This window comes from Pseudomonas sp. LARHCG127 (genome assembly GCF_052871455.1).
Genome location: NZ_JBIXJT010000001.1, coordinates 488902 through 716485, shown reverse-complemented (window position 1 = coordinate 716485; position 227584 = coordinate 488902). Strand labels below are relative to the sequence as shown.

Sequence of the window (227584 nt, the reverse complement as noted above, 5' to 3'; positions counted from 1 at the left end):
AGTTCGGCTTCGATCTCATCGAAACGATTTCCGATGGCGTTCAGCAGGCGTTCGCCCGCGACGGTCGGCGAAACGCTGCGGGTGGTCCGCGTAAGCAAGCGGATTTGCAGGCGTGCTTCCAGGCCAGTGATCGACTGGCTCAGCGCCGACTGGGTGACGCCCAATGCGCCGGCAGCCCGGGTGAAGCTGCCCTCCCTCGCCACCGTGACGAAAGACAGCAGATCGTTGAGATTTCTTTTGACCATGGCGAAAGCACTTTTGGCGGATTGATTAGCCTTGCTTATAGCCTCGTTAAGCATTCATTAGCTAGTCGTACCGCTGCCCACCGGTCACCATGAACCCCATGAACAAGAACCGATGGACAACCGCGATGAGGTCAACCCGGCGTTTCTTGCTGCTGGTGATGCTTGTGCTTGGCAGCTACTCAACGATCAACGGTGCCGCGTCGGCATCTTCCACAACGGAGAAAACGGCTATGTGGATGACCGTCGGTGAACAACGCTTCACCATCACCTTGACCGACAGCGCTGCCGCCCAGGCGCTTGTCGGGTTATTGCCGCTGACGCTGGAGATGAGCGACCTCAATCGCAACGAGAAATACGCCACTCTCCCCCAAACGCTACCTGCCAAAGCGAGCAGGCCGGGAACGATCCGCAACGGCGACGTGATGCTGTACGACACGGACACCCTGGTCGTTTTCTACAAGGACTTCGATTCAGCCTACGCATACACGCGCCTAGGCCATATCAACGACACCTCAAGTCTCGCCCAAGCCCTGGGCCCGGGATCAGTGCAAGTGACGTTTACCCACGATTGATAACCCGCATCGACAGGTCCATCCATGAAAAAAATGCTCGTTTTATTAACGCTTTTCGTCACGTCTCTTTCAGCCATAGGAGCCGACATGTCCAACGGCGCAAATAACTTTTATACCAGCGATGACGTGACCGTCCAGAAGGTCAACTTCAAGAACCAATATCAAATGAACGTGGCAGGGAACCTGTTTATTCCGAAAAAACTCAATGGCAAGACCAGAAGCCCGGCGATTGTCGTCGGCCACCCGATGGGTGCGGTCAAGGAGCAGAGCGCCAACCTCTATGCCACGAAAATGGCGGAAAAAGGCTTCGTGACCCTTTCCCTAGACTTGTCGTTCTGGGGCGAAAGCGAGGGGCGGCCGCGTAATGCCGTCTCGCCAGATATCTATGCCGAGGACTTCAGCGCCGCGGTGGACTTTCTCAGCGCCCAGCCTTTCGTCGACAAGGAGCGGATTGGCGCGATCGGCATCTGTGGCAGTGGCAGCTTCGTGATCAGCGCAGCCAAGATCGACCCGCGCATGAAAGCCATCGCTACGGTGAGCATGTACGACATGGGTGGCGTCAATCGCAACGGGTTGAAGCATTCCCAAACGCTCGAACAGCGCCGGGCGATCATCGCCCAAGCCACCCAGCAGCGTAACGTCGAGTTTGCCGGCGGTGAAACGCTCTACACCAGCGGTACGGTGCACCAGTTGGACGCCAACACTCATCCCATCCAACGTGAATTCTATGACTTCTACCGCACCCCCCGCGGCGAGGTCACGCCATCCGGCTCGTCGAAAGACCTGACCACGCACCCGACGCTGACCAGCAATATCAAGTTCATGAACTTCTACCCGCTCAATGACATCGAGACCATTTCACCGCATCCGATGTTGTTCATCGCAGGGGCCGATGCGCACTCCCGGGAATTCAGCGAGCAAGCGTATAAGCTCGCCGGTCAGCCCAAGGAACTGGTCATCATTCCCGGAGCTGGCCATGTCGATCTTTATGATCGGGTCGACCTCATTCCGTTCGATAAGCTGACAACCTTCTTCCAGAGCAATCTGAAGTAATATCTGGCCCAGTCGAGAGACCTATCGATCTACCCCCGCTTAAGCTTCCTGAACGCCTGCGGCTCCCAAACTCGCATCGCCAGCAACAGCGCAGTCCCACGTTTTTCGGACAGCGGCGCGGTCAACGACTCGTTGTGAAGCGCCGCCAGTTTGCTGCGCAACTTGTGGATGTCGACTTGCAACTGGGCGTAAGCAGACTTCGTCAACATGCCATGGGAAAAGTGCAGGGTTTCATCGGGGACGTCGAATCGGCTCGCCATGAAATCCGGCAAACCCTGCCGCAGGAAGAACCCTCGGATAGGACCGTCCGGCAGCCAATCGAAATCCCGCGCGACCAGCAACCTGATGCGATTTCCCGGTTTCAGGTCCGCCAGGCCCATCCGTTCCAACACCAACAAATGCTTGATGCACTCGGCTTTTGACACGCAGTAGGCGGACACGATGTCTTCCAGCGACCAGTGATTCAGCGCACACACCGCCACCAGCAACAGCTTTTCGTTTGAGACCAGTTGCGCTTCCTGTTCCCGTGTCAGCATTTGCAGACGTGGGGTCGACCGCTCTGCCTCTTGAAGCAATTCCGCCATCGTCAGGCCCAGCAACTCACAAAACTGTGCGAGGCGTTCGACCGTCAAGCGACCACTGGCCAGCAGACGCTTTACGCTGGGCTCCGACAGGTCGAGCGCTAGAGCAACATCGCGATAGGTCATGCCAGCGGCCTTGAGATGCTGTTTCAAAGTGGCGATGAGTTGGGCAATCTGGGTCATAAGTATTGATATCCGATACTGTTGGTATCAGCTTAGCGAATTACCCACGAATAAGTTGCGAATTCCGCCACCCTCTCCCCATGCTTGAAACTTAAAAAAGCCGAGAGGTCAGCATGTTCAGCAAAAACGCAGCACACAATTCTCCAACATCAGGCGCGCCCTCCATGGACGACCTGCAGATTGGCGATATGGTGTTCATCCGGGTCACCGCGCGGCCCTTCCTGGAGGTCGCCAACGCGACGAATTCGTGGACGAATCATGTGGGCGTGGTGGTCGACAACCGCGGCGATGAACCGGTGATTGCGGAAAGCACGTTTCCGTTTTCGCGCACCACCTCGCTCAGCCGATTTCTCAAGCGCTCCGAGCATGAATGCTGCACAGTGGCGAGGCTCACGCGACCTCTCACCGACACGCAACGCGCGGCACTTCAGAACGCCGCGGATCATCGGCTGGGTACGCTCTATGACACGGGCTTCAATATAAGCTCGCGGCGCCAGTTCTGCTCTCGTTTCGTTCGTGAGGTCATCGATGAAGCAACTAATGTTCAGCTCGGTGAAGTGGAGACGTTCGCGACCTTGCTGCAAGATAATGCCAATCCGAACCTGGCGTTCTGGCGGCTGTGGTATTTCGGCCGAATTCCTTGGCAACGTCGTACCGTCACACCGGCCAGTCTGCTTCGAAGTCCGGACGTGCGGGTCATTTTCGATTCCCAACTGAGTGACACCGCATGGCCAACGATGTGCAAGCGCTTCCCCCTTCAAGATCGTTGCCCTGCCTCACCCGGCGCAGCCTGCTTCAGGCTGGCACGGCCGGGATTGCCTTCGGCGTGCTGTCCCCCTGGTCGTGCTGGGCAGCCTCTTCGGGCGTCCTGGTTAACGACGTGACACTGCTCAACCCAGTCTGGGTGAATCGTCTGCTGGCTCCGCGCACCGCCGATGAGATCCGCCAGGCGCTTGCCCAGTGGACAGGCCCTGTAAGCATCGGGGGTGGCCGCTATAGCATGGGCGGACAGATTGCCAGCGAAGACAGCCTGCACCTCGATATGCGTCAGTTCAATCAGGTCATCCACTATTCGCCTGAGAACAAGGTCATACGCGTGCAATCAGGGATGCGCTGGCGCGACCTCCAGACCGTCATCGACCCGGACGATCTGTCGGTGAAAATCATGCAGAGCTATGCCAACTTCACCGTCGGCGGTGCGCTGTCAGTCAATGCTCATGGGCGTTACGTCGGCGCCGGGCCGATGAGCAACTCGGTACGCGCCCTGCAACTGGTGCTCGCCGACGGTTCAGTCATGGAAGCGTCCCGCACCGTGAATACCGATCTGTTTCACGCGGCCATCGGTGGTTATGGCGCGGTAGGGGTCATTACCGAGATCGAACTGGACCTGGCAACAAACGTCACGATGGAACGCCAGGTCCACCACATGCCGGTTGCCGATTACCCCCAGTTCTTCAATGACCAGATCCGCGGAAACGACCAGGCGATCCTGCACAATGCCGATCTGGCGCCGCCCCACTTTGACCAAGCCACCGCCATCACCTGGAGCACCACGAAAAAAGCACTGACCGTCGAGGAACGGCTGGTCGCACCGGGGCAATCGTACACGCTCGATCAGACCATCATGTGGGGCGTGGCCAGACTTCCCGGCGGCCCGTTGATTCGCAAGGATGTGGTCGATCCATTGCGCTACCTCAGCCACCCGGTGGTACGCCGCAACTACGAGGCCAGCAGGGACGTCGCCTCCCTCGGACCGATTGCTACCCGAAACAGCACCTACGCCTTGCAGGAATATTTCGTACCGGTAGCTCACCTCAACGCGTTTGTAATGAAGATGGCCGATCTACTGAAGGCCCATGATGTCGATGCCGTAAACATCTCCATCCGCCACGCGCCACCCGCGCCTAACTCGTGTCTGTCCTGGGCCCGGGAGGAAGTCTTTTCATTCGTACTTTATTACTGGCAATACGTTGGCGTGGCCGACCGCGAAAAGGTCGGCGTATGGACGCGCGAACTGATCGAACTTGCGCTGGCGTTTGGGGGCACCTATTACCTGCCTTATCAGCTGCATGCGACTCGACAACAGTTCACGCGTGCCTATCCCGGCGCGCAACGGCTGTTCGCACTCAAGGCGCGGTTCGATCCGCAGAAGCGATTCCGGAACAAGCTTTGGGATAAGTATTACGTGGGATAGCGCGGACGACGGGGCCAGTCCACTGAAATGCGCACCGCGGAAACAGCAATCCGCTTGGAGATCCCGGATGACTCGATCATTGTCGAGCGTCGCGTGAAGCCCGTTGCCAACGTCAGGAAAAATCCTGAGAAAACGCAAAGCTGATACCATCCAAACATCGACACGCCGAGCAGAACAACATGAATCGCCGCAAGAAAATAAACCAGTTGTTAAAGGCTAACGCCAAGAAAGCCAGTGCCAAGCTGGCGCCCAAAAACAAGAATCAATACATCAGCAAAGCCGACCGATTGAAATTGGAGGCTGAAGCCAGTGACGCCCCCATTATTTCCCCGGAAGGCTGAGCCACGTCATTGCCCCCTGAAGCCCTGCGCCCGAACCGCCGCGCCTCGCGGCTTATCTCTGGCATCCTGTAGGGCAACGGCGGCCAACGTCGCAACCCAGACCACCGAAACCCCGTAGTTGAGCCGCTGGTACAGGCCAAACAAGTGCCCGTCGGCCATTGCCGTCGCCATCAGCATCACCGTTACGATGGCGAGGATTACGCAGATCGCAGAGAACATGGCGAACCTGGACGACAAAAGCAACGACTTGCCAAGGAACGCCCACAGCGCCCCTGCCAGGGTAAGCGAGATGAACATCACCAGCCCCGCAAGGTTGTGGCTCTGTTGCGAGATCGACGGTTCAATCGGCGCACAACCTTGGTCACAGGAAAAATAGCCGGCTGCGAAACTTGCCAAGCCATGGACAAAAATCAGTGCCGCACTCAGCAAGGCCATCCACGATGCCTTGAACCGTCTCGCCACGCCTGTTGCGAAAAGCACGAACATCACACCCAGCGGAAAGTTGTTCACCCAGGCAGAGAAGCCGTGGGTTGGTGCTCCAACAGCGCCTAGTTGGCTCATGGCTTGATCCAGATGGCTGTAGCCTGGATAGCTTTGCGCAGTCAGTGCGACACCCAAAAGCAGCCAGAACGGAATCAGTATTCCGAAGCCTAGCAAAGCACGATCGATGGTTTTCATGAGATGACATTCCTTGTCGTTGTGATGTGATGTGATGTGATGTGATGATCAATATTGCATTGATCCAAGCGTCCAACCGCTCAATCAAGAACCGGGTGCAGGAAACTGCGAAGGGTCAATAACGTACCGGACATGGCAAGTGATTGCAGGCTCAATCCTTTGAATTCTGGAGAAAACGGATTCTACACAGAATACGCAGTCAATCATTAATCGGGATCGAAACACCATGGATGAACGCCAAACAATCATCAAGAACAAGATCCGCACCATGGTGATCGGTGGCGAATCTGACGAGATCACCTATCGATCAGAGTGGCTCGGTTACCTGCCCTTCCCGGTTTCTCATTGGATTGAACACCAGGGCGAAAGCTTTTCCAGCGACTTACCGTTTGATTGGACCCTCGAAGATCTGGTGAGCCTTGAGCGAATGGGCTTCTTGGAAACACTAGAAGCCTACGAAAACCCGGAGGACCCTTTTGATCGGGATATCCGGTATCGCGTTCATGTGGGATACGTATAACAGTAGACTGGAGAAGATCGACAACCCAAGGAACGGAAAGAAAATGGGCATTCTTGATCGCTTGTTCGGCGGCCGCTTTACCCTGCCGCCACCAGAGGAAACGACTCTCAGCGACGCGGCGATCATGCGGGAGCTGCATCCTTATCGCGCCGAACTGAAGGCGTTTACCCAAGCCCTACTGGCCCGTATACCAGACGCCGAAGGTGCCAGGCTGGTCAGGCGCGTGCTGCGCATTTACGGTTCGGGCCAGGAACCGGCCACCGCGCTGGTGGAAGGCTTGCTGGATGCAGACAGAGGCCAGAAGCTCGAACACTTGGCGTTGCTAGGCGTCGACTGGAAAGGCTTTGATGGTTTCGAGTATCTGGTGCCCTATCTGGTCAGCGCCAGCGGGGTAAAAGAAACTTACCCCTACCGCTATGAGGGCACGCTGCCGATGTCGGAGACGCTGGCCAATTTCGACCGATGGCTCATGGCGTTCGACAAACGCTACCTGCACCTGGACGCTGGTGGCGACGAATATGTCGGGTTCATTGCCGATACCGACCAGGTCGCAGCCATGATTGAACTCGCACGGCAAGCAGGTGTTGCAGTGCGCCTCGAGAGCTTTTGAACCGGAATGGGTATTCGCTGAATCTCGTTATCCCGCTGAACGAAGCAAGCCGCATCACAGTCGGAGCAACAAGACCCTCGGCAAAGAAGCCTGGCCCCATGCTCCTACGATCCACTGCTCTCGCTGCACTGTTCACCTTGGCTACCGGCACGGCGACCGCTGCGCCGGAACCGCTGCGCCTGGAAAGCCTGAAACGTTGCGGCGACCTGCTGCAAAGCCAGCACCAGGACTGGTGCCTGACAGCGCGCGGGCTGGGTGATGCAACGCCGCAACTGAAGTTGGGAGCAAAGGCGATACCCGCAGACGCGTTCCAGCGTGAAGGGAACCACCTGCGCGTGCGCCTGGACGCCGCCGATTACCAAAGCGGCCCGCTCTGGCTGGAAGACGGCTCACGCACCAGCAATGCCGCCTGGCTGACCTTGCGCAACAGTCACGTGCTGGCCGCCGGGCCGGACGCAGTGGCAAAGAACATGGACGGCCTGACCACCTACGTCGACCTGGTCAGCGTGCTGATCGAGGAAGACCGCGATGGCCGCCAGGAAGCCGAGCGCCTGGCCCACAAGTACGGCGCGAAGGTGGTCGGCAGCATCGCGCCGCTGAACCTGTACCAACTTCGCTTGCCCGCCAAGGACCTGGTGCAGCGCGATGCACTGGTGCTACGCCTGGGCAGCGAGACCAGCGTGGATGCCGTGGTGATTGAGGAGTCCTCCGCCGAAGAAACCGAGCAGGCCCCAGCCCATCCTGAAGAACCGAAAAAACCCGCCCTGGACTCCGACGAATGGGCCGCGAATCGCTTTCTCGACGCAGTGAACTATTACCAGCGGCGAATCCCCGGGCGTCAGCCACCCATCCAGCCGCAACCGGTGCGCATTGGCCTGATCGAGCGGGATGTGGACTTCGACACGACGGATTTCGCGGACGACCTCGGCGCCTGCTCGCCGCCGCGCACTTGCGTCTACGCCCGCGATGCAGACAAACCGGACAACCACGGCACGACCGTCGCCGGCATCCTCGCCGCACGTTGGGATGACAGCGGCAACACCGGTTTTCTCCGTGGGCTGGACAAGGCCAGCGGTGGCTTCGAGGTCATTGTCGAACGTAACTCCGATGCCGGCATCACCGCCAACATCGCCGCCTCGGTCAACCTCGTGGAAGACGGCGTGCGTGTGCTCAATTGGAGCTGGGGCATCCACCGCGTCGGCGCCAAAGACATCAAGGGCGATGACGTCGACTCGCTGCTGCGCTCGGGCCTCGCCATGGGCGGCTACGAAGAACTGCTGGAAGAGTTTTTCCTTTGGCTGCGCAAGGCGCATCCTGACGTGATCGTGGTGAACTCCGCCGGCAATGGTTCTTCCTTCTCGGGCAGCGACGAATATCGCCTGCCCTCCTCCTTCATCACCGAGCAATTGCTGGTGGTCGGCGGGCACCAGCGCAGCGAGCACGCTGGCATTGCCGTCGACGACCCGGCCTATGCGGTCAAGCGCAGCTCCTCGAACATCGACATGCGCGTCGACATCACCGCCGCCGCTTGCGCCCACGCCTCGACGACCAGCGCCGGCCAAGACAGCGCCGCGCATTGCGGCACGTCCTACGCCACGCCCATGGTCGCGGGCTTGCTGGCGGCGATGCTGTCCATCAACCCGCAACTGCAACCCGAGCAATTGCGCATGCTATTACGCCGCAGCGCCATGACCATCGGCGAAAACCACGACTTCGAACAGATGGACGGCGAAGACCTCACCGCGCCCATCCTGCCGTCGGAACGCCGCTACCAACTCAACGACAAGGACGTCGGCCGCTCGGCACGGCTGGACATGCAAAAGGCCCTGGATTTGGCGGCGCAAAGCCGTGATCGTGTGCGTTGAACCGACGAGTCATGGGGCCAATCGGTAAGTGGATTGCACCAAGCCCGACGCAAAGCTGCGGCTGGATACGAGTTTCAAATCCACATCCTGCCCAAGCCCGCCAAACAACGGCCGCCCCGAGCCAATCAACACCGGAACGGTGGTAATCACCATATCGGTCACCAAGCCCTCGCGCAGGAACGACTGCACCACCCGCCCGCCATCCACATAGACGCGCTGCACGCCTTGGCTTGCCAGCTCCGTCATCAACGCCTTGGGTGCCAGGTTGGAGAAACGCAGCTTATTCTTCAACGCCTCGGGCACCGGCGAATCGGCCAACTGTTTGGACAGCACCACCACGGGCCGGTCGTAGAACCAGGTGTCGAAGGTCCGTACCTTTTCATAGCTCCCGCGCCCCATCACGATGACATCCTTGTCGGTGATGAAGTCTTGATAGCCGTGGTCCTCGGATGGGTCGTCGCGTTGCAAGAGCCAGTCGATGTCACCGTCGGGCCGAGAAATGAAACCATCCAGGCTGGTGGCGATGAAGACGTGAGCGGTAGGCATTTGAGGCTCCTTTGTTGTGGTGTGTGTCTGATACGCCGCACTTGGCAGGTTTTGGGGCCGCTTCGCGGCCCAGCGGGAGCAAGCTCCCTCGCCACGGGTTTGTCGATTGCCTTAAGTGAACAGCATTGGGCTTACACGCCTGCCTACCAGTTGTAACTGACTTTGGCGGTAATCTCGCGCCCCGGGTTGTAGAAGTTCGCTGTGCCGGAACCGACCACGTGCTGCTCATCCAGCAGGTTGCTGACGTTCACCGCAAGGTCGGTGCCCTTGGCGATCTCGTAGTTGAAGGCGGCGTCGAACAGCGTGGTGCCATCGCTTTTGCCGGAGTTGGCTGCATCGAAGTAATAAGAGCCGACGTAGCGCGCCCCCAAGCCAACGCTGACATCCGTGCCGGGCACGTCGTAATAACTCCAGAGCGAAGCGGAATGCTTGGGTGCCGTGGAGAACTCGTTACCCTTCAGGGAGCTGCCGTCGTACAACGAACCGCGCAGTACCTCGGACACCATATAGGAGTAGCCACCAATCAGGCTGAGGTTCTGCGTCACCTGCGCCTTGGCCTCCAGGTCGAGGCCACGGGCCCGCGATTCGCCCACCGTCTGTTGCTCAATGATGCCGCTCGGCAGCACCACGGCGATGGTGACGTTTTCCTGGGTCAGGTCATAAACGGCTGCGGAGAACAGTGCGTCCATCCCCATCGGCGCATACTTCACGCCCACTTCGTACTGCGTGCCCGTCTGCGGTGTTACGCCAACCTGAGGCGGCGAGACGGATTCCACCATGCTCACATAGGTGGACACCTCATCGTTGACGATATAGGTCAATGCACCTCGGTAGGAGGTTTCGGAGAAGTTGTCTTTCTCCGTGGATATCAAGCCTTTGCTGGTAAGGTCCATCGAGTCGTTGCGCATACCCGCGGTGACGATGAAACGCTCGTAGAACGATAGGTTCTGCTGAAGAAACACAGCCTTGGTGGTCGCGTCTCGCTTGTTGACGGCATACGGCGTGATTGAGCGTGGAACGCCAGTAAACACGGGATTTGCAATGTCAATCGGGGTGGTCAGGGCGTAGACCGAGCTTTCCTTGGTGGTCGAATCGAGATACTCCACGCCCACCAGGCTGCTGCTGTCGATGTTCTCGAAGCGGGCATCGTATTGCAGCATCAGATTGCCGTTGAACTGGTCGGCCTCACTGTCCGTTCCAAACAGATACCGGTCAACGGTAGTACCGACACGTGCGGCGCTGTCGCTGAGGTAAACGTAGCCAAAATCATCGGTCAATTTGCTGTAGCGCAGATTGCTGCGCAGTACAAAGCCGTTGTCGAAGTCATGGGTGACGTTACCGCTGAGGCTGGTGCGCTCGACATCGTGGAAGTTGTAGCTGGGCTCACCATAGAACTTGCTGCGGTCGTATTCCTTGTCCAGCGGATAGCCGCCACTGTTGGGCGAACTTTCAGTTTTCAGATAGTCCAGAATCACGGTGGCTGACGTGTAATCCGTGGGTGCCCAGGTGAGGCCACCCATCACCAACCGGTTGTCGTCCTGTGAGTGATCGTACTCGCGGTCGCTGTTCTGGCCTTTGGCAGTAAAGCGGCCAGCCAAGGTTTTCTCGTCGTTCAGCGCATCCCCCACATCGATGCCTGTCTCGACATGGTCAAACGACCCGTAGGTCACATAGCCTTGGCCAAACTGCTCGAAGCGCGGTTGTTTGGTCACGAAGTTCACCGAGCCACCCGGGTCCGCGGGGCCAAACAGCGTGGAGTTGGCGCCACGCAAAATCTCGATGCGCTCATAGGCGAATGGATCTTCGCGTACGCCGCGCATCGAACTCAGGGTCAAGCCGTCACGGTAGGTGGTGGCCTGGAAGCCCCGGATCTGGAAATAGTCGTTGCGGTCATCCGTACCATAGAAGTCACTGACCACGCCCGGCGTGTATTGCAGCGCCTCTTCCGTGGTGCTGACGCTGCGTTGCTCCATTTCCTTGTTGGTCACCACCGACACCGATGCCGGTGTATTGAGAATGCTGGTTGCCACCTTGCCGCCAACCCAGAGCTCCTGGGCGACCACCGAGTTGGCGTCGTCGTCGGCACTGACCCTGACCTTGGCGTTGATGATGAGGGGTGCAAGGCGGTAGTCCTCGACGTCCGTTGCGCCGAGCTCCAGCGGGCCGGCGGGCTTTGGTCGAGGGGACAGTAGATAGGCATTCGGGCCTTGCTGTTCGATTTGCAATTCGCTCCCCTGCAGCAACGATGACAGCGCTGTCGATGTATCGAGCGTGCCATTCACGCCAGCAGTGGTGCGGTTCACGACACTCGACGCGTCGAAGGAAAGACTGATGCCAGCCTCCCGCGCAAAACGGTCAAGCGCCGGCGCCAGTGGGCCGGCAGCGATGTTCCACTGCTTGACTTGATTGCTGTGGTCAGCGTTCGAGGTTTGCGCCAGCGATGGCAATGCGTAGCTGCTCACGATCAAACCCAAAATCGCACCGTGCAAGGCACGATTTAATGGACGGCGCTGTGAAACCGGGGACGAACTCATTTTCTCGCTCCAAGAAAGGACATCGGCAGACTGGCCTGTATTCCGGCCTTCCTTAGAGGTCGAACGAGAATGAGAAAGCACCTCATTCTTTTTCAGGTAGCGCAAAGTTCCGATGGGCTCAGGTGGCAGCGGTCACGGTCACCCAATAGCGGGTCCGATAATCAATGTGCAAGCGCAGTGATTGCGCGATCAATGCCAGGACCTGATCGTTGTCGGCGAGCTGGAAGGTGCCGGAAACGCGACGATCCGCGATCTCTTCGGCGCAGCGCAGTACCCCGGGGCGATAACGCGACAGCTCCACGATGAAATCATTGAGGCGCATATTGCTTGCACTGATCACCCCGTCACCCCAGCTCCATAGATCAAGGCCATTGCCTTTGAACGTTCGGGCGCCACTTGATGTGAACAGCAACTGATTGCCTGCCTGGACGCTACGGCTCGCAGGCGTTTGACTGGAGCCAGGGAAAACCGTGACTGATCCTTCCTGAGCCGCGACCAGAGTGCCATCGCCAAGCTCGCGTGCCAGAAAGCGGGAACTCTGGGCGCGCATGATTCCGTCACGGGATTGCACCCAGAACGGTCTCGCTCGAGGCGAGTGTTGATCCGCACCGACATTCACGATGATTTCACCCCGTCGCAGGATGATCAGGCGTCGCTGGGCGTCGAAATCGCTGTCGACGGCACTATCACTATTGAGCTGGATAAGGCTGCCATCATCGAGTTGGAAGCGTCGTTGCTCGCCGGTGTTGCTGTGTTGCTGCGCAAGCATCGCGGGTACGGGTGTGTAGTCCCGACCGAGCCAGGCTGCCGTGCTGACAGTCGCCAATAGGCCCAGTAGCTTCAGGCTTTCGCGCCGCCGCATCCCATCATGGGTGCCATTAAGGGTTTGTCGCGCCAGTTGAGCGGGCACGCCGGCGAATTCATCCCCAAGCGTTTCCACACGCTGCCACGCCAACACATGCTCCGGGCGCTGCCGGAGCCAGTGCTCAAAAGTGCGCTGTGTCTGTTCATCGGCTTGATTGAAGCGAAGGCGCACCAGCCATTGGATCGCCTGCTCGACAATGGCCGGATCCAGCGCCTGCGGCTCACGACTCGACATAACGCAAGCGATAGCAGTGTTGCAGGGCCGTGGCCAGGTCGCGTTCCACCGTCGCGCGGGAAACACCCTGCTTTTCGGCTATTTGCGCGCACGTCAGACCGTCGAGTCGGGCCAATAAAAATGCCTGGCGAACTCTCGGTTTGAGCATACCGAGCATGCGGTCTATGCGCTCGAGCGCATCAAGAATCATCAGCCGGCTTTCTTCCGAGGGCACCTCGTGTTGAGGTAGCAACGCGATGCTTTCCAAGTAGGCACGTTCGAGTTCGCGACGACGATACTGATCAATCATCAGTCCGCGGGCGATACTACTCAAATAGGCGCGGGGTTCGCGCAAGGGGCTGGACTGACGGGACTTGAGCAGGCGTACGAAGGTGTCCTGCGCCAAATCTGCTGCGTTATCGCGACATCCAATGCGTCGGATTAGCCAGCCGTATAACCACGAGTGATGGGTTCGATAGAGCAGCCCTAGATCTGCAGTACCTAGTGTTTCATCGCTGCGCATCGGAATCCCGGCAAGTACATGATTGATAATTAATCGCATTCTACTCAGGCGATAGGCCTTAGGCAAATACGTGGCGCTCAGTGTCCGCTTCTGGGCGAACGCTTCTCCACCCAACCTCGATACTGGCGGGTGCGAAATGCCAGGGCGAGCTGTTGCAGGATCAGCGCGCGCAACGGCGACACGCTCGGGTCGGGCTTTTTAGCCCGACTCAGTTTGTGCAATTGAAACTTCACGACCGCCATGTTCGCCAAGGCCGTAAGGGTCTTGTTTTTCCAAGTGATCGGCGGCAATTGCGGGGCGTTGTCTTTGCCCTGTAGCCAGTCACGCGGCAGATAAGGATCGATGGCCAACGCCGTTCCGATGCCCACCATGTCCACACCGCTTTGCACGACGCTTTCGGCCACCGGACGTCGACGTATGCCACCGGTGACCATCACGGGCATTTTGGCGACGGTCTGGATCTCGCAGGCAAACTCGAGGAAATAGGCCTCGCGGGCCAAGGTGCGCCCATCACGCGCCTCACCCTGCATGGCGGGGACTTCATAACTGCCGCCAGATAATTCCACAAGGTCCACGCCCAGGTCGTTGAGCAGCCCGACCACCCTTTTGGCGTCATCGGCCGTGAACCCACCGCGCTGGAAATCGGCGGAATTGAGTTTGACCGCTACTGCGAATTCCGCCGAAACCACAGCCCTGACTGCCTTGACGATGTCGAGCAACAGCCGCGCCCGGTTTTCCAGAGAGCCGCCCCACTCGTCCGTCCTTTGATTGGTCAGCGGCGAAAGGAACTGACTCAACAAATAACCATGGGCGGCGTGGATTTCCACGCCGGTGAATCCGGCTTGTTCGCCCAGGCGTGCGGTGTTCGCAAAGCGCTGGATGACCTCTTCGATCACCCCTGGGGTCATGGCGTGAGGCGTGGCGAAACGCTTGGACATGTTGCCCAGCGCCAGCGGCACGGCCGACGGCGCCCAGGTTTTTTGCCCAAGGTTGGCCTGCATCTGCCGACCTGGGTGATTGATCTGCAACCAGAACTGCGCACCGCCGGATCGGCCAATACGCGCCCAGTGCTTGAACTTGTCCAGCGGCCGATCATCCTGCAACACCACCCCACCCGGTCCGGTCATGGCGCGGCCGTCGACCATCACGTTGCCGGTGATGAGCAGGCCGGCGCCGCCGTCGGCCCACGCCTGGTAAAGACGCATCAGTTCCTCGGAGGGCGCCTGGTCGGCGTCCGCCATGTTTTCTTCCATGGCGGCTTTGGCGATTCGGTTCTTGATGGTCGAACCGTTGGGAAGCATCAAGGTGTCGAATACATTCATGGAGCGGTCCTCAGCTGGGTATGAGGCCACCTTAAGATTGAAGTCGACTTTAAGGTCAATCGCTTTTTTTGCTTACTTTTGACGGGTTCGATGACGTGCGCCTTGCCTTGCTTGCGGGGGGTTGACCTTAAAGCGCGGTTCAAGGTGAGCATGCACTGAGCGGCATGACGCTGAACCCTCGAAGTCCCCTCCCGGAGAAAGACCGATTGAAACTCACAAGCGCCGTTTTAACAGGATTGCTGTTCAACACTTTTGCCAACGCTGCGTTGGCGGGGCCGCCTGAAACGACCCGCCCGACCGACACCACCACCATCGATATCGCGGGCCATCCGGTGCCTGTCGTCAAGGGTGGCCTGTACGACCGTTTTCGCTCCAACCCGCCGTTGTCGGTCATTGCAGCAGAAATACCGGGCGTTGATTTGAGTTGGTTCAAAAGCTTGGAGAAGCACAAGGTCGATATTGGCTTTGAGTCGTACTCGCCAAACTTTTACTACCAGAACAGTCGCGTCACGGCGGTCTATACGGCCGATCTGGACGCACTCCGGGCGCTGATGCCGCCGGAAGTATTGGCAGCGGTGCAACCCCTGCAGGTCTGGCCAGGCCGTGGCTTGATCGCGTTCACGGCGTACACCTATGAGCACTGCGATAACGACGCCTATAACGAAGTCGCCCTGTCGATCATCACCAGCAAACCGGGCAATGCCAACCTGGGTCCGTTCACGCTGATTGGCCAGTCGATGTCCGGCGACTTCTGGGGCTACGTGCTCAAGCTGCCGGTCAATACAGAGCTTGCACGGGTACGCGGTGTCGTCGGTTACAACCTGCCGAAATGGCTGACCGGAATCGACCGCAAAGAGGATGCCCAATCAGTGGTCTATGACATCACCGACAGCCAGACTGGAAAAGTGGACGTGTCCTTCAAAGTGAAGAAACTCGACGACCTCTCGCGCGATGTCGATATCGTCACCAGCAGCTTCACCAATCTCGATCATCAGGGCCAACCGGCCTATGGGTATGCGATTTCCCGCCAGCTCAGCCATGGCTCCAGCCGAGACGCGGATACGGCCACGCTCACGCTAGGCGACGGCAGCCTCTCGAACTACATCCGCGCCTTGAAGCTGGGGAAAATGATGAAGTATGAATACGTACCTGAGTTCCAGAGCGCGCTCTATGCGCCGAAGCCACTCGCCAGCCTGATCGGCGAACGCTGACAACTTTTGCGCCCTTCAGGCCTCGGAAGCCTGACGGGCATTTTTTCGCTTGGAGGACGTTGTCGCACGCTTGCCGGCAGGATGGACAACGCCTTCTTCGCGCAGTCGATTGATCAGCAATTGCGCGTTGTCCGCACACGCCATGCCTTCGGGCTTACCCTCGATGCCCTTGATGACGAGCAGAAGTTGCGCCTTGTTCTGGGCCAGCCGTTGCTGCAGTACGCCGATCTCCTCAACCTTTTGCTTAAGTCCACTGAGCAGCTCATCGTGCTGCCAGCCGCTGGCATTCATCGGCATCAATTGGCGAATTTCCTCCAATGAGAAACCGGCCGCCTGTGCGCCGGTGATGAGCTCCAGAACCCACTCGGTATCAGGTGCGTAATCCCGATAGCCATTGGCTTTGCGCCCGGCGGACTTGATCAGGCCGCTGGCTTCGTAGAACCGGATGCGTGACGGCGCCAACCCGCTGATTTTCGCCAGTTCGCCTATTCTCATAACGCCCCCTGAAAAATCCGTTGCCCTTGAAGCCCACGTTAAGCTTAAAGCCAACTTCAAGGTCAAGCAGCTGATGCGACGTATTGCTCAGTCGGCCCCCCAATCAACTGTGGGAGCGAGCTTGCTCGCGATGGCGTCGGTACATTCAACATTGATGCAAGCGGCCCCACCGCGATCGCGACCCAGCATGCCCCTCTACCGGTTTGCGGGCAAATGGGCGGACTGCCTGGAAACCCGATTCATCGCACAACCCGGTTCATTGCATCAATGAGGTCTGCCTTGCCGCCAGCAAGCGAAGGCGCTGAAGCAGCCACCTTATCGTGTGGGAACCCAAGGGGCATGGCGCTGGCAGCGTCCAGCTGTGCCAGTTGATCCGCCGTCAGCTGAACTTCGACTGACGCCAGGTTATCGGCCATCTGCTCCGGCGTGCGTGGACCGATGATCGGGAGTGTTCCCTTGGCCAGCACCCAGGCGATTGCGATCTGGCCCGGCGTGTGGCCGGTCTCTTCGGCGATCGCTAACACCGCATCCACCGTCGAGGTCTTGCGCTCGCTGTCCTCATCGTGGATCACCGCCCCCAAACCCTGCGCACGACCGGTTTCCCCTTTGCGGTATTTACCGGTCAGCAAACCACCGCCGAGCGGTGACCATCCGACGGCTCCCAGATTGAAGGCAGCGGCCATCGGCAGGAGTTCGCGTTCAGCCGAGCGCTCCACCAGGCTGTGCTCCAATTGCACCGCCGATATCGCCGACCAACCACGAAGCTCCGCCAGGGTGGCGGCCGTTGCCACGCGCCAAGCCGGGAAGTTCGACAGTCCGCTATAGAGCACTTTGCCAGAGCGGATCAGGTCATCCAGCCCCCGCACAATTTCGTCGATAGGCGTTACGCCATCAGGCATGTGCACCCACAAAAGATCAATGTGATCCGTCTTGAGGCGCTTGAGGCTGGCCTCCACCGAGCTGCGCATGGCTTTGCGGCTGTTGCCGGAGCGCAGGACGCCGGCACCGGGTGAATCACCCAGCGAGAACTTGGTCGCCAGAACCACTTCATCACGCTCGGTCGCCATGAAATCGCCGAGCATGGATTCCGATTGGCCAAATTGATATTGATCGGCCGTATCGATGAAATTGCCCCCTGCTTCCCGGTAACCGTCGTAGATTCTACGGGCCTCGTCCAAGTCGGCCCCGTAGCCCCAGCCTTTACCAAAGTTGCCAGTGCCCAGCGCGAGGGAAGAGACCCGCAAGCCGGTATTGCCGAAAATGCGATAGCGCATGACGGACTCCTTCAGGGCAAGAGGCTTCGGCGACCTGCGCTGGGTTGAGAGTGAATGAGTGCGCATGGAGTCTAGACGGGTTATTGCGGGCTTGCTGTGATGGATTGGCTCGCCTATTGAACCTGACTCAAGAGATTGATAGGGTTGCCTCTCTTTCAAAACGCCCTCCCGGTTCGCCGGGAGGGCGTTTTCGTTTTGGTTCCCCCAACCACAAAGGAACCATGAAATGAAAGCCCCCGTTGAAATCAGTTTCGGAGCTGACGCCACCTTAGGGTATGTGCGGTACGGCAATGGCCCCATTCACGTACTGGTCATGCATGACTGGCTGGGCGACCACTCCAGCTACGATGCCGTCATGCCCTGTCTTGACGGTCGCGCGTTTACCTATGTTTTCGTTGATGTGCGTGGCTACGGACAATCCATTGAATTGGCGGGCGAATTTACGGTAGAGGAGATTTCCTCCGATTGCCTCATGCTCGCCGACCAGCTCGGTTGGACGCGCTTCCACGTAGTCGGCCATTCAATGACCGGGATGATCACGCAACGTATCGCTGCGGATGCCCCGTCTCGCGTCGCAAGCGCGATAGCAGTGTGCCCCGTTTCTGCCGCTGGCAATCGGTTGGGCCCAGAAGCGCTGGCGTTCTTTGCCAGCACGGCAGAAGACGACGAGGCCCTTCGGCGGCTGTTCAAATTCGTGACTGGAGGTCTCTCCGATGGGTGGGTTGATCTCAAGGTCCAACAAAGCCGCGACACAGTCTCACCTGCCTGCCGGGCGAGGTACCTCGAAATGATGGTCACGGCAAATTTCGTCGATGACATTCGAGGCCTTGAAACACCGTATTTGATTATTGTCGGTGACAAGGACCCCGGACTTGATGCCGCGGCTATGGCCAGAACCTTTCTAGCGTGGCATCCGAACGCAGAACTGCATGTTATCTCGAACTGCGGTCATTACCCGATGCAGGAGTGCCCGCCTTATTTCGCAACTGTTATCGAGGGTTTCCTGAAACGCCACACCGGTTGACCTGAATGGCGTAAATCAGGCTGCGTGCGGACATCATCGGGCCCCTGGCCTGGATTGTCCGCAACGGCTCAAGACATAGTTTTTTGGATGTCCTTAACGACAACACAAACAACCGCTGATCACCGGCTGATCAGGATCATTCTCAAGAAATGCAACCACGACTTCCATGCCCGTCCGGGGCGGCCCCATCTCACAACGCCAATCGGACGCCCTCTTCAGCCAACAACGACTTTTGTCGTCAAATCGATCTTCACGATCCCAGGGGAACTCGACCTTGATCCTTGCGAAGCGCCGATCACCCTGGATTTCTTCGTCCTCCAGGGCAATGACTACAGCGGTCTGGTTGCGTAGTACCTGCGGTTTCTTGTGAGCCAACGGCGGACGATAGGACACATTCCATGGAAGCACGATAAAGCGGTTGCGGTAACCCTGATGGAAGTCATCTTCGTTTCCCGTGTTGCCACTGGCGACGTGCTCACTCATTACCTGTGGTTGCCGGCCTTCGTGGACGACCTGGGTCAGTAGCCATGAGGTGTTCCACTCCTGGCGCGGATGGCCTGAGATGTCCAGTACTTGGCCGCTGACTAACCGAGTCTGGTCACTCTGCCCTTCGGCTTGTCGATAAGCCGCGTGGCGGCGTTCCATGGTCCGAAGACGTATCTGCTTGCCGTGCTCATGACCGGTGAAACGCTCCAGCCTGTCATCTGTCTCAATGTCCAACGGTTGTTGCGAGATACGACGGGTGAGCTGTCCCAGATGCAGGTTGATGCGCTTGATCAGTGGCTCGTTGGCCACCCTGTCGCGCGCTTGTCCATAAGCAGTGGGCTGTCCAATCCTGGGGAAAACCGCCTGATCGTCACCAAAGACCAGCACATGGCCTTGAGCACTGTGTTGGAAGTGAAAGTGGATACCCTCTTCTTCACACAAGCGCTGAACAAAGTGCAAGTCCGTTTCGTTGTACTGAGTACAGTATTCACGCTCTGGGTAAGTCGCCCCCAGATGAAACCGATAAGCGTCGCCCACAACACCGTGTTCTTCCAATATCAAGGCCACGATTTTCGGTACCGAGAACTGTTGATAGATCCGCCGGTTGATGCGGTGACGCAAGTAGGACAACTGCGGGACGAGTGCCAGGCTGTAGCGCATCAAGTGCTGACCATGGGCGCTTTGAACGATGTGATAGACCCGTCCATGAATGCCGTTGCCCTTCGCGTCCAAGGCCAGGAAAGCCTCTCGATCGAAGAGGCTTTCAAGCGCCAGGTCAGACCGTTCGCTGACAAAATCCACGCTGAACAGGTAAGGCCTGCTGAGCGCCTCTTCTCCCGTGAAGGCGAGCACTTGAAAGTCGTGGGCAAAACCGTCGATGGTCAAACTGAAGCGCGTTTGATTGGCTGGGTTGAACATCCGCTGTTCTCTTTTTAAACCTGCTGCTCGTCCGACGCCCGTCTATAACCGAGGCACGCAACGAGCAACAGGCGACAATCAAGTCAGGTCACACACCACTCTTCACTTTGGTCCATATCCGCGTGCGGATTCGCTCCAGTTTCAATGGCAGTGGCTCAAGGGGAATAAGTGTCGCGACCGTCTTTTTGTCTGGATAGATCCAAGGGTTGTCTCGCAACTTCTGCTCGACAAACTCAGCGGCATCTTTGTTTGCGTTAGGGTACAGCGTGTGATTTGAGGTCTTGGCGATAATTTCTGGTCGCAACATATAGTTGATGAACGCCATGCCTTCCTTGGGATGGGGCGCATCTTTCAGCAGCACCAGATTCTCTGACCAGGACAGCGCGCCTTCGCGAGGAAGACTGTAGGAGATCTTGCGTCCGGTGTTAGCCTTTTCGTTGATGGCCTGTGCCGCCAGGGCACCATTGGCCCACCCCACAACAGCACAGATATTGCCGTCTGCCAGGTCGGCGTCGATTCTGGACGAATCGAAATAAAGGACGTAGGGGCGGATTTTCAACAGCAAGGCTTGGGCTTTCTGGTAATCATCCGGGTTCTTGCTGTTGCTAGGGAGTCCAAGGTAATTCAAGGCAATCGAGATGATCTCACTGGGAGAGTCGAGCATTGCCACTCCACACGACTGGAGTTTGCTGATGTTTTCTTCTTTGAAGATCAGATCCCAGCTATTGACCGGCGCATCATTGCCCAATGCCGCTTTGACCTTGTCCACGTCATAACCAATGCCAGTGGTGCCCCACAAATAAGGCACGGCATAGCGGTTACCTGGATCATTGACTGCGAGCTGAGCGAGGATGTCAGGGTCAATATGTGAAAAGTTACTCAGCTGATCACGATTCAGAGGCTGAAGGACGCCCGCCTGGATCAGGCCGGGCAACACATTGGAGGTCGCCACCACCACGTCATACCCGGTGCGCCCGGCCATGACCTTGCTCTGCATGATCTCAGCGCTGTCGAACGCATCCATGTGCATTCGCGTGCCAGTTTCCCGCTCAAACTCCTTTGGTGTCTCCGGCGCCAGCAACCCGAACCAGTTATAGAGATACATCCCGGGCTCTGCAGCCGCCACGGATGTGCTTATCCCGACACAGAGAAGCGAGGCCGAAAAAAGGGTTCGCAAATGTGACTTTCTCATGCAACATCCTTGTCAAGACGACATGCCCTCATGGCTATCGTAAACCTGGCAGCGAATATACCGGCTGCCACCGAATAGTAAATACCTACGAATACTTACCTTAGACCTGCGACGCCCTAACCCTAAAGGGGTAGAAAATGCCGTTTGACCTTCACAGCCTGGCCTGGCATCGATCGATTGGGAAGCTGATCATGCAGCTGAATCGTCCAGAGTTCTGGAGTTCACTGGTTCGCACATTAAATGAATACGTACAGATCGATAATTGGGTGGTATTGATTTTCAGCCACCAACAAGTCCAGGTCGTCAGTCTTCCCGAAGTGGCCGATGCGGAAGAAGTTGACGCATTCATTCATCGCTACGTGAAAGGTCTTTATTTACTGGATCCGTTTTATATAGCCAATCGGGAAAACCCACAGAGCGGTTTCTTCCACCTGTTGGATATTGCACCGGAATATTTTCTTGAAACCGAGTATTACCACAAGTATTTCGCCCAATACATTTCCATGGACGAAGCACAATACAATGTCCAGCTCGACCCCGACAGAACGTTGTGCCTATCTATTGGCAGCAAAGCCCGTTTCAGCCAAGAACAAATAACCTTGCTCGACATTATCAAACCGTGGGTGACTGCATTGATGCATCAGCGCATGGGGTTTGAAATTGACGTGGAGAAAACGCTGGCTGAGCCGCCTCTATGGCCAGAAACGGTCAACCAGCTGGGCACGCAGATAACAGCACGTGAAAGTGATGTCCTCCGTTTACTACTCAGCGGCTTCTCCAACAAAGAAATAGCCGGAAAGCTTTCCCTGTCGGCGGAAACCATAAAGGTGCACCGCCGCAACATTTACGCAAAACTGAATATCAAGTCCCAATCCGAGCTGTTTGCTCGATTTTTCATGCCAAGACAGAACGTTCCCGCTACGCATTGAAGTCAGGCATCACACCGATCATGTGCCTGCAAGCATCAAATCCAGATTCTGCACCGCCGCGCCAGCGGCGCCCTTCCCCAGATTGTCAAACACCGCAGCCAGCAAAACCTGCCCGGTCTCATCGTTCTCGAACACCGACAATCGCACATCATCGGTCCCGTTAAGCGCCTGAGGATCAAGGGTGGTCAGCGCTTTGGCTTCCTGCATCGACATCACCTGCACATGGCGCGCATCGGCGTAGTGCTGCATCAGACACGTATGCAACTGCACCCCACTCACCCCTGGCGCCAACAATCGGGTCTGCACAGGTAGGGTCAGCACGATCCCCTGCCGAAAGGCACCATAGGCCGGCACAAACATCGGCCGTTCCGTCAGACCGCTTTGCTGCTGAATTTCCGGAATATGCTTGTGTGCCAACCCCAGCCCATAGACCTGAAACGCAGACGCCTGGGCTGCGCCCGCGCCCTCATGCTCCTCCACGCCGGCCCGTCCTTTTCCGGAATAACCCGACACCGCATGAATGTTCATCGGGTAATCCCTGGGCACCAATCCAGCCTCCAGCAATGGCCGCAGCAGCCCGATCGCCCCCGTTGGATAGCAACCGGGATTGCTGACCCGCCGGGCGGCGGCGATGCGCTGGGTCTGCTGCTGGCTCATTTCCGCGAAACCATAGGTCCAGTCTGGATGGGTACGGTGCGCCGAACTCGCATCGATCACCCGAACAGCGGGGTTTTCGATGGACGCTACAGCGTCGCGCGCGGCCTGGTCGGGCAAGCAGAGAATCGCGATGTCGCAGTGGTTGATGGCCTCGGCGCGACGTTGCGGATCCTTGCGATGTTCGGCGCTCAGCGTGAGCAGCCGCAGATCGCTCCGGTCCCGCAGACGTTGATGGATCTGCAACCCGGTGGTGCCTTGGTCGCCATCGATGAATACAAGGGGACTTGCCATGGCATGTACTCGAACATTGGAATCAGGGGGTGCAATGTTCAGCCAGGCGCTAAGATAGGAAAAGTTGAATTTATAAACGATGAAATTCAGTTTTCCTGAACAAGGTGCACTTTATGCGGGAAATCAGCCTGGACCGCCTGCGCACGCTGGTGGCGATTGCCGACATGGGGTCGTTCGCCGAAGCGGCCCGTGCGCTGCACTTGGCGCCCCCCACTGTCAGCCTGCATATCGCCGACCTTGAGGCGCGGGTGGGCGGCAAGCTGTTGTCGCGCACCCGGGGGCGCGTTCAGCCATCGGCGATAGGGAACACCCTGGTGGAACGCGCGCGGCGCCTGTTGGCGGATGCGGAACAAGCGCTCGAGGACGTGGAGCGCCAGGTACAGGGGTTGGCCGGGCGTGTGCGGCTCGGCGCCTCCACCGGGGCCATCGCACAGTTGCTGCCGAACGCTTTGGAGATATTGAACCAACGCCACCCCGCGATCGATGTGCAGGTGGCGGTGCTCACTTCCCAGGAAACCTTGAAGAGGCTTGCCGGGGGCTCCTTGGAGATCGGCCTGGTCGCACTGCCGCAGCCGCCGGTAAAGGGCTTGCGGATCGAGCCGTGGCGACGGGATCCGGTCATGGCCTTCTTGCCGGCTCGCTGGGAATGCCCGGAGGTTGTGACCCCCGACTGGCTGTCCGCGCAACCGCTGATTTTGAATGACACCACCACTCGCCTTTCGCGCTTGACGTCGGAGTGGTTCGCCAGTGATGGACGGCAGCCTGCGCCGCGCATTCAACTGAACTACAACGATGCGATCAAGAGCCTGGTGGCGGCAGGATATGGTGCGACGCTGTTGCCCCATGAAGCCTCCACGCCATTGCCCGACCCGCGGATCGTCATGCGGCCATTGAAGCCCTTGTTGTGGCGTCAACTGGGGATTGCCCACCGCAGTCGAGATATCGAACGGCCTACGCAACATGTGCTCGATGTGTTGTGGGAGTTGAGTGCGGAGTGATTATGTCTGGGCATGAGGTATTCTGCGCGGCGTGGTTACACGATCCAGGCCTGCGGCGTGCCACTGCTTGTCACGACCCTTTGATCGTTCTGAAGGCGACGCCCCAGGAGTTCTGCATGTTGATTGGACATCGATTCGAGCGCACCGCGCAGGATGACCTGCACATCCACTCACGTAACCTCGTACAAAGCGCATTCGTGCTGCTGACAGGCGCGCTTGCCTTCATTGCACCGGTGGCGTTCGCCGTGTTTGTGATCGCTGACGGAGGCCTCCCTCAGACTGACGTCGATCCATTGTTCGCATTGCTGATTGTGCTGGGACTGCTGCTGATCCCTGCCCTCGGCCTCCTCTTGATGGTGTACACCGGCGTCCGCGAGACCTTGCTGTTATCGCGACGCGAGGGTGAAGGCAAGCGCCGCACCCGAAACTTTTTTGGACGCCGCGAGCGTGTGCATTCGGTCTTTAGAATCGACACCCCCAAATGCCTCGAACTTCGTCGTCGCCAAGAGGCCGAGCCCGCCTACACCCAGCTGTGGCTGGTGATGCGCGATGGCACCGAGCACCGCCTGACCACCGATAACGTTCCGGTAGTGCCGGGCAGTAAACCCACCGACATGTGGCTGCGTGAGCTGGCCGACTATCTGAACGTGGCAGTGCCTACTGAAGTGGTCGTGGGTTCGACGGTGGCTGTGAAGCCCGCCTACAGACCTGCTCCAGCCCCAACCAGCGGCAAGGCGGTGAGGGAAGCCAGGCGGCGCAGAACCCAGGAACTCACGCTGGGCCATGAGCCCACCGAAAAACTCGGCACGCCCGCACGCGCCCTGCTCCTTCTATTGGGTGTTTTCCTGGCCGTCCTGGAGCTGAGACACGTCATCACTTTGGTCCCTGCGCTATTTAGCGGGCGGCTGCGCGTCGGCGGCGGTCGAACCGGCATGACAACTTTCTACTGGGCCGAACAACCGCTGACGTTTTCATTCCACATGCTGGTGGGAATGGCCGAGGTGTTGATCCTCGGATTCATCGCCTGGGGTTGTCTGCGCACGGCGATCCAGGGCCGGATGGGCTCCAATCCCTGAGGGTGGTCAATTCGGTCACTGCTCGGTCAAAAACGGTGAACAGGAAGCGGCCCCCTCGATGTGATAGACCCTCGGCTCCTCCGAAAAATATTCCTCTAGGCCCATCATGAATATCCGATGGTCTTCACTCGCTTCGAAACCCGGCGTGTGATCCTCAAGTGATTGCCATCGCACGATCAGGTTGAATTGCTCGGGGGTCTCGATCCCTTGCGCCAGCAAGTGACCGCCGTACCCCTTTGCCCGGGTGAGCAAAGGAGCGACCTCGGCAAATGCGCGCCTGAACGTTTCAATGCGTTCTTTGTGAACGGGAAGCAGAGCGATCTCATAAATCATGGTATTCCTCGAAAATGGCTTGAACGGTTAAACGTACGCCCTTACGGGATCAGCGAAGGCTCGACCGCTATCGCGATTTTTCCTTGAACACCGTTGTTGGGGCTCTCCAGCCGGGCATGGGCCAGCCCAATGTCGGCAAGCGAATAGACGGCGCCAACGTGTGGCCGCAGCTGACCTCGCGCGACCAATGCGCTCAAGTCATCGAGCTTGCCGCGGTTCTGCCTGGTGAAAACGAAGTGGTAACTCGCATTCTTGCCCCAGGCCTGGACAAGGTTTTGTGGCTGCGCAATGTCCACGATCGAGACAACGCGGCCAAGCTGTGCCAGCGCGTCGGGGCTGCGCGACAAGGTATTGCCGCCGATGGTGTCGAACACCACATCCACTCCGCGACCACCCGTTTCCCCCATGATGGCGTCGACGTAGTCCTCCTTTTCATAGTCGATGACCACATCGGCTCCCAGGCTTCGCACGAACCCGGCGTTTGCCTCACGCACGGTCGTGAACACCCTTGCCCCCATGGCTTTTGCCACCTGGATCGCCACATGCCCGACGCCCCCCGCGCCGCCGTGGATCAGAATGCTTTCTCCCACTCTGAGCGCCGCACGCACGATCAATGCTTCCCACACCGTCCCGCCAACCAGGCTCAGGCTTGCCGCCTCGAGATGGCTCAGCGAGGCTGGCTTCTTCCCGATGATGCTTTCGGCGGCAACGTGGTACTCGGCATAGCTGCCTGGCCCGTCAAATATTTGCGGGGTGTACCAGACTTCGTCCCCTGGAGCGAAGGTGGTCACTCCCGGCCCTACCTCTTCGACAACGCCCGATACATCGTGTCCGGTAATGGCCGGCAGTTGCACCAAGTCGGGATAGTCGCCGCGACGAACCTGGTAATCCAACGGATTGATGGAGGTTGCGTGCACTCGGACCAAGACTTGTCCGGCGTGCGGTACGGGCTTGGCCACCTCGCGCAGCTCGAACGATCCCGAGCCGCCGAATGATTTAAGTACCATTGCTTTCATCGTAATTCCTCACATCTATAAAAAGGAATATCGAGATATCTCGATATATTACGGTAAAAAAACTACAATTCTTTCCCTATGACCTCGGCAAGCGCGCTGATGGTTGCTTCATTGCGCTTGTAGTAGGTCCACTGACCGATACGCCGGACTTCGACCAAGCCCACTCGTTGCAGCGTTGCAAGGTAACCAGACACCGTTGACTGCGACAGTCCGATACCTTCTTGAATACTGCTGACGCAGACGCCCACCGTGAGAACGTCACCTTCATCCTGCGGAGGGAAGTTCTTTGCGGGATCCTTCAAGCCTTTCAAGATTTGCAGGCGTGTAGGGTTCGAGAGCGCTTTGAATATTTCGATCAATTCCATGCCCCCGAGAATATCGAGATTTTTCGATATGTCAATACGCTGTTTAGCCCCCTCCCTGCCCCCAACATCCTGGGCGACATGCCAAGAGAGCCATACCCATCACTTCACATAACCCTCAAAGCAGTCTTTAAATGGCAGAATCTCCGTCATTGATCGTTTCGGAGACCACCATGCTTCGCGTATTTGAACAAAGACTCGACCCCTTCCCACCCGACGAAGTCCCCCCGCCACCCAACGGCCTGGCTCGGTTCCTTTGGGCCTGCACCCGGGGCGCCCGCGGTTACATCCTGGCGTTTGCGCTGCTCAGCGCCGGCGTGTCGATCTACGAAGCCTGGCTGTTTTCGTTCCTCGGCCAAGTGGTGGATCTGCTCTCGACCTGGCAAGCCGGGGGTGACGCGGCAGCGCAGGAAAGTCGCGTGCTGTGGGGCATGGGTATCGTCATGGTGGCGAGCGTCGGGCTGGTGGCGCTGCGTACGATGGTGCAGCACCAGATATTGGCGATCAATCTGCCGTTGCGGCTGCGTTGGGACTTCCACCGCCTGATGCTGCGGCAAAGCCTTTCGTTTTTTTCCGATGAGTTTTCCGGCCGGGTCACCACCAAGGTGATGCAGACGGCCCTGGCCGTGCGCGACGTGCTGTTCACCCTGATCGAAATCGCCCCGGGAATCGGCGTGTATTTCATCGCGATCATCGCCTTGGCCGGCGGCTTCGCCCTGAAACTGATGCTGCCGTTCGTGGCCTGGATCGTGCTGTTCGGGCTGGCCATGCTCTACTTCGTGCCCCGCTTGGGCAAAGTCGGACAGGAACAGGCCAATGCCCGCTCCTCGATGACCGGACGGATCTCGGACGCCTACACCAACATCACCACCGTGAAACTGTTCTCCCATTCCAACCGTGAAGCGCACTTCGCGCGCGCGGCCATGGAGGATTTCAAGCAGACCGGCTTTCGCCAGATGCGCCTGGTCAGCCAGTTCGAGATCGTCAACCAAGCGCTGGTGGTGGGGCTGATCATGGCCGCAGGCGGCTATGCGCTTTGGTTGTGGCACCAGGGCGACGTCGGCGCCGGCGCGGTGGCGGCGATCACCGCCATGGCGTTGCGCATCAATGGCATGTCGCACTGGATCATGTGGCAAATGACCTCGCTGTTCGAGAGCATCGGCACCGTGCAGGATGGCATGGCAACCCTGACCCGCGGCCCCAAGGTGCAGGACGCGCCGGACGCGGGGGTGCTGGTGACCTCCGGCGGCGCGGTCACCTTCGACAACGTGAGCTTCAACTACAACGGTGAACGCCAGGTGCTTGATGGCCTGAGCCTGGACATCCGCCCGGGCGAGAAAATTGGCCTGGTGGGCCGCTCCGGCGCCGGCAAATCCACGCTCATCAACTTGCTGCTGCGCTTTTATGATGTCGACAGCGGGCAGATCCGCATCGACGGGCAAGACATATCCCGCGTGACGCAAGACAGCCTGCGCAGCGCCATCGGCATGGTCACCCAGGATACGTCCCTGCTGCACCGTTCCATTCGTGACAACATCGCCTACGGCCGACCCGATGCAACTGACGCACAAATCCGCCGCGCGGCGGCCAATGCCCAGGCCGATGAGTTCATCAGCCAACTGAGCGACCGCCAAGGTCACTCCGGCTACGACACCTTGGTGGGCGAGCGCGGCATCAAGCTGTCGGGCGGCCAGCGCCAGCGCATCGCGATTGCCCGAGTGATGCTCAAGAACGCGCCAATCCTGCTCCTTGACGAGGCGACCAGTGCGCTGGATTCGGAAGTCGAAGTGGCCATCCAGGAAAGCCTCGATGAAATGATGCAGGGTAAAACGGTCATCGCCATTGCTCATCGGCTGTCGACGATTGCGGCGATGGATCGGCTGATTGTCATGGATGACGGGCGGATCATTGAACAGGGTACCCACGCACAATTACTCGCCAAGAACGGCATCTATGCGCGGCTGTGGCACCACCAGAGTGGCGGGTTCCTGGGGGAGGATCGGTGGGTGACGGAGGCGATGGATCAGGTCTAAGCGTGAAGGGCCTGGGGTGATCTGCAGGTGGGTGTTTTGGGTCGTCAGCTGTCCTTTACAACGGGCAGCTTTCGGCCCAGAAGCCGTCATTCAGAGTAGGGACATGACCCGCCTTTTTACTAGCGGCTTCATAAGGTGCACTGCGCGCACCCTGCGACAGACCCACACATGCCGTGGGCCACACAGCCCCCCTTACGCGATAGCGTCTTTTCTCTTGAGTTAGATGCCGGCCTTCGATTAGATATGAGGCGTAAACGTTGTGACGTGAATAGCACCATCATACATAAGGGAATAGCACTAAATGGCCCGGATAGAACCCGTTTTCGGCAGCATCAGCAGCGAAATCGAAAACCCATACCAACCGGGCGACGCCCAACTGATTGACGACGAGGTTGTCACGTTTTCAAACCCCAAGATTTTGGATTTTTCCGGGCGTATTTCTCTGGCGCGCTTCTGGCTGATTCATGTGCCCTTGGTGCTGGTTCTTCCGTGCATTTTGCTGACGTTCTTTATGGTGGGGTTGCGCCATCAACTGGTGGTTTTGCTGATAGTCGGTGTCACCGTTGTCGTTCCTGCCATCCTGCTCAACGTGTCTCTACTGGTACGCAGGGCACGTGATCTAGGCTGGAGTCCGATGATATGGGGAATTCTCAGCGTAGTCCCTGTTATCGGCTTTGTGATAACGCTTCCGCTCTTCATGCTTCCGGGGCGTAAAGCGATTAATAAATACGGCCCGCCCAATCCACCTCTTTCGACGTCGGTAAAACTACTTACCGCGCTGTTGGTGGTGCTGGTGCTTGTAACTTCAGTCGTGCTAGTTGCGTATTTTCCCCAATACCACCCACAGGCACTCTACGAGTGGTTCTTTAATTCATTGGTTCAGGCATAACGTTAGCGTACGCGAAGTCCATGCTTCGCCTCATTGCGCGGCGCCAAGTGCTCAGGTGCCTTTGTAGAGAGCGCTGCGCGCACCACGCGATAGCCCTGCGTACGCCGCGGTGATGTCCATTGGGAAAAGAGAACAGATTTATTTCTCTGCTCTAAACGTCCGTTCTTGGCCGATTGCAGCCCCTCACGACAGGCAGCTATCGGCCAGAAGCGGTCAGTGGATTTAGGGTGCTTGCGCCTCTAGCTGTAGGTTTGTAGGATCCTGCGAGCGCCCGACAATAGCGGTTCACATGAACAGCAGGTCAAGCCTGGAAATCGAGGGCGTTGCTTTAAAATCCAGACTTCGATTGCGGTGCTATCAGATATGGAGATTCTCCTATTTTGAATTATGGACAAGCTGTTGCAGTCGTCGAAGCCTTTCAAGATCTTGCACACAGAATTGACATTGAATTTCCAGAACGCCTCGCAGCACTCATGCGAATAGCGCATACCCCCCCTTCAAAGGCTGCACTGAGTAGCCTTGTAGATTTTCACTGGCTCGATGCAGAAGAAGCAGAACGAGAAATCAATGAGTGGCTTAACCCTGATGACCAGCAAGGTCGAACCTTTCTTCCCTTTGCGGCTACAGGCGGCGGTGAGCCTTACTGCCTGGTTCGATTGGAAAACGGGACTTCGGGGATTGCTCAGGTACTTCATTTTGCTCAGCCATCTCCACTTGCCCATGCAGATATCTCATCGTTCGTGACTAGGGAATACGTACGCGTCGCTACGGACTTATCTTGGCTACCGCCTCGAATGGACTTCAATATCGCACTGAAAAGTGAAGTGGCATTAATCGAAACGGCTTTACTACCCGCAGACTATGCGCTTCTTGAGACCTTGTTTAGTCGACAGTGTGTCGCTATGAATTACCAGGCTGGCCCTCAAGGCATCTCGAAAATTGTCAAAGCCTTCATCTCTCAAGAAGAAGAGGAATCGTTAGCCGCCCGACTACGCCATCCGAACCCAACCGAGTTCGAAGCTCTTCGTGCTTGGATGCGCTAAATGTGTTTCCACTAGGAACCGAGCCATTGCCGGCCAACACTCACCACTTGCCAATATCCGCTTTGGGTTGTTGCCCGTCCCAATAGACAGCAATCGACCAAAAGCATCGTTCGATCCACTACCTTCCAGCCGAAAAGCGAAAACCTCTCGATCTGTGAAAGCTAGTCTCTAAGGGTACGCATTATTTCCTCGACCACCGGCTTCGTGTATTTCTCACTGGGATCAGTTTCCGGTGGGTCGTTACTGCGGAACCATTCACCTTGATCGAATGCCTGGTAAAGCGAGAAAGCGGGCTGAGGCATGTCGTTAGTCATACCTACTTCAACCACAGCATTTATGATCCCGTTCATTACGCCGTTGCAAAAATCATAGAGCAGAGATCCTTGTAGATAGCCTTCCGCAACCGCGACGGACAGCTCGTTCAGCACATCATGCGGTGCAACGGCGAACCTTTCGCAAATGGGGACAAGATCACTCAGCGTTAAACCGTCTGCTTCCGCTTTCACCGACAGTTCCTTAAGTTCGATCTTCGGTATGGCCATGATCATGAGCTTCTTCCGGCTAGGTGCAATAGCGCTTTCATGGTAGGTCAACTTCAGCTACAGGCAATGTCCACTTTGGGTCAGCCCTTCGCTTCCGACCCGATCTATCTTGGGAAAATGGAATCTATTCCACCAAACGCTTACCTAGGGTCGATGACCATCCAGCGCCCGGTTTGCCAGTAGCAGACCTAGTTCAATCAACTGTTGCAGCCCTAGTGCAACATGCCGTCGAGAATCCTTCAGGTCAAACGCCAAATCGTTGGCCATGGCATTGGCGGAGGCTAACGTTTCGCTGAGATTGGCCAACAGGCTTTCAACATCGACGCCCTCCACGACGGTGAATAACTGGTCCGGAGGTGGCTTCTTGTCAGGCTGGGCGGGTTTGGGGTTCAGATAGGAATCGATGACACGTTCGGCGTTGGCGTCGGCCGCGATGTCCAGGTGCAGCGGTGGAACGGGTGGGTCTGGGATGAGTTTGTCCATGGAATGCTCCTAACGTTATGGGAGCCGCCACGTTCGCTGCTAAACGAGTGGGTGGCAGCCGTGCGCAGGTTAGCAGACCGGTACGTTAGGAAACCGGCGCACCCGAGGATGCCCTGCACACAGCCGCCATAAGAATTCGAGCAATAAAAATGCCCGCACTGAAGGCAGTTGCCGTGCGCCTAACGTGATTCCGAGCTGCTAAACCCGACCGCTGATTGGTAGCGGTGAGCAAAGACTAGGCACCGAAATCAGCAGGCGCAAGGGACTGGGATTTTCTAGGAAATGTCCTGCAAGTCAATGGGCAATATTCGCTCCGTCAATTCCTACGACAAGCCCGTTCACCATTCCACCACCGGAGCGCTGCGCTGCGCGACGGGTGCGATGTGACGTGTATCCTGACCAAGCTAATACTTCTGTAATAAATTGGGATCATTCACGCCCTCAGAAACATACGTACTCTCCTGACCGACGTAAAAATCATTTGGCTTGGCCGCCTCGGCATAAGCTTCGATTTCATCGAGACTCATACTCGGATCCGCCTCAAGAGCCGCCTTGAAGTTTTGTGTCGTCGTAATTGAGCGTTCCCCATTGAGCTGACTTTCTTCTGAAACCAGTCCAGAAGGAGCTAAAGTCTTGATGCAGTTTTCACCACACTTCTCTCCAGCGACAATCCCCCTCCAGTGAGGACCAAAAGTAAAAACGGCAAAATACATTGTTTTCGCCTTGGTTTTATCAATACCAAGATCGATTAGCGCGTAATAGAACATCCGATGCGTTTCAACCCACGACCGGACCCGATTTTCTTCGTAGCAATAATGATCATGGACAATTGCCGCCTTCAAGAAAGACTCGTCGTAAGCATCACCTATTATAGGTTGCGCCCATTTCGGGATCGAAGCGCCATCCGTGGTTCCTGACTCATGATTGCCTGCTTTCCAAATATCGGTTTGCCAAACCAAGCCATTTGGCGATTTAAACGTAAGCATGGAACCTAACTGACACTTTCGCTCCTTGGTAAATTGACAACCTTCAGGGAGCAATTTCAATTCTCCCGTAAATTGACTCGCAAACAGTGCATTTGCGACCCCCATTAACAGCACCATCAGCGCTATAGCCTTACGCATATCGCCCTCTTCTTATCGATATAACGATTAAACAACTCAAATCATTTTATGGAGCTTGGTGCTATGAACTTTACTTACATCAGCTGCTGCGAGTTAACTATAGCAGTCAATTTTCCTGGCAGTTTTCCACTTTCAAATGGTTCAGCCCATCAATACAAGTGATGCCATAATCCTGGCCTGCTCATACCAGAGACGGATCAATGACCACCGAACGCTACGACCAACTCGCCATCTTCGCCGCCGTCGCCCAGGAGCGCAGCTTCACCCGCGCCGCGGCCAAGTTGGGCATGTCGCAACCGGCGCTGAGCCGGGCGATGCGTCAGTTGGAGATTTGGCTTTTCCTCTCGATGGGAATCGTAGGGAAACAAATTACCCTTGCGGTATTAATCGATAAACCACGCCAATTACATAGCACTCATACCGTAATCACATAAATTCGACTGAGCGAAGCACCTTACTTGATCTCAACCAATCGCACGGCCTGTGACCCGTCCAGGGACAGGTGAATCACGGCGGCTCGGCTTGGGAAATTCGGCGCATCCTCGTCGGTATTCTCCATCACGGGAATGTCGATCAGGGTCTGTTCACCCGTCGGGTCGCTGACCAACTTGGCATCGAGGTTGTCGATGGCCCGCCAGCTGTCGCCACCGATGCGCATCACGTCCAACAGGCTGTAGTGCGGCACGCCCTCTTCGTTCTCTTCGGGCGTGAAGGCGGCCAGGTATTGGCTGTAGTTGTTGCCCATGCCGAAACCCTCGATGGTGAAAACCGCAAGGGTGACCTGGCTGTCCTCGCCGGTGTCCAAGGTCTGCACCAGCGTCGCTTCGGGATAGCCGGTGGCGTAGCTGTCCTTGATGAGCGCGACCAGGCGGCCAATCTGTTCTTCCAGGGCTTTGGGAACGGGTTTCGATTCAGCGGCGTGAGTCAGAGTGCAGGTGAACAACAAGGCAACGGCCAGCAGGCGCAATTTCATGAAAGTGAATGTCCGGGGGTGTCGGGAGGTCAGCGTGCAATGGTAGCGGTTGGCAAGGGATTGGGTAGGAATTGTTGATGGGGTTTGTGCTGGGGTGCACAACCTTGTTCGTGAAAGCGGTGGGTCTGTGTGCACTGTTATTGGATGTACTGTCGCCATCGCGAGCAAGCTCGCTCCCACACTTGGACCCGGGACAGCCGCCATTTTCCATCAACCCGACATCCCCTGTGGGAGCGAGCCTGCTCGCGATGGCGGTGGGCCTGCGTGCATCGATGCTGAATGTATCGCTGCGCGCCTGCCCGAACGGCCATTGATTAACGCGGCGTGCCGTAGCCCTTGATCAACCCTCCAACTCTGCAGCGTCCAGCCCTACCCGTGCGAGGTAGTCTTCCAGCGCCTCCCCCGCTCCGGCTGATACGAAGGCACTGATGTACCCGTCGGGACGGACGAGAACCCAATCGCCCATCGCAGGTTGGTAAGCGTCACGAAAATGTCCTTGGTCATCCTGGATATCACCGCCTGGGCCGATGACATGGATGTGCAGCCCGGGGCGAGGTGCTACGGCATCGCGTTCCGCGCCATAACCGAGCAGTGTCCAGTGCGCCCCCCGGAACAGGTCGAACAGCCGTTGCAGTTTACCGGCCGCCCCGCGCATCGGTGCATCCGGCGCACGATCGCCTGCCAATGGGCCGCTGGTACGGTTGGATCGTTCAAGGGCGAGCGTGGATTCGCGATAGCCGATGTCGAGTTGGTGCACTTCGCGCCCACGGCGCATGTCGCCGCGCTGGTGCGCGTCCAGCAGCTTGGTGGCAAGGCCCAGCATCGTCGCAGCGACCGGGCGGCGTTCTTGCTCGTAGCTGTCGAGCAGTGCCGCCGGCGCGCCGTTGATGACCGCCTCCAGTTTCCAACCCAGGTTGTAGGCATCCTGCACGCTGGTATTGAGACCCTGGCCACCCGTGGGTGGGTGGATGTGTGCGGCATCGCCGATGAGAAACGTTCGACCGACGCGGTAATGATCGGCCAACCGCGCGTTCATAGTGTAGGCCGATGCCCAGGACACCGAATGGATATGGATATCATCGCGCCCCGTGCGCTGTGCTACCAGGTCCATCAATGTTTGCGCATCCAGGTCAATGTCCGCGTCGGGGGCTATCGGCGCCTGGATCTGGAAGAGCTGGGTCCCGGCCAACGGGCACAGGAATATCTGGTGCTGCATGTCGCCGTCGCCAAAACGATGCCAGCGGTCCCGCGACAGGCCCGTAGCCGAGACATCGGCCACAATGGCGCGAATGCCCAGCGTCTTGCCTGGGAAGCCGATACCCAGCGCATGCCGGATAAAACTGCGGCCGCCATCGGCTCCGACAAGCCAGCGCACCCGGAGCGTTTCTTCGCCGGCCTTACCGACCAACTGAACGCTGACGCCCTCGGCATCCTGCTCGAACCCCACCAGTTCGCAACCAAACTCCGGCCGATGGCCCAGTTCAAGCAGGCGTTCGCGCATGACCTGTTCCGTCAGCCATTGCGGCACCATCAACGGCGATTGATGAGGTTCCGCTGGCGTGGGCTCGTTTTGCTCGATGCTGACAGCGTCGGTGAAACTGCCATCGTCGCGATATCGACGTTCAGTCGGGTAGACTCCACCCACTGCGACGATTCGGTCGAGGATCCCCATGTCCTCGAATATTTCCTGGGTCCTGGGCTGTATGCCCTTGCCGCGCGAGCCGTTGAACGGCTGGCCTGCCTTTTCGATCAGGCGAAAGGGAACTCCCCTTCTCGCCAACTCGATAGCCATCGCCAGACCGGCCGCGCCCGCGCCGCAAATCAATACCTGGATTTCGAATTGCTCTTTCATGACGACCCCACATATGTGCAGAACGCACATATTTAGACGGAGCCGGAACCGTGTCAATCGAAAATGTGCAGAACGCACATATTAATGCCCAATTGCGCGAGCTTCACGGCGCCCTGATGGAGATCGTCGGGGTGATGAACCGACCTCAGCGGGACGAAGCCATGGTGCAGGCGGCCGGAATATCCCTGGATCGCGCGCTGTTTCCGTTGCTGGTCTCCGTGGAGCGGCTTGGTCCTATCGGCGTTGGTGAACTGGCCGATCGCGTCGGGCGCGACTACACCACGGTCAGTCGGCAGGTGACGAAACTCGAAAGCCTGGAGTTGATCGCTCGGGAAAATACCGCCGACCGTCGGGTACGCAAGTCGGTCATTACCGCAAAAGGCAAGGCGATGACCGATCGCATCGACGAGGCACGTGCGCGGATCGGGCGAGCCATTTTCGCCACGTGGGACGAAGCGGATGTAGAGAACCTGGTACGGCTCATGTGCAAGTTTGCCAACGACATCAAGGATGACACGCTGACCGGTGCGCAGGAGCAGGCGTGACGCAGGGTGATCGCCCGTTCTGATGCGTGGGGCACGCCCTGTGCCCCGAGAGGATTTTTCTCAGCGTCAGGCCTCTGAGCCAATGCGCGCGACCAGGCGAGCCTGGAGTTTTTCCAGTTCCTCGGGATCGGCCTTGCCCCGGCCATGCGCACCCGCTTCCTCACCTTCCCAGCGAGGGATGATGTGCATGTGAATGTGGTAGACCGTCTGCCCCGCCACCGCGCCGTTGAACTGCGCGATCTGGACGCCGTCCGGCTGCAGCTCGTCCACGATGATCCGCGTCAGGCGCTGCACGGCCGACATCATAGCGCCCAGGACTGTGGGCTCGACTTCGAGGATGTTGCGCGCCTGGGAATTCTTGGGGATGACCAGGACATGGCCGCGCGATTGCGGAAAGAGATCCAGGAAGGCCAGCACATCGGCGTCTTCGTAAATCTTGTAGCACGGCGCATCGCCGCGAAGGATCAGCGCAAAGATGTTCTTTGGATCGTAATGACCGTGGAGACTCATGTTCACTCCTTGAATGGTTAGGGCGGTGGGTTGCCGGTAAGAGATTTAGCACAGTCCAGCGGCGACGTCTCGTAGAGGTCTGCTTGAAAGCCAAGGGTTGGGCTTGCTGGCGATGGCGGTGGGTCAGTTGGTGATAATTTTGCCTGTGCCATCGCCATCGCGAGCAAGCTCGCTCCCACAGGGGATTTCTGGTTTGATTCAGACCGTGGGCACACCCGACATCCATTGTGGGAGCGAGCTTGCTCGCGATAGCGGTGGATCAGTTGGCATCAGTGCTGGATGTAACGTCGCCTGCGCGGGCTTGCTTCAGCGTTACGGCCATCTTCTGCTGCAATTCATTTTCCGAAAACGGCTTGTGCAACACCGGGCATCCGGCGTATTCGGCCGGCAGCCCGCTCGCGCCGTATCCGGTGCTGAACAGAAAGGGAATGTGGCGACCGCGAAGAATCTCGGCCACCGGGAACACGCGCTCGCCAGCCAGGTTGACGTCCAGGATCGCCAGGTCAACCTGCACCGCGCGGGCGATTTCACAGGCCGCCGCGAGCCGGGCGACCGACGCCACGACCTCGCATTCGAATTCCTCCAGCATCTCTTCGATCAATAGGGCAATGGCGCCTTCGTCCTCGACGACCAGCACCCTGCGTCCAGCCAATGGGGTCATGCCCCAGCCACCCCAATCATGAACGAAAAGCGACAGCAAACGCCCTGTGAAGCAAAGGTGAGCTCAAAGGTGCCACCCAAGTCGCGCTCAATGCAACGCTTCATCAGGCGCGAACCCAGCCCTTCCCGTTCCGGCGGGGCTACCGCTGGCCCTCCTCGCTCTTGCCAGTCAAGGGTCAACAGCGTTCCGTCCCCTTGGGCTTGCAGCTGCCAGGTGACGGCGAGCGTGCCCGTCTCGACCGACATGGCCCCGTATTTAAGCGCGTTGATCGCCAATTCATTGAGGGTCATCGTCAGGTTGAGCGCCACGCGGGTGCCGACATCCACGGCAGCCCCCTTGATCACCACACGGCCAGGCTCATGCCCGAAGACCGGCAGCAGCACTTCATGGGCCAGGGTGTCGAGCGGCGTCTGGCCCCAATGCCGTTTGGTCAAGAGATCGTGTGCTCGCGACAAGGCCAACAGCCTCGCCTCGAAACGCCGGTAGCCGTCCTTCGCATCCTCGGCATTGCGCGCGGTCTGGGCCGCCAGGGATTGCACCGTGGCCAGGGTGTTCTTGACCCGGTGATTGAGCTCATCGATCAATGTCTTCTGCCGGTTTTCCGCCTGCTTTCGCTCGGAAATGTCCACCAGCATGTTGATGGCGCCCACCAGGTTTCCATCGGCATCATGCAGAGGCGTGGGAAACGGTGTGAACGGTACACGGCTGCCATCGGGCCGCTCCGCAATCGCCTCGACGCCGCGTATCGGCCGGTTTTCCTTCAGCGCCACCGCCATCGGGCATTGATCGTGGGGCAGCGCGGTTCCGTCGGTATTGAACAGCTTCCAAGTCACGCACCACATCTCGCCCAACTGCGGCGTGCGCCCCGACAACTCGATAGCGGCGCGGTTGAAGAACGTGATCCGCCCTTCGGCGTCGGTGGTGTACACCGCGGCCGGCAACGCTTCGAGGAGATTGCGCATGTGCCGTTCGCTTTCGCGGACCTGGTTTTCCATGCGCCGCGCCAGCGTGACGTCCTGCAGCACCCGCACGCCATACCGAAACGTCCCGTTGGCGTCCCTCACCGACGAGCTGTGGATGTCGAGGTAAACCACCTCGCCATCGGGCTTCACCGCGCGCTTGCGCAGCACGTAGTTATCCAGTTCACCGGCCACCTGGCGGGCGTACAACCCGGCATCCTGCGCGATGCAGTCCGGGTGGGTGTAGTCCAGGAAGGTCATCGCCAGGAGTTCGTCCCGCGAGCGGCCCAGCATGTTGCACAGGGCATCGTTCACCCGGAGCAAGCGGCCGTCGATGCCGGCCTCGGCAATGCCGATGGTCGCCGCTTCGTAGGTCGCCGAAAGCCGGTCATCGCTGTCCTGGCGCGCCGCCTCGGCCGCATGGACGCTGCTCCTGTCGATAGTGAAGCAGCGGGTGTTGAAGAGTTTTCCGTTCTCGAACCGGCCGTTCGAGGTGATCGTGACATGCTTGATCGAGCCGTCCTTGGCCCTCAGGCGCGCCGGATAGCTCTCCAGGCGATCGCCACTGCCCAGCTTGGTGAGAATGTCGCCAATAACCGGCTCGTCGACATGAAATTCGGTGATGTGGCGGCCGATGTATTCTTGTGCCGGATAGCCCAGCAGTGCCAGCTCCGCCTTGTTGGCGCGCAGGATAATGCCCTCGCCACTGACGATATGCAGGCCTACCGCGCTGTTCTCGAAAAAGTCTTCCAGATCGGCACTCTTGCGCCGAAGCTCTTCGGCCATGGCGTGGTGCGCCGAAACGTCCTGGAAGCAATTGATCACCCCTTGAATGACGCCCCGCCGGTCCCTGAGGGCGCGGATGTTCATAAGCGCCACGAACCGCGAGCCATCCGGACGTTGGATGATCACTTCCTGATTGCGCGGCGCAATGCCGGTATCGAGCGCCGAGGCCGTCGGACTGTGCTCGAATGCCAGCGGCGTTCCGTCGGCCAGGAACAATCGATGGGCGCCGCAGAAGCGGTCGCCGTTCTCTCCAAGCGCCGGCGCCCTTCCCCACAGCTCGGCCGCCTCGCTGTTATACCGCACGAGCCACCCCTGGCGATCGCAGAGGTACACCGCACCGGGAATGGCATCCAGCGCATTCGTCCCCATCGCGATCAGGCTTTCGTATTCGCTTGGCGTACAGGCTTCCAAGGGGAGCTCTTCAATGTTCGACATCAGTCATCCTCAAACCCCCTGGCTGCAACGCTCAGGGTCTCAATGGATTCTAGATCGCTATTGAGCGCGCGAGTTCAGGAAACTCTTCAAGGACATCGGCGCCTGTGCCGTACGTCAGCCATGGCATTAATCGACAAGCTCCCGCAGCGGTTATGAACGAGGCCTGCTCCAGGCCCTGTCCAATAGCGCGACCACTGTTTCGTCCGGGGTCTGGCTGAAGTCTTCATACCAATCGCCGACCGAGCGCATCCACTCGGGCATCAACGGACACACAAACTCATCGACCTCACTGCGCAAGGCTTCGGCGGTTTCGACCGGTGCCACTGGAACGGCAACCACGATGGCAAGAGGGTCTTGCAGGCGTACCGCATGGACCGCCGCCATCATTGACGCACCGGTGGCCAAGCCATCATCCACCAGCAGGACCACCTGCTGTTTCAGGTCGACAGGTGGACGGCTGCCGCGATAAAGCGCTTCACGACGCGCCAGTTCCTGCCTTTCCCGCTGCAGCACCGCATCGAAGGCAGCCTGGTCGACGTGATGGGCACACAACGCATCGTCGTTGCGAATCTGGATGGCGCCGCTGGCAATCGCGCCCATCGCCACTTCCGGATGAGACGGCACACCCAGCTTGCGCACCAGCATCAGGTCGAGGGGCAACCCCAGGGCGTCGGCCACCGCCCAGGCGACGGGCACGCCACCCCGGGGCAACGCCAGGACGATCGCATTGCTCCGTCCACGGTACTGGGCCAAGGGTTCTATCAAGCGATGGCCGGCCGCGGCTCGATCGGCATAAGGCGGCGATGCAAAAGACAGGGGATTCATGGTCGGGTCTCCTTGCAAAAACAGACACGTCGTCCGCACAGTCACCCTGTCAGGATACCCGGCACAGGGTGTCCAGCAACGGCTGAGTGATCCAAACTGCCTGCGTCGTCACGCCAATCGACGGACGTGACCGCATCGTCGGCGCCAGCGACTTGGGAATCGCGAGTCATCACGCCTGCCGAAGCCGTTTCTTAACGAGGTCTGACGGAGGAGAAATTTTGGCACGACCGAGAAGAATCCCGTCAAACATGGGCTGCCCTTGTTCGATCTTCCGTAGTACAGTAATCAAAACCCGATAAATATCCACCTTGAGATGACCTGAAGTGCCAGGCCCCAACGTCAATGGACCGCACACCCCGTCATCCTTCTGCCGCGGCGGTAACTGCATGATCGACATCACCGAAGTTTCCATTGCCCAACTGCGCGCCGCGCTGGAATCGGGCCAGACCACGGCGGTAGCGCTTGTCCAGGCCTACCTCGCCAGGATCGATGCCTACGACGGCCCCGACACGCCCACCGCCCTCAACGCGGTGGTGGTGCGCAACCCGGATGCGCTGAAGGAAGCGCAGGCCTCCGATGCCCGCCGGGCCAACGGCCAGACCCTCGGTCCACTCGACGGCATTCCCTATACGGCCAAGGACAGTTATCTGGTCAAGGGCCTCACCGCCGCGTCCGGCAGCCCGGCGTTCAAGGACCTGGTGGCTTATCGCGATGCGTTCACCATCGAACGGCTGCGCGCCGCCGGGGCTATCTGCCTGGGCAAGACCAACATGCCGCCCATGGCCAACGGCGGGATGCAGCGCGGGGTGTATGGCCGGGCGGAAAGCCCGTACAACGGCGACTACCTCACCGCGCCTTTTGCCTCCGGCTCCTCGAACGGTGCGGGCACCGCAACTGCCGCCAGTTTCGCGGCATTCGGCCTGGCTGAAGAAACCTGGTCGAGCGGGCGCGGCCCGGCGTCGAACAACGGCCTGTGCGCCTACACGCCGTCCCGTGGGGTGATTTCGGTGCGGGGCAACTGGCCGTTGACACCGACCATGGACGTCGTCGTGCCCTTCGCCAGGACCATGGCCGACCTGCTCGAAGTGCTGGACGTGGTGGTCGCCGAGGACCCGGACACCCGTGGCGACCTGTGGCGCCTGCAACCCTGGGTGCCGATTCCGAGCGTCGACTCGGTTCGTCCCGCTTCGTATCCGAGCCTTGCCAGCAAACCCGGGGCGCTGGCCGGCGTTCGGTTCGGCGTGCCACGGATGTACATCAACGCCGACCCTGAAGCCGGCACGGCCGAGGCCCCCGGCATCGGCGGCCCGACGGGACAGCGCATCATCACTCGCGCCTCGGTGATCGACCTTTGGGAACAAGCCCGCAAGGCCCTGGAGGCCTGTGGCGCCGAAGTGGTCGAGGTGGATTTCCCACTGGTGTCCAATTGCGAGGGCGATCGTCCCGGCGCGCCGACGGTGTTCACCCGTGGCCTGGTTTCCAAGGAATTCCTGCACCATGAATTGTGGGACTTGTCGGCCTGGGCATTCGATGATTTCCTGCGGGCCAACGGTGATCCACAGTTGAATCGCCTGGCCGACGTCGACGGACCGAAGATCTTCCCCCACGACCCGGGCACCCTGCCCAACCGCGAGGACGACCTGGCCGCCGGCATGGATGAGTACGTGAAGATGGCCCAACGCGGCATCACGCCTTGGGACCAGATCCCGACACTGCCCGACGGGTTGCGGGGGCTCGAAGAAACACGCCGGATCGACCTGGAAGACTGGATGGAACGGCTGGGCCTGGACGCGGTGATCTTCCCGACCGTCGCCGATGTCGGGCCGGCGGACGCAGATATCAATCCGGCCTCTGCCGATATCGCCTGGAGCAATGGGGTCTGGGTCGCCAACGGCAACCTCGCCATCCGTCACCTGGGCGTGCCCACGGTCACCGTGCCGATGGGCGTCATGGCCGACATCGGCATGCCCGTCGGGCTGACATTTGCCGGGCGCGCCTATGATGATTCGAAACTGTTGCGACTGGCATCGGCATTCGAGTCGATCGGCTCCAAGCGCCTGGTCCCGCCTCGGACCCCGCCGCTGTCGGCTTGAGCCGGTCATTGGGGTTGCTGCGCAACTCAGCGGGAGCAAGCTCCCTCGCCACAAAAGCAGCGCTCGACTTCATTTTTGAGTACGGGCGCAACACCGTGGCGAGGGAGCTTGCTCCCGCTGGACTGCGCAGCAGTCCCCGGACCGGTTCTACAGCCGGAAATACTGCTGCATGGCACGGGCAAGCAGGTTCACGGCTTCATCATCCTGTGAGGCCTGGCCTCGCATGAACACCACCTCATGCTCCTCGATCACCGGCAGGCCTTCAAGGATCCGCATCGCATCCGTCACCCGCCCACGGTCGATCAGGCTGATCGCCAACCCGGCCTCCACGCAGGCCTTGACGGCCTGGTTGGAGGGGCTTTCCAGGACGATGCGCGTCCTGCGCCCGCTTTGCCTGAGGGTTTCCACCATCGCTTGCCGATAAGGGCATTGCGCCGCATGCACCGCCAGCGGCAACGGCTCCAGCGAGGCCGCCGTCCCGTGGACTGGCCCGACCCAGACCGGCGTGGTGGACACTAGCACTTGCGTTTCTGCGTTCGCTTGGCCCTTCGGCTGGGTAACCACCGCTGCCTGGAGCTTGCCACGCTGCACCTGGTCACGCAGCGCGTAACTTGGCGCGGTCTTGAGTTCCAGCACGACGTTGGGCCACGCGGTGGCGAAGGTCGGGAGGATGTCGCGGATGACATGGTCGGCATATTCATCCGGCACCCCCAAGGTGATGCGTCCCGCCAAACGGGTGCCATGCAGGTCGGCCAGCACCCGGTCGTGGGTATTGAGCAGCTCCGTCGTCGCCACGAGCAAACGCTTGCCCAACGCGGTGAGGGATACCGATTGATTGTCCCGGTTGAGCAACCGCCCGCCCGCCACCGCTTCCAGCCGCTGAATATGCACGCTGACCGCCGCCGGGCTTTTGTGCAGTTGTTCCGCCGCCCCACTGAATTTCCCGATCCGCGCCACCGCATGAAAAGTACGTATCAAATCGATATCGAGTATGGCCGTCATGATTCAATCTTCGTGAATAACTGATGCATTTCATTTTGATTTATTAGATTAGCCGGGTTCCGTAGCCTGTGGTCATGAACCCGAATAAATCGATGACCTGCACGTCCCGGCCTCGGCCCGCCTGGCATTGGCTGATCCCACTGCCCTTGCTCGAAGCGGCTTTGCTGGTGTCGTGGAGCTCCGGCTTTATTGGCGCGCGCTTTTCCATCGACTACGCGCCGGCACTGCTGGTGGTGTTCTGGCGATGCGTCGTGGTCACGCTCGTCCTGCTGCCCTTCGTCGCCGGGCAACTACGCCGAACCTCACCCGTCGCGCTGTTGAAAAACGCCGGCATCGGCCTCTTGGCGATGGCGGGCTACCTGGGCGGTATCACCCAAGGCATTGCCCTGGGTGTACCGGCGGGCCTGGCCGCGCTGGTCGCCGACCTGCTGCCACTGGGCCTGGCGCTGCTGGCCGCCGGCGTACTCCGGCAACGGCTGGCGTGGCAGGTCTGGGCGGGGCTATTGATCGGCCTGGTCGGCGTCATGCTGGTGACCCAGGGCGCATTGGCGTGGGGCAACGCACCCTTATGGGCCTATGGCCTGCCGCTGCTTGGCATGCTCTCGCTCGCCGTCGCGACCCTGTGGCAGAAATACCTGCCCGCCGAACAATCGCTGGGCCTGCTGCCCAACCTGTGGCTGCAGTGTTGCGTGTCGGGCCTGGCCTTCGCCCTGGTGGAAGGCGTCCATGGCAGCCTGGCCCCGCTACCCAGCACCGGCTTTGCACTGAGCGTCTTGTGGACAGCGGGCATTTCAACAATGGGCGGCTACGGGCTCTACTGGCTGTGCCTGCGCCGCACGACCGCCACCCGCGTCGCCAGCGTCCTGTACCTCAGCCCGCCCATTACCATGCTCTGGGCCTGGGCGATGTTCAACGAACCACTTTCCTGGCAGATGGCGGTGGGGATGGCCGTGTCCGGGGTCGGCATCTGGCTGGTCGTGGGTACCGAAGCGCGGCAGGCGATTTCGAGCTCAAGATAGCAAGATCAGTCGAGCGCATCGGGCTGGTTGGCCTCATGCTGGTGTCCTCTACAGGGAAAGACCATGACCGACACACAAAAGCGCTACCGATCCCGGATGCAGAAAGTGCTCGATTACATCGATCTGCATCTGGATGACTGCCTGGACCTGGATACGTTGAGCGGCGTCGCGGCCTTTTCGAAATACCATTTCCACCGGCAGTTCATGGCGACGTTCAATCTGCCTCTGAATCGCTATGTCCAGCTCGCTCGCCTCAAACGTGCCTCCTACAAACTGGCGTTTCGCGAACATGAAACGATTACAGAGATTGCCATGGGTGCCGGTTACGGTGCGCCTGATGCCTTTGCCCGTGCCTTTCGACAGCGCGTGGGGCAACAACCCTCGAATTTCCGCAAATCGCCCGACTGGCAGCACTGGGGCATTACTTTCACGCCATTGCACAACGCGAGGAACCGTTTCATGCCCACGACTTATCAGCCCAGCGATGTACAGATCCGTAGCGTTCCCGCGACCCCCGTCGCCATCATGGAACACCGAGGCGATCCCGCGATGATCGGCACGACGATCCAACGCTTCATTGCCTGGCGACGCAGTGTCGGCCTGATCCCGCCGACCAGTCCGACGTTCAATGTCTTCCACACCGACCCGCGCGCGACTGCGCCGCAAAACTATCGATTGGATCTATGCGCTGGGACGGACCAACCCATCACGCCAAACGGCGAAGCGATCAAGGCCGGCAGTATCCCTGCCGGGCGTTGTGCCGTGCTGCGGGTCGAAGGTGGCGCCGATAACCTCGAGCCTGCCGCGCTGTACCTGTACAGGAATTGGCTGCCGGCCAGCGGTGAGGAACCAGGAGATTTCCCGCTCTATTGCCAGCGCATTACGTTCTTTCCGGACGTTGCCGAGAACGAAGCCATTACCGAGCTCTTTCTGCCGCTCAGGTGATCATAGTCCCACGTCTACAACGAGACGAGCCTGGTGGTCATTCGCCAGTCCCACCTTGATGTCGAAGACCCAAAGCCCCCTTACTGAATACAACTGTGGCGAGGGAGCTTGCTCCCGCTGGGGTGCGAAGCGCCCCCCGGCGCCTGTTGGCCCAAGCAATCTGGCACCCTCGATGGCCGCATCGGGGCTGCTACGCAGCCCAGCGGGAGCAAGCTCCCTCGCCACAATGACTCATCCACAATGGCTCGTACCTTAAGCCTTAAGCCTCAAGCCTCAAGTCCCAAGCCTCAAGCGAACAGCATTGCCTCCGCCGCCGAACATAGACCTTCACCCAGCCAACCCAATACCTTGCCCATCGGCCAACGCAGCGCCGTTGAGGTAATGGTCGCCAAGCAGCCGACGCTGGGTCAGCAGGGCCGGTTCGGGACTGTCCGGCAAGGGCCGCGGCAGGCTGCGACCGGCCAGTTCGAAGTAGGCATGGCCGGCCAGGCGCGCGGCCTCGGCGGCGGCCAGGCGAAAGGCGATGGCGGCCGCCTGGGACTCGTCGGCGTATTCCAGCAAGGCATCGGCAGCGTCGATGCGGATACGCAAATCGCCGACCGCGGCAATCACCAGGGCTTCATGCCGAGCGCTCTGGGCACGCAGAAAGTCGAGCAGCGCCGCCTCGACATGACGGGCATGGGCCAGGTCGCTACGGCCTTGGGAATGTAAGTTGGACATGGGCAATACCTCAGTTCCAGGAATGACGTTGCGGCTTGATGCCGTTGAGCAGTTGATTGCCGACCAAGTGATATTTCCAGCGCACCGGATCGTGCAGGGTGTGGGTCCGCGCATTGCGCCAGAACCGGTCCAGCCCCTGGCTGGCCGAGACGCTGCGGGTGCCGCCCAACTCCAACAGACGGCTGGATGCCTCCAGGGCAATCTCGGTGGACAGCACCTTGGCCTGGCCGACGATCACCGAGGCTTCTGCCACTCGTTCCTCGCTGGGTTCGGCGACAGCCCGGTCGACCGCGTGCGCCGCGCGCCGCAGAATCGCCTCGGCCGCTTGCAGGCGCCAGGCCAACTCACCGATCAGCGCCTGGCCAAGCGGGTCCTGCCAACCGTGTTGCAGCCCGCTGTCCACCCATGGACGCGCCTGGCGCGCGACGCGCAGGGTTTCGGCGAAGGCGCCACGGGCAATGCCGGTGTCCACCGCAGCCTGGATGATTTGCGAAATCGGGCCGTCGGAGGTGGGTAACTCATAGGCTTTCCAGGCCGGCACCACGTCGTTCGCCGGCACCCGCACGCCGTCGATGCGCACTTGGCCACTGGCGGTGATGCGCTGGCCGAAACCGTCCCAACTGTCGATCACCGTCAGGCCCGCCGCATCCCGTGGGACGAGGGCGATATGGACGTGCCCTTCCTCATCCACGCCGGCAACCGGCACGATGTGGGCGAACAACGCACCGGTGCAGTAGGCCTTCTCGCCGTCGAGTACCGCGGTGTCGCCGTCGAAGCGGATCTGCGTCTGGAAAGTGGTGACGTACTGGCTGCGCGCTTCCGAAAAGGCATTGCCGAAACGATAGCCCTGCAACACCTTGGCGTAGTAACGGCGCTTCTGCTCCTCGCTGCCGGTCAGGCTGAGGTTGCTGAGCACGCCGAAGTGGTTCTGCGGCAGCTGGCCGAGAGACGGATCGGCCGCGGAAATGATCGCGATCACTTCGCTGAGGGTGGCATAGGACACTTCGGCACCACCGTATGCCTTTGGCACGCGGATCGCCCACAGCCCACTGGCGCCAAAGCGCTCCAGTTCCTCCCAAGGCAGCCGCCGCTCGCGGTCGCGCAAGGCCGCCTCCCGGGCGAAATCCTCGGCCAGGCGATGCGCCACTTCAATGGCCTCGGCGTCGCTGCGGATGATGTGGGCCGGACTGCGCGGCGCCGGATGGGCCTGCCCAGGCAGATCGAAAGACGGTGAGTCGGTCATGTGCTACTCCATGCATAACGGGTTCATCCAGCGCTAAAGCACAGCCCGTACCAACCTTAAAAACCCTTTATATTCAATTAGTTGACAAACAACCCGGATACACCTGAAAGCCCCGAAAACGACAAACTGTCGTGGGACTGTTGCCCCGCGAACAGTTGCGTCGCATCGTCCTCAGCGAGCCTTGCCCCCCAGGTAGAAATGCTGGAGGTCTTCCCGGGCCGCCAGCTCCGTAGCATCGCCCTCGCCCACCACCCGGCCGTTCTCCAGGATGTAGGCGTAGTTGGCATGGCGCAGGGCGACATTGATGTTCTGCTCGGCCACCAGAAAGCTCATGCCCTCTTGGGCATTGAGCTGCGCGACGATGGCGAAAATCTCTTCGACGAGGATCGGCGCCAACCCCATCGAGGGCTCGTCGAGCAGCACCAGTCGAGGCTGGGTCATCAATGCGCGGCCGATGGCAAGCATCTGCTGCTCGCCGCCCGAGGTCAGCCCGGCCTGGGTCTTGCGCTTGGTCTTCAGCCGCGGGAACCAGGCGTAGATGCGCTCCAGATCCTGTTCCAATTCACGGCGCGTCGGCTTGCGCAGGAAGCCGCCGCTGCGCAAGTTGTCCTCGACCGTCAAATGGGCGAACACATGCCGCCCTTCCAGCACATGGACGATGCCCTGGCGCGCCAGCAGATTGGCCGCAACGCCGGCGGTGTCCTGTCCCTGAAAGACAATTCGTCCACGGCTGACCTGCGCCCGATCAGCCTGGACCAGCCCGGAAATGGCCTTGAGCGTGGTGCTCTTGCCCGCCCCGTTGGCGCCGAGCAGGGCGACGATATCGCCTTGGCCGACCCGCAGGGAAACCCCGGCCACGGCGAGGATCGCGCCGTCGTAGATCACTTCGATGTCTCGCACCGCCAGCAACTCGTTGTTTTCGGTGCCGGCAAGGGCCGCAAAGGTCATGGTTTCTTCTCCCTCGGGCGCAGTCGCGCCTGGTTGTGTGTCGCTGTAAATGGCTACTGCGCCGCGCAATCGCGGGCGGTCACGCCTTTCTCTTTTGCGTACTCGGCGGCCTTGGCATCGATCAATGGGCGCAACGTGGCGCGGTCGGCCTGGACCCAGTCGGTGATCAGGTTCCACTGCTGGCCGTCCCATTGCTGCACCTTGGCCGCCCCACCGCCTTCGTGGTCGCTGCAGGACAGGCGCAGCGGCTGCATCAATCCAAGAAAACCGATTTCCTTGAGGCGCGCATCGTTGAGGTCGAGGTGCTCCAGGCCCCAGCGACCTTCCTCACCGTTGAGCGGACGATTGCCGAAATGCTGCTGCGCGGTGCGGATCGCTTCGACGGCGATGGCGGCATTCACCAGGCCGGAGTTGTAGTAGACGCTGCCAAAACTCTTCGGATCCTTGAGGTCGCTCTTGCCGGTGTCGAGGATGTGCTGGCGAATGCGCTGGTGGATCTCGAAGTCGGCGCCGCCCGGATAGGGGGTCAACGCCAAGTACCCCTTGCCCGCCTCGCCGGCCGGCAACACGTCTTCGTTGGAACTGGCCCAGATGTCGCCGACGATGCGCTCCACCGGGTAGCCAAAACGCGCCGCGGTCTTGATCGCCACCGGCGTGGACACGCCCCAGGTCCGCAGGAACACCCAGTCCGGCTGGAGTTGCCGCACCTGGCGCCACTGCCCGGCCTGTTCGTTACCCGGGTCGGCCACCGCGATCTGGATGTTCTCGAAGCCGTACTTCTGCGCCAGCAACGCCAGCGGCCCCTGGGTCTCCCGGCCGTAGGCGGAATCGTGGTAGACGGTGGCGATTTTCTTGCCCTTGAGCTTGTCCAACCCGCCCTCGCGCTCGGCCACGTAGTTGATGAACGCCGAGGCCTCGCTATAGAAGGTCAGCATGGCCGGGAAGTTGTAGGGAAACACCCGGCCATCGGTGGCTTCGGTACGGCCATAACCCAGGGTGATCAAGGGGATCTTGTCGGCTTCGGCCTTGTCTGCGAGGGCATAGGCGGCCGGCGCGCCATTGGGTTGATAGACCGCCACCGGCGCGCCATCGAGACCATTCTTGAAGCGCTCGTAGCATTCGATGCCCTTCTCCGCCGTCCATTCGGTCTCGCATTCCTGCCAGACCAGCTTGACGCCATTGATCCCTCCTTCCACGTCATTGATGTAGCGCAGGTAGTCGATCATTCCGGCCCACACAGGAATACCGCTGGAGGCATAGGCGCCGACCCGATAGGTAGCCAAGGGGAAGAACTGCTCGTTGGTCGCCGCTTGGGCAGCCGGTACCAGCGCCGCACAGGCGCCAAGCGCCAGGCCGATGGCGGCGAGACGACGTTTGAAGGTTGCATGCATGATGGTTTTCTCGGTTTGAATGCCTGGCCGCGTCATGACGGCCGGCGGTTGGAAACCTCCTTTCCCTGGGTCGGGTCAAGGTTCGTTGGGGGTGGGTCGGCGCTCAGAACCGCAGCGGCCAGACCCTGATGCGCTCGCGCAGGTCGTCGAACAGGCGTGCCAGCCCTTCCGGCTCCTTGATCAGGAACCAGATGATCAAGCCACCGAAGAGCACCTTCTGCAGGTTCTGCAGTTGCCCGGCGTCGACGTTGCCGTTGAACAGCCATTGCCCGGCATGGCTGAGCAGGATCGGCACAAGGCTGATGAAGGCCGCACCGATGAAACTGCCGGCGATGCTGCCCATGCCGCCGATAATGATGATGAACAAAATCTGGAACGAGCGGTTGATGTCGAAGCTCCCGGCGCTGGCCGTCCCCAGGTAGGCAAACGCCCAGAGCGCGCCGGCGATGCCCAGGTAGAAAGAACTCACGGCGAAGGCCATGCGCTTGTCGCGCTCGACGGCAATCCCAATCACCGCAGCCGCGGTGTCCATGTCGCGGATCGCCATCCAGTTGCGGCCGACCTGGCTACGCACCAGGTTGACCGCCACCCAGGTCAACAACACCACGCAACTGAGGGTCAGCAGGTAGCGACCGACCGGGGTGCCCAAGTGATGGCCGAACAGCTCCAGGCGTGGCGCGCTGATGGTGCCGGACGAGGCGTAGTTGTAGAACCAGGGGAACTTGGCGAACACCCACTCCAGGAAGAACTGCGCGGCCAGCGTGGTAACCATCAGGTAGAAACCCTTGATCCGCGAACTGGGGATGCCGAACAGCAGCCCGACCAACCCGGCGATCACCCCGCCGCCGAGCAGCGCCAGTGGCAACGGCAGGCCCGGCACGCGCAGCAACAGGCCGTAGGTGGCGAACGCGCCCACCGCCATGAAGCCGGCGGCGCCGACCGATGTCTGGCCGGTGTAGCCGGTCAGCAGGTTCAGCCCCAGGCCGGCCAACGACAACACCAGGAAAGGAATCAGGATCGCGTTGAGCCAGTAGTCGTTGCCCAGCCACGGCAGCCCGACAAAAGCCACCAGCAGCAACAGCAGCAGCCCCGGTCGCCAGCGGCGGCGCACCAGGGTCAGGGGCGCTTCGTCGAAGCTGGCCGTCAGGCGCGGAACAGTAGCAGTCATGGCGTCATACCCGTTCAATGATCCGGTCGCCGAACAGGCCGGACGGACGGATGTAGAGGAAGATCAAGGCAAGGAAATAGGCGAACCAGGGCGTGATGCCGCCACCAATCAGCGGGCCGATATACGCCTCGGCGAGGTTCTCGGCGGCACCGACGATCAGGCCGCCGACGATGGCCCCGCCAATCGAGGTGAAACCTCCGATGATCAGCACCGGCAGTGCCTTGAGCACCACCAGCGAGAGCGAGAACTGCACACCCTGGCGCGCGCCCCAGAGCAGCCCGGCGACCAGCCCGACCACCCCGGCCACGGCCCAGACGATCTGCCAGATGCGGTTGAGGTTGATGCCCAGCGACAGCGCCGCCCGGGTATCGTCGGCCACGGCGCGCAGGGCCACACCGATGCGAGTCTTGTTGAACAGCAAGGCCAGCACCGCCACCGTCAGCGCCGACACCCCGGCGGCGATCAGGTCGAACTGGCTGACCATGATCTCGCCGACGAACAGCGGGACGTCCTCGATGCCCAGGTCCAGTGCCCGCACCTGGGCGCCCATCAGTCCTTGGGCCAGGCCCTCGATGATGAACGACAGGCCGAGGGTGGCCATGAACAGGGTAATCTGCGAGCGGTTGACCAACGGCCGCAACACCAGGCGCTCGATCAGCAGCGCGCCAACGATCATCACCAACACCGTCAGGAGCAGCGCCAGGGCAAAGGACAGGCCCTGGTCGCGCAAGCTGACGAAGGTCAGCGCGGCGAACAACAGCATGGCGCCCTGGGCAAAATTGAACACGCCGCTGGCCTTGTAGATCAGCACGAAACCGATGGCCACCAACGAATACAAGGTGCCGGCCAGCAACCCGCCGATCAGGGTTTCCAAAAAGAAATTCATGGGCGAGGCGTCCCCAGGTAGGCAACGATCACATCGGGATTGGCCTGGACCTCGGCCGGCGAGCCGTCGCCGACCTTGCGGCCGTAGTCCAGCACCACCACATGGCTGGACAAGCCCATGACCACTTGGATGTCGTGCTCGATGAGAATCACCGTGGTGCCAAGATCACGATTGATATCGGCGATGAAGCGGCTCATGTCCTGCTTCTCCTCGGCGTTCATGCCGGCCATCGGCTCGTCGAGCAACAGCAGGGTCGGCTGCGCGATCAATGCCCGGCCCAGCTCCACGCGTTTCTGCAGGCCGTAGGCCAGGCTGCCCACGGCGACGTCGCGCCAGGCCTGTAGCTCAAGGAACTCCAGCACCTGTTCGGCACGCTCGGCGAAAGCCCGGGCCTCGCGCCGGGCACGTGGCAAACCCAGGGCCTGTTCGAGAAAAAACGTCCGCTGGAAACGCGACAGACCGGTGAGCAGGTTATCCACCACGCTCATTTTCTTGAACAACGCATTGTTCTGGAACGTCCGGCCAATACCGAGCCGGGCCGCCTTCAACGGATGCGGGCGGCGCAACGGTTCGGCGGCGAAGAACAACTGGCCGGCGTCGGCCCGGTAGACCCCGTTGAGAATGTTCAGCAGCGAACTCTTGCCCGCGCCGTTCGGCCCGATCAGCGCGCAGATCTCGCCAAGCTTGACGCTGAACGAAAGATCGGAAATCGCTTTCACACCCCGGAACGACAGCGACACGTTACGCACCTCCAGCAGCGCACTCATGCCGCTCGCTCCAGGTATTGCTGCAACCGCGCCGAACCTTGCCGCACGGGGTCCGCGTGTGCGCTCGGCACCTCGATCCGACGCAGCCGCTGGAAGCCGAGCAGGTGCCGTACCCGCGCCTTGAGCCAGCGGCGCAGGCCACGTCGCGGATCATCCAGGGTCCATTCGCACAGGCGTCGTCGCCAACTGCCTGCCAGCGGCAGGCGCGCTTCGATTTCCGCCGCCAGCGATTCGACTCGCGTAGCGGACAACAGCAAGGCGGTTGGGGCGATCTCGCGGCGATCGCGGCTGGCTGACTCGCGGGTTTCCGGAAACGCCAGGCCTTCGCCGCCCTCCAGCCAGCGGCTGAACACGTGGGCCAGGCCATCGCGCCATTCGGTGCCTTCATCGACCCACACCACCGAGTCCCCGGCGACCTGGCCCCAGCCCTGGCGCTGAGCTGTGGGTGCCTCGGTGACAAACAGCACCGACAGCGACCGCACCTGCCACAGGCCGCGACTCGCCGCGTTGGCCTGGGCCGAATACAGCTGCAGTGGCCACGCCTCGTCCAAGCCGCACTGCAACCAGTGCGACACGTTTTCGCGGCGCTGGACAAAGGCGAACGCTGGACGGGCCAGGCGCAGCTGACGCTGTAGATCCTCACCACGGCTGTCGCGGTCGATCACCACGTTGTGCCCACCCGATTGGCGCGCGGCCAATGCCAGGATCAGCAGGCTGGGCTCGAACGCACCGCTCAGCGCCAGTCGCGCGCCCGGGGCAAAGCCCTGCTGGCGCAAGCCATCGCAGACACGCTCGACCTCGCGCTGCACATCGATCCAACGCCAGGCCTTCCAGATGCCGAGGCGTCGATGGCGCAGGGCGATCTGCGTCGGTCGTTCCCTGGCCCAGCGGTGCAAGGCTGCCAGGGCGCTGTCGGTCACGCTGTCGGGCAGCGACGAATTGAGCTCGTAGACACTCATCGGCTTACTCCTCGCCAACCAAGGCCGGCTCAGGGAGGCGGGAGCGCCGGGCCAGGCGACTCAAGTCCCTAAAGCCTGCGCCCGGGTGGTTGGCGGGCAGCCGCGGGCCATCGCCGAACAGCTTGTCCCGCAGGGTGCCCGGGCGGTATTGGGTCTTGTACGCACCGCGCCGTTGCAACTCGGGCACCAGCAGCTCAACCACATCGCTGAAGGTTTCATGGGCCAGGGCGTAGGCCAGGTTGAAGCCGTCCACATCGGTGTCCTCGACCCACGCCTGCAACTCGTCGGCCACGGTTTGCGCACTGCCAACAATCAACGGGCCGAAGCCGCCGATGCCGACCCAATCGGCCAACTCCTGGACGGTCCACTGCTTGTCCGGGTCGGCGGTGGAAAAGGTTTCCACGGCCGATTGGATAGCGTTGGTATGGATGTGCTTGAGCACCTGGTCGGGTCGGTACTGACCGAAGTCGATGCCGGTCCAGCCGGAGATCAGCGCCAGCGCGCCCTCGTAGCTGCTGTAGGATTTCAGTTCGCGCCATTTGGCCTGCGCCTTGGTGTCGGTCTCATCGACGATCACCGTCTGCAGGTTGAAGATCAGCACCTTGCGCGGATCGCGCCCGGCCTCGGCAGCGCGTTGGCGTATATCGGCCACGGTCTTCTTCAGGATCACCTTGGACGGCGCCGCAACGAACACACATTCGGCATGCCCGGCGGCGAAGTCCTTGCCACGACTCGACGCCCCCGCTTGATAGAGCACCGGCGTGCGCTGCGGCGACGGTTCGCAGAGGTGGATGCCCGGCACCTGGAAGTGCTTGCCCTGGTGACGGATCTCGTGGACCTTGCTCGGGTCGCTGAAAACGCCGCGCTCACGGTCGCGTAGCACCGCACCCTCCTCCCAACTGCCTTCGAACAACTTGTAGAGCACCTCCAGGTATTCGTCGGCGTAGTCATAGCGCGCATCGTGATCGCTGAGTGCCGCCTGCCCGAGGTTCCGCGCCCCGCTGTCGAGATAAGAGGTGACGATGTTCCAACCGATGCGCCCCTTGGTCAGGTGATCCAGCGTGGACAGGCGGCGGGCGAAGGGGTAAGGGTGCTCGAAGGTCAGCGAGGCCGTGAGGCCGAAGCCCAAGTGTTCGGTCACCAGGGCCATCGGCGTGATCAATGCCAGCGGATCGTTGACCGGCACCTGGGTCGCTTGACGGATGGCAGCATCGCCATTGCCACCGAGCACATCGTAGATGCCGATCACATCGGCAATGAAAATACCGTCGAACTTGCCACGCTCCAGCAGCTTGGCCAGGTCGGTCCAATAATCCAGGTCCTTGTACTGCCAGGCGCGGTCCTTGGGATGCCTCCAGAGACCGGGCGACTGGTGACCGACACAGTTCATCTCGAAAGCATTGAAACGAATTTCACGGGGCATGGGGACTCCTGCTCGATAGGCTCGGCACCCTTTCCCGGTGCCTCTCACTGCTCTATCAACACGATTCGTGCCAAGTGATAATTCGTTTATTTACAATAAGTTAGACGCACGTTTGATCAACGGAAATGCCTGCATGGGGACACCTTGTTGATCAACTGTCCGGTGGCAGACAGTGCGTCTTCACGCCATGGGATGGATCAGGTATTCGGTGAGTGTCGCCGCACAGGCAACGATGCCTTCATGGAGCACCATTTCAAAGCCATGGGTATTTTCCGTTGGAATGGCGATGCACCCCGCTCGCGCGGCCACTCCCGCACTCATGATCGCACTCGCATCGGAGGCGAAATCGACCAGGAGCGCAACTTGTGGGTGATAGCCCGAGCGCTGTGCAGCCTTGACCAGGGCATCCACGACAGAGCGGGTGTAATAACCCTTTTGATCCCCCGTGTTGATAATCGGGTCTGCCGATAACACCGTTCCATACTCCTCCAATACCGGGCCCACCTCGACCGCGATGGTGGTGTCACCCGGCACGCGGGCCGCGGCGTAGAGCGCACCGGCGTTGGACTCTTCCTCAAGCGTCGTGCAGACAAACCAGACATCTTGCTTGAGCGCGTGCCTTTTGTTTTTCAGCTGCTGCGCGGTGGTGATTACGGCCGCCAGGGGCGCCCGGTCATCGAGGAAGTGGGCGGCGACCGTGTCTTTCACCTGGAACGGCTGGCGCCAGTGCCGGCTGAGCACCACGCGCACGCCGGGCCGGACTCCGGCGGCGGTCAGCTCCTCCTGGGAACAGCGGGTGATGACATGGACATCGCTCCACTGCACCGCCCCTGACAGCACATCCCGCCCCTGGGCGGAGCCGCCGGTGTTGTGCATGGAACCATAAGACAGTACGCCGGGCAGGCATTGGTTATCGCCGAGTATGTCGACCGGACAAACGCCAAAACAGATGGGCTGGGCACCGCCCAGCGCCACGACTTCCAAGTTACCGTCGGGCCTTGTTTTCTTCACGATCATGGCAATTTCATCGAGGTGCGCCATGACCCTGATGGGCTGTGCTTGCGAAGACTCATCCGACGCCTTGATCAGTCCCCGGATGTTGCCGGCCTCGTCGACAACGACCTCATCGCAGTGCTTGCCCAGTTCCCTGAGACATATTTCCCGGACTTCATCTTCCTGCCCGCCGGGGCCGCGGGCCAGAAGCAATTCTTCGAGCAAAGACTGAATACTCATTGGAGGCATCAGACAGGTTCCCGTCACGACCGTTGAACAGCGTAGACCCCACCCGCTTCCCGTCCGTTCAAATCGGTATTCCCTCGGTCATGACAGGTCAATCCAGCCCCGAACGGAACGTTTCGATCTTGAGTCCGAATCGATTCATCTTGTTGTACAAACCACCGCGCGACACGTTCAACCGTTGGGCAGCCAGGCGGATGTTTCCGCGCGTCTCCTTGAGGGCGGCAATGATCGCGTTCATTTCATGGGTGCCCAGGTCCGGCGCCGTCCGCGGTTCTGGCACACTTGCCCAGATCGAGGGTCGCCCGCGCTGCCTGATTTCCAACGCAAGGTCACTCGGCTGGATCAGTTCGGTCATTGCCAGGTTCGTCGCCCGTTCAATGACGTTTTCCAGCTCACGGACATTGCCCGGCCAGTGATAGGCACCCAGCAAATCCAGCGCCGCTGGCGAAACGTCCTGCATCGTCTTGCGCAGCGACCGGGCACAACGCGCGAGAAAATGCCGCGCCAGCAACGGCACATCCTCGCGACGCATCCGCAATGGCGGCACCGTCAGGTTCAGCACGTTGAGCCGGTAGTAAAGGTCCTCGCGAAAAGCCCCCTCGGCCACCGCCTGGCTCAGGTTGCGGTGGGTGGCAGCGATGATGCGCACGTTGACCCGCAGCGATTTTTTCGCACCCACCCGTGTCACCTCACCCTCCTGCAGGACACGCAGCAAGCTGACCTGCGCATCGAAGGACATGTCACCGATTTCGTCGAGGAAGATCGTCCCACCGTCGGCCAGTTCGAACTTGCCGGCCGACCCACCGCGAGCCGACCCGGTGAAAGCGCCTTCGACATGACCGAACAGCTCGCTTTGCACCAGGTCTCGCGGAATCGCGCCGCAATTGACCGCCACGAAAGGCCCGCCACGACGATCGCTGGCGTTATGGATGGCCTGGGCGAACAGCTCCTTGCCCGTGCCGCTCTCGCCGAGGATCAGCGTGGTCGAATCACTGCGACTGGCAATCCGCGCCAAGTGCATTGCATCCTGGATCGCCTGCGAGCGGCCCAGGATGGTTTCGAAGGTGTAGCTGGCCTGGGTGCCGATGATCCGCCGGGTGATTTCCCGGATGCGTCGGTTCTCGCGCAACGAAACGATCCGCCCGCCTTGCGCCAGCGGGCAGACCGACACCAGGCAAGCCAGATGGCTGCGATCATGCAGTTCAAAGGTACAGTCCAAGTCACGCACCCCGTCACCGCTCCCGAGCAGGACCGCATCGGTCAACTCGCTCTGCCCCAGGCTCTGGAACGGACTGCCGAGCAGGTCATGGCCGACGCGAAACAACTGTCGGGCGTAATGGTTGAGCGCCTTGATGCAGCCGCGCTCATCCAATACCACCAAGCCCTCGTTGAGCACCTCAAGCACGGTCTGTTGTTCTTCCAGCAAGGCCTGCAGGGTCATCTGCCTGGAGACAGCTTCAGCCGCGGCCTGGACGGTGCCCAGCGTATGAAAGTGAAACCAGCCTGGCTCGGCCGTCAAGGTCAACATGCCCAGGGTCCGGCCCTGGCCATCGCGAATAGGCGCGGCGGCGCAATGCATGCGGCGCTGGCGCAGGCCAAGCCCGAAATTCTCCTCGGCCAACACATACACCAAGCGGTCTTCGACGATTGCCAACCCGGTGCAATTGGTGCCCTGCACTGACTCCAGCAGTCGACTGCCAATGGGAGTGAGGTCCAGGCCGCAGAAGTACAACGTGGTGCCTTCGGCATCGGTCAGGTTGATATGGCCCCTGGGGTTATAGGCGAGCAAACCGCGCATGACTTGCGCCGCCGCAGCGATCAGTTCCCGGTTGGCAGCCAGTGTCGCGGTCAGGTCGGCGGGCGCGACAAAACGGTACGCGCCGTCTTCCGGATCGAGGCCGGCACTGACGCTGCGCAACCAGGATTCCCAGATCACCCGGCGGATCCCGACTGGGCGCTCGGCCTGCCCTTGCCAGCACGCTCGCCAGGCCTCCTCCAGCGCCGTGCCCGGCCCGTCGTTCAACGACGCTGGGCCAAGCGTGGTGAGGTAATCGCGGTCTTCGTCGCTCAATGCTAGGGGTTGCTGATCCATGGTTCGGCCACATGTTCATATTTTCGACATGTCAGTATAGACATGTCATCGACATGAACATTGATTCAAATAAAAACCATTAAATATCAATAAGTTAACTATTGGCACAGCACTTGCTCCCTGCATGAACAGACGAGGACATTCTTGCCGCCGAGTCGTAAAAACAATAAAGGGAGTCATATTCATGAGCACATCCAAGACCCTCCGCCTGGGCCTCATCGGTGCCGGCCGCATGGGCAGTTTCCACGGCCTGACCGCCGCCCGGCACATCCCTGGCGCGTGCCTCGCCGCCATCGCCGACCCTACCCCCGGCCAAGCCGCACGCCTGGCGGCAGAACTGGACGTGCAGAAGGTCTATACCGATCCACAGCAGTTGCTGGATGACCCGGACATCGACGCCGTGCTGATTGCCGCGCCGGCGCGCAGCCATGCCGAGCTGGTGATCAGCGCGGCCCGGGCCGGCAAAAGCGTGTTCTGTGAAAAACCGATGGCCATCACCCTGGACGAAGCGGACCGCGCCATCGCCGCCGCTGCCGATGCACAAGTGACGCTACAAGTCGGCTTCAACCGACGTTTTGCCAAAAGCTTTCGCACCGCTCATCTGGATGTGATGGCCGGCCGGATCGGTACGCCGCAACTGCTGCGCTCACTGACCCGAGACCCGGCCCTGAACAACCCGGCCGCGTCGCCGCAATGGGTGATCTTCCTCGAAACCCTGATCCATGATTTCGATACCCTGCGCTACCTGAACCCGGGCGCCGAGGCGGTTGAAGTCTTTGTGATGGCCGATGCCCTGATCGCCCCCGCCTACAAGGACAAAGGTTTTCTCGACACCGCGGTGGTCACGATCCGCTTCGACAATGGCGCCATCGCCACCGCCGAGGCCAATTTCCAGGCCGTGTATGGCTACGATGTCCGCGGCGAAGTGTTCGGCAGCGCCGGCATGCTGACCATGGGCAACGTCAACGATTGCGACTTGCTGCGGTACCTGGCCAATGGTGTGCAGGCCGACACCCAGCGCATGGACACCGACTTGCTGCGTGATGCCTACGTGGCCGAACTCAATCACTTCGCCAGTTGTGTGCGCAGCGGCGAAAAACCCCTGGCCAGCGGTGAAGAGGCCCGGGCAGCACTGGCCATTGCCCGCGCCTGTATCGAGTCCTTCCAACAGGGCAAGACGGTGCGCGTGCAAGGAGCGCTGTCATGAGTTTCATCCCATTCAAACTGGCGATCAGCGCCGAGATGGTCTTCCTCGACCTGCCTTTTACCGAACGGGTCAGACGCATCCACGCGCTGGGCTTCAGCGTCGAGATATGGAACTGGGCGACCAAGGACATCCAGGCCCTCGTGGCGACGGGCGCGGACTTCACCTCTATGACCGGCTACCTGTCGGGCAACCTGACTGACCCCGACGATATCCGACAGTTGCTCGACAGCGCCCAGGAATCCCTGGCCGTCGCCGCTCAATTGGGTTGCCCAAGCCTGAACCTGCACGGCACCGGCCTGGGCGATCAGGGCTTGCCGGTCAAACCCGTGGCCCAGACCACCGGCCGCATGTGGTTGAGCGCCTGCAAGACGCTGGAAAAAATCGCTCGCCTGGGGGAAGACGCGGGCCGGGTATTCCTGCTGGAAAACCTCAACACCGAGGTCGACCACCCGGGCACGCCTTTCGCCCGCGCTGACGATACCCTGGCGCTGATCGAGGCCGTGGGCAGCCCGCACTTGAAGATGAACCTGGACCTCTATCATGCCCAGATCGGCGAAGGAAACCTGATCGAACTGATCCAGCGCGCCGGCAGCGCCATCGGCGAAATCCAAGTGGCCGACGTCCCGGGGCGCAAAGAGCCCGGCACCGGTGAAATCCACTACCCCGCGATTGCCAAGGCCTTGTTCGGCATGGGATACAGCGGTGTCGTCGGCCTGGAAGGCTGGGCCAGCGGTGACAGCGAGGTCGCGCTCGAGCGTTTCCGGCAGGCCTTCACGCTTGATGGATAAAGCCCCGACGCACTCAACATGTGCGGCAGATTTTCAGTTCTTGGTGACGTTTCAACCCATAACAACAAAAGGATAACCATCATGCGTCGTTGCACACTGCTTTTCGCCACCCTGCTGTTGCTGTTCAGCCAATGGGCCGCCGCCGACTATCGCATCGGCGTCAGCATCGCCAGGGTCGACGACAACTTCATGACCTACGTACGTAACGGCCTGGACGAGGCCGCGAAAAAGGAAAACGTGCAAATCCAGTTCGAAGACGCCCAGGGCGATGTGGTGCGCCAACTCAACCAGGTCCAGGGGTTCATCAACCAGCAAGTGGACGCGGTCATTGTCCTGCCGGTGGACACCTCCGCCACCGCCAACATCACCCGTGCCGCGGTCGATGCGAAAACGCCGCTGGTCTACGTCAACCGCCATCCGGACGAGCGCACCTTGCCCAAAGGCGTCGTCACCGTGGCCTCCAATGACATCGAGGCCGGACAACTGCAAATGCGCTACCTGGCCGAAAAACTCGGCGGCAAGGGCAACCTGGCGATCATCATGGGCGACCTGGCGCAAAACGCTACCCACGACCGCACCGAAGGCGTCAAACAGGTGCTCAAGGATTATCCCGGGATCAAGATCGTCGAGCAGCAAAGTGCCGAGTGGCAGCGCAACAAAGGGATGGACCTGACCAGCAACTGGTTATTGGCCGGGAGTCGTTTCGATGCCATCGTCGCCAACAACGACGAGATGGCCATCGGTGCAGCGATGGCCTTGCAGCAGGCCGGCAAAACCAAGGGCGAGGTTGCGATTGTCGGCATCGACGGCTTGCCGGACGGCCTGGCGGCGATCAAGCGCGGGATGTTGGTCGCCTCGGTATTCCAGGACCCCAAGGCCCAGGCGACCAGCGCGGTGCAGGCAGCCCTCAAGATGATCAAGGGCGAGCCGGTGGAAACGGACGTCTGGGTGCCCTTCCAGTTGATCAAGCCTGAGCAGTTGGCAGTGTTCGAGCAACATTACAAATAACCGGCGACTTGATACATCGCCATGACGCTGGCAAGGGGGGCAATACACTGCCCCTCATCAGCCCCACCTGCGCATTCCCGATATTTAGCTTGACGATTGAGATGACGATCATCATATTTGAAGAATATTACGATCATCATGTGGATATCAACTCGACGGCGGCTTCGCGAATTGAAGTCGGCGCGTTGGGCATCAGCGTTTTGTCCACGTCAATCACATGCGCAGGAAATGACGTATGCAAGCCCGAACTTCATTGGCGATTGCCGGTACGCAACACACCTCCAGCCAACCGTTGACCGGCAGAATCGTCGCGCTGCTCGCCGGCCTGGCGGCGATCAGCATGCTCTCCACCAACATCATCCTTCCGGCGTTCGCGGCGATCGGTGAAGACCTGGGCGTGACCGCTCGCGAGCTCGGCCTGACGCTGTCCAGCTTCTTCATCACCTTCGCCTTGGGCCAACTGGTGGTCGGGCCACTGGCCGACCGCTACGGACGCCAGAAGCTGGTCCTGGGCGGGCTGTCGGTGTTCGTTGTCGGCACCGTCATCGCCGGCTTTGCCAGCACCCTCGACGTCCTGATCGCCGGACGCGTCGTGCAAGCACTGGGCGTGTGCGCAGCCTCGGTATTGTCGCGGGCCATTGCCCGGGATCTGTTCGAAGGCGAGACGCTCGCCCGCGCCCTGTCGCTGACAATGATCGCCACGGCCGCGGCACCGGGCTTTTCGCCGCTGGCCGGCAGTGTCCTGGCCGTCACGCTCGGCTGGCGTGCCATCTTCATCCTGGTGGGACTGGCCGCTGTTGCACTGGCGTTTTTCTACGTGCGCGACCTGGGGGAAACCCATCCCGCCGATCGCCGCGCACCCCACTCGGCCAGGAGCGTGGTACTCGCCTATTGCCGACTGGCAGTGGATAAGCGCTTCATCCTCCCGGCCCTGTCCATGGGCCTGCTGCTGAGCGGCCTGTTCGCCTCGTTCGCGGCGGCGCCCGCCATCCTGATGCAAGGCCTCGGCCTGACGTCGGTGCAGACCGGTTTGTACTTCGCCTCGACGGTCTTTGTGGTGTTCGCCGCCGGCATGGCGGCGCCGCGCCTGGCCCATCGTCTTGGCGCCCGGATCGTCACGCTGCTGGGCATAACCTGCGCCATGATGGGAGGCGGCCTGCTTCTGGTCGGTCCGACCGAGCCCGGGCTGTGGTGGTATGCCCTTTCGATGGTCACGTTCCTTTGGGGCATGGGCCTGGCCAATCCACTGGGCACGGCCATTACCATGGGCCCTTTCGGCAAGGAAGCCGGGATGGCCTCCGCCCTGCTGGGGTTTCTTTCCATGGGGGCGGCTGCGCTGGCCACCTGGCTGGCCTCGGTCTTGAGCTTCGCGCCGATGACCACGCTGGGTGGGATTCAGGCGACGGCCTGCCTGGTCGCGCTGGTGTTGTTTCTGCTGCGAGGCAAGATTTGATCACGGCCAAACACGTCACAGGCAACGATCAATACACGGGCCAGGTTTCGACAATCTTCCCCCCGCGCACGGCCAGCAAATCGCCAAATTGCAGCAGCACGGATTCGGTCTGGGTTGGCCTTAAAAATACCTGGTCTTCGACATTCAGCCCTACCGTCGGCGAGCCGTTGACCATTTCCTGGTTGGAACTGCGACCGTAGAGCTCGTTACTTTGCAGCCCTGGGGGAGACTCGAACTCGGCCATCCAGTTGCCGCCGTAGATGAAGAATGTCCCGCGCTGATTCGGGTCCCACCAGGAGAACAATCGGGACTTGCCATCCAGGGCGGGGAAATTCACCGGGCCGGTGCTCTTCAACACGGGCGTTGCGATAAAGGCCGCCGGCACATGCTCGGCCAGGGATGGCAGGTCGTAGTGGGTCGGCTTGAGGAACGCCGTTCCCACCGAGACTTCGCTGCTCAAGCGTTCCTGTTCATGCATGCGGTAGCTGGGGCTGCCGGCGGTATTGAGCGTGAGCCCATCATGCCAAAGCGCCGGGAAATGCTCCCGCACGTACTTCACATGACCGTTGTAAATGACCATCACCTGGTCGAACAAGGCCTGGGACGAACCGAGGACCCGGGGCACGCCCATGCCGACAAACGGGTCATACCCCATGAAGCCTGCAAATTCGAGATGCTGCCCATGGGTGCTGATCAGCGTCAGCATCTCGCCGAGCACTGCTTGATCAGACACGCCGCCGCGGTGCAGGCCGACATCCAGCTCGATATTGACCCGCATCCGAATGCCCAGGCCCTGGGCCAATGCCCGGTAATCCATCAGCCGCTGCGGAGTGTCGAGCAGCCATTGCAATTGCCTGGCAGGGTCGAAGGCGCCTTTGTGGGTTTGATAGAACAACTCGGCCGAGCGTACCGGCAGGGGCTTGCCGAGCAAGATGTCAGACTCGGGAAAGGTCAGCGCATCGCGGTTGAGGAACGGCTGGTGAAACGACATCAGCCGCCGGGTATCGGTGCGTTTGGCGATATACGCCAGCAGCCCCGGTGACGGCAGGGATTTTTCCACCAGACGCAAGTGTTTACCGGCACGTTTGACCGATTGCATGACCACATTGATGTTGTGATCGAGCAGGTCGAGGTCAATCAGCATCACGGGCCGCATCGGCCCATGGGTCTTGAGCTCCTGATTCAACGCGCGGAAGTAATCGTTGTAGGGACCGCCCCGGTCGCCCGGCCGCAACAGCGCCCCCGCCCCTGCCATCAAGGCCCCCACTCCCGCGGTACCGAGCATAAAGGTTCTACGGTTCATCAGCCCCCCTCCACGTGCGCAATCAGGTGCACGTTACGGCAGCGCTGCGCCATCGTTGAGGTTATGCGGGGCCAGAAAGGGGGCTTTAGCGGCCATGCTTTGCCGATGCCCAAGAGCGGTGCCCTCCTTGGAGAGCGGCAACGACTGGCGCGATACGTTTTATGAGCCCCCTGGGCTTTTTCCAAAGATACCCCGTTGGCATATTCACCTGCGCAATGGCAAGCTTGCGACCGCAGCCCAGCCGCCCATGCCGCCGTTCATGGCTGATGCCCGTTGCCATTCACCTCGGGTACCCATCGACTTTTACTCAACTGAGCAAGGATGTCCTCATGAAAATTTCTCTTGGTCTCGTCGCCCTGGCCGGGTGCCTGTCCACCGCCCCTGTCTTGGCTGCCACCCCGAGCCACAGCGACCTGTTCAAGGCCCTGGCGCAGTGCCAGGCCAGTGCGCAGCAGGTCAGCGAATTCAACGGCCTGGTGGACGCCGAGCAAGTGTCGCTCGCCAAGGATGAAGCACACACCCCGTGGGGCGGTGGCGCTTGGCAGGCCACTGCGGCGCTGTCAGTGCACGGCGTGTCGTCGACCACCCTGGTGATGACCGACCGCTTCAGCTTCTTCCTCCAGGCCAAGAGCAGCAGCCCGAAGGCCGATGCAGAAAAACTCGCCAGCGCCCTGAAACTGGAAAAGACCCTGGATACCGACGGCTACGTGGACTACCAGCGCAACCTCGACAACGGCGCGACCCTGCGGGTGGTCTCCACCGAAAACAAGGACAGCGACCTTTATGTGGGTTGCACCTATCAGCAGGACGCTTCCTGAGACCAAGCGGCCTCGACAAAGCCTTCCCTGTCGTAACCCGGATCTAATGTGGGAGCGAGCCTGCTCGCGATGAGGCCTTCCCCGCTGGCTTCATTGCCTGACCCAACGCCATCGCGAGCAGGCTCGCTCCCACAGGGGGATCTCAGTCGTCGTTAAACGACGCTGCTGCATCCCTTTCACCCGGCGGACCGGGCCTTTGCAGTGTGGAACAGTTCGAGCCATGGCCCGGTCCGTCGAGTTGGGCCTCGACGAAGGCAAATGCATCGTCCAATGAACCATGCAGCACCCCGTCATGCCCCAGGCCTTCATACGTCCGCCAGGTGACCGGGTTGCCAGCGGCACACAACGCCGCGGCGACCGCATACTGGCGCACGGGCGTGATCGTTTGATCAGCCAGGCCGGTGGCGATGAATAACGGGAACCCAATCGATGCCTGTGGCATGTCGGTCGAGGGGATGCGCACCGCCTTCAACGCCTCGGGGGAAATGGTCAGAAGCTCGGCAAACGAATCGATCTGCAACGCTTTGGATTTGCGGGCAATGTCGCGGCTGCAGCCCTCCCGGGCAACACTTAGCAGTTCAAGGCCTTTGGTCGTCAGGATGTCCTCTACCCGTGGCCCGTCCTCGCGCAAGCCGCCGGACGCCAATGCCAGGAACAGCGTATTGGACTGGCGCGGCGGCAACGCAATGGGACCATGGGGAAATGTGCTGTTCGGGGCCGTGACTACTGCGCCGCGGATAGCCAACTCCGGCGCATAACCACCGGCCAGGATCGCCGCGCCCAACGCCGCCCCTCCTCCCTGGGATTGCCCGGCCAGAACCATGCGATTGGCAATCAGGCCAGGCCTGATGGAACGCGCAGCGCGAATCGCATCCAGGACAGAGCGTCCCTCGGCCTGCCAGAACGTATAGGGATGCGGCCCTGGCCCTCCCAGGCCTTGGTAATCGGTGGCGACCACCGCGAACCCGCGCGCCAGCCAACGATTGATATACGCCCCATCACGCTCGCGCCATCCAGCCCAGGACGGTGCGCAGGCGTCGGCAATCCCCAGCGTTCCGTGGGCCCAGGCCAGCAACGGCCAGCCTTGCGGCGGTGGCTGCCCAGCCGGCAAGTACAACGCCCCGCTGACCGGAACGAGTCCGGAGTGCCAGCGCTCGTCGGTGGAGCTGTAGAGCAGGCGCAACACCTGCCCGGCGGCGGGCATCTGCGGCGGCACCGCCAGCGTCTCGCTTCGCAGCAGCACACCGGGCAGCGCGGGCATTGCTTCAGGCCAGCGATAAAACGCCGACAGCTCCCTGTCTCCCGCGTCAGGACCGACGGGGAGCGTGCCTGCCGCCGAGGCGTTGGCCGTCATGACGCTGAATATCCCGAGGCAGATCCGCGCAAAATTCGCGATACGAAACAGGTTCATGGGAAGTTCGCCTGAGCGCAAAGTGCCCTGCGCAAAGCGCTGCCCTGCGCACCGATCACATTGCGCACGACCGGCGCCACCTCATTGAATCGGACAAACCCGTGGGTCATGTTCGCAAGCACTTGCAGGTGTGTCGCCACGCCTGCGCGTTCCAACCGATCCGCCAGCTCCCGGTTTTCATCCAGCAACGGGTCCAGTTCGCCCACCAGCAATCGCACGGGTGGCAGGCCGGCCAAGTCAGCGATGATCGGCTGTACCCGCCAGTCATCCTCATCTTCGACCAGGTAACTCGCCCAGTAGGCGCTCATGGTCTCGACCGACAGATTCTGCCCCCCATACCCACCCAGCCTTCGCCAGGAATCGGAGCCCAGGTCGCGCGAGTAACTGCCATAGAACAGCAGCAACTGCCGCAGCCCATCAAACCCTGCATCCCGTAGCGCAACTGCAGCGCCCAAGGCCAGGTTGGCACCTGCCGAATCCCCGCCCAAGGCATAACCGCGCACGGGGGAATCGGTGATTGCCCCGAGCCTGATCACCCGGCTGACGATCGACACCACTTCGTTGAACGCCACCGGAAAACGATATTCCGGCGACAACGCATAGTCGATGGACAGCACCGCCAGGCCACTGTCACGCACCAGTTGGCGCAGCGGTGCATCCCAGCCGGCAAGCGAACCGTGACGGAATCCTCCGCCATGGCAGTAGAACATCAAGCAAGGCGTCTCATCGCCCTCCGGCCAATAGAGCTTGCAGGGCACCGTTCGGCCATCGACAGCAAAACCCAAGGTGCGCTCATAGGACAGCGGCACGCTGCGGCGCGCCGCCCAGGCATCAATCCGTTCCAGTTGCGCCCGGACACGTTGCACGTCCCCCTGGACAACCGGTAGCAGCCCTTGTTCGCGCAGCGTCGTGGCCACGGCCACCAGGTCAGGGTGAACCGGCGGCGGTGAACCCGCCGCCCCGCTTGCAACGCAACTCATGGCCGGGGGTCCTCACCGGTTCCAAGTGCGTCCAGCAGGATGAACGCCCATTGAGCCCCGTGCATGTCTCGGTCCTGCAAGGCGCCCTGAACCACTGGACGCGGCAGGCTGATCTTGATCACGTTCAACGCCTCGATGGGAAAAATGCTGATCGACTGCGCAGGCCTGCGGAACAGCTTGGCAATCGCGGGGGCTTGCAACTTTGGCTCCGCGGCCATCTGCGCGAAGGTGTCCGTGTCCTTGCAGAACACATCGATGGTCAGGGAAAACGGTCCGGCATTCTTGGAGCGGATCTCATAACCCAATGTTTGAAGTGTGTTCATCTCACGCGCCCTCGACTGTCTTGATAGCAAACCGGAAAGGTGCCAACGGATCCGCCACGACCATCACATGACTGAGCACGAACTCATGCACCACGCCCCGGTCCATCGAGGCCGGCGAGAAAGGAAACGCGTGGGTGGGCAGGTCTTTGTCGCCGGGCAACGGAAAGTGCAGCAGGTAAGGATTGAGCAGCGCGACCATGTCCTGGGTGCGCTCGGCGGTCGCCGACGTCGCGATGGCCATGACGCCGATTTCCACGGGCGTGCCCACCCGTGACTCAAGCGATCCCAACGCTGAATCCTTGCCGATGGCGCGGAACTGCAAGTCATAGTCATCGGCGCCGATGCCCAGGTGCTTTTCGATCCGCTGACGCATGACCGAATCCAGATAGGCCAGCCACTCATCGAAGCGCTCGACGTATTCCGGATCCCGGACAATGCTCATGACCACCGATTGGAAGCCGCACGGCGCCGCCCCCTCCAACTTGACGGTGTAGTCTTCGCTTGGCGTCCAGACCGAACCTTCGACTCGCACGGTCTGTTCGTCCAACGCGGTGTAGACCGCCCTCTCCACGTGCAGTACGCCGCCGGGCTCGACGAGTACGTGGGGGTTGCTGTTTTCATACAGCATGTGCGCCATGACCGAACGCGGGGTGAGCCGGGCGCCCTCACCAATGGCCTTGATGGTGAATCCCGTGTCGTCGATCGCGGCCATTACCACCGCGTTGGCGGGCGTGGTCGTGCAGGACGCGCCGCACTCCAGGATCTTTCCGGCATGCCAGGCGGCGCCCTGATGGGCCCCGCGCAGGATGGGCAGCGAAGCCATCACCGCCGTGTCGGTGGAACGCCCTGCCAGGATGATGTCCGCGCCGTCTTCAAGCGCATGAATGAAGGGCTCTACGCCCATCAGCGCGACAATGCGCGAGCAGCGTTCGACCAAGGCATCGTCGATGTGATCGAGTTGCAAGGGTCTGATGCGTCCCTGCGCCAACGCTTGTTTCACCACGCTTGCCGGTTGCTCGCTGTAGACGCTCGCGATGCGCACGGCCTGACCGAGTTCGGCGGCGATTTCCTCGCACAGACCGCGCATCAGGTCGACCCCTGCGTCGGAACCACAGGTGCCGCAACTGCCGATAATCAGCGGGATGCCCAGTTCCGCCCGCGCCTGCATGAACACACGCAACTCGGCCCGCAGTATCGAGGCCGAAGCCTTGGTCGTGCCGGTGCCGAGGTAATGGGGACCAGAGTCGGTAGACCCCGCGTCCATTGCAATCACGTCCGGTCGTTCCAGCAGCGCCTGGTCAAACGCCGCCCGTGGGAAACCGGTGCCAATGGCGCCCGTTGGCGTCAGCACTTTAATCGGGGTATTCATGGATTCTCCTTCAAGTCTGTAGAGCGACGTCCGTCAGCGATGACGCAATGGCCAGGCGGGCTACGCCCCTCCAGTACAGCCACCGCACATTGAGCGGCAATCAGATTGGTACGATTGAGTCCCTCGACCGTGGAGGCGCCGACATGGGGCGTCACGATCACGTTGGGGAGTTGGATGAGTTGTTCAGTCACCGCCGAAAGCACCGGCTCCGACTCGCTTTCGAATACGTCGAGCCCTGCCCCGGCCAACCGGTTTTCCCGCAGGGCCCACAGCAGATCCGCATCCCGCACCAGCCCACCCCTCGCGGTATTGATCAGCACCGCGGAAGGCTTCATCCGCTTCAGCGCACGGCTATCGATCAGCCCATGGGTGTGGCGGTTGAGCGGTGCATGGAGGGTGATGAAATCGCTTTCCTCGAGCAGCGTTTCCAGGTCGACAAAACAACTTCGGGGGATACCCTCGACCTCTGCGTTGTCTGGATGAGGGGTGTAGATCAGCGGCTTGACTTCGAACCCGGACAAGCGCTGCAGTACACCCCGGCCAATCCGGCCCAAGCCGACAACGCCAACGGTCTTGCGGTACAAATCGCCTCCCAAGGGAATCGACCAGTCATTGGCCGACAACCCCAACTGGCAGCGTTTGAGCTGACGGCACACGGCGAGCATCAACGCCACGGTGTGGTCTGCGACGCTGGCGTCGTTACCGCCGATGGCGATGGTCGCCACCTTCCCTGCCGCCGCCACCGCCGCCGTATCGACCCGCTCGTAGCCCACACCACGACGGGCGATGACTTGCAGGCGCGGGAGCCCGCTCAGCAGGCTCGACGTAACGTTCGCGTGGCCGACGATCCAACCGTCGGCGTCTTCCAGGAGATCGAGCAACTGGCGTTCGCCCAGGTCGCCATCCGCTTGCCCCTGAGCCAGTTGCGCAATAACAACATTACAGCCGTGGCTCTTCAGGAAGTGCACGGTTTTTGCATCGAAAAACCGCTGTGTAACCACTAGGGTGTGGCGAGGTTTAGACATCTCTGGCCTCTCGATATATGTCCGGCAATCAAAATGCGTAATCCAGGTACACCCGGGCTTCCGAGCCAGTCACGACGTTGTCGGGTTGGGCGGACACCAAGGCGACAAAGTCCTGGTCGATTCGGTAATCGATGTAAATCAAACCCACGGAAAGTCCGGCATATTCCTTTTCGTCGAAGCGATAATAAAGACGGTATTCGTTCTGCCGTTCGCGCACGTCGGTGCGTCGGCCACTGAAAGGGTCCGTGGCGTCAAACTCACCTTGCTTGTAAATGGTCATGACTTTAAAACCGTCCAGCGAAGCGCCTAATAACGAATGTCCGCTCAAGTCATATTCGGCGCCTATTTGCCAGGTGCGTTCGCCGTCGTTATTAAAGTCGTTTCCGGAACGTGTCCAGGCGTCCATCTTGCCGTCGACGTTATCGCCATGATCGAAATAGGCGTAGCCCAGTTGTCCGTTGGTCAACTCGGCTTTTGTCTCGGAAAATGAAACGCCCAAGCGAAGCTTATCGAGCAATAAACCCACATTGATGTTCAGCCACGTCGCGTCATCGTCATAAGCGGCCTCGCCGGCCTGCCAATCGCGCTCCCAGATTCGCCCGGCTTTTTCAAATTCATAATATTGAGTGTCCAATACAATGCCGGCTTTATCGCCGAGGGGGGCTTTCAGGGTCAGACCATAACGGGTGTTCTCATTGAAGTCCCGCGATACACCATGGTCATAACCCAGTTCGATGGCCTTCAAATCGTATTTAATGCCGTAGGTGTAAAGGTCCTTTATTTCCTCGCCCGACTGGCTCAGCAGGTGTTCGAAGTCTTCCCGGTCCCGAGGAGACGTGCGGTTGATGTAGGCGGTTTCAAACCCCAACGTACCGGGCAGCGGGCCGATGCCCATCTCGGTGAAGTTCAGGTGGGCCCGGCCTCCTTGATAGGATCCCGGCACAATCCGAGTGTCGAGCGTGACCAACGTCCCCGCATCGAACCGGCCCCGGCCTATTTGCGAATCGGCGTTCCAGCCGTCGCCCTCGTAACGCAACTTGAAATAACCCTGGCCGACTTTTGCAAAGCCACCGTTAGTGCCATCGGTGTCGTCGAACAAATCCCGCCCATTGTCTTTGGAGTCGATCATCGCCACGCCATACAACGAGGCATCAAACCCTACAACGCCGGCCCAGTAACTGGAGTTATAGTCGAGGATCGCACCAACCCCTGTCCCGCCCAACTCGGCGCCGTCCGGAAAACCACCAAAACGATCTTCGATCAAATCGTTGGATATCCGCGTATTGATATACATCGAGCGAAGATAAGCATTCAACTTGCCTTCATGCTGGAACCTGTCGGGATTACTGATGGTTGCCGCAAGACAAACATCAGACACAAACAATGTCGACAGCAACGTCATAGCGACGGCGTTAATCGATTTCATCGACCACCTCATCTATTATTTTTATTTTGACGTGAGCAGACGCGAGCTGGCGTCCTTGAAACTTCGGCGCAGAGAACTAACTGATCAGATAATCGCCCGGGTAATTACCGCCGTGACAATCAGGACAAGGCTGCTGCCTATGGCCCAGAGCAGGCAATAGCGTTGCATATCACCCATGTCGCGCTTGATGATCCCGCTGATGAGATACACCGCGGCGACCAATGGGCTGAGTGCATGGACGGGTTGCCCCAACACCGACGCACGGGCAATATGCATCGGGTCGATACCATACTCGGCCCCCGCCGCCCCCAGTACCGGCAAGATGCCGAAGAAGAACGCGTCGTTGGACAACAGGAAGTTCAGCGGCAAAGCCACCAGTGCGGTAATGATGCCGAAGTATTGTCCGCCGCCGTCGGGAATCAGCTGGACGATTTTCCCCGACATGCCATCGACCATTCCGGTGCCTGACAAAATCCCGGTAAACGCACCTGAAGCGAAGATCAGGGCGATGACCATCAGGACACTTTCAGAATGAGCCGCCACCCGCGCCTTCTGCTCCGACAGGCGTGGATAGTTGATCAGCAGCGCCAGGGAAAAACCCACCATCATCAGCATGGGCAAAGGTGCCAGCCCTGTCGCCATGGCGTACATGAGCCCGGCGGTGAGCGCCAGGTTGATCCAGAACAGCTTCGGCCGCTGCGTTTCGGATTGCACGGTCGGCAAGGCGACCTCCTGCGGTGCAACGTCTTGGTGACCGGGCGTCCAGCCCAAGCGGCGCCGTTCCTTGCGGCCGATCCAGAACGCGACGACGAATGCATAGGCAAGCCCCGCGAACATGGCCGGTACCAGGCCCAGGAACATGTCCGCCACATCGAGATGGAGGGCACTGGCGGCGCGAGCGACCGGCCCTCCCCAGGGAATCAGGTTCACCACGGTATTGGTCAGCAGGAGCATCAACGCCAGAATGAGCGGGTTCATCCCAAGGCGCAGATAGAGCGGCAGGAACGCTGTGGTGACGATCAAGACCGTCGTCGCGCCATCCCCATCGAACGAGATCACAGTGGCCAACAGTGCGGTGCCCAACACAACGCGAAGAGGATCATTGCCGACAAACCGCAGAATCCGCCGTACCGCCGGCTCGAAGAGCCCGGCGTCAAACATGATTGCGAAATACAGGATTGCAAACATCAACATCAGTGCGGTGGGCGCTACTTGCTTGACGCCGCCCATCACCATCCCACCCAGTTCCGGCCCTGCCCCACTGGCCAGCCCGAAAGCAACCGGAATGAGGATGAGTGCCGTCACAGCGGACAGTCGCTTGCTTATGATCAATGCCATAAACGTGACGACCATTGCGAAACCTAACCAAGCCATGCGTTTCACCTTTTCGTTTTTATTGTTATCGACGCCATCAAAAATCAATGTGAACAACTTTTTGCACACTCGAAATCTACATAGGGGGTGAAAGCCTGTAAATCTTGATTTTTTTCGTCAATATTCGCCATTCACCGCGTCGGTTTGGACAAATGACTCAAGACGCAACAGAGAAAAAATTGCTGCTTTGTAGACATTGACGAAATGACCGTATATTTAATAAATATGTACGCCTTTCCAATCAACCTGCTCGGATTCGTCATGCCAGAACAAGAAGACCTCTACCTTTCGGCAGAAGAGGCGGCAGCCCTACTCGGAATCAGCCTGCCAACGCTGTACGCCTACGTCAGCCGCAAAAATATCCGCTCCCTCAAGATCCCGGGCACGCCCAAGCGCCGTTATTGGGCCGAAGACATCCAGCGCCTGGTCAAGCGTCCGGCGGGAGAGAAGCACGCGCCCAAGCGCTCGTCGCCGTCGGACAGCGCCATTACGCTGATCACCGATGATGGCCTGTTTTACCGGGGCCATGACGTCGTCGAGCTCGCTGACCGCGCAACGGTTGAAGACGTCGCCGAGCTGATCTGGCAAGTGCCGTCTGCGTTCGGCACGTCACTGCCCCGTGCACCGAGGGACAGTGTCAAGCTGCTGAACATCTACGAACACATGTCCGCCCAGGAAAAAGCCATCGCGCTTTTCCCATTGGTCCAAAGAGAAAACCCCAAGGCCTTCGACCTTTCCACGGACAGCTACGCGCGTACTGGCGCCGATGTCGTCCGATGGTTTGCCGCCTTGGTGGTGGGCGCCACCGGTCCGAGCACGCAACCCTTGCATGAATTCATCACCCAGGCCTGCGGCGCCCCACCGGCGTACGCCGACCTGATCCGCCGCCTGCTGATCCTCAGTATCGACCATGAGTTGGACCACACCGCCCATAGCGTGCGTGTCGCCGCCACGACCGGCGCCACCCCCTACTACGCGGTCATTGCCGGACTTGCCGCAGCCCGGGGCCACAGAATCGCTTTTGGAAGAAATGAAGCCGCCAGCAGGATGATCGAGGAAATCTGCACCGCTGTAGACCCTGCGCGACCTATATTGCAGCGCTACAGCCAGGACGGCCACATCGTCGGGTTTGGCCCCAATGTGCATGCCATCAACGATCCGCGCGCCAGCAATCTCATGGCGGCGTTGACGGCCGTCTTCGAGGGCGACAGCGAATTCGCAAAACTGCAAAAAGCGTTTGCGGTGGCCTCGGAACTCGTGGCGTACCCACCGGAATTCATCCTGCTGGTGAGCTTCATCGGCCAGAAGTTAGGGCTGCATGGACAGGAAATTTCATTGGCAGGGATCGGTCGCCTGATCGGCTGGATAGCCCATGCCAGCGAGCAATATAACCAGCACCACGACGCCCGTCCTCGCGCTCGTTACGTAGGGACGTTGCCTACGGCGAGCGAGACCGCCCGCCGTTAATCCTCGCTCGGTCGCGCCTCTGGGAAGCGCCCATTGGAGCGACAGACTGGCTATGAAACGGCCATCGCCGCAAACAGCGAGGTGAATTCGGTCTGCTTTTCGAGACCAGCAACGAAGCCGAGCACTTCAGCTTGTGCCGATGCGTCGATATGCGGCATGGCCATGCGCCGGAATTTACGTTCGAAATCGCCATCGGTCATCGGCGTTTCGACTGACCCGGGCCCGGTGATCATCTCACTCACGACTTGCTCGCCGGACATCAGGGTCACGCAGACACGGTTGGCAAGATGCCGCGGGAACAGTGCGGTCAACGCCGGATCCTCGACAACACTGACCTTGTCCATCAAGGCAATCGCCGCCGGGTCGGCAATCTTTTCAGGGCGATACGAATCCACCGTGATGTCGCCATCGAGCAAGGCCCGAGCCACGTTGTAGGGCAGGCTGTGATCTGCTGTTTCCCGGGTCTTCGGCAACCATTTTTCAGGCGTATCGGCCAACACCCGCCGGTTGAATTCAGACGTTGCGATCGTAATGGCGGCGATATCTTCTACGCCATCGATACGCTTGCGGATATCCAGCGCAGCCCAGACGGCGGTGTGCAGCTCGCCATTGGTGGGAAATGTCTTGGTCAACGAGCGCCGTATGGCATAGTCGCCATTGTCCGGCGTACCGAAACGACGGGTATCCAGATCGAACGAACCCGAAACCAGCTTGAAGAACCCCATCTCACCTTCAAACACCGGCGACGGTCCCGTCATGCCATGGCGCGCCAATTGGGCGGCGAAAATGGCGTTGCGCGCGGCGTTCGCGGCGGAGCAGCCCTTCCAGTCGGACAATGCTCCACTGCGCACCTGGCGCATGGCCAAGTGACCACTCACGGCAATGTTGATCGCCTGCTCCGTCTGCGCCACGTCCAGCTTCATCAGGTTGGCAGCCGCCGCAGCCATTGCGACGTTGATGTAATTGACGTGGTCCCAGCCCCGCTTGTTCAAGCTGGCCGCATCCTGCAAACGCATCTGGATTTCATAGGCCAGGACGATGGCCGACATCAGTTCCGCCCCGGTTGCGTTTTCAGCTTGCGCCAGCGCGAGGCAGGCTGGGATGTTGTCACTGGGATGGCCAGGCTCCAGGCCCATATAACCGTCGTTATAGTCAAGGAAACGAACCATCAGGCCATTGGTAAACGCCGCGATTTCCGGGGTCGTTTGCAGGTGCGTGCCGAATACGCTGGATGATTTGGCGCGATTGGCGGCGGCGTAACACACCGCGGCCTTTACCGGGTCAGCTCCGTAGGCACCCAGCACGCACGCCAGGCTGTCGATAAAGCGCTGGCGTACGAGGTGGATGATCGCTTCGGGCAGGTGCTGTTTTCTGAATGCATGGGCATAGCGTGCAAGCCGCATCGCTACGGTCGAGTCCGTCATAAGTACCTCGGGTTGAATAGGTGGACCGGTCCTCGTCCATGAGGCGAACAGATCAAGGCGCGACGCGGTGTCGCCGTCTCAGTCGATGACCACGTCAAGCAAGCGGACGTATTGCTGGCCGGCATGCATGTCACGCTCGACCATGCCGCCTTGTGGCGTTGCACGGGGATAAGAAATCTTGACCATTTCCAGGTCCGGCACTGCAATGCGCTTGACCCGTTCGGGATCGGTGCCGTAGAGCCTGGCAAATTGCGCCGAGGAAAGTGCGGCACAATCGGCATAACGCTCGAAATTTTCGCGGCCACTGAAAAAGATATCGAACGTAATCCAGAACGGCCCCGCTTGTTTGGAACGGACATGCCGGCAAACATCACGCAACTTGATCATTGTGCAAGCTCCTTCATCGCCATTGGCGTGTCCGACAAATCGATCCATTCAAGACGTACCAACGCCATGGGATTCTCAAGTTGCACCACATGGTTCAACTTGAACTCATAAATCTGGCCTCGGGGTATATCCGCCGGTGTAAAGGCGAATCCATACGAAGGTAATTCCTTACCCATGACACTGGGGTAATGAAAGAAGTAAGGATTGCACGCATGGGCAATGGTATTGGCTATTTCCTGAGTCGCAGCAGTGGCAACAAACAACATGCCTATCTCAGTTGGCGGTAATGTTCCGACAGGCGGCTTGACCCCGGTGACACCATTCCATCCATACATCCGCAAGGAAATATGAAACTCACCCAACTCTTCGGCTGGAATGGACTGACGGGCTCTTGTGTAAAGCGCTTCCAGCAGCCGATCGTGAAACCCATCGACATCGTTGAGCACATCCGGGTCCTGGATGCCCACCAACATGATCGTTTGATATAAACCGGCGGCGGCCCCTTCCAACTTCATCGTGTAGGGCATCGTTTCCCAGCGTGAGCCTTCTACCCGAACGGCACGCCCATTCAAATCGGCATAACGCGCCTGGGCAACATTCAAGATACCGCCAGGCTCCACCAACCGGAACGGGTCGCTGTTCTCATACAGCATATGGGCCGAGACGCTATGGGGCGTGCACTGGTTGTCCTGGCTCAACGGCTCCACTTCGAAGCCATTGGCATCAATACTCAGCAAGATCCCCGATCCAAGCGTGGGGTTGACGGCGCACTGCACGCCGCATTCGCCCGTCTTGCCGGCATGCCAGGACGGCCCCCAGGGCGCGCCTTTCCAGATGGGATAACAGGCGATGACGGCGGTGTCGGTCGCGCGGCCGGCCAATATGATATCGGCACCGCCATCCAGGGCGGCGATAAAGGGTTCTACTCCCAATGCCGCGACAATGTGTTCACAGCTGTCCACCGTTGTATCCTCCAGCTCGGCATGAGGCGGGAGCGGTTTGATACGACCTTCGGCATTGAGCTTCTTGATGATGTCCTTGTCTTGCTCACAGTAGATAAGTGCGATTTTCGGCGATACGCCCAACTCCTTGGCGATTTCCAAGGCGATATCACGGGTCCAGTCCAGATTGAGGTCACCGCCCGCTTGCCCAGCGGTCCCCACAATGATCGGTACGCCGGATCGCGCCTGCGCTTTCATTAATATCGTCAGGTCACGCTTTACTGCGCCTCGGTTGTTCTTGGACTTTCCAAGTGCAAGATAGGCCGCGCCGCTATCCGTTGAACCTGCGTCCGTGGCGATTACTTGCGCGCCAGCAGCCAATCCATAAGCAATTTCTTCTTCTCGAACACCCGCCCCCAAAGAACCACAGGGAACGATCACTTTTACGCAACCTTCAAATAACTGCGCCATGACAACCTCTTTCAGATCACTCAGTGCGCCAATAATAATGGCTGCAATTGCGCTGACAAGTGGACAGAATTTATCCATATATCATTAACAAACACACTGTAACTTTGGCACTCCAGGCATAACCCGATTAATATCGCGCCAGAGCGCCAGACCCATTTTTTATTTTCAAGCCGGTGTGTTAAAAACTTGCCTGGGGGGCGCCATCGATGGGCATGTTCATTGCAGCGCATGAACGCTTGGCGCCTACATCGCAAACTGACTCCGACAATTATGATTGGAATAATCCAGACCATGAGACGCAAGCCTCACCCTCGAGAACAATCCCTGTTGCCGGAGGACCTCCGTGTATTCCTCGCCGTGATCCGGAAAAATGGCTTTGGCAATGCTGCCGAGGCCTTGGGGTTTTCCCCGGCCTATGTCAGCAAGCGGATCTCCGTCCTTGAGGCCGCGTTGGGCGCGAAGCTGTTGCATCGCACGACCCGGCGTGTCGCGTTGACCGACGACGGCGAACGTGTCCGCGTCTTCGCAACGCGACTGCTGGGGGATATGGACGACTTCATCAGCGAGTTGACCGACTCGCGCCAACAATTGCAGGGGAGCCTGCACATTTGCAGCTCTTTCGGTTTTGGCCGCAACCACGTCGCGCCCGCGATCGCCGCGCTGTCGCAGTTGTACCCTCGACTGGAGATTCGCCTGGACGTGTTTGATCGCATGGTCGATATCGTCAACGAAGGCTTCGATCTTGAAATCAGGGTGGGTTACGACCTCCCTCAACAACTGCTGGGAAAAAAACTCGTGAGTAACCGCAGGGTGCTCTGTGCAACCCCCGGGTACCTGGAAAAACGTGGCATCCCGACGTCCCTGGATGATCTGGCCCGGCATGATTGCCTGGTGCTCAAGGAGCGTAACAACGCCTTTGGCATCTGGAACCTGACAAAAGACGGCGTTGAAGAGTCCATTCGCGTCAACGGCCCGCTGTCATCGAACAGTGGCGAGATTGTGTTGCGCTGGGCCTTGAGTGGCGCAGGCATCCTTCTGCGCTCCTTGTGGGACGTCAAGCCCCTGCTTGAAAGTGGACAACTGGTCCACGTGCTGCCTGACTATTCCCAGAGCGCCGATGTCTGGGCCATTTACCCGACGCGGGTCAGCCAGTCCGCCAAGCTAAGGGTCTGTATCGAATTCTTCGAAGAGCATTTCAGAACCCTCGCCCTCGCTTGAGCGCCCGGCAGCCGCAGCTGGCAGGCGCTTGGGAACTCAGTTCAGCCACGGATTTTCTGTGTAGTGACGCGCTTCGAAATCACGAATCTGCGCCGCCCGCTGCAAGGTCGCGCCGATAGCGTCCAGCCCCGACAACAACGATTGCTTGCGTAGCGCATCAATGGGGAATTCGATGACCGACCCCTCACTTAGCCAAATCCGCTGGTTCGGCAGATCGACGCTGATGGTCGCGGTGGCCCCATTGTTTACTACGCGAGCCAGTCTTTGTAGCTGCGATTCGCAAAGTTCTATCGCGAGCACGCCGTTACGCTGACAGTTGTCATAGAAGATACCGGCAAAGCTTATCCCGATCAGTGCACGAATCCCCAGTTGCTTGAGCCCCCATACCGCGTGCTCGCGGCTGGAACCACAACCAAAGTTGGGCCCGGTCACCAGGAAACTGGCCCCGCTCCACGCTGGTTGGTTGAGGACGAAGTCTGGATTGAGCTCGCCGGACTCAAGAAAACGCAGATCGAAAAACACACCTTTATCCAAGCCACTTCGATCGATCCCCTTCAAGAACTGCTTGGGCATGATGACGTCGGTATCGATGTTGGAGGCGAGCAAAGGCGCGGCTTTTCCAGTCACGATCTCAAAAGGTTGCATGGCTCAAGCCTCCTCGGCCAATAGGCGTACGTCCGTCAGGCGACCACGGATGGCTGCAGCGGCAACCATCGCCGGGCTCATGAGGTGAGTGCGTGCGCCCGCCCCCTGACGACCTTCAAAATTTCGGTTGGTGCTGGACGCACAACGATCGCCCGGAGCAAGCACGTCATCGTTCATGGCGAGACACATCGAGCATCCGGACTGGCGCCATTCAAAACCGGCCTCGAGGAAGATCCTGGCCAAGCCTTCCTCCTCAGCCTGGGCACGCACCAGAGTTGATCCGGGGACGATCATCGCCCGCACTGTCGAGGCGACTTTCCTGCCCTTCACCACCCGTGCGACGTCACGCAAGTCTTCGATGCGCGCGTTGGTACACGAGCCGATGAAGGCATGGCTGATCTGCACGTCACTCAACGCCATGCCGGCCTCCAGCCCCATGTAGGTCAAGGCGCGCTGCATGCCCTGGCGCAGGATCGGATCGGCGACGGTCGCTGGGTCTGGAACCTTGCCACCCACAGGCGACGCCTGGTCCGGGCTGGTTCCCCAGGTCACCATCGGCTCCAACGCATCCACGTCCACCCGCACTTCCCTGTCGAACAACGCGTCCTCGTCGGTGAAGAGTTCGCGCCACTTTTTTTCGGCGACATCCCAGTGCTCGCCTTGAGGCGCACGCGGCTTGGACTTGAGGTAGTCATAGACCTTTCCATCGGGCGCCATGAAGGCTCCCCGGGCGCCGGCCTCCACTGCCATGTTGCACATGGTCATCCGCGCCTCGACGCTTAATGCGCTGATGACCGGGCCGACGAACTCGATGGCGTACCCGGTCGCGCCTGACGCGCCAATCTTCTCGATCAGCGCCATGATGATGTCCTTCGAGGTGACGCCCATGCCCAGCGTACCGGTGACCGTGACGCGCATGGTTTTCAGGCGCTTGTAGACCAACGTCTGCGTCGCCAGCAAATGCTCGATTTCAGAGGTGCCAATACCAAAACCAAACGCACCCAGGGCGCCATAGGTCGTGGTATGGCTGTCGCCCGCGGCCACCACCATGCCAGGCAGGATAAAGCCTTGCTCCGGCGCGACCACGTGTTCAATCCCCTGGCGCTTGTCCAGCACATCGAAAAGCTCGATGCCGAAGTCCCGACAGTTCTCCTCGAAATATGCGACCTGCAAGGCGCCGCCGGCGTCGGGCATGGCAGCGACACGACTCGGGGTGGTCGGGTTGACATGGTCGACGACCGCCAGCGTGGCCTGAGGGCGCCAGACATCACGCTTCGCCTCGCGAAGCCCGCTGAAGGCTTGAGGGCTGGTGTATTCGTTAGCCACCTGGCGGTCGATGTAGAGCAATACATGCCCTTGATCGTCCAGGGTAGCGACAGTGTGGCTGTCGATGTGTTTCTGGTAGAGGGTACGAGGGCTGTTCATTGCGATGCGCTCTGTTGTGCCGGGTCACGGATGAACAAAGAATATTCGCAATGAAAAACCCTTCAATGGCCCTCAGGTAATGGTATGAAACACGATTCGTGAACAATCAGCGTGTTCAGACACCGAGCTTCCGCCAGCGTCATGCAGTCATCATTGAATTAGAACGCCCACGCCACCAGTACCTGACCATAAAGATTGGCGCGGCTATTGCCCACTTGCGTCCCGCCGCTCGCCGAACTCTGCTTCGGCTTGTAGAGACCGACCAGTGGCATCAGGGTCCAGTGCGGGTCGATCGCCCATTCGGCATAGATATCCGCTTCATCGGCGTCAAGCTGGCCACGGCGAGTATCGAGCGTACGGAACGTGTAGAGCAACATCCCCAGCTTGAGGTCATCGGCGGCGGTGACCTTCAAACCCAGATGCTGCACGGCCGCGTTGCTGTTGAACGGCCCCGCATAGTTGGCCGCGACTTCACCCTGGAACCAGGTGCCCAGCGCCCGGCCGTTTCCATAGAAAAGCGGGTCGTAGCCCTCTGAGAAACGGCTGTAGCGGTAGTTGATCGAAGGCGTGCCGGGCAGGTCGGCAAAGGTCCAGCCGGCCTCCAGGTACCAGGCGTTCTCCCTGGCGTTGTCCTTGTCTTCCCAGGCGTATTCACCCGCCAGGAATAACCCGGCAACACCGGCATTGCCTTGCCCTCGCACGCTATAGAGCTGCATGCCCTTACGGTCGGGAAACAGCATGTCGGCCATGGTCTGGTCAGTGTCGGTGACGTTCAGGTAGGTCAGGCCAAGGGTGCCTTGGGGACTGACATGTTCCAGCGTACCGACCGCCAGTTCCGGACTGGCTTGGGCCGGGTTGTCAGACTTGAGCCACATCAGGTCACCGCGCCAGCCTTGCTGGCCACCCAAGCGCAGCACGGCCGTGCGGTCGAACGCCTTGCGACCGGTCAGGTAGTAAGCCCCGCCTCGATTGGCCTGGCCGTCGAGAAATTCCTTGCCCAAGTTCAGGGCATCGCCACTGACCAGAAAGCCGTCGCCGATCACAATATTTTGCCGGCCGACCGACAGGTCCACGCCATTCTCGCCCAAGGCGCTGAACAGCGTGCCAGAGTGCCAGCCCACGTAGGCATCTTCGATTTTTGTCGTGCGTTCGTCACCAGAGGTCCAACCCGCCGGATCGCCATCGCCAAAGGTCGCGGAGCTGACCCAGTTCAACGAGCCATAGAGTTGCGAACCGGCGTCGAGGGTATGGCGCGCATCAAGGCCGTATTGCAGCACCGCTTCCTGCCAGCGGCTGGAACCCTCACCGCGGGTCCCAGACTGCGAGTAGTTTTCACGGCTGTAGAAGGCACCAGCCAACGCCAGCAGGCGCGCATCGACTTCTGTTGTCCCATTGTTGTAGAGCGGTTGTGCCAGCCCTGGAACAGCGGCGCAGGTGAGCGAAAGCACAACGATTGTTTTTTTATAGGCGTGCATAGGCCGAACTCCGATGTCAGAAAGGAGAAACAGTGGGCGCCGCCAGGCGGCGCTGGTCAGGTCAGGGATAAAGCGGTGTCAGCGGCGACCGTTGCGGTAGCCCGCCAGTTGGTGACTGACTTTTCCGAGTGTGCAGATCAAGTTTCGCCAATGGTCCTTGCCAGGAATACGAGTTCGCGGGATCGCACTCATCACATCCCAATGCCGCGATCCGCTGGTCATCCCGTCGGCAATGACACGGCTGACCACGTGGCTCGGTGTCACGCCGAAGCCCGAGTAACCCTGGACGAAATAAGCGTTATTGCGCCCAGGCAGCGTGCCGATTTGCGGGAACAGGTTGGCGCTGCACTCCATCGGCCCACCCCAGGCCAGGTCGATTTTCACGTGTTCAAGGTACGGAAAAACCTTGAGCATCAGATGGCGGTTCCATACCTTCAAATCGTTGGGGATGTACTCCAGCAGGCGCGTCGCGGAACCAAACAGCAGACGATTTTCATTGGTCACCCGGTAGTACTCGATCACCGGGCGAATATCACTGAACGCCCCACGGATCGGGCTGATCTGCTCGATCAGCGAGGTCGGCAGCGGCTCCGTCACCAACTGAAAGGCGTAGGTGCTGACCATCGTCTTGTGCAGCTCGGGTTCCAAGCGGTCGAGAAATGCGCCGCAGGACCAGAGGATTTTTTTTGCCCGCACCGATCCCTTCGCCGTGCGCAAGGTGATGGTGTCGCCGTAAGTCACTTCAAGCACGGGGGTGTTTTCATAAATGCGCCCTCCCAGTCCCACCAGGGCCTTGGCCGCCCCCAACAGCATGTTCAGCGAGTGGATGTGACCGTTGCCCATATGCTTGAGGGCACAGCTGTACACATCGGAGCCGACGATGTTCCTGACTTCGGCGCCTTCGAGGTAGGCAATCTCATGCTCCGGATTGAGCTGCTTGTATTCCTTTTCCCACACCTGCAGCAGGCGCCCCTGTCGCTTGTTGAAACCCAGGTAGCCGTAGCCATGGCAGAAATCCGCGTCAATCTGGTAACGCTGGATGCGGCTCTGGATGATCGATGCGCCCAGATCGCTGATCTCGAAAATCGCCTTGAGTCCCTCCTCCCCGACGCTTTTGCGAATCTTCTCCAGGTCATGGCCGATCCCGGCCATCACGTGTCCACCATTGCGCCCCGAGCCACCAAAACCCAGGTAGCGGGCCTCCAGCACGACCACGTCCGTCACTCCGCGCTCGGCCAGTTCCAGCGCGGTATTGATGCCGGAGAATCCGCCTCCGATGACCACCACTTCGGCTTCCAGATCCTGCTCCAGATCATCGAATTTCAAATCATATTTGCGGGTAGCCGTGTAATAGGTCGTAGGTGTTTCAACGGACAACATGGGTGTTCCTCTTGGTCAGCGCTTTTATTATTGTCAATACGATGCAGTTCAATGCTGGGATACCGGCGGCAAGGCTGGCACACGGTCCTGGACGACGCGTCGATAGGCATACAGCAGCAGCGAACACGTGAGGATGCCCACGGCGATCAAGACTTCTTTCAAACCGCCATAACCGGCCAGTTCGGCCGAGGCGGCCCCAACCACGACCACCACGGCGGTGAACAGGCTCAACAACCAGGCCACCGCCAGCCAGCCGCGCCCCAGGCGCACCGGACGCGGGTGCAACGGCGCGTCCTTGCGCAGCCAGATAAACCCCGAGAGGGCGAAGAAGATGGCGATCAGATAACCGATATTGGCCGTCACCAGAATCGCCAGGGGCGAAGACAGGAAAAAGATCATTGCCAGGTTCACCACCACCGCCACACTCATGCAACGTCCCGGCACCTGATGCTTGTTGAGCACGCCCAATTGCTTGATGGTCAGCCCTTCCAACGCCGTTCCGTACAGCGCCCGCGAGCCATCGGCCAATGCCGCATTCAGGCCCATGAACAGCCCCACCAACAACGTGGCGACAAAAAAGCTGCTCCAGCCCGAGCCCAGCACGGCGTTAAAAGCGCCGATGTAGAAACCGCTGGGGTTTTCCAGGGCCGCTTGCGGATCCACCAAGCCACCCAAGCCGAAGGCCACCGCGGCAAACACCAACACGGTGTAACCGCCTGAACTCATCAACGCTAGGCGCATATCCCGCTGGCTGCGGTATTCAGGGCCGAAGGCCGCGCACATCTCCGTGCCGTAGGCGCTCCAACTGATCAAGAACAGCCAGACCAACGCGGTGCGCAACGATCCCCAGTTAAACGCCTCTTGCGCCTGCCAGGCCGACTGGAACCGGTCCAGGCTCCAGCCATGGGCCAATAACGGTGCGACCGCCAGCACCAGGATCGGCACCAGCAACAGCGCCCCCATGTATTTGGAAATCGATGCCGCCAAATGGATGCCACGCCGGTTGAATTGCCAGAAGATCAGGATCAAGCCCGCCCCGATCAACTGCGCCAGACCGATGTTGGCCAGGCCGGTGTCGAGGCTCCAGGTCTGCTCGGGAAACCACTGGGCCTGAATCAGCGCGCCGGCGCTGACGCCGATGATGGAAAGCACCGCCGACCAACCCAACCAGTAGCCGAACGCGGCCAAAGGGCCGACCCAGGCACAGCGCTTGCGCCAGCCTTCAGCCGCGATCATCGCGATGCCGCCGGGTTTATCGGGAAACATCGCGCTGACCTCAAGAAAGATCCAGTTCTGACAGGCACCGATGGCGGCCGAACCGACCCAGAGCAACAAGGCCGCGACCGGGCCGAGTGCGCCGAGGGCAAAGCCGAAAGAGGCGAAAATCGAGCCCGACACCGCCATCGACAGCGCGAATGCGTCCGTCCAGCGCAGGGTCTTTTGCAGGTGCGAAGCCGAGGCCTGGGTATTGTTATACGTTGTATCCACGGGAATAGACTCCAGCCGAGTAAGAAGCACACGTCCATTAAGCGCCCCTCTGTACGGGCAAGGACATGGTTCAGAATGTCGTGCACATGTCTGTCACTGCCATGGCTGGGCGGATGCTTGCCTTTTCAACAGGCCTGTTACTAAATGCTTCTATCGCCGGAAACCTGCCGACGGTCGATCCAACCATAAAAACAAAACCGGCGCTCAGCCGGCAGCCGAGGTCACGATGCATAACGCTTGGCAAGCAGAGCCGCTCTACCAGGGCCCCCAGGGGTTCGAAGCCTGGCATCACGACCTTGGCGAAAAATGCGGCACCTTTCATGCAGAACCGCCGGCCGGACCGGGTCTGGCGAGTTTCACCGGCGCGATGAAAAACTTGATCGGCCCCCACCCTGCGCTGGACGGCTCGCGCATCATCAGCAACTGTCAGCACCTGCACCGAGCCCACAGCGACATTCGCGCCGACGACAAGGATTTCTTCTACCTGGTCTTACAAGTGGGTGGCAGTGCATCGATGTGCCAGGCTGACAATAGGGCCCGGCTCGGCAAGGGTGACCTGGTGCTGCTGGACATCACCCAGCCCTGCGATTTTTATTTCGATAGCCTGAGCGACCAGATGTCCCTGATCATTCCCCGTCAGGCGCTGCGGCAACGCCTGGGACAGCGGCAATTGCTGTTCAATCGGCCCTTGGCTGCCAACAGCGCCCTTGGCAGCATGGCCGGCCTGATGACCCAGCGCTTGTTCGACGCCGCCAGCCTTCAACCGGAAGAAACCGCAGCGTTGTTCGACGCCTTGCTGATGCTGTTGCGGCCCGGTGTCAGCGCCGCGCACGACGGTGAGCATTCCAGTGGCCAGGCACAGAAACTCGTCAAGGCAAAAGTCCTGATCGAACGGCATCTGCGCGACAGCGAACTGTCTCCCGAGCGCCTGGCCGAAGCCATCGGCACGTCGGTCAGGAACCTGCACCGGTTGTTCGCCCAACAGCACACCACCATGGGACGCTACATCCTGGAACAGCGGCTGCAACACTGCGCCGAGGCCATCCGTCAGGCTGCCCCTCAGGAAAAAATCACCGCCATTGCCTACGCCTGGGGTTTCAACGACGTCAGCCATTTTTCCAAGGCGTTCAAGGCGCGATTCGGCATTTCTCCTCGCGACTATCGCTATCAGCATTCAGACGAATACAGGTGATCTCGGCGTTGTCGGCAATGTGTCACTCCAGCACAAGCGATGGCACCCTGCGCCAAGACATTGATAGCCCCCCGCTCCTAGCATGAAACCTCAATCGGCACCGGCCGTGAAATCGAGGAAGCGTTGTGAGCTATCAAATTGAACAAGCATTGAAGAACCAGCCTTTCGTGCCAGAAGAAGACTGGCCAACCCTGGAAGAAATGGCCGATGGTTTCAATGAATACAAATACCCACCGAGCCCATTCCTGGCTGGAAAAAAAGCCAACCTTCGCTTCGAAAACGGCTGGCTGATCGAGCATCACTTTGTCGATGACACGACGTTGACCTGGACCATCCTCGAGGGCGAAGGCACCGGCGCATCCGAAACGGAAACCTACGAAGCGGTGGAAGTACGGCCCGGCATTTTCTTCGTCGAATTCCTGAAACCCGAACACCAGGAGTCGGCCACGCTGGTGTGGAAATACGAGACCGGCGACGTGCTGGCGGCGGTCTCCGCCTTCTACAATCGTGGGAGTGAAAAACGCACCCGTACCGACTTCGTCACCGCCGTGGTCGATGGCAAGCCCGGTGGTTCGCCCATTCTCCAGGCATCCAGCCTGGTCGGTAAGCGCGTGCTGTACCGCTACAGCGCGGACGATTGGTATGAGCACGTCTATTTCGGCGCGCAAACCATGGCCTGGCACTGCGTGAACGGCGCGGAAAAAGGCATGGCCGATGTCGAGCGTTGCGCTTATTTCGACGTTGCCGATGACCTCTACGTGTTGTTCTGGACCGAAACGATCATGCCCGTGGAATCGGTCATCGTCGTGGATCTCGCGCAAATGCGTTCCATCGGACGCTTCTTTTGCTGGGACCCAAAGCCCGGAAAGCTGATCCACCTGACCTTTGGTTCGAAGGCGACGGTACTGAACGAGACGGCGTACCCTGCTTCATTTTGAACGTACGAATGTGTAGGAGCTGTCGAGCGAAGCGAGGCTGCGATCTTCCCCCTGACACTTGAATTTCAAGCGAAAGATCAAAAGATCAAAAGATCAAAAGATCGCAGGCTTCGCCAGCTCCTACAGAGCCCAGCGGGAGCAAGCTCCCTCGCCACGGGTTTGTCACTCGCACCTATCCGCGTTCGAGTGACACCGCTTTCACTCGCGCCAACAGCACCTGCAATGGATGAAGCACCGCCACACCCTCTTGCCGCTTCACCTGGCTGCGGCAGGAATACCCATCGGCAATCACCCTGCCCGACTGATTGAATTTCTGCAGGAGCGGCTTCCAGGACTGTCCATAGATCGTGTCAGACGTTCCAGCATTTCGCGTTTCATGCCCATAGGTGCCCGACATCCCGCAACAGCCGCTGGCTTGCACTTGAAGCGTCAGGCCCACGCGTTGGAAAATCTTCTGCCATTGCCCGATGCTGCCCGGCTCGTTGGTTTTCTCCGTACAATGCGGCAGAAAGTGATAAGGCTCGCTCGCCTCCACAACTGCATGTTCCGGCAGCGCATCAATCAACCACTCCTGCGCAAGCATCACCTGGGGAGCGTTACCGGTTTCCAGGGTCTTGGCGTACTCCTGTCGATAGACCAGGGTCATCGCCGGGTCGAGTCCCACCAATGGAATCCCGTACTGCTGAAGGCTGAGCAAGGACTGGCCATTGAAGCTGGCAGCCTTCTCAAACGCCTTCAGGAAACCCTGGACCTGAAGCGGTTTGCCATTGGGCGCGTACGGGGCCAGGAAAACCTTGTAGCCCAGTCTCGAAATCAGATCCACCCAGTCAACAAGCAATGGCGTTTCAAAAAAACGGGTAAACGCGTCCTGAACGAGGATGACGCTTTTTTCCCGCTGCTCAGCGCTAAGCGTTTCCAGGCGTGCAGGGGTTGCCACCTCCACGTTCCAGCGCCGGCACACGGCGGCAAAATCCACCAAACTGAGCAGCGGGCTATCGACCATCCCGGCTACTCGTTCGAGCCCCCAGCGGATCGGCCGGGCACTCATCACGAAGTTGTACAGGCGCGGCATTTTGGCGAGATACGGCACCGTGTATTCCAATGAGCCAATCAGGTAGTCCTTGAGAGGACGCAGGTAGCGGCTGTGATAAAGCTCAAGGAAACGCGAGCGGAACTCCGGCACATTCACTTTGACAGGGCATTGGCCCGCGCAGGATTTGCAGGCCAGGCAACCGGTCATCGCTTCGTAGACTTCATGGGAAAAATCCGCCTGGCCCATCTTCCGGGCCAGGCTGTTCACGGCCCGACGCGCAACACCCTGGTTCCTGCCAGCCCCTCGAACCCGATCGCTGGCCGCCAGCACATCGACACCCTGCTCGCCCTGCAACCTCAGCCATTCCCGGATCAGCGAGGCGCGCCCCTTGGGCGAGTGAATGCGATTGCGTGTGGCTTTCCAGGACGGGCACATGGCGTCATCCGGATCGAAGTTGTAGCACGCGCCATTGCCATTGCAATGCACCGCCGTGTCATAGCTTTGCCAGACACGTTCATCAATGGTGCGGTCCAGGGCACCGCGCAGCTCCACTTCGTCGACGCGGGTCAGTCGAGCGTCTGGAACCGTGTCCGGGGTGGCGATCTTGCCTGGGTTGAGTTGGTTGAAGGGATCGAAAGCCGCCTTCAGCGCTTGCAGCGCCGGGTACAAATCGCCGAAGTAATCGGGCACGTATTGCGACCTCAAGCCCTTGCCGTGTTCGCCCCACAACAGCCCGCCATACTGTTGCGTCAAGGCCGCGACCGCATCGGAAATCGGCCGGATCAAGGCGGCCTGGGCGGGATCCTTCATGTCGAGGATCGGGCGCACATGCAGGACGCCGGCGTCGACGTGACCGAACATGCCGTACTGCAAGTCATGGCTATCGAGCAGCGCGCGGAACGCCTGGATGAAGTCCGCCAGGTTTTCAGGCGGAACCGCGGTGTCTTCGACAAAGGGCTGGGGCCTGGCCTCGCCCTTGACGTTACCCAACAAGCCCACGGCACGCTTGCGCATCGCATAGACACGCTTGAGCGCATCGGCGCCAATCGCCAAGGTGTGACCCAAGCGGACAACGGACGTATCGCGTTGCAGGTGCAGGACGAACTCATGAACTTGCTGCTGAACCGCCGCTTCGTCATCCCCGCTGAACTCAATGAGGTTGATCCCCAGCGTCGGCGTATCGGGGTCTTCAGGGAAATACTCGGCGACGCCGTGCCAGACAATGTCCTTCATCGCCAGCATCAGTACCTTTGAATCCACCGTCTCGATCGACAGCGGTTTCATGGTCATCAACGCCTTGGCATCACGCAGGGCGTCCATGAACCCGGCGTAACGCACGTTCACCAGGATGGAATATTTCGGGATGGGCAGGACGTTCAGCTTGGCCTCGACGATGAAGCCCAAGGACCCTTCAGAGCCGCAAAGAACGCTGTTCAGATTGAAACGCCCATTGGGTTCGCGCAGATGGGCCAAGTCATAACCGGTCAGGCAGCGGTTGAGTGTCGGAAAGGTGTCCCTGATCAGCTCGGCGTGAGTATCGGCGATGTCCACCGCGCACGTGTAGACCTCGCCCACCCGATCCTCGCGGTTGAGCAGCGCCGGCAACAGCGCCGCGTCGACCGCTGAGCTGGTGAGACGCTCACCGCCCAGCAATACCGTCGAAAGCTCAAGCACATGATCGCGCGTCTTGCCGTAGGTGCAGCTCCCCTGGCCACTCGCGTCCGTGTTGATCATGCCGCCGATGGTGGCGCGATTCGACGTCGAGAGTTCGGGGGCAAAAAACAAACCGTAGGGCTTGAGCGCTGCGTTCAACTGATCCTTGACCACGCCACTCTGTACCCTGGCCCAGCGCTCCTCGACGTTGATCTCCAGGATGTTGTTCAGGTGGCGGGAAAGGTCGACCACCACGCCGTCGGTGAGCGATTGGCCGTTGGTGCCGGTGCCTCCACCACGTGGCGTGAGCACGACCGCACGGTGCGCGGGGTCGGCGACCAAGCGTGACAGGATCATCACGTCCTGTTCATCCAGGGGAAACACCGCCGCTTGAGGCAGGCGCTGGTAGATGGAATTGTCGGTGGCCAATACCGTCCGGTCGCCATGGTCGCGGGCAATCTCGCCTTGAAACCCCGCCCCTTGGAGCGCGTTTAGAAAAGCGTCATAGGTCGCTTTCTGGGGATCAGGAGGCGATAACCGGGCAATCATGATGTATTCCTACAGGCTGAAAAGCTAATCTATGCATTCACATTACGTATGCTCGGCACGAGACGCATCGAGCAGCCGTACAAGGTTTTCATGATTCTTGCCTTCCTGTACGGTTGGAGCAAACGTAATTCCTGCTGGCTTTGCATGAGCTTTATGAATGAACCCTAGACGCCTGACGCCTTCGATGTCGCTGCTGGTTGCCTTTGAAGCCGCCGCGCGCCACTGCAGTTTCACCAAGGCAGCGGAAGAACTGGCATTGACCCAAAGTGCCGTCAGCCGGCAGGTACAAACCCTGGAGGCGCAACTTGAAATCGAACTCTTCCGCCGCGAAGGCCGAAAGATTGAATTGACCGCCGCTGGCGCGCTGTATCAGCACGAACTGGCGGCCGCGCTGGGACGGATTCGAAGCGCAACGTTGCAGGCCATCTCGTACAAGAACGACAGCGGCCCCTTGAACCTGGCCGTCCTGCCGACCCTCGGTTCCAAATGGCTGCTGCCGCGGATGCATGAGTTCTATGCCAAGCACCCGGACCTGCTGGTGCACATACATTCGCGGATCCTCCGCGAGGACGTCCAATCCTCCACCCACGACATGAACGCAATCATCTGCGCAGGTTCGGGAGAGTGGCCCGGCTACGTTTCACATCAGTTGCTCAGGGAAAAGCTGGTGGTGATTGCCAGCCCGACCGCATTGCCCGAGTACCGGGCCATGTCGCCGGCCAATGTTGCCGAGCATGCCTTGTTGAACGTCGTATCGAGGCCCGGTGTCTGGTCGGATTGGTTTGACCAGCACAACGTCGATCACCGCACCATGCGCTCCGGCCCGAGCTTCGAACTCACCGCCCACCTTATCCAGGCCGTGGCGGCGGGGATCGGGATTGGGCTGGTTCCGCAAATCCTGGTGCAGGATGAACTGAAAAGCGGCGACCTGGTTGCGTTGTTCGAACCGATGGAAAGTGGGCGCAGCTATTACCTGGTCTACGCGACCCGATACCAGCACTTGCCGGCCTTGAAGGCCTTCAGTGCCTGGCTGCTCTCGTTGCCGTTTCCCGATAACTGAGTTCAGCCCTTCAGGGTTCAGGCTGATCCCCTGTGGGAGCGAGCTTGCTCGCGATAGCGGCCTGACAGCCGACCTATCTCTCCGGCCATAACCCCAATCCAACTGTGGGAGCGAGCCTGCTCGCGAAGACGGCCTGACCGCCGACATGCCTCTCCCGCCTACCCTTCCCACCCCGGATGACGCCAACTTATTGGCACAAAACCCAACCAATTAAAAATTTATTAATACAGCGACAGATTCCCGACGCGCGGTACTGATGTGCCATTGCTGGGGACTTGAACCGAAGCTCATCATCCGCAGGCAATCACCGCTAAACGTTTGGGCCGCCGACCTGGGCTACAGGATGTAATCACTCGCATCACGCAATGGAGCAACACCGAGATGATGACTGTCTATTTTGTTGTGATGACGATCTGCAGTGGCTACGAAGGCTGTGTCGATGAACGACAACCAGGGCCAACCTTTGCTTCCAAGGCAATGTGCATGGAGATGGCCAGAGTCATGGCGCCGCGCAAAGGGGTGAAGTTCAAGTGTCGCAAAGAACGTACATGGGTGGCCGATGGGGCACGGCCAGTAGAAGGTTACGACAAAGTTGTCACCACCAAGAGCCTGGGCCAGCCTTAGCATTACGATTTTTCTCGCTGACAACCCTCATCAGGCCCCAAGCATCTGCCACAACGACGCCCCCACCCCGGTAATGCTTTCCCCGGCAATCAACCCCGCCGCCGCGGTGATGGCGAAGCGTTCGGTGAGGCTCGGCCAGCGACAGCTCACCAGCCACGTCAGCACCGCACCGAGGGCCATCATCAAGGACACCGAGGCCGGCAGGACGAAGGCCAGGCCCAGGGCCGCCGTGCTTGGCAGGTAGCGGGCCCGATGCGCCGGCAACAGGCTATCGAGAATCCCCAACGACAAACCGACCAGGCCGCCGATGAAAATCGCCCAGCGAATGCTCGCTGACAATGAATCCAGGCCCAGGGTCAGGGTTTGCGCCACGGCCTTCCAGGTGGCGACCGCCGGGGCCGGCCACTCTTCGGTGAGCAGCATGGTCTGTGGGTCCGGGATCAGCGCCAGGTAGGCCAACACGCCGACGATGCTGCCGATGAAAATCCCCAGGATCTGGGCGATCACCTGCTTGCGCGGCGTGGCGCCAATCGCCCGGCCGACCTTGAAGTCGTTCATCAAATCGGTGCACTGCCCGGCCGAACCACCGGCGGTGTTGGCGCTCATCAGGTTGATCGGCACCTGGCCCGGGGCGACGATGCCAAAGCTCAACTGGGACAACTGCCCAATGGCCCCGATCGGCGGAATGCCCGTGGCGCCGACCACCCGGGCCGCCACCGCCGCCAGGCAGATTGCCAAGGGAATGGTCAGCAAGGCCATCCACGGGTTGATGCCGAACAACAGCACCTGCAGGCTGACCACCAGGATGATCGACAGGGCGAAACCGGCCGCCGGCCCAGGCTTGGGGATCGTCCAGATCGCCCCGCCGCCCGCCTTGGTCGAGCGGTGCAATGCCCACAAGCGAATCGCCAGTGAGGCCAGGGTCGAGCAGACCATCAGGCTCACTCCCGGCCATAACAACCACTCCACCAGCGCCGCGAATTGCGGGCCGCTGCTACCGCTCGGCAACTGCACCAGGCCTTGCTCCAGCAACCACGGCGCCAACCCGCCCCACGCCAGCAAGGCGCCGAGCAGCAGGGTCAGGCCCACGCGAATACCGATGATCCCGCCAAACCCCACCAACAGTAGCGAAGGGTCCGCGGTGAACGTCAGGCGTTCCAGTTGAGCGGTCGGGGACCAGCGCGGGATAGCCCACAAGAACGTATCGACCGCCTTGACCAGCCCGGACAGCATCGCGGCGCTGAGCAGCACTTTCAAACGCGTTGCGGCTTCGTGGCCGTGATTGTAGATGTGCAGCAACGTTTCCAGGGTCGCCATGCCTTCGGGAAATTTCAAGGCCTTGTCATTGAGCAGCGAGGGACGCAGGTACCAGGCAATCCAGATCCCCAGGAAACTCACCGAAAAGACCCAGGCCACCATGGGAATAGCCTCCAACTGCTGGCCCGTCAGCAAGGTGTAGGCCGGGATGGGCGCCACCAACCCACCGGAAATGATCGACGCGGCGGCAGAAGCCACGGTCTGGTTGATGTTGCTTTCGTGCAGCGTCCAGGGCAACCGCCCCACCGATCGACTGGCCAAGCCCTGCCAGATGCCATAGCCGATCAGCAAGGCAATGATCGACATGTTGAACGACCAACCGATCTTCAACCCGGCGTAGACATTGGACGGTGTCAGCAGAATACCGAGGACAATCCCCGTACTGACCGCACGCAGGCTGAGCTCGCGTTCGACGACGGCGTTCAAGGGAAAGGTGGATGAGGTTGAGTGCATGCGAAGTCCTTGTCGGCACTGGGGGCAGCCACCAGATTCAGGCTGATCCCCTGTGGGAGCGAGCTTGCTCGCGATTGCGGTGGATCAGTTACATAGATTGAGGCCGGCACTCCGCTATCGCGAGCAAGCTCGCTCCTACAGAGGTCATAGGGAATCAGTTGAAGCGGCAACTTAATAAGTGAACGCAGGATCGGCGCAAGGTTCACACGACGGAGGCAAACCCTGGCGAGCGTGCTCGCCAGGATCGTCCATCCAGAGGCAGGAAATGAGGTGTGTCGCGAGCGCTGCCAACGGCCAGGCAACGCATCGCAGCCAAGGCAGTGTCCGACTTATTGCTGGCCCTCGCAGTTGATCATCCAGGCAATCCCGAAACGGTCTTCGAACATGCCAAAGCGTTCCGCCCAGAAGGTCTTCGCCAAGGGCATCTGCACTTGCCCCCCCGCGCTCAGGCCTTTGAACAGCCGCTCGGCCTCCTCCACGCTGTCAACATTGAGGGAAACCGACACCCCTTGCGGCTTGCTATACGGCTGGCCCGGCGGGCAATCGGAGGCCATCAGGCTGAAATGGCCCACGGTCAGGCAGGCGTGCATGATCAGGTCCGGGTCCTTGGGCATGCCGACATCCTCAGGCGCCTCGGCAAAGGACATGGAAAACAGCTCGCCGCCAAGCACGTCCTTGTACAACGCAAAGGCTTCCTTGCAGCGACCGTTGAAAGTCAGGTAAGGGATGATTCTCATGGTGGGTCCTCCTGTCGCCGGCTTCACGATTGACTGGACAGCTGCGCCCGCAAGCGTGCTTCCTGCTCGCGCAACTCGGGGGTGAAGGTTTCGCCGAATTCCTCGAGTTCGAAGATCTGGCGGATTTCGATTTCACTGTCGCTGACCATCGGGTTCGGGCAGCGCTTGACCCAGTCGATGGCCTCCTGCAACGACTGGACCTTGAAGATCCAGAAGCCGGCGATCAGCTCCTTGGTTTCGGCAAAGGGTCCCTCGACAACCGTCCGGTCCTTGCCGGAAAACTGCACGCGTACGCCTTCGACGCTGGGATGCAGGCCCTCACCGGCGAGCATCACCCCGGCCTTGACCAGTTCTTCGTTGTAGGCGCCCATGGCGGCCAGCAGTTCTTCGCTAGGCATTTCTCCGGCTTCCGACTCCGGACTGGCCTTGACGATCACCATAAATCGCATGCTCGTATCTCCTGAGAATGAATGGATCAAGCCGTCGTTGTGGCGGCTCTACGGACTAATCGAATGGCAACGGCCGAAATCGACAGGTCGACGCCATTAATTTTCGATAGGCCGTGAAATCACGTCCGCTCAGGGATTCCATTGGAATCGATAGATGTCTCGATAACCATTGCTTGGGTCGTACAACAGCTTCTTCCCGCCGTCGAAAGCGATATTGTCGGCATTGACCAGGTGAACCGGTGCCACGAAGCCACTCACCGGCTGGCCGGCCATCAGTCGGTTCAACTCATCGATCACCTGCCAGCCATGCACGTTGAGCGGTTCGGCCACGGTGACGGTCTGGTAGTTCTTTTCCTGGATGCGCAAGAACGCCGAAGCACTGCCGTCACCGGCCGACAACAGGCTGATGCCATCGCGAGGTATCGCCGCGCTGGCCAAGGTCGCCACCGCGTAGTCGAAATAGATATCGTTGATGGCCAGCGTGTGGGTCCAGCGCTTGCCATGGCGCTGCAGCAGCTCCGTGGTGATCGCCGGCATTTTCTCGCGACTTTCGGAGATCGCGACATCGCGCACTTCCAGCAGCGAGCAGTCCCGACAGGCCCGAATCACGTTTTCCATGGCCTTGGCTTTCGCCATGGCAATGCTGTACCTGGAGTCGGTCAGGATGACCACGCCGGCTTTTCCGTTTGACTGCGCCACGGCCGCCATGGCCGTGATGCGAGCCACTTCGAGCGGATCGGTGGTGACGTTCATGGCCATCGGTGTACCGTCAATCGCCCCGGGCTTTTCCCCGGCGTGCCAGCCCACCACCGGCACGCCCTTGTCGGCGAAGACGGCCAGCGCCGCCTTGTTTTCAAGGGCATCGGCACCGCACAGAATGAGGCCATCGGGGTTCGCCGCCAGCGCATCGGCAAAGGCCTTTGCACGACCGTCCGGGGACCCGGCGCCATCGAATACCCTCAGCGTCCACCCCATCGCTTTCGCGGCCTCGCGAGCACCTTGGGCAACACCGACAATACCGCCGTTGCGCATATCTTCTGCGACAATGGCAATGCTCTTGCCGCGCTGGGCGCGCGGGCCGGTTTCAGGACCGCTCCAGGGCACGGCGCCGAGGGTGGCCTTGGCAACCATTTCCTGCGCTTGAGCCACCGTCACCGTGGCATCCGTCGCCGCTGGCGGATTCTGGCCGTATCCAGGCGTTGCCGTGAAAAGGCAGAAAACCGTCATTGAAACTGTCTTGAGCAACCGGGACCTGGTCAAACAGGTTCGATCACCACGTGTGGTGCCGGGTCTGGAGCCGATGGCGCGATCATAATGGGTCATGGCGTCTCTTTTTTTATGGAGGCAGTGTTCAGATTCAATGTCCGCAAGGATAGTCGCTTCTGTTGGCATCGGCCCGAAAGGGAAACGGCAAGTTTGTAACATCCCCCCAGCCCCAGTCCTCGCGAGAGATGAGATGGCACTTCCTCCGTTGCACAGTTTCAAGGTATTCGAAAGCGTGGCCCGCTTGGGCAGTCTGGCGGCGGCTGCGGTGGAGCTGCACGTCACCGTCGGCGCGGTGAGCCAGCAAGTCAAAGTCCTGCAGGCCAGCCTCGGCGTGGAGCTGTTCGAAAAGCGCGGCCGGCAATTGGTGTTGACCACCAATGGCCGCCAACTACAAAAGCGCGTGGCCAACGCCATGGGCGAAATCAGCGACGCGGTGGAGGCCTTGCGCAGTGGGAGCGCGGATGAGCCAGTACAGGTCGATATCACCTTGTCCATTCCTCCGGCCGAGGGTGTGGACTGGCTCACCACGCCGCTGCTGCACTTCATGGAAGCCTCCCGCTCGGTGCGGGTGAGAGTGATCACCGCGGCGGGCATGCCGCAAGTGGACTGGCGCCGCGCCGATGTCGCGGTGGTCTATGGCACCCCGCCGTGGCCAGGCTTATGGTGGCGCCTGTTGCACGGCATTCGCATGACACCGGTGTGCAGCCCGCAATACTTGCGCGGCCCACAAGCCATTCACCACGTCGCGGACCTGGCACGGCACCGACTGCTTCACGAAGACGATGGCAGCCAGTGGAAGCAATGGTTGCTCGAGGCCGGCTTCAGCCGTGGCGGGGTCGAGGATATCCATTTCGAAGACTTCGGCATGGTCTTGCAGGCCGCGCGGGACGGTTTTGGCGTGGCGCTGAGCGATGAACTCGTTTCTGCCCGGGACCTCGATGAAGGTCGCCTGGTCCGACCGCTGCCGATTTCGGTGCCGGCGGTGCACAACTACTACGTGGCCTGCTCCGAGGCGACCCGCGAACGCCCGGAAATCCGCGCGTTCATCGATTGGTTGCTGACCACCAGCGGACAGGCTGATCAGTAGCCGTAGCCCCGGCCGTCGTTGAAACGGATGTTGGTGAGGATGCTGATGTCTTTCTCCACCTTGTAAAGCTCGGAGCTCTTGATCAGTTCCGGATCGCTGAAGGCTTCACCCTTGGCGCGCCCGGCCTGGATCTGGGCCATCTTGTCGCGGATCGCCCGCACATCGGCATGGGTCATGGCCGGTACTTGGGTTGGGTCCTCGTCAGCATGGGCGCCATAGATGACGGTCTGCTGGTCGATCACCTTCAGGGTGGCATCCAGCGAGGCGACGTAATCCTTCAAATTGCCCGCCAGCAGCCAGGACGGATATACGTGGTCTCCGGCCAGCAAGATATTGTGCGTCTCGTCGTACAGCGCCACTTCGTCCGGCGTATGGCCCGGCACGCTCATCAGGCGCACCTTGAGACCGCCCAGGTCGATCGTCTCGCCGGGCTGTACCAGCCGCGCCACTTTGAAAGGGGGCACGACCATGTGATCGATGTTGCCCAGGTAGACCGGCTCCGGAACGTGGTAGAGCCCATCCTTGCCCTTGAAGCGACGCGTGAATGGCGTATCCACCAGGTAAATGCTCTGGAAGTTATGCAACCCGCCGAGGTGGTCGAAATGCAGGTGTGAAGGCAACATCGAGAGCGGTTTGTCAGTGATCTCGCGCGCGACTTCAGTGATGTCTTCCTTCTGGTTCGCCCCCGAATCGAACATCAGTGCCTGGTTCGTCCCCACCAGCAGGTAGGAGAAGTTTTTCTGGTAGTAGTGGGGTTCGCCGATGGCGTACAAAAAGTCCGTCAGCTTGTGCACCACAAATGCCGGGCTGGCTGCCTCGGGCACTTCCTGCGCCTGCGTGGCGAAGGGCACGGAGAGCAGCGTGAGGCATGCAAGGGCGAGTTTCTTTACGAGCGTGCGCATGGGGTGCAGACCTTTTTATTCGAGTGGGAGAACGACAGGACAATGCTGTCGTGCCTATCTCACCGCCTGCGGGCCTGCCCATCAATGGACGATTTTTAAAGCGGGACACTTCAAGGCAACTAAAGCATCCGGCATGAGCATTTGAGGAAAATAATGCGTGGCGCGCGCTCGGTGAGCCTGCCGACCTCGCGAAGAGCAGCCCGACGCTGCAGCATGACTATGCTCTGGAAACAGTCACGTAACGGAGAGTCAGTCCCCATGACTTCGAATCTGGCCGATATTTATACCGACTACATTGCCTGCCTGAATGCACAGGATTGGGACAATCTGGGCCTTTTTGTGCATCAGCAAGTGATTCACAACGCGAGACCATTAGGATTGCATGGCTATCGAAGCATGCTGGAAGCGGATTATCGGGACATCCCCGACTTGCGCTTTGAAGTCGAATGCCTGGTGGTCGACCCACCCAAGTTGGCGGCTCGCCTGGTATTCAATTGCACGCCGGCTGGGGAGTTCCTGGGGCTTGCAGTCAATGGCGCACGGATCGCCTTCACGGAAAACGTCTTCTACGCGTTCGAGGACGGCAGGATCCGCGAGGTCTGGTCGATTATCGACAAGCAAGCGATCGAGGCTCAGCTCCCATCCCTGTAGAGGACTGCTCCAGCGCTGCGAGTTGCAACGCCCCGGGCATCTTATCCGTAGGCAACGGCATCGCGGAAAACCAAATCCACGAAGCAATCGCGCTCGACATCCATTATTCGACGCACCCCGAAGTGAGGAACCTGTCGAGCGCATAGCCTGTGAGCCACTCTGGAGGAGATGGCAATGACACGCACCCGTTTTTTTGGAAAAACCGTATTGGCCTGCACGTTCATCCTGGCGATGATCGGTTGGGGGATCGGCTTCTACGGGCCGCCGATCTACATGCAAGCGGTCATGGAGCGCACGGGTTGGCCGATCGCCGAGGTCTCGACCGCCGTGACCGTGCATTTTCTCAGCGGCACGCTAGTCATCGCCAACCTGCCACGCCTTTATGCACGCTTCGGCATACCCACCATCACCCTGCTGGGCAGCATCGTCCTGGGCATCGGTGTGAACACCTGGGCTCAAGCCAACCAGCTCTGGGTGTTGTATGCCGGCGCCGTCTGCTCGGGTATCGGTTGGGTGACATTGGGGGCCGCAGCCGTTAACACTCTGATCGCCCCGTGGTACGTCAAGGAAAGGCCCAAGGCTTTGGGCAAGGCCTACAACGGCGCCAGCCTGGGGGGCGTGATCTTTTCGCCGCTGTGGGTGTGGCTGATCGAGCGCTTCGGCTTTGCCACGGCGGCGCTGGCGATCAGTGTCGTCGCCGTGCTGCTCATCGGCGCCTTCGCCTTCCTGGTCTTCAACAAAAGCCCACAAGGCCTGGGACAGCATCCCGACCACGCAGACCAGCCGGAACTCGTGCCGGCTAGCGCCAGCGCCGCGCCGTGGACCGCCCTGCAGACGCTCAGGTCGGCCAGTTTCCGTAGCCTGGCGGCCGGCATGTCCCTGGGCCTGTTCGCCCAGATCGGCTTGATCGCGCACCTGTATTCGATGCTGGTGGGACGCATGGGCGCCCATGACGCCTCGTTCGCCATGGGCCTGGCCACCGCCAGTGCGATGGGCGGGCGATACGTCGCCGCACGCCTGATGACCCAGGGTATGAACCGCCGGCAGCTGGCCTGTCTCGGGTATGCCATCCAGATGCTGGGCACACTGATGCTTCTGGGCCTGGACCTGCACCCGACGGTGGCCTGGATAGCCGTGGTGCTGATCGGTTCGGGCATTGGCAATGCGACGTCCTTGCCGCCCCTGATTGCCCAGGTCGAATTCAGCCGTGAACACACCGCCAGGGTGATCGCCCTGATGGTTGCGATCAGCCAGGCCACCTATGCCTTCGCCCCAGCCTTATTCGGCCTGTTGCGCACCATCTCCATCGATCCGAATCACGCCATCGTCGCCGTCGTGGCAGCAGCCGTCACCGTGCAGGTGCTCGCCATCGTGTCATTCTATCGGGGCGTATCCGCTCGCCCCTTCAAGAAAGCCGTTTGCTGACCCTATTCCCCCGGGGCGTTGGAGACCTGTACACCGGCATCGAAACCCGTCTCGTATTACTTTTGCTTATCCATCATCAGCACTATGAACAGCACCTGCCGAAAAACTCCTTGAGAATGCCCGCTTATCCATCAATCAGGTGAATCGACATGTCAGGCGAAAAATCGATAGCGAAACTGCTCAGCGGCATGCGCCCCTCACTCAATGAAGGCGATTACGTCTTCTGCTGCGTCGCTGACCCGGACTTGGTCAAAGGCGAAGAGGTGCTTGGCAGCTTCCGCGAAAAAGAAGGCCTGACCGTGATCATCGAACGCAGCAGAGCCTTGGCCTTGGGGCTGGACTTTGACTACGTCGCCGCCTGGATCACCTTGACCGTCCATTCGGCCCTGGATGCCGTGGGCTTGACCGCAGCCTTCGCAACGGCCTTGGGAAATGCCGGCATCAGTTGCAACGTCATCGCGGCTTACTACCACGACCATATCTTCGTGGGGCGGGAAGATGCGCAAAGGGCCATTGAAGTGCTGGAAGCGCTTGCTCGGTCGGGAGGTAGCGACGATTGCCGGTAATCTCCAGAGACTGCACCTACGCCCACCCTTCAAGCCGCAACGTGGCCCGCACCAGGCGTTGTTCTTCGTTTTCGATTTCCTTGAGGTGTTCGCAGATGCTCTGGATGTGGGCGATGGCGGCCTTGCGCGCCTGCTCCGGCAGTCGACCGGTCACGGCGTTGTAGAGCCGGGCGTGTTGGCGGTCGATCTGACGCTTCTGCGGTTCACGGTGGTAGAGGTTGTTGACCGAGGCAAACACTGAAGTGAGCAACAAGTCCGTCAGCGAACGCAAGGTTTGCACCAGCACCGGATTGTGTGAAGCCTCGCAGATCGCCAAGTGAAATGCATGGTCAAGCCGGGCATGGGCGCTGGCCTCCAGGGACCGGTCGTGGGCATCGAGCAAGGCCTCGTAGCTGCGGGTGATAAGGACGAAATCCGCTTCGGTCCCACGCAACGCCGCCAGACGCGCGGACTCGCCCTCCAGCAGGCTGCGGACCTCGAACAAGTCATAAAGCGTGCGTGGCTGTGAGCTGAACAGGTGCATCAGCGGCGAGGCCAAGCCGTGCCCGGACAGGTCGGCCACGAATGAGCCCTTGCCTTGCTCGGTCTTGATGATCCCGCGCGCGCGCAGCAGCTTCAGTCCTTCGCGAAGGGCGGTGCGCGAGACGCCGAGTTTTTCCGTCAACCGCCGCTCCGAGGGCAACAGCTGCCCGGTCTTGAGCACGCCGTCGACGATCAGGCGCTCGATGCGTTCACAGACCACGTCGGCGACCTGCGGGTTACGGCTGGTTTCTGCGCTGTCCATTGAATCTCCAACTGGTATGACCAGCTTCGGAACAGGCTCTACGCCCATCGAACAAAATCAATAAATCATTGTTTATTAAAGAATTTATTCGACCTACAAAAATAACCTGATGAATAAACTGGTTCGACCAGACCAACAGCCCATAGACAGTAGAACGCCCCGGGCCAATGATGCAAGTCAGCCGTATCGGAACAGACCTCAAATAAAAACAACTGAGTGTCGGCCACGAACCATGAACATTCTCTACGATGAACGTGTCGACGGCGTCCTGCCTGACGTCGACAAAAACGCGCTGCTACAGGCCCTGCAAGCCCAGCTGCCGGACCTGGAAATCCTGCATCAGCGCGAAGCACTCAAGCCGTACGAATGCGACGGGCTCTCCGCTTACCGCACCACGCCCATGCTGGTCGTGCTGCCGCGCCACGTCGACGAGGTCCAGGGCGTGCTGCGGCTCTGCCACGAGCGCAACGTGCCTATCGTCGCCCGTGGCGCGGGCACCGGTTTGTCCGGCGGTGCGCTGCCGTTGGAAAAAGGCGTGTTGCTGGTAATGGCGCGTTTCAACAACATCCTGCACATCGACCCCGCCGCCCGTACCGCGCGGGTTCAACCGGGCGTGCGTAACCTGGCGATTTCCCAGGCGGCCGCGCAGTTCGGCTTGTACTACGCGCCGGACCCCTCCTCGCAGATCGCCTGTTCCATCGGCGGCAATGTCGCGGAGAACGCCGGTGGCGTGCATTGCCTCAAGTACGGGCTGACCGTGCACAACCTGCTCAAGGTCGACATCCTCACCGTCGACGGCGAACACCTGACACTGGGCTCCCAGGCCCTCGACTCGCCCGGGTTCGATCTGCTGGCATTGTTCACCGGTTCCGAAGGCATGCTCGGGGTGATCACCGAGGTCACGGTCAAGCTGTTGCCTAAACCGCAAACGGCCAAAGTGCTGCTGGCGGCCTTTGATTGCGTTGAAAAGGCCGGTCGCGCCGTGGGTGACATCATTGCCGCCGGCATCATCCCGGGCGGCCTGGAAATGATGGACAACCTGGCCATTCGCGCCGCCGAAGATTTCATCCATGCCGGCTACCCAGTGGATGCCGAAGCCATCCTGCTGTGTGAACTCGACGGCGTGGAGGCCGACGTCCACGACGACTGCAACCGCGTGCGCCAGGTATTGGAACAGGCCGGCGCCACCGAAGTACGCCAGGCTCGCGACGAGGCCGAGCGCGTGCGTTTCTGGGCCGGACGCAAGAATGCGTTTCCGGCGGTGGGCCGCCTCTCGCCGGATTACTACTGCATGGACGGGACGATCCCGCGCCGGGAGCTGCCCGGTGTGCTGCGCGCCATTGCGGCGTTATCGGCCGAGTATGGCTTGCGGGTGGCCAATGTTTTCCACGCCGGCGACGGCAACATGCATCCGCTGATCCTGTTCGATGCCAATCAACCGGGCGAGCTCGATCGCGCCGAAGCCTTGGGCGGCAAGATTCTCGAATTATGCGTGAAGGTTGGCGGCAGCATCACCGGTGAACACGGTGTCGGCCGCGAGAAGATCAACCAGATGTGCGCGCAGTTCAACAGCGATGAGCTGACCGTGTTCCATGCCGTCAAAGCCGCGTTCGATCCAAGCGGGCTGCTAAACCCCGGCAAGAACATTCCGACGCTGCATCGCTGCGCCGAGTTTGGCGCCATGCACGTTCATATGGGGCAGTTGCCCTTCCCCGACCTGGAGCGTTTCTGATGGGCAGCGCACAGGATTTCGACGACAGCGCAGCGCTGCTGGAACAGGTCAACCAGGCGCTGGAGAACGCCACCCCGCTGCGTATCCAGGGCGCCAACAGCAAGGCATTTCTTGGCCGTAGCGTAACAGGTGAAATACTCGACACCCGCTCGCACCGGGGCATTGTCAGCTACGACCCGACTGAATTGGTGATCACCGCTCGCTGTGGCACGCCATTGGCAGAATTGTCCGAAGTGCTCGACGCGTCGCAGCAGATGCTGCCTTGCGAACCGCCCGCCTTCGGTGAAAACGCCACCGTCGGCGGCATGATTGCCTGCGGCCTCTCAGGGCCACGGCGTCCCTGGTCGGGCTCGGTGCGCGACTTCATCCTCGGCACACGGGTCATCACGGGACAAGGCAAGCACTTGCGCTTCGGCGGCGAGGTCATGAAGAACGTCGCCGGCTACGATCTGTCGCGCTTGATGGCCGGCAGCTACGGCTCGCTTGGCGTGGTGACCGAGGTGTCCCTCAAGGTCCTGCCAAAACCGCGACAGACCTTGAGTATCAGCCTGGAGATGGACGCCGCCCGGGCCTTGTTGCGCCTGGCGGAATGGGGCCAGCAACCGCTGCCGATCAGCGCCGCGTGTCACGATGGCCAGCGCCTGCACCTCAGGCTCGAAGGGGGCGAAGGCTCGGTGGCGGCGGCTCATGACCGTTTGGGCGGCGAACGGCTGGATTCTGCGTACTGGCAAGACCTCAACGAACATCGGTTGGGTTTCTTCGATGAGGACCTGCCGCTTTGGCGCCTCTCCCTGCCCCACGACACGCCTCGGCTGCCCCTGCCGGGCGTGCAATTGATCGATTGGGGCGGCGCCCAGCGTTGGCTCAAATCCGCGGCCGAAGCGACCTTCATTCGCTCGGTCGTGGAGAAAGTCGGCGGGCATGCGACCTGCTACACCCCTGGCCTGATCGACAGCCCCTTCCAACCGCTGCCCGAGGCCCTGATGCGCTATCACCGGAACTTGAAGCGACAACTCGATCCACGGGGGCTATTCAACCCTGGGCGCCTGTACGCGGAGCTTTGAACCATGCAGACCACTTTGAGCGACGACGCCCGCCAGCTACCCCGCGCCGAAGAAGCCGAGCGCATTCTGCGCAGTTGCGTGCACTGCGGTTTCTGCAATGCCACCTGCCCGACCTATCAACTGCTGGGTGATGAGCTGGATGGCCCACGGGGCCGAATCTACCTGATCAAGCAGGTGCTAGAAGGCAACGAGGTCACGGGCAAAACCCAGCAGCATCTGGATCGTTGCCTGTCCTGCCGCAATTGCGAAACCACCTGTCCTTCCGGCGTCGACTACCACAACTTGCTGGACATCGGCCGGGCGGTGGTCGATGCGGCAGTGCCGCGCCCGCTCGGCCAGCGTCTGTTGCGCGAGGGGTTGCGCGGCGTGCTGCCCAATCCCGGGCTGTTCAAAGCGCTGGTGCGCAGTGGCCAGGTGTTGCGCGCGGTGCTGCCCAGCACGCTGCAAGTCAAGTTGCCGCGCAACGTGCATCCGGCGAAGCCACGACCGACCACCCGTCATGACCGGCAAGTGCTCATGCTTGAAGGCTGCGTGCAACCGAGCCTGTCGCCCAATACCAATGCGGCGGCTGCGCGGGTACTGGATCGGTTGGAAATCAGCGTCACCACGATTGGCGAGGCCGGTTGTTGCGGTGCGTTGGACTATCACCTGAACGCCCAGGCCACCGGCCTCGACCGTGCCCGCCGCAACATCGATGCCTGGTGGCCGCGCATTGAAGGCGGTGCCGAGGCCATCGTGCAAACCGCCAGCGGCTGCGGTGCCTTCATCAAGGAGTATGGTCATCTGCTCAGCAGCGATCCGGCGTATGCCGACAAGGCCGCAAAGGTCAGCGCCCTGGCCAAGGACCTGGTTGAGGTACTGCGCGGCGAACCGCTGGATAAGCTCGGTGTACACGGCGACCAGCGCCTGGCCGTTCACTGCCCCTGCACATTGCAGCATGCGCAAAGACTCGGGGGCGCGGTCGAAACGATCCTGGAAAAGCTTGAGTTCAACCTGGCACCGGTGCCCGACAGCCACCTGTGCTGCGGCTCGGCGGGCACTTATTCACTGACCCAACCCGAACTGGCTCGGCAACTGCGGGACAACAAGCTCAACGCCCTGGAAAGCGGACGCCCCGACGTCATCGTCACCGCCAATATCGGCTGCCAGTCCCACCTCGACGGTGCTGGACGAACCCCTGTCAGGCACTGGATCGAGCTGGTCGAAGCCGCGCTGCCTTGACCGAAAAAATCGGAGGGGCTTCAAATCGCCTTGGCATGCCTGGGTAATGCCATGGAAATCAGCGCGGCCAGCAATACGAAGGCGCTCGAGATCCACAAGCACGTTTCCAGACCGTACAACTGATAGACCCAGCCGGAGAGTACGGTGCCAATCAGTCGTCCCAGGGCGTTGGACATGTAGTAGAAACCCACGTCCAGCGACACGCCGTCTTCCTTGGCGTAGGACACGATCAGGTAGCTGTGCAGGGACGAATTCACCGCGAACAGCACGCCAAAGACCATGAGGCCGCCGAGCAGTACCGTCTGTGGCGACCACCCGGTGTCGAGCCCAAGGGCAATCAAGGCTGGCAGGCCCGCCAGGGCAAGGGCCCACCCAAAGGCTGCACGACCATCCGGCACATGCCCGCTTTTCTTGCCGGTGATGTGGGGGGCGAAGGATTGCACGATGCCGTAGCCCATCACCCAGGCCGCCAGGAAGCCACCGACCTTCCAGAAATCCCAGCCGAATACGTGGCTCAAGTACACCGGCAAGGCCACCACGAACCAGACATCCCGGGCGCCGAACAGGAACATCCGCGCCGCCGAAAGAATGTTGATTGCCCGGCTTTTGGACAAGAGATCCCGAAACTTGGGCTTGGCTTTGGCCTTGCCCAGGTCCTTCTTCAATAACATCAAACTGCTGGCCCAGATCAGCGCCAGGACAGCCGCCATGGCCAGCAACGCACCTTTGAAACCGATCAAGGCCAGCAAGGCGCCGCCAAGAAAGAAGCCGACGCCCTTGAGGGCATTCTTCGAGCCGGTGAGGATCGCCACCCACTTGTAGAGCTTGCCTTGCTGCCCATCGGGGACCAGCAACTTGATCGAGCTTTTGGCACTCATCTTGTTCAGGTCCTTGGCGATCCCCGACAGCGCCTGGGCCCCCATCACCCAAGGGATGGTCAGCCAGGCCAGCGGAACCGTGAGCATCAGCAGCGCCGCGACCTGGAGGCCCAGCCCGATGTTCATGGTCCGGTTCAGACCCAATCGAGCGCCCAGATAACCACCCACCAGGTTGGTGATCACGCCAAAGATTTCGTAGAACAGAAACAACGCGGCGATTTGCAGCGGGCTGTAGCCCAACGCGTGAAAGTGCAGCACCACCAACATGCGCAGGGCGCCGTCGGTGAGGGTGAAGGCCCAGTAGTTACCCGTCACGAGCAGGTACTGCCGCACTTCCGGAGCAAGGGCTGACAAGGCTTTCATGACCGCTCCTTAGTTTGCCAGACCGACCAGCCTGGCCAGCTCGACGGTGCGGTTGGCATAACCCCATTCGTTGTCGTACCAGGCATAGAGTTTGACCTGGGTGCCATTGATGACCATGGTCGACAGCGCATCGATGATCGATGAGCGCGGGTCGGTGCGGTAGTCGATGGATACCAGGGGGCGCTCTTCGAAACCGAGGATATCTTTCAGTTCGTTCTCGGAAGCGTTCTTGAGGAATTGATTAACTTCTTCGACAGTGGTGGCCCGCTCGACTTCAAAAACACAGTCGGTCAGCGAAGCGTTGGCCAGCGGCACGCGCACGGCGTGACCGTTCAGGCGTCCACGCAGCTCCGGGAAGATCTCGGCGATGGCCGTGGCCGAGCCGGTGCTGGTGGGAATCAGGCTCATCCCCGAAGCACGGGCACGACGCAGATCCTTGTGCGGCTGATCGAGGATGCTCTGGGTGTTGGTCAGGTCATGGATGGTGGTAATCGAGCCGTGGCGAATGCCGAGCTTTTCATGGATGACTTTCACCACGGGCGCCAGGCAGTTGGTGGTGCACGAAGCCGCGGTGACGATGCGGTGCAACGCAGGGTCGAACAGGTGCTGGTTGACGCCCATGACCACGTTCAACGCACCGCTCTCCTTCACCGGCGCGCAGACCACTACCCGCTTGACGCCTTGATCCAGGTAGGCCTGCAACACGGCCACGGTTTTCATCTTGCCGCTGGCCTCGATCACCAGGTCGCAGCCTGACCAATCGGTGTCGGCGATCGCTTTGTTGGCCGTGACCTTGATGCGCTTATTGTCGATAACGACGCTGTCGTCTTCGACGCTGGCTTCATTGTTCCAACGGCCATGCACCGAGTCGAAGTTGATCAGGTGCGCATGGGTCGCCGCGTCGCCCGCTGGATCGTTGATCTGCACAAATTCAAACTCTGGCCAGCTCCACGCTGCTCGCAGAGCGAGGCGACCGATTCGACCAAAACCATTGATGCCTACTTTGATAGTCATGTTGTTGTGCTCTGTCTCTGTTGTCCGCGGGGGGGGGCCTGGCTCGGGTTGGCGTGGCCATTGCCACTTTCGGCCTATCGTTCGGAGGCGATACCAAACGACCTAGTTTGCAGAGCACATGGCTGTGCGTCCACGAAATGCTTCGGGTCGGTGAACGCCTGCCCGCGCTGCACCGCCTCGAAGAGCTCGGGGTAGGCCCTGTGGCGAGGGAGCTTGCTCCCGCTGGGTTGCACTGTAGGAGCTGCCGAAGGCTGCGATCTTTTGATCTTTCGCTTGAGATTCAAATGTCTGGGGAAAGATCGCAGCCTCGCTTCGCTCGACAGCTCCTACAGTGCAGCCCAGCGACATCTACTGTCAGTACGACATTCGGCTCAAGCCGGATTGGAAACAGCCAGCTTGAGCCCAAACGCGACAAAAACACCGCCCGTGAGCCGATCAAGGGCCTTCAGGGCCGCCGGGCGTTTCAGGAAATTGCTCAGTGGCACCGTCGCCGCCACCAGAATGCCGAACCAGGCCAACGTCAACAGCACATGTAACGCCGCAAGGAAGAAGGAGTAACTGGCCACGCTCGCGCCACTCGGGACAAACTGAGGCAGGAACGTGATGTAGAAGACACCTATCTTGGGGTTCAGCAGGTTCGTCAATAAACCGCGGATAAAGGCGTCACGCGCAGACGCGGCCACGCTCTCGCTCCCCTGCCCTTGCAGCGTTGTCCTGGGCCGCAGCAGCAGTTTGACGCCCAACCAGACGAGATAAGCTGCACCGACAATTTTCAGCGCAAGGTAAGCCCACTCCGAAGCGTGCAACAAGGCCCCGAGCCCCAGTGACACCGCGGCGCCCCACACCAGGCAGCCGAGCACGATACCGAGGGAAGCCATCGCCGCCGAACGTCGACCGCCAGTTGCGGTAGCGCGAAGCACCATGGCGGTGTCCACGCCGGGGGTCACCGTGAGCACTGACGCAGCGGCGATGAAGGCAAGCAGCAGGGATAAGTCGCTCATCTGGATGTCCATGGCAGTTGGAAGCCGGTCCGGCTACCCACTCTAATGAGCCACTTGGAGTCTGGTCAAACGTTCCGTGTATCCATCACACCGCCGCAGCCGCACCCACCCTTGAACGCCAGGCAAAAGCCAACACCATCAACAGCCCCAGGCCAGCCACTGCCGCTCCGGCCAGGGAAATCGCGGGATAACCCAACCCCGCGTTGATCACCGCGCCGCCCAGCGCCGCGCCAATCGCGTTGCCTAAGTTGAAGGCACCGATATTCACTGCCGAGGCCAGGTTAGGCGCGTCCTTGGCGGCTTCCATCACGCGCATTTGCAAGGGCGGCACCAGGGCAAAACTGGCGATGCCCCAGATCAAGATGGCGACCGCTGCTGGCAGCGGCCAGCGCATCAATACGGTGAAGGCCAGCAAGACAAGAATCAGCACGCTCAGCGAAACGATCAAGGTGCGGTCTATCGAGCGATCCGCGGCCTTGCCGCCCCACATATTGCCCAACGTCAGCCCTACTCCGAACAGCACCAGCATGGCGGTGATGAAAGGGGTGGATGCACGAGTCTCGCTGCTCAGGATCGGGGCGATGTAAGTGAAGACGGTGAACATCGCACCTGAGCCAACGACGGTCAGGGCCAACGCTCCCAGCACCGGACCACGGCCCAATACGCGGATCTCAGCCAGCACACCGATGTTTTTCGGCGCAGGCACATTGGGCAGGGCAAACCACAACGCGGCCATCGCCACCACACCCAGGCCGGTAATCCCCCAGAATGCGCTGCGCCAGCCGAACAGTTCGCCAAACCAGGCGGCCAGCGGCACGCCGCCGATGGTCGCCAGGGTCAGGCCCATGAACATGGCCGCGACCGCGCCGGCACGCTTGTCCGGGGCGACCACACTGGCGGCGACGATGGAACCCACGCCGAAGAACGCACCGTGGTTCAGTGAGGTCACCACCCTGGCGACCATCAGGCTGTAGTAATCGGTCGCCAGCGCTGACATCAGGTTACCCAGGGTGAAAATCGCCATGAGTCCGATCAGTAGATAACGCCGGGGAATCCGCCCGGTGGTCAGGGTCATCAGCGGTGCGCCGAGCAATACGCCAAGGGCGTAAGCACTGACCAACAGGCCCGCGGCGGGAATCGAAACGCCGAGATCGGCAGCGATGCCCGGCAACATGCCCATGGGGGCGAACTCGGTTACGCCGATGCCAAAGGCACCCATGGCGAGTGCGACAAGTGGTGGATTGATACGCATTGGAAGGCTCCTCATCTATGCCGCAGATGCTACGATCCAGCCTTCCCTGGCGGTAGATGGCATTTTTGGCAATCACCTTTGCGTAAGGAGCACAAATGGACTTCAACGGTAGATCAGGTGAAATGGCCATGTTCGTCACGGTGGCGCAGGAAGGCAGCTTGTCGGCCGCCGCACGTGCATTGGGGCTGACCCCGTCGGCGGTCAGTCGCGTCATCGCCCGTACCGAACAACGCCTTGGCACCCGCCTGCTGTTGCGCACCACGCGAGCGATCACCTTCACCGCCGAGGGCGAGGCTTACCTGCGCGGCGCCCGGCGAATCCTCGCCGACATGGCCGAAGTCGAAGAAGCCGTCGCCGACCAGGGCGTGCCCAAGGGCCGTTTGCGGGTCAGCGCCGCCCTGGGTCATGGGCGGCAGACCATCGTTCCTCTGGTGGCAGCCTTCAGCGCCCGTTACCCCAACATCGTTGTCGACCTCACCCTCGGTGATGAAGTGGTCGACATTCTCGGCGGCCAAGCCGACGTGGCGGTACGCTTTGGCCATCTGCCCGACAGCCCACTGACCGCGCGCAAGATCGGCGACACCGGTCAGGTGGTGGTGGCTTCGCCCGAGTATCTAGAGCGCCATGGCACACCCCGGGAACCGGAAGACTTGCTCCGGCACAACTGCCTGCGCTTCAACTTCCGGCGTGCCGAACCCAACTGGCCGTTCACCCGTGACGGCAGAGCGTTTTCCTTGAAGGTCAGCGGCAACATCGAATGCAGCAGTGGTGAGGCGCTGGCACAACTCGCCCGGGTAGGTGCTGGCATTGCGCGAATCGGCGATTTCACCGTGAGCGAGGACCTGCAACGCGGCGACCTGATACCGCTGCTGGAAGAATGGAACCCCGGAGACCGGGAGCCGATCCATGCAGTGTTCGTCGGTGGCTCGGCGATGCCGGCGCGGGTACGCGTGTTCGTAGACTTTCTGCTGGAGCATCATCGGATGTGAACAGCCGCCCTCCTAGAACAGGTGCGAAACATCCTCCCCCGCTTCAAGCCCACGGTAATAATCAATCTTGACCTGCAATGCAGCCACGGCGTTTTGCATGGCAACCACTTCGGCTTGTACCTCCTGCAAATGGCTTTCCAGCATCTGGCGGCGTTGGGCAACCGTGGCATCCCCGGCGCTGCGCAGCTGGGCGAATATCTGCATCTTGCCGATGGTCATGTGAGTGGTGCGTAGACGCAGCAGAAAATCAAGCCACGCCATATCCGTCGGTGCATAGAGCCGTTGCCCGCCGGCCGCTCGGGCGACCGGTGCCAACAGACCTATGCGTTCGTAATAGCGCAGGGTATACGCCGTGAGGCCGGTACGCTTGGCGACCTGATTAATCGTCTGGTAGGCGTTCATAAGCACTGTCCTTGGCCATCGGTGTGGTCATGCAGGGGGCCGTTCACTGGGGACGCGCGGCGATCTTGATGCCTCGTTTGGCGAACACTTCCCGCGCTGCGCTAATGCCATTCAACGCGCTTGGAAAGCCAGCATATACCGCCATCTGGATGATGATTTCAACGATTTCCTCAGGTTGACAACCGACATTCAAGGCTCCCTCTATGTGCACCTTGAGTTGAGGTTGCGCGTTCCCCAACGCGGTGAGGGCCGAGATGGTTGCCAGCTCGCGTGTGCAAAGCGCGACGCCAGACCTGGAAAACACATCACCGTAGGCGAAATCGACTATCCACTCACCCAACTCGGGCGAAATATCGCTCAGCGAGTTCACCACGGTGTTGCCGGTGGCTCCGGTGATTTTTTCCAGGGTCTCCGTGCCCTTCGCTCGTCGATTATCCGGCTCGGTTGCCGGCGCTACAGTTACGCACGCTGAAAGCACGAGCCCGGTTGCAACGCTAAGTTTTTTAAATGTCATGGCCTGTCTCCTTGTTTAAGCCGCACAACGGAACTGGCCGTTTTGGCGGTGCAACAAGAAGGCTATTGGTTAGAGCGCGCTCTAAGTCAAGGGCCCGGTGCTAGGGGACTGTTGTTAAAAGAACGCGTCAGCAGTCCAGCTGCTAAGCTCAGTTTTGCTCCAGACCCTACCCACAATAATTTCTAGACGAAGGTAAGGCAGCATGACCACGGCTCAGCCCCCGGCAACGTCAAAATCCGCGAAATGGCGCTTCAAGCTAGGCATCGCCATCCTTTGTCTGATGCTCTCGCTGTGGTTGTTGGTGCCGCTGGCAGCGGCTGCGGATGTACCCCGCTCCACCATCGCGGCGATCACCGGCGCACTGTTCATCATCAACAAGGTGTTGTTGCTGCTGGTCATCGCGGTGATGGGCAAGGCGGGTTTCCAGGAGCTCAAGCAACATGTGTTCGGCTACGTGTCGGGCCTTGTGCCCAGTGCCGATCTGGAGGTCAGCGTTACCCGCCACCGTATTGGCTTGGTGATGTTCTGCTTGCCCTTGGTGTGCTCCTTTCTCGAACCCTATGTCGACGCTTTCGCACCCGGCCTGCGTCCCAATAGCTGGGCATTGCAACTGCTTGGCGATGCACTGTTGGTGAGCAGCTTCTTCGTCCTGGGTGGCAATTTCTGGGAGAAATTGCGCGCGCTGTTTATCCGCACCGCACGGGTCACGACCGCCGACCCGGTCTGAACCAACGCCCGGATCGCCTCCCCCCGGCGCTCTGTCAGCTGTTCTTGAAATGCCATGACTCGCAGGTACCGACATGCCCGGAACACAGAATCCGCCCGTTTCCTTCGAGCCTGAACGCCAGACTGAACCGCCGCCTGAAAAGCCTGGGCCAGCCAATCCACTGCGGCGCATTGCGCTAGGCGTTGCGATTCTGATCGCCGTGCTGTTCACCCTCTCCATCTTCATGGAGCGACGCACGCCCTCGACGTCACAAGCCGTGGTGCAAGCTTATGTGGTCGAAATGGCTGCCGAGGTGGGGGGCCGTGTGACAGAAATCGCGGTGCTCGATAATGCCCGGGTGACGGCTGGCCAGGTGCTGTTTCGTATCGACCCGCAACCCTACAAGCTTGTCGTCAACGAGGCTGAGGCGCGACTGGAGGAAACCGGCCAAACCTTGGGTGCCAGTACTGCCTCGGTGGATGCCGCCCAGGCACAGCTGGTGTCGGCGCGGGCGCAGCGCGACAACATACGTGAGCAAGCCCGGCGGGTAAATCAATTGGTCGAGCGCGGTGTGTTCGCCCCCGCCCGCCAGGATGAATCCAAAGCCTCGCTGAGCTCCGCCGAAGCGGCCGTGAGCAAAGCCCAAGCCGACCTGGAACGGGCGCGCCAGCAACTGGGGCCCAAAGGCAACGACAACCCGCAATTCAAGCAAGCCCTGGCCGCGCTGGAAAAAGCCCGGCTGGATCTGGTGCGTACCGAAGTCGTTGCACCCGCCGATGGCGTAATCACCAACCTGCAGCTCGCCATTGGCCAAGTCATCAGCGCTGGCCAACCGGCACTGACCTTCATCGACAGGGGTACGGTATGGGTGTCTGCGGCTTTCAAGGAAAACAGCCTGGAGCATGTGCAGGCTGACGACCCGGCGGAACTGGTGTTCGATGTCTTGCCGGGCCGGGTATTCAAGGGCCATGTCGAAAGCGTTGGCTGGGGTGTCGCACAACAAGATAGCAGCAACGCCGCACTGCCCTCCGTGCGCAACCAGAGTGGTTGGGTGCGCGACCCGCAACGCTTTCCCGTACGCCTGATCGTGGAGGAACCGCACCCGATCGGCCCACGTTACGGCTCGCAGGTAACCGTGGTGATCTATACCGACGACAACCCCATGACTAACGCGCTGGGGGCATTGATGACACGCCTGGGCGCCTGGCTGAACTATGTCAATTGACGGGTCAATTGATGGGCAAGCTGCGCTGGAACTGCGGCGGATCAAACGCCAGGGATTGCGCGTCGCCCTGGCCGTGACCGTGGGCTTGTGCACGGGTCTGGTCCTGGGTGACATCCTGCCCTTTCTCGCGCCCTTGTTTGCCACCCAGTTCCTCTTGGCCAGCCGCCGCGCGCCAGCGTTATCCCAGGGGTTGATCACGCTGCTGGTGAGTCTGCTGACCGGCGCGCTGCTGGTGGGTATGACCGGCATGTTCGGTGAGCGGCCTTGGGTGCTCCTGCCGTCGCTGTGGCTGTTTTATTTCGCCTGCTTTACCGCCCAAGGCCGACAACTGGGCGGCGCGGGACCGGCGCTGATGCTGGTGATTGCCATTGTGGTGCCGATGCTCGATACCGTGCAGCGCGATCTGGGCGAGTCCATCGTGCTCGTTCTGGTCAAGGCGGTCAGCCTGGGTTTGCTACTGACCTGGGGCGCCCATGCGCTGCTGCCCGACCCTGCGGGTGAACAGGCCGACCCGCAACGCGCTCAGCCGCGCGAGCTGACGCTGGTGGTTCGCCAGGCCATGGCCAGCGCGGCGATTTTGCTGGCCATGATTGCGCTGTGCCTGAGCGATCCACGATTGGCCACAGCGATGGTCGTGCCCATCACGGTGGCCTCGTTGCTTAGCCAGCTCTCTCTGGACATGAGCAGCCGCAGCGCCCTCGGGCTGGTGATGGTCAATCTGCTGGGTGGGGTCGTGGCTTCCTTGGCCTTTACGCTGTTCGAACTGCGGCCGACCTTGTGGCTGGTGGCGCTGATCCTGCTGCTGGTCAGCCTGCTGTTTGCCGGCAAAGCCGCCGTGGGTAACACCGCTGGCAAGGTATTCGGCGCAGGGCTCATGACGTTCCTCATCCTGTTCGGGCTCGGTGTATCACCGTTGCCGACGGAAACGCCCCAGCTGTTTTCCACTCGTATCGCCTACATGCTGTTTGCGGTTGTCTATGCCATTGGCCTGGCCGCGCTGCTGTGGCCCAGCGCGCGCGTGCAGCCCATCACGGCCACCAGGTCCGGCGGGTAAAACCTTCACTCATGGGTCGCGGGCATATCGTCGACCGGCTGGGCGTGCCGGTTCGGTGTGCTTCGCTGGCTCAGCGAAGCATCAAGAGGAATATCGAGGGTAAAGGTTGCGCCCTGTCCGGCCCCGTCGCTGTGCACGGTCAAGCTGCCACCCATTTCCTGCGCGGCCAGCGCGCAGCTGTGCAGGCCGAAACCGTGACCATCTTTGCGAGTCGTGAAGCCATGGGAAAAAATACGCTTGAGGTGCTCAGGCTCAATCCCATTGCCGTTGTCGGCCACCGTGATGCGCAATGCTCCGTCAGCGAGGAACGCGCTGAAGGTGACGCATGGGCTGTGATCGACCACGCTGTCCAACGCCTGCTTGGCATTGTTGATCAGGTTCACCAGAATCAGCAGCACCCGATGCCGGTCCAACGGCAGCAGGGGCAAGTCGGCAAGGTCCTTGACCACCGTCACCTCCCGGCGCGCCAGTAATCCCGCACTCATGCGCAAGGCATCGTCGATCAGCGCTGCGACTGGCACTGTCTCGACAATACTGACGGCGACGGCATAGGACTGCTGGGCCGCGACAATGGTTTTGATGTGGTCAATGCCCTTGGTGAGTTGCCCGAGCTCTTCGATGATGCCCTCTTGCTCTTCCGTCACCACCTTTGCCAGCTTGAGCAGGTAATCGGGCAGCATCTTTCCCTTGTGGTCGTTGGTGAGAAAATCGCTCAGGTCATGGACGTGTTCGCTCATCAATTGAGCCACCTTGCCCAGCCCCTGGGCCTTGGAGGAACGCATCTGACTGCTGACCAGTTCTGCCGATACGTTCACGCTGTTGAGGACATTGCCGACGTTGTGCAACACAGTCGTGGCGATTTCGGCCATGCCCGCCTGGCGGGATTTTGCATGCAGTTCGGTTTGCACCTGGCTCATGCGTAGCGCCGCGCGCACACGGGCCTTGAGCTCCAGCGGCGAAAAGGGTTTGGCGATGTAGTCATCGGCGCCACTCTCCAGCCCGGAGACGCACGCCTCGCTACCACCGCGGGCGGTCACCAGGATCACGGGTAAATGGGCAAAACCGGCGCTGGCCTTGATCCGTGCTGTCAGGCCAAAGCCGTCAAGCTTCGGCATCATCACGTCCGAAACCACGACATCGATGGCTCGAAGCTGCAGCAGTGCCCAGGCCTGCTCTCCATCCGTTGCGGTGGCGACCGTATAGTCGTCGTGCAACAGTTCGCTGAGATAGCTGAGCATTTCCGGGCTGTCGTCGACCACCAGTACTTTGGATCGCAAGGCATGTTCCGGATGCTGCTCGTCGTCTGTGCCTGGCGTCGATGCCCGGTCGTTGCGACTGCCCTGGCGGCCGTCGTCAAAGCGCAGGTGGCGCTGCTCTATTGTGCTGGTTGTGCTTGGCGACGATCGCTCGTGCATATGGCTGGCTTCGGTCGGCACAGTGTGTTGCTCAGCCCCCAGCGGCAGCCGGACAAAGAAACGCGAACCTCGTCCGGGCTCGCTGTTGACGCCGACTTCGCCCCCCATCAGTTCGGCCAGGTCCTTGACCAGGGCCAGGCCAATGCCTGTGCCGCTGTAATGGCGCGTGGCGGAATTGTCGATCTGGGAAAACCGCTGGAACAGCAGCGGCAGTTTGTCGGGCGCAATGCCAATCCCCGAGTCTTGCACCGCGAGTTCGAATCGCTCGCCATCCATTGGCGTCACGGCCAGGTGCACGGTGCCGCCGGCGGGCGTGAACTTGATGGCATTGCTGACCAGGTTGAGCAGAATCTTCTCGAAGTGTCGGGGATCCAGGAACACCGTGCCGAGCGCGGGATCGATGCTGGCGGTCAACGTGCAGCCCTTGCCCTCGGCCACCATGGCGGCATCCTCGGCCAGCACACCCACCACCGTGTTCAAGTCAATGGGCGTTGGACACAGTTCAAACTTGCCCGCTTCGGCCTTGGAGAAATCGAGGATGTCATTCACCCGGTTCATCAAGCGCAGCGCATTGCGTTGGGCGCGTTCGATTTGCACCCGCCAGTCCACTGGCGGGGTGGTCGCTGCCGAAAGCTGCTCCAGCGGGGCGAGAATGAGGGTCAGCGGAGTGCGCAGTTCGTGGCTGACCGTGGCGACGAAATCGCTCTTTGCCTGGTTAGCGGTCTCGGCCTGGTTGCGCGCCTGAATGAGTTCGACGGCTTGCGCCTCCAGCACTTCGGTTTGTTGGTGCAGCGTGTCGGTCCGTTCGGCGACCATTCTTTCCAAAGAGGCCTGGACTTGCTGTCGTTCGGCCTCGGCCTCGGCCTCCAGCACGCGAATGCGCAGGGCATTCTCCTGGAACACCCGTACGGCGCGGGTCATGATGCCAATCTCGTCGCCGCGTCCGGCGCTGGCGATCTCGGCGTTCAGGTCACCGGCGGCAAGCCGGCGCATGACCGAGGCCAGGGCCACGATGGGCTGCGCGACAAATCGCGACGTGCTCCAGGCGATGGCGCCGGCCAGCAGAATGGCGACGGTGCCCGCAAGTATCGTCGCAAGCATGCTGCGATCATTGTGGATCACGGCGTCGGAGCGCGCTTGGCCTGCGAAGCGCGCCACCAACAGGCCGGCGCTCCGTGCCTCGTTGCGAACCTGATCGCGCGCGCCGCCCAGGGCATTGCTCGCCTGATGGAACCTGGCGAATGCCGCCCGGTAACCGGCAATCTGATCGCTGACCGTCAGGGGCGTAGCCTTGGCCTGCAGCCCCACGGACGAAGGGAGAACCCGAGAGAGGCGGGAAAGCTCGTCCAGAATGGCGCCGACCGAACTGGCGATCTCGGCCGACGGTGACAGGCGGAACGACAAGGTCTGCGCCTCCAGGGTGGCGACACGCTCGGCGAAACGCTTGGACAACGCGGCGGCATTGTGCAGCAAACCGGTGGCTGCCTGAATGTCGCTTGCGTCATGGGCGACCTGCCCCTCCACGTCAGCCAGCATTGTCTCGAGGCGCTCAACCACATCCCCGACGACAGCGAGATGCCGCAAAGCCTCGTCCCCCTGGAGCTTGGGCGCTTCGCCAAGATGCTCGACCGCCCGGCTGGCAGCAGCGAGCGCCGTCGCCAACTGATCCAGGGTCTCTCGCTCCTGTGGCGCCCCCATCAGTTCGCGCAGTTGTTCGACCACGGGCTGGAGTGCCGCGCCGGCACTGCGCGCCGCAGTGGCGGCCGCCCCGTCACCGGTCACCAGCACCCTGGCCACATTGGCGGTGATGATCCGTTCGCCGTTGCGCAGGGTGTCCAGGATGCGATGGGCACTTTCAATATTGCCCGCCTGCGCCGCGTGCTCAACGGCGCGGGACTCGACTCCCTTCAACCCATCGGCGATGCCCTGTTCGACCAAGAGTGTCGCCTCTCGCATCCGGCCGTAGTGGGCTGTCATGTTTTCCGTCTCACCCTCCATGGCCAGGCTCGCCGCCCGCAAGGTGGCGATCGCCGCGGCGAGCCGTTCCAGACTGCCCTTGAGCGATTGCGCCTCGGCCACCGGAATGGCGGAAAGACCGGCGATAGCCGCCGCCACCATGCCTTCGGCCTGGGACAGGCTTTCCTGGTCGCGGGTGGCAATGAAGTTTTCCACCCGTCCGGTGGCCCCGTTGACCGAGGCCAGGATTTCCGCGGAATGGCTGGCGGAATCCACCGCACGTACCATGCCGCGCAGGCCGTAGAGGTTCACCAGCGACACCGCCAGCATCAGGAACACCAGCGCGGCGACCGCCAGGCCAATCCTGACGGCAATGGGCCTGTCTGTGGCGAGTTGGAATGTCACCATGGCCCCTCCCCGCTTCCCGCGCGCCACTACTGTTTGGTAACTTCCGGCAAAGGCGTGGGCGACGCCTTATTGTTGATGGCCGCGTCGATCATTGCCGCGACGGAAGCCTGGCTGTAGAAAGGATTGGCGGCGCCGCCCACCGGCATCGTGGCGAGCCAGGCGTCCAGGTCTTTCCCATCGATACGCACCAACGGCACCTCGACGAACTTAGGCACCTGCTTGCCCGCCAGGATCTGCTGGGCCACCCAGAAACCCACCTGGGAAACGCTCGGAGAAGCGGAGACAGAGACGGTCTCGTAACCATTGGCATCGCGTTCCTGTTTCCACAGGGCGAGTTCATCCTGGCGGTTCCCCATCACGATGATCGGCAATGGACGCCCCGCCGCCTTGAACGCCATGGCCGCGCCATAACCGTCGCCCCCTTGAGTCGCGACGGCATCAATGCCGGGCAGCGACGGCAGCGCCAGCGCCACCTCCTTGCGTGCCACGGAAGCCGTCCAGTTCCCGTACACCGTCTTGGCGAATTTCAGGCCTGGGTAGTCGCCAGCGGCCTTGCGAATGCCGTCGCTGATATTCTTATCGGTGGCATCGCCGGCAATGCCGCGAATCTCCAACAGCGTTCCGTTCCCCTTGAGGCGCTCGGCGATGTAATCGATTTCCACGCGGCCCATGGCGGACCAGTTGTAGTCCACGGTATAGACACAGCTTTCGGTGACCAGGCTGGCCATCACGACCACCACGATGCCGGCGTTGCAAGCGTCGCGGATCACCCCATTGAGGGCCGTGTCGGACGCGGCCAGGATGACGATGGCGTTGGTGCCCTTGACGACCAAGTCCTGGATATGGGCCGCTTGTTCCGATGCGGAGTTATTGGCGCTGACCACCGGAGCCTCCCGGATCAAGCCATCCTTCTGCGCCTGGGCCGCGATCTCCTGCCAGTTGCGCACCATGACTTTGCGGAAATCGCTTCCCGCGTAGGAGTTGCTGAAGGCAATGCTATAGCTTGCGGTCGGGCCGCCAGCGATACCGCCCTCGGCCGCTTGGGCTGGAGGGGTGGCAACCATCGCCAGCCCGGCCACGCAGCCGGCGAGGCGCCACACGATATGGGATACCAAGCCGCTCATTCGGCCACTCCCGAAGAGAACCGAGCAGGAAAAAACAGGCACATACAGACTCCTTTCTTGGGCGGCCGATAATTGAAACCAGTACATTGCTGCAGTGGCAATGAGCATAGTCTCAACATGCGCGCTGCGCGCGGCCATGGAGAATTTCAGCCAACTGAGCGATCCATAAGCTCACAGTGGCGGCGGCACCGGGGTCTTGATCTCAACCGGCTCTACGCGGAGCAATTGCCTTACCACCATCCCGCCACCCAGTGGCGAAGAATGTTTCGCAACCCTTGTTACTCAGGACGTCGAGCAGCGTCGACATTGCGTCGATTGAAGGTGCCGATCATCGGTGTACCGTGAGCACGCATGATCGGCTCGATACGGCGATGCAATGCGTGGTAGCGATAGAACGGCACCCGTGGGAACAGGTGGTGCACGGAGTGCAGGTTCTGGCCGAGCCAGAACCACTCCAACGGTTTGATCCAGCCGGGCATGATCAGGCTGTTGGTGTTCCGGTAACGCGTGGACTCCTGGTAGGGCACGTGGGGGCGATAAGCGAACCAGTACGCGACGAAGTACCCACCGGCCAAGTAGCCGAACACCAGTAGCACCCAGGTATGTTCTCGCTCAATGAGCGCACTGAGCGCGGCACGCCAGCCAATCGCGAACAGCACCTCTGCAATGTAGATTGCCTTCACCCGCCGTGGAGCGGTCGGCCAATAATCGCGGAACAAGAAGGTGTTCTGGACCCACAGGAAACGAAATCCGCACGCCAGGAAAGCGAGAAATCCACCGCTCATGCCATTAACGACGTAGTCCGGATCCTTGTCCGGCTGGTTGGTGAAACGATGGTGGGTGAAATGCTCGACCTTGTGAGTAGAGAACGGCACCATCATCAAAGGCGCGACCAGGTACCCACAAAGATCATTGAGCCACTGCAGTCGATGATGAGCACCGTGAATATTGCCGTGCACGGCCTCATGCAGGGGTGTATAGGACATGTAGGTGACAACGGCATAGATCAGTGTTGCAGTTGGCAGGGACAACTGGCCTGTCGCGAACAGATAAAAATCGCCGATAAGCGATGCCCACACCAGTAGCACCAGTGCCATCGTCGGCCAGGCCAGTTCAGTGGTGTATTCGCGTGCCGTGGCCACGGCTTTTTTATTCAGCGCGTCGAGATCCTGATCCATGGTCGTCCTCCCGGGACGTTCTTATTGTTGGTGGGTTGCGCAACCTTAGTCGGTGGTCATGTACCCTTAGTAGGACCTGGGACGCCTATTGCCATGCATTTCTGGCCAGGCGGTATCACACCGTTGTCTTAGAAGTTTTCGGCATGGGCATACCAAAGCACGCGATCTTCAAGCACCCCGTGGCCATCAGTCAGGTGATGGTGAATTTCGCTGCGCGCTACGGCGTCGATGCGCAGACCTGCCTGCTGGGCACCGGCATCATCGAAGCGCAGCTGCGGGACGCGGACGCCCTGATCGCACGCGAGCAGGAGATGCGCCTGATCGAAAACCTGATGCTGGCTTTGCCGAACATTCCCGCGTTGGGCTTCGAGCTTGGCCTGCGGTACAACGTGGCGACTTTCGGCCTTTGGGGGTTTGCGCTGCGAACCAGCCGCAATGTGCGCGAGGCCGTTCAGTGCGCCCTGCGCTACCTGCCGCTGAGCACGGCGTATTGCCGGTTGGAGATATTCTGCGATCAGCATGAGTACGGCACGAGCGTCGACGCCTCAGCGATCCCGCACCACCTGCGGCAATTCCTGCTGGAACGAGACATGGCGACCAGCATTCGCCTGTTCGACGAGCTCGCGTTGTCGGGATTGCGCCTGCTACGGCTCGAATTTCAAGGCAGCCCGCCGGCGCACGCGGACCGAATCGAAGCACTGAGCGGCATCGCGCCGCACTATGGCTGTTCGCGCAACGCCATCGTGCTGCGTCGGCAAGATGCGGAGTTGCCGCTGCCGATGTACGACGCACATCTGGTCCGGTTATTGGAAGAGCAGTGCCGAGCGCAACTGGAGAGACGGCAAGTCGGCGGCGTCACCGGCCAGGTCCGACAACTTCTGTTGGGGGCAACGGGACTGGCAGCTTCCCTTGAAGAGGTTGCCAATCAGCTGGCGATGGCGCCGCGCAGCCTGCATCGCAGGCTGACAGAGGAAGGCACTACTTTGCGCAAACTCGTCGAGGCGGAGCGTAAACAACTCGCCGGGCAACTGTTGGAAAATACCGAGATGAAGCTGGAGGACCTAGCGTTTCAGCTTGGCTACGCGGATGCTACAGCCTTCGCGCGTGCGTTCCGGCGCTGGTTTGGACAGTCGCCGAACGCGTATCGGAAAGTCTCAACGCGGTGAGCGCGCCTAAAAGACCGGGAGGCAACAGGTGCCACCCAGTCGTTCAGTTACCGTAACGCGGCAGCCCATCAGAAGCGGTAGCTGACCGAAGCACCCAGGCCGTTCGCGCTGTTCTGATACTTGGAACGGTAGGCACCCCGGGTCGCTGAGGTGTGGTTGACCTGCACGCTCTCCTCCTGCAGATAAGAATAGGCGACGTCGACCGTGACATCTTCCACCGGTGTCCAGCCAGCACCGAAGCTGATTACCGTGCGGTCACCTGTGGGAATACGCGGTCCGCGATTGGTGTTATTGGCGGGCGACTGGTCGACCGACAAACCTGCGCGAAGCACCCATTGGTTGTTCAACCGATACGCCGCACCGATGGCGTGAGCCCAGGTATCGTGCCAATTCTGCTCTTCGGTAATGGTGCCGAGCGAGCCGCTGAGCAAAGGAGGCAATCCCGAGTTCTCGATGGTCAGTTCCTTGAAGCGACTCCAACGCGTCCAGGTACTCCCCGCATACAGGGTCCAATCAGCGTTGAGCTGATAAGTCACCGAGAAGTCCACCGATTCCGGGGTATCCACATCCAGCGAAGCGTCATAGCTCTCGCCACTGACGCCCAGCACACTGAAGATTCCGTCGGTGACCTTGGTCTTGGCGTCCAAGTGGTAACTGACCTTGGAATGGTAGGTCATCCCCAAACGGGTTCGGTCGGTAGCCTGCACCAGGATCCCGGCGTTGAAACCGAGGGCCGTGTCGTCGCCAGTGCTTTTGAGTTTTCCATCGTTGCGGCCAGGGCTCAGGGGATTGGGCACCATTCCCGATATTTCACCGCTGATGCGGTTGAGGGTGGGACCGAAGCCAATCGAGACTTTGTCGTTAAAGGCATAGCTGACAGTGGGCTGGAACGTAAGGGTCGTGACCTCGCTTTTGTTGGCGTAATAACGCCCGGCAAAACCGCTGCCATAATCGGTAATCAGGCCGAAAGGAACATAAAAACCAACACCGAACGCCCAGTGCTCATCAATGGGCTTGACGTAGTAACCCATTGGCACCGTGGTCACTGGCACCATATCGCCGTCCTCTTGGCCACCGAAAGTGCTGCTGGTTTGGCTTATGTCGGACTTCGCGAAAAGCATCGCCGCGCCAACGCTCACCTCCTCTCTCTTCAATCGAGACATGCCTGCCGGATTGCCGAAAACGGTGCTCGCATCTTCAGCAGAGGACGAACGACCGGCAAACCCCGATCCCATCCCGCTGATGCTTTGTTCATTAAGAGCGAATCCGCTGGCAAGCACATGAGAAGTTGCGAGCAGAGCGGCGAGGCCCAGTGGGGTCTTGAGCATTATTTTTTTCATTATTTGAACTCTTGAAACAGCAGCTGAGATGGATGGAGCTCGTGAAGAATTGCTGCAGCAACTGGGCAAAGCTGGGCATATCAGCGCTCTCTGAACGGGCTGACAGTGACCCCCGTAGAGGCCTGCCCTGGAAAAACCGGAAGCCTGCCGCGGCGCTGGTTCATGGCGATCTCTCGAGACAGACGCGTCATACTTATTCATGTGACCATTTGTGTCAATAGTCACAACCCGGACAAATAAAGGGGCTGATGCGGCATTGCGCCGGCAGGGTACGCGTTTATCGGAATAGGGCTGCGCAGAAGGGGTTCGGAGGCAATTCAGGAGCGCTGACGACTCAAGGCTGTACTGAAATTGGAGGCGGCTCCCTTGAACATGCATGCAAGGTGGTCCCGGTTTCCAGCGCCCTGTTTAAACTCAGTCGCCCACGGCGGAAGGTGACATCAAACTGCCTGTACATTTTTTGAGCGCCCGTTAAAACGCGCTGCCTGCCTGGCATCAGCGCGGTTATCCACAGACATACTCACGGATTTCTTGGATAACTAGGTCGCCGTTATCACACCGCTTCTCAGAAATCGGCGTGGCTGAGAAGCAGGATCAGAGGTGCAGCGCGGGCCTGGCCTGGGCATTGCCATGGGCAGAAGGAACCCGGACCCGCAACGCAATCAGCAACGCGGCCAACAGCATCAGTACAGCCGCCGCCACGAATACGCCGACGCTGCCGCCGAGGCTGAACATCGCACCGCCAGCAGCGGCGCCTGTTGCGATGGCCGACTGTACAGATGCCACCACCATGCCACCGGCGCTTTCCGCCTGATCGGGTACCGCGCTGGCGACCCAGTTCGACCATGCCACCGGCACACCACCAAAGGCCAAGCCCCAGATCGCCAACAGCACCGCCTGCCCCGGCACCGAGGCCGGCAACAGAACCAGCGCCAGTGCTGCAACGCCCACCAACGTCGGCATCAACACCAGGGTGGCCAGCGGGCGGCGCTCAAGCAGCCATCCGGTTAACAACGTGCCGCCAAAGTTCGCCACACCGAAACCCAGCAGCATCAGCGACAACCCTTGGGGGCCGATGCCAGTGGTCCCTTCGAGGAACGGCCGGACATAGGTGAACATCGCGAAGTGGCCGCTGTGCACCAGCACACAACCGAACATGCCCATGGCGATGCCCGGGCGCTGCAGCACTTGCAGTACAGTGCGCAGGCGTGCCGGCCGGCGCGGCGCAAGGCGTGGCAGCGTGAACGACTGGAAAGCCAGGGTCACCACGCCGACTGCCGCCGCTGCAAAGAACGCGCTACGCCAGCCATATAGCCCGCCCAGGTAGCTGCCCAATGGGACCGCAACCACCGTCCCGACGGCAATGCCGCTGAAAATGATCGAGAGCGCCCGGGGCAACAAAGCACCCGGCACCAAGCGCATCGCCACCGCTGCCGCCATGCTCCAGAACCCGCCAAGGGCGATACCCAGCAAGATACGCATGACCAGCAGCACCGCGAGACTGGAGGAAACGGCGACCAGCAGATTGGAGGCGATCATCAACGTGGAAAAACCCAGCAGCACCCAGCGGCGGTCGATACTGCGGGTAAGGCCTGGCACCAGCAGGCCAGCGAACAGTGCGACCACGGCAGTGACCGTTACCGCCTGGCCAGCCAACGCTTCGGACACCCCCAGGTCGGTCGCCATGGGCGTCAACAGGCTGGCCGGAAGGTACTCGGCGGTCAGCAATCCAAACACGCCCATTGCCAACGAAAATACGGCCATCCATGCGGGTGTCGCAGGTTCAACATCCACCCCGGCGCCGAGATGGCTGTCGGATACGGCATTACAAACACAGTCAGTCATTGCTCGGGTCTCCCAATTCTCATTGCGAGTCGCAGTCTAGGCGTGCAAATCTGGATGATCTATGATCAAGAACCTCTATTTTTTGACTGAAACACCTGAATAATGCCTACCGATCAGTTTGCCCTTTCCTCGGAACTCATCAATGAGCTGTTGCGCGGCATGCGCCTGCGTGGCGTCGAATACCGGCGTATTCAAGCCGGTCCAACCTTCGGCCTGGGCTTCGCTGCCAAACCCGGGCATGCCTGGTTCCACTTCCTGGCGGTCGGCAATGCGGTGCTGCGGATGGAAGACGGGGCAACCTATGCGCTGTCTGCTGGAAACGCCGTATTCATCTCCCAGGGTGCGGCCCATCAATTGCTTTCCCATACGGACGTTCCTGTCCAGGACATCGACCGTCTGGACGGCGCCCCCCTCGGCGATACCGTGAGCGCGGTGGACGCGGGAGCCGATGCCAGCCCCACGCCGACCACCGTTTTGTTCAGTGGCTGCATGGAATTTGAACTGGGCAGCATCCATGGCCTTGGCAGGCTAATGCCGGGCCTGATGCTGATCGATGCCGGCGGCCAGCGTTACCCCGGGCTGGTGCCTATCCTGACCACCATGGAACGCGAGGTCAGCGCCGCACGTATCGGCTTCGCGGGCATACTTGCGCGATTGGCCGACGTGGTGGCCGCCATGGTCGTTCGCGGTTGGGTGGAGTGCGCCTGCGGTAATGCCTCTGGCCTGGTCGCCGCATTGCGCGATCCACGCTTGGCCAATGCACTCCTCGCGCTCCATCAACAACCGGGGCGCGACTGGACCGTTGCGCAGCTGGCGGAGCAATGCAATACCTCTCGCTCAGTCTTCGCTGACCGTTTCCAGATGACGATTGGCATGGCCCCGTTGCGCTACGTGACCGAGCTGCGAATGCGGCTGGCGAGCCAGTGGCTGACGCTCGAAAGGCTGCCGATTGAAGAGGTGGCGCAGCGCTTGGGCTATACCTCCCAGGCCGCTTTCAGTCGCGCATTCAAGCGCATTACGGGCAAGACGCCTGGATTGAGTCGTCAGTCGAGGCAGTCCGCTGTTTCCCCGCATCGGAACTAAGGGTGTGAGTGGTATTACATCCCTCAGCGCCTTTGGTAGTAGGCGCTATCGTACCATTGACGCTGTTGTTCAGCCCTCGCAATACTTCCCGCCGCAAAACCAGCCAGTCACAACAACAATAAAAATTACTGCAGGGGTGCCTAGATGCACCCATAAAACAAGGAGTTGTTAAATGCTTGGTTACTATGCGCCATACAGCAAGGAATACATCACCACCCTGATGATCGTGACCACGCTGTTCTTTGCCTTACCCATCTTCCTCGCCCCGCTCCAATGGGCCCGGCTCATGCGCTGGACCGTCCCCGAACACGAACACCTGGCTATCTATTTCGGCCGTTGCCTCGGCGCGTTCATTCTAGTTGTTGAAATAGCAATGTTGCGTTCGGCCACCACCGGTACCAGTTTCAGTTATGCCTTCGATATTCTTTTCGTGGTCTTCACACTGATGTTTTTCGTGCATGTCTACGGCGCAATCAAAAAGATCCAGCCTATTACCGAAACACTGGAAATCGGTTTCTGGATGATCCTCTTCGTACTCAACATTGTGTTCTACCCCGCCACCAGTATCACGCTGTAAAGCTTCTTCGGACCGCGGCCGGAGGGTGCTTTCGATTCAACTGCAACGAGCGACTCAAGAATGCTGGCCGCTGGAGGGCTTTGACACATCAACCCAAGTCAAAGCATCCCGCCGGCAGATGACCGACCTCGGGTCTTGCATACAAATATCCCTGCATCAGCTCGATCCCCATGCTTAGAAGCGTCGAGCTTTCTTCACGGGTCTCGACACCTTCGGCGATGACCAGGATATCCAAGCGCCTGGCGACCAGGATGATGCCTTCGACGATCGCTTGCTTGGCCAAGTCTCGATCAATGCTTCGGGTCAGTGCCATGTCAATCTTCAGCACCTGCGGCTGGAACATGGCCAGCAGGTTAAGGCCCGAATACCCCGCGCCAAAATCGTCGATGGCAGTAGTGAAACCCTGGCGCTCGTACTCCACGAAAATCGATTTGAGGTGATCAGGGTCGACCACCTTCTCGCCTTCGGTCACTTCGAACATGAGCCTTTCTGGCGGGAAATGGGCCAGGCGCGCCGCTTCCAGGGTAGCCCGGATGCACGTCTCCGGCCGGTATACGGCGTTCGGGAGGAAGTTAATGCTCAGCAAGCAATCGGGAATGTCCAGCAGGCCCAGCCTTGCGGCTTCCTCGATGGCTTTCACCCGACAAGCCTGGTCGAATCGGTAGCGGTTGCTGTCGTTCACGAGCCCCAGGATGTAGCCAGCCGATTCACCATTGACGCCTCTGACCAACGCTTCATAAGCAAACGCAGCGTGTGTCCGGACATTGAAAATAGGCTGGAAGGCCATGGTGAAATCGAACCCCAGCGCCTCATGGTTGCGGCATTCGGCGCAGCCGAGCGATTGGAACGGAGGGCTTTTCGTCATGAGCAATATTCCGTGGCGGTCAAGATACATTCCTGCGGTTACCAGGAACTGTAGCCGACACCACCTGAGTCGGCGCGGGCCGAAGTGTGTGGCGCACTATCGGACTCAAGGCTGCTCAAGCATGTTATTGCACGATACCTACCAGCACGAATACCGATTGGTTCGCGGGATAAACCTGGCCTTATATTTTGGTGTTGGAAAACAACTAGATGAATAACACCCGCGCACATTGCAATTAAGGTCCAAGACCTGTCGCCCTGCCAAAAACGAGAACGCGCTCATGATTAAGATCCTAGCCGCTGTACGCAGAAAACCCGGAATGACGCATGCCGAGTTTCTAAACTATGTAGAGCACACCCACGGAGCAATCGCTAAAGCCAAACCGTTAGGCGTCAAACGGTACGTGCAGAACCATGTCATTGACGCGGCTTTCGGAGTTCACACTGACAGTGCCTACGCACAGTCCTTCCACAAAGACTCCATTACGGAGCTGTTTTTTGAAGACGTGCCGGGTTTGATTCGCACCTTCAGCGATCCCTATGCCCAGCAAACCGTCGGCCCTGATGCAAAGAACTTCGCGGACCTTTCCGAGCAACTCGCTCAATTGATGGATGAAGTGGAGACGGCTAGCACCGCTACAGCGCCTCTTCCATGGAAAGTGATGATCCTGCTGAAGAAGAACCCAGCCATGGCGCTCGATCGTTTTTTCGACGCTTGGGACGCCGCTCACGAGAGCATTACCCGGGAACAGCCCGACTTCCAGAACGCCCTACGCCGGTATGTTCGCTCCCGGTACCTGCCCGAGGGTGACAAGGTGACGGCCTATTTCGGGCCAAACATCGCCGTATACGAAGGCGCCTCTAGCCTGTGGTTTGAAAATGAAGCGGATTTCTCGACCTTTCGGCAATATCAGCGAGCGCTGTTTCAAAAACTTGCCGAGGACGGCGTGGCGCTGACATCGGCGTCTTTTTTCGCTTACGTCAAAGAGGTCGTCATTTTCGATCACTGCTCCTGAAGACCAGCAGCGCGACCCTTCCATTCAGAAGGGCCGCGATCCCTCAAATAGGCTCAGCCAGCGTCGCAGTGGACTCACGCATGATCTGCGCATGCTCTTCCTTGTCCCCACCGCTTTTCTCTATCTCGCACAGGCGCGCGGAGTTCTCGACCACGAGTTGGCAACGCTCCCAGCGCCGCGTTTCGAACCGGCTCAGGGCCGTCTGTAGATTGCTACTGGCGAGCAACTCTTCGGCAAGCACGATGGCGCTCTCAATACCGATACCAGCCCCGGAAGCCAGGTGCGGCGTGGTGGCATGCACCGTGTCGCCGATCAGCACGATACGGCCCTTGTGCCAGGGCAGCGGCACCAACAGATTGGACAGGGGACGATAGTCGATACTGGCGCCCGCCTCGTACAGTTGCGGCACCAGCGTTTGCAGGATCGGGGCTGGAAACTCACTCAGCAGGCGCGCCATTTCGCCCGGCCAACTGGCTGGATCGATCCACTCGGAAAACGCGCGGTTTTCCATGAGGAACATGTACATGTGCGTTTCGGAGATCGGATTGACGCCAACCTTGGTGCGACCCAGCCAATGAGTGGGGCGCACGATTTCCGGCGGACGCTTCAGCACCGCACGCCAGACGCTCTGATGAATGGGTTTTGGCGAGGGTGCTTGCGGGAAAAAGTCCTTCCGCGTGCGCGAATGCACGCCATCAGCAGCGACGACCAGGTCATAGCGTTCAGTGGTCTCGTCGGTGAAAGACACCTCAATGCCATCATCATCCTCGATGATGCTGTCGTAGGTGATGCCCAGGCGCACACGGGTACCCACCTCCCGCGTCCTGTCGGCAAATATCCGAGCCAGTACCGGGCGCAGGATGCCGCCACCACAGGGTATCGGTTTATCGCTGACCGGCGGTCGAAGCGCCAATTGCACGATCAGGTCGCCGGCCGGTGAAAACACATCGAAATTGGTCGACAAATACCCTTCCCCGGCGACCCGTTCCAGAATCCCAACCGTATCAAGCGCTCGCAGCGTGGGCCCACTGAGCGTAATCCCCGCTCCCAAGGGACACCACAACGGATCGATTTCGACGAGGTCCACTTCGATGCCCTGGCGGGCGAGCTGGATAGCCGCGGTCATACCGGAGAACCCTCCTCCGATCACCAGGACCTTGTTGACTGCTGCAATCATCACGCTCTCCTAATTATTCTTATTTCAATCGGGCTGACATTGCATGGCGCACCGACGAGTTCTGCAGCGCTATCGACTCAATGCCACAGGCTCATGAAGTTCCGACTGACAATGCCGGATCAACGTCGAGACTATCGAATTGGCTATCCGCGCTGAAATCGCTTTGCACAATCAGAGGTATCGCAGGAGATGATGGGTGTGGGGGATCAGCCTGTCCGATGGCTGAACACCCACACGGTTTTTGGGTTGGATAGGAGATCCAGGTACACCACCATTTCTCCTGTGGGAGCGAGCTTGCTCGCGATAGCGGTGGCTCAGTTCGCAGTGATGTTGGATGTGCCGACACCTTCGCGAGCAAGCTCGCGCCCATACGTCACACGCTTTCCAAGCCATCCCAGCACAGGTATTTCACCTCAAGGAATTCGTCGATTCCCAGGTGGGATCCCTCTCGCCCGAGTCCGCTCTGCTTCACCCCGCCGAAGGGTGCGACCTCATTTGAAATCAAGCCACAGTTGATGCCCACCATGCCCGATTCGATGCGCGCGGCGTTGCGCCAGATACGCGCCGCGTCACGGCTGAACAGATACGCCGCCAAGCCGAACTCGCTGTCGTTGGCCATGGCAATGGCTTGGTCATCCGTGTCGAAACGCACCAGTGGCATGACCGGACCGAAGATCTCTTCACGAGCGACCCGCATCCCATGGGTCACATCGGCCAACAAGGTGGGCTCGAAGAAACAGCCGCCCAGCGCATGGGGCTTGCCGCCGGACAGCAGTCGGGCACCCTGCGCCAGTGCATCATCGACAAGGGCCTGGGATTTTCCTACCGCCGCCTCATCAATCAACGGCCCGACCTGGACACCCGGCTCCAGGCCATTGCCGACCTTCAAGCGTGCCATGCGCTCGACGATGCGCTCCGCCAATGCGTCATAGACCCCTGACTGCACCAGCACCCGGTTCGCGCCGATACAGGACTGCCCACCGTTGCGAAACTTGGCCAACATCACCCCGTCAGCGGCTGCATCCAGATCAGCATCGTCGAAGACAATGAACGGGGCGTTGCCGCCCAGTTCCATGGAGCATTTCTTGACCGTCTGTGCCGCTTGCGCCAGCAGCAGCCGGCCCACTTCGGTGGAGCCGGTGAAGGTGAGTTTGCGCACCCACGGGTTGGCCATGAGTTCACCGGCAATGTCGCGAGTGTCATTACCCGTTATCACACTGAAAACGCCTGCTGGCACACCCGCCCGCTGAGCGAGTTCGGCGAGTGCCAGGGCGGTCAGGGGCGTCTGGCTGGCCGGCTTCACGACCATGGTGCAACCGGCCGCGAGGGCCGGGGCGGCCTTGCGTGTAATCATCGCAGCGGGGAAATTCCAGGGCGTGATCGCGGCGCAGACGCCGATGGGTTCGCGCAGGACCACAATGCGCTGAGTGTCCTTCACCCCCGGAATCAGATCACCACGCACCCGTGTGGCTTCCTCGCCAAACCAGCGCACAAAAGACGCCGCGTAATCGACTTCACCCCGCGCCTCCTCCAGGGGCTTGCCCTCCTCCAGGGTAATCAGCGTGGCAATGTCCTCGCGATGTTCGACCATCAACTCATACCAGCGGCGCAACACCTCGCCACGGCGTTTGGCCGTCAGGCGACGCCATGGGCCAAAGGCCTCGTGCGCCGCGTCGATGGCGTGCCGGACTTCAGCTTCGCGACAGCGCGGCAACTCGGCCAGCACCGTTTGATCCACCGGATTACGCAGCGTGTAGTGACCGTGCGGCGTCTCGGCCAGCCACTCACCGGCGATATAGGCACCGTCGCGCCACAGCGTAGGATCCTTGAGTAAATGCTTCATTGTGCAACCCTCCCGATCAGCACGGATGACGCCCGATCATGAAGGCGCTGTCAGGATCCGAAGTCACTGGCAGCCCCGACGCGACCAAGCCTTGGCGCAGCGACTTCATGAAACGATCCGGCACGCGCATCGCCGGGGCACGCAGTGGTCCGCCGTTGAAGCCGGCGAGCCAGTCCTGGTATTTCCACATCGTGCGATTGAGCACACCGGTGCCGCCGGCATAGCTTTGCGCGGCGGCGCCGTTGGCACTGCGGGCCGGATTGACCTTCCAGTACAGTTCCATCGCCTCTTCAAATCGGCCCGTGCGGGCCAGTTCGAACGCTTTCGGGTAGTAGTCACTCATCCAGGCGGTGTTGCTGGTGCCGGAAAATTGCAGTTTCATCAGGCTCATCAACGGGATTGCGTCGCCTTCGATCGGGCAACTGATCACCACCTGATCGCGGAAATGGTGATACATCTCACAAATGCCCGCTGGCAGCGGGAACCCTTGCTCGGACTTGATGGCCGCGATATTCGGGCAATCGGCCAACAGCCGACGAACCAACTCCAACGACATCCCCGCTGGATTCACGCGCTCGAAGCCCCATAGCGGGATCGGGAAGAGCATGACGGCAAGGTCCGTGGCATCGCAGAACGACTTGGTGTAGTCGTAGATTTCCTGCTCGCTGGTCGGCCAGAACTGCGGCGGATAGGAGAGCAGGACGATGTCTGCGCCGGCATTCTCGGCAAGCTTCACCGCCTCGATGTTCTCGGCAAGCGTGCCAAAAGCCGCGTGGAAGAACAGGAGCAGGTTTTTCCCCGACTCACGGGCCCAGGCGGTGAACTGGGCGTTCTCCTGGGGAGAGATCGCCAGTTCGCTGCACAGCAACGTGGCGCTGTAGCCCAGGCCGACCGTATGTTCAATGTCGTGGCGAATGCCACGTTCGTTGAGTCGCTTCAGATCGACGCTGAAACTTGGAATGGTGACCGCCGAGCAGCCCACCAGGTTTTCCCGCGCCCAGGCACGGGCATCTGCTTTCTTGTATGTGGCCATGATGATTTTCCTTCGAACAGTGGAGGGGTTATTTCGAGACAGGAACAATGCTGGCGGGCAATTCGATGCCGAGGCCTTGTTGCCGGGCGCGCTCGTACAGGGCTTGGGCGATGACGACGTCCTGCAGCGCCGAACCAACAGACTTGTAGAGAACGATGTCGCTTTCGTTTTGCCGTGGGGTGACACGACCCGCGACGAGGTCCGACAGCGCGACCAATTTGTCGGCGACATACACGCCGGCACTGATCGCCGCAATGGCATCGCCGGTATCGTGGAGCACCTCTTGCGGCATATCGGCGACGATGCAGACGGCTCGTTCCATCGTGACCGGGTCAACTTCCCGTTGCTCAGGCAAGGTGGAACCCAACGACACGACCGTAGTGCCGGGGCAAAGCCACGCGCCTTGCAACACTGGCGACTCGTCACGGCTGCGGGCGGCACAAATCACCACATCACAATCCTGCACGGCCTCTTGCGCGCTGTTCACCGCTTGGATATCCAGCCCAGGCCTGAAGCTTTCGGCAAAGCGCTCGCGGCTCGCGGGCGTTGGGCTGAACACCCGCACTTGAGTCACATCGCGCACGGACTTCAGGCAGTCCAACGCGCCACGGGCCTCGAACCCCGAGCCAATCACACCCACCCGCAGCCCGTGCTTGGGCGCCAGCAAATCGACCGCCAGCGCAGCGGTTGCCGCCGTGCGCAAACCCGTGACCCGATTGCCGTCGATCAGGGCAGTGAGCGCCATGGTTTGCTGATTGAACAACGCGATCAGGTAGCTGGCACAGCGCGCCCGCATGGAGGCCGCGATCAACTTGCAGCCCATGTGGCCGCCAGTGGGTGGGACAGCGGTCAGGCTGCGCAGCCAGATGCCATCGCCCCGCGCCATGGAGCGAGGCGGCACCATGGCATCCGATGCAGGGCGTGCATACGCCTCGGCGAGCGCGGCGACGGCGGTGCTCCAGTCGGCGAGCGAGGCTACATCGGCGTCACTGAGAAAAAGCGTCGGGGCAATGACTTGGAGTTCTTGGACGTGATGCATGGCGCAAACCTCGCAATCGGGGATCAGTCGTTGGTTGACTGACACCCTACGAGGCGCGCCCCCCACCGAATACTGCTGGGGATGCAAAGCAGCTATCGCTTAAATCGATGGCATGGACAGATTGCAAATCAGCCGTCGCACTTCACGGGAAGCACGGGTCAAGGGGCGCCGTGGCGATTCGACCAGCACGACAAAGCGCTCCAACACAGGCTCGATAATGCGCGATGAAACCAGCCGTTGATCCAGCGAGCCCGGCAGCACAGAGGCAATCGCATAGCCTCCGCCTGCCGCGACGACTTCGTACTGGAGCTGGACCGAGTCGGCTTCCGCGGCCACGCACAGTTCCACGCCTTGCTCCGCAGCCAAATGATCGAGCCTGGCCCTCAGCAGATGCGGTCGCCCTGGTACGACCAATGGCAGCCCCGATAGATTTTCCAGCGCAATATCTCGATTTCCGAACAGAGGATCGGCGGCGGGTCCTACCAGGTGCAGCGGTAGCCTGGCCAGCAGATGGGCTTGGCCGATGCTGGCCTCGCTCTCGCGCAGCACCAGCGCCATATCCAGACGACCATCGTGCAACTGCTCTTCGAGTTGAGCGCTCGCGCCCTCGATCAGGTGCAATCTCACACCGGGCATCTGGGCACGCACCGCCGCAAAAAGCGTCCCCGCAAACCGACGCACCGCGGAGGGCAACATGCCCACGACCACCTCCCCCACTGGTTTGCCACGCAGGTTGCGAATGTCATCGGCGAGGCTTTCGGCGTTCGCCAGAAGATCCGATATACAGGGCAGCAACTGCTCGCCAAACTCGGTCAGCACCACCCCGCGCCCGGTGCGATGGAACAGGCGCTCGCCACATTGCGATTCGAGCAAGGCAATATTGCGACTCACCATGGACTGCGGCATGTCCAGCAGCACGGCTGCTTTGCTGAGACTGCCAGCCGCCACGACACGGACGAACAAGGTCCAGCGAGGATCGATGATGGTGAGCGCCATGGCGGGCGGCTGCGTGGCCGTGTCCGGCACCGGGTAGCTCTGCTTATCCGTCATGTCATCAACGCTTGGCGGGCCTGGTCCAAGTACTCGCGACTGTCCTGAAGGTGCAGGCGCATCGCAGCACGCGCACACTCAGCGTCCTGATTGAAGATCGCCTGGAAAATCTGCTCGTGCTCGCTTTGCATGCGCTGTTCGTAGTGCAGCGGCTCATCGTGAAACAAGCGCGCGGAATCCAGACGACTGCGAGGGATGATGACCTCGCCCAGGTTGAGCAGCGTGTCGGCGATGTAGTGATTGCCGGTCGCCTGGGCAATGCCCAAATGGAACTGGAAATCCAGCGCGGCCCGATCATTGACGCTGACTGCAGGCTGGCCGAGCTGATCGAGCAGCGCCCGCAACCCCGCCAATTGATCCGGGCTACGTCGCTGGGCGGCGAGCCCGGCGGCTTCCACCTCAAGACCGATCCGAAACTCCATGATCGCCAGCGAGTCAGTGATGATGCCGAGGGTAGCCGGGTCGATGAAGGCCCCCAGCGATAGAGTGCTGCCGCGCACAAACGTGCCGATACCGTGGCGTGTCTCAACAATTCCAGCGGCCTGTAGACGCGACATGGCCTCGCGCACCACGGTCCTGCTGACCCCATGCGTCAGCATGAGGGCCGACTCGGTGGGCAACTGTTCACCGCCACGCAGCCGTCCCTCGACAATGTGCTCCGACAGCAGCGCCTCAAGCCCCTGGGACAGGCTGCCACGCTTTTTCCCGCCGGCCGCCGACACGCTCATTCCTCGAAAATCGCTACGGCGCGGACGAAACCGGCCGAAGCGTGCCTGATCTTGTAGGGAAAGCAGGACACCTGGAATCCATGGGCCGGCAAGCATTCCAGGTTGGCCAGTTTTTCCATCTGGCCGTAGCCGATGTCGCGTCCGGCCTTGTGCCCTTCCCAGATGATCGAGGCATCGCCCGTGGCGGCGAAGCGTTCGCGTGTGTACTTGAACGGCGCATCCCAGCTCCAGGCATCGGTGCCGACCACGCGCACGCCGCGCTCCAACAAGTACAACGTGGCCTCACGGCCGATGCCGACCCCGGCGTCCAGGTACCCTGGCTGGCCGAACAGCGCGCCGGCACGGGTGTTGACCAGGACAATGTCCAGCGGCCGTAGAACATGGCCAATACGTTCCAGCTCGGCTTGCACTTGGGCGGCGTTGACCACATGGCCATCCGGTAAATGACGAAAGTCCAGCTTCACGCCCGGTTGCAAGCACCAATCCAGCGGCAGCTCATCGATGCCGAAAGCCGGCTTGCCGCCGTCCGTGGTCGAGGCGTAGTGCCAAGGGGCGTCCATGTGCGTACCGCTGTGCGTGGTGATCTGCAGGCGCTCGGCCGCCCAGGACTCATCGCCAGGCAGTTGCGCCTTGGACAGGCCAGGAAACATCGCGGCCATCTCCGGCCAACCTTGCTGATGGTCCATGTAGTCGATTCTCGGCAACAACGGCGGTGGATCGGTGTAGGGGTTGTTGTCCAGGGTCACGGACAGGTCCACCAGGCGGCGTTTAGTTGATTGCATTTTCACTCACTCCAAGTCCCACCCGCCCACGCGCACGACGCGTCGGGGTGGCAGCGTTCAAACTGTTACGTATCAAGGCGCCAGCCGAGCCGTCGTGGCGAAAGCCAAGGGCGCGGGCCAGAGGGGTTTTCATTGCGGGGAAGTTGCCGAACAACGCTTGCAGTCCAGCGTCCGGTGCGAAGCTGATCAGCCCGCGGCGTTCCTGGCCGTAGGCGGCGGCCAGGGCATCGATGACCTGGGCAATGGACAGGTGCAACAGCGGTAATTGCCAGACACGTGACTCGCCAAGCTCAACGGCGGGCAGTTCGGCGGCCCGCAGCAGGTTATCCACGCAACACCGCTGGGACATCCACCACGCCTGCGCCTGGGGTGAAACCGGGCAGCAATACGGCTCGCCTTGGGCAAAGGCGTGCAGCAGGTCGCTCATGAACGCCGAGCGCAGGCCGTTGGGTTCACGTGGACGGGCGACAATGCCGGGCAGGCGCACGGCCCGACCGTCGACCTCGCCCCGTCGGGCAAGGTCGTTGATCGCCATTTCCACCATCGCCTTGTGCGCCCCGTAACTCAACTGCGGGTGCGGCACGGCGCGCTCATCCATGCGGGCCGGCAGGTCGCCGCCGTACACCGCCACGCTGCTGGCATACACCAGCACCGGCACGCCAGGCTGTTGGCGCAACTGGTCAAGCAACTCCAGGCTTGCCAACAGGTTGATCTGATAGCCCAGTGAATAATGCTGCTCGGCCGCACCACCTGGAATGCTGACCAAGTGAAAAACCACATCGATGCCATCGGCCAAGGCGCGGCGCAATAGCGCGGCGTCGGTGACACTGCCGCAATGCTGGCGCAGGCGTTTATCTTCAGCAAACCCCACCAATTCCTTGTCCAGCAAGATCAACGCGCTGATCGACCGGCCGCGCAACTCATTGGTCTGGAGCAATCGTTTCACCAGCGCCCGGCCAACAAAACCATTGGCTCCGGTAATCATCACGCGCATGGGAGGCCTCCGGGCACGACACACTGGTCTATCGCCCCGAACACCGACTGCCCTTGCAGATCGAAGACCTCCATGCGCACGCGGTCGCCAAAGCGCATGAAGGACGTCCGTGGCGCACCGTGCTCAATCATCTCAACGGCACGACGTTCAGCAATACAGGCCGCGCCAACGCTGGGGTCGGCGTTGGAAACCGTGCCGGAACCGATCACGCAACCAGCCCTGAGACGCCGGGTCAGCGCTGCGTGGGCGATCAATTGATGAAAGCCGAAATGCATGGCACCACCGTGTGCATGACCGAACCACTGGCCGTTCCACTCGACCCTCAGCGGCAGGTGCACCCGCCCGTCGCGCCAGCCTTCGCCCAACTCGTCGGGGGTGATTGCCACCGGGGCGAAACTTGACGAGGATTTGGCCTGGATAAACCCGAAGCCCGTCTTCATCTCTCGGGGTGCAAGTGCGCGCAAGCTGACGTCGTTGACTTGCACAATGAGCCGAATATGGTCGATGGCGTCTTGTGCCGAGCAACCCATGGGAACCTCATCGACCACCACGGCGAATTCACCTTCGAAGTCGATGCCATGGGTTTCACTGGGCAGCACGATGTCATCGCGAGCACCGAGGAAGTCATCGCCGCAGCCCTGGTACATCAGCGGCGTGTGCTCGACACCTTCAATCGGGTCCAGCGAAAACGCTTTCTGCATCCGCTCGCCATGGCTGAGAAACGATGACGCATCCAGCCACTGCCAGGCACGCGGCAAGGGTGCGGCGGCTTGTTGCGGATCAAAGGCGAAGGCCCCGGCCAGCGAGCCTTCGTTCAGGGCGTCATAGCGAGCGCGCAAAGCAGCTTCAACGCTCGGCCAACGCTCGATGGCCTCCTGCAGTGTCCCGACGATGTCACTGGCCTCCACCGCCCAGGCCAGGTCGCGTGACACCACCAGCAGGCGACCGTCACGGCTGTGATCGTTCAGGGTGCTGAGCTTCATGCCGGTTCTCCTTGCTGCTCGGGGGCGAAGCGACCATCGAGCAGCACAAACAGCATGCGCGCCATCTGCTCGGTGCGATTGCTCCAGGCGTGGTTGGTGCCGCGCTGCACGACGATGTCACCGCGCTTGAGATGCACTTCCTCGCCATCGAGCACCAGCCAGACCTCGCCCTCGGTGACCACGCCGTAGTCCAGCGTTTCGGTGCGATGCATCAGTTTGTGCTTGGAGTCCGCCTGCCCTGTGCCGGCATGAGCCTGGCCAATTTCGGCGAAGGCGGCCGCGGCCTCCTCGGCGCTGACTTGGTTTTGCACGCTGTCGGGCGGGATATCCACCACGCGAATGACGCTGCCCAATGGTGCAGGGCTCAGTTGAAGCGGCTTGTTGGTGGGGTCGTCGCCGTTATCCAGCACGGCCGGGCTGGCACCACTGTTCCAGATCTCATGGAAGACCGTACCGGGCACGGCCTTGAGGGGGAAGCTGTTGGGCGTTGGTCCGCTGAACGCGACCACCGCCTGGCCCTGGGCATCGTGCCCGGTGACCACGCGTTTGAAACCAGGAAGCTGTTGCATGTTCGAGTCCTCAATCAGTTGGCGAAACGCGCCAGCGGGTATCGATGAATTCATGAGAAAACCTTAAAGATCGAGCACCAGCCGCGCGCTCCTCGCGCGCGAGCAGCAAGGCGTGAACTGGTCGTTGCGGGCCCGCTCGGCATCGGTCAGGAACATGTCGCGATGCTCCGGCTCGCCTTCCAGCACGCGTGTGAGGCAGGTGCCGCAGATGCCCTGTTCGCAAGACAACGGGATGTCGATGCCGGCCTCCAGCAGCACCTGGGCGACGCTGAGCGTGGCCGGCACTTGGAAACACTGTCCGGTGCTGGCCAGTTGCACCTCGAAACCGCCCGCCTCGCTGGCCGGCGCAGCGGCGGCGGTAAAGTACTCACGGTGCAGTTGCGCCTCGGCCCAGCCCTGGGCGCGCGCCGTGCCGAGAACGTGTTCCATGAAACCGTTGGGGCCACAGACATACAGGTGACGGTCGGCGGCTGGCCCGGACAGAACCCGACCGGCGTCGAGACGCTGGACCTCCTCGCCATCGTCCATATGAACCTGCACGCAAGCAGCGAATGTCGAACCGCGGATGTACTCGATAAAGGCCATGCGCCCGGCCGAGCGACCGCAATAGTGCAGCTCGAAAGGCGCGCCGATCCGCGCCAGGCGCTCGGCCATGCAGAGGATCGGCGTGATGCCGATACCGCCAGCGAACAGCACGCTGTACCCCGCCCCATGCTCAAGCGGGAACAGGTTGCGTGGCTCGCTGATGCACAGCCGACTACCTTCGTGCACCTGTTCGTGCATGGCCTGCGAACCGCCGCGAGACGCCGGGTCGAGCAACACGCCCAACAGGTAGCGGTGGCGTTCTTCGGGGTGATTGCACAGCGAGTACTGGCGCACCAGGCCATTGGGCAGGTGCACGTCGATATGCGAGCCGGCGCTGAAGGCAGGCAACATGGAATTTTCTGCTGGGGCCAGTTCGAAGCTGTAGATGCCTTCGGCTTCGAGGCGCTTGCCAGTGACGATGACTTCAATCATCACTTGGCACCCGCAGGCTGCTCAGCGGCAATCATGCGATCGAGTACACGCCGCGCGCGAACCGCTCCTGCGTCACCGATCAGCAGGACCGGCTTCAAGTCCCAGAACGATGCAGTGCCCATCATGCGCTGCTGCGCCTCGAGCATTGGCAAGTCTTCATCGGCAAAGGGCCGGCTGATCGCGGCCGCCTGCTCATCAGCGAAACTCTCGGCAAATTCGCCCATCGCCTTGGGGAAACAGACCGAGAACCAGTAGTGAGTCGTGGTCTCGGTCTCTGGAGTGAACAGATGCGGAATCGGTGTGGAAACGCCCTGATCCCTGGGGAGCCCGGTCGCCACGGCGCCGGAAAACAGCAACATATTCGCCGGAGCATCCCAACGCACATCGATCCAACGGTCCACCGGTGTGCCCTGAGGAATGTTCCAGGCGGCGTACAGAAACTCCGGCATGATTTCCGCAACCGTCTGGCGGTTGGACCATACGGTGTTGCCCTCCTCTCGCACGCTGGTCAAGGCGCTCTTGACACCATCGCCACCCAACGTAGACGGATGCAGAAACTCGATATGACTCAGGTCCATGATGTTGTCGGTTTCCAGCACGTAGTTGGCCCGCGCGTGCAGGTAGCGCTTGCCGACATACCAGTGGTCTTCATCCATGCAACTGAAATCCGGAATCAGCGTCGCATCGGCCAGTTGTGCATCGCCCATCCAGATCCACAACAGGCTGTAGCGTTCAACCAGCGGGTAGGCCTTGACCTTTGCCGCCTTGGGAATTGCACCATCGCCGTGGGGGTTATGCACACAGGTGCCACTGCCATCGAATTCCAGGCCGTGGTACGGACAACGCACCGCATCGCCTTTGAGGATTCCCATGCCCAGGGGCGCGAAACGGTGGGGGCAGCGGTCGGCAATGGCTTGGGCGTTACCTTGGATGTCGCGGAAAAAAACCACGGGCTCATTAAGCAAGGTTCGTTGGAACAGCTCCCCGGCCTTGACCTCGGTTCCCCAGGCGGCCGCGTACCAGACGTTGCGTAGAAAGCTCATCGCGATTCCTCTTTTCCATAACTTGATGACGGACTGGCTTGCGCCGCCGTACGCTCGGTTTCGATCAGCCGACGCAGGACACGTCGACAGCGCACGGCCCCTGCATCGACTGGCAGCAACACAGGGCTGAGGCCAAGCAGTTCAACCTCACCAATCTGGCGCTGTTGAGCCTCGACCATGGGTTTGTCTTCGCCGGCGAAAATGCCGATCAACATCTCCTGGACGAAGGCATTCAACTGCGCATTGTCCTGCTCGAAACTGCGCGTGTTGGCAAAGAAATAATGGGTGTTGGCCGCGTCCTGCGGCGTCATCAGATGCAGGTTCCATGTCACTGGTCCCTCGTCCCTGGGACACCCTGGAGGCGTGGCGCCACTGCCGAGCAGCATCAGGCCAGGTGCGTGCCAGATGACTTCGGCCCAGACGTCAGCCCGGCTTGGATCTTCAAGGTGAGCGCCGAACGCCGGTGGAGGCACATCATCCGGCGCCCACCAACTGATGCGTACGCGATCGTTGGGCAGCTCCTCGATGGTGGCGCGGGTGCGTGACAGCGCCCCACCGCCGAGCGTATCGGGGTGCAGGAAATCAACGTGGCTCAGGTCCATGATGTTGTCGGATAGCAGTTCGTAGTGCGCGCGCGTAGGCAAATACCCATGCCCCTTGGCGTGGGTTGGCGCCTCGTCGAGGAAGGAAAAATCAGGAATCAGCCCATCGTTGGCCAGGCTTGAATCGCCCGGCCAGACCCAGATCGCCCCATGGCGCTCAGCGACCGCGAACGCGCGAACACAGGCGGCCTTGGGGATGCTCCCATCGCCATGGGGATTGTGTGTACATTGGCCGCTGCCATCGAAACGCAAGCCGTGGTACGGGCACTGGACGCTGTCGTCGACAATCTTGCCCATGTGCAGCGGGGCAAAACGGTGCGGGCAACGATCGGCGAGCGCCTGGATGACACCCTGGCTATTGCGAAAGAACACGATCGGTTGCTCGACGATGGTTCTGCCAAGCATGCCACCTTGCGCCAGCTCGTCCGCCCACCCAGCGATGTACCAGGTGTTGAGCAAATAACTCATGGTGTTCTCCTCATTGTTTTTATTGTTATGAAACGTCGAATGGGCAAGTCAGTGCTCAGGGTCTGCGGTAACCGCAGTGGGAAAAGCAGCCCCGCTGACCCGCAACCGAAGACAGGCCAGGGCCACTACGAGTTGAACGCCCGCGACAATTCCCAGTGCAGCGGGCAAGGCACCGATTACCCCACCGGTGATCGCCAGCACCACCAGCGGGCTGGCGAACTCACCGGCAAAGAACATCGCCGTGAAACCGCCGGCGGCGCGGCCGCGCTGCTGGAAATCGACCTGGGCCATGATCCAGGTGAGCAAGGTCGGCATCATCAGGCCGATGCCCAGTCCGTTGATCAGGACGGCGATCACCACCAGCCCGTGACTGTTGGCTACCGCCAGCAGCCCGCCACCCATCCCGGCCGCGACGAAGGCCAGGAGCATCTGCCGGTGCGCCGGCACACCGCTGAACAGACGAAAACTCAGGGCGCCGACCAGCACGCCGAATTGACTGGCGCCCATGGTCAAGCCGATCTGTTGCGAGCCTTCGACGTGCAGCAAGTTGAGCAGATAACCCACTTGTACCGGCACGATGAACAGGCTCAAGCCCGCCAGGAAAGACAAGCCATACAACGGTGCCAAGGTGCGCCAGGGGAAGGCCCCGCTCATCGGCTTCTTCTCGATGGCCGCATGCCCACGCGGCTCCCAGAGCAACCAAGCCATCAGCGGCAAAAACACCAGCCCCAACCCATACAGGGCAAACGGGGTACGCCAGCCGTGCTCGCCGAGCACGCCACCGACGGCAATGAAGATCGCCGCCGACAACGACGTCGCGACCATTTGCAGGGCGAACATGCGTTCACGTCGTGCGCCGCTGTAGTAGTCACCCATCATCGTGGTGCAGCAGGTCATGATCGCCGCCTCGGCCACGCCGATGCCGGCGCGGCTGACGACGATCGCCTGCAACGAATCCAGCCAGAACGGCAGCACGCCACAGACGGTGTAGAGGCACATCGCACCGATCAGCAACGGCTTGCGCCCGAGTCGGTCGGCGATGATTCCGGCGAAGGGTGCCAACAGGGCAATCATCAGCGCCGGTAGCGTCAGGGCGATGGGAACCAGCACCGCGACGCCCGGTGTGCCGGCGAAGTGTTCCTGCATGCGCGGCAGGATGGGGGCCAGCAGCACCGCACCGAGCACCGGCAGGCAACTGCCAAGCAAGAGCAACAGGGACTGCGGCAGCCGCGCCTGGCGTTCAACGTTCATCGCGCACCTCCGCAGGTTGCGCCGCGCAAAATGCCATGCCGAAGGCGCTCAGGCCGGCGGTGAGGTCAAGCCATAGAGACTGCTGGAACAGATGCACACGAGACATGGGAAGTCCTTTCTTGTTGTTATGACGCGACGGGATGAGCGGCCGCCGTTGCCGTCTGACCGAGCCCCGGAGCCAGGCGCAGCGAATGTTTCACGCAGGCCCCCTCTTCGATTAAGGCAGGCGTCAGCGCCAAGCTGGTCGGATGGCTGGGTTCGGCCTCGGCCTGTCCCGCGCTTACACGCTTGCTCGGCAACAGGAAGTGCGCCAGGGCCGGCAACAGGACCAGCGCACCGACCATGTTCCAGACGAACATGAACGCCAGCAGCACGCCCATATCGGCCTGGAACTTGATCGGCGAAAACATCCAGGTGGCGACGCCGATCGCCAGGGTCACACCGGTCAGCATCACCACCTTGCCGGTGGACAGCAGCGCCCGGTAATACGACTCCGACAGGCTGGTGCCCTGGCGCATGTGACCGAGCAGGATGCTCATCACGTACAGCGCATAGTCGACGCCGATGCCCACGCCGAGGGCGATCACCGGCAGGGTCGCGACCTTGACGCCGATATTCAGCCAGACCATCAGCGCTTCACAGAGGATCGAGGTGAGCATCAGCGGAATCACCGCGCACACCGTGGCGCGCCAGGAGCGGAAGGTGATCAGGCAGAGCAGGATCACCGCACCGTAGACCCAGAACAGCATTTCCCGATTGGCCTGCTTGACTACGATATTGGTTGCGGCCTCGATCCCGGCATTGCCCGCCGCCAGCAGAAACTGGACCTCGTCGGTATTGTTCGCGGCGGCAAATTGTTCGACGTGATCCACCAGGCCGCTGAGGGTTTGCGCCTTGTGGTCGGAAAGGTAGGTGTACAGGGTCAGCAGGCTGCAGTCTTCGTTGTACAACCCACGCGGCGCGCCGGCGGTGACCATGTTGAGCATCGCCTGGTTGTTCTGCAGCTCGTACCACTTCGGGCTGCCTTCGCTCAGGCCCACCAGCATCCGGCGATTGAGCAAGGCCAGTGAATTGGTCGAATCAACCCCTGGCAAGGTGCGCAACTGCCAGTCGAGGGCATCGACCTTGTTCAGGATGTCATAGCGCGAACAGGCGCTGGCAGGGGTCTTGATCATGACCGCGAACAGATCGCTGCTGGCGCCGTAATGCCGGGTCAGGAATGCATCATCCTGGTTGTAGCGCGAGTCGGCCCGCAGCTCGGGCGCGCCCGCATCCAAGTCACCGACTTTCAATTGCAGGCTGACCACGAAGCCGAGCGTCGCCAGCACTAGGCTCAAAGCGATGCACAACGCCGCCCACCGGCGCTGGGTGAACAGGTCGAGGAAGCGCCAGAACCCATGGCGATGCTGGCCCGCTTGTTCGGCGTGCTCGCTTTTCAGGCTCAGCCGCGCCGCGCGACCGCTGACCCCGACATAGGAAAGCAATATGGGCAGCAGGATCAGATTGGTGAAGATCAGCACGGCCACGCCGATACTGGCGATCATCGCCAGGTCCTGGATCACCTGGATCTTGATGATCATCAGCACCGCGAAACCCACCGCATCACAGAGCAGCGCGGTGAGACCGGCAAGGAACAGGCGGCGGAAGGTAAAGCGTGCGGCGACCACCCGGTGCATGCCGCGCCCGATGTCCTGCATGATGCCGTTCATCTTCTGCGCCCCATGGCTCATGCCAATGGCAAACACCAGGAACGGCACCAGCACCGAATAGGGGTCCAGTTGGTAATTCAGCAGCGGCAGCAAGCCGAGCTGCCAGACCACCGCCACCAATGAGCAGAACACCACCAACAGAGTGCTGCGAATGCAGCGGGTGTACCAATAAAGCACCACCGTGGTGATCAGGATCGCCACGGCGAAGAAAATCAGGATCTGCCGCAGGCCGGCAATCAGGTCACCGACTTTCTTGGCGAAACCGGTGATGCGGATGTCGATGCTGTCGCTCTGGTATTGGCTGCGCACCGACTCCAGCTGTTGCGATAGCCGGGTGTAGTCCAACGGTCGGCCATCGGGGGTGCGCTGCAGCAGCGGTACCTGGATGATGCTCGAAGCCTGGTCGAACGCCACCAACTGACCGATTTCGTTGGACAGCTGCACATTGCGCCGCAATGCCGCCAGGCTCGCAGCGCCGCCATCGTAGTTATCCGGAATGACCGGCCCACCCTCCAGGCCCGCTTCTGTCACCGCCACCCAGCGTGTGGCCGGCGTCCAGAGTGACTTCATGTACGCACGGTCGACACCGGGCAGCAGGTAGATCGTGTCGCTCAATGCCTGCAGCGTCTTGAGGTAAGCGCTGTCGTAGATATCGCCCTGCTTGTTGACCACGGCAATGCGCACCGCATTACCTAGCCCGCTCAACTCCTGCTGGTGCTCAAGGTAGTGGGCGATATAGGGGTGATGGGTGGGGATCATTTTTTCGAAACTGGCATTGAGCTCGACACGACTGGACTGCCAACCCAGCACCAGCGTGGTTGCCAGGCACAGTAGCAACACCCACAGACGATGGTTGAACAATGCACGTTCGAGCACCGAGCCGGAACGCGGATCAAAGTCATCGAACGCATTCGCAGGGGACTGGAAAAACTTACCAGGGGACGTCATAACCTCACTCCGAAGCGGCAGTGGCTGGCTGCGCAAGACGCTGCAGCCCGGTGAAACCGGCAACGACCAGGCTGCCATCGGCGGCCTCGATCACACTTGAAACAGGCTTGCCCAAGGGTTTGCCCAGTGGCAGCAGCGCCGCTCCGGTCTGCTCGCTGTTGCGAAACAGCATGCCGCCCTGGTTGACCAGCAGCAGTTGGCCATCGGCCAGGCGGGTGGCGTCGTTGAAGGAAATCGGCACGGGGACGGACAGGCGCTGGAAGCTTGCGCCAGCATCGTTGGAAACAAAGGCGTTGCCCTTCAGGCCGGCGACGAGCAACGCGCCATCGGCACGACTCTGCAGGGTGAAGAAACTGCCTTCGTAAGGACTGTCCAACTGGCTGAACGACGTCGCGTCGTCGTCCGACCGCGCCAGGTAACCCTGCTCGCCCGCCAGGAACCAACGCGGGCCCTGGCGACTGATCGCGTACAAGTGCAAGCCGTTCGGGTTAGCAATATGCCCCATCATTGAGTGCCAGGTGGCACCGCCATCGGTGGTCTGCAGCGCCAAACCATAGGCACCGACGATCAACCCGCGGTGCGCATCGACGAATTCCAGCGCCAGGAAAGGTTTGTCTGGACCATCGGCGGCAAGACGCTCGGCATTTTGTATCCGGATCAGGGCGGCATCCGGGTCGGCAGCGGTGGCCTGCTCGGCCCTGGCGGTATCCAGTTCGAGCTGCGCCACGCGTACGCCGTCAAGCTGCAGCGTCCAATGCTCGCCGCCATCATGCGTCGTCAGCACCACGCCTGCGTGGCCGACCGCCCAGCCCTGTTGCGCATCGACAAACTGCACCGCCGTCAGGCTGACCGATACCGGCACCGAAGCCTGGCGCCAGCTCTGCCCGTTATCGTCGGAAAAGACCACCAGGCCGCGTTCACCCACTGCCACCAGACGTGTGCCAGCCCGCGCCAGATCGATCAATACGCCGTTCTGCGCAGCCGGTACCCGCATGGCCGGGGTATTGAGCGGCACGCCCACCGCAGCCGGCCCGGCCAGGCACTTACTCGTGGCGAAGGGCAAATACAGGGCCAAGAGCAACGCGCTCGCCTGACTGATTCTGTTCATAACCTACCTCGGACAAACACTCGTATCCCAAGGGCAGCCCCACAGGCCTGCCCTTCACGCTCAGCTCAGACTCAACGCACGCCGCGCCCTGCCATCGCCGCTGGCGAGAACTCCGAGGCCTTGTAGCGATCGACCGCGCGATACTGGTCCGGCAACCCGGCATAGAGGTTCTGGATAAACCACGCACCGGAGGTCAGGTCGTAGAAACCTGAAGACAGTTGCACCAGGCCTGGCAGGTCGGGCAATACGGAAGGCAGCGACCAGAGAGTCTTGGCCAGTTGGCCACTGGCATCCCAACGGTCGCCGAGCAGGGCTTGCCAGGTGTCCTCGTCGAGGTAGTAGCGGCCCTTGGGCAACTGGTGGCGCTTGCCGGCGGCCACCGTGGACTCGACCACCCAGACGCGGTGCAACTCCCAGCGCACGTAATCGGGGTTCAGATGGTGCTTGCCCAGCAGGTCCTGCGGTTGGGCAGCGTTCTGCACCTTGTTGGTGTTGTAGGGGACGTAGATCTCCTGCTTGCCTACCAATTTCCAGTCGAACCGGTCCGTACGCCCGCCCCACACGCTCAACTCATCGAAGGACATGACCCCGGCGGTAGACGGCGTCGGCGTATCACAGCAAGCGTTGGGCAACGTGCGCACCCGGCGCTGGCCGCTCAGGTAGACATGGGCCTGGGATCTGTCGCCGTTGATGTTTTCACGCCCGAGGATCTGCTCGCCGGCACGAATCGCCGGGCCGAGATTGACAAAGTGCACCTGCCAGTAGTCGCCCGAGTAGTTTTCAGGGCCGCCCTCCTGGAAGTAGTAGGGCATTTCCTGGGTCAACAGGCCGTCGCTCGTCATCACCTGGTTGCCGTCGGCCGTCATCAGATAGTGGCGGAAATGCCCCGCCACCGAGGTGCCGCGCCAGTTCAACACGTGGTTCCAGATGGCTTCGGTGCCGTTCTGTGGAATCGGAAACGGGATCCCGCCATAGGCACCGTCGGGGATCAGGCCGGCGCTGCTGTTGATCAGTTTGGCGCGGGTCGCATTCTTGAACGTGTTGTCATAGACCCATTGCGGCGCGGCCGCCGTGCGCCGGGTCGGGTAGACATCGATGCGATAGGTCTCCGGAAAGCGCTTGAACAGCTCCTTGGTGCCGTCGCTGAGCTTGTCGGCGTACTTGGTCAGGTTCTGCGCAGTAATGCTGTACAAGGGTTTGTCCGCGGCAAACGGATCGCTGCGCTTGCCGCCCGGGACATAGGCAGGATCGACCTTGGTGTAGCCGCCATCCCAAGCCGGAATACTGCCGTCGGCATTGCCGGCTTTCTCGGCACCGAAGGGCGTCAGGGTCTTGCCCAGCTCGGCCGCTTGTTCGGCACTGGCGGCCAGTGCCATCGGAGCGGCGGCGGCCAGCAGGGTTAAGCACAAGGCCTTTAGAGTGAACTGAATGGTCATGCGCAAATCCTCTTAGAACGTGGTCTTGACGGAGAAAGCCAGGTAGTCCCGGTCCTTCAGCGACTGCTTGTAATTGAACTGGTTGGCGGCGTTGAGGCTGGTGTCCTCGGGACCGTAGAAGTGGGTGTAGGTCAGCCCCACGGTCACTTGGTCCAGGTAGGTGGCGGAGACGCCGATGTTCATGTCCCCTCCTCTGTCGGGGCCGAACCCGCTGATCACCGCCGACTTGCCCATGGGGAAGTAGCTGATGCCCACCGGCACGCTGATATCGACGCCAGGGAAAAACTGGCGATAGGTGGGCGTGTACACCAGCTTCAAGCCCAGGCCGTCATCGGTGGCGTTAGGGTCCAGGGCGGCGCGATTCCTGGTCACGGCCAGCAGGCGGTTCCAGGCGATCTCACCCACCAGGCTGGCTTCATTGGCGACGAAGGAAGGGCCCAGCGAAGCCAGGACGTTGAGGTTGACGTGGGCCGTGCGGCCAACCGCGTAGAGGGCGTCATCGTTGTTGTCCGCGTCGACGCCCGGCAGGACGGTCTGGGCGTTGGACACCAGCGGCATGTTCCAGCGCATCGATGCCTCGCCGGCAAAGCTGTACTCGTCCACGGAGGTCGCGAAGCTGGCGCCCAAAACACGGATGTCTTCCGGGTAGACCCAGGAATATTCACCGACTTGCCCGGTACTGAAGTTCGGCCCGGTGGCATTCGGTTTCAAATACAACGAGGGCGTCTTCTCGTGATACTGCAGCGCATACAGGCCGTAATCCGTCGTCCCGGTGTTGTACTTGAGCTGCAGGCCGCCCTGGCCGGAACTCCTGGCTTTCTTGTCCTTGCCATGGAAAAAAGCGGCCGGGCTGTTGGCATTGCCGCCCAGGAAATCCGGGAACGGCCCGCCGGTGATCAGCCGCTCATTGCCGTCGCCGATGGTATCGCTGGTGGAGAAATAGCTACCGGCGCCCGGCAAGCGGGTGGCCTCCCACTCCAGCTGGTAGAAGGCACCCAATGACACATCGTCGGTCAGTTGGTAGGCAGTCGAGAGCTGGTTGACCGGTCGGGTGATTTCCTTGAACTGCGTGTTGGGCACCGATTGCGCCTTGACCACGTCCACCGGCGCCATGGCCCCGGCAATGCCGTTGCCGCCAAAGAACAGGCTCTCGCCCCAAATCAGGCCGTGGCGCCCTGCGCGAACCGACAAGGTACGGTCGGCCAGCTCACCGTTCCAGTAGACAAAGGCATCCAGCAGTTCACCGTCACCTCCATGCAGTTGACGGGTGTCGCTGGTGAACTCGTCGAAGCCCACCGAACGCTGATTGGCACTGGCCGCGTCGTTGTTGTCGTTGCGGTCCTGGTAGACAGTGTCGTACCAGGCGGCACCGCTCAGACGCGCACCGAAGTTGTGAAAACCGATGTCCAGCTCGGAAAGAATATCCAGGCGATTGGAGATCAACCCCTTGCCGAAGTTGTGATCGCCGTCATTCTGGTTCAGCGCCGTCTGCCCCTCGCTGAGCTTGCTGCTGGGCTCCTTCAGGCGCCAGGCCGCGCTGTACTTCAGCGTGTTGTCCCAGCGCAAGCTGAGATCGGGATTGCCGGTGTCGATCTGGAAGGCCTGGGCCGCCGACGCACCAAGCCCCAGGCTGGCCGCAAGGGTCAGGGTGAAGGGGACGCGCCGCGACGCAGCGATCTTGCGAGTAGCCATCGAAGTAACCCTCTTTATTGTTGTTGTATGTCAGTTCTTCTGGTGAAACGGCGCCCGCAGTCGAGCCGGGCCAAGCCTGCACAGGCATGAAACATCCATGGGAAAGCGAATTTGGTTTTGCCGGTGCCTCAGATGGGCGCTGCCGTAACGTCGAGCATCCGCCTGACCAGGCCGATCCGGTCGAAGCTGCTGTCGTGGACCATTTCCTTGTCACCGGCCAATACCGAGCTGTCGCTGATGAATTTGCAGCGCTCATAACGGCGCGCCATAAAGCGTTGGAGCTGCTGTTCAAGGCTGCCGCCGGCGACCAACTCTTCGCCAAGCACGACGGCATCTTCTATGGCCATGCCGGCGCCCTGGCCCAAGTGCGGCGTCGTAGCGTGCACCGCGTCGCCAATCAGCACGACCCGGCCGCGGTACCAGGGCTCGCTGACGAACACCACCTCCAGCGGCTTATAGACGACTCGGTCACTGTCGATAATTTGCTCGCGCAGCTCGCCGATCAGCCCGGTGAAACCACTCAGGCGCCTGCGCATTCGGGACGCCAGCGTGGCAGGCTCTATCCTTGGATTGGCGGGCTCATGGGAGGTCATGAACAGGTACATCTGATCCTGCCCCAGCGGCACCAGTCCGGCATTGCCGGCGGGCCCCTGGAAGGTAGCCAGATGATCGATCCCGGCGGCGCGTGGAAAGGTGTAGCGCCACACCGCTTGGCCGGTGAAGCGCGGCAGGTACTGCTCGCCGAACAGCAGACCGCGCAGGTGGGAATACAGGCCATCGGCGCCGATGATCAGGTCGTAGCGACCGCGACTGGCATCGGTGAACAGCACATCAACGCCCTCGCCTACCTGCTCCAGCGACTCGACACTCAAGCCCAGACGGACCGAGACGCCAAGGGCAGCAACGGTTTCGCTGAGGACTTGATGCAGGGCCAGGCGCGAGATGCCGACGTTGGCTGGGTAGTCGGGGCCGGCCAAGCGCTGACCAGGAATCCGCGCCAGCTGTTCACCAGCGGTGGTATTGATGGTCACATCCTCGAACGCGTAGGCAGCATCCAGGTAGCCGTCCAACACACCCAACTTGGCCATCTCGCGCACGACGTTGCTCTGCTGGATGATGCCAACGCCGTAGACTGTCCACTGCGTCTTGAGCTCGACAAGATCGACGATAATGCCTTTGCGACGCAAAGCGATTGCCGCACATAGACCACCGATACCACCACCGACGATAAGCACCTTTTTCACTGCGTTCATGCTCGTCTCACTCTTATTCTTGTTATTCACGCGAGCGCTCTGCCGGGGCGATACCAGGCTTAAGAACCCGCTGTGTCTGCACGCATTCGGTACCGCTTTGTGTCCACTTTCTCGGCAAAGCAGGCGTTTGACTAATCGCATGTAGGGATACGATGTATCAGCTACCGCGATACCTTAATTAAGGTCCACACGCCTCCAACTGACCCGCTTCGAGCACCAGCCAATCGGCCTCGGCTCGCCATCCCAGCGCACTCAGGCTTTCCCCCAGGCACGGCCCGTAGACGCACAGCCCCGTGCTGGGAAGGAACCGGGCGCCATGGGCGTAACAGACGATCTGGCGGCCATCGACACTGAGGAAACGATCCTTGCGGTACTCCAGCCGCACCTCCAGGTGCGGACAACTGTTGCGATAGACGCGTACCTCGCCGTCATGGCGCAGGGCAAACACGCTGTCCTTGCCCGTACCCAGGGGATCGAACCCGCGGGCCTGCCCTTCGACCAATTCATCCAGTCGACAGAGCACAATTGCGTCGTGGCTCATGGACGAAATCCGCATTCAGGCCTGCTTGGGCGGCGGGCCGCTCGGAAACCATTTCTCCCGGGAGGTGAACAGGAACAACTGCGAGTTGTCCGCCGACAACGGCGCTTGGCGCGCTTGCCAGGCGTCATCGTGCTTGTCCATGTCGGCGTCGTATTCGATGTGGCAACCCAACGGGCTGTTGAAGTACCAGAACCAGTTGGAACCGAAGAGGTGGCGGCCCGGCCCCCAGAAGCTGGTCCAGCCTTGCTGTTCGAAGCGACGTCCGGCCAGCAGTACTTCCGTGCCGCTGCCCATGTGAAAGGTGAAGTGCTCGCAACCCTTCATGTGTGGCGGCGTCTGGATCATGAACAGGCAATGATGGTCATCGGAACCAGCCGGCCGCATGAACGGGCCCGCACCGACAAAGGTGTCAGTGGTCATGAAGCCCAGGCGCTTGTAGAAAGCTTCGGCCTTGGCTGCATCCGGCACGAAATACACCACGTGGGACAGAGTCCGCGGCAAGGCCTGCATGTCGGGACTGATGCCAGGCTGATTGACCGGGCGTTGAGGCGCATGGCCCGGTGCATTGGTCAGGTCGGCGGGTGCGCTGTACGCACGCCGCACGCTGATCTGGAAACCAATGGCAAAGCCCATGTCGTCCACGCTGTGCACGGAGCCATCGGCACCGCGGGTCACCGGGCGGTCGCGCCCCAACTCATCAGCGATGGCCTCGAGGTCAGCCACGCTGGCCACGCCATAGACGGTTTCACGAATCGAGGGCGCAGGCCCGATGGCCGCCGGCAGACTGGCATCGTCTGCCCGACGGATAATCACCGCGGTGCCGTCGAGGGCTTCAAAACGACCGCCCTCGCTGTCGCCATCGACAGGGAGCAGGCCGTAGTCACGCAGGCAATGGGTACAGGCTTGAATATCGTCGACGCCAAAAATCAAGGCATCAAGGCCAATGATGTTCATTGAGTTACCGCTCCATTGTAATTATTCAGCGCAGGCCAGCACCCCACTTACGGGAACCGTGCCAGGCGAAGCGCTGCCGAGGCTGGACTTGGAGTCGATCAAGCGTCACGGCCAACCGACTGTGGGCCGATACTGAAGGGGCAAAAACTCGCTGACTAATCGCTTGTCGGGATGCGACCTATCGGCAAATGCGATACCTGGCTGCGCAGCGCAAGAGACATGGAAAATCGAACAGGCATCGTTCGATTCGCCCATTCACGGGACTTGACGCCGCGATAGGAAGGCCGGAAGGTATTTACAAAATAAATACAAGAATCGAGACCGCCATGCGCTTTAACCACCTGGATCTCAATCTCCTGGTGGCGCTGGATGTGTTACTGGAAGAGCAGAACATCACCCGCGCCGCCGAACGTCTGCACATGACTCAATCCGCCACCAGCGGCGTACTGGGCAGGTTGCGCCTCTACTTCGAAGATGAACTGCTGGCACAGGTCGGGCGCAAGATGCAGCCCACGCCCTATGCCCGTGAACTGGCGGCGCCGGTGCGCCAGGTGCTACTGACGATCCAGTCCTCGATCACCGCCAAACCGGTGTTCGACCCCGCCACCAGCAAGCGTCATTTTCGCCTGATCACGTCGGACTATCTGATCAGCGTCCTGTTTGCCCGGGTGATCCAGAAGATCTCCCTGGAAGCCCCGCACATCACCTTCGAACTGCTCGGCCCCGGCGATACGTCCACCGAGATGCTGATGCGCGGCGAGGCCGACATGATGATCGTGCCCGAGCACTACCTCATCGAAGGCCACCCCTCCCAGCTCCTGTTTGAAGAGGAGCATGTTTGCGTCGTATGGGACGGCAATACGTTGGTAGGCGACAGCATCACCCTCGATCAGTACATCGAGATGGGCCACGTCTCGGTGATTTTTGGCCGCAACCGGCAACTGAGCGTCGAGGAATGGCTGATGAGCCAGTATGGTTTCACGCGCCGCATGGAAGTGGTGACCCACGACTTCAACACCCTGCCGCAGTTGATCGTCGGCACCCAACGCATCGCCACCATGCTCCAGCGCATGGCCAGGCTCTACGCCAACTACCTGCCGCTGCGCATCGTGCAACCACCGGTGAAAATCCCGGTGATGCGTGAGTTCATGCTCTGGCATCGGACCATGGAGGGAGATCCGATGCACCGTTGGCTGCGGGCGAAAATCAGTCAGATCATCAACGAGCTGGAGCAGTAGTCGCTCCCGCAGCCCTGAGGCGGATCAGGATCTTGTTGTGCGCCCTCAAGCCTTCTGCCGATGGGGCACACCAAGCTCCATCGCCATTCGCAATACCTCCCATCCCGACTCGCGATTGGCCAAACAATCAGCCGCCCCTTAGCCTGCTTCGAACCGTCAGGTCTGGCGCTCCCCGCTGCGGATCTGACCGCCTGCCTTTGCTTGCACAAGGACAATAACCCTCATGTTTCGCTACTTCCCGACCAACTACGTGTGGAATCTTTCCGTCGACCTGGCCATTGAAATGGGCGCCCGCATCGGCGAAATCGAAGAAATGTGCGCGCCGCTGCAAGAAGCCGCCAAGCAACCGGACGCCGCCGGCAGCAAGGCCTTCCGTGAAACCTGGGCGAATATGGCCGACAAGCTGTGCGGCCTGGCGGAAGAAGACGAAGGCAAGGGTCGGCTGTTGTCCGCTGGTGAAAAATACAACCGCGCCGCGACCTATTACCTGAGCTGCGAACGCCTGCAGGCCCACGGTGCACCTGGCCGCACGGAGCTGTACCAGCGCTTTCTGCACACGTTCCAACGCGGTATCGAACTGGCACGGGAAAATTGCGAGCGCGTTGAAATCCCTTACGAAGGCAAACACCTTTCCGGTCTGCTGGTGCGTGCCGAAGGCGTCAGCGGCCCAGCGCCGATCCTGGTGCAGGTCAATGGACTGGATTCCACCAAAGAAATGAAATACCGCGTGGGCCTGCCCGCCTGGCTGGCCAAACGTGGCGTTTCTTCTTTAATCATCGACCAACCCGGCACCGGCGAAGCACTTCGCCTGCACAACCTGACCGCGCGCTTCGACAGCGAACATTGGGCCAGCCGCGTGGTGGACTGGCTGGAAACCCGCGACGATGTCGACGCCAAACGCATTGGCCTGGAAGGCGTGTCGCTTGGCGGCTACTACTGTCCGCGCGCGGTAGCCTTCGAGCCGCGCTTCGCGTGCGGTGTCGTGTGGGGTGCCAACCATGACTGGCGCGATGTGCAAAAGCGTCGAATGGAAAAGGAAGGCAGCTTCCCGGTGCCGCACTATTGGTCGCATGTGTCATGGGTCTGGGGCGCCAAGGACACGGAGGCGTTCATGGCCATCGCCGAGAATGTTCATCTGGACGGCATCCTCGACCGCATCAAGGTCCCCTTCCTGGTCACCCACGGCGAAAAGGATTCGCAGATTCCCTTGAAGTGGGCCCACCGCACTTACGAACAGTTGGTCAACAGCCCAAAACGCGAACTGAAGATCTTCACCGAACGTGAGGGCGGCGTGCAGCATTCGAGCTTCGATAACAGTATCAATGCCGGTCAATACATTGCCGACTGGGTGGCTGAGGTACTTGGCGGTCGTACCGCATGACTATGTCTTTCAAACTTGAGCAAACGCTCGTTGCGGCGATAAGCAGCACCCCGCCTATTTCCTGCCCAGGTTTTTAATATCCTCAACCAGGCTATCGAGTGTCGGACGCATGATTAATGGATCAGGCGCACCTGCGGGCGCATCGAGCCCTATCCTGTTGTGCCAGAAAGTTGGCAAGCCGACTTTCTGCGTGCCAAACAGATCGTAAGCTGAGCCCGCTACGAATATGGCGTGAGCGGGCTCGACGCCCGCTATTTGCAGGGCGAGCCTGTAGGGTCGCGCATCGGGCTTGTAGAAGCCGGCCTGTTCAGAAGTGACAATGACGTCAAATGGCACGCCTAGAAGATCCGCTGCGATATGCCCCAACCGCTCCGAACAGTTGGTGACCACCCCGAGTTTGTAGTGCGGCGCCAACTCGGTGAGCACGCGTTTGGCCTCAGGCCAAGGTTGCAACTGCATCCAGCGCGCCTCCAGATTTTGCGCGGCTTCCTTGCCCAGTCCCACACTGATCGCAGCCTCCTCGACCAATGTTTCATAAGGTCGGTAGGCACCACAGCCATAGGTCGCCTTCAAATAAGCCATACGCCAGGTGCGCCCCATTTCATCGGAACCTGCCACGCAGTTCCATAGCGTCCATGAGTCCAGCAGAGCGGTGAGCAAATCGAACAGCACGAGCTTCACAGGAGTTTGCTGAAGATTGTTTTCAATCGAATTCATGACGAGTGCCCTTCTTGAAAGTATTCAAATTTCAGCCACTGCGGATATTTCCACCAAGGCCCCGTGATGAAGTGGACCACACGGAATGATCACCCTTGCGGGACGGTGCGGCCCCATTAGCGTTGCATACGCGAGGTTCACAGTCGGCCAGTCAGCAACATCAACGATGTATATTTGCACGCTGACCAAGTGACTAAGTGAAGCACCCGCTGCCTGAAGCACCGCTTCGACATTTGCCATTGCCTGAATAGCCTGGGCTTCTATTCCATCGGGGAATTCTTGTGCATCAGGTGGAAACGGCAACTGGCCGGAAATAAATAGAAGTTTTCCTGCCATGGCACCGTGTGAATAATGCCCACCGGGCACGGGCAGTTTCTCTGCTGTGATCAAGTTCATTTGCCCCCCTTGATCGTTCAAAGTTGTGTGTTCTGTTGAACGAATTAATTACCAACCCGCGATGCGTGGCCAATAACCCACACCGCGCCCCTCGCTGAGAACGTGATAACCCGCGTGCTGCGCCGAGGTGGCACAGGCGTGATTCGGCAGGATCCGCAGCAGCGTGCCCAAGGGCAGCAAGTTCGAGGCTTCAAGCTTCCCGGCCCGGGATGAAATGATTCCGTGCTCCTGATTGGTGGCGCTGACGATCAGATCGCCAATGGGCAGGCCTGCGGCGTCACACACGATGCCATAACCCTGATCGACCGCTTGTTTAGCGGTACCACGATCACGAGAAAGCGCCATCCATCCCGCATCCGTAATGATCCAGCCTTTCTCTATTTGATGACCAATGACAGTGGTCAAAACCGAGACGGCAATATCTTGCACCTGACAAACGCCCAAGCCCGCCATGACCAGATCGAAGAAGGCGAACACACCCGCACGTACTTCTGTCACCCCTGATAAGTTCTCAGTAAAAAGTGCCGTGGGTGTCGAGCCGACACTGGTGATCGACAGGTTGAAACCTGCACTCGTCAGCAGTTGGCTGGCCTCGATAATCGCCGCGCGCTCCTGCCGGGCGCTGGCTTCAATTTCCGCAATCGACTGGCTGTCGTAGGACTTGCCGGCGTGGGTCATCAGGCCGCTGACCCTGACGCCTTTGGCCCTCAACAACTGCGCAATTTCCACCAACAGCGGTGATTGCGGGTCGAGACCGGAACGGTGACCGTCGCAATCGATTTCCAGCAGAACATCAAAGACATGACCCGACGTTTTGGCGAACTCGGCCAGTAACCTGGCGGTGTCCAGATTGTCGAGTACCACCTTGAGCTGTACGCCTTTGTCGATCAATGCAGCGGCATGAGCGAACTTGTTAGGCGCAATGCCAACGCCGTACAAGATGTCGGTAAACCCGGCCTCGAAAAAGAAATCTGCCTCCCGCAACGTTGAAACAGTGATAGGGCCGCGCCCGCCTGCAAACAATCGCTCGGTGACTTCCAACGATTTGTTGGTCTTCACATGTGGCCGCAATATCACGTTGAATGCGGCCAGCTTATTGCGCATCCGTTGGATGTTGGCATCGAGTCGATCGCGATCCAGCAATAAGGCGGGGGTTTCGATATGAGTGAATGCTGACATGTGTGGTCTCCTGGAATGGCGCTATTCTAAGCCTCCAGTTTCAGATTAAAATTTAATAATACTTATTCTAATATTCAGTGATTCTTAATGAACGAGACGTTTGATATCCGTTTTCTCTTGGTCATCCGGGAAAGCGAGAGTTTGTTGGCTGCGTCACGCAAGCTGGGCCTGACGCCTTCGGCGGTGACCCAACGACTTCAGCAAATGGAGAAAAAACTGTCGATTCGATTGCTGGATCGGTCAGCCCGGCAACTGCGCTTTACCGATGAGGGCGAGTTCCTATGCCTGCGTGGGGCTGACCTGGTCGAGCAGTTCGATTCCCTGTTGGCTGGTTTGCAAGAGCGGCGCAGCGGCTTCGTCGGCACGTTGAAAATCAATGCACCGTTCGGGTTTGGACGACTGCACGTGGCCCCCGCAGTGGCAGCTTTCCAGCGCCTGCATCCAGACGTAGAGATTCAATTGAGTCTGTCCGAACAGCCTATGGTCGAAGCGACTGACCGGTTTGATGTCGTTATCCATATTGGGGAACTGCGCACCTCCAACCTGGTGGGCCATTCCATTGCACCCAACCGTCGCTACGTATGTGCCTCACCCGACTTCATTGAACAGCACGGTCTGCCGGAACACCCCGACCAGCTGGCTACCCTGCCGTGCATTGCATTGCGGGAAAACAACGAAGACGTCACGCTCTGGCATTTCACCCGTGCGGGAAAAACACACAATGTGCGAATCCGCCCAGCGTTGAGCTGTAACGATGGAAGTGTTATTCGGCAATGGGCTTGCGAAGGGAACGGCATCATCCTGCGTTCTGAATGGGACGTTGCCGACGCTCTGGCGGAGGGAACGTTGGTACGACTGCTGCCTGGTTGGAAACTGCCAGAGGCCAATATTGTTGCGCTGACACATCAACGCGAAGGCTTGCCCGCGAGAACGCTCAAATTTTTGCGCTTCCTCCAGGATCAATTCCGGCCACAGCCGCTCTGGCGGCAATAGATCTTGTTCTATTCGAAAAAGGCCCTTTGAAGAATCTTGTTTTAACCAATGCTGACCGGCCGCTTGGGTCGATAGCTGCCATTTGCATCGCTAAGAGCAATGCCCGATGCATAGGAACGATGAATGAAACCAATCAAGATTCAACAAATGCTGCTACCGCCAACACCTGCGGTTTCAATCCGCAGCGCACATCAACCACTTTTTAACCTCTAGCTAATGGGTACTCCGGTCCAATTGCGCATGTACTGGCAACTCCACCTCAAGAAACAGCGCGGACGTCCAGACCCGTGACTGGTCGCGCTGCCGGGCGCAGATGAACAACGGGTGTTCTCGCCCTGCTTCAAGCCCCAACCGCGCCAGCTCAATGTTGCCCTGCAACTCACGGGGCAACGGCGCAGCGGTCATCCGTTCCAGGGACATTTTCAACTCCGCGCCGGGCAAAATTTCGACCACTTGCGATTGCGCCAGCAGTTGTTCGCCGGAGAGTTCCATGACCACCATCGGCGCGTGTACGTAAGGTTGCGGTTCGGACGGGTCACCAACCTTGATGTAGTTGTCGATACGGCTATGGATCTGCAGCGTGGCGCCGGCCAGTTGCGACAGGTCGATTTCGATGCTGTCGGTGTCGCCGTTGGTGTCGGTGCGAAACGCCAGGACTGTTGCGTCCTTGCGCCATACGGTCTGCTCGGGATGATCGAGGCCCAGGGCGCGAAAGCCGTTGATGACTGCGCCGGTGATGCGGATCTCGCCGGTCCAGTAGGCGCCGCGATAACGATCCTTGATCCGTGCCCCTCCGAGACGCAAACGAATGCGATGCGCGCAGAAACCCAGTTCCTGGTGCAGGTTGCGCGACCAGATCAATTGGTCGCCATCGAACAGATCGACCTGTTCCCAACCCGCCTCCCCCAGCAGTCGATAATCCAGGGAGGCATTCGAATCGGCAGTGAAGACTTCACCCATGAAATGCTTGCCCTGACGCAGGCTGGCAAACGAACGCTCGCCGGTCGTGGCGAAGGTGCGGCGGGCGCGCAAGGCCTTGCCGACGCTGGCGCGGTCGAACGCCTCGGCGACCACGCCGGTCAGCCCGCCACGGGAGCCGAACACCGCCGTGGCCGGAACGCCGCCACCGCAGCGGCCCTGATGCTCATCGCTGTTCGCCGCGGCGCCGACCCGATAGCCTCGCTGCAGCGCTTCGGCATAGACCCAATGGAACTGGCCCCAGGCCGAACCGACCTCGATCAGCCGTTCAAGCTCCGGGTGATGCCAGTCGAGGTTGCAACGGCGTCCGCCGACGTGGGGCATCATCAGGTGGCCTTCGGGATCCTTGGCATAGGCAGCGTACAACTCGTCCACCGGCCAGGCGCCCGGCTTGATGGTGCCGGCAGTGAACTCGTTCCATTCGAAGGAACGCACCAGCCGGCCTTGATTGTCGAAAGGAAATTCGGGTTTGCGGTCATGCAGGAAGACGACGTTGCGGTCGCCGCCGGCACAGGAGTTACCGCACCATTCGGTGCCGGGATAACACACGAATCGGCCCGGCTCATTGAGTTCATGGATCAGCTTGACCGCCTGGTCCCAGCGTTGCTCAGTGATGTTGAAGTCATTGGCGGTGTAGCCGAGGACATCGAGCCCGGCGACATCGCGGCCGTAGCTAAGGTTGTACAGGGTGTCGTTAGTGCCCACCGTGTCATCGGAGTGCACATGCAGGTCGGCGTAGAGCGGGCGCAACGCCGTGCCGGCCGGGTCGACAGTGACGAAGGCCTGGGCACCGTCGACAAACGGCGCATCCACCTTCGCGGACAACCGCCACTCGCCCACGGCACCGAGGTCTAGCGCCTCGAGCCGTGCCGTCGCCCACCCTTCGGACGACAATGTGAACGGCTGTTGGCGCTCGCCGCCCTCCGGGTCAACCAGGGTCAAGACACCGTTGAGCGGCAGGTTCCGGCAGGTGTTGCCCCACGCATCGTCCACTCGCAACAGCACATCGAATGCCTCGCCGGCGCTGACCAATCGCGGCACGATCAATTGCATACGCTGCGCCGGCCCCGGCACGATGTCCAGCAAGGGGTCGCCCGGCACCTCGGCAAATTTCGAGCTGCCCAACGGGTCAATGAACAGGCGGAAACGGAAATCCTTCTCGACGAAACTCTGCACCCGCGTCCCCGCCCCGCCCTGACGGCGGTCGCCGAGGCGGATGATGACTTTGTCGCCCGGGTTCAAATAGCCGTCGATGATGTCGATGATGATTGCTTTCTGGAACGGCCGTTCGTGGCCCTTCTGATCGAAGCGCACTTTCAAGTGCTGCACCGTGGCCTGGCTCTGGCCGGGAACCAACTCACCGGCCTGGTATTCGGCGCTGACATAGTTGGGACCGGCCGGGTTCGAGGTCTGGAACAAGGCCCAGTCGGAATAGAACTTGAAGGCCAGCTTAAGCCACGCACCATCGGCCAGGCCGCTGCCGCCGACCTCGTACACCAGGGTGATTTCATCCCACTGCCCGGCGACCAGCGTGTCACGGTCGCAGTGGACGCTGCCCAGGAATGGACGTTTCTTGTTGCGCTCGTACAGGCCTTGCGGGGCGATGTAGTGCCCGGCTTCGCGGGGATCGAAAACGTTACTCACATGACACCTCGTGCAGTGGTCCACTGAAGGGTTCGAATACGTAGGGCGATGCTTATTGCACGCGCCATTTCTGGTAGTGACGCTCGATGCGCCGGAACACGAAGCTCTCCATGAGCCAGGCAATCAGGCCGATCACGACGATGCCCAGCAGCACCTGGCTGCTGTTGCCGATCTGCCCGCCGGTGGCGACCATCCAGCCGATGCCCTGGGAAGCGCCGATCATTTCCGCCGCGACCAGCGCCCGCCAGCCCTGGCTGAAGCCGATGCGCAAGGCGGCGGTCACGAACGGCAACGACGCCGGCAAATAGACATGGGCCAACAGTTGCCAGGCGTTGGCGCCCAAGGTTCGCGCCGCACGGACTTCACCGCCGCGGATGCTTTGCACACCCTCCTGGATCGTCACCGCCATGGGGAACATTGCGGCAATGAAAATCACCAGCACGATGGAGACATAGCCCAAGCCGAAAATGATCATGATCAGCGGCGCCCAGGCAATCGGCGGGATGGCCATGAACAGGCTGTTGAGCGGCGAGATGAAATCGCGAAAGCGCGAGGACAGGCCTGCGGCCGTGCCGAGCACGAGCGCAACGATCACCGCGGCGCAAAAACCACCCAGTTCTTCCAGCACGCTGGCCTGCAGGTGCTGCCACAGCGAACGATCCCCCAGCCAGCGCAGCGCCTCGCGGGCAACGTCCCAGGGCTGCGGCAGGATGTAGGTGGGAAAGCGGCTCGCCAAGGCGATCCATATCAACAACAGGAATGGCAACGACGCCCATCCCCAATTCGGTTTTGGCAAGGACATGACGGACTCAGTGCGCGGATTTTTCCAGGTAGGAGGTATCCACGATCTGTTCGGCCTTGAGCGTGGACTCGATAAAACCCAGGTCGTGGGAGTAATCCATCAGACGCTGGATGAATTGGATGTCCGAGGCCCGCAAATCGGCCGACCAGCCCAGCCGAGTCCGCGCTTGAGCGACGATGGCCTCCGGCGTGATGATCTTGCCGTCAATGCCCTGCACCGCTTCCAGCTTGAAAGCCTCGGCGATGAGCCGGTTCGATTCGACGGGGTGCTCATTGAGGAAGGCGATGGCCTTGCGGTGGGCACGTAGCAGCTTCACCACATCGTCCGGGCGCTCCTGCAAGGTTTTTGGCAAGGCAATCACCACGTACCACGGGTACTGGGGCAGCGCCTGGTTGACGTCCAGCAGGATCCGGCTCGAACCGCGCAGCACCGATTGGCTGACGAAGGGCTCCCAGGAAAATGCCGCATCGACAATGCCGCGTTCCAAGGCGGCGTTCATGTTGCCCGGCGGCATGTCGATGATGTCCAGGTCCTTGTCAGGATCGAGCCCGGCCTTTTCCTTCAGGACATAACCACGCAGCAGCACATCCATGCCACTGCCCTTCTTGACCCCGGCGAGCTTTTTCCCCTTGAGCGCTTCCAGCTGGGTGATCGGGCTCTTGGCGTCGACAATCACCGCGGCCTGGCCGTAATTGACCTTCGCCAGGATCCGGCTTTGCAGCCCGCGGGAAAACCACTGGTACACCGGCGGGGTGCCGACATAGGCCACGTCCAGTTCGCCGGCGGCCAATGCCTGCTGGATCACCGGGCCATCGCCCAACGCCTTGAGGTCGACATTCAAGCCCTCGTCACGGTAGTAACCCTGTTTGTCGGCGATCAGCGCCGGGGCGTTGGCCATGGCGAAAACATAGCCCACGCGCAAGGGTTTCGCCTCGCCGGCCACGGCAAATGCGCTGCCCGCCAACGTAGCGGCGGACAAGGTAAGGGCAAGCAGCGAACGTTTGATCATGCTGTCAGCTCAAGTCGAGGGGTGGGGTAAACCGTGGCGTCTCCCGCGTTCATCACATGGGCGATGCGAGTCATCAGCTCATTGCGGTAATCGAGGAACGCCGGCAGGCGGCGGGTCTTCAGGTTGGTACGCGGGCGTGGCAGCTGGATCTCCAGCTCGCTGTGAATACCGCCCGGCGCGATGTTGAGCACAATGACCCGATCGGCCAGGAACACCGCTTCGTCGATGTCGTGGGTAATGAACAGCACCGTCTGGCCCAGTTCGGCCCAGATGCGCAAGGTCTCTTCGTTCATGCTGTTGCGGCTGATGGCATCGAGCGCGGCGAACGGCTCGTCCATCAGCAACACGCTGGGTTCCAGGGCCAGGGTCCGGGCCAGGGAGACGCGCTGTTGCATGCCACCGGAAAGCTGGTGCGGCAGCCGATGCGCCGCGCTCTCCAGACCAACCAGGCGCAGGTACTGCAAGGCCTGTTCGCGCTGCTGCGAGGCGTCGGTGCGGGCGCTCATCCGCAGGCCGAAGCGGACGTTTTCCAACGCGCTCAACCAGGGAAACAATTGCGGCGCCTGGAACACGTAACCCAACTCCGAACGCTCCGGCCGCACCGCTGTCTGGTTGATGGTGATCTGCCCAGCCTGTGGCTGCATGAAACCCGACAGCAAGTTCAACAGCGTGGTTTTCCCGCAGCCGGATGGCCCGAGAATCGCGACGAATTCACCAGGCTTGGCGTTCAGGCTGAACGAGGAAAACACCGCATGCCCATTGGGGTAACGGAAGCTGATATCAGCAACTGTCAGGGCATCGGCTTGCAGCTGCGGAAGGGTTTTGAGCATGGCAAGTGTCGTCAGGTCGTTTACAATGGCAATAGCTGACATAATACGTATTAATACAAGTAGTCCCAATAACCTATTTTTATAACCTTAGAAGTGAAGGCGCCCTGCCCCACTCAAGGCCATGGAAGCTGACAGTGTCCACCTCCATTCTTCGCGACAGCAGCACCTCGCTTTACGAACAGATTGCCCATCAACTGCTGGAGGAAATTCAGCGCGGCGATTTCGAACCCAGCGGCAAACTACCGTCCGAGGCGCAGTTGGGCGAACGGTTCGGCGTGAGCCGCGTCACGGTTCGCCTGGCGGTGGGCAAGCTCAGCGACGACGGTGTGGTGGAGCGCAAGCAAGGCAAAGGCACCTTCGTCGCCGCCAAACAGGTACGCCACGGCCTGGATGCGTTGCGCAGTTTTCATGAGGCGTTGTTGCTGCAAGGGCTGCAACCGAGCATGCGGGTGCTCAGCCATGCCCTGTTGCCTGTTCCGGAAGCCATGCGGGGTTTGTTTGAAGTGGCAGACGACTGTCTGCTGCTGGAGCGCCTGCACTTCGTCGATGACGAACCCATTGCCCTGGGACGCAGTCACTTACCGGCGGAGTTGGCCGACGTGGCCTGGAGCGAAGTCGAACATCAGCCGATCTATTCCATCCTCGAATCAATCACCAGCCTGGCGGTTATCCGCGCTGACTTGGCGATCCGCGCCCAGGAGGCTGACAAAAGCCTGGCCAATGCGCTGCACGTCAAACGCGGCGCGGCGCTACTGGTCATGGAGCGCACATCCTATTTCGCCGATGGCCGCTGTTGCGACCGCACGACGTTTTACATTCGGCCGGAACGTTATGCCTTTATTCTCAGTGGGGTTTTCAAAACCACTTCAGGTGTGTAGCCGTCGGAACAGCGCACAGGGCGTTGCCCCCCACGCGTTACCGAAGGTGTTAGCTCTGTATCGGAAACTCAGCCTGATCAGGTGCGTCCACCGGCCAGAACCATTTGAGGGGCCAACGAACTCGCGCCTCTGCATATAAAATTCAGGCACAAAAAAAAGCCACTCATCTGAGTGGCTTTTTTCTGAATCTTGGAGCGGGAAACGAGACTTGTATCTGGCATCCGACTCGTTGAAATTTAAGGGGGTTTCTTTTCTTGCCGGGGCAGGAAAGGCTTGATTCTGGACTTGTTTTTGACGTGCATCAAGGGCTAAGAGGGTGGCCTCGAATCTATGCGACTTTGTTCGATCTATAGCCCATCGGGCGGCAAAGTCCGCATTGGCAGCCGACTCGATGGCCGCTCACAACCGGATCCTGGCGATTAAAGCTGCATGCGGCGAATTGCCAATGACTATAAAAAGTCGCTTTTCGGTGATCCCAATTCCTCTACGCTGATTTCACGCATGCGGAATTTCTGCACCTTGCCGCTGACGGTCATCGGAAAATCGTTAACGAACTTGAAATGGCGCGGCGTCTTGAAGTGAGCGATCCGACCTTTGCAATACTCGCGCAACTCGTCGGCGCTGACCTGGTGCCCCTCATGCAACCTGACCCAAGCTACAATCTCTTCTCCGTAGGCTTTGTCCGGCACACCGATGACCTGCACATCTGCTACCGAAGGATGAGTAAAGAAGAACTCTTCGATTTCGCGCGGATAAACATTCTCGCCGCCCCGAATAATCATGTCCTTATTGCGCCCGATGATCCTCAGGTAACCCTCCTCATCCATGATTGCCAGGTCACCGGTGTGCATCCAGCCTGCGTCGTCGATGGCCTCCGCGGTCGCTTGCGGGTTGTTCCAGTAGCCGAGCATTACGCTGTAGCCTCGGGTACACAGTTCGCCGATCTGACCGCGAGCAACGATCCGGTTTTGCTCATCGACGATCTTGCTTTCCAGATGCGGCTGAGTGCGGCCGACACGGGTGACCCGGTGCTCGATATCGTCGTCCGGGCCGGTCTGGGTGGAGACCGGGCTGGTTTCGGTCATGCCGTAGGCGATCTGCATCTCCTTGAGGTGCAGGTCGTCGATCACTCGCTTCATGACTTCGATCGGGCAGGTGGAGCCGGCCATGATGCCCGTTCGCAGACGGCTCAAGTCCAATAATTGGCGCTCCGGGTGGTCGAGCATGGCAATGAACATCGTCGGCACGCCATACATGCCGGTCGCTTTCTCCTGTGCGGCGGCCCGCAGGGTCTCCAGCGGATCGAAGGCTGCGCTGGGGTAGATCATTGTCGTTCCGTGGGTGACACACCCCAGATTGCCCATGACCATGCCGAAGCAGTGATACAGCGGCACCGGTATCACTAACCTGTCGTGCTCGCTGAGCTTCAGGCTTTCACCGACCATGAAACCGTTATTCAGGATATTGTAGTGACTGAGGGTGGCACCTTTGGGAAATCCAGTGGTACCCGAGGTGTACTGGATGTTGACGGGGTCGTCGAACTGCAGTTGCTCACCGCATTGCCGTAGTTGTTCCGCAGGCACTTGTTCCGCCAGGTCCAACAGGCCCTCCCATGACAACATGCCGTCAGCCGGCGTGTCGCCGAGGCTGATCACGCCCCGCAATTCAGGCAACCGGCCGCTTTCCAGTACGCCGATAGCGCAGCGGTGGAGTTCGGGCAGCAGATCGTGAAGCATCGCGTGGTAGTTGGAAGTCTTGAACGAGTCGGCACAAATCAGCCAGCGACACCCCGATTGCTTGAGCGTGTACTCAAGCTCGGTCAGACGGTAGGCCGGGTTGATGTTCACCAGCACCGCCCCCACCTTGGCGGTTGCGAACTGGGTGATGCACCATTGCGCGCAGTTCGGCGACCAGATGCCTATCCGTTCACCGGCCTTGAGGCCCAGCGCGAGCAACCCTCGGGCGCAACGATCCACCTCCGCGGCCAACTGTGCCCAGGTATAGCGCAGCCCTTGATGCCGTACGACCAACGCTTCGCCATCGGTGAACCGTTCCACCGCTCGATCGAACGCTGCGCCGATGGTCATCGCCAGCAAGGGTGTGGTTTGCGGTCCACTGGTGTAACTGGGAACACTCATATCGATTCTCTCTGTACGATCCAGGTGTGGGCCGGGGGGTTTACCCCGCAGGTGCCCTTGTTGAATGACTTGTCCTCTTTGTTTTTAACGCGTGAATATTTGCGCCGTGGTAATCGCCATGTCACCGCCGGGCAATTTGATGTTGCCGATCTGCTTCAAACTGTCGGCATCGAGCACCGCTACGTCGTTGAAGGTACCCGCCAGATAAATCTTGCTGCCGGCCTTGTTGAACGAAATGCAGTAGTAGGAATGATCCAGCGTAGCGGCCTGAAGCAGTTTTTTCTGCTTGATGTCGTACTTGGCCAGCCGGTTGAGCACGCCGAACATCAGGTTCGGGTCTCTGGGCGAACGCATGCCACTGAAGTAGATTTCCGTCAGGGGGCCGAAGTCGGTGGTTTCGGTCTTGCCGGTTTTCAGGTCGATGCTGAACAGCCCATAGAGGTACTCGGCGGTCGCCGGGTCCTGCTTCTTGTCCTTGAATTTCGCTGCGGTGTAGAGCAGCGAAAAATCATGACGGTAGGTCTGCTGGTTCCACACGTAGAGCACATCCGGTGCGCTGTAATTGGCACGTTTCCAATGGCGACTGGGAATCAGCACGTCGAACTTGCCAGTGTTCACGTTGACCTTGTAGACATCCGCTCCCGCCACATACAACGTGCCATCGTCGCCGCTTTGCATGATGGTCAGCTGCCGGGGCGCCGGGAAACTACGAATGGGTTTGGCGTCCATGCCGGCATCGGTGGCGTACACATCAAGCCGAGGTTGCTGCACCTCGTAACGATCGTTGAGCATCAACGTCGGATTGGCGATGGTGAACAGTTCCTTGCCGTCATGGCTGAGGGTAAAGGCGAACATCGACTTCGCTTTCTCACCCGGTTTCTGGGTAATGCTGGCGTGGAAGACCTGCTTGCAGCTGTCCAGCTCAACGCCGTAGACATCCGCGTAGTGGTTGTTCAGCACGTAGGCGGTCTTGCGATCCGGCGACAGCTGCACGGTGCCAGGACCGAAGGCGTCGGGCATTTTGCAGGTCTTGAACAAGCTGTCGGTGGCCAGGTCGATCACGTGCAGGTTGTTCGGATAATTGGTGGTCACCATGTATTCGTGACCGCTTTGGAGCGCGGTGTTTTCATCGGCCAAAACACTGAGCGATATAACGCCCAGGACACCGAACGCGGCCAAGCCGCAGGCTTTGATGCATTGCATGCTGGATTCCTTCTTCATGTCCGGTCACTTGTCTTTCGGAAAGACAGTACCGAGGTTGCGCCAGTTGTCGTTGGACGCCTGGGCATCCTTGTTCCAGTCCGGGTAGGTGCTCATCATGTCCGGCACCTGGGCCGGCCACCAGCATGGGTCGGAGCAGCCATACAGGTCGGCTTCCATTGGCTGGCACAGCGACGACACGCCGCCAAACGCGTCGATTTCCCAACCTGGATCAGTGGTCGAGGCACAGCCGGCGACGGAGCTCATCGCCACCACTTCTTCGATACGGTTTTCGGCCGCGGCCTGATCGAGCTTCTGGGCTTTGTTGTTGATTGCCTTGAGATGTTTCATATCAGTGAGCCTTGCGCGGAGTGATGTAGCTGCTGATAAACGCAGGGTTGTGAGCCATGATCCGGGTGTAGACCTCGATGCCGAAGTCGACCCAGTCACGCATCAGTTCGCAGTAGTGATAAGTCGGATGGGTCGGGTCGCCGTATCGGGCGTAGCTCTCGTGGTAGCAGCCGCCAGAGCAGAGATTGCGGATCTGGCAGTCTTCGCAACCGGTGTTGGTACGGTCCAGGCGCTGGGACAGGAAATCGTTCAACTCGACCTGTTTCACCCCGCTGTGAACGTTGCCGAACGTCGGCAGGCTCGAACCGGTAAAGCGGTGGCACAGGTTCAATTCGCCCTTGTGATCCACCGCCAGCATCTTCAGGCCCGCCCCGCAAGGCAAAGCCTTTTTGTGGCCTTCATGGATATCGGTGATCAACTGGTGCAGGTTGGAAAAACCGATGTTGCGGTGTTCCAGCGCCGCTTCCAGATAACGCCGACCGAGCTTCTTCATGTTGGCGAACACTTCGATCAGCTCGTCGCTGGACAGGTTGAAGCTACTGATATCGCCGGACGTCACCGGAGCAAAACCGACCTCCGCGAAGCCCAGTTCGTTGAACAAGTGATCCCAGATCGTTTCGACGTCGGTGACGCCAGTGGTCAGGGTTACCCGCGCGCCGACCGGGCGGCTGTTGTAGCGCGACAGCAGCATCTGGGCCTTGCGCCGCACCACGTCATACGTGCCCTGCCCGCCCACGGTGATCCGGTTGCGGTCGTGCACGGTTTTCGGCCCGTCGATACTGACCGAGAGCCCGAAGCGGTGGGCGTTGAGGTAGTCCACGGTGTCTTCGGTGAGCAGCGTGGCGTTGGTGGTCATGACGAATTCGACGAACTTGCCCGCTTCGGCAAAACGCTTTTCACAATAATCGACCATGTACTCGATCAGCTTGCGATTGCTCAGCGGCTCTCCCCCGAAGAACACCACCGTGAAACGCTCTTCATCCGGGGATTCGCGCAGCAGCATTTCTACCGAAGCGACCGCTGTTTCAACGTCCATCTTCTTGCCGGCCGAGGGCTTGTCGAGGTCCTCTTTGTAGCAGTAGGTACAGCTCAGATTGCAGCCCGTGTTGACGTTGAGCACCACGGTATTGATCGCGGTGCGCTCGACGCGTTTGGTACCGATGTCCGGGGTCAGTGGTGAGCCGTCGCTGACCAGTTCCAGGGAGATCAGCTCACGCAGGGTTTCGGTGATTTCTTCTCCGTTGAAGCGTGCGGCCAAGCGTTGGATCAGGTCGTCCGATGAACAGCCGGGACCGCGCAAGGTGTCGATGATGGTGCCCGTCAGCTCATCGCTGGCGAACAGCGAGCTGCTAGGGATGTGGAACAGCATGCGGTCGGCGTCGACATGCACTTCGTGCAAATTGCGTTCGACCAGATTCAAAATAGCGCCCATTGCAAACCTCCTGTGCAAGCCCCGATTCACGAGGTCTGCGGTCATCCCGAAAAGTGTCTGGAACCGCTAAAAAACAGCCAACTTATGGAATGGGTGGATTGTTCCAGCGTTGCACGGTGACGATCATGTGGCCTTCGCCGGTCAGGGACCTCCCTGCGTCGTCGACGGCGGCGATCACCTTGAGATTGCCGGCATTGTTGGTGGACATCTTGCGTTGCGGGTTCGGCCCGGCATCGCCTGGGGTAAACACGCCGGTATCGGCCTGCATGGTGCCGGCAAACTTGACGTCTTCATCCTCTTTGGCGCGGTCATCAAAAGCCTCGACCGACCATTGCGCAGGGAACACGCCGATGCGATAGGGCTTGCCGTCAGCGCCCTTACCCCAGGCTTCAGCATCGAAACGGCCCTGGACTTTCGGCGTCGAGCCACCGCCCTCGCCGATCCGCGCCACCGAGAATTCGGGCACGACTTTGACTTCAGCGATCCTGCTGTAGACCGACAGCGTCGGGCCTTTCAGCGTGCCGACCGTGACGTTGCGCAGGCCCGGTTGCGCATTGGCAGCCGCCTTGAGTTTGACCCTTATGCGCTCGGGCGTTTGCTCCAGCACTTGGACCACTTCCACGCCTTTGCCAAAGTCAGGTTTGCCAGTGAGACCGCTGCCGACCAGGGTGACTTCGGTTTCTCTGCCCGCCTTCAGATAACCCGGCTGCACCGCCAGCAAACGATTGGAACCCTGCTTGGCGGCGACGAAGTCCAGCCCTCGCTCGTCGTGCTCGGCCTCGAACATCCGACCCTGCATGGCGTTGCCCTGGGCGGCGAATACCTGGCGCATGGTCACGCCATCGATGGACACGTTGCCGCGCCATTCGTAGCCGGTGTAGACAATCGCACTGCCATCGCCGTTGAACAGGGTGCCATCGGCGTACTGACCTTTGACGCTGACCTTGAACGTGTCGCTGCCGTCGGCAGTCACGCTCATGACGCCAGCCAGTTCGCCTTTACCCGGCAGGTGCCCGCTGAAGCTCCAGTCGCCGACCAGCGCCTCGGCTTTCGGCGCGCTGCCCTGCCATGCTTTCCAGGCCGAGTTGTCCAGCGGATAACGCTTGGCCAGCAGCGGCACCATCTCTTTGCGGGCCAGATCGAACCAGTCGCGGTCGCGGGACAGGGCCTGGTACTCGAGGGACGGCCACTGGCCGAGGTGGAAGTTCACCAGGCGCTCCCATTCCTGGGCTGGTCGGCGCTGCAGCGCAACCCGCGCACCGGAGTGGCAACGGCCGCACATCTGGCTGGTCTGGTCGTCGAATTTCTCGACGGTATTGAGCCGTCGTTCCAGCGCATAACGCACACCGTCCGTCTCGCTCGGCGCCAGGCCCTGGGTGTCGGCCAGGTATTTGACCAGGATTCGACGATCGTCATCGCTGATCTGCAACCCGTGCATGACCTGCATCCGGGCAATGCTCATCAGCCAGCCTTCCGGCGTCTTGCGCTGGTGGCTGATACGGCTCAGGGCGTTATCGGCTTCGGGGGTGTGGCAGCCCTGACAGGTTTCCTTGAGGATGGTCTGGGCCTCGCGAGCTGCCAGGCTGTAAGGCGAATGCAGCGCCACACAGGCCGCCACGGCCAGCAGACTGACGCTCAGGCCTGATCGGAGTTTTCTCTTCATCAACGTCGAACCTCGCACGGTGCTTTCTTATTTTTGTGGCTTATCGTTTTTATGGTTTCTGCCGTCGGCGACAGCCCGCTGACGGAGGCAAGAGAAACGTCTGTGATGAGCAATACACGGAGCGTGCCAGCTTAACGACTATCTTATTAATCAATTAGTTACATTGTTATTTTGGCTTTGCAACGCGTCAGAACAAGACCGCCTGCGTCTAATATCGCGACAGCTGTTGCACTCTGAGACAAGCATAGATGTCCTCGGCTGAAACACTTCTTGTCCAGCGATGACGTTGGCGTACAACGGGATCCGCTCGTCGTCTCATGCGTTGTCGCGATTTGCGACAAAACCTGGGTGCCAACCGTCCCGTTTCATCGCTAGAACCCCCGTCAACAAAGGCCCATCCACCCGTTCCTGGTACTTGGCACAGCCATTGCCAACTTGGAGAAGTCCACGTTTCTCAGCACAACAAGAGGTCTCATCATGCCGCTGCCTTATCTGCTCCCCGCCACCTCGGCCTTCGTCCAACGCGCCCCACGCATGCTCATCGGCGGCGACTGGGTCGAGGCCGCCGACGGCCAGACCATGCCCCTGCACAATCCGGCCACCGGCGAAGTGCTGTGCTTGGTGCCAAGGTCCACCCCCGACGATGTCGACCGCGCAGTACTCGCCGCCCGCCAGGCTTTCGACGACTCCGCCTGGACGCGCACCCGCCCTAGGGAGCGGCAGAACCTGTTGTGGAAACTCGCCGACCTGATGCAGCGCGACGCCGAACTGCTGGCGCAACTCGAATGCCTGAACAACGGCAAGAGCGCGGCGGTGGCTCAAGTGATGGACGTGCAACTGTCCATCGACTTCCTGCGCTACATGGCCGGTTGGGCAACCAAGATCGAAGGCTCCAGCGTTGACGTGTCGCTGCCGCTGATGCCCAACGATCAATTCCACAGTTTCATTCGCCGCGAAGCGGTGGGCGTGGTCGGGGCCATCGTCGCCTGGAACTTTCCGCTGCTGCTGGCTTGCTGGAAACTCGGTCCGGCCCTGGCCACCGGTTGCACCGTCGTGCTCAAACCCGCCGACGAAACGCCGCTGACCGCGCTGAAACTCGCTGAGCTGGTGCTGGAAGCCGGTTATCCCGAGGGTGTGTTCAACGTGGTCACCGGCACTGGTATCACGGCGGGCTCCGCCCTGACTCACAATCCATTGGTGGACAAGCTGACGTTCACCGGCTCCACCGCCGTAGGCAAGCAGATCGGCAAGATCGCCATGGAATCCATGACCCGTGTCACCCTGGAATTGGGCGGCAAATCACCGACCATCGTCATGGCCGATGCCGACCTGAAGACCGCTGCCGCGGGTGCCGCCAGTGCGATCTTCTTCAATCAGGGCCAGGTTTGCTGCGCCGGCTCCCGGCTGTATGTGCAGCGCAAGCATTTCGACAATGTGGTGGCGGATATCGCCGACATCGCCAATGCAATGAAGCTCGGTAATGGCCTGGACCCCAGTGTCGAAATGGGCCCGCTGATTTCCGCCCGTCAACAGGAGCGGGTTTATGGCTACATCGAAAAAGGTCGGGAAAGCGGCGCGACCATCGCCTGCGGCGGTGAATCATTCGGGCCGGGGTTCTTCGTCAAACCCACGGTGATTGTCGACGTCGATCAACGGCATTCGCTGGTACAAGAGGAAATTTTCGGCCCGGTGCTGGTGGCGATTCCGTTCGACGACGAGGCCGATGCGTTGCGCATGGCCAATGACAGCCCTTATGGCCTTGGGGCGAGCATCTGGTCGAATGATCTGGCGGCGGTGCACCGGATGATTCCGCGCATCAAGTCAGGTTCGGTGTGGGTCAACTGCCACAGCGCCCTGGACCCGGCGTTGCCGTTTGGGGGCTACAAGATGTCGGGGGTCGGGCGTGAGATGGGGTATGCGGCGATCGAGCATTACACCGAGTTGAAGTCGGTGTTGATCAAGTTGTGATTGGCGGCGTTCTTTAGACCGCTATCGCGAGCAAGCTCGCTCCCACATTGGAATTGTTTTCGACGCAACTGTGAGAGCGAGCTTGCTCACGATAGGCCAACCCAGGCACCCCAAATATCAGGGCTTGAACCCCTGCCCCAGCAACCAGCTCCGAACCATCCTTCCCTGCTCCACTGACAACCCCGTCAACACCCGCTCGACCGGCTCGCTGCGCAACCGCCGCACCAACGGTGCCAATTCCACTCCTTGCACATGCCAGATCCCCAGCGGCTGATCCGCCGTGATCACCACTTCGGCCTCATCCACGAATCCATCCCTGAGCACCGGCGCAGACTCAATCTTCAAAGCGGAAAAATCCGCCGCGGCGTGGGCGACCTCAGCATCCGGCCATTGCCTTCGCGCCTGCCAGAACGGCTGGTCCGGCCAGCGCTGCTCATCGGCATAGAAGTCCCGGCCAATGCGCGCGAAGCGTAAAAACAACTGCTCTACCCGCTGCTGATGAAAACGCTGTGCCAGCAACCTCCGTTCAGGTTTGCGCAACAGCGTGTTGATCACCGTTGGCGCCTGCAACGCCGAAGACAATGACTGAAAGATGCCATTCCCCGACAGCGGATCCACCGCCATGGCGGCGTCGCCCACACGAATCCAATGGTCGCCACAGACCTGCGGACACAAAATCGCCGTGCTGCTTCGGGCATGCAGGTGCAGATCGGTTTGCGGTTCATCCCCGAAAAACGCCTGGGTCAATGTCGACTGCTGGAACCGCTGGCGGCAGTAATCGAGCAACAGCGCCTTGCCCGGCAACTCGGCACTGGCCACGTCCACTGTCCATTGCCAATAGCACTGGCCGTCGGCCCGACGCGCCATCCAGGCCCAGCCGTCCACAAGGCTTTCCACAGCGCTGGCGGTGATACCCGGCGTACCTTGCCAGCGATTGAGCAGACTGACTGTCTCTGGTCCCCGCAGGCCTTTGCCAAGGGCCGGTGCCTGGCGTCCGCGGGCCTCCACCAGGAAATCCGCGAGCAGCGCGTCACGCCCTTGCAGTTCGATTCGATGCCCCGAAGCATGCGACTGCACCGTCAGCACTCGGCCCTCGATCAATTCAACGCCGGCCAGGCGCAAGTCCTCGCGCAAGCCGCGATCGAAGCTCGGGCGATCCAGCAAAAATTCGATGTTCTGAGCATGCTGCTGACCGTTCCAGGACACCTGTCGCTGGGAAGGCTGCGCCGCATCCGTCAATGCTTGATGCAGCCCCGCACCGCGCAGTGCCTCCAGCACCCGCATGGACACCCCTTCGAGCGCCGCAAAGCGCCGCCACTCACTGACCAGCGTGACGGGGTATCCAAGCCGCCGCAACCCCAGGCCCACCGCCGCCCCCGCAGGCCCCGCGCCAAGAATCACAATCGGCTTCATGGGCCGACGCGCCGTTCAGGGCCGTGATAATGGGCGTTTTTTTGCAGCCACTCGACAATCTGTTCGTTGCTCGCCTCGGGATTTTCAACGAGAAAACCCACAATATGCCCGCTCAATGCCGCACAACCGAGGCTCGCACCCGACTGCCCCGGGTAGGTACCGTAAACACACCCGGCAAAATCTGCCTGGGCGCTGTCGAGCCACGACCATTGCTGCTCGGTGCAACGAGCGTCGCCGGTGACCCGCAGCACCTGCGGATAATCCGCCGGGAACACCCCTAAGCCCTGAGCCGGGCTGGACGCACACAATAGAATGCCCTGCGCCACCGCTGCTGCGCAGGCTTCACGCAACAAGCTTCGATCCTGCCGCAAACCGAGGCTCAGATTGATCAACCGCACGTCCTGCGCCACCAGCCAACCGATGGCGGTAGCGATCTGCAAGGCGCTGGTGACGCCACGCTGGTCGAACACCTGGGCGACGCAAAAAACCGCCGCCGGTGCACGCCGGCTGATGGCCTCGATCACCGCACTGCCATGACCTAGCGGATCGTCGCGCAAATCGCTTTCGGCCAGGCCATCCTCCCGCAGCGAGAACCGTCGACCGGCAATCACCCGCACTCGTTGCGCTGCGCAATGACCACTGTCCACCACCCCAATCCGCAGCTCAGGCCTCATGCTGCACCGTTCTTGACGTAAGCACGCCATCCAACAGTTCAAAGCACAAATTGGCATCGGCCAGGGTCGAGGGGCGATGGCTGATCAGGATCCGCGTACGCCCGGCGAACAACCGATCGATGGACGCGATCACTTCGCGCTCGGTGGCTTCGTCGACCGCCGAAGTCGCTTCGTCCAGCACCAGGATCAACGGATCCTGCAACAGCGCCCGGGCGATGGCGATGCGCTGTTTCTGTCCGCCGGATAACTGCTGGCCACGCTCGCCCAAAGGGCTGTCGAGGCCTTCGGGCAGTGACTCGATCAGGCTGTCGAGCTGCGCCAGCCGCGCCACTTCGGCAATCGCTTCGCGACTGGCGTCCGGCACCGCGTAGGCCAGGTTGTCGGCGAGGCTGCCGCGAAACAGCACGATGTCCTGACTGACCACGGCGATCCGCCGACGCAACTGGAACAGGTCCAGTTCCCGCAGATCGACCTCCCCCAGCAAGACCCGACCGGACTGCGGATCGTGGTGCCGCTGCAGCAGATCGATCAGGGTCGACTTACCGACACCAGAGCCGCCGCTCAGGGCGACTTTCAAACCATAGGGAATTCGCGCTTGAATACCACGCAAGGTGGTCGGGCGACCGGGGTGGCTGAAGTGCACGTTGTCGAAACGCAGTTCGCCAGAATCCGGCATCGGCTGCGGCGCAACAGGGGTGAGTACAGTCGGCTCTTCACCGCGCAGTTCCATGACCCGCCCAAGGCTCACGGTCATCCGCTGAATCGCGACGTAGAGCCCAAGCAGGCTCTGGACCGGGCCGACAGCCATGCCCAGATAGGTGGAAAACGCGATCAGCGCGCCCAACTGCCAAGTCCCTTGCACTACCCAGTATCCGCCAATCAAAAACGCACAGGCCCGCGACAACGATGTCAGCGTGCCGGGCACCGCTTGGGTGAAAAACTCAGTGACTTGCAGGCGCAGGAGCTGACTCATATACCCTTGGCCCAACGTCTCCAGCCGCCGCGCCTCGCGCTGTTGCTGACCGGCGGACTGAATGAATTTCATCACCGGCAAGGTCTCGACCATGAACGAGGACATGTCCGCGGAACGCTCGCGCAACTGCCGCACATCGCGCTCGACCTTGCGCCGCATCCAGCGTAGCCAAAGCACGTCGAGTGGAATCAGCACCAAGGCCAGCAGCGACAGCTGCCACGACAGGGTCACCAACATCGCCACGGCAACCACCAGGCCAATCACGCTCGACACCGCCGAGAACAGCGAGTCCACGGCAAAGCGCTGGATCTCCGCGACATCGCCATCCAGACGCGACATCAGATCACCGATACGCCGCTGGCCGTAGAAACCCGGCGAGAGCGTCTGCAGATGCCGATAAAGGTCATCGCGCAGGGCAAACAGAATCCGTCCGGATAATCGCGTGTGCAGGTAACGATTGATGCCCGACAGCGCCGTCCCCAACAACCCGGCGACAATCATCAACCCGGCGATCAGCACCAGCATCGCAAAATTGTGCGCCAACAGGCCGTCGTCGATCAGCAGCTTGGTTAGCCATGGTTGCACCAATACCAGCGACGAGGCGCAGACCGACAGCCCAAGCAACCCGGCAATCGCCAACCGGTGCGGGCGCACGAAGCTGTAGAGCCAGCGCAGCGCCGCTTGCAGGGCCGCGGGGTTCTGGCTGTCGATCAGCCGAACGATCAACCGCAACATCACGAACGCAACAGTTTGAGCTTGCGATACAGGGTCGCGCGGCTGATACCCAGGGCATCGGCGGCGGCCGAGACGTTACCTTGATGCATGTCCAGGGACTGGCGAATCAGTTCCAGCTCATGTTCACGAATACTGCCGCTCTGAGGGCGTTCGCCGGCGCTCAGTTCGTCGAGCATACTGTCGGGCAGATGGTCGAGGGTGAGTAGGGTGTCCCCCGGCTCACGCATGGCCAGCGCGGTGCGCAGGACCATTTCCAGTTGGCGGATATTGCCCGGCCAATGATAACCGCCTAGCAGGCGGGTCAAATCGTCATGCAGGACCACCGTCGGCGCGTCGAGCTTGGCCAGCAAACGATCGACCAGACCATTGAAGTCGTCGCGCTCGCGCAGGGCCGGGAGCATCACGCTGATGCCGTTGACCCGATAGAACAGATCCTCGCGAAAATGTTTGTCTTCCACCAGACGCTTGAGGTCGCGGTGCGTGGCGCAGATCAGGGCAATGTCGATCTCTTGCTCTTCTCCAGCACCCAGCGGCGCGACCTTGCGGTCCTGCAATACCCTGAGTAAACGGGCCTGCAAAGCCAGCGGCATGTCGCCGATTTCATCGAGAAACAACGTACCGCCGTGGGCCTGTTGCAAGCGCCCTACCATGCCGCCCCGACGCGAACCGGTAAAAGCGCCTTCGCGATAGCCAAACAGCTCCGACTCGATCAGGCCTTCGGGGATGGCTGCGCAGTTCACCGCGACAAAAGGTTTGTCGCAGCGCGTTCCAGCCATATGCAACGCTCGGGCAATGACTTCCTTGCCGGTGCCCGTTTCGCCCAGCAGCAACACTGGCAATTCATTGGCCAGGCCTTGGCGGGCCATGCGCAGCGCCCGGGCGTAACGAGCATTGTTGCCAGCCAGGGATTCAAGATCGGGTTGCGGTTTAGCGGTTTTAGTCGGGGTGCGCGATGGCGTGCTGACATTGATCAAGCGCTGCGGCGCGCGCAGGGTTTTGTAGAAAAATTCACCCTTGGCGGTTTGCAGACTGCCGATGCCGCTCTGATGCAAACGCGATAACAGCTGCAGGCCATCGACACCCAGGAACTCTTCACAGCGTCGGCCAACCAGCACCGAACGCTCGGCATGGAGCAACTGGCACGCCTGGGCGCTGACCGCAAGGATCTGTCCGCCGAGACTCACCGCGAGCAAGCCCTGCCAAGGGGATTCAAGATATTGCCGACGGCTGTGGAAGGCGAGGACGATCTGGTCCGGGTAACAAGCGTTGAACACGCGGCTTTCGATCTGGCTGACGGCCATGGTCAGCAACGCGGTGCTGTCGTGAACGCGGCCGAGCGGGCCTTCGCGGGTCAGGTCAAGGACCCCAAGGATGTCGCCCTGCGGGCAATAAATCGGCACCGAGGTGCAGGAGAAATTGGTCAGACGGTCGAGGTAATGTTCGCCGCAATCAATCATCGTTGGCCGGGCTTCCACCAGCGCGGTACCCAGCGCGTTGGTGCCGCGCGCCGCTTCGCTCCAGCAAGCGCCCAGCGTGATGTCTTGCAGCCCGCTCCCTTTGAAACCATCGGTGCGCCCTTCGGCGGCAAGGATGGTAGCGTCGGAATTGGCGAGGATGATGAGCCCTTCCTTGCCCTGGCGTTCGGCCAGATAATCGATGGCCGGCGTCGCCGCATCGATCAACAATCGATTGCTTTCCAACAGCACTTCAAGGCTCGCGTTCGATTCCAGCGCCAGTTCTTGCTTGGCATTGAAATGCACGCCATGGCTGAGACTGCGCCGCCACGACGCATCGATTTCCGCACGCAACACACCATCGGGAACGGTGCCCTCGAGATGCAGTTTTTCCCGGGCCAGGCGGGCTTCGCGATGAAGTTTGGGATGAGTTGTCTTTATCAGCATCAGCAAGCGCTCCGGATCGGTCCGCCCTGCGCCCTTCTGAGTTCAGCGCCTTGTTGCCATCTTTACGTTAACGTCAGGGCATTGGCAAGTGCGTTACGGCATTTCTAATGCTTAGGGGACAACGTGACCATCCATCGCCCGACCAGACGACCAATGGGCTTTCCCTTCAGAAGTAATAGACGACGTTCGTTACGACGACGAACCTATACGAGTAGCTTGTCAGGCCCAAAGCCCCCCCATGCCAGCCCCGATAACAGCATCGTGGCCGCTTTCCGGGTGTCTTTCGAATGGAACGGCCAAGAGTTGATGATCATGAGCCGCGCCATGGAGTAACGTGCGAATCCAGACTTGACCGACATCGCAACAACTCTACCTGTAGATGATCGCCACGGCGCGAACGAAACCTGCCGAGGCATGCTTGATCTTATACGGAAAGCAGGACACCTCGAATCCGTGGTCCGGCAGACTCTCCAGATTCGCCAGCTTTTCCATCTGACCATAACCAATGTCACGACCGGCCTTGTGTCCCTCCCAAATGATCGAGGCATCGCCGCTGGCAAGAAAGCGCTCGCGGGTTGACTTGAAGGGAGCATCCCAACTCCAGGCATCAGTGCCGACCACTCGCACGCCACGTTCGAGCAGGTATAGCGTGGCCTCGCGGCCCATCCCAATGCCGGCATCCAGGTAACCCGGTTGACCGAAGATTGCCCCGGCACGCACGCTTCTGGGCGGATCTGAACCAGGGAAAAAAGTCTTTCGATCATCAATGAACCACCTAAAATCGCTTGGCTACGAGGATTGACTGTAATTAACGAAAATCACCGGATAGAGATCCAAACTCAAACGATGTGTTCGTGGGCAAAATGGCATAATATGCCAATAATCAAAAACCTGTCTGCCCAAAGCTGGAGCTAATTATGGCGACGCGAAACGTTGTGCTCACCCCTCACCAGGAACAGGTTATCCATGACCTGGTGCAGTCCGGCCGTTATCAGAATGCCAGCGAAGTGATGCGAGAAGGTTTGCGTCTATTGGAGCAGCGCGTCGCCGAAGACACCGCCAAAATTGAAGCCCTGCGTCAGGCGACCTCGATCGGCATCATGGACCTTGAATGCGGGCGCTTTACGCGGTTGAACGAAGGGGATTTGGAGCACTACCTCGAGGGCTTGAGTCTGGAGGCAACCCTCCCCGCGAGCGAGAAACACTGAGCATGCCGCAGTATCGGATTTCCAACGCGGCGCGCGCCGATATTGTCGACATCCTCAGGCTCTCCCAGACGCAGTTCGGCGATCAAGCACGCCAGCGCTACCAGGCACTGATCCTCGCGGCGCTGCAAGCGATTGCCAACACGCCTTATCGCGTTGGCAGCCACGACCGCGATAAGCTTGCACCGGGCCTTCGCAGCTATCACCTCGTCTATTCACGCCAGCAGGCCAAACAACTTCATGGAGTGGTCAAAAGTCCGCGACATATCGTGTTCTATCGTGTGGGAGACGGCGACGTGATTGAGATCGTCCGACTCCTCCATGACGCCATGGAGGTGCCGTTGCATCTGCCCAACGATTGACCACAAACACCAAAGGCATAAATCCCAGGCACAAAAAAGCCACTCATCTGAGTGGCTTTTCTGTGAATCTTGGAGCGGGAAACGAGACTCGTATCTGGTGTCCGACTCGTTGAAATTTAAGGGGTTTCTTTTCTAGCCGGAGCAGGAAAAGACTTGATTCTGGACTTGTTTCTAGAGCACATCAAGCGGTCATGGTGCCCGTGTGAGGCATGCTTTCGCACCGCGGACCTGCCGCCGATGATCCGGGCTGCCCGCATCATCGGCGATTGACTTTATTGCCCGTTTTTAACCCGACTCCAGACACGCGTGCGCAGTCGGTCGGTCTCTAACGGCATCGCTTCCAGAACGAAGAGTTTCTTCATCACGCTTTCAGGCGGGTACACCATCGGGTCGTTGAGAATGGCCTTGTCGACCATGCCTTCAGCGGCAGCATTGCCGTTGGCATAGTGCACGTGGTTGCTGATGTCAGCCATGACGTTGGGGTCCAGCAGGTAATTCAGAAACGCGTAACCGGCAGCTTCATTCGGAGCATCGGCGGGCATGGCGACCATGTCGAACCACATGGGTGAGCCTTCCTTGGGGATGGCGTAGGCAATCTGTTGGCCATTGCCGGCCTCATTGGCTCTGGCGGCCGCCTGCATCACGTCGCCAGAGAACCCGACGACCAGACACACGTCTCCCGTTGCAAGATCGCTGGTGTACTTGGAGTTGTGGAAGTAATTCACATAGGGCCGCACTTTGAGCAGCAGCGCCTGGGCCTTCTCGTAGTCGGCCTTGTCCTTGCTGTGATGCCCAAGCCCCAGGTAGTTCAAGGCGATGGGAAGGATCTCGGGGCCGTTGTCGAGCATGGCTACGCCGCATCGGGCGAGTTTTTTCATGTTCTCCGGCTTGAAGATGATGTCCCATGAGTCTATCGGTACATCGCCCAGGACTGCCTTGACCTTGGCGACGTTGTAGCCGATGCCGGTGCTGCCCCACAGGTACGGGAAACCGTATCGGTTGCCCGGATCGTTGGCCTCCAGAACTTTCATCAGCGTCGGGTTGAGGTTCTGCCAGTTCGGCAGCTTGCTACGGTCCAGCGGTTTCAGCGCACCGGCCTTGATCTGCCGGGCCATGAAGTGGTTGGAGGGAAACACCACGTCATACCCGGAACGGCCGGCCATCAGTTTGGCGTCGAGGACCTCGTTGCTGTCGTACACGTCATACTGAGTCGGGTGCCCGGTATGGCTGGTAAAGTTTTGCAGGGTATCTGGGGCAATGTAACTGCTCCAGTTGTAGATCCTGACGGTGTCTGCCGCCTGAGCGGTGGACGCGATCAACAGTAGCGGAACGATCGACTTCAACATACGAGACCTCAACCTTTGTTCTTTACGTTCTGGGTGAAGGCAGTTCAGAAAATCAGCACGTAGCTTTTGCGAACGGTTTCTTGTATATCCCAGACTCCCGTGGTGTTCGCAGGCAACATCAATGCGTCGCCGGCCTGGATATGAAGGACCTCACCGCCATCCGGGGTGAAGGTGCAGCGCCCCTGGATGAAATGGCAGAACTCCTGTTGCACGATCTGGCGCCGCCAGCGGCCGGGGGTGCATTCCCACACGCCGGCTTCGACGCCGTCATCGCGTTCAACGCTTGTCGTGGCAACCTGTGAAACCGGCTCACCCAGCGGTACGCCGACAGCGCTCGATTCCCCGAGAGGCAAGTGTGGGGTGTCGCGAAAATGATCGATCTTCATGGGAACGGCTCCTTGGACTTCATCAATCGTTCCATGCAACCCGCCAGACCCTCGGCCATCCGGCGACGCCAGCGCGGTACATGGAGGTTGGCCAATATCCGATCCTCGTGAACAAAGCTCTGGATAATGGCGTTGTAACCCAGCCAGCGCAGGGGCTCTGGCTCCCAGCGTGGCAACGAGGCCAGCGGACGGTCGGCCCACACCCAAGGCTGGCGTGTCAGTTCGTTGTCCTGACCAAGAATCAGCGCGGCCACGGTGCGACCACCCAGGTTGCTGGCGCCTACGCCTTCGCCGCCATAGCCGCCGGCGAGTGCGATCTTCTGGCGCCGGTCAACCAGCATGTGCGGGTGAAAGCGCCGGGCGACACCCAGGTTGCCGCCCCAGGCATGAGTCAGGCGAACATCGCGCAACATCGGAAATAGCTCGCTGAACAGGTACTGGCGCAACTCACGTTCGGCCTGACTGAGGTTGAAGTCACTGCGCAGGCGACCTCCAAAGCGATAGCCACCTCGGGCACCAAATACCAAGCGGTCATCGCGGCTGCGCTGACCGTAGGTGACTTGTCGGCTGTTTTCGCTGAAAGCCTGGCCACGATTGAGTCCGATTTGGGCCCATACGTCGGCCGAGAGCGGCTCAGTCGCAACGATCAGGCTCTGCGCGGCCAGTTGATATTTGTTCAGCGGGGGCAAGGCACTGGCATACCCCTCGACGGCCGGCACCACCCAATCGGCGCTCACTCGACCGTGCTCGGTTCGAACTTGGCCTGCCGTCCAGTCGAGCACAGCGCTTTGCTCGAAAATGCGCACCCCCATGCGTTCCACGACTTTGGCTAACCCCCGTACCAACCGGGCAGGTTGAAGGGTCGCGCAGTGAGATGAATACAGGGCGCCGTACGCCTGGGCCACATTCAATTGTTCGCGCAAAGCCTGAGGGCTCAGCCAGCGATAATCGTCTTCACCAAGGCCTTGCGCACGGGCGGCAGCGAGTTGTTCGCGCAGGCGCCGTTCTTGCTCGGGATACCGCGCCGCGCAGTACAGCACGCCACCTTTACGCAGTTCGCAATCGATGCTTTCGACATGGCACACCCGCGCCACTTCATCGGGAATTCCGTGCAGCAGTTGATATCCTGCATGACGTTGGGCGGCGGGCAAGGGCCCCAGGAGTCGGTCTTCGCCGAGCAGATTCCCCATCAACCAGCCGCCATTGCGGCCGGAGGCGCCGAAACCGGCAATCTGTGCTTCAACTATGACGATGTCCAGGTGCGGTGCTTGCTGCTTGAGGTAATAGGCCGTCCAAAGGCCGCTGTAGCCGGCACCGATGATCACCACATCGGCTCGCAGATCCTGATGCAACGCCGGACGCGGCGTCAGCGCCTCGTCGACTTGCTCCATCCACAAACTCACACCACCCCAACCAGCCATTACCTGCTCCATCGTTTGATTGCCGACAGAGCTTAATGCGCAGCGAAGGGGCCTGTGTTATCTGCGGGTACGCGCGCAATTGGCCTTCAACCAGGCTTTTGGTGTGCAGCCGGTATGGCAGCGGAAAGCCTTGTAGAACGCAGAGGTGGAATTGAATCCGGCAGCCACTGCGAGGGCATCGATGGGTGCGTTTTCGTCGTAACTGGCGAGGCGTTCAAGGAGGTAGGCCAAGCGAGCCTGAGTCACGTAGCGATAGAAGCTTTGCCCGAGCACTTGATTCAATAGGTAAGACAACTGATTACGGCTGTACCCGGTGGCGCTGGCGATCCGAGCAAGATCCAGGTCAGGGTCCAGGAATGGCTGTTGGCGGGTAAAGTAATCGGCCAAGTCTCGCGCCATGAAACTCAACTGGCGCGCCGAGAGCCCTAGCTTACTGATGGCGGGGGCGCGACGCCCGGCGTGCGGCTCGCCGTCGCGCACGAGTGACGCGTATTCGTTGACACGCAGGATCTGACCCTCACATACGGTGATCGCTTCGCTGGTGCGAAAAACCACCCGCTCGCCACTGCCCTTCAGAGCGGTCTGGTACTGGATGAATGCCGTGCAGCCGTCAGCGCGGATGCGGTCATTGTGCTCAAGATACTCATCGGGATGGCGCGGCAACGTGCCGGTGATGTAGGCGCGCAGCTCGGTCAGCCCCATGCTGCGGTTCTGGAAAAAATCGTTGTATTGCACTTGCGGGTGATAGAGCGCAAGTATCGCCTCCAGGTCGCGGTGCTTCCAGGCCATGTGATAGCGCAGCACCACCTCGAGGGTGAGCTTTGTCTGTTCGGCGGTATCTGACGGGACGAGGAGCATGGGTTGACGGGCCTTATGACTGGGCGGCACCAGTCTAGTCCTTGAGTGGTTGAGCGAACAAACTCAGGCACGCCCAGGCGCACATGATTGAGAGAGCGGAGCCTCTAGCTGCCTGTGGCTCTGCAATGCTTGCCACCCAGCACCAACGCAACGCCGCCCAGTACAGCAATGGATGCCAACACCATCCTTACGCTCAGGCTTTCCCCCAGAAAAACGATGCCCGCCAGCGAAGCCAGGATGGGCACGCTTAGCTGCACCGTCGCGGCTTGAAACGCTGCAAGATAACGCACCGCGACGTACCAGACCGCGTAGCCGACGCCTGACGCCAGCGCACCGGAAAGCACCGCATAAAGTATCCCCTGCGGATCCCAACGCAGCGCTGAGAGAAACGGCACGCTTGCCATCAAGACCAGGGGAATCGAGCGCAAGAAGTTGCCGGTTGTGGTTGCCAGCGGATCGGCGACAGTTTTGCCAAGCAGTGAGTAGATCCCCCATGCCACCCCCGATAACAGCATCGTGAGTGCGCTAACGGGGTCAGGTGCTGCGGCACCTGGAAGCAGCAGGCTAACCAAGCCAACAATCGCCAGCACAAACCCAACGACTGCCAACGTGTGCATCCGCTCGCCTTTGAACACGCCGTACAGAACCATGCTCAGTTGAACCGCGCCAAACAACAGCAGCGCCCCCGTCCCGGTCTCCAAATGACGGTACGCGAAGGAAAAAGCGAAGACGTAAACGAACAAGGCTGCGGCGCCCTTCCAACTGCCTTTGATCGTGCTGGAGGACCGTCTCAAGGCACATATCAGCCATAACACCAAGGCCCCGCTGGCCAGCCGGACCACGCTGAAACTCGCGGCATCGATGTTGGTGTGCTTAAGCGCCAGGCGGCACAGCAGCGAGTTCGCGGCAAAGGCGAGCATGGCGAAACAGATCATCGCGATCAATCTTGCCGAAGCTGACGAGCTGGACGCCTTCGTTACGGAGTTGCTTATTGTCATGGTCGATCCCAATGCCCAGGCAGGCTCTCAGAACGCTCGACGCCACCGCGCCCTTGAAAATACGTTAAACGCCTCTGTACCGATCGGTCAATACAACTATCTTCCTGCGACCTTGGGATGAGCTTCTCCCGTCTGTATCCTTCAGCGCGCACGCATGGGTATGATTGAAGCTCAACCGGTTGGAATCGACCCATGGGAAAAAAGAAAGCCGTCGTCGCTGCCGAACCTGCTGAAACAAGCACCAAGGAGCGAATACTGAAAATCGCCGCGCAGTTGTTTTCGACGCGCGGGTTTCACGCGACCGGCATGGCTGAGTTGGAAAAAGCCACTGGCCTGGCTCGCGGCGCGCTGTATTACCACATCGGAAGCAAGGAAGAACTGCTGTTCGAAATCACCAGCCGGTATCTGCGGGTGCTCATCGCAGAAGGTACGCCCCTGTGCGAGAGCGAGCAGCCTGCAGAAGATAAATTTCGCCAATTCTCGGCCATCGTGATGCGCACGATTGTCACCCACCTGGCCGAAATGACGGTGTGTTTCCGCGAAGTGTATTCCGTCATTGGCGAGCGCCAGACCGAGCTGCTCGATCTGCACCGACAGTATGAAAAGCTCTGGTCGCATATCCTCAAGGCCGGCGTGAGCGAGGGGACCTTCCGCACATCGGACTCGTTGGCCGTGAAAGCTATCCTTGGTATTCATCATTACAGCTACTTGTGGATCAAACCCGGAGGCCCGCGCTCGCCGGAATCCATCGCGACGTTTTTCTGCGACACCCTCCTGCCCGGACTGAAGGTTGAGCCACCCCTGGCTTGACTGTCATCAGCGGCGCTTCAAATGCGCCGCCGCCCTCGCCCCTCATTCACGCGCCATCACCGATGGTTGTCCTTGCGACTGGACCACGCGCGTTTTTCGTTCTAGGCTACCTACAGACCGACCGATCGGTCTATAGGCTTGCCGTTGGGTCCATCCCGACAAAGAACCAGAGGGAACAACAATGACAAAAAAATCCATGGTCCCCACCCAGCAAGACACGTCTCAGACAGCTTTGGCTCGCAGGGATTTCCTGATAAAAAGTGGGGCCGTTATTGGCACTGCCGCCTTTGCTCTGGGTGATAGCGCCCTGGTCAACGCAGAGACGACCAACATCGCCCCGCTTGATCCGAGCCAGCCCCTTGAAGTTCCGCAATGGACCCGCAGTCTTGGCGCCCCGACGGCAAGCCCTTATGGCAAACCTTCAACGTTCGAAACCAAAGCCGTCAGGAATCTGTATCCCGGCCTGAAGGACACGATGTCCGCCTACAGCACCTCGCCACTTCAGGAGCTGGACGGCATCATTACCCCGAACGGCCTGTTCTATGAGCGTCATCACGCGGGCGTCCCACAAATCGATCCGGCGCAACATCGGTTGGTAATTCACGGCCTCACCGAAAACGCCTTGATCTTTACCGTGGACGAGATACGCCAGTTCCCCGCCGTGTCACGCGTGCACTTCATGGAGTGTTCGGGCAACCCATCGTTCCTACCTCCGTGGGGCAAAACCGCCGCCGAAGTCAGTGGCCTGGTCAGCTGTGCTGAGTGGACTGGCGTTACCTTGAAGACCCTGCTGGATGAAACCGGGCTCAAACCGCAAGCCAAGTGGATCATTGCCGAAGGTGCGGACGGCGCGGCAATGACGCGCAGCATTCCCATCGAGAAATGCCTGGACGATGTGATGGTGGTCTACAGCCAGAACGGCGAGCGTCTAAGGCCGGAACAGGGCTACCCGCTGCGCCTGTTTGTTCCCGGCTACGAGGGCAACACCCACATCAAATGGCTGCGCCGACTGCACGTCACCGATGCGCCCGCCTACAGCCGGGAAGAAACCGCCAAATACACCGACTTAATGGCCGACGGTAAAGCTCGGAAGTTTTCCTTTGTCATGGAATGCAAATCACTGGTGACCTACCCTTCCGGCACCCAGAAATTGACACGCAAGGGCCTGCATGAGATGCGTGGCATCGCCTGGAGCGGCCACGGCAAAATCACCCGTGTCGATGTCTCCGTCGATGGCGGCAATACCTGGACGCAAGCCAGGCTACAAGAGCCCATTCTGACCAAGGCGCTGACCGCCTTCAGGGCGCCTTTCGAATGGAACGGCCAAGAGTTGATGATCATGAGCCGCGCCATCGACGAGACCGGATATGTTCAGCCGATGCTGGAACAGCTGATCGATGAACGCGGCAAGGTCTCTTTCTACCACAACAACTCCGTGCAACCGTGGCGCGTGTCCAGCAGTGGGGAGGTGACCAATGGACGGGCTTAAAGGTGGTTCGTTATTCATAGGTTTGCTGTGCGCCTGTGCGCTGACTCATGCCTCGGCACAATCCCAGTACGGTTTGGGCACCAAGGCTACCGAAGCGCAGATCGCCAGTTGGAACATCGACGTGGCACCCGACGGCAAGGCGTTGCCTCCAGGGCGCGCAACGGTGGCTGATGGGGAAAAGGTCTACATGAGCAGCTGCGTCAGCTGTCATGGCGTGAAGCTCGAAGGCGGCATCGGCCCCGCGTTGGCGGGGGGCGCAGGAACGCTGACGACTGACAAACCGCTCAAGACAGTCGGCAGCTATTGGCCCTATGCAACGACGCTTTTCGACTACATCCGCAGAGCCATGCCCTTCCAGGCGCCACAGTCATTGTCCAACGAACAAGTCTATGCGGTGACCGGCTACATCCTGCACATGAACAAGCTGCTGGACGCCAACGCGACCGTGGATGCATCGACCTTGGCGGATGTAAAGATGCCGAATCGAGACGGTTTTTATACCGACGACAGACCGGACAGCAAGGCGGTTGCCTGTATGTCGAACTGTTTAAAAGCTCACTGACGGATCAAAAAATGTAAAATCCGCTCGCCGATAAACCGTTCCTTCTCAACGAGCTTTGCTGATGAAGCTGGCCAGCCGCGAAAAATCGATGATTGCCTGGGTGCTGTACTTCAGCATCTTGTTCGGTTCGTTGCTGTGCGCGATGGGCCATGGAGAAATGGCCGGCTTGCGATTGAGCGGTTTGGACGGCGGACTGTTTTGCTCTACTGACGGCGGGGCAGTATTCAAGGGCCTGCAGGATGTGCCCGCCCCTTCGCTGCCCGTCGTCGGTGATTGCGTCATTGCGAGCCTGTTCGGTGCGATCCTGCTGGCGGCGTTTTTCGGGCTACTCGCCCTGCTTGCCGGTGAGCCAGCCAAACCCTTGCCCACACAACCGACCCGTTGCCTACCCAGGCAGCGATGGCCCTTGATCAATCCTCGCGCCTCCCCCGCCCTGCTTCCCGCGCTCTGACATCTTCACCACCCGCCGCTGCATCAAGCGCGGCCGGGTGTGTGCTCATCGAATTAAGCCAGGAAGCTCTTCATGTTTCGCTTGACTACTTTAGCGCTGCTCGCGGGCAGCACCTGCGCGTGGGCGCAAGACACTGCCCTGAACTTGCCCACCAGCTACATCAACGCCTCGGCCGACCAACCGAAACCGGCCACCCGCCTGGACCTGGACACTCCCCTCGAAAGCGGCTCGCGCCTGAACCTCAGCGCTCGGGAAAATCCCGCCTCTGTGAGCGTGGCCGATCGCAAGACGATGGAGCGCATCGGAGCACGCAACTTTCAGGACGCGGCGAACGCCCTGCCTGGGGTAAACGCTTCTGCGCCGCCCGGCTGGGGCGGCTATGTATCGTACCGCGGCTTCAACGGCGCCCAGATCAGCCAGTTGTTCAACGGCATCAATCTGCAATACGGCGGCGCAGCACGTCCGGTCGGGGCCTGGATCTATGACCGGGTGGAGTTGCTCGGCGGCCCCTCCTCATTCCTCAACGGCAGCGGTGCCGTCGGTGGAAGCCTGAACGTGATCACCAAGCTTGCCAACCGCGAGGAAGATACCTTCGAAGGCCGGATGAGCTACGGTCGCTACGACACCTGGGAAACCGCGGTCGGCTTCAATAAAGCGCTCAACAGCGGCGATGGACCACGCCACTATGCGCGCCTCGACTACAGCCGCACTAGCAGCAACGGCTACATAGATCGCCAGGAGAACGGTGCGGGCAACCTGGCCTTCTCGCTGCTCAGCGACATCAACGACCGACTCTCCCATACGCTGGCGATCGAATACCTGGAAGAGAAGGAAGACAGTCCTTACTGGGGCACGCCGGTACTGCAACCGCTGACCGGCAAGCTGCAGATCGACAAGCACAACCGCTTCAACAACTACAACGTTGAGGACGGCCGCTACGAGCAGCGCACCCGCTGGATACGCTCGATCACCGACTACCAGCTGGACGACAACACCCAGTTGCGCAATACCTTCTACCACTACGATGGCCAGCGCGATTACCGCAACCTTGAGGTCTACCGCTACAATAGCGACAACAGCGCCATCGCCCGCTCCGGCGGTTACCGCCAGCGGCACGACCAGGAGGTCAACGGTGACCGAATCGAGTTGACTCACCAGGCTCAACTGTTCGGCTTGGCCAGCGATTGGGCGCTGGGCGTGGATTACAACACCAACCAGCAAACCAACTACCCACTCTCCAAAGGCGCCTTCGATACCATCGACCCAAATGGCTTCGAGCCGGGCCACTTCCTGGACATTCCGGGGATGGATGCACCGCGCAGTAAAGGTCGCAGCACTTGGACTGATACTTCTTCGGCGTTCGTCGAGAACCGCACGCGCCTGACCGAGCAACTGGCACTGATCACTGCGCTGCGCTATGACCATATCGATTTCGAGGTGGTCGATCATGCGGCGCAGGCCAGGCTCGACAAGCGTTGGGATGCAATCACGGGACGCCTGGGCCTGGTGTACGACCTGACGTCGAATGTCAGCCTTTATACCCAATATAGTACGTCGGCCGAGCCGCCGGGAGGGACGCTTACCAGCGCCTCCATTGCCCAGGTGGGCGACTTCGACTTGAGCACCGGTCGCCAATTCGAGGTGGGCAGCAAGTTCGATTTTCTTGACGGTCGCGGCTCGGCCACCGCCGCGGCCTACCGCATCGTGCGCAAGAACATCTCCGTCCCCTCCTCGACGGTGCCCAACACCACCGAACAAGCGGGTCAACAAACCTCCACCGGCATAGAGCTGGCCGCGTCATTCAAGATCACGCCCAAGCTATTGGCGGCCGGTAACTTCAGTTGGGTAAGGGCTGAGTACGACGAGTTCAATGAAACCATCGCCGGTGTTGTGTTCTCGCGCAAAGGCAAGAATCCGGTGAATATTCCCGACCGCGTAGCCAATCTCTGGCTGACCTATGACGTGGCTCCTGACTGGCAGCTCGGGGCTGACGTGCGCTATGTGTCGTCGGTCTACGCCAACACCGCCAATACGACCTGGGTGCCCTCGTACACTGTCTATGGTTTGTCCATGACCCACGATCTGGACAAACACGTACAGGTCAGCGCGCGCCTGCGCAACCTGACCGACGAGGTCTATGCCCGTTTCATCCACCAGAGCAACACCCAGTATTACGTGGGCGAGCCGCGCAGTCTGGAAATCGCTGTGCAGTGGAAGTACTGACGACCCCGAACGGAATGCAGCACACGGTCTGGCGACCTGACAGGTCTAATCATGATTCGGAGCGCAGTCCTTCCCGCGTTGATCAGCCTGTTTGAATGGCCCGCTGGACGGGACCGCCAGGGACGGCGGCTTTCACTGTTTTTTCTCTGGGCTCAACGCTCATGGGGCTTACCCTCTAATCGGCAATTGAGCGTCCATTGTTCGTACGGACTAAAACTTGAAGCGCCCGACCAATCCTTGAAGTTGGCCAGAAATGGCCGTCATTCGCCCCGATCCGGCATGGGTTGAATGCGCGAACTCCTCTACCATCTGCGCATCGGCGTGGATCTGTGCGATGTGCCGATTGATCTCCTCCGCCACTTGATGCTGCTCCTCTGCCGCCGTGGCGATCTGGGTGTTCTGGTCGCGAATCGAGTCCACTGAAGCGCGGATCTTGTCGAAGCTGTCGCGGGCCCGCTGGATCCGCTGCACGCTAGCCTGGGACGCTTGCAGGCTGCCTTGCATCTGCTGGGTGACTTCCTGGGTGCGGCGAGCGAGGTTACCCAGTAGGCTGTCTATTTCGCCGGTAGAGTCGGAGGTGCGACGAGCCAGGGCGCGAACTTCATCCGCGACCACTGCAAAGCCACGCCCTTGATCACCCGCACGGGCGGCTTCGATGGCGGCGTTGAGCGCCAGCAAGTTGGTCTGCTCGGCAATCGAGCGAATGGTGTCGAGAATCGCATTGATGTTATTGCTGTCTTGCTCGAGCAGCTGCATGGTCTGGGTCGATACCTGCAGCTCCTCACTGAGCTTGAGCACGCTGCCGGTGGCTTCGCTGATTTGCTTCTGGCCATCGTGCACGTCGCGGTAGCCTTCGTCAGCACTCGACGCCGCGGCACTGCAGGAACGTGCGACCTCATTGGCAGTGGCGAGCATTTCATTGAAAGCGGTGCTTACCAATTCCACCGCCTCACGTTGGCGGCCGGCAGCCAGGTTCATGTTATTGGCGACTTCGTTGGTGTCAGCGGCAGCGACTTGCAGATCGGACGACGCATTGCCAATACGCTTCACCAACTGAGCGATCATGCTTAGAAACTGATTGAACCAACCGGCCAGGTTGGCAGTTTCGTCCTTGCCCCGTACTTGGAGTTGACGTGTAAGGTCACCTTCACCTTCGGCAATCTCTTGCAACCCATCAGCCACGCCACGAATCGGGCGCACGATCACGCTGGCAAAACCAGCACCAACGATGGCGAACACCACGGCCAATGCAACAGCGATGGCTGCAATCAACCAGGTCAGGCTCATGGCGTCGGCCATCACTTCATCACGCTTGATCAGGCCAATAAAACGCCAACCCAGGCCATCGGAACTCAGGACGTTGACCATGTATGGCACACCATCGATCTCGACTTGAGTCACCCCATCAGCGCTTTTGGCCAATTCGGCATAGCCGGGTCCTAGCTCACCTAACGGCTTGAAATTGTTTTTGGCATTTGCGGGATCGACCAAGACATTGCCATTGGCCTCGACCAACATCAGGTAACCACTCTTGCCCAACTTGATGGCTTTGACCAATTCAGTCAGTTGCTTGAGCGATACGTCCACGCCAACGACGCCCACCGGGGCACCGCTCGCGTCATTGATCGTGCGGACCGTACTGACCAGCACCATGTCATCGGGTGCCCAGTAATACGCGCCCGTCCTTACGGTTGAGCCTCGTGCGGCTTCCATGGCAGCCTTGTACCAAGGTCGCACCCGTGGGTCGTAGCTGGCCATTGTCTGGTCATCGGGCCAACCTGCAAAACCTCCGTCATTGAGTCCAAGGGAAATGGAAGCCGTGGTTGGGTGGGTTTCTGCGAAACTGTCGAATACCACCTGGATCTGTCGATCGACCTTCGTCACAGGCGTTTTCGGGGCGTCAGCGGCCGTATAGTTCTTCAATCCCTGAACGTTGGCGATCCGAGGGTCTTTGGCAAGGTATTCGACGTTTTGGCGGATGCTGTCGAAAAACTGCCGCATCCCGCGGTCAATCTGCCTGATTTCGCGGCCACTGCTATCCAGGAAACTGGCTTGCGCTGCGCTACGCAAGTTCAGTACGACAACCATTGCGACCAATATGACTGGCGCGCAGGCGATAGCGGCAAACGCCCACGTGAGTTTCTGTTTGATGTTCATGAGTATTCCTGGGCAGGCAGATGGAACGTGGGCGCCCATGGGAAAAAGCGCCCGCGGCGAGTGCCGTAAACGTTGCTCACACGACGTGGAAACGAGACAACTCGGTCGTCATTTTTCTTTCAGATAATGCCTGCCCTCCTCTCAAGAGGAGGGACGAGAAGGCCGACGCATCGTCAATTCAGAAACGCCCAGGAGCGAAGGGTGCCGGCTCGACCACTGGTGTTTCTCCCATCATTAATTCCGCAAGCAGCCGGCCACTGACCGGACCTAGCGTAAAACCTTGATGAGCATGGCCGAAGTTGAACCAGAGCCCCTTATGCGACGGCGCGGCACCAATGACCGGTTTCATATCAACGGTACAAGGTCGCGCACCGCTCCATGGCGTCCGCTCAACCTGAGATCCCAATGCCAAGAGTTGTCGGGCCGCGCTTTCGGCCTTCCCTAGCTGCACTGGGGTCAGAGGCGCATCGAGACGGGCGAATTCGGCCCCCGTTGATAGACGCACACCACGCTTCATCGGCGCCAACATGTAGCCTTGCTCGGTATCAAGCACCGGGCGACTCAAGTTTGCCCCGTCGGCGAAATGGGCGTGATAACCACGCTTGATAAACAACGGGATGCGGTAACCCATGGGCCTCAGCAACTCTTGGGCCCAAGGACCAAGCGCCACGACGACCTGTGATGCTTCGACCGGCCCGGACTCGGTGGAGACTCGCCAGCCGGCTCCCGCTTGGCGCAATGAACGGGCATCGCCGCGTTCAAACTGTCCGCCCTCACGCAAGAAGAGCTCGGCATAGCGTTGCACCAGCTCACCCGGATCAACACAGGTCCAAGGTTGAAGCCAGTGAATCCCCCCAACGAGAGCTTCACCCAAAGCGGGTTCTGCGAGCCTGAGCCCGGCGCCGTCCAACGCTTGCGACAATACACCGTGCGCACTCACACGCTGGGCACTCTCCATCGCCTTTTCATACTTTTCCGGAGTTCGAAACGCCTGAATCCAACCTTTGCGCACGATCAAGTGTTGGGCCTCGCTTTGCTCGATCAACTCGGAATGCTCGCTGATTGAATGCTCGACCAAGGTCCGAAAGGCGTCCGCAATAGCTTGGTAATGCCTTGGCGCTGAGTTGGCCCAATACCTGGTCAGCGTAGGCATGTACTCCGGCAGCGCACGCAGATGATAATTGACGCCGATATCGCGCTTGGTCACCACTCTCATCAGGCTCGCCAGGTCCCTTGGGAATCCGTACGGTTCAACGGCCTCGCGCTGGATGATCCCGGCATTACCGTATGACGTCTCGCGCCCGGGCGCCCCCTTGTCTACCAAGGTCACCGCACAGCCCCGGCGTTGCAGATGCAGGGCCGTGCTTATACCAACGATGCCGGCACCCAGTACTACTACTTGTTTGTCGTTCACGCTGCCTCCAACTCAAGCACGCTGCTGCGCGATGACACTGATTTCAACCAACGCATCCACCACGAGGCCGGCACAGACGGTAGCGCGAACAGGCAAATTGGCCGTGAAAAACGAAGCATAAATCCTGTTGAACTCGGCGAAGTTACTCCGCTCGGTCAAGTACACCGTGACGCTCACAACGTCATCCAACGACAGTGACTCAGCTTCCAGTGTTTGAGCAATGCGCATCAAGGTCAGGCGCGTTTGTGCCTCGATACCCTCCGGGAAGCTGCCATCCTCATTGAACGGCAACTCACCAGACAAAAACACGAGACCTTGGCTGTGGCGGACTTTTGAAAAGGGCAAATTGCTAACCGTCATGGGGGACTCTCTCTAAGCGGATTATGAAAGCGCCTATAGCAGGCGCCACTTTTAGCCATCGACTCGACCGAGCGTGTCACAGCAGATCGGAAATCGGTCTACAAGCCTGATTGATGGCACTGTATATACAGGATTAAGCATTTACCGTGCCTGTTAGACAAGGATCCGTTCAGACCCCTGATCCGAAGTGGATCGAGCACTGCCTCTGTCCAAAATACTGTCCGCAGAAAGCCTTACCATGCGCTTCCTTTCGACTCATCAATGAGACCCCGGAAACACTCCGATGCAACCTTCAGTTACACCTGAACAAATATTCATGTGAGCACCCCCTGGCCTGGAAGGCGTTTACGAGCAGCGATCAACAGAAAAAATAAGGCTTGGCCTGAACATTGCGTTACCTATATATACAGGATCATACAGCAACACTTCCTTGTGGCCCTGCACCTAAGAGGTAATCAATGAAAAAACTGCACCCGATGACTGCCGCGACTACCGAAGGGATGAGCCCCGCAGGCCGGATCGCCGAATTGGCGACACTCTTCCACTACAGCCTCCCGCACGAAATCCGTCAAAGCGCTGAACAGCCGAGCCCGCAGCGTCCCCTGCGGAACCATCCAGATCGCAATACCTTCCAGCAAAATTCCCGAGAGGTTAGCCTTGTATGAACGCCAACGACCTGACCCTGCTTGCTCGCGCTGAAGTACGCGAATTGGCCAGTTACAACGCCGGCCTCGCCTCTGATGCAGTGCGCAAACGCTTCGGTCTGACACGCGTCGCTAAATTGGGCAGCAATGAAAACCCAATGGGCACCGCCCCCGCTGTCAACGCCGCGACCACCCAAGCCTGTCATGAGATTGCGCTGTACCCCGACTCTGGCTGCCAGGCACTGCGCTCCGCACTCTCGGAAAAACTTGATGTTCCGGAAGATCGCTTCGTGTTCGGCAACGGTTCTGAGGATTTGCTGAGTGTCATCAGTCGAGTGTTTCTGGACCATGATGATGAAGTGGTTACCGTAGTGCCCTCATTCGGTTTGCATTTCATTTTTCCAGTGGCAGCCGGCGCTCGGGTAATCGGTGTTCCCATGACCGACCAAGGCACTTTTGACGTGGCGGCGATGATTTCCGCCCTTACACCGCATACCCATGTGCTGATGTTTTCCTGTCCCTCCAATCCGGTTGGCTGCACCTTGAGCGCAATCGAATTGAAGCAATTGCTCGATGCATTACCTCCCAAGTGCTTGCTGGTGTTTGACGAAGCCTATTACGAATACGCTCAATGGGAGCCTGAGTACCCAGACTGCCTAGGCTTGATCCAGGCCAGCGGCAAGCCGTTTATCCTGCTTCGAACCTTCTCCAAGGCCTATTCATTGGCAGGTTTACGCATCGGCTATGGCATTGTCAGCGACCCGCTACTGGCCGATTTGATCAATCGCCTGCGCACCCCCTTCAACGTAAACCGAGTGGCCCAAGCCGCTGCGGTCGCCGCGCTGGCCGATGAAAATCATCTGAATGCCGGCCTCTCCCACGTCGCCAGCGAACGCCGACGACTGGAGATCGCACTGCAAGAGCAAGGCATCACAACTGCCCCCTCCATGGCCAACTTCCTCTTTTTCAGCACCCCTTATCCTGCCGAAATCATCAACCAGGCATTACTGCGCGAAGGGGTCATCATCAAGCCTTGGCGCGAAGCGGGATATACTCAGTACTTGCGGGTATCCATAGGAAGCTGTGAGGATAACGATCTTTTCCTCCATTCCTTGGCAAGAGTCCTTGCCGCACAAGAGACACGGACCGACTGATGATCAAAAATGCACCACAAGCGCTCTACCGACGCGCGAAGGAATTTGTGCTGGACCAACTTCGAGCGGGCGTTTGGAAACCTGGCGACCTGATCTACTCAGAGAACCAGTTGGTGCAAGAGCTGGGCATCTCGCGCATGACCGTCAATCGAGCCCTGCGCGAGCTGACCGAAGAAGGTCTATTGGTACGGATTTCAGGTGTTGGAACATTCGTAGCCGAAAGCAAGCCGCAATCGAACCTGTTGCGCATCACCAACATCGCTGACGAGATTCTCGCTCGGGGTCATAGTTACGGCTGTCGCGTCCTGCACCTGGGACGCGAATCCGCATCGATGTCAGTCGCTTCCGCCCTGGGCCTGCCCACGGGCTCTTCGGTTTTTCATCTGGTTTGTGCGCACAGCGAAGAAGACGTGCCAGTGCAGCTTGAGGATCGTTACGTCAATCCCGAGCTGGTGCCAGAGTTCCTGAAACAAAAATTCGGCGAACACCTGCAACCGGCAAAATACCTTTTGCAAGTCATCAAGCCCGACGAAATGGAACATATCGTAGAGGCCTGCCACCCCAGCGCAGAGGAGAGCAAACATCTGCAAATCGATGCAACCGAACCTTGCCTGGCCCTCATACGCCGGACTTGGAGCCAAAACAAAATTGTCACCTTTGTGCGGCTCGTCCACCCCTCCTCCCGCTATCGACTGGGTAGTCGCTTACCCATGAATGCAGCTCACAGAGACGTCTGACTCTTCGACACATCTGCCGTAAAACTTGACCAACGCCGCTTCCAAAGGGCGTCGGTCGCTTTCTGATTCATACATCACAATAGACCCAGGCCCTACGCCCGTAGTGACCGGAAAAAACGAAACTGCTCACCCCCCTCCCCTCAGCGTTTCCAGCCCTTCTTCCACCCATGCACATCCGAGCAGATAAATGGCTGCTTGATTGGCTATGCCTGTATGTACAAGTATGTATTTACGCGGTAAAGTCGATCCGTCACCTCGACACGCTTAAACCAAAAAATGGGCTCTGTGTACCACTCCCATAGCGACACACACGAGCTCCGTACCGCATCCGTGCGCTCAAGCGCTCTTTGGTCCTTAGGAATAAAAACAATGAAAAAATCTATTTTGACCCTCTCTGTACTGGCGTTGTGTGTGGCTGGCAGCTTTGCCTCGGCCAAGGAGTACAAGGAGTTGCGGTTCGGCGTTGACCCCTCTTATGCCCCTTTCGAGTCCAAAGCTGCCGACGGTAGCCTGGTGGGCTTTGACATCGACTTAGGCAATGCGATTTGTGCTGAATTGAAAGTGAAGTGCAAATGGGTCGAGAGTGATTTTGACGGCATGATTCCCGGCCTGAAAGCCAACAAATTCGACGGCGTGATCTCCGCCATGACCGTGACATCCTCGCGCGAAAAGGTCATCGACTTCTCCGATGAGCTGTTCTCCGTTCCTACCTCCTTCGTTTTCAAGAAAGGCTCCGGCCTGACCGAAGATATCAAGACGCTCGTCGGCAAGACGGTTGGTTATGAGCAAGGCACCACCGAGGAAGCTTATGCAAAGGCCGTACTGAACAAAGCCGGAGTCAAAACCCAAGCCTATGCCAACCAGGATCAGGTCTATTCGGACTTGGTGACTGGCCGTCTCGATGCCTCGATCCAGAATATGTTGCAAGCCGAAATGGGCTTCTTGAAGTCGCCGCAAGGGGCAAATTTTGAGGTAAGTAAAGCAGTCGAGCATGAACTGTTGCCCGCGAAAACCGCGGTAGGTCTCGCCCAAGGCAACGCCGATCTCAAGGCCCTGATAAACAAAGGCATCAAGGCACTGCATGAGGATGGCAGCTATGTAGCCATCCAGAAAAAACACTTTGGTGATCAGAATATCTACAGCGGTAAATAACACGCTGCGCCCATTTTCGGATGGGCGTTTTTCTTGATTGACGAAGGGCTGTCCAATGCTAGAAAACCTATTGCAGACTCTAGGCTTCAGCCTAAAGGGTTTCGGCCCGCTGTTGCTGCAAGGCTCCTGGATGACTGTCAAATTATCCGCACTGTGCTTGTTGCTGAGCGTGGGCCTGGGATTGATCGGTGCCAGCGCGAAACTCTCGAAGTCAGCCTTGCTACGCATCCCTGCGCAAGCCTACACCACGCTTATCCGCGGCGTGCCCGACCTGGTCTTGATGCTGCTGATCTTCTATAGCCTTCAGACGTGGCTGACGAATCTGACCGATGCCTTTGGCTGGGAATATATCGAAATCAATCCGTTCAGCGCAGGGGTCATCACCCTGGGCTTCATCTACGGTGCGTATTTCACCGAAACCTTCCGCGGAGCGATTCTCGCCGTTCCAAAGGGGCAATTAGAAGCAGCCACGGCCTATGGCCTGACCCGCGCCCAACGATTCCGCCTGGTGCTTTTCCCGCAAATGATGCGCTTTGCATTACCGGGCATTGGCAACAACTGGATGGTGATCCTGAAAGCGACCGCACTGGTCTCGATCATTGGTCTGGCTGACTTGGTCAAGGTTGCCCAGGATGCAGGAAAGAGTTCCTATCAACTGTTCTTCTTCCTCGTCCTTGCAGCGTTGATCTATTTGGTTATCACCACCGCGTCAAACTATGTCTTGCGCAGGCTGGAAAGTTTTTACGCCGCAGGAACTCGGGAGGCCGTGCGATGATCGAGCTATTGCAAGAATATTGGAAACCCTTCCTGTACCACGATGGTTATCACATCACGGGCTTGGCGATGACACTATGGCTGCTCAGTGCCTCGCTCTTCTTCGGCTTCTTGATGGCGGTCCCGCTGTCGATTGCCAGGGTATCAAGCAACCTTTTCGTGCGCTGGCCCGTGCAGTTCTATACCTATTTGTTCCGTGGCACGCCTCTGTATATACAGCTACTGATCTGCTACACCGGCATCTACAGCCTCGCTGCGGTGCGCTCCCAACCGCTGCTTGATGCATTCTTTCGCGATGCATTGAACTGCACCATCCTGGCCTTTGCCTTGAACACTTGCGCCTACACCACGGAGATCTTCTCCGGGGCGATTCGCAACATGAATCATGGTGAAGTCGAAGCAGCGAAGGCCTTTGGGCTTCGAGGATGGAAGCTTTACACCTACATCATCATGCCGTCTGCATTGCGTCGCTCACTGCCGAACTACAGCAACGAAGTGATACTGATGCTGCATTCCACCACGGTCGCCTTCACCGCCACGGTACCGGACATCCTCAAGGTTGCCAGAGATGCCAATTCAGCAACATTTCTGACCTTCCAATCGTTCGGCATCGCCGCAGCGATTTACCTCGCTATCACTTTCTCTCTGGTCGGTCTGTTCCGTCTGGCTGAGCGCCGTTGGCTGTCGTTCCTCGGCCCAGCTCATTAATTCAGGGTGCTTGAATATGTACAAACTGACCGTAGAAAACCTGCATAAAAGCTATGGCGACCACGAAGTCCTCAAGGGTGTTTCGCTGAACGCAAAGGCCGGAGACGTCATTAGCCTGATCGGTGCCAGCGGGTCGGGCAAAAGCACCTTTTTGCGCTGTATCAACTTTCTGGAAATCCCTAGCAACGGCGCCATGAGCCTCGACAATCAGCCGATACGCATGATCCATGACCACCACGGCATGCGCGTTGCAAATGCAGATGAACTGCAGCGGCTGCGCACGCGACTGGCGATGGTATTCCAGCATTTCAATCTGTGGAGCCACATGACCGTGCTCGACAACATCACAATGGCCCCTCGCCGAGTGTTGGGGGTCAGCAAGAAGGATGCAGAGGAGCTGGCTCGGCGTTACCTGGACAAGGTTGGTTTACCATCGCGAGTTGCCAATCAATACCCGGCCTTTCTCTCGGGCGGCCAACAGCAGCGCGTCGCGATAGCCCGGGCGCTGGCCATGGAACCGGAAATCATGCTGTTCGACGAACCCACTTCTGCCCTGGATCCTGAACTCGTGGGAGAAGTGCTGAAGGTCATTCAGGGCCTCGCCGAAGAAGGCCGAACCATGATCATGGTGACGCACGAAATGAGCTTCGCTCGTAAGGTATCGAACCAGGTGTTGTTCTTGCACCAAGGGCTCGTAGAAGAGCAAGGGCCGCCTGAGGAAGTGCTGGGGAACCCTAAGAGCGAGCGTTTGCAGCAATTTCTCAGCGGCAATCTGAAATAACCGAAGTGCCTTAAGCCGGCTGGACGCTTACCGCGCCTGAAAAATGTTTTCAGGCGCGCGATTGCGGCCGGAATGGTTCGCCGTTCTGTTGACTAGAAGAGCCCCGTGCGAGAGCAATCCCAGCGCCTTGCTATGGCTCAGCTCATGATCCCTGGCTGAAACTGTCACAGCGCGCCCAGTGCGCAAAGCTTGATGGCAAAACCTGCATCAATGCCATTCGAACGAAAAAACTAATCACGTGAAGATATTCATGCCGACAACAATAGCGGTCAAAAATCTGCTTGATTAAGCTTGTATATACATGATTATATTTACTCGCCCGATGTAGCGAAAACCAACAATAAGCTGCAAGTCATTTCGAGAGGATTACCGGTGAGCAAACCACTCCATTTCCGCAATATCGAAATCCGCGCCCCTCGCGGTAACACGCTGACCGCCAAGAGCTGGCTGACCGAAGCGCCGCTGCGGATGTTGATGAACAACCTCGATCCGGAAGTGGCCGAGAACCCCAAGGAGTTGGTGGTCTACGGTGGCATCGGCCGCGCGGCGCGCAACTGGGAGTGCTACGACAAGATCGTCGAAAGCCTCACCAACCTGAACCACGACGAAACCCTGCTGGTGCAATCCGGCAAGCCGGTGGGCGTGTTCAAGACCCACAGCAACGCCCCGCGCGTCCTGATCGCCAATTCCAACCTGGTGCCGCACTGGGCCAGTTGGGAACACTTCAACGAACTCGACGCCAAGGGCCTGGCCATGTACGGCCAGATGACCGCCGGCAGCTGGATCTACATCGGCAGCCAGGGCATCGTGCAAGGCACCTATGAAACCTTCGTCGAGGCCGGTCGCCAACATTACGATTCCAACCTCAAGGGCCGCTGGGTCCTGACCGCCGGCCTGGGCGGCATGGGCGGTGCGCAACCGTTGGCCGCGACCTTGGCCGGTGCATGCTCGCTGAACATCGAGTGCCAGCAGGTGAGCATCGATTTCCGCCTGAAAACCCGCTACGTCGACGAGCAGGCCAAAGACCTCGACGACGCCCTGGCGCGCATCGAGAAATACACCGCCGAAGGCAAGGCGATTTCCATCGCGCTGTGTGGGAACGCGGCCGAGATCCTGCCGGAAATGGTCCGTCGTGGTGTGCGTCCGGACATGGTCACCGACCAGACCAGCGCCCACGACCCCCTCAACGGCTACCTGCCGGCCGGCTGGACCTGGGACGAATACCGTGCCCGCGCCAAGACCGAGCCCGCCGCCGTGGTGAAGGCCGCCAAGCAATCGATGGCCGTGCACGTCAAAGCCATGTTGGCCTTCCAGAAAATGGGTGTGCCGACCTTCGACTACGGCAACAACATCCGCCAGATGGCCCAGGAAGAAGGCGTCGAGAATGCCTTCGACTTCCCGGGTTTCGTCCCGGCTTACATCCGTCCGCTATTCTGCCGTGGCATCGGCCCGTTCCGCTGGGCGGCGCTGTCGGGTGACCCGCAGGACATCTACAAGACCGACGCCAAGGTCAAGGAACTGATCCCCGACGACGCCCACCTGCACAACTGGCTGGACATGGCCCGCGAGCGCATCAGCTTCCAGGGCTTGCCGGCACGGATCTGCTGGGTTGGCCTGGGCCAGCGCGCCAAGTTGGGCCTGGCGTTCAACGAGATGGTGCGCAGCGGTGAGCTGTCGGCGCCGATCGTCATCGGCCGTGACCACCTCGATTCCGGTTCCGTGGCCAGCCCGAACCGTGAAACCGAATCCATGCAGGACGGTTCCGACGCCGTTTCCGACTGGCCACTGCTCAATGCCCTGCTCAACACCGCCAGTGGTGCGACCTGGGTGTCACTGCACCACGGTGGCGGCGTCGGCATGGGCTTCTCCCAGCATTCGGGCATGGTGATCGTCTGCGACGGCACCGACGAAGCGGCCGAGCGGATTGCCCGCGTGCTGCACAACGACCCGGGCACGGGCGTGATGCGCCATGCCGATGCCGGTTACCAGATCGCCATTGATTGCGCGAAAGAGCAAGGCTTGAACCTGCCAATGATCACTCTTGTTAAAGGAGCCACAGCATGAAAACTCTTAACGTTATCCCAGGCCAACTGAGCCTTGCCCAACTGCGTGACGTTTACCAGCGTCCGGTGAAAATTACCCTCGACCACAGTGCCTCTGCGCAAATTGAAGCCAGTGTCGCTTGCGTGGAACAGATCCTCGCCGAGAATCGCACCGCCTACGGTATCAATACCGGTTTCGGCCTGCTGGCCTCGACCCGTATCGCCAGTGAAGATCTGGAAAATCTGCAACGTTCGCTAGTACTGTCCCACGCCGCTGGTGTGGGTGAGCCGATCAGCGATGCGCTGGTGCGGTTGATCATGGTGCTCAAGGTCAATAGCCTCAGCCGTGGTTTCTCCGGCATACGCCGCGTGGTGATCGATGCTCTGATAGCATTGATCAACGCCGAGGTGTATCCGCATATTCCGTTAAAAGGTTCGGTCGGCGCATCTGGTGACTTGGCACCTTTGGCGCACATGTCCCTCGTGCTGCTGGGAGAAGGCAAAGCCCGTCATAAGGGCGAATGGCTGGAAGCCACCGAAGCACTGAAGGTGGCCGGTTTGGCGCCGTTGACGCTGGCTGCCAAAGAGGGTTTGGCGTTGCTCAACGGTACCCAGGTGTCCACTGCTTATGCTCTGCGCGGTTTGTTCGAGGGTGAAGACCTGTTTGCAGGCGCCTTGGCCATCGGTGCGTTGACGGTCGAAGCTGTCTTGGGCTCCCGCTCGCCGTTTGACGGACGTATCCATGCCGCTCGCGGCCAGAAGGCCCAGATTGATACAGCTACTGCTTATCGCGACCTGCTGGGCCAAAGCAGTGAGGTCGCCGATTCGCACAAAGACTGCGGCAAGGTCCAAGACCCCTACTCTCTACGCTGCCAACCTCAAGTCATGGGCGCATGCCTGACCCAGCTCCGTCAGGCCGCGGAAGTATTAGTCGTCGAAGCGAATGCCGTATCCGATAACCCACTGGTCTTTGCCGTTGAAGGTGACGTGATCTCTGGCGGCAACTTCCATGCCGAGCCAGTGGCCATGGCCGCAGACAATATGGCATTGGCCATTGCTGAAATCGGCTCGCTGAGCGAGCGCCGCATTTCGTTGATGATGGACAAACACATGTCACAACTGCCGCCGTTCCTGGTAGCCAATGGCGGCGTGAACTCGGGCTTCATGATTTCTCAGGTGACAGCAGCAGCGCTGGCCAGCGAGAACAAGGCGCTGGCTCACCCCCATTCCGTAGACAGCCTGCCCACATCCGCCAATCAGGAAGATCACGTATCGATGGCACCCGCCGCCGGCAAACGGTTGTGGGAAATGGCTGAAAACACCCGTGGAATCCTGGCTGTGGAGTGGCTAGCGGCCTGCCAAGGTCTGGACTTGCGTGACGGCTTGAAGACGTCGCCCAAGCTGGAACTGGCCAGGAAGAGCCTGCGAAGCAAAGTGGCCTATTACGAGAAGGATCGCTTCTTCGCGCCGGATATCAATGCGGCCAGTGAATTATTGGCTTCCGGCTGCTTGAACGACTTGGTATTGAACACATTGTTGCCCAGCATCTGATAGATGATATCCGCCATGAACAAATGATGACTGCGTTAGGCACAGCGCTTTATGGGCTGTGCCTAACGCGCGTAGGCGATCGCCTCGAAATACTGACACTCAAATCCACCGGGCCATCACAAGGATGACCGCTGGAAGTGCTAATCCTGCCAGCATGGTCTGGCAAGCGATGATCCCAGCCATAAGGGGGGCGTCTCCCCCTAATTGCCTTGCCATGATGTAGGAGGATGAGGCTGTGGGCAGTGCCTGGAATAGAAGTGCTGCAACCGCGGCCTTTCCTTCAAGTTCGAACAGGTGGCACGCCCAAAGCGTAACCAGTGGCATGATTAGAAACTTGGTCAGCGACGAGTAACCCACCGGGCGAAACCATTGCCTTATGCTTCCGAACTCAAGCGCAGCACCAACGCAGAGCAATCCGAGTGGCAGTGACGCTTGTCCCAAGGCCTTGAGCATCGGCTCAATACCGACAGGCAGTCCCCAGCCCGAGACCTGGACCAATCCGCCGGCGAAGCACGCGAGTATCAGTGGGTTCAATGCCAACTGCTTGAGGACTTTGCTAAATGGCATCCTGCCGGCTGATCCGTACTTCGCGAACACCATTACGCACAGAATGTTCACACTGGGCACTATGGCCGCATTCGCGACCGCTGCCAGGGCTATACCCTGCACACCGAACAAGCCCGCGGCTGCCGACACGCCTACGTAATTATTGAAACGTATTCCCCCCTGAAAAACCGAAGTGAACGCAGCATCGTCCATGGTGATCAGCGACTTCGCGCCCAACAACATTAGCGATACCACCACAGTCGAGAATACGAGCACCGAAACCATGCTTTGATAGGGCACGCCATCAAGGTTCGCGGTCGCCAGTCCGTGAAAGAAAAGAGAAGGCAGCAACACGTAATACGCCAAGCGCTCTGCCTGTGCCCAAAAAGTATCCATCAGAAATTGACGACGCTTGAGCCACGCGCCCAGGACGATCAGTAGTGCGATGGGTAACAAGGCAGTCAACAAGGAAAGGGTCATACGCGTGCCTTGGTTTTTTGTGCCGACGGTTTACATCCCACAATCAGTCGGCTCATCAGCGGCATGCCTACGGTAGGTCCAGTGATCATGGTGCCCTTAAGAACTCACTTGAATGAGGACCACGATAAGAGGTCGGACTCCAAAATAAAAACGTTTTAAACTTCAGCAATCAACAAGTACTACTCATGGTTTGCCGAGCAACGAATGCGCTTTCACCGCGTTCGCCAGGGCCCCTGCCAGTCGCCCAAGCGGACGATCTTCGCGCTCCAGCAATACCACGCGCCTGGTTTTTTGAGGCATGCCGAACGGCTCGACGGCCAGTGTCGTCAGGCTTACGACTTGATGTTCGGAGAGTGGAATGATGGATACGCCCAGCCCGCTTGAGACCATCTGGATAATCGCATCCTGGCTATCCAATTCCATGCTGGTCTGCACGCGCAGCCGCATAGCACGAAGCTCTCGCTCAATGGTACGACCTGCCCAGGCGCGACGATCAAATCGAATGAATGGCTGGCTTTTGAGTAGAAGCTTCAAGTCCTCATGCGCGTGTGATGTTGGCGCGATGATCCAGAACCCTTCCTCGTAAAGTACGGTGCTTGCGAGGCCGTAAGGGTGTGGCTTCACCGGCTCCGTGGTGATCGCAACGTCAAGCTCGCCCGCCTCTACGCGCGTGGCCAACTCAGCGGACATTCCCGACGCAACAGTGATGCGCAGGTGAGGATGCTCAGCACGCATTGCCGACAACGCGAGGGGCAACACGCTCGCCAGCGCTGTATGAATGGCACCGATTCTGAGCCTGCCGCGCAACTCAGTGTCGCCTCCAATCTCGGAGGAGATCCCGTCGTATAAGGCTAGAATTTCTCGCGCGCGCTCAACGGCAATATGGCCTGCATCCGTCAGCACCGGCAACCGTCGTGAGCGGTCAAACAGGAGCGTATTGAAATCCTCCTCCAATGACCGAACATGAAGGCTGACCGCTGATTGGGTCAGGTGCACGGCGTCCGCTGCCCGAACAAAAGAACCGTATTGGGCAATGGCAAGCAGTGTTCGAAGCGCGCGTAATGACATGGCCATTCATCCTGCAAATTGATGGCCGAGCTTACCAGTTGGGCAGGCGCATGGTTTGGATGAAGCCTCGTTCCTGCCTGGTGATGGTCGCGCGCTTTATACCGGAGTGACCGTGGATTTCTAAGAGCGATAATGACTGAAGCTTTGCGGTTTCAGTCATTTAGCTAGACAGTCCGGCAGTGTGCTCACTGTCGCTCGTCTTTCGGACCGGGCTCATGTCACGACAAAACATTCGCCTGTACTCAGACGGCGAGGTGCCGAGCTGAACGCCGAATTGTTGCCTCAAGGATAAGGGGGTGCCAAACCCTGCTTCACCCGCCACACACTCAATGGGCAGGTCAGTCGTTTCCAACAGTTCCTGCGCCCTGACAACGCGCTGGGCATTCAACCATTTAGAGACGGTGCTGCCGGTAGCCTCCCTGAAGCGCCGAGTGAAAGTGCGCCGACTCATCTTTGCCCTGTCCGCCAGGACGTCGAGCGTCAGGTCACTGGACAGATTCATCCGAGCCCATTCCAGTACATCAGACAAATGCGTCTCTCTAGATAGGTGCGGCACAGGATATTCTATGTATTGAGCCTGTCCTCCCTGCCTATGTGGCGGTGTGACCAGCATTTTCGCGGTGCGATTCGCGGCCTCGGCTCCAAGTCGTTCGCGAACCAAATGAAGGCAACAATCAATTGCCGCCACGGTTCCTGCTGACGTCACGATATTCTCAGCGCTGACATAAAGCACTTCTGGCCTGAAACGAACATTTGGGAAGCGTCGCGCAAACTCGTCTCGAGCAGTCCAATGCGTGGTCGCTTCTTTGCCATCAAGTAGCCCGGCATCTCCAAGCACGAATGCGCCTAGACACAACCCAACGATGAGCTTTCCTTCGGAATTGGCGAGTTGAAGCGCTTTCACAAGTTCGGCAGATGCACAAACCGCTTGATCCCCCCACGCAGGGATGATGATCAGGTCAGATGCCGCCATCAATTCCAGGCCCTGAGTGACCTCTAAACCGAGGCCTTGATCGCTTGCCACCATTCCCGGCGTCTCTGCGCAGTATTTGATCTCGTAATGAGGTTCGCCAGGCGCGGACTGAGTTGCCCCCAACACCATCCCGGGTACAGAAAGATGGAACAGGCTTACGCCATCAAAAGCCAAGACAGCAACACGTATGGAATGCATCAGGTAGCCTCGGTTTGGCCCAATGGGCTTGTCGTTACGCTCGCAGGTATCTGGGCGCGCGCCCTCGGTTAAATGCTTGGCAGAGGCTGAATTGAGCTGTCGCCTCCCCCTCTTTCCGTTCTGGAAACGAAAAACTGATTGGCCCGATTATATCGAAATATGTCATTCAGGCCACTGTCAGCCTTGAAAGCATTCAGCAAGAATGAAGCCTTGAGGTACCAACTGGAGACTGAATTCATGAGTTTTAAAACGCTTCGCGTTGCACTAAGCATGGCTTGCGCAGCCGCGACCACGTCGGCATTCGCGGGCACAAATGCCCCAACGGCACCTGACGCGTCCCCTAAAATGGATCTACAGCAAGTTCGTAACGCGACGGCCAAAATCACCTACGGTGAAACGACATTCCTGATCGATCCGATGCTCGCCAAAAAGGGCGCTTACCCGGGATTTGAAAATACCTACCGCAGTAACCTTCGAAATCCATTGGTTGATCTGACCGAGTCACCTTCTGAGGTTATCGCCGGCGTCGACGCAGTGATCCTCACGCACACGCACCTTGATCACTGGGACGACGCCGCGCAAAAAGCCCTACCTAAAGACATCCCTTTATTCACTCAACATGAGGACGATGCGAAGCTGATTCGTTCACAAGGCTTCAAGAATGTGCGCGTCCTGGAAGGCGACGCTGAATTCGGCGGCGTCAGAATTACGAAAACCGGTGGTCAACATGGCACAGATGAAATGTATGCCGTGCCAGCCCTGGCAAAGCCGTTAGGTGAAGCCATGGGGGTGGTCTTTCAAGCGCCAGGCTACAAGACCCTTTACCTTGCCGGTGACACGGTCTGGCGTAAAGAGGTAGACCAGACCATTGAGAAGTATCACCCCGAAGTGATCGTACTGAATGCAGGCAAGGCAATGATGACCGGATATGAGGGGTCGATCATCATGGGTGAGGAAGATGTTCTACGCGCCGCTCAGGCTGCGAAATACGCGAAGATCGTCGCCGTACACATGGATGCAATCAATCACATGTCCCTGACTCGTCAAGAACTGCGCACCTATGTCAAGAAGCACGGTATTGAGAACCGTGTAGCGATTCCGGAAGACGGCGCTTCACTGGAGTTCTGATTTATTGTGCCCCAGTTGACGCTGGTTTACCGACGCAAACAGCTCGACCCAAGAAAATGTCATCACGTTGTTTCCTTACGGGTAACTGATCTCAAGCAGCAGTTGGATGCCCTTGATTCCGGGTGTCGACTAGACTCTAGGGCCCTTCGGGGCCCTTGATTTCAATTGTTTCCCAATAGACAAGGGGGGGCGTAAACCCCTACGGTAGATTTCGACTTACCAGGTCAAAGCGCTCAACGATCGGCATAATCGACTTCGAGAGGATCTTAATGCCGCAAAATCCAGAATAATTTAAAGGGATCAATACCAATCATGAAAGATGCCACCATCGCACTGCACCATGGCTTCACGTCGGACCCGACCACCAAGGCTGTCGCAGTGCCTATCTATCAGAATGTTGCCTTCGAATTCGATAACGCCCAACACGGCGCCGACCTTTTCAACCTGGACGTGCCGGGCAACATTTACACCAGAATCATGAACCCCACCAATGATGTGCTGGAACAAAGGATGGCCGCCCTCGAAGGCGGCGTGGCAGGGCTGGCCGTATCGGCCGGCAGCGCGGCAATCCATTATGCGATCCAAACGTTAACCCGCGCAGGTGACAATATCGTCACCACTCCACAGCTCTATGGCGGCACCTACACTCTCTTCGCACACCTGTTGCCAAGCTTTGGCGTGGATGTGCGTTTTGCCCGAGATGACTCTGCCGAGGCTATCGCCGAACTGATCGACGACAACACCAAGCTGGTGTACTGCGAAAGCATCGGCAACCCGGCGGGTAACATCATTGATCTCGAAGCCTTGGCTGAAGCTGCTCACACCCGCGGCGTACCGCTGATGGTCGATAACACGGTGGCTACGCCTATCCTGTGCAAACCGATTCAGTTTGGGGCGGATATTGTTGTGCATTCCGTGACCAAGTACGTCGGCGGGCATGGCAACTCCCTAGGCGGTGTGATTATCGACAGCGGCAACTTCCCCTGGACCCAATACCCGGAAAAATTTCCCAGCCTCAACCAGCCCGAGCCGGCGTACCATGACGTGATTTATACCGAGAAGTTCGGGCCCGCCGCCTTCATCGCGCGCGCACGCACAGTGCCATTGCGCAACACCGGCGCGGCACTGGCACCCATGAACGCGTTCCTGCTGCTGCAAGGCCTGGAAACGCTCGCGCTGCGCATGGAGCGTCACACCGACAACGCCCTGAAAGTTGCGCAATTCCTGCAGAGCCATGCTGAAGTGGAATGGGTCAGCTACGCCGGCCTCCCGGACCATCCTCATCACGCACTGGCACAAAAATACATGCAGGGTAAACCGTCGGCGATCCTATCGTTTGGTTTGAAGGGCGGCTATGACGCAGGCGTGCGCTTCTATGATGCTCTGCAAATCTTCAAGCGACTGGTCAATATCGGTGACGCCAAGTCGCTTGCCTGCCATCCGGCCTCCACTACCCATCGGCAAATGAACCAGCAGGAACAAGCAAAGGCTGGCGTGAAGCCCGAAATGATTCGTCTGTCGGTAGGAATTGAGGCGATTGAGGACTTGATCGCTGATTTGCACCAAGCCCTGGGGCCAACTCAACGTCGAGGCTAGTCGTCGCCGCGACGATACGCGTTCCTGAGTATGACGAAGGCATCCGAAAAAATCCGGCTCGAGCGTCCTGACGCTTACGGCCGGATCCGGGTTTCAACTGCGACCTCGGGTGACAAAGCAATCGAGTGCGGAAATTCGGGAGCATAGCCAGGAAAGTCGTACAACCCAGGTTGAAAGATCAGGCGACGGGAACAGCCATGTACTCAATTTTTGATGAAATCGGGTCGCCTGTAATTGAATTTTGGATGAACTAATCGCGTGGTTTTGAGCAGGCCGATTTTAAGAAATGGTGAACACAAAAAAAGCGACCCTGAGGTCGCTTTTTTTGTGTTTCGATGTAGTTCAGAAGAACTACAAAGAACAATATTTGGAGCGGGAAACGAGACTCGAACTCGCGACCCCGACCTTGGCAAGGTCGTGCTCTACCAACTGAGCTATTCCCGCGTCTTGGTGTGGCGCATTCTATAGATTCAGATTACGCCGTCAACCCTTTGATTCAAAAAAGTTTTATTTCGGCTCCACATCCGTCCGCAGATGCGGCCAGGCGGCGCGCAGGTATTGGACCATCGACCACAGCGTAAGCCCTGCGGAAACCAGCAACAGCGCATAGCCCAACAGCACCCAGAAACTGAAATCCGAAGGGTTGGCCAGCAGGATCACCAGGGCGAGCATCTGCGCGGCGGTTTTCCATTTGCCGAGGTTCGACACCGCGACCTGGGCGCGGGCGCCCAGTTCGGCCATCCATTCACGGAGCGCCGAGACGACGATTTCGCGGCCGATGATCACCGCCGCCGGCAAGGTCAGCCAGAGGTTGCCGTGCTCTTGCACCAGCAGCACCAGGGCCACCGCGACCATCAGCTTGTCGGCCACCGGATCGAGGAAGGCACCGAACGGCGTGCTCTGCTCGAGGCGTCGGGCCAGGTAACCGTCCAACCAGTCCGTCGCGGCGGCGAAGGCAAAGACCGAGGCGGAGGCCACGTAGCTCCAGTGGTACGGCAAATAGAACAGCAAAATGAAGATCGGAATGAGCAGGACGCGTAGAACGGTAATCAGATTTGGGATATTCATCGGCACAACTGGCTGCGAGGTTGACGGGCATTCTACTCGCTGTGCAGGTTTGCATAAATCGACTCAGCGAGCTTTTTACTGATACCGGGTGCTTTGGCTATCTCCTCGATGCTGGCACGAGACAGTTCCTGCAATCCACCAAAATGTTTCAACAAGTCGCGACGGCGCGTCGGGCCGACGCCTGCCACACCTTCCAGTGTAGACGTACGGCGCGTCTTGCCGCGACGGGCACGGTGGCCGGTGATGGCGAAACGGTGGGCTTCGTCGCGGATCTGCTGGATCAGGTGCAGCGCCGGCGAATCGCCCTTGAGGGTGAATTCATGGGCGGCATCGTTGAGATACAAGGTCTCGAAACCGGCCTTGCGCGTCGCGCCCTTGGCCACGCCCAGCAGGATCAGGTCGGGCACCATCAGTTCATTGAGCACATCGCGGGCCATGGACAACTGGCCCTTGCCGCCGTCCACCAGCAAGATGTCCGGCAACTTGCCCTCCCCGTCCTTGAGCTTGCCGAAGCGCCGCATCAACGCCTGGTGCATCGCCGCATAGTCATCGCCCGGCGTGACGCCTTCGATGTTGTAGCGGCGGTAATCGGACTTGATCGGGCCCTCCGGACCAAACACCACGCAGGACGCCACGGTCGCCTCGCCACTGGAATGGCTGATGTCGTAGCACTCCAGTCGCTGCGGCGGCTCGTCCAGGTTGAGGACATCGGCCAGGGCCTCGAACCGCGCCGCCACGTGCTGCCGGTTGGCCAGGCGCGCGCCCAGGGCCTGCTCGGCGTTGGTCACGGCCAGTTGCTGCCAACGGGCACGGGTGCCGCGAACGCGATGGCTGATGGTCAGTTCACGACCGCGAAGCTTGTCGATGGCTTCGATCAGGGCCGGGAAATCGTCATGGACCACATTGACGATCAACTCGGCAGGCAAGTCGCGCTCCGGACTGCTGATGTAGTACTGGCCCAGGAAAGCCGCCATGACCTCGGCCACGTCCTCCTCGATACCCACTTGCGGGAAGAAGTTCTTGCTGCCCAGCACGCGACCGCCCCGCACGCTGATCAAATGCACGCAGGCGCCGCCCGGGTTGATGAACGCGGCGATTACGTCAACGTCACCGCTGCCACCTTCCATGCTTTGCTGGTCCTGCACGCGGCGCAGCAGGCCGATCTGGTCGCGCAGTTCCGCGGCCCGTTCGAACTCAAGGTTGACCGCCGCCTCCTCCATGGCCGCCGACAGTTCATCGGTCAGCGCATTGCTGCGGCCTTCCAGGAACATCACCGAGTGACGCACGTCCTCGGCGTAGACCTGCGGCTCGACAAACCCCACGCACGGCGCCTTGCAGCGCTTGATCTGGTATTGCAGGCAGGGCCGGGTGCGGTTCTTGTAGTAGCTGTCTTCACACTGGCGAACGAAAAACGTCTTCTGCAACAGGCTGAGGCTTTCACGAATCGCCCCGGCGCTGGGATACGGGCCGAAATAGCGACCCTTGGCCTTTTTCGCGCCCCGATGGATGCTCAAGCGCGGAAAGGCCCCATCGGACAAAAACACGTAGGGGTAGGATTTGTCGTCGCGCAGCAGGATGTTGTAAGGCGGGCGCCATTCCTTGATCAGCGTCTGCTCGAGCAGCAGCGCCTCGGTTTCATTGGCGGTGATCGTCGTTTCGATTTGCGCGATGCGCCCCACCAGGGCGGCGGTCTTCGGCGCGAGGCCGGTCTTGCGAAAGTAACTGGCCAGGCGCTTCTTGAGGTTCTTGGCCTTGCCGACGTAAAGCAGGCGCGCCTCACTGTCGAACATGCGGTACACGCCGGGGCGACCGCTGCAAGTGGAGAGGAACGCGCTGGGATCAAACAATTCAGTCATGTTCAGGCGCTGGCATCGACCATGCCGTGGCGCACCGCCAACAGTGTCAATTCGACGTCACTGCTGATCGAAAGCTTCTCGAAGATACGGTAACGGTAGGTGTTGACGGTTTTAGGCGACAGGCACAGCTTGTCGGAGATGATCTGTACCTTCTGGCAACCGACAATCATCAGGGCAATCTGGATTTCCCGCTCCGACAGTGCGTCGAAGGGCGAATCGTTGGTTGGCTGGAACGACTTGATCGCCAATTGCTGGGCGATTTGCGGGCTGATGTAGCGCTGCCCGGCAAAAACCAGACGAATGGCCTGGACCATCTCGTTCAAGCCAGCGCCCTTGGTGAGGTAGCCCGCCGCGCCCGCCTGCAACAGCCGGGTGGGGAATGGGTCCTCTTCACAGACGGTCACTGCGACCACCTTGATGTCCGGGTGACTGCGCAGCAGCTTGCGCGTGGCTTCCAGGCCGCCGATGCCGGGCATCTTGACGTCCATCAGCACCACGTCGGGCTTCAATTCACGCGCCTTGATCAGGGACTCTTCCCCGGATTCAGCCTGGCCAACTACCTGCAGGCCATCGATGTCAGCCAGCATTCGTGTAATGCCCGTACGGACGAGATCATGGTCATCGACCACTAACACCCTAATCAAGCAGACACCTCACGATTTGGTCTTATTTGGGTTGCACGACACCTTAGCAAAAAAGCATCCCGCAGACCTAGCGCCAAGGGACAGATAAAAGTTACAACGCATCTTTATCGGCACGGTATCCGAGGCTTCAAGCACCGGCGTCTCGCTGCATCCTGAGGAAACACTCGTCCTCGCCGACGACCCGCAGGCCCATGCGTTCATACAACGCCCTGGCCGGATTATCCTTGAATACCGTCAGGCGCAGCGCCGGCCGACGCTCCAGCCTCACCAAGTCCCAAACCTGTCCGATCGCCCAGGTACCGGAGCCCTGTCCGCGAAACGCCTGGTCAATCTGCAATTCGCGAATGTACAACGCCCGGGCATCACGGCTGAGGCTGACAAAACCCAGCGCCTGGCCTGCCCGGCTGATGATCCAGTTCTGGCGAATGATCCAGGCCAGGTCGAACGCTTCGTCCTGCCAGAGCAAATCATGCCTGAGGTAATAAGCAAGCATGTTGTCGCAGGTCAGTTGCCGGGCGAAGTCGATATCCCCGTTCGTTGCGGCACGCCATTCGAAACTCATGAATACCTCGTTAAAGCACTGCCACCGGCATGACTTGCCCGGCCCAGCCGTTGGCGTCGCGGCGAACAATCACCAACCACTCGCCCGTGCCCGGTGCTGCCACGAGCAGCGAACCGTCCGGCCCCCAAATGGCGCTGCGGCCAGCCGATTCCCAACCGCCCGTGACGCCGCCATGATTCGCCATCAGCACGGTCATGGCGTGATGCCGGGCATAGCCTTGCAACAACGTCGTATCCGGCACGTAGCCACCCTCGGTGATCAACACCCCCGCGGCATACAGCGTCGCGCCCTGCCCGGCTGCCGCGGCCGCATGGCTGGCATGGGAAAAATCGGCACACACCGCCAGTGCGATGCGATCCTGCCCCATCGCCAGCATCGAGCCACCATGGCCCGGGGCGAAGGCGACTTCTTCCCCCGGGTGCAGGTGCTGCTTGCTGTACACCCCGAGGGAACCGTCGGCGCCGAGCACCAGCGCCCCGATCAACACCGGGCCGTCCGTCGACAGCCGAATCGGCATGCCCACCACTGTGGTCAGACCGAGCGCTTGCGCCAAATCACGCAGCGGTTGCAGTACGGCATCCTCCGGCAGAACCGCCAGGTCTGCCGCCAGGCCACGTTCGTAACCGGTGAGCGACAACTCAGGAAAGACCAGCAACTGCACCCCCTGTTCAGCGGCGGCCTGCATGAAACGCTGATGGCTCGCGAGGTTGGCGCGAGTGTCCCCCGCAATGGAAATCGACTGGGCGGCGGCGAAGGTTGGAACGGTCATGGTTCATCCCTGGAAGGCGGTGCAAACCTGAAGTGTGTCATAAAGCCCTGCGGACTCAAGCCAGGACGAACACTTACATGTCCTCGATAGAATTTTCTGATTGAACCGGCGCCCCGCCCTCTAGTAAGCTCAGGGCCATTCATCGGAGACAGACCATGTTCGACGCCCTATCACCGCTTAAAACCGCCAGCGCCCCGCGCTCGGTTGCGGCTGCCCGGGCGAACAGCGTTCAAACTCCGGTCAGCTTTTATTTTGGGTATTGGTTTAGCCACTGGCGCGCCTGATACCCAACCGGCGCCCACTTTAAACGGGTCGCCTTCCAGAGTTTTCCAAACCCCCGGTCGGCCTCCCGACCGGGGGTTTTGTTTTTTCGGCTCCAAACATTTTCAGCACCCGACAACTTGAGGATTGAACCATGAACTACGCCACTTATTACCGTTACGACAGTTTTTCCGCCTGGCGATTTACCAGCCACCGTTCGGGACAGCCTGCCGCCTCCGATCGGTCACCTACCGGTGGCAAGCCTCAATTGCGGGCCCATACGGCCAATTGTCGAACACCCCACTAGGACCGGCGCGCGGGAACGAACCCGCCACCCGTCCAGGAAGCCAAATCATGAATTCGTCCGTCTCCGCTTTGCCGCTGTCCACGCTCAATCCTGCCAACGAAGCCCTGACCCTGCGTCTGCCCAGCTCGTTGCAACTCAAGCAGCAATTGCCGCTCAGCACCACGTTGAGCCACCAAGTGAGTGCCCATCGCCAGGCCATCCGCGCGATCCTCGACGGTGAAGATGCCCGCCTGCTGGTCATCGTCGGCCCCTGCTCGATCCACGACCCGAAATCCGCCCTCGAATACGCCGCCAACCTGGCTCGCCTGGCCCACGAAGTGAGCGACAGCATGCTACTGGTCATGCGCGCCTACGTGGAAAAGCCCCGCACGACCGTCGGTTGGAAAGGCCTGGCCTACGACCCTGGCCTGGACGGCAGCGATGACATGGCCGCCGGCCTGACCTTGTCCCGGGCGCTGATGCGCGACGTACTCCAGTTGGGCCTGCCCGTCGCCACCGAACTGCTGCAACCCATGGCCGCCCATTACTTCGATGACCTGCTCAGTTGGGTCGCCATTGGCGCGCGCACCACCGAATCGCAGATCCACCGGGAAATGGCCAGCGGCCTGGGCATGCCGGTAGGGTTCAAGAACGGCACGGACGGCGGAGTCGGCATCGCCTGCGACGCCATGCGCTCTGCCGCCCACCCCCATCGGCATTTCGGCGTCGACAGCCAGGGGCATCCGGCGATCATCCAGACGCCGGGCAACCCCGACACCCACCTGGTGCTGCGCGGCGGCCATCGTGGGCCGAACTATGACCGCCAGAGCGTCACGCAGATACACCACGACCTGACCCGCCTGAAAATACCGGCGCGCATCATGGTGGATTGCAGCCACGCCAACAGCGGCAAAGACCCGTTGCGCCAGCCCCAGGTGTTCAATGACGTGCTGGAACAACGGCTGCAAGGGAACCGTTCCCTGATCGGCATGATGCTCGAAAGCCACCTGTTCGAAGGCTGCCAGCCGCTGGGCCCGTCGATGCGCTACGGCGTCTCGATCACCGATGGTTGCCTGGGCTGGGAGTCCACCGAGCAGCTATTGCGTGAGGCTCATCGCAAGCTGCATATAGGCACTGACTGACCTGACGCCATCGCGAGCAAGCTCGCTCCCACAGGACTCTGCGGTGTACCAGGATTTCAGGTACACCACCGCCCCCCCTGTGGGAGCGAGCTTGCTCGCGATAGCGGTATGTCAGGCGACATTGATGTTGACTGATACGACGCCATCGCGAGCAGGCTCGCTCCCACAGTTTTTGTCCCCGGGTGGCTGCTGGCTATGTGCGGCGATTGCTCAGGCCAGCTCCACTTCCCTGGGCTTTACCGTCGGCGCCACTTCGAAGCGGTCCGCCAGGAACGGCGTGATGTCCAGTGGCAGGGGTTCGTTGTTCACCAGTTTATCCAGCAGCACCCCGGTGATGGCCGAGGTCAGGATGCCGGTGCGAAAATGCCCGCAGGCGTTGAGGTAGCCCGCCACTCCGCGCATCGGCCCCAAGATCGGCAACTCATCGGGCGAACCCGGGCGCAGGCCGGCCCAGGTTCGTTTCAGATTGATGTCGATCAACTGCGGGATACAGCGCACCGCGCCTTGCACCAGCCCTTCGATCTCCGGATATGTCGTGGTCACGTCGAAGCCTTTGTCTTCCGTGGTGCTGCCAATCAGGATTTCGCCGTTGTCTTTCTGCGCCACATAGCAGTCGCTGGTGGTCAGGCAGCCGTTGAGGATTTTCGGCATGCGCTCGGTCAGCAGGATCTGGCCCTTGACCGGCTTGACCGGAATCCGCACGCCAGTGGCCTGCTCGCTCAGGTCCGCCGCCCAGGCACCGGCGGCGTTGATCAGGGTTCGGCAGTTGAACGTCCCCGCCTCGGCGGTTTGCACCCCGGTCACCCGCGTGCCGTTGCGCAGCACCTCGGTCACATGGGTATTGAAGAACAGGTCGACGCCGTTCTGTCGGGCGCCTTCGGTGTAGGCATCGGCCAGGCGGAACGGACTGACCTGGTGATCGCAGAGAAACTCCAGCGCGCCCAGGGCCTCATGGCTGACATTCGGCTCTGCCGCGCGCAGGGCCGCCTGGTCGAGCCAGCGCACCTGGTCTGCCAGGTGGGGAATGCAGGCGACGATGTGCTCAGCGTACGAACGGTCTTCCTCGTCGTAGATCACGAACTTGAGCCCGGTCTCCTCGAACTTGAAATCCATGCCGTGACGGTCGATCAATTCGCGGTGCAACTGCGGATACATTGCGTTGGATTGCAAGGCGAAATCGAAGAACGACTGGGGCAGGATGTGCGGGGTGCTGGCATCCACCGCCACAGCGGCGCCCTGGGTCTGGCGCTTGCGGTTGGCCGACATCATGCGAAAGAAGATCACCCCGCACCCCAGGCCCACCGACTCACCGATGGCCCACAGCCCACCCGCCGAAGCGCGGGTCGCGTTGCCGGGGCGCTTGGCGTCGATCAAGGCGATCTTCAGGTGTTTTCGCTTGGACAGTTGATAGGCGCACGAAGCCCCGATCACACCACCTCCGGCGATGACCACGTCATAGTCCTTAATCATGGGAAACGGCCTCCGTGGCGACGTTCTGGAACGCTGAAAAGGGAATCGGATCGATCGGAAAACGCGGCCTCAGCCAACCGACGTCGGCGCGACCGGTGGCTTCGCGCAAGCGGTCGCTGCAATAGCCAACGCACATCCGCCCCTGGCAATCGCCCATGCTCACGCGGGTGCGCATCTTCAGGCTGGCCATGTCCTGCACGCCTTGCGCCAGCGCCCGGTCGATGTCGGCGCGGGTGGCGTGTTCACAGCGGCAGATCACCGTGTCGGCGGCCGGCAAGGCGGTTTGTCCGGCGCCACGCTGGGTGTAGCGATCCACGGCGGCGCGAAAGCGAATGATCCGCTGCAGTTGCGCCTGGTAGCGTTCCCGCTGGGCCAGGGCCTCGGACGGATCGAGTACGTTGCGTTGCATCAGGATCGACAGCGCTGCGATGCGCCCGCTGAGCATGGCCGCTTCACCGCCGCGAATCCCGCCCATGTCGCCGGCCAGGTGAATGTGCGCTTCGCTGCTTTGCTGCCACGCATCGGACACCGCCCGCAAATAGCCGTCCTCGCTGAAACCGTGCTCCAGGCCCATCTGCTGGCTCAATTGAGTCCGCGGGATAAAGCCGTAGCCGACCGCCAGGGTCTGGGCCGGCACCTGTTCGACGCGTTTGAGGTCGGGTTCCCAGGTCGTGGAGTAAGGCGCGACGGTGACGTGGCTCAACTCGCCCTCGCCGTCAGCCTGTACCACGCCCCAACCATAGCGCACCGGAATGCGATTGAGCTTGAGGTAGGCCAACATGCTCAGGCCATCGAGGAACAGCTGCGGCTTGTTCAGCAACGCCAGGCTTTCCTTGGCGATCCGGCCGAATGCGCAGGCTTCGAAGACCCCCGCCACCGCAACGCCCGAAGCGTGCAGTTGGCAGGCTACCAGCGGCAGCAACGGGCCGGTGCCGGCGATCACCACCGGGCTTGGCGGCCTGACCACGCCGCTCTTGATCTGCAATTGCAGGCCGCCGAGCATCATCACCCCCGGCAACGTCCAGCCAGGAAACGGCACGCTGCGTTCATGACAACCGGCCGCCAGGACCAAATGGGAATAAACGACCTCCCCCAGACGCTCGTCGGCATCCAGCAGCATCAGCGCCCGGAAGCCTTCGGCGCCGATGACCCGGCTGCTTAATCGCACCTCGATCAGGCCGGCGTGTTGCTGGAATTCACCGTGGAGTTTCTCCAGGGCGTCACTGTAGCGCGACCCCAGGTAGTCGAGGCTGACGCCATCGCGCAGCGGCCCGCGATACACGACGCCACCGAGGCGCGGCGCTTCTTCGAGCAGTGTGCAACGAACCCCGTGGGAGGCCAGCTCGATGGCCGTTGCCATGCCCGCCGGCCCACCGCCGACAATCACCGGATCCAGGCTCATGGCGCCTCCGTCTCGGTGATGCGGTTGACCCGGGTTTCGATCTGCATGCCAGGGCGCACCAGGGTCTGGCAGGCACGGCGCTTGTGGCGACCGTCGATCTTGACCAGGCAGCACTGGCACACACCCATGCCGCAGTAGGCGCCGCTGACCTGGTCGTGGTCGTTGCGGGCGACCTGGCGTTGCCCCAGGGACTGGATGACGGTAAGGACGGTTTCCCCGCGGGCGGCGTTGACGACTTGCCCGTCCAGGCGCACCGTCATGTCGGCGCGGGTCAACGGCTGGATATCGAATGTTCGGCGTAGAACGTCTTGAGGTTGCATCATGCTGCTCTTCCTTGAAGGTTCAGTGAAGTTTCGGCTCCTTGCGGCACACATTCACCGGTTCGCGTCGGCACCCGGCAACAGCGCACCGAAGCGGGGCAACAGACGCGACATGATAGTGCGCACGAAATTCATGTTAGGGATTATTTGTGACCAAGTGTTGATCCAGGCCAGCGAATCGGTGTGCCGGTCCATGAACTTTTTTTCAGGAAGCCGACAGCTGATTTTTGGCAGAATGCTGCGCAATCGCTCCAATTTCTCTACAGGGTACCGCCCATGAACCGCATCCTGACCATCGAAGACGACGCCGTGACCGCTCGTGAAATCGTTGCCGAGCTGACCCGCAACGGCCTGGATGTCGATTGGGTCGACAACGGTCGCGAAGGCCTGGAACGGGCAGTCAGCGGCGACTACGACCTCATCACCCTCGACCGCATGCTGCCCGAACTCGATGGCCTGGTGATTGTCACCACCCTGCGCACCATGGGCGTGGCCACGCCGATCCTGATGATCAGCGCCCTCTCCGATGTGGACGAACGCGTGCGTGGCCTGCGGGCCGGCGGCGACGATTACCTGACCAAGCCGTTCGCCACCGATGAAATGGCCGCCAGGGTCGAAGTGCTGCTGCGGCGCAACAATGGCACCCGCGAGCCGGAAACCGCGCTGCGGGTGGCCGACCTTGAGCTGAACCTGATCAGCCGCGAAGCCAGCCGCAACGGACAACTGCTCAGCCTGCTGCCCACCGAATACAAGCTGCTGGAATTCCTGATGCGCAACAGCGGCCAGATTCTCTCGCGCATGATGATCTTCGAGGAAGTCTGGGGTTATCACTTCGACCCCGGCACCAACCTGATCGACGTCCACATCGGCCGCCTGCGCAAGAAAATCGACCCGCCGGGCCTGGAACCGCTGATTCGCACGGTACGGGGTTCCGGCTATGTCATTGCTGAACCCCGCTAAGGGCTGGCGCTCCTCCAGCAGCCGTCTGCTGGCGCTGTACAGTTCGCTGTTCGTGATCTGGAGCGCGATCCTGATGGGAGTCATGTATTACGAAGTGTTTGGCTACCTCGACAGCCTGGCCAAGCACTCCCTGATGCAACGCCAACACCTGTTCGCGCGGATCCACGGCGACCAACTGGAAGACGCGCTCATGGCCAGCCTGACGCTGGACGAGCGCGGCGTCGATGCCTACGGGCTGTTCGATCCGCAATTGCGCCATTTGAGCGGACCGATCCAGCGGGTGCCCGCCGACCTGCCGCTGGACGGCAAGATCCACATGCTCGGTGGCTGCGTCGACTCCGATCAACCGGGCGTGCCTTCCGACAGCTGCGACGCGGTGGCGACCCGGACCCAGGACGGTCGCTGGCTGGTCCTGGCCCGGGACAACGGCTCGCTGTTCGCCGTGACGCGGATCATCTTGCACGCGCTGTTCTGGGGGGTATCGCTGACGATCCTGCCGGGCGTCGCGGGTTGGCACCTGTTGCGCCGCCGACCGCTGCGGCGGATTCGCCAGTTGCAGGCCAGCGCCGAAGCCATCGTCGCCGGCGACCTGACCCATCGCCTGCCATTGTCGAGCCGGCGCGATGAGCTGGACATGCTGGCGGCGATCGTCAATGCCATGCTCGAACGCATCGAACGCTTGATGAACGAGGTCAAGGGTGTATGCGACAACATCGCCCATGACCTGCGCACCCCGTTGACGCGCCTGCGCGCCCAACTTTATCGCATCCAGCAGCAAGCACCGGACGGCTCCGCCGAGGCTTTGCAGATGGACCAGGTGCTCGCCGAGACCGACACCCTGATGGCGCGGTTTCGCGGTTTGTTGAGGATTTCCGAACTGGAGGACCAGCAGCGGCGCTCCGGCTTCGTGCGCCTCGATCCGTTGCAGCTACTGCAAGAACTCCATGATTTTTACCTGCCCCTGGCCGAGGAAGGCGAACTGACCTTCATCCTGGAGGCGCCCGACGCCCTGCCCCTGCTCAACGGCGACCGGGCCTTGCTGTTCGAGGCTGTGTCGAACCTGTTGAGCAATTCCATCAAGTTCACTCCGCCGGGGGGCACCGTGATCCTGCGCGGAGTCGATCAGGGCGACAGCACGCGCATCGAAGTGCTCGACTCCGGCCCGGGCATCCCCGAGGCCGAGCGCAAGGCCGTGTTTCGCCGTTTCTATCGCGCCGAGGGCAGTAGCCAGCACGGCGGATTCGGCCTGGGTTTGTCGATCGTCGCGGCGATCGTCAATCTGCATGGGTTCACGTTGGAAGTGGGCAGCAGCGAGCACGGCGGCGCGCGGTTGGTGCTCGATTGCCGGGCGACGTTGTTGTAAACACAGGGCTGGAGCAGCCCCTGTGGCGAGGGAGCTTGCTCCCGCTCGGCTGCGAAGCAGTCGCAAAACCGATGGATAGGGTTTGGCTTGCGTGTGCATCCGACAGATATTGGGGCCGCTGCGCGGCCCAGCGGGAGCAAGCTCCCTCGCCACTGGGTGTGGTGTGCCAAATCTTTAGTTATCAGGGCTCACTGCGATGCGGCGGGGTGTTTTGCAGCTCGTAGCGCAGCTCATCGATCAACTTGGCGATGCTCTCTTCCGAGCGGACGCTGTCGACACTCATGCCGCTTACCACCAGGTCTACCTCACCGCTTTCACGGTGATACAGGCGCACGGTGAGGGTGCCATCGCCATTGAGGCTGCATTCGCAGGCCAAGGGCGTAAAGCTTTCTTCAAGGCGGGCACGCAAGGGGGCCAGATGGGTCATACGATGCACCTCAGCCCCGGGGGCGCAAATGAACGGTAGACAGCTCCGACCTCCTGGTCCGCATAGACATCCTGTCGCTCACGTATGGGGTTCGTTCATAGCACATTGAGGCGTATTCCTTGAGTGTTTCGTGGGGGACGCGGCATCACGGAGGATGTCGCACACTCACAGCCTAAGGAACAGCCCCCCCTTGCAAAACCTGAATTTGCACCAGCATACCCGGTGCATTTGCACTGGCTATCATGGTGCCTTCATTCGCCATTCATTGGCGAACAAACCCCGCTCCCGCGCCCAGACAATCGCCTCGCTGCGGCTATGGACATCCAGTTTCGAATACAGTGTAGCCACATGATTGCGCACCGTATTAGGCGCAAGCTTCAGGCGCGCGGCGATTTCCTTGTCGGCCAGCCCCTCACAAATGAGCCCCAGTACATCACGCTCCCGGGCCGTCAGCTCGGTGAAGGATGCGCTGGGCACTTGGGCATTGATGCTCTTCACGTTGGCCAGCTTTTCAATCAGGGTCCGGCTGAACCAGGACGCGTCCTTCATCACCTCCTCGATCGCCGCCACCAGTTCCAGTTCCGAGCGCTTGCGTTCGGTGATGTTCATCAGCACCAGCAAGTAGCAGGGCTTGTCCTGGATGAGCACCGTGTCGGCAGCGACCTCACAATCGATCAGTTCGCCGCCTTTCTTGTGCACCTTGACGTCGATGCTCGAGACAGCGGCGGCCTTTTCCAGCCGGGCAAACAGCGCGACGCTGGCGGCCTTGTCGAGGAAACCGATTTCCTCCACGGTTTTACCCAACAGCTCTTCGCTGGCGTAGCCAGTGGTCTGGAGAAACGCTTCGTTGATCTCCAGCAGCTGTTGTTCGGCGCTGCACACCAACGTGGGCACGGGTGACAGGCGGAACGACTTGGCAAAGCGCTCCTCGCTCTGGCGCAACGCCGTCTCTGCCTTGCGGCGCGGCTCCATGTCCATGAAGGAAAACAGCATGCAGTCTTCGTCATGCAGGTCCAGGGGCTGGCCGGCGACGATCACCTGCTTGCTGGTGCCATCGGGCAACTTCAACTCAGCCTGCATTTGCGGAATGGTCGCGCCCTGCCCCAGGCGCTCGATGGCCAGGTCACGCTTCTCGGCGGCTTCGAGCACATCCAGTTCGTACACCGAACGCCCGATCACCTGGTCGCGGCTATAGCCGGTCATCTCCAGGAACCCGGGGTTGACCTTGATGTAGCGCAGGTCGCTGAGACGACAGATCACCGCCGGCGCCGGGTTGGCCCCGAAGGTCTTTTCGAAACGCTGCTCGGCGCTGGCCCATTCGGTGGCATCGCTGAGGATCAGCACGAGCAGTTCCGGCTCACCATTACGGTCGGCCAGCACCATGCTGCGAATCCGATGCACCCAGGTGCGATCCGGGTCGGCCTTGGGCGTAACCTCCACCAGCACATCGCTGAACTCATCGCCACGGGCCACCCGGGCGATGGGGTAGTTGTCGTCGGTCAACGGATGGTTGTTGCGGTAACGCAACTGAAAACGCCGGGCGTATTGCCGGGCCGTGGTGCCCAGCTCATTGAGGTCCTCGACGCCGTGCATGGCCAACGCTGCGGCGTTGGCCCAGGCAATGGTCTGGTCGACCTCGATCAACATCACCCCGTCGGACAGCCCGGCAATGATCTGCAGCAATTGACGACGGTTGGTATCGGTGGTCGGGACTTGCTGATTCATTGGGTCTCCATGTGGTCAGTAGGTTTCAAGCATGGATGCGCTGAAAGTTACGACCACATGGCTTTGCAATAGTGCATCGGCCCCCTCACGCCGCCATACGTCCCTCGGCAATCGCCTGGGAGGCGGCCAGCATCGCTCGCAGCAGCACTGCGCAACCGGCGGCGAGGTCGTCCGGGGCGGCGTTTTCGATTTCGTTGTGGCTGATGCCACCTTCGCAGGGCACGAAGATCATTCCGGCCGGGCCCAGTTCGGCGAGGAAGATCGCGTCATGGCCGGCACCGCTGACGATGTCCAGGTGGGACAGGCCCAGCCCTTGGGCAGCGCCGCGGACGGCGTCGACGCAGCCCTGGTCGAAATACAGCGGCGGGAAGTCGGCGGTGGGTTTCAAATCGAAGGTCAGGCCGTGTTGCCGGCAGGTGTCTTCGATCACCTGCTTGACCTCGGCGATCATCGAATCCAGGCGCGCCGGTTCCAGGTGACGGAAATCCAGGGTCATGCGCACCTCGCCGGGAATGACGTTACGCGACCCCGGATAGGCTTGCAGGCAACCGACCGTGCCGCAAGCATGGGGTTGATGACCGAGGGCTGCGCGGTTGACGGCACCGACGATGATCGAGGCGCCCACCAGGGCGTCCTTGCGCAGGTGCATCGGGGTCGGGCCGGCGTGGGCTTCGACGCCACGCAAGGTCAGGTCGAACCACTTCTGCCCCAGGGCACCCATCACCACGCCGATGGTCGTGCCCTCATCCTCGAGGATCGGCCCCTGCTCGATGTGCGCCTCGAAGTACGCCCCCACCGGATGCCCGCTGACCTTGCGCGGGCCGGCATAGCCGATGGCGTTGAGCGCCTGGCCCACACTGATGCCTTCGGCGTCGGTCTTGGCGAGGGTTTCTTCGAGGGTGAATTTCTCGGCGAACACCCCGGAGCCCATCATGCACGGGGCGAAGCGCGAGCCTTCTTCGTTGGTCCAGACCACCACCTCCAACGGTGCTTCGGTTTCAATGTTCAGGTCATTGAGGGTGCGCAGCACTTCCAGCCCGGATAGCACACCAAAGCAGCCGTCGAACTTGCCGCCGGTGGGTTGGGTGTCGATGTGGCTGCCGGTCATCACCGGTGGCAGGTTCGGATTGCGCCCGGGGCGACGGGCAAAGATATTGCCCACCGCATCGATGCTGACGGTGCAGCCCGCCGCCTCGGTCCATTGCACGAACAGGTCGCGGGCCTGGCGGTCGAGGTCGGTCAGGGCCAGCCGGCACACGCCGCCCTTGACCGTGGCGCCGAGCTGGGCCAGGTCCATGAGCGATTGCCACAGGCGGTCGCGGTTGATGTGCTGATGGGTGGATTGCAGGACGTCGAGGGCTGCGTTCATGGGGATCTCCTTCAGGCAGTTATCTCATTTCGACGCGGTCCAGTGTGGGAGCGGGGGGGGGGGCGGGAGGGGGGGGGGGGGGGGAGAGGAGGTGGTTTGTTAGAAAACCCACAACACCCCACACCCCCACAC

General features: G+C 60.2%; 203 protein-coding genes, 1 tRNA gene and 6 pseudogenes (1 of these 210 cut by a window edge). 74 read left to right on the top strand and 136 right to left on the bottom strand.

The window, feature by feature from the left end:
* Positions 1-245: the 5' portion of a LysR family transcriptional regulator gene (locus tag ACIPQ1_RS03290; RefSeq protein WP_411387315.1), read on the bottom strand. 652 nt of this gene lie to the left of the window's left edge; only the first 245 of its 897 coding nucleotides appear in the window; the start codon lies at positions 243-245; the stop codon falls past the left edge of the window.
* An 89-nt stretch (positions 246-334) separates the two neighbouring features.
* Here ACIPQ1_RS03290 and ACIPQ1_RS03285 point away from each other — a divergent pair, with 89 nt between their 5' ends.
* Both ACIPQ1_RS03285 and ACIPQ1_RS03280 read left to right on the top strand, forming a co-directional pair.
* Positions 335-817 (top strand): cyclophilin-like fold protein, encoded by a 483-nt coding sequence (locus ACIPQ1_RS03285; protein WP_411387314.1) that lies wholly within the window; start codon positions 335-337, stop codon positions 815-817.
* A 24-nt stretch (positions 818-841) separates the two neighbouring features.
* On the top strand, positions 842-1870 hold the full coding sequence (locus tag ACIPQ1_RS03280) for an alpha/beta hydrolase (RefSeq protein ID WP_411387313.1): 1029 nt from the start codon (positions 842-844) through the stop codon (positions 1868-1870).
* A 29-nt stretch (positions 1871-1899) separates the two neighbouring features.
* Here ACIPQ1_RS03280 and ACIPQ1_RS03275 read toward each other — a convergent pair whose 3' ends face one another.
* On the bottom strand, positions 1900-2634 hold the full coding sequence (locus tag ACIPQ1_RS03275; protein ID WP_446533593.1) for a helix-turn-helix domain-containing protein: 735 nt from the start codon (positions 2632-2634) through the stop codon (positions 1900-1902).
* A gap of 164 nt (positions 2635-2798) precedes the next feature.
* Here ACIPQ1_RS03275 and ACIPQ1_RS03270 point away from each other — a divergent pair, with 164 nt between their 5' ends.
* The 3 genes from ACIPQ1_RS03270 (at position 2799) to ACIPQ1_RS03260 (ending at position 5169) form a co-directional block, all read left to right on the top strand.
* Positions 2799-3518: a YebB family permuted papain-like enzyme gene (locus ACIPQ1_RS03270; protein ID WP_446533592.1), complete on the top strand. Its 720-nt coding sequence runs from the start codon at positions 2799-2801 to the stop codon at positions 3516-3518.
* Positions 3515-4828: an FAD-binding oxidoreductase gene (locus ACIPQ1_RS03265; protein ID WP_446533591.1), complete on the top strand. Its 1314-nt coding sequence runs from the start codon at positions 3515-3517 to the stop codon at positions 4826-4828. The genes ACIPQ1_RS03270 and ACIPQ1_RS03265 overlap by 4 nt, the downstream gene beginning before the upstream one ends.
* Positions 4829-5007: 179 nt before the next feature.
* Positions 5008-5169, top strand: a complete 162-nt coding sequence (locus ACIPQ1_RS03260) for a DUF2986 domain-containing protein (RefSeq protein ID WP_434702344.1) — start codon at positions 5008-5010, stop codon at positions 5167-5169.
* Between the two features lie 6 nt (positions 5170-5175).
* Here ACIPQ1_RS03260 and ACIPQ1_RS03255 read toward each other — a convergent pair whose 3' ends face one another.
* The gene (locus ACIPQ1_RS03255) at positions 5176-5847 is read right to left on the bottom strand and encodes a DUF998 domain-containing protein (RefSeq protein ID WP_446533590.1); all 672 of its coding nucleotides are present in this window, start codon (positions 5845-5847) and stop codon (positions 5176-5178) included.
* Between the two features lie 226 nt (positions 5848-6073).
* Here ACIPQ1_RS03255 and ACIPQ1_RS03250 point away from each other — a divergent pair, with 226 nt between their 5' ends.
* The 3 genes from ACIPQ1_RS03250 to ACIPQ1_RS03240 all read left to right on the top strand — a co-directional run bounded on the left by ACIPQ1_RS03250 (position 6074) and on the right by ACIPQ1_RS03240 (position 8842).
* Positions 6074-6367, top strand: coding sequence for a hypothetical protein (locus ACIPQ1_RS03250; RefSeq protein ID WP_250961366.1), 294 nt, complete (start codon positions 6074-6076; stop codon positions 6365-6367).
* Positions 6368-6410: 43 nt separating this feature from the next.
* On the top strand, positions 6411-6977 hold the full coding sequence (locus ACIPQ1_RS03245; RefSeq protein WP_446533589.1) for a DUF6630 family protein: 567 nt from the start codon (positions 6411-6413) through the stop codon (positions 6975-6977).
* Between the two features lie 98 nt (positions 6978-7075).
* Positions 7076-8842, top strand: a complete 1767-nt coding sequence (locus ACIPQ1_RS03240; protein ID WP_446533588.1) for a S8/S53 family peptidase — start codon at positions 7076-7078, stop codon at positions 8840-8842.
* Between the two features lie 9 nt (positions 8843-8851).
* Here the strand turns inward: ACIPQ1_RS03240 and ACIPQ1_RS03235 are convergent, their stop codons facing one another.
* The 5 genes from ACIPQ1_RS03235 to ACIPQ1_RS03215 form a co-directional block, all read right to left on the bottom strand.
* A complete protein-coding gene (locus ACIPQ1_RS03235; RefSeq protein WP_446533587.1) occupies positions 8852-9388 on the bottom strand; it encodes a dihydrofolate reductase family protein in 537 nt (178 codons plus the stop codon).
* 143 nt (positions 9389-9531) lie between these two features.
* Positions 9532-11922 (bottom strand): TonB-dependent siderophore receptor, encoded by a 2391-nt coding sequence (locus tag ACIPQ1_RS03230; RefSeq protein WP_446533586.1) that lies wholly within the window; start codon positions 11920-11922, stop codon positions 9532-9534.
* Positions 11923-12040: 118 nt separating this feature from the next.
* Positions 12041-13021, bottom strand: coding sequence for a FecR domain-containing protein (locus ACIPQ1_RS03225; protein WP_411387306.1), 981 nt, complete (start codon positions 13019-13021; stop codon positions 12041-12043).
* A complete protein-coding gene (locus ACIPQ1_RS03220; protein WP_250961509.1) occupies positions 13008-13523 on the bottom strand; it encodes a sigma-70 family RNA polymerase sigma factor in 516 nt (171 codons plus the stop codon). The genes ACIPQ1_RS03225 and ACIPQ1_RS03220 overlap by 14 nt, the downstream gene beginning before the upstream one ends.
* 77 nt (positions 13524-13600) lie before the next feature.
* Complete coding sequence (locus ACIPQ1_RS03215) at positions 13601-14845, bottom strand: NADH:flavin oxidoreductase/NADH oxidase family protein (protein WP_446533585.1); 1245 nt, start codon at positions 14843-14845, stop codon at positions 13601-13603.
* 206 nt (positions 14846-15051) lie between these two features.
* Between ACIPQ1_RS03215 and ACIPQ1_RS03210 the strand changes: the two genes are divergently transcribed.
* Positions 15052-16056 carry an acetoacetate decarboxylase (ADC) gene (locus ACIPQ1_RS03210; RefSeq protein ID WP_446533584.1) on the top strand — a complete coding sequence of 335 codons (1005 nt, stop codon included), beginning with the start codon at positions 15052-15054 and terminating at the stop codon, positions 16054-16056.
* Positions 16057-16071: 15 nt separating this feature from the next.
* Here ACIPQ1_RS03210 and ACIPQ1_RS03205 read toward each other — a convergent pair whose 3' ends face one another.
* Positions 16072-16551 carry a MerR family transcriptional regulator gene (locus tag ACIPQ1_RS03205; RefSeq protein WP_446533583.1) on the bottom strand — a complete coding sequence of 160 codons (480 nt, stop codon included), beginning with the start codon at positions 16549-16551 and terminating at the stop codon, positions 16072-16074.
* 239 nt (positions 16552-16790) lie between these two features.
* Entirely contained in the window at positions 16791-17825 is a 1035-nt protein-coding gene (locus ACIPQ1_RS03200) for an aldo/keto reductase (RefSeq protein ID WP_411387305.1), read from the bottom strand.
* A gap of 226 nt (positions 17826-18051) precedes the next feature.
* On the opposite strand from ACIPQ1_RS03200, the gene ACIPQ1_RS03195 reads away from it, so the two are divergent.
* Complete coding sequence (locus ACIPQ1_RS03195) at positions 18052-18849, top strand: alpha/beta fold hydrolase (protein WP_411387304.1); 798 nt, start codon at positions 18052-18054, stop codon at positions 18847-18849.
* A 93-nt stretch (positions 18850-18942) separates the two neighbouring features.
* Here the strand turns inward: ACIPQ1_RS03195 and tssI are convergent, their stop codons facing one another.
* Positions 18943-20253: a type VI secretion system tip protein TssI/VgrG gene (gene tssI / locus ACIPQ1_RS03190; protein ID WP_446533582.1), complete on the bottom strand. Its 1311-nt coding sequence runs from the start codon at positions 20251-20253 to the stop codon at positions 18943-18945.
* Between the two features lie 88 nt (positions 20254-20341).
* Complete coding sequence (locus ACIPQ1_RS03185) at positions 20342-21445, bottom strand: polyamine ABC transporter substrate-binding protein (protein ID WP_446533581.1); 1104 nt, start codon at positions 21443-21445, stop codon at positions 20342-20344.
* Positions 21446-21582: 137 nt separating this feature from the next.
* On the opposite strand from ACIPQ1_RS03185, the gene ACIPQ1_RS03180 reads away from it, so the two are divergent.
* Positions 21583-22374 (top strand): response regulator transcription factor, encoded by a 792-nt coding sequence (locus tag ACIPQ1_RS03180; protein WP_446533580.1) that lies wholly within the window; start codon positions 21583-21585, stop codon positions 22372-22374.
* Positions 22375-22392: 18 nt separating this feature from the next.
* On the opposite strand, the gene argC is transcribed toward ACIPQ1_RS03180, so the two are convergent.
* Positions 22393-23322, bottom strand: a complete 930-nt coding sequence (argC, locus tag ACIPQ1_RS03175; protein ID WP_446533579.1) for an N-acetyl-gamma-glutamyl-phosphate reductase — start codon at positions 23320-23322, stop codon at positions 22393-22395.
* Between the two features lie 113 nt (positions 23323-23435).
* Here argC and ACIPQ1_RS03170 point away from each other — a divergent pair, with 113 nt between their 5' ends.
* Both ACIPQ1_RS03170 and ACIPQ1_RS03165 read left to right on the top strand, forming a co-directional pair.
* The gene (locus ACIPQ1_RS03170; RefSeq protein WP_411387300.1) at positions 23436-24320 is read left to right on the top strand and encodes a LysR family transcriptional regulator; all 885 of its coding nucleotides are present in this window, start codon (positions 23436-23438) and stop codon (positions 24318-24320) included.
* A 116-nt stretch (positions 24321-24436) separates the two neighbouring features.
* The gene (locus ACIPQ1_RS03165; RefSeq protein ID WP_446533578.1) at positions 24437-25396 is read left to right on the top strand and encodes a hypothetical protein; all 960 of its coding nucleotides are present in this window, start codon (positions 24437-24439) and stop codon (positions 25394-25396) included.
* A gap of 15 nt (positions 25397-25411) precedes the next feature.
* Here ACIPQ1_RS03165 and ACIPQ1_RS03160 read toward each other — a convergent pair whose 3' ends face one another.
* The 3 genes from ACIPQ1_RS03160 to ACIPQ1_RS03150 all read right to left on the bottom strand — a co-directional run bounded on the left by ACIPQ1_RS03160 (position 25412) and on the right by ACIPQ1_RS03150 (position 27110).
* A complete protein-coding gene (locus ACIPQ1_RS03160; protein ID WP_250961379.1) occupies positions 25412-25729 on the bottom strand; it encodes an antibiotic biosynthesis monooxygenase family protein in 318 nt (105 codons plus the stop codon).
* Between the two features lie 41 nt (positions 25730-25770).
* The gene (locus ACIPQ1_RS03155; protein ID WP_411387297.1) at positions 25771-26745 is read right to left on the bottom strand and encodes a zinc-dependent alcohol dehydrogenase family protein; all 975 of its coding nucleotides are present in this window, start codon (positions 26743-26745) and stop codon (positions 25771-25773) included.
* 62 nt (positions 26746-26807) lie between these two features.
* On the bottom strand, positions 26808-27110 hold the full coding sequence (locus tag ACIPQ1_RS03150) for an ArsR/SmtB family transcription factor (protein ID WP_186704782.1): 303 nt from the start codon (positions 27108-27110) through the stop codon (positions 26808-26810).
* A gap of 170 nt (positions 27111-27280) precedes the next feature.
* Here ACIPQ1_RS03150 and ACIPQ1_RS03145 point away from each other — a divergent pair, with 170 nt between their 5' ends.
* The 3 genes from ACIPQ1_RS03145 (at position 27281) to ACIPQ1_RS03135 (ending at position 31072) form a co-directional block, all read left to right on the top strand.
* The gene (locus ACIPQ1_RS03145; protein ID WP_446533577.1) at positions 27281-29140 is read left to right on the top strand and encodes an ABC transporter ATP-binding protein; all 1860 of its coding nucleotides are present in this window, start codon (positions 27281-27283) and stop codon (positions 29138-29140) included.
* A gap of 301 nt (positions 29141-29441) precedes the next feature.
* Positions 29442-30029, top strand: a complete 588-nt coding sequence (locus tag ACIPQ1_RS03140; RefSeq protein ID WP_250961382.1) for a DUF805 domain-containing protein — start codon at positions 29442-29444, stop codon at positions 30027-30029.
* 380 nt (positions 30030-30409) lie between these two features.
* Positions 30410-31072, top strand: a complete 663-nt coding sequence (locus tag ACIPQ1_RS03135) for a hypothetical protein (RefSeq protein ID WP_411387294.1) — start codon at positions 30410-30412, stop codon at positions 31070-31072.
* Between the two features lie 161 nt (positions 31073-31233).
* Here the strand turns inward: ACIPQ1_RS03135 and ACIPQ1_RS03130 are convergent, their stop codons facing one another.
* From ACIPQ1_RS03130 to ACIPQ1_RS03120, 3 genes are all read right to left on the bottom strand, one after another.
* Entirely contained in the window at positions 31234-31620 is a 387-nt protein-coding gene (locus ACIPQ1_RS03130; RefSeq protein WP_411387293.1) for a hypothetical protein, read from the bottom strand.
* 138 nt (positions 31621-31758) lie between these two features.
* On the bottom strand, positions 31759-32097 hold the full coding sequence (locus ACIPQ1_RS03125; protein WP_446533576.1) for a DUF6124 family protein: 339 nt from the start codon (positions 32095-32097) through the stop codon (positions 31759-31761).
* 404 nt (positions 32098-32501) lie between these two features.
* Positions 32502-33221, bottom strand: a complete 720-nt coding sequence (locus tag ACIPQ1_RS03120) for a DUF1353 domain-containing protein (RefSeq protein WP_186704773.1) — start codon at positions 33219-33221, stop codon at positions 32502-32504.
* Between the two features lie 200 nt (positions 33222-33421).
* Between ACIPQ1_RS03120 and ACIPQ1_RS03115 the strand changes: the two are divergent.
* Positions 33422-33550: pseudogene (locus tag ACIPQ1_RS03115) on the top strand (helix-turn-helix domain-containing protein); the annotation flags it as partial.
* Positions 33551-33675: 125 nt separating this feature from the next.
* Here the strand turns inward: ACIPQ1_RS03115 and ACIPQ1_RS03110 are convergent.
* Complete coding sequence (locus tag ACIPQ1_RS03110) at positions 33676-34194, bottom strand: hypothetical protein (protein WP_186704772.1); 519 nt, start codon at positions 34192-34194, stop codon at positions 33676-33678.
* Between the two features lie 340 nt (positions 34195-34534).
* Positions 34535-36046, bottom strand: a complete 1512-nt coding sequence (locus ACIPQ1_RS03105) for an FAD-dependent oxidoreductase (RefSeq protein ID WP_446533575.1) — start codon at positions 36044-36046, stop codon at positions 34535-34537.
* Between the two features lie 50 nt (positions 36047-36096).
* Here ACIPQ1_RS03105 and ACIPQ1_RS03100 point away from each other — a divergent pair, with 50 nt between their 5' ends.
* Positions 36097-36591, top strand: coding sequence for a MarR family winged helix-turn-helix transcriptional regulator (locus ACIPQ1_RS03100; protein WP_434575819.1), 495 nt, complete (start codon positions 36097-36099; stop codon positions 36589-36591).
* 66 nt (positions 36592-36657) lie between these two features.
* Here the strand turns inward: ACIPQ1_RS03100 and ACIPQ1_RS03095 are convergent, their stop codons facing one another.
* The 4 genes from ACIPQ1_RS03095 to ACIPQ1_RS03080 all read right to left on the bottom strand — a co-directional run bounded on the left by ACIPQ1_RS03095 (position 36658) and on the right by ACIPQ1_RS03080 (position 40767).
* On the bottom strand, positions 36658-37101 hold the full coding sequence (locus ACIPQ1_RS03095; protein WP_186704770.1) for an HIT family protein: 444 nt from the start codon (positions 37099-37101) through the stop codon (positions 36658-36660).
* A 259-nt stretch (positions 37102-37360) separates the two neighbouring features.
* Entirely contained in the window at positions 37361-37762 is a 402-nt protein-coding gene (locus ACIPQ1_RS03090) for a response regulator (RefSeq protein WP_446533574.1), read from the bottom strand.
* Entirely contained in the window at positions 37759-39942 is a 2184-nt protein-coding gene (locus ACIPQ1_RS03085) for a PAS domain-containing sensor histidine kinase (protein ID WP_446533573.1), read from the bottom strand. Before ACIPQ1_RS03085 ends, ACIPQ1_RS03090 begins: the two co-directional genes overlap by 4 nt.
* A gap of 150 nt (positions 39943-40092) precedes the next feature.
* Complete coding sequence (locus ACIPQ1_RS03080) at positions 40093-40767, bottom strand: phosphoribosyltransferase (RefSeq protein ID WP_250961402.1); 675 nt, start codon at positions 40765-40767, stop codon at positions 40093-40095.
* 386 nt (positions 40768-41153) lie between these two features.
* Here ACIPQ1_RS03080 and ACIPQ1_RS03075 point away from each other — a divergent pair, with 386 nt between their 5' ends.
* A complete protein-coding gene (locus ACIPQ1_RS03075; protein ID WP_411387288.1) occupies positions 41154-42860 on the top strand; it encodes an amidase in 1707 nt (568 codons plus the stop codon).
* A gap of 147 nt (positions 42861-43007) precedes the next feature.
* On the opposite strand, the gene ACIPQ1_RS03070 is transcribed toward ACIPQ1_RS03075, so the two are convergent.
* Positions 43008-43862 (bottom strand): LysR family transcriptional regulator, encoded by an 855-nt coding sequence (locus tag ACIPQ1_RS03070; RefSeq protein ID WP_446533572.1) that lies wholly within the window; start codon positions 43860-43862, stop codon positions 43008-43010.
* Between the two features lie 74 nt (positions 43863-43936).
* On the opposite strand from ACIPQ1_RS03070, the gene ACIPQ1_RS03065 reads away from it, so the two are divergent.
* Together ACIPQ1_RS03065 and ACIPQ1_RS03060 are read left to right on the top strand one after the other, a co-directional pair.
* On the top strand, positions 43937-44881 hold the full coding sequence (locus ACIPQ1_RS03065; protein ID WP_446533571.1) for a DMT family transporter: 945 nt from the start codon (positions 43937-43939) through the stop codon (positions 44879-44881).
* A 63-nt stretch (positions 44882-44944) separates the two neighbouring features.
* Entirely contained in the window at positions 44945-45826 is an 882-nt protein-coding gene (locus tag ACIPQ1_RS03060; RefSeq protein ID WP_446533570.1) for an AraC family transcriptional regulator, read from the top strand.
* Between the two features lie 327 nt (positions 45827-46153).
* Here the strand turns inward: ACIPQ1_RS03060 and ACIPQ1_RS03055 are convergent, their stop codons facing one another.
* The 11 genes from ACIPQ1_RS03055 to ACIPQ1_RS03005 form a co-directional block, all read right to left on the bottom strand.
* A complete protein-coding gene (locus ACIPQ1_RS03055; protein ID WP_446533569.1) occupies positions 46154-46546 on the bottom strand; it encodes a hypothetical protein in 393 nt (130 codons plus the stop codon).
* Positions 46547-46556: 10 nt separating this feature from the next.
* On the bottom strand, positions 46557-47789 hold the full coding sequence (locus ACIPQ1_RS03050) for an SfnB family sulfur acquisition oxidoreductase (RefSeq protein ID WP_446533568.1): 1233 nt from the start codon (positions 47787-47789) through the stop codon (positions 46557-46559).
* Between the two features lie 171 nt (positions 47790-47960).
* A complete protein-coding gene (locus ACIPQ1_RS03045) occupies positions 47961-48737 on the bottom strand; it encodes an ABC transporter ATP-binding protein (RefSeq protein WP_446533567.1) in 777 nt (258 codons plus the stop codon).
* Between the two features lie 53 nt (positions 48738-48790).
* Entirely contained in the window at positions 48791-50128 is a 1338-nt protein-coding gene (locus tag ACIPQ1_RS03040) for an ABC transporter substrate-binding protein (RefSeq protein ID WP_446533566.1), read from the bottom strand.
* Between the two features lie 103 nt (positions 50129-50231).
* Positions 50232-51296 carry a branched-chain amino acid ABC transporter permease gene (locus tag ACIPQ1_RS03035; protein WP_411387281.1) on the bottom strand — a complete coding sequence of 355 codons (1065 nt, stop codon included), beginning with the start codon at positions 51294-51296 and terminating at the stop codon, positions 50232-50234.
* A gap of 4 nt (positions 51297-51300) precedes the next feature.
* On the bottom strand, positions 51301-52182 hold the full coding sequence (locus ACIPQ1_RS03030) for a branched-chain amino acid ABC transporter permease (protein ID WP_446533565.1): 882 nt from the start codon (positions 52180-52182) through the stop codon (positions 51301-51303).
* Positions 52179-52949 carry an ABC transporter ATP-binding protein gene (locus tag ACIPQ1_RS03025; RefSeq protein WP_446533564.1) on the bottom strand — a complete coding sequence of 257 codons (771 nt, stop codon included), beginning with the start codon at positions 52947-52949 and terminating at the stop codon, positions 52179-52181. The genes ACIPQ1_RS03030 and ACIPQ1_RS03025 overlap by 4 nt, the downstream gene beginning before the upstream one ends.
* Positions 52946-53908 (bottom strand): AMP-binding protein, encoded by a 963-nt coding sequence (locus ACIPQ1_RS03020; RefSeq protein ID WP_446533563.1) that lies wholly within the window; start codon positions 53906-53908, stop codon positions 52946-52948. Before ACIPQ1_RS03020 ends, ACIPQ1_RS03025 begins: the two co-directional genes overlap by 4 nt.
* Before the next feature lie 4 nt (positions 53909-53912).
* A complete protein-coding gene (locus tag ACIPQ1_RS03015; protein ID WP_446533562.1) occupies positions 53913-55331 on the bottom strand; it encodes an LLM class flavin-dependent oxidoreductase in 1419 nt (472 codons plus the stop codon).
* A gap of 180 nt (positions 55332-55511) precedes the next feature.
* On the bottom strand, positions 55512-56564 hold the full coding sequence (locus ACIPQ1_RS03010) for a M28 family peptidase (protein ID WP_446533561.1): 1053 nt from the start codon (positions 56562-56564) through the stop codon (positions 55512-55514).
* A 97-nt stretch (positions 56565-56661) separates the two neighbouring features.
* Positions 56662-58662 (bottom strand): sigma-54 interaction domain-containing protein, encoded by a 2001-nt coding sequence (locus ACIPQ1_RS03005; RefSeq protein ID WP_446533560.1) that lies wholly within the window; start codon positions 58660-58662, stop codon positions 56662-56664.
* Between the two features lie 184 nt (positions 58663-58846).
* Here ACIPQ1_RS03005 and ACIPQ1_RS03000 point away from each other — a divergent pair, with 184 nt between their 5' ends.
* From ACIPQ1_RS03000 to ACIPQ1_RS02985, 4 genes are all read left to right on the top strand, one after another.
* Positions 58847-59869: a Gfo/Idh/MocA family oxidoreductase gene (locus ACIPQ1_RS03000; RefSeq protein ID WP_446533559.1), complete on the top strand. Its 1023-nt coding sequence runs from the start codon at positions 58847-58849 to the stop codon at positions 59867-59869.
* Positions 59866-60657 (top strand): TIM barrel protein, encoded by a 792-nt coding sequence (locus ACIPQ1_RS02995; RefSeq protein ID WP_446533558.1) that lies wholly within the window; start codon positions 59866-59868, stop codon positions 60655-60657. Before ACIPQ1_RS03000 ends, ACIPQ1_RS02995 begins: the two co-directional genes overlap by 4 nt.
* An 81-nt stretch (positions 60658-60738) precedes the next feature.
* Positions 60739-61665, top strand: coding sequence for a sugar ABC transporter substrate-binding protein (locus tag ACIPQ1_RS02990; RefSeq protein ID WP_446533557.1), 927 nt, complete (start codon positions 60739-60741; stop codon positions 61663-61665).
* Between the two features lie 235 nt (positions 61666-61900).
* Positions 61901-63118: a multidrug effflux MFS transporter gene (locus ACIPQ1_RS02985; RefSeq protein ID WP_411387269.1), complete on the top strand. Its 1218-nt coding sequence runs from the start codon at positions 61901-61903 to the stop codon at positions 63116-63118.
* A 28-nt stretch (positions 63119-63146) separates the two neighbouring features.
* Here the strand turns inward: ACIPQ1_RS02985 and ACIPQ1_RS02980 are convergent, their stop codons facing one another.
* Positions 63147-64352 (bottom strand): DSD1 family PLP-dependent enzyme, encoded by a 1206-nt coding sequence (locus tag ACIPQ1_RS02980; RefSeq protein WP_411387497.1) that lies wholly within the window; start codon positions 64350-64352, stop codon positions 63147-63149.
* Positions 64353-64750: 398 nt separating this feature from the next.
* On the opposite strand from ACIPQ1_RS02980, the gene ACIPQ1_RS02975 reads away from it, so the two are divergent.
* Entirely contained in the window at positions 64751-65239 is a 489-nt protein-coding gene (locus ACIPQ1_RS02975) for a hypothetical protein (RefSeq protein WP_446533556.1), read from the top strand.
* 142 nt (positions 65240-65381) lie between these two features.
* Here the strand turns inward: ACIPQ1_RS02975 and ACIPQ1_RS02970 are convergent, their stop codons facing one another.
* The 7 genes from ACIPQ1_RS02970 to ACIPQ1_RS02940 all read right to left on the bottom strand — a co-directional run bounded on the left by ACIPQ1_RS02970 (position 65382) and on the right by ACIPQ1_RS02940 (position 73147).
* On the bottom strand, positions 65382-66650 hold the full coding sequence (locus tag ACIPQ1_RS02970) for a lipase family protein (RefSeq protein WP_411387267.1): 1269 nt from the start codon (positions 66648-66650) through the stop codon (positions 65382-65384).
* Complete coding sequence (locus ACIPQ1_RS02965; RefSeq protein ID WP_250961433.1) at positions 66647-67630, bottom strand: alpha/beta hydrolase fold domain-containing protein; 984 nt, start codon at positions 67628-67630, stop codon at positions 66647-66649. Before ACIPQ1_RS02965 ends, ACIPQ1_RS02970 begins: the two co-directional genes overlap by 4 nt.
* Positions 67627-67953: a DUF4387 family protein gene (locus ACIPQ1_RS02960; RefSeq protein ID WP_411387266.1), complete on the bottom strand. Its 327-nt coding sequence runs from the start codon at positions 67951-67953 to the stop codon at positions 67627-67629. Before ACIPQ1_RS02960 ends, ACIPQ1_RS02965 begins: the two co-directional genes overlap by 4 nt.
* Before the next feature lies 1 nt (position 67954).
* On the bottom strand, positions 67955-69322 hold the full coding sequence (locus tag ACIPQ1_RS02955) for an acyclic terpene utilization AtuA family protein (protein ID WP_250961435.1): 1368 nt from the start codon (positions 69320-69322) through the stop codon (positions 67955-67957).
* The gene (locus ACIPQ1_RS02950) at positions 69319-70347 is read right to left on the bottom strand and encodes a phosphoglycerate dehydrogenase (RefSeq protein WP_446533555.1); all 1029 of its coding nucleotides are present in this window, start codon (positions 70345-70347) and stop codon (positions 69319-69321) included. Before ACIPQ1_RS02950 ends, ACIPQ1_RS02955 begins: the two co-directional genes overlap by 4 nt.
* Positions 70348-70375: 28 nt before the next feature.
* The gene (locus tag ACIPQ1_RS02945; protein ID WP_411387264.1) at positions 70376-71773 is read right to left on the bottom strand and encodes an OprD family outer membrane porin; all 1398 of its coding nucleotides are present in this window, start codon (positions 71771-71773) and stop codon (positions 70376-70378) included.
* 84 nt (positions 71774-71857) lie between these two features.
* A complete protein-coding gene (locus ACIPQ1_RS02940; protein WP_250961512.1) occupies positions 71858-73147 on the bottom strand; it encodes a CitMHS family transporter in 1290 nt (429 codons plus the stop codon).
* A 261-nt stretch (positions 73148-73408) separates the two neighbouring features.
* On the opposite strand from ACIPQ1_RS02940, the gene ACIPQ1_RS02935 reads away from it, so the two are divergent.
* Entirely contained in the window at positions 73409-74614 is a 1206-nt protein-coding gene (locus tag ACIPQ1_RS02935) for a citrate synthase (RefSeq protein ID WP_250961438.1), read from the top strand.
* Between the two features lie 50 nt (positions 74615-74664).
* Here the strand turns inward: ACIPQ1_RS02935 and ACIPQ1_RS02930 are convergent, their stop codons facing one another.
* The 3 genes from ACIPQ1_RS02930 to ACIPQ1_RS02920 form a co-directional block, all read right to left on the bottom strand.
* The gene (locus ACIPQ1_RS02930) at positions 74665-76038 is read right to left on the bottom strand and encodes an MmgE/PrpD family protein (RefSeq protein WP_411387263.1); all 1374 of its coding nucleotides are present in this window, start codon (positions 76036-76038) and stop codon (positions 74665-74667) included.
* A 78-nt stretch (positions 76039-76116) separates the two neighbouring features.
* Entirely contained in the window at positions 76117-76425 is a 309-nt protein-coding gene (locus tag ACIPQ1_RS02925) for a DUF4387 domain-containing protein (protein WP_250961440.1), read from the bottom strand.
* Positions 76422-77837 (bottom strand): acyclic terpene utilization AtuA family protein, encoded by a 1416-nt coding sequence (locus ACIPQ1_RS02920; RefSeq protein WP_411387262.1) that lies wholly within the window; start codon positions 77835-77837, stop codon positions 76422-76424. Before ACIPQ1_RS02920 ends, ACIPQ1_RS02925 begins: the two co-directional genes overlap by 4 nt.
* A gap of 291 nt (positions 77838-78128) precedes the next feature.
* On the opposite strand from ACIPQ1_RS02920, the gene ACIPQ1_RS02915 reads away from it, so the two are divergent.
* Positions 78129-79055 carry a LysR substrate-binding domain-containing protein gene (locus ACIPQ1_RS02915; protein WP_250961442.1) on the top strand — a complete coding sequence of 309 codons (927 nt, stop codon included), beginning with the start codon at positions 78129-78131 and terminating at the stop codon, positions 79053-79055.
* Positions 79056-79091: 36 nt separating this feature from the next.
* Here ACIPQ1_RS02915 and leuD read toward each other — a convergent pair whose 3' ends face one another.
* From leuD to ACIPQ1_RS02890, 5 genes are all read right to left on the bottom strand, one after another.
* Positions 79092-79700, bottom strand: coding sequence for a 3-isopropylmalate dehydratase small subunit (leuD, locus tag ACIPQ1_RS02910; RefSeq protein ID WP_122568353.1), 609 nt, complete (start codon positions 79698-79700; stop codon positions 79092-79094).
* Between the two features lie 3 nt (positions 79701-79703).
* Positions 79704-81125 (bottom strand): 3-isopropylmalate dehydratase large subunit, encoded by a 1422-nt coding sequence (gene leuC / locus ACIPQ1_RS02905; protein ID WP_122568352.1) that lies wholly within the window; start codon positions 81123-81125, stop codon positions 79704-79706.
* Between the two features lie 158 nt (positions 81126-81283).
* Positions 81284-82600: a hypothetical protein gene (locus ACIPQ1_RS02900; RefSeq protein WP_354336563.1), complete on the bottom strand. Its 1317-nt coding sequence runs from the start codon at positions 82598-82600 to the stop codon at positions 81284-81286.
* 78 nt (positions 82601-82678) lie between these two features.
* Complete coding sequence (locus ACIPQ1_RS02895; RefSeq protein WP_411387261.1) at positions 82679-83980, bottom strand: NAD(P)/FAD-dependent oxidoreductase; 1302 nt, start codon at positions 83978-83980, stop codon at positions 82679-82681.
* A gap of 48 nt (positions 83981-84028) precedes the next feature.
* Complete coding sequence (locus ACIPQ1_RS02890) at positions 84029-85468, bottom strand: APC family permease (protein ID WP_240998518.1); 1440 nt, start codon at positions 85466-85468, stop codon at positions 84029-84031.
* A 226-nt stretch (positions 85469-85694) separates the two neighbouring features.
* Here ACIPQ1_RS02890 and feaR point away from each other — a divergent pair, with 226 nt between their 5' ends.
* Positions 85695-86660 (top strand): transcriptional regulator FeaR, encoded by a 966-nt coding sequence (gene feaR / locus ACIPQ1_RS02885; protein ID WP_122568349.1) that lies wholly within the window; start codon positions 85695-85697, stop codon positions 86658-86660.
* A gap of 125 nt (positions 86661-86785) precedes the next feature.
* Positions 86786-87598: a molybdenum cofactor biosynthesis F family protein gene (locus tag ACIPQ1_RS02880; protein WP_446533554.1), complete on the top strand. Its 813-nt coding sequence runs from the start codon at positions 86786-86788 to the stop codon at positions 87596-87598.
* 172 nt (positions 87599-87770) lie between these two features.
* Here ACIPQ1_RS02880 and ydiJ read toward each other — a convergent pair whose 3' ends face one another.
* Positions 87771-90833, bottom strand: a complete 3063-nt coding sequence (ydiJ, locus tag ACIPQ1_RS02875) for a D-2-hydroxyglutarate dehydrogenase YdiJ (protein ID WP_446533553.1) — start codon at positions 90831-90833, stop codon at positions 87771-87773.
* A gap of 157 nt (positions 90834-90990) precedes the next feature.
* On the opposite strand from ydiJ, the gene ACIPQ1_RS02870 reads away from it, so the two are divergent.
* Both ACIPQ1_RS02870 and ACIPQ1_RS02865 read left to right on the top strand, forming a co-directional pair.
* Positions 90991-91893 carry a LysR substrate-binding domain-containing protein gene (locus ACIPQ1_RS02870; RefSeq protein WP_411387259.1) on the top strand — a complete coding sequence of 301 codons (903 nt, stop codon included), beginning with the start codon at positions 90991-90993 and terminating at the stop codon, positions 91891-91893.
* A gap of 381 nt (positions 91894-92274) precedes the next feature.
* Positions 92275-92517 carry a hypothetical protein gene (locus ACIPQ1_RS02865; RefSeq protein ID WP_411387258.1) on the top strand — a complete coding sequence of 81 codons (243 nt, stop codon included), beginning with the start codon at positions 92275-92277 and terminating at the stop codon, positions 92515-92517.
* A gap of 30 nt (positions 92518-92547) precedes the next feature.
* Here the strand turns inward: ACIPQ1_RS02865 and ACIPQ1_RS02860 are convergent, their stop codons facing one another.
* The 4 genes from ACIPQ1_RS02860 to ACIPQ1_RS02845 form a co-directional block, all read right to left on the bottom strand.
* The gene (locus ACIPQ1_RS02860; RefSeq protein ID WP_250961451.1) at positions 92548-94287 is read right to left on the bottom strand and encodes an OPT family oligopeptide transporter; all 1740 of its coding nucleotides are present in this window, start codon (positions 94285-94287) and stop codon (positions 92548-92550) included.
* A 329-nt stretch (positions 94288-94616) separates the two neighbouring features.
* The gene (locus ACIPQ1_RS02855) at positions 94617-95024 is read right to left on the bottom strand and encodes a VOC family protein (RefSeq protein WP_250961452.1); all 408 of its coding nucleotides are present in this window, start codon (positions 95022-95024) and stop codon (positions 94617-94619) included.
* A gap of 23 nt (positions 95025-95047) precedes the next feature.
* The gene (locus tag ACIPQ1_RS02850; protein WP_411387256.1) at positions 95048-95473 is read right to left on the bottom strand and encodes a YciI family protein; all 426 of its coding nucleotides are present in this window, start codon (positions 95471-95473) and stop codon (positions 95048-95050) included.
* A gap of 129 nt (positions 95474-95602) precedes the next feature.
* The gene (locus ACIPQ1_RS02845; protein ID WP_250961513.1) at positions 95603-96622 is read right to left on the bottom strand and encodes a substrate-binding domain-containing protein; all 1020 of its coding nucleotides are present in this window, start codon (positions 96620-96622) and stop codon (positions 95603-95605) included.
* A 307-nt stretch (positions 96623-96929) separates the two neighbouring features.
* Between ACIPQ1_RS02845 and ACIPQ1_RS02840 the strand changes: the two genes are divergently transcribed.
* Positions 96930-97826, top strand: a complete 897-nt coding sequence (locus tag ACIPQ1_RS02840) for a LysR substrate-binding domain-containing protein (RefSeq protein WP_250961454.1) — start codon at positions 96930-96932, stop codon at positions 97824-97826.
* Here ACIPQ1_RS02840 and ACIPQ1_RS02835 read toward each other — a convergent pair.
* On the bottom strand, positions 97820-98728 hold the full coding sequence (locus ACIPQ1_RS02835) for an MBL fold metallo-hydrolase (protein ID WP_411387255.1): 909 nt from the start codon (positions 98726-98728) through the stop codon (positions 97820-97822). The genes ACIPQ1_RS02840 and ACIPQ1_RS02835 overlap by 7 nt on opposite strands.
* A gap of 258 nt (positions 98729-98986) precedes the next feature.
* Between ACIPQ1_RS02835 and ACIPQ1_RS02830 the strand changes: the two genes are divergently transcribed.
* From ACIPQ1_RS02830 to ACIPQ1_RS02820, 3 genes are all read left to right on the top strand, one after another.
* The gene (locus ACIPQ1_RS02830; RefSeq protein ID WP_250961456.1) at positions 98987-99379 is read left to right on the top strand and encodes an ester cyclase; all 393 of its coding nucleotides are present in this window, start codon (positions 98987-98989) and stop codon (positions 99377-99379) included.
* Between the two features lie 174 nt (positions 99380-99553).
* Complete coding sequence (locus tag ACIPQ1_RS02825; protein WP_411387254.1) at positions 99554-100804, top strand: MFS transporter; 1251 nt, start codon at positions 99554-99556, stop codon at positions 100802-100804.
* Between the two features lie 149 nt (positions 100805-100953).
* Entirely contained in the window at positions 100954-101370 is a 417-nt protein-coding gene (locus ACIPQ1_RS02820) for an ACT domain-containing protein (RefSeq protein ID WP_250961458.1), read from the top strand.
* A 16-nt stretch (positions 101371-101386) separates the two neighbouring features.
* Here the strand turns inward: ACIPQ1_RS02820 and glcC are convergent, their stop codons facing one another.
* On the bottom strand, positions 101387-102154 hold the full coding sequence (gene glcC / locus ACIPQ1_RS02815) for a transcriptional regulator GlcC (RefSeq protein ID WP_250961459.1): 768 nt from the start codon (positions 102152-102154) through the stop codon (positions 101387-101389).
* 232 nt (positions 102155-102386) lie between these two features.
* On the opposite strand from glcC, the gene glcD reads away from it, so the two are divergent.
* The 3 genes from glcD to glcF are packed head-to-tail and all read left to right on the top strand — an operon-like array spanning position 102387 to position 106171.
* Positions 102387-103886: a glycolate oxidase subunit GlcD gene (glcD, locus tag ACIPQ1_RS02810; RefSeq protein WP_411387253.1), complete on the top strand. Its 1500-nt coding sequence runs from the start codon at positions 102387-102389 to the stop codon at positions 103884-103886.
* A complete protein-coding gene (gene glcE, locus ACIPQ1_RS02805) occupies positions 103886-104950 on the top strand; it encodes a glycolate oxidase subunit GlcE (RefSeq protein WP_446533552.1) in 1065 nt (354 codons plus the stop codon). The genes glcD and glcE overlap by 1 nt, the downstream gene beginning before the upstream one ends.
* A gap of 3 nt (positions 104951-104953) precedes the next feature.
* Entirely contained in the window at positions 104954-106171 is a 1218-nt protein-coding gene (glcF, locus tag ACIPQ1_RS02800; RefSeq protein WP_446533551.1) for a glycolate oxidase subunit GlcF, read from the top strand.
* Between the two features lie 20 nt (positions 106172-106191).
* On the opposite strand, the gene arsJ is transcribed toward glcF, so the two are convergent.
* The 4 genes from arsJ to ACIPQ1_RS02780 form a co-directional block, all read right to left on the bottom strand.
* The gene (gene arsJ, locus ACIPQ1_RS02795; RefSeq protein WP_446533550.1) at positions 106192-107412 is read right to left on the bottom strand and encodes an organoarsenical effux MFS transporter ArsJ; all 1221 of its coding nucleotides are present in this window, start codon (positions 107410-107412) and stop codon (positions 106192-106194) included.
* A 9-nt stretch (positions 107413-107421) separates the two neighbouring features.
* Positions 107422-108426: an ArsJ-associated glyceraldehyde-3-phosphate dehydrogenase gene (locus ACIPQ1_RS02790; protein ID WP_446533549.1), complete on the bottom strand. Its 1005-nt coding sequence runs from the start codon at positions 108424-108426 to the stop codon at positions 107422-107424.
* Positions 108427-108797: 371 nt separating this feature from the next.
* Positions 108798-109427 (bottom strand): LysE family translocator, encoded by a 630-nt coding sequence (locus tag ACIPQ1_RS02785; RefSeq protein WP_186706241.1) that lies wholly within the window; start codon positions 109425-109427, stop codon positions 108798-108800.
* A gap of 85 nt (positions 109428-109512) precedes the next feature.
* Positions 109513-110679: an MFS transporter gene (locus ACIPQ1_RS02780; RefSeq protein WP_207962718.1), complete on the bottom strand. Its 1167-nt coding sequence runs from the start codon at positions 110677-110679 to the stop codon at positions 109513-109515.
* Between the two features lie 95 nt (positions 110680-110774).
* Between ACIPQ1_RS02780 and ACIPQ1_RS02775 the strand changes: the two genes are divergently transcribed.
* Complete coding sequence (locus tag ACIPQ1_RS02775; RefSeq protein ID WP_186706239.1) at positions 110775-111668, top strand: LysR family transcriptional regulator; 894 nt, start codon at positions 110775-110777, stop codon at positions 111666-111668.
* 12 nt (positions 111669-111680) lie between these two features.
* Here ACIPQ1_RS02775 and ACIPQ1_RS02770 read toward each other — a convergent pair whose 3' ends face one another.
* Together ACIPQ1_RS02770 and ACIPQ1_RS02765 are read right to left on the bottom strand one after the other, a co-directional pair.
* Positions 111681-112070, bottom strand: coding sequence for a MerR family transcriptional regulator (locus tag ACIPQ1_RS02770; RefSeq protein WP_411387248.1), 390 nt, complete (start codon positions 112068-112070; stop codon positions 111681-111683).
* Positions 112071-112113: 43 nt separating this feature from the next.
* A complete protein-coding gene (locus ACIPQ1_RS02765) occupies positions 112114-112584 on the bottom strand; it encodes a carboxymuconolactone decarboxylase family protein (RefSeq protein ID WP_250961468.1) in 471 nt (156 codons plus the stop codon).
* Between the two features lie 202 nt (positions 112585-112786).
* Here ACIPQ1_RS02765 and ACIPQ1_RS02760 point away from each other — a divergent pair, with 202 nt between their 5' ends.
* The 3 genes from ACIPQ1_RS02760 to ACIPQ1_RS02750 all read left to right on the top strand — a co-directional run bounded on the left by ACIPQ1_RS02760 (position 112787) and on the right by ACIPQ1_RS02750 (position 115569).
* Positions 112787-113311, top strand: a complete 525-nt coding sequence (locus ACIPQ1_RS02760; RefSeq protein WP_446533548.1) for a transporter suffix domain-containing protein — start codon at positions 112787-112789, stop codon at positions 113309-113311.
* A gap of 73 nt (positions 113312-113384) precedes the next feature.
* Positions 113385-114515: an HlyD family secretion protein gene (locus ACIPQ1_RS02755; protein ID WP_446533547.1), complete on the top strand. Its 1131-nt coding sequence runs from the start codon at positions 113385-113387 to the stop codon at positions 114513-114515.
* The gene (locus ACIPQ1_RS02750; RefSeq protein ID WP_446533546.1) at positions 114505-115569 is read left to right on the top strand and encodes a hypothetical protein; all 1065 of its coding nucleotides are present in this window, start codon (positions 114505-114507) and stop codon (positions 115567-115569) included. The genes ACIPQ1_RS02755 and ACIPQ1_RS02750 overlap by 11 nt, the downstream gene beginning before the upstream one ends.
* Before the next feature lie 5 nt (positions 115570-115574).
* On the opposite strand, the pseudogene ACIPQ1_RS02745 reads toward ACIPQ1_RS02750, so the two are convergent.
* The 5 genes and pseudogenes from ACIPQ1_RS02745 to ACIPQ1_RS02725 all read right to left on the bottom strand — a co-directional run.
* Positions 115575-115967 (bottom strand): annotated as a pseudogene (locus tag ACIPQ1_RS02745) (ATP-binding protein); the annotation flags it as partial.
* A 519-nt stretch (positions 115968-116486) separates the two neighbouring features.
* Positions 116487-116822: pseudogene (locus tag ACIPQ1_RS02740) on the bottom strand (response regulator transcription factor); the annotation flags it as partial.
* Positions 116823-117035: 213 nt separating this feature from the next.
* Positions 117036-118085, bottom strand: a pseudogene (locus ACIPQ1_RS02735) (sensor histidine kinase); the annotation flags it as partial.
* Positions 118086-119374: 1289 nt separating this feature from the next.
* Positions 119375-120472: a substrate-binding domain-containing protein gene (locus ACIPQ1_RS02730; RefSeq protein ID WP_446533545.1), complete on the bottom strand. Its 1098-nt coding sequence runs from the start codon at positions 120470-120472 to the stop codon at positions 119375-119377.
* Positions 120473-120750: 278 nt separating this feature from the next.
* Positions 120751-121650 carry a fatty acid desaturase family protein gene (locus tag ACIPQ1_RS02725; protein WP_446533544.1) on the bottom strand — a complete coding sequence of 300 codons (900 nt, stop codon included), beginning with the start codon at positions 121648-121650 and terminating at the stop codon, positions 120751-120753.
* Positions 121651-121793: 143 nt separating this feature from the next.
* Between ACIPQ1_RS02725 and ACIPQ1_RS02720 the strand changes: the two genes are divergently transcribed.
* On the top strand, positions 121794-122816 hold the full coding sequence (locus ACIPQ1_RS02720) for an AraC family transcriptional regulator (protein ID WP_446533543.1): 1023 nt from the start codon (positions 121794-121796) through the stop codon (positions 122814-122816).
* Between the two features lie 68 nt (positions 122817-122884).
* On the opposite strand, the gene ACIPQ1_RS02715 is transcribed toward ACIPQ1_RS02720, so the two are convergent.
* Together ACIPQ1_RS02715 and ACIPQ1_RS02710 are read right to left on the bottom strand one after the other, a co-directional pair.
* Positions 122885-124156, bottom strand: coding sequence for an OmpP1/FadL family transporter (locus ACIPQ1_RS02715; protein WP_446533542.1), 1272 nt, complete (start codon positions 124154-124156; stop codon positions 122885-122887).
* A 594-nt stretch (positions 124157-124750) separates the two neighbouring features.
* Entirely contained in the window at positions 124751-126001 is a 1251-nt protein-coding gene (locus tag ACIPQ1_RS02710) for an MFS transporter (protein WP_446533541.1), read from the bottom strand.
* A gap of 102 nt (positions 126002-126103) precedes the next feature.
* On the opposite strand from ACIPQ1_RS02710, the gene ACIPQ1_RS02705 reads away from it, so the two are divergent.
* Together ACIPQ1_RS02705 and ACIPQ1_RS02700 are read left to right on the top strand one after the other, a co-directional pair.
* The gene (locus ACIPQ1_RS02705; protein WP_446533540.1) at positions 126104-127084 is read left to right on the top strand and encodes a cupin domain-containing protein; all 981 of its coding nucleotides are present in this window, start codon (positions 126104-126106) and stop codon (positions 127082-127084) included.
* Between the two features lie 172 nt (positions 127085-127256).
* A complete protein-coding gene (locus ACIPQ1_RS02700) occupies positions 127257-127661 on the top strand; it encodes a hypothetical protein (RefSeq protein WP_446533539.1) in 405 nt (134 codons plus the stop codon).
* A gap of 88 nt (positions 127662-127749) precedes the next feature.
* Here ACIPQ1_RS02700 and ACIPQ1_RS02695 read toward each other — a convergent pair whose 3' ends face one another.
* On the bottom strand, positions 127750-128526 hold the full coding sequence (locus tag ACIPQ1_RS02695; RefSeq protein ID WP_446533606.1) for an EAL domain-containing protein: 777 nt from the start codon (positions 128524-128526) through the stop codon (positions 127750-127752).
* Between the two features lie 280 nt (positions 128527-128806).
* On the opposite strand from ACIPQ1_RS02695, the gene ACIPQ1_RS02690 reads away from it, so the two are divergent.
* Positions 128807-129541, top strand: a complete 735-nt coding sequence (locus tag ACIPQ1_RS02690) for an EthD domain-containing protein (RefSeq protein ID WP_446533538.1) — start codon at positions 128807-128809, stop codon at positions 129539-129541.
* Between the two features lie 43 nt (positions 129542-129584).
* Here the strand turns inward: ACIPQ1_RS02690 and ACIPQ1_RS02685 are convergent, their stop codons facing one another.
* The 21 genes from ACIPQ1_RS02685 to ACIPQ1_RS02585 all read right to left on the bottom strand — a co-directional run bounded on the left by ACIPQ1_RS02685 (position 129585) and on the right by ACIPQ1_RS02585 (position 153761).
* Entirely contained in the window at positions 129585-130718 is a 1134-nt protein-coding gene (locus ACIPQ1_RS02685; RefSeq protein ID WP_446533537.1) for an FAD-dependent oxidoreductase, read from the bottom strand.
* A gap of 373 nt (positions 130719-131091) precedes the next feature.
* Positions 131092-132561: an NAD-dependent succinate-semialdehyde dehydrogenase gene (locus ACIPQ1_RS02680; protein WP_446533536.1), complete on the bottom strand. Its 1470-nt coding sequence runs from the start codon at positions 132559-132561 to the stop codon at positions 131092-131094.
* Between the two features lie 16 nt (positions 132562-132577).
* Entirely contained in the window at positions 132578-133594 is a 1017-nt protein-coding gene (locus ACIPQ1_RS02675; RefSeq protein WP_446533535.1) for a dihydrodipicolinate synthase family protein, read from the bottom strand.
* Positions 133595-133622: 28 nt separating this feature from the next.
* On the bottom strand, positions 133623-134633 hold the full coding sequence (locus tag ACIPQ1_RS02670; protein ID WP_446533534.1) for an ornithine cyclodeaminase family protein: 1011 nt from the start codon (positions 134631-134633) through the stop codon (positions 133623-133625).
* Between the two features lie 99 nt (positions 134634-134732).
* The gene (locus ACIPQ1_RS02665; protein WP_446533533.1) at positions 134733-135683 is read right to left on the bottom strand and encodes a LysR family transcriptional regulator; all 951 of its coding nucleotides are present in this window, start codon (positions 135681-135683) and stop codon (positions 134733-134735) included.
* Positions 135680-136411, bottom strand: coding sequence for a FadR/GntR family transcriptional regulator (locus tag ACIPQ1_RS02660; protein ID WP_446533532.1), 732 nt, complete (start codon positions 136409-136411; stop codon positions 135680-135682). The genes ACIPQ1_RS02665 and ACIPQ1_RS02660 overlap by 4 nt, the downstream gene beginning before the upstream one ends.
* Positions 136408-137193, bottom strand: a complete 786-nt coding sequence (locus ACIPQ1_RS02655; protein WP_186706222.1) for a cyclase family protein — start codon at positions 137191-137193, stop codon at positions 136408-136410. The genes ACIPQ1_RS02660 and ACIPQ1_RS02655 overlap by 4 nt, the downstream gene beginning before the upstream one ends.
* On the bottom strand, positions 137180-138187 hold the full coding sequence (locus tag ACIPQ1_RS02650; protein WP_446533531.1) for an NAD-dependent epimerase/dehydratase family protein: 1008 nt from the start codon (positions 138185-138187) through the stop codon (positions 137180-137182). The genes ACIPQ1_RS02655 and ACIPQ1_RS02650 overlap by 14 nt, the downstream gene beginning before the upstream one ends.
* Entirely contained in the window at positions 138178-139170 is a 993-nt protein-coding gene (locus ACIPQ1_RS02645; RefSeq protein ID WP_446533530.1) for a fumarylacetoacetate hydrolase family protein, read from the bottom strand. Before ACIPQ1_RS02645 ends, ACIPQ1_RS02650 begins: the two co-directional genes overlap by 10 nt.
* Complete coding sequence (locus ACIPQ1_RS02640) at positions 139167-139739, bottom strand: cupin domain-containing protein (protein ID WP_446533529.1); 573 nt, start codon at positions 139737-139739, stop codon at positions 139167-139169. The genes ACIPQ1_RS02645 and ACIPQ1_RS02640 overlap by 4 nt, the downstream gene beginning before the upstream one ends.
* Before the next feature lie 63 nt (positions 139740-139802).
* Entirely contained in the window at positions 139803-140756 is a 954-nt protein-coding gene (locus ACIPQ1_RS02635; RefSeq protein ID WP_446533528.1) for a PDR/VanB family oxidoreductase, read from the bottom strand.
* Positions 140756-141799 carry a Rieske 2Fe-2S domain-containing protein gene (locus ACIPQ1_RS02630; RefSeq protein WP_446533527.1) on the bottom strand — a complete coding sequence of 348 codons (1044 nt, stop codon included), beginning with the start codon at positions 141797-141799 and terminating at the stop codon, positions 140756-140758. The genes ACIPQ1_RS02635 and ACIPQ1_RS02630 overlap by 1 nt, the downstream gene beginning before the upstream one ends.
* Entirely contained in the window at positions 141796-142869 is a 1074-nt protein-coding gene (locus ACIPQ1_RS02625; RefSeq protein WP_446533526.1) for a Rieske 2Fe-2S domain-containing protein, read from the bottom strand. The genes ACIPQ1_RS02630 and ACIPQ1_RS02625 overlap by 4 nt, the downstream gene beginning before the upstream one ends.
* 48 nt (positions 142870-142917) lie before the next feature.
* Positions 142918-144120 carry an MFS transporter gene (locus tag ACIPQ1_RS02620; protein WP_434575710.1) on the bottom strand — a complete coding sequence of 401 codons (1203 nt, stop codon included), beginning with the start codon at positions 144118-144120 and terminating at the stop codon, positions 142918-142920.
* A gap of 125 nt (positions 144121-144245) precedes the next feature.
* On the bottom strand, positions 144246-146777 hold the full coding sequence (locus tag ACIPQ1_RS02615) for an efflux RND transporter permease subunit (RefSeq protein ID WP_446533525.1): 2532 nt from the start codon (positions 146775-146777) through the stop codon (positions 144246-144248).
* Between the two features lie 4 nt (positions 146778-146781).
* Positions 146782-147885, bottom strand: coding sequence for a WD40/YVTN/BNR-like repeat-containing protein (locus tag ACIPQ1_RS02610; RefSeq protein WP_446533524.1), 1104 nt, complete (start codon positions 147883-147885; stop codon positions 146782-146784).
* 71 nt (positions 147886-147956) lie between these two features.
* Positions 147957-149321 carry a DUF1329 domain-containing protein gene (locus ACIPQ1_RS02605; RefSeq protein ID WP_446533523.1) on the bottom strand — a complete coding sequence of 455 codons (1365 nt, stop codon included), beginning with the start codon at positions 149319-149321 and terminating at the stop codon, positions 147957-147959.
* 12 nt (positions 149322-149333) lie between these two features.
* On the bottom strand, positions 149334-151013 hold the full coding sequence (locus ACIPQ1_RS02600) for a DUF1302 domain-containing protein (RefSeq protein ID WP_434702455.1): 1680 nt from the start codon (positions 151011-151013) through the stop codon (positions 149334-149336).
* A gap of 128 nt (positions 151014-151141) precedes the next feature.
* The gene (locus ACIPQ1_RS02595; protein ID WP_446533522.1) at positions 151142-152266 is read right to left on the bottom strand and encodes an FAD-dependent oxidoreductase; all 1125 of its coding nucleotides are present in this window, start codon (positions 152264-152266) and stop codon (positions 151142-151144) included.
* Positions 152267-152444: 178 nt separating this feature from the next.
* Positions 152445-152807: a Rieske (2Fe-2S) protein gene (locus tag ACIPQ1_RS02590; protein ID WP_446533521.1), complete on the bottom strand. Its 363-nt coding sequence runs from the start codon at positions 152805-152807 to the stop codon at positions 152445-152447.
* A 15-nt stretch (positions 152808-152822) separates the two neighbouring features.
* The gene (locus ACIPQ1_RS02585) at positions 152823-153761 is read right to left on the bottom strand and encodes a VOC family protein (protein ID WP_446533520.1); all 939 of its coding nucleotides are present in this window, start codon (positions 153759-153761) and stop codon (positions 152823-152825) included.
* A gap of 326 nt (positions 153762-154087) precedes the next feature.
* Here ACIPQ1_RS02585 and ACIPQ1_RS02580 point away from each other — a divergent pair, with 326 nt between their 5' ends.
* Together ACIPQ1_RS02580 and ACIPQ1_RS02575 are read left to right on the top strand one after the other, a co-directional pair.
* Complete coding sequence (locus ACIPQ1_RS02580) at positions 154088-154999, top strand: LysR family transcriptional regulator (RefSeq protein WP_186706207.1); 912 nt, start codon at positions 154088-154090, stop codon at positions 154997-154999.
* 223 nt (positions 155000-155222) lie between these two features.
* The gene (locus ACIPQ1_RS02575) at positions 155223-156380 is read left to right on the top strand and encodes an alpha/beta hydrolase family protein (RefSeq protein WP_446533519.1); all 1158 of its coding nucleotides are present in this window, start codon (positions 155223-155225) and stop codon (positions 156378-156380) included.
* A 54-nt stretch (positions 156381-156434) separates the two neighbouring features.
* Here ACIPQ1_RS02575 and ACIPQ1_RS02570 read toward each other — a convergent pair whose 3' ends face one another.
* From ACIPQ1_RS02570 to ACIPQ1_RS02560, 3 genes are read right to left on the bottom strand one after another with little or no spacing between them, the layout of a single operon-like run.
* Positions 156435-157097 (bottom strand): HAD family hydrolase, encoded by a 663-nt coding sequence (locus ACIPQ1_RS02570; protein ID WP_446533518.1) that lies wholly within the window; start codon positions 157095-157097, stop codon positions 156435-156437.
* A gap of 24 nt (positions 157098-157121) precedes the next feature.
* A complete protein-coding gene (locus ACIPQ1_RS02565) occupies positions 157122-157493 on the bottom strand; it encodes a RidA family protein (protein ID WP_250961482.1) in 372 nt (123 codons plus the stop codon).
* Positions 157494-157541: 48 nt separating this feature from the next.
* Entirely contained in the window at positions 157542-158672 is a 1131-nt protein-coding gene (locus ACIPQ1_RS02560) for an alanine racemase (RefSeq protein ID WP_446533517.1), read from the bottom strand.
* Positions 158673-158759: 87 nt separating this feature from the next.
* Here ACIPQ1_RS02560 and ACIPQ1_RS02555 point away from each other — a divergent pair, with 87 nt between their 5' ends.
* Positions 158760-159665, top strand: a complete 906-nt coding sequence (locus ACIPQ1_RS02555; protein ID WP_411387238.1) for a LysR family transcriptional regulator — start codon at positions 158760-158762, stop codon at positions 159663-159665.
* A 213-nt stretch (positions 159666-159878) separates the two neighbouring features.
* Here ACIPQ1_RS02555 and ACIPQ1_RS02550 read toward each other — a convergent pair whose 3' ends face one another.
* The 4 genes from ACIPQ1_RS02550 to ACIPQ1_RS02535 are packed head-to-tail and all read right to left on the bottom strand — an operon-like array spanning position 159879 to position 164928.
* Positions 159879-162287 (bottom strand): hypothetical protein, encoded by a 2409-nt coding sequence (locus ACIPQ1_RS02550; RefSeq protein ID WP_446533516.1) that lies wholly within the window; start codon positions 162285-162287, stop codon positions 159879-159881.
* Between the two features lie 52 nt (positions 162288-162339).
* Positions 162340-163089, bottom strand: coding sequence for an ABC transporter permease (locus ACIPQ1_RS02545; protein WP_446533515.1), 750 nt, complete (start codon positions 163087-163089; stop codon positions 162340-162342).
* Between the two features lie 7 nt (positions 163090-163096).
* Positions 163097-164098, bottom strand: coding sequence for an ABC transporter substrate-binding protein (locus tag ACIPQ1_RS02540; RefSeq protein WP_250961487.1), 1002 nt, complete (start codon positions 164096-164098; stop codon positions 163097-163099).
* The gene (locus tag ACIPQ1_RS02535; RefSeq protein ID WP_446533514.1) at positions 164095-164928 is read right to left on the bottom strand and encodes an ABC transporter ATP-binding protein; all 834 of its coding nucleotides are present in this window, start codon (positions 164926-164928) and stop codon (positions 164095-164097) included. Before ACIPQ1_RS02535 ends, ACIPQ1_RS02540 begins: the two co-directional genes overlap by 4 nt.
* 134 nt (positions 164929-165062) lie before the next feature.
* Between ACIPQ1_RS02535 and ACIPQ1_RS02530 the strand changes: the two genes are divergently transcribed.
* Positions 165063-165806, top strand: a complete 744-nt coding sequence (locus ACIPQ1_RS02530; protein WP_446533513.1) for a GntR family transcriptional regulator — start codon at positions 165063-165065, stop codon at positions 165804-165806.
* 449 nt (positions 165807-166255) lie between these two features.
* Here the strand turns inward: ACIPQ1_RS02530 and ACIPQ1_RS02525 are convergent, their stop codons facing one another.
* The 5 genes from ACIPQ1_RS02525 to peaA form a co-directional block, all read right to left on the bottom strand.
* Positions 166256-167944 carry an AMP-binding protein gene (locus tag ACIPQ1_RS02525; RefSeq protein ID WP_068934536.1) on the bottom strand — a complete coding sequence of 563 codons (1689 nt, stop codon included), beginning with the start codon at positions 167942-167944 and terminating at the stop codon, positions 166256-166258.
* 84 nt (positions 167945-168028) lie between these two features.
* Positions 168029-169147 (bottom strand): quinohemoprotein amine dehydrogenase subunit beta, encoded by a 1119-nt coding sequence (gene peaD / locus ACIPQ1_RS02520; protein WP_446533512.1) that lies wholly within the window; start codon positions 169145-169147, stop codon positions 168029-168031.
* Between the two features lie 24 nt (positions 169148-169171).
* The gene (gene qhpC, locus ACIPQ1_RS02515) at positions 169172-169495 is read right to left on the bottom strand and encodes a quinohemoprotein amine dehydrogenase subunit gamma (RefSeq protein ID WP_033061173.1); all 324 of its coding nucleotides are present in this window, start codon (positions 169493-169495) and stop codon (positions 169172-169174) included.
* Between the two features lies 1 nt (position 169496).
* On the bottom strand, positions 169497-170927 hold the full coding sequence (gene peaB / locus ACIPQ1_RS02510) for a quinohemoprotein amine dehydrogenase maturation protein (protein ID WP_068934532.1): 1431 nt from the start codon (positions 170925-170927) through the stop codon (positions 169497-169499).
* An 82-nt stretch (positions 170928-171009) separates the two neighbouring features.
* Positions 171010-172590, bottom strand: coding sequence for a quinohemoprotein amine dehydrogenase subunit alpha (gene peaA / locus ACIPQ1_RS02505; protein ID WP_068934530.1), 1581 nt, complete (start codon positions 172588-172590; stop codon positions 171010-171012).
* A 477-nt stretch (positions 172591-173067) separates the two neighbouring features.
* On the opposite strand from peaA, the gene ACIPQ1_RS02500 reads away from it, so the two are divergent.
* The gene (locus ACIPQ1_RS02500; RefSeq protein ID WP_265533871.1) at positions 173068-174558 is read left to right on the top strand and encodes an aldehyde dehydrogenase family protein; all 1491 of its coding nucleotides are present in this window, start codon (positions 173068-173070) and stop codon (positions 174556-174558) included.
* A 117-nt stretch (positions 174559-174675) separates the two neighbouring features.
* On the opposite strand, the gene qhpG is transcribed toward ACIPQ1_RS02500, so the two are convergent.
* The 5 genes and pseudogenes from qhpG to ACIPQ1_RS02475 form a co-directional block, all read right to left on the bottom strand.
* Positions 174676-175971, bottom strand: coding sequence for a flavin-dependent monooxygenase QhpG (qhpG, locus tag ACIPQ1_RS02495; RefSeq protein WP_122568231.1), 1296 nt, complete (start codon positions 175969-175971; stop codon positions 174676-174678).
* Entirely contained in the window at positions 175968-176645 is a 678-nt protein-coding gene (qhpE, locus tag ACIPQ1_RS02490) for a subtilisin-like serine protease QhpE (RefSeq protein ID WP_122568230.1), read from the bottom strand. The genes qhpG and qhpE overlap by 4 nt, the downstream gene beginning before the upstream one ends.
* Positions 176635-178353: an ABC transporter ATP-binding protein gene (locus ACIPQ1_RS02485; RefSeq protein ID WP_122568229.1), complete on the bottom strand. Its 1719-nt coding sequence runs from the start codon at positions 178351-178353 to the stop codon at positions 176635-176637. The genes qhpE and ACIPQ1_RS02485 overlap by 11 nt, the downstream gene beginning before the upstream one ends.
* On the bottom strand, positions 178353-180257 hold the full coding sequence (locus ACIPQ1_RS02480; protein WP_122568417.1) for a sigma-54-dependent Fis family transcriptional regulator: 1905 nt from the start codon (positions 180255-180257) through the stop codon (positions 178353-178355). The genes ACIPQ1_RS02485 and ACIPQ1_RS02480 overlap by 1 nt, the downstream gene beginning before the upstream one ends.
* A 366-nt stretch (positions 180258-180623) precedes the next feature.
* Positions 180624-180977, bottom strand: a pseudogene (locus tag ACIPQ1_RS02475) (cyclase family protein); the annotation flags it as partial.
* Positions 180978-181171: 194 nt separating this feature from the next.
* Here ACIPQ1_RS02475 and ACIPQ1_RS02470 point away from each other — a divergent pair.
* Positions 181172-181462 carry a type II toxin-antitoxin system ParD family antitoxin gene (locus tag ACIPQ1_RS02470; protein ID WP_122568228.1) on the top strand — a complete coding sequence of 97 codons (291 nt, stop codon included), beginning with the start codon at positions 181172-181174 and terminating at the stop codon, positions 181460-181462.
* Positions 181463-181464: 2 nt separating this feature from the next.
* The gene (locus ACIPQ1_RS02465; protein WP_068934520.1) at positions 181465-181821 is read left to right on the top strand and encodes a type II toxin-antitoxin system RelE/ParE family toxin; all 357 of its coding nucleotides are present in this window, start codon (positions 181465-181467) and stop codon (positions 181819-181821) included.
* 272 nt (positions 181822-182093) lie between these two features.
* Here the strand turns inward: ACIPQ1_RS02465 and ACIPQ1_RS02460 are convergent, their stop codons facing one another.
* The 5 genes from ACIPQ1_RS02460 to ACIPQ1_RS02440 all read right to left on the bottom strand — a co-directional run bounded on the left by ACIPQ1_RS02460 (position 182094) and on the right by ACIPQ1_RS02440 (position 186752).
* Positions 182094-183167 carry a polyamine ABC transporter substrate-binding protein gene (locus ACIPQ1_RS02460; protein WP_109755298.1) on the bottom strand — a complete coding sequence of 358 codons (1074 nt, stop codon included), beginning with the start codon at positions 183165-183167 and terminating at the stop codon, positions 182094-182096.
* A gap of 44 nt (positions 183168-183211) precedes the next feature.
* Complete coding sequence (locus ACIPQ1_RS02455) at positions 183212-183553, bottom strand: cupin domain-containing protein (protein ID WP_039011379.1); 342 nt, start codon at positions 183551-183553, stop codon at positions 183212-183214.
* On the bottom strand, positions 183550-184974 hold the full coding sequence (locus tag ACIPQ1_RS02450) for an NAD(P)/FAD-dependent oxidoreductase (protein ID WP_043042110.1): 1425 nt from the start codon (positions 184972-184974) through the stop codon (positions 183550-183552). The genes ACIPQ1_RS02455 and ACIPQ1_RS02450 overlap by 4 nt, the downstream gene beginning before the upstream one ends.
* Positions 184975-185031: 57 nt before the next feature.
* On the bottom strand, positions 185032-185832 hold the full coding sequence (locus ACIPQ1_RS02445; RefSeq protein WP_043042109.1) for a helix-turn-helix domain-containing protein: 801 nt from the start codon (positions 185830-185832) through the stop codon (positions 185032-185034).
* A 104-nt stretch (positions 185833-185936) separates the two neighbouring features.
* Complete coding sequence (locus tag ACIPQ1_RS02440; protein ID WP_264312537.1) at positions 185937-186752, bottom strand: DMT family transporter; 816 nt, start codon at positions 186750-186752, stop codon at positions 185937-185939.
* Between ACIPQ1_RS02440 and ACIPQ1_RS02435 the strand changes: the two genes are divergently transcribed.
* The 6 genes from ACIPQ1_RS02435 (at position 186751) to ACIPQ1_RS02410 (ending at position 192365) form a co-directional block, all read left to right on the top strand.
* Entirely contained in the window at positions 186751-186951 is a 201-nt protein-coding gene (locus tag ACIPQ1_RS02435) for a hypothetical protein (protein WP_162276479.1), read from the top strand. The two genes, ACIPQ1_RS02440 and ACIPQ1_RS02435, sit on opposite strands and share 2 nt — an antisense overlap.
* Positions 186952-187022: 71 nt before the next feature.
* On the top strand, positions 187023-187640 hold the full coding sequence (locus tag ACIPQ1_RS02430) for a TetR/AcrR family transcriptional regulator (RefSeq protein ID WP_043042107.1): 618 nt from the start codon (positions 187023-187025) through the stop codon (positions 187638-187640).
* A gap of 181 nt (positions 187641-187821) precedes the next feature.
* Positions 187822-189129: a sulfite dehydrogenase gene (gene soxC / locus ACIPQ1_RS02425; protein ID WP_446533511.1), complete on the top strand. Its 1308-nt coding sequence runs from the start codon at positions 187822-187824 to the stop codon at positions 189127-189129.
* A complete protein-coding gene (locus ACIPQ1_RS02420) occupies positions 189116-189691 on the top strand; it encodes a c-type cytochrome (RefSeq protein WP_446533510.1) in 576 nt (191 codons plus the stop codon). The genes soxC and ACIPQ1_RS02420 overlap by 14 nt, the downstream gene beginning before the upstream one ends.
* Before the next feature lie 61 nt (positions 189692-189752).
* Positions 189753-190142, top strand: a complete 390-nt coding sequence (locus tag ACIPQ1_RS02415) for a DUF2946 family protein (RefSeq protein ID WP_446533509.1) — start codon at positions 189753-189755, stop codon at positions 190140-190142.
* A 72-nt stretch (positions 190143-190214) separates the two neighbouring features.
* Complete coding sequence (locus ACIPQ1_RS02410; RefSeq protein WP_446533508.1) at positions 190215-192365, top strand: TonB-dependent receptor; 2151 nt, start codon at positions 190215-190217, stop codon at positions 192363-192365.
* A gap of 210 nt (positions 192366-192575) precedes the next feature.
* On the opposite strand, the gene ACIPQ1_RS02405 is transcribed toward ACIPQ1_RS02410, so the two are convergent.
* The 4 genes and pseudogenes from ACIPQ1_RS02405 to ACIPQ1_RS02390 form a co-directional block, all read right to left on the bottom strand.
* Entirely contained in the window at positions 192576-193343 is a 768-nt protein-coding gene (locus ACIPQ1_RS02405) for a methyl-accepting chemotaxis protein (RefSeq protein WP_413037982.1), read from the bottom strand.
* 96 nt (positions 193344-193439) lie between these two features.
* A pseudogene (locus tag ACIPQ1_RS02400) lies at positions 193440-194453 on the bottom strand (HAMP domain-containing protein); the annotation flags it as partial.
* A gap of 247 nt (positions 194454-194700) precedes the next feature.
* On the bottom strand, positions 194701-195936 hold the full coding sequence (locus ACIPQ1_RS02395) for an NAD(P)/FAD-dependent oxidoreductase (RefSeq protein ID WP_025214424.1): 1236 nt from the start codon (positions 195934-195936) through the stop codon (positions 194701-194703).
* Positions 195937-195948: 12 nt separating this feature from the next.
* Positions 195949-196296 carry a RidA family protein gene (locus ACIPQ1_RS02390; protein WP_025214425.1) on the bottom strand — a complete coding sequence of 116 codons (348 nt, stop codon included), beginning with the start codon at positions 196294-196296 and terminating at the stop codon, positions 195949-195951.
* A 458-nt stretch (positions 196297-196754) separates the two neighbouring features.
* Between ACIPQ1_RS02390 and ACIPQ1_RS02385 the strand changes: the two genes are divergently transcribed.
* From ACIPQ1_RS02385 to hutH, 9 genes are all read left to right on the top strand, one after another.
* Positions 196755-196961: a hypothetical protein gene (locus ACIPQ1_RS02385; RefSeq protein WP_095962583.1), complete on the top strand. Its 207-nt coding sequence runs from the start codon at positions 196755-196757 to the stop codon at positions 196959-196961.
* Positions 196958-198094, top strand: a complete 1137-nt coding sequence (locus ACIPQ1_RS02380) for an aminotransferase class I/II-fold pyridoxal phosphate-dependent enzyme (protein ID WP_159285559.1) — start codon at positions 196958-196960, stop codon at positions 198092-198094. Before ACIPQ1_RS02385 ends, ACIPQ1_RS02380 begins: the two co-directional genes overlap by 4 nt.
* Positions 198094-198831, top strand: a complete 738-nt coding sequence (hutC, locus tag ACIPQ1_RS02375) for a histidine utilization repressor (RefSeq protein WP_025214428.1) — start codon at positions 198094-198096, stop codon at positions 198829-198831. The genes ACIPQ1_RS02380 and hutC overlap by 1 nt, the downstream gene beginning before the upstream one ends.
* A gap of 369 nt (positions 198832-199200) precedes the next feature.
* Entirely contained in the window at positions 199201-199983 is a 783-nt protein-coding gene (locus tag ACIPQ1_RS02370) for a transporter substrate-binding domain-containing protein (RefSeq protein ID WP_025214429.1), read from the top strand.
* Positions 199984-200038: 55 nt separating this feature from the next.
* Positions 200039-200758 (top strand): ABC transporter permease, encoded by a 720-nt coding sequence (locus tag ACIPQ1_RS02365; protein ID WP_025214430.1) that lies wholly within the window; start codon positions 200039-200041, stop codon positions 200756-200758.
* Positions 200755-201465 carry an ABC transporter permease gene (locus ACIPQ1_RS02360; RefSeq protein ID WP_030141828.1) on the top strand — a complete coding sequence of 237 codons (711 nt, stop codon included), beginning with the start codon at positions 200755-200757 and terminating at the stop codon, positions 201463-201465. Before ACIPQ1_RS02365 ends, ACIPQ1_RS02360 begins: the two co-directional genes overlap by 4 nt.
* A gap of 16 nt (positions 201466-201481) precedes the next feature.
* Positions 201482-202246, top strand: coding sequence for an ABC transporter ATP-binding protein (locus tag ACIPQ1_RS02355; RefSeq protein ID WP_411387223.1), 765 nt, complete (start codon positions 201482-201484; stop codon positions 202244-202246).
* Positions 202247-202618: 372 nt separating this feature from the next.
* Positions 202619-204310 carry a urocanate hydratase gene (gene hutU, locus ACIPQ1_RS02350; protein WP_172436063.1) on the top strand — a complete coding sequence of 564 codons (1692 nt, stop codon included), beginning with the start codon at positions 202619-202621 and terminating at the stop codon, positions 204308-204310.
* Positions 204307-205839: a histidine ammonia-lyase gene (gene hutH, locus ACIPQ1_RS02345; protein WP_095962580.1), complete on the top strand. Its 1533-nt coding sequence runs from the start codon at positions 204307-204309 to the stop codon at positions 205837-205839. The genes hutU and hutH overlap by 4 nt, the downstream gene beginning before the upstream one ends.
* Positions 205840-205938: 99 nt before the next feature.
* On the opposite strand, the gene ACIPQ1_RS02340 is transcribed toward hutH, so the two are convergent.
* From ACIPQ1_RS02340 to ACIPQ1_RS02330, 3 genes are all read right to left on the bottom strand, one after another.
* Positions 205939-206865: an AEC family transporter gene (locus ACIPQ1_RS02340; RefSeq protein ID WP_095962579.1), complete on the bottom strand. Its 927-nt coding sequence runs from the start codon at positions 206863-206865 to the stop codon at positions 205939-205941.
* A gap of 183 nt (positions 206866-207048) precedes the next feature.
* Complete coding sequence (locus ACIPQ1_RS02335) at positions 207049-207933, bottom strand: LysR family transcriptional regulator (protein WP_095962578.1); 885 nt, start codon at positions 207931-207933, stop codon at positions 207049-207051.
* A 160-nt stretch (positions 207934-208093) separates the two neighbouring features.
* A complete protein-coding gene (locus ACIPQ1_RS02330) occupies positions 208094-209104 on the bottom strand; it encodes a GlxA family transcriptional regulator (RefSeq protein WP_095962577.1) in 1011 nt (336 codons plus the stop codon).
* A 237-nt stretch (positions 209105-209341) separates the two neighbouring features.
* Here ACIPQ1_RS02330 and ACIPQ1_RS02325 point away from each other — a divergent pair, with 237 nt between their 5' ends.
* Together ACIPQ1_RS02325 and ACIPQ1_RS02320 are read left to right on the top strand one after the other, a co-directional pair.
* The gene (locus ACIPQ1_RS02325) at positions 209342-210232 is read left to right on the top strand and encodes an MBL fold metallo-hydrolase (RefSeq protein ID WP_446533507.1); all 891 of its coding nucleotides are present in this window, start codon (positions 209342-209344) and stop codon (positions 210230-210232) included.
* 312 nt (positions 210233-210544) lie between these two features.
* Complete coding sequence (locus ACIPQ1_RS02320; protein ID WP_043042093.1) at positions 210545-211828, top strand: O-acetylhomoserine aminocarboxypropyltransferase/cysteine synthase family protein; 1284 nt, start codon at positions 210545-210547, stop codon at positions 211826-211828.
* 368 nt (positions 211829-212196) lie between these two features.
* Here the strand turns inward: ACIPQ1_RS02320 and ACIPQ1_RS02315 are convergent.
* The 6 genes from ACIPQ1_RS02315 to ACIPQ1_RS02290 form a co-directional block, all read right to left on the bottom strand.
* Positions 212197-212272, bottom strand: a tRNA-Gly gene (locus ACIPQ1_RS02315).
* A gap of 63 nt (positions 212273-212335) precedes the next feature.
* Positions 212336-212896, bottom strand: a complete 561-nt coding sequence (gene pgsA, locus ACIPQ1_RS02310) for a CDP-diacylglycerol--glycerol-3-phosphate 3-phosphatidyltransferase (protein ID WP_018608070.1) — start codon at positions 212894-212896, stop codon at positions 212336-212338.
* A 32-nt stretch (positions 212897-212928) separates the two neighbouring features.
* Positions 212929-214752 carry an excinuclease ABC subunit UvrC gene (gene uvrC / locus ACIPQ1_RS02305; RefSeq protein WP_446533506.1) on the bottom strand — a complete coding sequence of 608 codons (1824 nt, stop codon included), beginning with the start codon at positions 214750-214752 and terminating at the stop codon, positions 212929-212931.
* Positions 214753-214754: 2 nt separating this feature from the next.
* Positions 214755-215396 carry a response regulator transcription factor GacA gene (gene gacA, locus ACIPQ1_RS02300; protein WP_003200277.1) on the bottom strand — a complete coding sequence of 214 codons (642 nt, stop codon included), beginning with the start codon at positions 215394-215396 and terminating at the stop codon, positions 214755-214757.
* Positions 215397-215523: 127 nt separating this feature from the next.
* Complete coding sequence (locus ACIPQ1_RS02295) at positions 215524-215958, bottom strand: GNAT family N-acetyltransferase (protein ID WP_446533505.1); 435 nt, start codon at positions 215956-215958, stop codon at positions 215524-215526.
* Positions 215959-215968: 10 nt separating this feature from the next.
* Positions 215969-216727, bottom strand: a complete 759-nt coding sequence (locus ACIPQ1_RS02290; RefSeq protein WP_446533504.1) for a carbon-nitrogen hydrolase family protein — start codon at positions 216725-216727, stop codon at positions 215969-215971.
* A gap of 615 nt (positions 216728-217342) precedes the next feature.
* Here ACIPQ1_RS02290 and ACIPQ1_RS02285 point away from each other — a divergent pair.
* Positions 217343-218416 carry a 3-deoxy-7-phosphoheptulonate synthase gene (locus ACIPQ1_RS02285; RefSeq protein ID WP_446533503.1) on the top strand — a complete coding sequence of 358 codons (1074 nt, stop codon included), beginning with the start codon at positions 217343-217345 and terminating at the stop codon, positions 218414-218416.
* A gap of 210 nt (positions 218417-218626) precedes the next feature.
* Here the strand turns inward: ACIPQ1_RS02285 and hcnC are convergent, their stop codons facing one another.
* The 3 genes from hcnC to hcnA are packed head-to-tail and all read right to left on the bottom strand — an operon-like array spanning position 218627 to position 221608.
* Entirely contained in the window at positions 218627-219886 is a 1260-nt protein-coding gene (hcnC, locus tag ACIPQ1_RS02280; protein WP_250961655.1) for a cyanide-forming glycine dehydrogenase subunit HcnC, read from the bottom strand.
* Complete coding sequence (gene hcnB / locus ACIPQ1_RS02275) at positions 219879-221288, bottom strand: cyanide-forming glycine dehydrogenase subunit HcnB (RefSeq protein WP_446533502.1); 1410 nt, start codon at positions 221286-221288, stop codon at positions 219879-219881. Before hcnB ends, hcnC begins: the two co-directional genes overlap by 8 nt.
* Positions 221285-221608 (bottom strand): cyanide-forming glycine dehydrogenase subunit HcnA, encoded by a 324-nt coding sequence (hcnA, locus tag ACIPQ1_RS02270; RefSeq protein ID WP_411387494.1) that lies wholly within the window; start codon positions 221606-221608, stop codon positions 221285-221287. The genes hcnB and hcnA overlap by 4 nt, the downstream gene beginning before the upstream one ends.
* Positions 221609-221884: 276 nt before the next feature.
* Between hcnA and ACIPQ1_RS02265 the strand changes: the two genes are divergently transcribed.
* Positions 221885-222568 (top strand): response regulator transcription factor, encoded by a 684-nt coding sequence (locus tag ACIPQ1_RS02265; RefSeq protein ID WP_053122824.1) that lies wholly within the window; start codon positions 221885-221887, stop codon positions 222566-222568.
* On the top strand, positions 222546-223931 hold the full coding sequence (locus tag ACIPQ1_RS02260) for a sensor histidine kinase (RefSeq protein WP_446533501.1): 1386 nt from the start codon (positions 222546-222548) through the stop codon (positions 223929-223931). The genes ACIPQ1_RS02265 and ACIPQ1_RS02260 overlap by 23 nt, the downstream gene beginning before the upstream one ends.
* Positions 223932-224112: 181 nt before the next feature.
* Here ACIPQ1_RS02260 and ACIPQ1_RS02255 read toward each other — a convergent pair whose 3' ends face one another.
* The 3 genes from ACIPQ1_RS02255 to ACIPQ1_RS02245 form a co-directional block, all read right to left on the bottom strand.
* Positions 224113-224358, bottom strand: coding sequence for a DUF1652 domain-containing protein (locus ACIPQ1_RS02255; protein WP_053185383.1), 246 nt, complete (start codon positions 224356-224358; stop codon positions 224113-224115).
* A gap of 240 nt (positions 224359-224598) precedes the next feature.
* Positions 224599-226083 (bottom strand): helix-turn-helix transcriptional regulator, encoded by a 1485-nt coding sequence (locus ACIPQ1_RS02250; protein WP_411387217.1) that lies wholly within the window; start codon positions 226081-226083, stop codon positions 224599-224601.
* An 85-nt stretch (positions 226084-226168) separates the two neighbouring features.
* A complete protein-coding gene (locus tag ACIPQ1_RS02245) occupies positions 226169-227452 on the bottom strand; it encodes a Zn-dependent hydrolase (RefSeq protein WP_446533500.1) in 1284 nt (427 codons plus the stop codon).
* Positions 227453-227584: the final 132 nt, after the last annotated feature.

Excerpts from the sequence above, each read along its gene's own strand:
- ACIPQ1_RS03105 (WP_446533575.1), bottom strand. The coding sequence starts at position 36,046 with ATGAAAGAGCAATTCGAAATCCAGGTATTGATTTGCGGCGCGGGCGCG.
- ACIPQ1_RS02690 (WP_446533538.1), top strand. The coding sequence starts at position 128,807 with ATGATTAAGATCCTAGCCGCTGTACGCAGAAAACCCGGAATGACGCAT.
- glcF (WP_446533551.1), top strand. The coding sequence starts at position 104,954 with ATGCAGACCACTTTGAGCGACGACGCCCGCCAGCTACCCCGCGCCGAA.
- peaA (WP_068934530.1), bottom strand. The coding sequence starts at position 172,590 with ATGAAGAGAAAACTCCGATCAGGCCTGAGCGTCAGTCTGCTGGCCGTG.
- ACIPQ1_RS02995 (WP_446533558.1), top strand. The coding sequence starts at position 59,866 with ATGAGTTTCATCCCATTCAAACTGGCGATCAGCGCCGAGATGGTCTTC.
- ACIPQ1_RS02825 (WP_411387254.1), top strand. The coding sequence starts at position 99,554 with ATGACACGCACCCGTTTTTTTGGAAAAACCGTATTGGCCTGCACGTTC.
- ACIPQ1_RS03285 (WP_411387314.1), top strand. The coding sequence starts at position 335 with ATGAACCCCATGAACAAGAACCGATGGACAACCGCGATGAGGTCAACC.
- ACIPQ1_RS02405 (WP_413037982.1), bottom strand. The coding sequence starts at position 193,343 with ATGAACCTGGCTGCCGGCCGCCAACGTGAGGCGGTGGAATTGGTAAGC.
- ACIPQ1_RS02935 (WP_250961438.1), top strand. The coding sequence starts at position 73,409 with ATGCCAGAACAAGAAGACCTCTACCTTTCGGCAGAAGAGGCGGCAGCC.
- hcnA (WP_411387494.1), bottom strand. The coding sequence starts at position 221,608 with ATGCAACCTCAAGACGTTCTACGCCGAACATTCGATATCCAGCCGTTG.
- ACIPQ1_RS02820 (WP_250961458.1), top strand. The coding sequence starts at position 100,954 with ATGTCAGGCGAAAAATCGATAGCGAAACTGCTCAGCGGCATGCGCCCC.
- ACIPQ1_RS02850 (WP_411387256.1), bottom strand. The coding sequence starts at position 95,473 with ATGCGATTTATGGTGATCGTCAAGGCCAGTCCGGAGTCGGAAGCCGGA.
- ACIPQ1_RS03225 (WP_411387306.1), bottom strand. The coding sequence starts at position 13,021 with ATGTCGAGTCGTGAGCCGCAGGCGCTGGATCCGGCCATTGTCGAGCAG.
- ACIPQ1_RS02575 (WP_446533519.1), top strand. The coding sequence starts at position 155,223 with ATGTTTCGCTACTTCCCGACCAACTACGTGTGGAATCTTTCCGTCGAC.
- ACIPQ1_RS02720 (WP_446533543.1), top strand. The coding sequence starts at position 121,794 with ATGGGCATACCAAAGCACGCGATCTTCAAGCACCCCGTGGCCATCAGT.
- ACIPQ1_RS02680 (WP_446533536.1), bottom strand. The coding sequence starts at position 132,561 with ATGAAGCATTTACTCAAGGATCCTACGCTGTGGCGCGACGGTGCCTAT.
- ACIPQ1_RS02430 (WP_043042107.1), top strand. The coding sequence starts at position 187,023 with ATGGGAAAAAAGAAAGCCGTCGTCGCTGCCGAACCTGCTGAAACAAGC.
- ACIPQ1_RS02290 (WP_446533504.1), bottom strand. The coding sequence starts at position 216,727 with ATGACCGTTCCAACCTTCGCCGCCGCCCAGTCGATTTCCATTGCGGGG.
- ACIPQ1_RS02775 (WP_186706239.1), top strand. The coding sequence starts at position 110,775 with ATGGACTTCAACGGTAGATCAGGTGAAATGGCCATGTTCGTCACGGTG.
- ACIPQ1_RS02700 (WP_446533539.1), top strand. The coding sequence starts at position 127,257 with ATGCTTGGTTACTATGCGCCATACAGCAAGGAATACATCACCACCCTG.
- ACIPQ1_RS02325 (WP_446533507.1), top strand. The coding sequence starts at position 209,342 with ATGAGTTTTAAAACGCTTCGCGTTGCACTAAGCATGGCTTGCGCAGCC.
- ACIPQ1_RS03155 (WP_411387297.1), bottom strand. The coding sequence starts at position 26,745 with ATGAAAGCAATGGTACTTAAATCATTCGGCGGCTCGGGATCGTTCGAG.
- ACIPQ1_RS02710 (WP_446533541.1), bottom strand. The coding sequence starts at position 126,001 with ATGACTGACTGTGTTTGTAATGCCGTATCCGACAGCCATCTCGGCGCC.
- hutC (WP_025214428.1), top strand. The coding sequence starts at position 198,094 with ATGATCAAAAATGCACCACAAGCGCTCTACCGACGCGCGAAGGAATTT.
- ACIPQ1_RS02535 (WP_446533514.1), bottom strand. The coding sequence starts at position 164,928 with ATGCTCAAAACCCTTCCGCAGCTGCAAGCCGATGCCCTGACAGTTGCT.
- ACIPQ1_RS02955 (WP_250961435.1), bottom strand. The coding sequence starts at position 69,322 with ATGAATACCCCGATTAAAGTGCTGACGCCAACGGGCGCCATTGGCACC.
- ACIPQ1_RS02600 (WP_434702455.1), bottom strand. The coding sequence starts at position 151,013 with ATGGCTACTCGCAAGATCGCTGCGTCGCGGCGCGTCCCCTTCACCCTG.
- ACIPQ1_RS02920 (WP_411387262.1), bottom strand. The coding sequence starts at position 77,837 with ATGGCGCAGTTATTTGAAGGTTGCGTAAAAGTGATCGTTCCCTGTGGT.
- ACIPQ1_RS02625 (WP_446533526.1), bottom strand. The coding sequence starts at position 142,869 with ATGAGTTATTTGCTCAACACCTGGTACATCGCTGGGTGGGCGGACGAG.
- ACIPQ1_RS03040 (WP_446533566.1), bottom strand. The coding sequence starts at position 50,128 with ATGCATGCAACCTTCAAACGTCGTCTCGCCGCCATCGGCCTGGCGCTT.
- ACIPQ1_RS03055 (WP_446533569.1), bottom strand. The coding sequence starts at position 46,546 with ATGTCCAACTTACATTCCCAAGGCCGTAGCGACCTGGCCCATGCCCGT.
- ACIPQ1_RS02580 (WP_186706207.1), top strand. The coding sequence starts at position 154,088 with ATGCGCTTTAACCACCTGGATCTCAATCTCCTGGTGGCGCTGGATGTG.
- ACIPQ1_RS02685 (WP_446533537.1), bottom strand. The coding sequence starts at position 130,718 with ATGATTGCAGCAGTCAACAAGGTCCTGGTGATCGGAGGAGGGTTCTCC.
- ACIPQ1_RS02705 (WP_446533540.1), top strand. The coding sequence starts at position 126,104 with ATGCCTACCGATCAGTTTGCCCTTTCCTCGGAACTCATCAATGAGCTG.
- ACIPQ1_RS03255 (WP_446533590.1), bottom strand. The coding sequence starts at position 5,847 with ATGAAAACCATCGATCGTGCTTTGCTAGGCTTCGGAATACTGATTCCG.
- ACIPQ1_RS02915 (WP_250961442.1), top strand. The coding sequence starts at position 78,129 with ATGAGACGCAAGCCTCACCCTCGAGAACAATCCCTGTTGCCGGAGGAC.
- uvrC (WP_446533506.1), bottom strand. The coding sequence starts at position 214,752 with ATGACTGAATTGTTTGATCCCAGCGCGTTCCTCTCCACTTGCAGCGGT.
- ACIPQ1_RS02760 (WP_446533548.1), top strand. The coding sequence starts at position 112,787 with ATGACCACGGCTCAGCCCCCGGCAACGTCAAAATCCGCGAAATGGCGC.
- ACIPQ1_RS02930 (WP_411387263.1), bottom strand. The coding sequence starts at position 76,038 with ATGACGGACTCGACCGTAGCGATGCGGCTTGCACGCTATGCCCATGCA.
- ACIPQ1_RS02565 (WP_250961482.1), bottom strand. The coding sequence starts at position 157,493 with ATGAACTTGATCACAGCAGAGAAACTGCCCGTGCCCGGTGGGCATTAT.
- ACIPQ1_RS03085 (WP_446533573.1), bottom strand. The coding sequence starts at position 39,942 with ATGTCGAACATTGAAGAGCTCCCCTTGGAAGCCTGTACGCCAAGCGAA.
- ACIPQ1_RS03090 (WP_446533574.1), bottom strand. The coding sequence starts at position 37,762 with ATGACCCCATTGGCTGGACGCAGGGTGCTGGTCGTCGAGGACGAAGGC.
- glcE (WP_446533552.1), top strand. The coding sequence starts at position 103,886 with ATGGGCAGCGCACAGGATTTCGACGACAGCGCAGCGCTGCTGGAACAG.
- ACIPQ1_RS02780 (WP_207962718.1), bottom strand. The coding sequence starts at position 110,679 with ATGCGTATCAATCCACCACTTGTCGCACTCGCCATGGGTGCCTTTGGC.
- ACIPQ1_RS02390 (WP_025214425.1), bottom strand. The coding sequence starts at position 196,296 with ATGACGGTTAGCAATTTGCCCTTTTCAAAAGTCCGCCACAGCCAAGGT.
- ACIPQ1_RS02485 (WP_122568229.1), bottom strand. The coding sequence starts at position 178,353 with ATGTTGCGGTTGATCGTTCGGCTGATCGACAGCCAGAACCCCGCGGCC.
- ACIPQ1_RS03035 (WP_411387281.1), bottom strand. The coding sequence starts at position 51,296 with ATGACTGCTACTGTTCCGCGCCTGACGGCCAGCTTCGACGAAGCGCCC.
- ACIPQ1_RS03235 (WP_446533587.1), bottom strand. The coding sequence starts at position 9,388 with ATGCCTACCGCTCACGTCTTCATCGCCACCAGCCTGGATGGTTTCATT.
- ACIPQ1_RS02730 (WP_446533545.1), bottom strand. The coding sequence starts at position 120,472 with ATGAGCGGCTTGGTATCCCATATCGTGTGGCGCCTCGCCGGCTGCGTG.
- ACIPQ1_RS02555 (WP_411387238.1), top strand. The coding sequence starts at position 158,760 with ATGAACGAGACGTTTGATATCCGTTTTCTCTTGGTCATCCGGGAAAGC.
- ACIPQ1_RS02675 (WP_446533535.1), bottom strand. The coding sequence starts at position 133,594 with ATGGCCACATACAAGAAAGCAGATGCCCGTGCCTGGGCGCGGGAAAAC.
- ACIPQ1_RS02470 (WP_122568228.1), top strand. The coding sequence starts at position 181,172 with ATGGCGACGCGAAACGTTGTGCTCACCCCTCACCAGGAACAGGTTATC.
- ACIPQ1_RS02615 (WP_446533525.1), bottom strand. The coding sequence starts at position 146,777 with ATGACGTCCCCTGGTAAGTTTTTCCAGTCCCCTGCGAATGCGTTCGAT.
- ACIPQ1_RS02260 (WP_446533501.1), top strand. The coding sequence starts at position 222,546 with ATGTCATTGCTGAACCCCGCTAAGGGCTGGCGCTCCTCCAGCAGCCGT.
- ACIPQ1_RS02360 (WP_030141828.1), top strand. The coding sequence starts at position 200,755 with ATGATCGAGCTATTGCAAGAATATTGGAAACCCTTCCTGTACCACGAT.
- ACIPQ1_RS03145 (WP_446533577.1), top strand. The coding sequence starts at position 27,281 with ATGCTTCGCGTATTTGAACAAAGACTCGACCCCTTCCCACCCGACGAA.
- ACIPQ1_RS03185 (WP_446533581.1), bottom strand. The coding sequence starts at position 21,445 with ATGAGAAAGTCACATTTGCGAACCCTTTTTTCGGCCTCGCTTCTCTGT.
- ACIPQ1_RS02835 (WP_411387255.1), bottom strand. The coding sequence starts at position 98,728 with ATGCGCACGCTCGTAAAGAAACTCGCCCTTGCATGCCTCACGCTGCTC.
- ACIPQ1_RS02965 (WP_250961433.1), bottom strand. The coding sequence starts at position 67,630 with ATGAGTTGCGTTGCAAGCGGGGCGGCGGGTTCACCGCCGCCGGTTCAC.
- ACIPQ1_RS02255 (WP_053185383.1), bottom strand. The coding sequence starts at position 224,358 with ATGACCCATCTGGCCCCCTTGCGTGCCCGCCTTGAAGAAAGCTTTACG.
- ACIPQ1_RS02725 (WP_446533544.1), bottom strand. The coding sequence starts at position 121,650 with ATGGATCAGGATCTCGACGCGCTGAATAAAAAAGCCGTGGCCACGGCA.
- ACIPQ1_RS02440 (WP_264312537.1), bottom strand. The coding sequence starts at position 186,752 with ATGCTCGCCTTTGCCGCGAACTCGCTGCTGTGCCGCCTGGCGCTTAAG.
- ACIPQ1_RS03170 (WP_411387300.1), top strand. The coding sequence starts at position 23,436 with ATGCGGGAAATCAGCCTGGACCGCCTGCGCACGCTGGTGGCGATTGCC.
- ACIPQ1_RS02785 (WP_186706241.1), bottom strand. The coding sequence starts at position 109,427 with ATGAGCGACTTATCCCTGCTGCTTGCCTTCATCGCCGCTGCGTCAGTG.
- ACIPQ1_RS02295 (WP_446533505.1), bottom strand. The coding sequence starts at position 215,958 with ATGAGTTTCGAATGGCGTGCCGCAACGAACGGGGATATCGACTTCGCC.
- ACIPQ1_RS02335 (WP_095962578.1), bottom strand. The coding sequence starts at position 207,933 with ATGTCATTACGCGCGCTTCGAACACTGCTTGCCATTGCCCAATACGGT.
- glcD (WP_411387253.1), top strand. The coding sequence starts at position 102,387 with ATGAACATTCTCTACGATGAACGTGTCGACGGCGTCCTGCCTGACGTC.
- ACIPQ1_RS03240 (WP_446533588.1), top strand. The coding sequence starts at position 7,076 with ATGCTCCTACGATCCACTGCTCTCGCTGCACTGTTCACCTTGGCTACC.
- ACIPQ1_RS02460 (WP_109755298.1), bottom strand. The coding sequence starts at position 183,167 with ATGTTGAAGTCGATCGTTCCGCTACTGTTGATCGCGTCCACCGCTCAG.
- ACIPQ1_RS03245 (WP_446533589.1), top strand. The coding sequence starts at position 6,411 with ATGGGCATTCTTGATCGCTTGTTCGGCGGCCGCTTTACCCTGCCGCCA.
- ACIPQ1_RS03215 (WP_446533585.1), bottom strand. The coding sequence starts at position 14,845 with ATGAATGTATTCGACACCTTGATGCTTCCCAACGGTTCGACCATCAAG.
- ACIPQ1_RS03045 (WP_446533567.1), bottom strand. The coding sequence starts at position 48,737 with ATGACCTTTGCGGCCCTTGCCGGCACCGAAAACAACGAGTTGCTGGCG.
- ACIPQ1_RS02635 (WP_446533528.1), bottom strand. The coding sequence starts at position 140,756 with ATGATTGAAGTCATCGTCACTGGCAAGCGCCTCGAAGCCGAAGGCATC.
- ACIPQ1_RS03270 (WP_446533592.1), top strand. The coding sequence starts at position 2,799 with ATGGACGACCTGCAGATTGGCGATATGGTGTTCATCCGGGTCACCGCG.
- peaB (WP_068934532.1), bottom strand. The coding sequence starts at position 170,927 with ATGGGCGCTATTTTGAATCTGGTCGAACGCAATTTGCACGAAGTGCAT.
- leuD (WP_122568353.1), bottom strand. The coding sequence starts at position 79,700 with ATGCAACCTTTTGAGATCGTGACTGGAAAAGCCGCGCCTTTGCTCGCC.
- ACIPQ1_RS03120 (WP_186704773.1), bottom strand. The coding sequence starts at position 33,221 with ATGCGTAAGGCTATAGCGCTGATGGTGCTGTTAATGGGGGTCGCAAAT.
- ACIPQ1_RS02765 (WP_250961468.1), bottom strand. The coding sequence starts at position 112,584 with ATGACATTTAAAAAACTTAGCGTTGCAACCGGGCTCGTGCTTTCAGCG.
- ACIPQ1_RS02320 (WP_043042093.1), top strand. The coding sequence starts at position 210,545 with ATGAAAGATGCCACCATCGCACTGCACCATGGCTTCACGTCGGACCCG.
- qhpG (WP_122568231.1), bottom strand. The coding sequence starts at position 175,971 with ATGAAGCCGATTGTGATTCTTGGCGCGGGGCCTGCGGGGGCGGCGGTG.
- ACIPQ1_RS03110 (WP_186704772.1), bottom strand. The coding sequence starts at position 34,194 with ATGAAATTGCGCCTGCTGGCCGTTGCCTTGTTGTTCACCTGCACTCTG.
- ACIPQ1_RS02620 (WP_434575710.1), bottom strand. The coding sequence starts at position 144,120 with ATGAACGTTGAACGCCAGGCGCGGCTGCCGCAGTCCCTGTTGCTCTTG.
- ACIPQ1_RS02960 (WP_411387266.1), bottom strand. The coding sequence starts at position 67,953 with ATGAACACACTTCAAACATTGGGTTATGAGATCCGCTCCAAGAATGCC.
- ACIPQ1_RS02870 (WP_411387259.1), top strand. The coding sequence starts at position 90,991 with ATGAACCCTAGACGCCTGACGCCTTCGATGTCGCTGCTGGTTGCCTTT.
- ACIPQ1_RS02540 (WP_250961487.1), bottom strand. The coding sequence starts at position 164,098 with ATGATCAAACGTTCGCTGCTTGCCCTTACCTTGTCCGCCGCTACGTTG.
- ACIPQ1_RS02410 (WP_446533508.1), top strand. The coding sequence starts at position 190,215 with ATGTTTCGCTTGACTACTTTAGCGCTGCTCGCGGGCAGCACCTGCGCG.
- glcC (WP_250961459.1), bottom strand. The coding sequence starts at position 102,154 with ATGGACAGCGCAGAAACCAGCCGTAACCCGCAGGTCGCCGACGTGGTC.
- tssI (WP_446533582.1), bottom strand. The coding sequence starts at position 20,253 with ATGTTCAACCCAGCCAATCAAACGCGCTTCAGTTTGACCATCGACGGT.
- ACIPQ1_RS02435 (WP_162276479.1), top strand. The coding sequence starts at position 186,751 with ATGGCGAAACAGATCATCGCGATCAATCTTGCCGAAGCTGACGAGCTG.
- ACIPQ1_RS02660 (WP_446533532.1), bottom strand. The coding sequence starts at position 136,411 with ATGAGCGTGTCGGCGGCCGGCGGGAAAAAGCGTGGCAGCCTGTCCCAG.
- ydiJ (WP_446533553.1), bottom strand. The coding sequence starts at position 90,833 with ATGATTGCCCGGTTATCGCCTCCTGATCCCCAGAAAGCGACCTATGAC.
- ACIPQ1_RS03005 (WP_446533560.1), bottom strand. The coding sequence starts at position 58,662 with ATGGATCAGCAACCCCTAGCATTGAGCGACGAAGACCGCGATTACCTC.
- argC (WP_446533579.1), bottom strand. The coding sequence starts at position 23,322 with ATGGCAAGTCCCCTTGTATTCATCGATGGCGACCAAGGCACCACCGGG.
- ACIPQ1_RS02840 (WP_250961454.1), top strand. The coding sequence starts at position 96,930 with ATGGCACTTCCTCCGTTGCACAGTTTCAAGGTATTCGAAAGCGTGGCC.
- ACIPQ1_RS03200 (WP_411387305.1), bottom strand. The coding sequence starts at position 17,825 with ATGCGCTATCGCATTTTCGGCAATACCGGCTTGCGGGTCTCTTCCCTC.
- ACIPQ1_RS02925 (WP_250961440.1), bottom strand. The coding sequence starts at position 76,425 with ATGATCAAGTTGCGTGATGTTTGCCGGCATGTCCGTTCCAAACAAGCG.
- ACIPQ1_RS02865 (WP_411387258.1), top strand. The coding sequence starts at position 92,275 with ATGATGACTGTCTATTTTGTTGTGATGACGATCTGCAGTGGCTACGAA.
- ACIPQ1_RS02250 (WP_411387217.1), bottom strand. The coding sequence starts at position 226,083 with ATGAATCAGCAAGTCCCGACCACCGATACCAACCGTCGTCAATTGCTG.
- ACIPQ1_RS02450 (WP_043042110.1), bottom strand. The coding sequence starts at position 184,974 with ATGGCTGGTTGGGGTGGTGTGAGTTTGTGGATGGAGCAAGTCGACGAG.
- ACIPQ1_RS03095 (WP_186704770.1), bottom strand. The coding sequence starts at position 37,101 with ATGAGTCTCCACGGTCATTACGATCCAAAGAACATCTTTGCGCTGATC.
- hcnB (WP_446533502.1), bottom strand. The coding sequence starts at position 221,288 with ATGAGCCTGGATCCGGTGATTGTCGGCGGTGGGCCGGCGGGCATGGCA.
- ACIPQ1_RS02455 (WP_039011379.1), bottom strand. The coding sequence starts at position 183,553 with ATGAAGATCGATCATTTTCGCGACACCCCACACTTGCCTCTCGGGGAA.
- arsJ (WP_446533550.1), bottom strand. The coding sequence starts at position 107,412 with ATGAAAGCCTTGTCAGCCCTTGCTCCGGAAGTGCGGCAGTACCTGCTC.
- ACIPQ1_RS02355 (WP_411387223.1), top strand. The coding sequence starts at position 201,482 with ATGTACAAACTGACCGTAGAAAACCTGCATAAAAGCTATGGCGACCAC.
- ACIPQ1_RS03010 (WP_446533561.1), bottom strand. The coding sequence starts at position 56,564 with ATGAGTATTCAGTCTTTGCTCGAAGAATTGCTTCTGGCCCGCGGCCCC.
- ACIPQ1_RS02590 (WP_446533521.1), bottom strand. The coding sequence starts at position 152,807 with ATGAGCCACGACGCAATTGTGCTCTGTCGACTGGATGAATTGGTCGAA.
- ACIPQ1_RS02950 (WP_446533555.1), bottom strand. The coding sequence starts at position 70,347 with ATGTCTAAACCTCGCCACACCCTAGTGGTTACACAGCGGTTTTTCGAT.
- ACIPQ1_RS03000 (WP_446533559.1), top strand. The coding sequence starts at position 58,847 with ATGAGCACATCCAAGACCCTCCGCCTGGGCCTCATCGGTGCCGGCCGC.
- ACIPQ1_RS02790 (WP_446533549.1), bottom strand. The coding sequence starts at position 108,426 with ATGACTATCAAAGTAGGCATCAATGGTTTTGGTCGAATCGGTCGCCTC.
- ACIPQ1_RS03165 (WP_446533578.1), top strand. The coding sequence starts at position 24,437 with ATGTTGATTGGACATCGATTCGAGCGCACCGCGCAGGATGACCTGCAC.
- ACIPQ1_RS02610 (WP_446533524.1), bottom strand. The coding sequence starts at position 147,885 with ATGAACAGAATCAGTCAGGCGAGCGCGTTGCTCTTGGCCCTGTATTTG.
- qhpE (WP_122568230.1), bottom strand. The coding sequence starts at position 176,645 with ATGAGGCCTGAGCTGCGGATTGGGGTGGTGGACAGTGGTCATTGCGCA.
- ACIPQ1_RS03180 (WP_446533580.1), top strand. The coding sequence starts at position 21,583 with ATGCCGTTTGACCTTCACAGCCTGGCCTGGCATCGATCGATTGGGAAG.
- ACIPQ1_RS03220 (WP_250961509.1), bottom strand. The coding sequence starts at position 13,523 with ATGCGCAGCGATGAAACACTAGGTACTGCAGATCTAGGGCTGCTCTAT.
- ACIPQ1_RS03065 (WP_446533571.1), top strand. The coding sequence starts at position 43,937 with ATGAACCCGAATAAATCGATGACCTGCACGTCCCGGCCTCGGCCCGCC.
- ACIPQ1_RS03125 (WP_446533576.1), bottom strand. The coding sequence starts at position 32,097 with ATGGACAAACTCATCCCAGACCCACCCGTTCCACCGCTGCACCTGGAC.
- soxC (WP_446533511.1), top strand. The coding sequence starts at position 187,822 with ATGACAAAAAAATCCATGGTCCCCACCCAGCAAGACACGTCTCAGACA.
- feaR (WP_122568349.1), top strand. The coding sequence starts at position 85,695 with ATGCATAACGCTTGGCAAGCAGAGCCGCTCTACCAGGGCCCCCAGGGG.
- ACIPQ1_RS02640 (WP_446533529.1), bottom strand. The coding sequence starts at position 139,739 with ATGCAACAGCTTCCTGGTTTCAAACGCGTGGTCACCGGGCACGATGCC.
- ACIPQ1_RS02970 (WP_411387267.1), bottom strand. The coding sequence starts at position 66,650 with ATGAACCTGTTTCGTATCGCGAATTTTGCGCGGATCTGCCTCGGGATA.
- ACIPQ1_RS02500 (WP_265533871.1), top strand. The coding sequence starts at position 173,068 with ATGCCGCTGCCTTATCTGCTCCCCGCCACCTCGGCCTTCGTCCAACGC.
- peaD (WP_446533512.1), bottom strand. The coding sequence starts at position 169,147 with ATGCAATGCATCAAAGCCTGCGGCTTGGCCGCGTTCGGTGTCCTGGGC.
- ACIPQ1_RS03075 (WP_411387288.1), top strand. The coding sequence starts at position 41,154 with ATGATCGACATCACCGAAGTTTCCATTGCCCAACTGCGCGCCGCGCTG.
- ACIPQ1_RS02655 (WP_186706222.1), bottom strand. The coding sequence starts at position 137,193 with ATGCAATCAACTAAACGCCGCCTGGTGGACCTGTCCGTGACCCTGGAC.
- ACIPQ1_RS03025 (WP_446533564.1), bottom strand. The coding sequence starts at position 52,949 with ATGAGTGCGCTGCTGGAGGTGCGTAACGTGTCGCTGTCGTTCCGGGGT.
- ACIPQ1_RS02755 (WP_446533547.1), top strand. The coding sequence starts at position 113,385 with ATGCCCGGAACACAGAATCCGCCCGTTTCCTTCGAGCCTGAACGCCAG.
- ACIPQ1_RS02985 (WP_411387269.1), top strand. The coding sequence starts at position 61,901 with ATGCAAGCCCGAACTTCATTGGCGATTGCCGGTACGCAACACACCTCC.
- qhpC (WP_033061173.1), bottom strand. The coding sequence starts at position 169,495 with ATGAAACATCTCAAGGCAATCAACAACAAAGCCCAGAAGCTCGATCAG.
- ACIPQ1_RS02665 (WP_446533533.1), bottom strand. The coding sequence starts at position 135,683 with ATGACGGATAAGCAGAGCTACCCGGTGCCGGACACGGCCACGCAGCCG.
- leuC (WP_122568352.1), bottom strand. The coding sequence starts at position 81,125 with ATGAACAGCCCTCGTACCCTCTACCAGAAACACATCGACAGCCACACT.
- ACIPQ1_RS02855 (WP_250961452.1), bottom strand. The coding sequence starts at position 95,024 with ATGAGAATCATCCCTTACCTGACTTTCAACGGTCGCTGCAAGGAAGCC.
- ACIPQ1_RS02695 (WP_446533606.1), bottom strand. The coding sequence starts at position 128,526 with ATGACGAAAAGCCCTCCGTTCCAATCGCTCGGCTGCGCCGAATGCCGC.
- ACIPQ1_RS02595 (WP_446533522.1), bottom strand. The coding sequence starts at position 152,266 with ATGAACGCAGTGAAAAAGGTGCTTATCGTCGGTGGTGGTATCGGTGGT.
- ACIPQ1_RS03140 (WP_250961382.1), top strand. The coding sequence starts at position 29,442 with ATGGCCCGGATAGAACCCGTTTTCGGCAGCATCAGCAGCGAAATCGAA.
- hcnC (WP_250961655.1), bottom strand. The coding sequence starts at position 219,886 with ATGATTAAGGACTATGACGTGGTCATCGCCGGAGGTGGTGTGATCGGG.
- ACIPQ1_RS02715 (WP_446533542.1), bottom strand. The coding sequence starts at position 124,156 with ATGAAAAAAATAATGCTCAAGACCCCACTGGGCCTCGCCGCTCTGCTC.
- ACIPQ1_RS02385 (WP_095962583.1), top strand. The coding sequence starts at position 196,755 with ATGAAAAAACTGCACCCGATGACTGCCGCGACTACCGAAGGGATGAGC.
- ACIPQ1_RS03260 (WP_434702344.1), top strand. The coding sequence starts at position 5,008 with ATGAATCGCCGCAAGAAAATAAACCAGTTGTTAAAGGCTAACGCCAAG.
- pgsA (WP_018608070.1), bottom strand. The coding sequence starts at position 212,896 with ATGAATATCCCAAATCTGATTACCGTTCTACGCGTCCTGCTCATTCCG.
- ACIPQ1_RS02630 (WP_446533527.1), bottom strand. The coding sequence starts at position 141,799 with ATGAGCTTTCTACGCAACGTCTGGTACGCGGCCGCCTGGGGAACCGAG.
- ACIPQ1_RS02330 (WP_095962577.1), bottom strand. The coding sequence starts at position 209,104 with ATGCATTCCATACGTGTTGCTGTCTTGGCTTTTGATGGCGTAAGCCTG.
- ACIPQ1_RS02585 (WP_446533520.1), bottom strand. The coding sequence starts at position 153,761 with ATGAACATCATTGGCCTTGATGCCTTGATTTTTGGCGTCGACGATATT.
- ACIPQ1_RS03230 (WP_446533586.1), bottom strand. The coding sequence starts at position 11,922 with ATGAGTTCGTCCCCGGTTTCACAGCGCCGTCCATTAAATCGTGCCTTG.
- ACIPQ1_RS02900 (WP_354336563.1), bottom strand. The coding sequence starts at position 82,600 with ATGCACGCCTATAAAAAAACAATCGTTGTGCTTTCGCTCACCTGCGCC.
- ACIPQ1_RS03130 (WP_411387293.1), bottom strand. The coding sequence starts at position 31,620 with ATGATCATGGCCATACCGAAGATCGAACTTAAGGAACTGTCGGTGAAA.
- ACIPQ1_RS02445 (WP_043042109.1), bottom strand. The coding sequence starts at position 185,832 with ATGCTCCTCGTCCCGTCAGATACCGCCGAACAGACAAAGCTCACCCTC.
- ACIPQ1_RS03195 (WP_411387304.1), top strand. The coding sequence starts at position 18,052 with ATGAAAGCCCCCGTTGAAATCAGTTTCGGAGCTGACGCCACCTTAGGG.
- ACIPQ1_RS02650 (WP_446533531.1), bottom strand. The coding sequence starts at position 138,187 with ATGCGCGTGATGATTACCGGAGCCAATGGTTTTGTTGGCCGGGCGCTG.
- ACIPQ1_RS02265 (WP_053122824.1), top strand. The coding sequence starts at position 221,885 with ATGAACCGCATCCTGACCATCGAAGACGACGCCGTGACCGCTCGTGAA.
- ACIPQ1_RS02990 (WP_446533557.1), top strand. The coding sequence starts at position 60,739 with ATGCGTCGTTGCACACTGCTTTTCGCCACCCTGCTGTTGCTGTTCAGC.
- hutH (WP_095962580.1), top strand. The coding sequence starts at position 204,307 with ATGAAAACTCTTAACGTTATCCCAGGCCAACTGAGCCTTGCCCAACTG.
- ACIPQ1_RS02365 (WP_025214430.1), top strand. The coding sequence starts at position 200,039 with ATGCTAGAAAACCTATTGCAGACTCTAGGCTTCAGCCTAAAGGGTTTC.
- ACIPQ1_RS02830 (WP_250961456.1), top strand. The coding sequence starts at position 98,987 with ATGACTTCGAATCTGGCCGATATTTATACCGACTACATTGCCTGCCTG.
- ACIPQ1_RS03070 (WP_446533572.1), bottom strand. The coding sequence starts at position 43,862 with ATGACGGCCATACTCGATATCGATTTGATACGTACTTTTCATGCGGTG.
- ACIPQ1_RS02670 (WP_446533534.1), bottom strand. The coding sequence starts at position 134,633 with ATGCATCACGTCCAAGAACTCCAAGTCATTGCCCCGACGCTTTTTCTC.
- ACIPQ1_RS02605 (WP_446533523.1), bottom strand. The coding sequence starts at position 149,321 with ATGACCATTCAGTTCACTCTAAAGGCCTTGTGCTTAACCCTGCTGGCC.
- ACIPQ1_RS02645 (WP_446533530.1), bottom strand. The coding sequence starts at position 139,170 with ATGAAGCTCAGCACCCTGAACGATCACAGCCGTGACGGTCGCCTGCTG.
- ACIPQ1_RS02285 (WP_446533503.1), top strand. The coding sequence starts at position 217,343 with ATGAATTCGTCCGTCTCCGCTTTGCCGCTGTCCACGCTCAATCCTGCC.
- ACIPQ1_RS02770 (WP_411387248.1), bottom strand. The coding sequence starts at position 112,070 with ATGAACGCCTACCAGACGATTAATCAGGTCGCCAAGCGTACCGGCCTC.
- ACIPQ1_RS02560 (WP_446533517.1), bottom strand. The coding sequence starts at position 158,672 with ATGTCAGCATTCACTCATATCGAAACCCCCGCCTTATTGCTGGATCGC.
- ACIPQ1_RS02525 (WP_068934536.1), bottom strand. The coding sequence starts at position 167,944 with ATGAGTGTTCCCAGTTACACCAGTGGACCGCAAACCACACCCTTGCTG.
- ACIPQ1_RS02420 (WP_446533510.1), top strand. The coding sequence starts at position 189,116 with ATGGACGGGCTTAAAGGTGGTTCGTTATTCATAGGTTTGCTGTGCGCC.
- ACIPQ1_RS03205 (WP_446533583.1), bottom strand. The coding sequence starts at position 16,551 with ATGAGAATAGGCGAACTGGCGAAAATCAGCGGGTTGGCGCCGTCACGC.
- ACIPQ1_RS03050 (WP_446533568.1), bottom strand. The coding sequence starts at position 47,789 with ATGACCGACTCACCGTCTTTCGATCTGCCTGGGCAGGCCCATCCGGCG.
- ACIPQ1_RS03020 (WP_446533563.1), bottom strand. The coding sequence starts at position 53,908 with ATGAGTGTCTACGAGCTCAATTCGTCGCTGCCCGACAGCGTGACCGAC.
- ACIPQ1_RS02340 (WP_095962579.1), bottom strand. The coding sequence starts at position 206,865 with ATGACCCTTTCCTTGTTGACTGCCTTGTTACCCATCGCACTACTGATC.
- ACIPQ1_RS03250 (WP_250961366.1), top strand. The coding sequence starts at position 6,074 with ATGGATGAACGCCAAACAATCATCAAGAACAAGATCCGCACCATGGTG.
- ACIPQ1_RS03030 (WP_446533565.1), bottom strand. The coding sequence starts at position 52,182 with ATGAATTTCTTTTTGGAAACCCTGATCGGCGGGTTGCTGGCCGGCACC.
- ACIPQ1_RS02895 (WP_411387261.1), bottom strand. The coding sequence starts at position 83,980 with ATGTTGTCCGTTGAAACACCTACGACCTATTACACGGCTACCCGCAAA.
- ACIPQ1_RS02945 (WP_411387264.1), bottom strand. The coding sequence starts at position 71,773 with ATGAAATCGATTAACGCCGTCGCTATGACGTTGCTGTCGACATTGTTT.
- ACIPQ1_RS03160 (WP_250961379.1), bottom strand. The coding sequence starts at position 25,729 with ATGATTTATGAGATCGCTCTGCTTCCCGTTCACAAAGAACGCATTGAA.
- ACIPQ1_RS03060 (WP_446533570.1), top strand. The coding sequence starts at position 44,945 with ATGACCGACACACAAAAGCGCTACCGATCCCGGATGCAGAAAGTGCTC.
- ACIPQ1_RS03280 (WP_411387313.1), top strand. The coding sequence starts at position 842 with ATGAAAAAAATGCTCGTTTTATTAACGCTTTTCGTCACGTCTCTTTCA.
- ACIPQ1_RS03080 (WP_250961402.1), bottom strand. The coding sequence starts at position 40,767 with ATGAATCCCCTGTCTTTTGCATCGCCGCCTTATGCCGATCGAGCCGCG.
- ACIPQ1_RS02570 (WP_446533518.1), bottom strand. The coding sequence starts at position 157,097 with ATGAATTCGATTGAAAACAATCTTCAGCAAACTCCTGTGAAGCTCGTG.
- ACIPQ1_RS03275 (WP_446533593.1), bottom strand. The coding sequence starts at position 2,634 with ATGACCCAGATTGCCCAACTCATCGCCACTTTGAAACAGCATCTCAAG.
- ACIPQ1_RS02975 (WP_446533556.1), top strand. The coding sequence starts at position 64,751 with ATGAAAATTTCTCTTGGTCTCGTCGCCCTGGCCGGGTGCCTGTCCACC.
- ACIPQ1_RS02465 (WP_068934520.1), top strand. The coding sequence starts at position 181,465 with ATGCCGCAGTATCGGATTTCCAACGCGGCGCGCGCCGATATTGTCGAC.
- ACIPQ1_RS02370 (WP_025214429.1), top strand. The coding sequence starts at position 199,201 with ATGAAAAAATCTATTTTGACCCTCTCTGTACTGGCGTTGTGTGTGGCT.
- ACIPQ1_RS02415 (WP_446533509.1), top strand. The coding sequence starts at position 189,753 with ATGAAGCTGGCCAGCCGCGAAAAATCGATGATTGCCTGGGTGCTGTAC.
- ACIPQ1_RS02245 (WP_446533500.1), bottom strand. The coding sequence starts at position 227,452 with ATGAACGCAGCCCTCGACGTCCTGCAATCCACCCATCAGCACATCAAC.
- ACIPQ1_RS02940 (WP_250961512.1), bottom strand. The coding sequence starts at position 73,147 with ATGGCTTGGTTAGGTTTCGCAATGGTCGTCACGTTTATGGCATTGATC.
- ACIPQ1_RS02545 (WP_446533515.1), bottom strand. The coding sequence starts at position 163,089 with ATGTCCTTGCCAAAACCGAATTGGGGATGGGCGTCGTTGCCATTCCTG.
- ACIPQ1_RS03150 (WP_186704782.1), bottom strand. The coding sequence starts at position 27,110 with ATGGAATTGATCGAAATATTCAAAGCGCTCTCGAACCCTACACGCCTG.
- ACIPQ1_RS02380 (WP_159285559.1), top strand. The coding sequence starts at position 196,958 with ATGAACGCCAACGACCTGACCCTGCTTGCTCGCGCTGAAGTACGCGAA.
- ACIPQ1_RS02750 (WP_446533546.1), top strand. The coding sequence starts at position 114,505 with ATGTCAATTGACGGGTCAATTGATGGGCAAGCTGCGCTGGAACTGCGG.
- ACIPQ1_RS02860 (WP_250961451.1), bottom strand. The coding sequence starts at position 94,287 with ATGCACTCAACCTCATCCACCTTTCCCTTGAACGCCGTCGTCGAACGC.
- ACIPQ1_RS03015 (WP_446533562.1), bottom strand. The coding sequence starts at position 55,331 with ATGCCCCGTGAAATTCGTTTCAATGCTTTCGAGATGAACTGTGTCGGT.